Raw genomic sequence first — 230,686 nt, forward strand, 5'->3', positions numbered from 1 at the left:
TGGGCAGTCAACCCGCTGAGGATGTGTGAGGTCTCTTCTCCTACAGACACGTCCAACCTTCCTTTAGGCGCATTCATCGGCGCCTCAGGTCTGGCAGGGTAACTGCCCGTCGTGAACGCGTCGTGTGCGACATTTCGGTTTCAACAGCCCGGTCCGATGCGCCGGGCAGGTCTTGTGAGCGCTTGGCTGCCCAGTAGAATTCTTTGGGGCGATCGCCCTGCAGCCATAGCGCTCATGGCCACTCTAGCTTTCACTGTGCCGGGATGCGTAGCCACGGGCCCCGGGGGGCGTTGTATGTCACACTCATAATCCCTCCGTGACCGATACCACGTACGTATCGGGGCCCCAAAACGCCCCCGGTAGTGCGGAATGTGGCCCCGGGCAGGGACAATGGCTTGAAGCACACGCCCAAAGGGTGTTGGCTGTTAGTAATGGAAGTCACTTCAAAAGGAGGAAACGTGAGCGAGGCCGACGCCGCCACATCGGTAAATGTGGCGGAACGAATGGGTTTCAAAGATGGGGATCTGATTCAGGAGCGCGGCTACGACGATGACGTCGACTTCGACTTGCGTGATGACATCGAAGATGTCACTGGATCCGAACTGTTGGATGAAGACGACCATGACGTAGTGGATGCTGTTGTCTTCTGGTGGCGCGACGGCGACGGTGATCTTGTTGATGCCCTGATGGATTCGCTCACCACTTTGAAGGAAGGCGGAGTCGTCTGGGTCCTGACCCCCAAGTCAGGCCGCGACGGCTACGTTTCCCCGGCAGACATCCAGGACGCAGCGCCCACGTCCGGTCTGCACCTCACCACCTCCGCCGGTGTTTCGAAGGACTGGAGTGCCACCCGTCTGGTGCCGAAGAAGAACAAGTGACCAAGGTCCCCTTGGTGCCGGCGCTGATGACGGTACCGGCCGTTGGTGATTCCGCGCCGGAATTTGAGCTGGTCAACCAATACGGGGAGCCGGTTCGATTGTCCGACTATCGCGGACGGAACGTCGTTGTAGTGTTTTTCCCTTTCGCTTTCTCGGGTATCTGCACGGGAGAGTTGTGTGAGATCCGCGACAACATCGCTGCCTTCGAGGACGCGAACGCCGCAGTATTGGCCATCTCGGTGGACAGTAAGTTTGCCCAGCGGGCGTACGCCCAGAGCGAGGGTTTCGGATTCGATCTCCTCGCCGATTTCTGGCCTCACGGTGCGGTCGCCCAGGCATACGGTGTGTTCGACGCCGCCAGTGGGATGGCTCTGAGGGGAACTTTTATTATCGACGCCGGCGGCACCGTCCGTTACGCGGTTGTTAATCCAAGGGGCCAAGCGCGGGACTTCGCCGAATACCGCCGGGCCCTGGCGGACCTGGTCGGGCACTCGTCATGAGCCAGGTCAGGCCGGGGGTGGGCATGACTGGCTTCGCCAGCATGAACCCGGAGCCGGCCGTGCACTTGCAACCAGCCGAGTTGGAGGCTGTGTCAGAGGCGCGGTCTTTCCTGGAGGGCAAGCCGTTGGCTGTCCTCACCGGCGCGGGCCTGAGCACGGATTCGGGTATTCCTGATTACAGGGGGCCGGGCTCGGCGCCCCGGAACCCGATGACCTACCAGGAGTTCATCGGCAGTGCGTCCAACCGACGGCGCTATTGGGCCCGCAACCACATCGGGTGGTCCCATCTACGGCATGCCGATCCGAATGCCGGGCATGCCGCCATCGCGTTGATGGAGCGGCGGGGACTTTTGACCGGTCTCATCACCCAGAACGTGGACAGGCTTCATGAGGACGCCGGAAGCGTTAACGTGGTGGACCTGCACGGGCGCTTCGACCAGGTCATCTGTCTCGAAAACGGACACATTTTCAGTCGGAAACTGATCGCGGCCATCCTCGAAGAGATCAATCCTGGATTCCTGGAGGCCGCACTGGATTCCGGAGTAGTTGAAATGGCTCCGGATGCCGACGCGACAGTGGAAGATCCCGAACTGATTACTTCGTTCGTAGTGGCGGTGTGTCCCATCTGCGGCGGGATGCTTAAGCCCAATTTCGTCTTTTTTGGGGAAAACGTTCCCAAGGATCGCGTAGCACGCGCTTATGGGATGGTGGATGATGCGGAGGCCCTCCTGGTTGCGGGGTCCTCGTTGACGGTGCAGAGCGGACTTCGCTTCGTGCGTCACGCCGCCAAGGCCGGCAAGCCGGTGGTCATCATTAACCGGGGCGCCACCCGTGGCGACCCCCTCGCTACGGTGAAACTCGACCTCGGAGTGAGCGGTGCTTTGGACTATTTGGCGCGGACGCTGCCCGACATTTCAGGTGCTCCCGGCTCGATTGGTGTTTCCGGCACATAATCATGTAGAGTCATTGTTCGTTGGTTGAAGCGCTGAGGAACTAAAAAGGTCCGCAGGAAGCGCTGAAACCGTCATTTGGGTCTTTAGCTCAGCTGGTAGAGCGCCACGTTTACACCGTGGATGTCATCGGTTCGATCCCGGTAGGACCCACCAAGTAACCCCGCCACGGAGTGCCAACAGGTTCGACGCGGCGGGGTTTTTGTTGCCCTGACAAGGCCTGGATTGCGGTGCCTGAATTGTCAGTGGTGTTCCCTAATGTTTCGGACATGGAATCCGTTGACATCCGCACCACAGTCCAAGGCGCTCCCGTGGCGGTCCAGCGTGGCGGCCAGGAGTGGGACGTGGTGGCTGAGCCTGTCCGCTGGTTCGAGAGGGTGCCGTGGTGGGAACAGTCAAGGCGAATGCCCCGGGGGCACGGCCGGGTTGATATCGAAATCTGGCAGGTCCAGGTGGCTCCGGGCAGAGGGCAGCATTCCGGCGCCGTGACGTGGGAACTTGTCCGGAATGGTGATGGCGCCTGGTACCTCCGGGGCGAGGAAGCCTTGGCTGCCTGAATCCGCGGGTTAAATGGATGAGCTCTCCACCACGACTATTGGGGGATGCCGCGGTGGAGAGCTCGAGAATGAATATACAGCGAACTTTTGGGTTTGAAAAGTGAGTCGATTGGGGGCGCGACTCCAGTATCCGTGGGGAGGGGCACCCCTCAAGCAGGTGAGACACTATGATGAGTAGTGTTCAGCTGAATGAACAGCCGGTACCTCGATGACGAAGGAGAATCGTGGCAGATTCCCGCTCTACCCGCTCGGAGGGGCTGGGCGCGTCGTCGCCGGCTCCTGCCGTCACCCGCGCAGCCGCCGTGCTTGAGGCGCTTGCCGGCTCCCCGTCCGGGCGCCTGACCTTGAGTGACCTCTCGCGGGAACTAGGCATCCCCAAGTCCTCAACCTCGAATCTGCTTCTGGCCCTGGAGGAATCTCGCCTTATTACGCGGCAGGGAGCCGACTTTGCGCTGGGCCGAAAGCTTGTGGAGCTGGGTGCGGCGTATTTGAGCCGCTTGGACGAGGTGCAGGAGTTCTACAAGTATTGTGAACAGGCCCCGACGCTTTCCGGTGAGACTGTCAGGATCGCCATGCTCGACGGCGACCACGTCATTTACCTTGCGCGCTACGAAGGCCATCCCGCCGTCCGGCTGACATCGAACATCGGTGACAAGATGCCGGTGTCGCTGTGCAGCGTTGGCAAAGCCTTGCTGGCCCAGTTGCACGACCACGATATTGAGGCGATGTTCCCCGACGGCATGTCGCTGCCGGTCATGACCCCGAACTCGCTGCGTACGGCCGAAGAGTTGAAGGCGCAGATTTCGACTATCCGCACTCAGGGGTTTGCCTTCGAGGACGAGGAGTCCACCGTGGGAGTGGTCTGCCTGGCGGTTCCCGTGCCCACTCATGGAGCCCACGGCCCCAGCTTGGGCCTCTCTGTCACTGCACTGAAGGCGACATATTCGGAGGAGCAGGGTGCATTGATGGTCAAGGAACTCAAGGAATTGGCCAGGTCCTTGGGCAATCCCATGGGATAGCACCTATAAATCTGATTTTAGTCTTGGCAAGCTGTTCATCAAGCTGTACGCTGTTCAACATAGTGATCTTGGCGGTGATGCCATCACTATCTCGCTGGGCCAACGGGGGCCCGGGGTGATTTTGAGGGAGTGCTTGTGACAACTCGTACCAAGACAAAGTTCGCGGCGGAAGCCGACGAAGCCGTCGTCGAACCGGAGCAGCTTCGGCGTGCGACGCTGGCCAGCTCTGTTGGTTCCGCTCTGGAGTACTACGATTTCTACATTTACGGTTTGGCTTCGGCGCTGATTTTCGGGCCGCTGTTTTTCGCGCCACTCGGTCCGGATGGGGCACTGATCGCTTCGTTCGCTACCTATGGTGTTGGCTTCGCGGCGCGGCCGTTTGGTGGTCTGATCTTCGGCTACATCGGTGACCGGTTCGGCCGGAAGATGGTCCTAATCCTGACCATCGCCTTGATGGGAACGGCGAGCTTCGCCATCGGCCTCCTGCCTACCTTCGATCAGGCAGGGATGCTGGGCGCAGTTCTCCTCGTCACACTCCGCATCGTCCAAGGACTCGGGGCCGGCGCCGAGCAGGCCGGCGCCACGACGCTGATATCCGAAGTGGCACCGCGCCGCCGTCGTGGTTTCTTCGCTTCCTTGCCGTTCGTAGGAATCCAGCTTGGCACCCTCCTGGGTGCTGGAACGTTTGCCCTCATTGCCATGGCTGACAAGTCCGTCCTGCAGGGCTGGCTGTGGCGCGTGCCGTTCCTGGCCAGCTTCATCCTGATTGTCATCGCGATCTTCATTCGGCTCAAGCTCAAGGAAACGCCGGCTTTCCAGGAGCTGGAAAAGCACAAGAACGTGGTCAAGAACCCGATCGGTGCTTTGTGGAAGCACTCCAGGAAGAACGTGCTGATCGGCATTGGCTTGCGGATGGGCGAGAACGGAAACTCGTCCATTTACTCGGCGCTTCTGGTTTCGTTCATGAGCATGCCTGCCGGGGTCTTTGCCGGAAACAATTCCATTGGCCCGGTCGGTTTGCTGATTGCGGCTGGGTTCGCGGCAGTCCTCGTTGTGACCTTCGGGGCCCTTTCGGACAAATATGGCCGTGTGCCGGTCTACCGCTACGGTGCGTTGTTCCAAGCCATCATTGCCGTGCCGGCCTTCTACCTGGTGACGTTGGGCAACGTCACGTTGGTGTGGGTGGTCATGGCTGTGGGCATCGCCATCGGCGTCCAGTCGATGCTCGGCCCGCAGTGCCCGCTCCTCCCGGAACTTTTTGGCTCGCAGTACCGCTTTACGGGCGTGGCGATGAGCCGGGAGATCTCAGCCGTCCTGGCAGGCGGACTGGCACCCCTGCTCGGTGCGCTGATGCTGGCGGCCACGAACCACTCATGGCTGGTCCTGGCCATCTACTCGCTTGTCCTGGCATTGATCTCGTTCGTCACAACCTTCTTCACCCCGGAGACGGCAGGACGCGACCTCGTCAGCACCGAAGACGCGCGGTAGCTTCTGGCTTAGGCGCTCAAAGCACTGCGGCGCGGTCCCTCCGAGAGGAGGGGCTGCGCCGCTGTCGTTTGTCCTGCCGTTCTCCTTGGGGTGGACATTGGCAGAGGGCAGTGCAGAATTGGTGCAGCGGAAGAGGAGCGTGTCCATGACGGCAACCAAGGGCGTGACATCGCCGGAGAGCCCCGGACAGGTTCGGCGCGCTGCCGGGACAACTTTTCGTCCTGAGATCCAGGGTCTTCGCTCGCTTGCAGTACTCATGGTCGTCACTTACCACATCTGGTTTGGCCGGGTATCCGGCGGTGTGGATGTGTTCTTGCTGATTTCGGCGTTCCTGATGACCCTGCAATTCGTTGGGCGCTACGAGGATGCCCGTACCGTTTCACTGCTGCGGCACTGGCTTCACCTTTTCTGGCGGTTGTTGCCCGCGGTCGTGGTGGTCCTGCTCGGGACATTGGCGGCAACTTTCCTGGTCATTCCACGGACGCGGTGGACCGAGATCGTCAACCAGGCCTGGGCCTCGCTGTTCTACGTCCAGAACTGGCTGCTGCAACGGCAAGTGGTCAACTACTATGCGGCTGACCATAGCCTGGCCAGCCCCATGCAGCACTTTTGGTCGCTATCCATCCAAGGGCAGGTCTTCATTCTTTGGCCTGCGATTTTTGTGCTGACCGCATTGGTCTGTCGCCGGTTTGGATGGTCGTACCGTGCCGTGCTGCTGGGAGTCTTTGGACTGGTTTTTACAGCCTCGCTCGCTTATTCGATTTACTTCACCGCGGCACATCAGGAACTGGCCTACTTCGACACTTTTGCCCGCTTGTGGGAGTTCGCTTTGGGCACCCTTGTTGCATTGCTCCTTCCCTTCCTGCATCCACGCAAGGGAATGAGAGCCGTACTTGGCTGGGTTGGTGTTGCTGCAATGCTGAGCTGCGGCGCCATCTTGCAGGTCCGCACAGCATTTCCCGGCTATGTTGCCCTATGGCCCACGCTGGCTGCGGTAGCAGTGATTGTGGCCGGACAATCGGGAAGCCGGGTTGGCGTGGACCGGATCCTGTCCTCGAGGCTGCTGGTTGGGCTGGGGTCCACCTCATATGCCCTCTACCTATGGCACTGGCCGCTCCTCGTCATCACTCTGGTGTGGATTGGTGAAGACCATGCGGACTGGTTGACGGGCTCGTTGATTGTGATGGCCTCGCTGCTCCTGGCCTACGTCACCACGCGTTGGGTGGAGCGGCCGCTGCGTGCGTGGCGATGGCCAGAGGCCAAGCGGCGCCGCCTGGCTGTGGCCGTAGCAGTGTGCCTGGCCGTTGGGGCGTCGCCCATGGCAATTTTCGGCTACCAGCGGCAGGTGGAAAAAGACATCCTGGCTTCGCAGGGGACCGAGGACAACCCGGGTGCCAGGGCGTTGCTGCCGGGCTATGTCAACACCGGCAACGCGAATGCGCGGCCGCTGCCTACGCCTGAGCAGTTACCGGACGATTGGGGAAGGCTCGACGGTCCCTGCGTCGGCGAGTTGCGTCCTGCCGATGCCGCGCTTGCTGCGGAATGCCAGCAAAACGATGTGGGAAGCGGAGCGAAGAAGACGGTTATTGTCGTAGGCCAGTCGCATTCCCTGCAGTGGCTGGGTGCGATTGGTCCCTTGGCCAAGGAACAACAGTGGCGCGTCCAGGCCATCACTTTGGGCGCCTGCCCCTTCATGACCCAGACGGAGGAGGTCGGAGCTGAGTGCAACCGGTTCAATGCACAGGTTCGGCAGCACATACGCCAGCACCATCCGGATGCGGTTTTCCTGGTGGGGACAGCGGCGGTTCCGGATTCACCCGACGAAGATTTAACGTGGGGACTGGACGATTTGGTGGGTGAGCTAACGGATCAGGGGGTGGAGGTCATTGCCATGCGGGACAACCCGCGGTTCTCCTTCAGTCCCAGTGAGTGTGCCATCGCCTCGGGAGTGGACGGTCCCGGCTGCAGTCCCGCGCTGTCCTCGGTCCTGGCGGAAAGCAACCCGCTGGAGCGGCTGGAGGGGACCTTCACCGGTTTGTCGATTTTGGATATGACCGACCTCATTTGTGACGGTGCCCGTTGTCCGGGGATCATCGGCAACGTCTACGTTTACCTGGACGACAACCACCTCTCGGCCAGTTACACAAGAAGCATGACCGAAATGCTGTCCGAGAGATGGTTGGCCGCCACAGGCTGGTAGGTGGTCCGGTTTAGTAGAAGTGGACGGGATCCACCAGATGGGGGAGTTCGCCGCCATCCAGGAAGGTGCGCAGGTTGCTGCAGAAACGCTCGGCGATGAGGCGGTTTTCAGCCTCGCTCAGGGCCGAGGTGTGCGGGGACACGAGGACCTGGGGGTGGTTCCACAACGGGCTGTCCTGCGGGAGAGGTTCGACGGCGAAGACGTCAAGGCACGCGTAAGAGACCTGACCGTTCCCGAGTGCCTCGTGCAATGCCTCCTCATCGACGACGGTTCCGCGGCCGACGTTGACGAATACGGCCCCGGGCTTCATGGCCGAGAAGATTTCGCGGTTGAACAGCTTCTCCGTGTAGGGGGTCCCGGGCAGGGTGTTCACCACTGCGTCAGCGCCGGAAACCAGGGAGGCCAGGTCGTCGTTGGTGGTCACCTTGTCGATGCCTTCGATGGCTTCGACGTTGCGCTTGGTACCGCTGACCTTCATGCCGAGGGCGCGGGCTATACGGGCAGTTTCCATGCCGATTTCACCCAGTCCTGTGATGACCAGGGTGGAACCGTTAACGAGTTTGGTGGGTGTCCGCAGCTCAGGCCAGTTCCTGGCAGCCTGGTCGCGGCCCATTTCGGCGCTGCGCTTGAAGCCGTTAAGGATGCCGAAGGCCGAGAACTCTGCCAGTGGCAGGGCATGGACCCCGGCCGAGGTGGTCACCTTGAATTTGCGCAGCGCTTCAGTGTCCAGGCCTGAGGCCTTGACGGCGCCGCCTGCTCCGGCGGCCATGGCATGGATCCACTGCAGGTGCGGATTGCTTTCCGCCACCTTGGCGAGTCCGGCGGGGCTTTCGTTGGGGAAGCCGTAGAGGACCTGTGCCCTGTTCAGCATGGCCCAGTAACGTTCTTCCTGTTCGGGCGTCCGTTTGAAGTCGGGATCGCCGGCATGGTCCGCGGAGAAGCGCTCGGGCGGCAGCAACTCGGGATCGTAGAGAACCGTTACGGAGGGATCAACAGCGCGGATCAGCTCTACGTGCTCTGCTTCGAGCGGCACAGCGATGGCGATGGTAAGTTCATCAGTCGTCATGGTGTTCATCATACTGAATGGCGGCTAGGATATTGAACAGAATTTCCCGAGATGACCACAAAGAAGTGAGGTATTACTGGCATGGACGGTAAACGTGTGGGCTTTGTCGGTTTGGGGCTCATGGGCGCACCCATGGCCGCGAACATCGCCAAAGCCGGGTGGGCAGTCACCGGCTGGAACCGCTCCGACAAGGCCTTCAGGGACCTCCGTGGTGTCGAGCGCGCCGCCGAAGTGGCCCACCTTCGCGATGAGGATGCCATCATCTTCATGCTCCCTGACCTGCCGTTTATCGAGGAAGCCGCACAGGCCTTGCTCGAATCCTGGCGGGGCGCGCCGCCAAAGCCGGGCACCGCCGTCGTCATCATGAGCAGCGTCTCGCCAACCGCGGTCCAGCAGTTCGGCCAAACCGTCCACGAAGCGAGCGGCGGCAACGCATCAGTGGTGGATGCCCCGGTCAGTGGCGGAACCAAAGGTGCGCAGGACGGCACCCTGGCCATCATGGTTGGCGCCGACGAACTCCAGTTCGAGGCACTCAAGCCGCTCCTCGAGACCATGGGAACAACCGTGCGGCGCATGGGGCCGCTTGGGTCCGGATCGCTGGCCAAGGCGTGCAACCAACTCATCGTAGGAACCACGACGGCGGCACTCGCCGAGGCAGCCGAGCTCGCCGAACGCTCCGGCATGGACGTGGAGGCGCTCTTTGATGTCCTTTCGGGCGGGCTCGCCGGAAGCCGGGTGTTGGACAACGTTGGGCCGCGGCTTGCAGCCAAAGACTATGCACCGACGGGACCGGCCAAATTCATGCACAAAGACCTCGGATTCGTCCTTGAGAGTGCTGAAGCTGCCGGCTCCGCCGTGCCCCTGGCCACAGCCGCCGTCGAGCTGTACGCCGAACTGAGGCGCCAGGGACTCGGAGACCAGGACCTTGCCGTCGTCCGGCAAACCATCGCCAATTTGAGCCCGACCCCAACCGCGACGTCGCGCAGCAACTGAGCCGGCGCAACCGAAGAAGGAATGAAGAACAAACCATGAGTGGACTTTTCGATCTGACCGGGCGGGTTGCCTTGGTTACTGGTTCAAGCCGGGGGATAGGTAACGCCCTGGCCAGGGGCCTTGCCGACGCTGGAGCCACGGTGGTGCTCAATGGCATCAGCGCTGAAAGACTCGACGCCGCGCAGGAGGCAATGGCCGCCGACTATCCGGCAGGAAGGGTCCACAGCCGGGCCTTCGACGTCACCGACGCGGAGGCCGCCGCTGAAGGCGTAGCGTGGATTGAGCAGAACGTCGGACCGCTCGACATCCTCGTGAACAACGCCGGGATCCAACACCGGGTCCCCATGCTTGACCTCGACGTCAAGGACTGGGACCGCGTGATCACCACGGACCTGACCAGCGCATTCCTGGTGGGCCGTGAAGCCGCCAGGCATATGATCCCCAGGGGCCACGGCAAAATCATCAACATCTGCTCAGTCCAAACAGACCTCGCCCGACCAACGATCGCACCCTATGTCGCCGCCAAGGGCGGGCTGCGGAACCTGACCCGCGCCATGACCGCTGAGTGGGCGGCGTCCGGGCTGCAGATCAATGGGATCGCCCCGGGTTACATCCACACCGAGATGACGCAGAACCTGGTGGACGACACCGACTTCAACTCCTGGATCCTTGGCCGGACACCTGCCAACAGATGGGGGACTGTCGCGGACCTCGCCGGCCCAACGGTGTGGTTGGCCTCGCAGGCATCCAACTTCGTCAACGGCCAGACTATCTTCGTCGATGGCGGAATGACGGTGGTGGTCTGATGGGCATCACACTTCCCACAACCGCTCCGGCGGTGGTCGCCCATGGCAAGGACGACCTCCGCATCGAAGACATTCCGCTGACCGAGCCCACGCCGGACCAGGCGATCGTCGAAATCGCCTACGGCGGAATCTGCGGCTCCGACCTGCACTACTGGCTGCACGGCGCTGCGGGGGAGTCCATCCTCAAGGAGCCCATGGTTCTCGGCCACGAAATCGTTGGCACCGTGGTCCAGCAGGCCGCGGATGGCAGCGGCCCAGGCGTGGGAACGCCCGTGGCAGTCCATCCGGCGACACCCGCCCCCGGCGACGCCAGATACCCCGAGGACCGGCCAAACCTGTCCCCGGGTTGCACATATCTGGGCAGCGCTGCCCGCTACCCGCACACCGATGGTGCCTTCAGCCGATATGCAAACCTGCCATCGAGGATGCTTCGCCCATTGCCGGAAAACCTGGACCTCCGGACCGCTGCCTTGGTGGAACCGGCCAGTGTCGCCTGGCACGCTGTGGCCCGGGCGGGGGACGTCCGCGGAAAAACGGCGCTCGTCATCGGAAGTGGCCCTATCGGTGCGCTCGCGGTCGCGGTCCTGAAGCGCGCCGGCGCTGCCCGGATTGTCGCCGTCGATATGCATGACAAGCCGCTGGAGATCGCACGGGCGGTCGGTGCGGACGCCGTACTCAAAGGCGACGAAGCGGAAGCCATCGCGGCCGTGGACGCCGACGTCGTCATTGAATCCTCCGGCAGCCATTACGGGCTGGCCTCTGCCATCAAGGGAGCCACCCGTGGCGGCAAGGTAGTGATGGTGGGACTGCTCCCGTCAGGGCCTCAACCGGTGTACATCTCACTGGCCATCACCCGGGAACTCGAACTCCTGGGTTCATTCCGTTTCAATGACGAAATCGAGGACGTCATCGCTGCGCTCGCCGACGGTTCGCTTCAGGTGGATCCCGTGGTGACGCACGAATTCGACCTCGCCCACGGGCTCGAAGCCTTTGACGTGGCGAAGAACCCTGCTGAGTCCGGAAAGGTGCTGCTGAAGTTCCGGGAGTAGCTAGTTTTTGGCAACAGGCACAAATACGCGGGGTTGGTCATCCCAGCTGGGGGCCAACTCCGCGATGGTCTGCCGCATGATCCGGGCGGCGGCGTCCCGCGCAACAGGACCGTCGCCGGCCTCGATGGCGTGCGCAACATCCATGTGCCACTGCAGGGCCTGCTTTTGGGGGTGCTCCGGCATCAGGCCGTGCACCGTCCTGCCGGTCAGCGTCTCGGTGACCTGGCCGATCAGGTTCGCAAACATTTCATTGCCTGAGCCCGACAGGACCAGGGCGTGGAAACGGATGTCGAGGTCCAGGAACGTGGCCATGTCGCCGGCGTCGCCGGCTTCCTTCATGGCGTGGGAGATGCCCACCAGCTCCTTGCGAAGCGCATCGGGGGCGTTATCGGCCGCCAGTTCAGCTGCCACGGGCTCGACGGCGGAACGCAGCTCCGCCAGCGAACGCAACTGGGCTCCGCGTCCTTCGCCAGCCAATCGCCAACGAATGACCAAAGGATCGAAGGGGTTCCAGCGGTTGGCCGGTAGGACTCTGATCCCCACCCGCTTGATGGTCTCCACCAGTCCCAACGACTGGAGGACCCGAACCGCTTCGCGGACCACCGAACGTGAAACCTTGAGCTCGTCTTCCAAATGCTCCGCCAACATGACATGGCCAGTAGGAAGGGCGCCGCCGACAATGCGGGTCCCCAGATGCTCGACGGCGCGATGGTGGAGGCTGGTTGACATAGAGGTAAGCATAATGGCGCGGGGAGCCATGGCGCGCAGGAATAGCAACGCAGTCCCCTTGGGAGGGTAGTGCAGGCAGGAGGCATCATAGACTGTTTATGACGTGGCGCCGTTCCACTTGGTGGGCGCCGCTTTCCTGCCCCGGATTTAAATACGTATGGTTTATTACAGCCCCTGGTTTTGATTTTGCTTCCTGCGTGTCCGCAGGACTGTTTGTACACGAACGAATTGGAGTTTTGATGTCAGCACACATCGGTGTCACCGGCCTTGCGGTGATGGGTGCCAACCTGGCCCGCAACCTTGCCCGCAACGGCTTCACCGTGGCGCTCCACAACCGCTCCGTGGAGAAGACCGACGCCCTGCTGGAGAAGCACGGCTCGGAAGGCGACTTCATTCGCACCGAGACGCTGCAGGAACTCGTTGACTCCCTCGAAAAGCCCCGCCGCGTCCTGATCATGGTCAAGGCGGGCGCACCTGTCGATAACGTCATCGAGCAGCTCGAACCGCTGCTCGAGGCCGGGGACATCATCATCGATGCCGGCAACTCGCACTATGAGGACACCCGTCGCCGCGAAGCTGCCCTTGCCAAGAAGGACCTGCACTTTGTAGGCGTCGGTGTTTCCGGCGGCGAAGAGGGCGCTCTGAACGGCCCGTCCATCATGCCCGGCGGATCCAGGGAGTCCTACGACGCCCTCGGCCCGCTGCTGGAAAAGATCTCCGCCAAGGTCGACGGCGAACCCTGCTGCGCATGGATCGGTACAGACGGCGCGGGCCACTTCGTCAAGATGGTCCACAACGGCATCGAGTACGCCGACATGCAGGTCATTGGTGAAGCCTTCGATCTTCTCCGTTCAGGCGCCGGCATCGAGCCCGCCGAGCAGTCCAAGATCTTCGCCGAATGGAACAAGGGCGATCTGTCCTCCTTCCTGATCGAAATCTCCGCCGAGGTCCTGGGGCACGTGGACGCCAAGACGGGTAAGCCGTTCGTGGACGTCGTCGTTGATGCCGCAGGCCAGAAGGGCACAGGCCGTTGGACGGTCATCTCCGCCCTGGAACTTGGCTCACCGGTGTCCGGCATCGCCGAGTCCGTCTTCGCCCGCGCACTGTCTTCCCAGACCGAGCAGCGCAAACTCGGCCAGGAACTGCTCGCCGGCGAAGAAGCCTCCGTGGAAATCCCGGAGACCTTCGTCGAGGACGTCCGCCAGGCACTGTACGCCTCCAAGTTGGTCTCCTACGCCCAGGGTCTGGACATGCTGACCTCCGCTGCCAAGGAATACGGCTGGGACCTGAAGCTGGACGAGATCGCTTCGCTGTGGCGCGCAGGCTGCATCATCCGCGCAGAACTGCTCAAGGACATCACCAAGGCATACGCTGCCGAGGAGAAGCCCGCCAACCTGCTCTTCGCACCGGCCTTCACCAAGGCCATCGCGGAGGCTCTGCCGGCTTGGCGCCGCGTCGTAGCCACCGCGGTACAGCTGGGCATTCCCGTACCGGTGTTCTCCTCCTCGCTGGCCTACTACGACGGATTGCGCCGCAAGCGCGTAGCCGCTGCCCTGATCCAGGGCCAGCGCGACCTCTTCGGTGCACACACCTACGGTCGTGTGGACACTGAAGGCACCTTCCACACCCTGTGGGGCGAAGACAAGTCCGAGATCTCGGCTGTCGACACCCACTAGCAACATCGCGCTGAAGGCCGGTTTCCTCCCACTAGGCTGGGAGGAACCGGCCTTTGCCGTACCGGATGCCGGTGCGTTGGGCCCCAGAAAAGGACAACAGCCATGAAAGCGCGGACCGCACTCGTGACGGGGGCATCCACAGGTATTGGTTTCGAAACCGCCATTGCCCTGAAAGCCGCCGGTTTCACCGTCTACGCGGGTGCTCGTCGCCTTGAAAAGATGGAGCCGCTCAAGGCGTACGGAATCGTGGTCCTGTCCTTGGACGTGACCTCTGAGGAGTCCATGGCATCCGCGGTGGCATCGGTGGAAAAGGCCCATGGAAGGGTCGATGTCCTGGTGAACAACGCCGGCTACGGTTCCTATGGATCCCTCGAAGAAGTTCCCCTCGACGAAGGCCGACGCCAGTTCGAGGTCAACGTCATGGGGCTGGCACGCATGACGCAGCTGGTGATTCCCGGTATGCGACGGGCGCGCTCCGGCAGGATCATCAACGTCTCGTCCATCGGCGGAAAAATCTACGAGCCCCTGGGCGCCTGGTATCACGGCACCAAATTCGCGGTGGAAGGCATGAGCGATTCATTGCGTTTGGAACTAAGGCCACACGGCATCGACGTGGTCATCATCGAACCGTCCGGAACAGACTCCGAGTGGGGAACCATTGCGGGGACTGGGTTACTCGCCCGCTCCGGGGAAGGACCCTATGAAGACCACGCCCACATCGTCGCTGCGGCGTTGGCTTCCACGTCCGGGCAGGGCCATGTCCTCTCAACGCCAGCCCGGGTAGTTGCCGACACGATAGTTCGCGCCGCCAACGCAAAACGCCCCAGGACCCGCTACCCGGTGGGCAGGGGGGCCTGGAGCGTCCTGGCGATGCGCAGAATTCTTCCGGACCGGATCTTCGACGCCGTTTTCCTGAATTTCTACAAGAGACTGGCTGGAGGCTAGATCCGGTACTCGATGTAGTACTCGGCGGGATCCACGGCAGGTTTGGTTTCGGATCGTGCATCCCGATGCCGCCATGTGGCCGGAATCCCGGTAATGATGGATTCCGGGGGCGCATCCTTGACCACTACGGCGTTGGCACCCACAGCACTGTCCGCGCCGATGGTGATGGGACCCAGGACCTTGGCACCGGCGCCAATGGTGACCCGGTCGCCGATGGTGGGGTGCCGTTTGACCTTGGCCAAGGAGCGTCCGCCGAGCGTGACGCCGTGATAGATCATCACGTCCTCGCCGATTTCGGCCGTCTCCCCAATGACCACTCCCATGCCGTGGTCGATGAAGAACCTCCGGCCGATGGTAGCGCCGGGATGGATCTCAATGCCTGTCAGGAATCTGGCCAGCTGCGAAATCAGGCGGGCCGGAAAACGGAGTGCAGGGTTTTGCCACAGCCGGTGCGTCACCCGGTGTGCCCAGATGGCGTGGAGTCCGGAGTAGGCGAAAAAGTTCTCGAAAGAGCCTCGAGCCGCCGGGTCATGCGACCGGGCGGCGTCGAGGTCTTCCTTAAGCCTTGCGAAGAAGCTCACAAAGACCTTTCTACAGGAAATGAAGGCGTACGGGCCGAGTTCTAGCCGCGGATGTCGTCGAACAGGACGGTGGAGATGTAGCGCTCTCCAAAGTCACAGACGACGGCGACGATGAGCTTGCCGGCGTTCTCGGGGCGCTTGGCCAACTCAAGGGCACCCCATACGATGGCGCCTGAGGAAATGCCGCCCAGGATGCCTTCACGGGCACCGAGATCGCGGGCTACGCGGACCGAATCCTCCAGCGTGGCGTCAAGGACCTCGTCATAGACGTTGGTGTCGAGGATCTCCGGCACGAAGTTGGCGCCGATGCCCTGGATCTTGTGGGGACCGGGTGCGCCGCCGTTGAGGATCGCGGAGTCCTTGGGCTCAACAGCAACGATCTGCACACCAGGCTTGCGCTCCTTGAGCACCTGCCCGACGCCGGTGATGGTGCCGCCGGTGCCGACGCCGGCAACGAAGATGTCGACTTCGCCGTCGGTGTCTTCCCAGACTTCCTCGGCCGTGGTGGCGCGGTGGATGGCAGGGTTGGCCTCGTTGGCGAACTGCTGTGCCCAGATGGAGTTTTCAGTGTTGGCCACGATTTCCTGGGCCTTTTCCACTGCTCCGCGCATGCCTTCGGAACCCGGGGTCAGAACGATCTCGGCACCGTAGGCGCGCAGCATGACGCGGCGCTCAGTGGACATGGTCTCGGGCATGGTCAGGATGACCTTGTAGCCGCGTGCAGCGCCGACCAGTGCCAAGGCGATGCCGGTGTTGCCGGACGTGCCTTCCACGATGGTTCCGCCGGGCTTCAAGGCGCCGGACTTCTCAGCGGCATCAATGATGGCTACGCCGATGCGGTCCTTGACGCTGTTGGCAGGGTTGTAGAACTCAAGCTTGACCGCAACGGTGGCGTCAAGGCCTTCGGTGAGCCGGTTCAAACGGACCAGCGGTGTGCGACCGACCAGCTGCGTGACGTCGTCGTAGATCCTTGCCATGAAGATTATGCCTATCTCTGAGGAGGGAATGCTGAGGTCAGCCTAACGAGCCGGATCGAAACCCTGCTAAGCAGTAAGCCACGCAGAGTAATATTTCCGCGCCTTCGCCAGCTTCGGGTTAATAATCACCTGACAGTAGCCCTGGTAGGGGAACTTGGCGTAGTAATTCTGGTGCACTTCTTCGGCTTCATAAAAGTCGGGGAGTCGACTTACTTCGGTCACAATCGGGTCGGACCAGAGGGCCTGGGCGCGCTCGATTGCTTCTTCGAACAGCACCTTCTCTTCGGTGGTGGTGTAGAACATCGACGAACGGTACTGGGTGCCGACGTCGTAACCCTGCCGGTTCAGGGTGGTGGGGTCGTGCAGGGCGAAGAACATGTCCAGGATGACTTCCTCCGGAACAACTGTTTCGTCGAAGGTCACGGCCACCACCTCCGCGTGGCCGGTGGTTCCGGAACAGACTTCGTAGTAGTCGGGATTGCGGACATGACCGCCGGTGTAGCCGGAAACAACCGAGCTGACGCCGCGGGTTTTTTGGTAAACGGCATCCAGGCACCAGAAGCAGCCGCCGCCAAGTACGAAAGTTTTCATGTTCTCTTCAATGGATCGGAGGGCGTGATGATTCCCGCAACACCTTACGGGACAATAACGGCGACGCCGGGTGGCGGGACTGCCTGATTCGGTCCGGTAGGTAAGAATAAGAGTATGGAAGCAGTAGACACTGACATTTCTGATGCGGATTCCGGCGAAGATGTCGGAGCAGTTGAGGCCACGGGGGAACCCACGCTCGGTCAGGTGTTACTGGCCGTGGAGGAGCTCTGGCCGGAGTCGCTGGCGGAGGAGTGGGACGAAGTCGGCCTGGTAGCGGGCCGCCCCAATGTTCCGGTAAGCAAGGTCCTCTTTGCCGTGGATCCCACCCTGGAAGTCATCGACGAAGCCATCGAATGGGGTGCCGAGCTGCTGATAACGCACCACCCCCTACTGCTCAAAGGCGTGAATTCCGTAGCGGCCACGTCAGCCAAGGGCCTGGCTATCCATCGCCTCATCGAGGCCGGGACGGGACTGCTGACTGTTCATACTAACGGTGACTCAGCCGTCGGAGGGGTGTCCGACGTCCTGGCAGACGCCTTCGGCCTGGAGAACGTCACGCCCCTGACTCCGGCCAGCAATGGACTGCCCGAAGAGGGGATCGGCAGGGTAGGTGACCTTCCTGACCTGGAAACACTCGGTGATTTTGCAGCCCGTGTCTTTGAAATGCTCCCCGCAGTGGCCGGTGGCGTGAGGGTTGCCGGCGATAAGGACGGCCTGGTGCGCAGGGTGGCGGTATGCGGCGGCGCAGGCGATAGTTTGCTTCCCGCTGTCCGCGCCAGCCACGCAGATGTGTACGTGACTGCGGACATGCGCCACCATCCGGCCTCCGAGGCCCGTGAGGGCGCCACGAACGGTCGTCCCTACTTGATAGACGTTTCACATTTCGCCAGCGAATGGCTGTGGCTCCCTGCTGCGGCCGAGGCCTTGGGGAACGTGCTCGCAGACCAGGGTTTCGACGTGGAGATCCGTGTCAGCAGCACCAACAGCGATCCCTGGGACTTCATACTGACTCCCGGCGGGGACTAGAGTCTAGAAAGATATGGGCAGCCCCGACAGATAGGGGGTGTCATGCCGCTCCTGATCTCCGGGACCGGCAGTGATAAGCGGAGGTAAGCGTGGCGAAAGCAGCACCGGCAGAACAATACAAATTGCTTGAACTGCAGGGGCTCGACGCCAAGCTCAAGTCGTTGGCCGGCCGTCGCCGCGTACTGGAAACGGATCCACGCATCACCGACCTCACCGACGCCCTGAACGTGGCAAACGGTGAACTGGGAGCGGCCAAGGTCGCCGTGCACGATGCCGAGGCGGAATTGCGTCGGGCCGAGGCTGATGTGGAACAGGTGGCTACGCGCATCGAACGCGACGAAGCCCGGCTCAATAGCGGTACGGGCCTGTCCAAGGACCTGGTGGCGCTTCAGAGCGACATTGCCTCGCTGAACAAGCGCCGCTCCGACCTTGAGGACGTCGAGCTGGAGATCCTTGAGCGCTTGGACACCCTTCGCGAACGCCAGACCGCCCAGCAGGCGATCGTTGATGACATTCAAGGTTCCTTTGGCAGCATCCGCGCGGAGCTCGATGAGGCCATAGCCGAAATTGCCGCCGAAGAGACCGTCGTTCGTGGACAGCGGGCCGCTTTTGCAGAGTCCCTGGACGCCGGGCTCCTGGCAATCTACGAGAAGACCATTGCCAAGCGGGGAGTGGGCGCCGCTCGGTTGTTCCATGGCAAATCCGAAGGCTCCGGCATGATGCTGAGCCCGGGGGACCTCGCGGAAGTCAAGGCTGCTGCAGAGGACGACATTGTCTTTTGCCCGGACTCGGGAGTAATCCTGGTCCGTTCGGCAGAGTGGAACTAGGCCGGACCGACCCTAGTTGGGCCCAACCTGGCCAGCCAGGATGATGTTGAGTGCGTGCGGCTTGCGGGCCGTGCCCTCCACCAATTCCGTGATCCACATTTCGCTGGCTGCCTTGGCCAGTTGTGCCGGCGTGGCCGGCGCCTTGCCGCGCCGTGTCAGAAGGTGCCGGGCCAGTTCACCCCGGGTGTGTTTGGCGAAGTGGCTGACCACCGTACGTTTGCCGTTTGCCTCACTGAAAACGTTGACGTTTACTGTCTGGGCGGCGGGGGGAGCCCAGGCAGCTGCGTAGGTGCTCGACCGGCAATCCACCACCAGTTCGCCTTCAGCCCGTTTGGCGAGGACGGCGTTAAGCTGCGGCTTCCAGTAGGAGGCGAGGCGTCCGACGTCGGGCAGTGCAGTTCCCATGGACAGCCGGTAGGCGGGCACTTGGTCCCCAAAACCAATGGCGCCCCACAAAGCGGAGATCACCAGGATGGATTCGGTGGCTTTGCGTCGTTGGGTTGCGGTCATGCTCTTATAGCCCAAGGCGTCATAAAGGACGCCGGAATACACCTGGTGCGCCGGGGCAGCCGGTTCGGCATGCAGCCGGGTGTTACGTTCGACGTCGTCCCGCAAGGAAGCGCCGACGCCCAGCAGCGTCAGGGCATCGTCATGCGCGCTCACCGTCCCCAGGGCCTCAAGAACCGTGGCGCGGTGCTGGTTCAGCTCGGGGAAACTCAGCGACTCCCAATTGATCGCGGGACCTTTGGTGGCAGGGGTCTTGCCTTCGGAAGGCGGAAGCAGAATCAGCACCAGTCGATATTACGCCGGACTTTCCAAGCTCCCGACGCCGGTAGACTTGATGGCGGATGGGTCGACCAGGCGGTCGCGCGTCACGAAAGTGGCTCGAGGAACGTCCGGGCTCCGCAGGGCAGGGTGGTGGGTAACGCCCACTCGGGGTAACCCGCAGGCCAGTGCCACAGAGAACAGACCGCCTGCGCCCGGTGATGCTTGCATCATGGGGCAGCAGGTAAGGGTGAAACGGTGGTGTAAGAGACCACCAGCTCCCTGGGTGACCGGGGAGGCTAGGTAAACCCCACCCGGAGCAAGGCCAGACAGGACACGTTTGAGGGCTGCCCGCCCGAGTGTCCGGGTAGGCTGCTGGAGGGCGTCGGCAACGGCGTTCGTAGATGGATGGCCGCTACTCACTTTCCGGTAACGGAAGTGATGACAGAACCCGGCGTATCGGTCGACCCATCCATTTATGACCAGCGCAAACACTGCGTGTGAGTGATTTCACGCCTTCGAAAGTCCTGCCACCGGTCCTTCCGCCCTAGAATAGGTACTGAACGTAGATGTTCTGCCGCCGGGACTGCGTTCGCAGCCGGCGGATTTTCTTTGCTCTCGTTCAAGGCGCTGTGGGTGGACCGAAGCCCGCCGGCGCATGTGCCGCAGGACTACTCCGGGCGGCCGCTGCCATCTGCATACGAGGACGTATGTGGTTGACCCAAGGAAGGTAGTTCTGTGAGCCAGACGTCAGATTCTTGTCTTGATAAGTGGATGGGCCGGGAGGCTCTCGCCGAGGCCATGATTCCGGTGATCGGCCGGTTGTACCGGGAAAACAACGTGGTCACCAGCATCCACGGCCGGAGCTTGATTAACAAGTCCACCATGAACATCCTGAAGGCTCACCGCTTCGCGCGCCGGATGAGCAACCACGAGCTCCTGCTCGAAGAAACCGCACCCCTGCTCAACGCTTTGTCCGAGTTGGAGTTGGGCGCTGCTGCTATCGACATTGCGCGTCTGACGGAGAAGTACCGGGCTGAAGGCAATGGCGCCTCCCTGGACGAGTACTTGCGTGCGGAACTTGCCGACGTCGTTGGCAAGCGCGGCGCTGACGACCGCACCAGCACCGACGTCGTCCTTTACGGCTTCGGCCGGATCGGCCGCCTGCTGGCGCGCCTGCTCATTGAAAAGGCCGGTGGCGGCCACGGTCTTCGACTCCGTGCGATCGTTGTTCGCAAGGGCGCCGAGAACGACCTCGTCAAGCGCGCAAGCCTGCTGCGCCGCGATTCTGTCCACGGATCCTTCGAGGGCACCATCCGCGTGGACGAGGAAGCCAACACCATCACGGCCAACGGCGTCCAGGTCCAGGTGATCTACTCGGACAACCCCGCCACGGTGGACTACACCGCGTACGGCATCAAGGATGCCTTGGTTGTGGACAACACCGGCCGCTGGCGCGACGCTGAAGGCCTCTCCCAGCACCTGCAGAGCAAGGGCGTCGCCCGCGTACTGCTCACGGCTCCGGGCAAGGGCGAACTCAAGAACATCGTCCACGGCATCAACCACCGGGACATTAACGACGACGACAAGATTGTCACCGCCGCATCCTGCACCACCAACGCCATCACCCCGGTGCTGAAGGCCATCAACGACAAGTTCGGCATCATCCACGGCCACGTGGAAACCGTCCACTCGTTCACGAACGACCAGAACCTGATCGACAACTTCCATAAGGGCGATCGCCGCGGACGCTCTGCTGCGCTGAACATGGTCATCACCGAAACCGGTGCTGCCAAGGCTGTGGCCAAGGCTCTGCCCGAACTGCAGGGCAAGCTCACAGGTAACGCCATCCGCGTTCCCACCCCGGACGTTTCCATGGCCATCCTCAACCTGAACCTTGAGAACGGCACGACGCGCGACGAGGTGAACGACTTCCTCCGTGAGATGTCCCTGCACTCGGACCTTCGCAAGCAGATCGACTACATCGACTCGCCCGACGTCGTTTCCACGGATTTCGTCGGCTCCCGCCGCGCCGGCATTGTTGATGGCCTTGCAACCATCTCCAACGACAAGAACCTGGTCCTCTACGTCTGGTACGACAACGAATTCGGCTACTCCTGCCAGGTTGTCCGCGTCATGGAGGAAATGGCCGGAGTCAACCCGCCGTCATTCCCCGCCAAGGACGTGATTGCCCCCATCGCGGTGCTGGAAACGGCTGACGCTTAAGCAACCAAAACTATTTAGGGGTTTCCCGGCTGTGTCACTGGCCACAGCCGGGAAACCTGATCAAAATGGGCTCATGGACAACGAATCAACCCTTGAGCACGAAACCACCCTCGAACACGCGCTGGACGTTGCGCGGGCCAACCATAAGCAGGCCCAAAAACTCCTCGACCAGGCAGTCGCAGCCAATGCCGCCGGCGACGTCCCGGATCAGCGCGTTGAACAGCTGCGCGCATTGCTGGAAGTAGCAACCGAAGACCTTCAGCGCGTGATGCGGGAGCAATAAAGACCCTCCATCAGCGTCGTCACGGTGTGACTTCTCCTCCACATTGTGGATATTGCTCTGGCTGTCGGGGCCTTGTCCTACGCTCGTAGGACATTGCCTGCCCCCACTGGACGGAGTCCCTTGAGCATCACCTGGTCAGCCTACAAACGCGCCCGGCGCAGGTCGCGTCAAGCCTGGATCATTCTGGCTTTCGCAGCAGCAGCACTGGTGACGGGCCTGTCCTGGTTTTTCACCACCGGCCAGTTCGGCGTCGCCGATCCCTGGGCAGCGGGCCCCAGCGAGGCGCCCGTCTTCGATGCGACATTCATGAAACCGGTCAAGGGCGCAGCTTCCATTGTTGCCGAAAGTGCAAGCACGGCCTTGGAACGGCTTCCTGTGAAAGGCAGGGCACCGAAGTCTGACTACGACAGGGCGGCTTTCGGCCAGGCTTGGGCGGACGTGGACCACAATGGATGCGACACCAGGAACGACATCCTGCACAGGGATCTTACGGACGTTGAATTCACGGCCGGCTCCTCCTGCAAGGTCGCCGGGGGAGTCTTCGAGGAACCCTACACGGGTGCCCACGTGACGTTCCGAAGGGGTCAGGACACCAGCGCGGCAGTCCAGATCGACCACGTCGTGGCCCTGGCCGATGCCTGGCAGAAAGGTGCCCAGGAACTCACAGCACAGCAGCGGCAAACGTTGGCCAACGATCCCCTGAACCTCATCGCAGCTGATGGTCCGGCGAACGTCAAGAAAGGAGCCGGCGACGCCGCGACCTGGCTACCGGCTAACAAGAACTTCCGGTGCCACTACATAGCCCGTCAAATTTCGGTGAAGACTGCCTACAGGCTCTGGGTCACTGCGGCCGAAAAGGACGCGATGAAGCGGGTACTCTCCGGATGCCCTGAGCAACAAACCATCTACAACGCCAGGTGACCATGCCCCAGTTGCCAGGTGCCGCCGTCGTCGATCCTTTCCAGCACGACGCGCTGGAGTGACGTTTCGCGGGGAAGCTTGTCCAGGTCCTGCAGGCCACGCTGGCGGAACGTAAAGTACACGGCGTCCGTGGGTGCATCCGTGCAGCGGTCCAGCGTGAAACGCCGTGCGAAGGAAGCTATGTTGCTGTCCGGAAGCCGTTCTACCAGGTAGGGATCAAGCATCCACGAGTCACATGTGGCAGTGTCGGCCGGTTTGTCCGGAAAATACCGGGGGAAAAAGCCCCGGGCCTCGGTGAAGCTGGCGTCAACCAGGGCGGGGGACAGGCCCCCGTCTTCAGGAATGTGAACGCCAAGCTCCCACCCGGAACCATGCTGTTGTTCTGCGACATCGGAATTCCTGACCAAGTGGAATTGCAGACGTCCCAAGCGGAACAGGTTTCCGGCCATGTGGAGCGTCAGCCAACTCCAGGTATCCAGCCCAAAGCGGCCGTGGACCCGCCGGTTAATGCGAAGTTGCAGCCCTACATCGCCCAAAGATGCAGCCGACACCGCAGGACTGATCCCAAGACCCACGTGGTAGTTGTGAACCGTCGGGGCGAAACGAAGCATGGCCTCGATCCAGTCCTTCTCGCTACCGTCGTTTGCCTGGATGCTGTCCCGGGGAAAGGTTCCCAGACGCTCCTGCAAGGAATTGATGGCCCGTAGGACGGCTGCGCTGGGTGGCGTCGCCAAAAGGGCGGCACATCCTGCGGCGTCGTCGTCGGAGATGTCCAGGAGCTCGAAGAGTTCTGTTGTGGAACTGGTGGCCATGGATTCAGTGTCCAAAAGGATCGGGGTCCACGCCGGGCATCCAGGTCAGGCCAGGCACACCCCAACCGTTCTTCTTGGCCTGCTTCATGGCCTTTTTGGAGTACCGGTCAATCAAGCGGTTCACGTACAGTTTTCCGTCGAGGTGGTCGAACTCGTGTTGCAGGATCCGGGCGAACCAGCCCGTAGCCTCGAAGTCTACCGGCTTGCCATCGCCGTCGAAGCCCTGGACGCGGGTCCATTCCGCACGCTGCAAGGGATAGTACTCGCCCGGGAAGGACAGGCAACCTTCGACGTGTTCGTCGGGGTCCGGTGCCGCGCCGGAGACTTTGGAGAGCGTCAGTACCGGATTGACCACGACGCCCTGTTCAGGCACGTCGTCGTCGTTGGCGTACTTGTAGACAAAGATGCGCTTGCCTACGCCGATCTGGGGCGCCGCCAGGCCGACTCCGTTAGCTGCGTCGTTCGTTTCGAACATGTCCGCTATCAATGCACGAAGTTCGTCGTCGAATACCTCGACTTCGCTTGCCCGGCGGTGCAGGACAGGTTCGCCCCAGATGGTGACTGGCAGGACGGTCATGTCAGATCTTCCTTCGTTGACGCTGTGATCCAAAGGCGGAGTCGGCCCTGGATCTGGTTAAAAGCAAAAGCCGCACCGGATAACCGGTACGGCCTTTGTGGAAACCGGCTCTTCAGCCAATCTCGGTGGGGTGAGCTACGGGGGTTGAACCCGCGACCTCCTGGACCACAACCAGGCGCTCTGCCAACTGAGCTAAGCCCACCATGTGCCTTTTTCGGCTAGTCCGTTTGACCGGCTTTCCTCGAAGGCAACGACAAATAGCTTACCTGCTGTTTTGGGGTGCAAAGTCCACTTTTGCCGGTTTTGGCGAAAAAACCTCTAAAAATGTTGCAGATCACACCGATTCGCTGGTTCCCAGTGTTTCGGCCGAAGCCATCACATCCTTGGAAATCCGCTGCGCGGTGGCAGTGTCCGGCCCGGGTGCGGCGACGAAAACGGCTTCGCGGTAGTAACGCAGTTCGTCGATGGAGTCCTTGATGTCACCCAAGGCGCGGTGGCCGCCGTGCTTTGCCGGCGACTGGAAGTACGCACGCGGGAACCATCGCCTGGAGAGTTCCTTGATGGTGCTGACATCAATCACCCGGTAGTGCAGGTGCTCCACGATGTTCGGCATGTCGCGGGCAAGGAACATCCGATCGGTTCCCACGGAGTTGCCACCCAGTGGCGCCTTCCTAGGATCCGGTACCCACTTCTCGATGTATTCCAGGACCTCAGCTTCGGCTTCTGCCATGGTCTTACCGTGGGGGAGCTCCTCCAGGAGCTTGGAGCGGGTGTGCATGTCCCGTACGAAGTCGTTCATTTGTTCGAGTGCGGCATCGTCGGGCTTGATAACGACGTCCACGCCGTCCCCCAGGATATTCAGCTCCGAATCGGTTACCAAGGCAGCAACCTCGATCAGGGCGTCGTTCTTCAGGTCCAAGCCGGTCATTTCGCAGTCGATCCAGACGATGCGTTCATTAGTAATAGGCACGCGCCAAGCCTATCCCTCAGTCGCATCCAAGTGCTCCGATGGTACGATTTTTGGGCGCGACAGTGTCGTTTCTTCCTGTCGTGGAATGCCCCCCCTATGACTCAGAATGTGACCCGAACACAGCGGGCGAACGATTGGACGACGACCACATGACGGTGCCCGTACCCGCCGCGCAGCTGGCAGGGAAAGCAGACACGTCAAAAGCTGCTGTAGTCAGCGAAGTGGATAACGCCCGTTCGCCATTGATTGCCGGATTTATTGGTTCGATGTTCATGGTGTTCGGTTCGCTGGGAGTGGGTTGGCTTGCTCCGGCCTCCGAACTGAGGCGGTTACCACTATTTATCTGGATGCGCACCGAAGGCGTGGGAGTTGCACTGTCCATCGTCCTGCTGGCCATCGGCGGAATGCTCTTGGTCCGCGCTTGGCTCCGTCTCGGGCAGCGAGTCAGGGTCTGGGGCATTGAGGCCCGGAAAGCTACGTTGCAGGCCGTGGTGGCGTGGGGGCTCCCCATGATGTTCACCGTTCCCCTCTTCAGCAGGGACGTTTATGCATATATAGGGCAAGGCCGGTTGATGGTTGAGGGCATCAACCCTTACGAAAACGGAATATCGGCCCTGCCCAACTATTTCCAGCTGGGTGCGGACAAGCAGTGGACAGAGGCACCAGTGCCCTACGGCCAAGTGTTCCTATGGATCGAACAGTTTGTCGTGTGGGCCACCAACGTCCAACCGGAAGCAAGCGTCATGCTCTTCCGCCTGGTCGCCGCGGTGGGGGTTGTCCTGTGCATTGTCTATGTCCCGAAGCTGGCGGAACTTCACGGCGTAAACCCGCATCGGGCACTCTGGCTGACGGCCGCCAACCCGCTCTTCCTGACCAACTTCATTGCCAGCGTCCACAATGACGCGCTGATGATCGGTCTTGCCCTCGCCGGCCTGTACTACTGCGCAACCCGCCGTGTCATCCTCGGCATTGTCTTGGTCACCCTCTCCATCTCCGTTAAGCCAATCACCGTGGTCTTCCTGCCCTTCATCGGGCTTCTGTGGGCCGGCAAGGGTGCTTCGTGGCCCCGCAGGTTCGTGTTCTGGTTCTTCACGGCCGCCCTGAGCCTGGGACTCCTCTACGCGCTGAGCCTGGTTAACGGGTACGGATTTGGTTGGATCAACGGTTTGTCAGCGCCTGGGAGCGTAGCGATCTGGTACGCGCCCGTGGGCCTGATCGGCTTGGCTGTCGGCTCGATCGCCAACGTTTTGGGGCTTGACGGCGCAGTGTTTGCCAAGGCGGTCTATGACGCAGGGAAAGTCCTCATGGTTGCCGCTGTCGCCTGGCTCATCTTCCGGGGCGACTACGACCGCATCATGCGGCGCCTCACGCTGGCGTTTGCCGCCATTGTGCTGCTGGCGCCGATGATTCAGTCCTGGTACGTCGTGTGGTTGATTCCGTTGTTTGCCGTGACGGGCATCCGCAACGATTGGCAGGTCAAAGCCCTGTACTTTGTGGTGTCGTTCTTCATGGTTTACGCCATCTCGGACCAATTGGACGTGTTCCCGTACCTCCAAAGCGAAGACCTGGGCCTGGCCCTGCTGCTGGCCCGCATCGCCGCGGCCGTCATCGCAATCTTCTTTGCGATCTATCTGATTTTCATGGACCCCAAAACCAAGGGCCTGTTCCGCACCAAGGACCAGGCTTTCCTGCGTCCCATCATCTGAAATCCGGTAACGAAATCAAGGGGACGGCAGGAGACGTAGTGCCTCCCGGATGGACAGTGGGCTTAGGTCCGAGGCGTTGTCGGCGGTGAAGTTCCGCACCCATTCCGGATCTGTCTTACTGTACTCGCGCAGGGCCCATCCAATCGCTTTGCGGATGAAGAACTCCTTATCAGTCATATTGGCCCGGATAACAGCAGCCAGCAGGTCGGTCTCCGTCCCTTCCTTTGCAGCAAGCTGAGAGGTGATTGCGGCCCTTCTGATCCACGTGTCGTGATCCACGGCCCAGCGGAGCAGCAGCGGCTTCATGGTGCCCGGGTGGGCAATGAGGAGTGCGCAGATCCTGTGCGCCACCCCGTCCACCAAGTCCCACCACGCACCTGTACGGATAATTTCCTCGTAGACCGGCAACATGTCGAGGTCGGCCTTCGCCATCTTCAGGCCTGTCAGGTCAATCGCGGCATAGCGCTCCTCCCGCGCTTCCGCCTGACGCCACAGTTCGTACACGGCGGCCCGCAGTTCGTCCGGCGATGTTGGAGGGAACTCCCGCACAGCTGCTTTCACGATTTTGCGTACTTCGGGAACCCGCACACCCCAGGAAGGCATGTCGGACTTCATGTAGGCCTGTGCTCCCCGCGCCCTGTCGGGGTCCGCGGCGGAGCGAATGCTTGAACGGATCGACTGGACCAGGTCCCTGGTGGTCATCGCCCAACCTCAGTACCTGTCTTGGTCCCTGCGAGGCAACGCATGACAGCTCTTCCCGGTGAGGGCCTGGACACGATGCTGAACCCGGCTGCTCCAAAAAGTGAGATGCCATCAAACGCGAGCACGCCCGGCGCAGGACCCGCACTGAACGCAGTCTTCAGCTGTTCCTTGCGGTCCCCCGGTATGGTGGTCTTCCAGTCCCTGCCGGAGAGGGAGAACCACCGGCACCAGCACCGGGAGGGTTCCCCCTTGGTTCCGAACAACTCCTCGACAGCTGCCCGGGAGGCGGGAGCGGTCACGACTCCGGGGCTGCATCGTGCTGTGGCATGGACCCAGAATAGGCGCTACGTGCAGGGCTGGTCCCGCAGATACGCGAACACGTGCAGCAGAATCACACTCCGGCGCCCGTCAGTTCACCGGTTTCAATGTTGACCAACATCGTGTCGTCATCGTCCGAGGCACCTACAGCGACTTCTTCTGTGTCGTCTACCGGGGGTACTTGGTCATGATCGGCATCCCAGTCGCTGTTTCGCTCCGGTATACCGGAGGCCTCAATGGACGGAGGAGTTTCGGCGGGGGCTGTGCTGCCGTTCATGCGGGTGAAGTTGGCGGAGCCCCACATGAGGTCGTGTCCGACAGACTCGGCGTCGATTTCGGCCACGTGGTAAACGCGACCTTCGTGTTCCCACTGCCTCAAACGGAGGCGTCCAACGACGAGGACCCGGTGCCCCTTCTTGACGCTGCATCCCACATGTCCGGCAAGGTACCGGAATGACTGAACCGTGTACCAGTTGGTGTTGCCGTCAACCCACGTGTTGGTGGCGCGATCGTAGCGGCGCTCCGTGGATCCCAAGCGGAATGAAGCGGTGGAAGTTCCCCGCGCTGTGGTGGAACTTTTGACTTCCGAGGCTACGAAGCCGCGGACGGTGATGATGTCGTTCATGGGTGGTCCTTCTCGATGTAGGGAAGTGCCTGTCCGGCTCTTTCAGCCTTGTCCACGGCGGAGTGTACGAGTAGGGCGCATCGAAGCTATGTGCATAACTTGGTGCTGCAAGGCCTGTGGAGGGAAGGAGTGCAGCACGGGGTTGTCGGGTTGCCAGCCGAACGCACTGTAAACTCTTTGTGGCGCCAGCGGCCTATGCCGTTTCACGTGCCATGTGCGCCCCAGTAGCTCAGGGGATAGAGCAGCGGCCTTCTAATCCGCCGGTCGGGGGTTCGATTCCCTCCTGGGGCACAAACGGCATCCCCCTTGGACGTGATTCCAGGGGGATGCCCGCTTAACCCCTAGGACTCCAGGAATTCCTTGAGATTCCGAAGCACCACTTGCCAGGTCTCCGTTGATTGGGTCGTTTCCTGGTCAGACGAATTGTTGCCTTGCCTGATGGTTACGCGGGTCCCATCGGCTTCCTCGGCAAGGCTGTATTCCACGGTGTGATAATTGTCTGCGGTGTCAGGCAGCCCCGAGGCCGGACTGTAATGGGTGGTCTTCAGCAGTGCCGGAGGTTCGAAGGCGAGGATCGTTCCCTTGTCCTCATAGGACTTGCCGTTGTATTCGCCGGAGTAGGTAATCGGATCGCCGACGCGCCACGTGGTCTCGACGTTCGTACCGAGGAAATACTGCTTGATGAGCGCAGGATCGGTGAGGGCTTCCCACACCTTCTGGCGGTTCGCCGGGATGCTGGCAGTCGCCACAGCATCCGGGGATTGTCCGGTCATGGTTGATTCCTCATCTCCGTTGCCACGAGTCAATGCTCCTTGTTGGACAAGCTACGCCCGTCCGATCCCCCTGTGAATGGCACAATGGCTACGTGATCAGCAGTCGAACAGCATCGGAGCATGGCAGGCCGGCCGAGGGAGTCCGGGTGACAGCATTGTCAGTGCTCGTCGCGACGGCCCTGGCGCTGACCGCGTGCAGCGGACCCGTCATGTCCGCCAACAGTCCTTCCAGCACTGCGCCCTCCGAGGGATCCGTAGCGACAGCCAACGTGGATCCCGCGGTAGAAGACACCAGGCTCGCGGTGGAGGGCACCTTGAAGAAGCTGGTCACTGCCAACGCCAAGCCGGACAGGGAAGCCGTAAGGGCGGCGCTGGTTTCCGCGGGCATTCCCAAGGCGAACGTGGAAGTATCTGTCAGCCGCACGCCCACCGGCTTGGATGTCGACGCCATGGAGGCGGCCGCCCTGACCGGGGAAAACTGTGTCATGGGCCAGATCCGCGATGGGGGAGTGGTGGTCACGGTGCTACCCGTCCTCGCCACAGGAAAGTGCTTCGTGGGGGACACACGGTAGCTGCACGGGGCACCCGAATGTGAGTTATGTACCCCGAGCCACTAGATTTAAGGGTATGGCGGAATTCATTTACACGATGACCAAGGCTCGCAAGGCCGTTGGCGACAAACTTATTCTGGACGATGTCAGCATGTCGTTCTACCCCGGCGCGAAGATCGGCGTCGTGGGCCCGAACGGTGCTGGTAAGTCCACCATCCTCAAGATCATGGCTGGACTGGACACGCCCTCGAACGGCGAAGCCCGCCTGAGCCCCGGCTACACCGTGGGAATCCTCCTGCAGGAACCGCCGCTGAACGAGGAAAAGACCGTCCTGGGCAACGTCCAGGAAGGCGTTGGCGAAATCTACGCCAAGATCCAGCGGTTCAACGAAATTTCCGAAGAGATGGCAAACCCGGACGCGGATTATGACACCCTCCTGGATGAGATGGGCAAGCTCCAGGAAGCCATCGATGCTGCCGACGCCTGGGACATCGACTCCCAGCTCGAGCAGGCCATGGACGCACTGCGTTGCCCGCCGGCAGATGCCGATGTAACTGTCCTCTCCGGTGGTGAGCGCCGCCGCGTAGCGCTCTGCAAGCTCCTCCTGCAGAAGCCGGACCTCCTGCTCCTTGATGAGCCCACCAACCACTTGGACGCCGAGAGTGTGTTGTGGCTTGAACAGCACCTGTCCCAGTACCCCGGTGCCGTGCTGGCCGTCACCCACGACCGCTACTTCCTTGACCACGTCGCTGAGTGGATCGCCGAGGTTGACCGCGGTCACCTGTACCCCTACGAAGGCAACTACTCCACGTACCTGGAGAAGAAGAAAGCCCGTCTGGAGGTCCAGGGCAAGAAGGACGCCAAGCTCTCCAAGCGCCTGAGCGAGGAACTTGAGTGGGTCCGGTCCAACGCCAAGGGCCGTCAGACCAAGTCGAAGGCCCGTCTGGCCCGCTATGAGGAAATGGCTGCCGAGGCGGAGCGCACCCGCAAGCTGGACTTCGAAGAAATTCAGATCCCGCCGGGACCCCGCCTTGGTTCTTTGGTGATTGAAGCCAATAAGCTGAAGAAGGGCTTCGATGACCGCGTCCTGATCGAGGATCTCTCCTTCTCGTTGCCCCGCAACGGCATCGTCGGTGTGATCGGACCCAACGGTGTTGGTAAGTCCACGCTGTTCAAGACGATTGTGGGCATGGAGCCGCTGGACGACGGCGATCTGAAGATCGGCGAGTCCGTGAAGATCTCCTACGTGGACCAGTCCCGTGGTGGCATCGACCCCAACAAGACCCTGTGGGAGGTCGTGTCGGAAGGCAACGACTTCATCCAGGTCGGCCAGGTCGAAATGCCCTCGCGTGCCTATGTTTCTGCCTTTGGATTCAAGGGTCCGGATCAGCAAAAGAAGGCCGGTGTTCTCTCCGGTGGTGAGCGCAACCGACTCAACCTGGCGCTGACGCTCAAGCAGGGCGGCAACTTGCTGCTTCTGGATGAGCCCACCAACGACCTCGACGTCGAAACGTTGAGCAGCCTCGAAAACGCGCTCCTCGAGTTCCCGGGCTGCGCAGTGGTGGTCTCCCACGATCGCTGGTTCCTGGACCGGGTGGCAACGCACATCCTGGCCTACGAAGGCGATGACGAGAACCCCTCGAAGTGGTACTGGTTCGAAGGCAACTTCGACGCCTACGAGGAAAACAAGGTGGAGCGCCTGGGCCCGGATGCGGCCAAGCCGCACCGCGTAACCCACCGCCGCCTGACGCGCGACTAGAGCTCACACTCGACTAAAACTGAAACACGAAGAGGCCGGTCCCCAAAGGGGGCCGGCCTCTTCGGCTTAAGCAACGGCGGTCTACGGAATCCTGACCATGCCTTCCTGCGCAACAGTGGCGACATGGACGCCGTCGCGGTTGAAAATGCGGCCCGTCGCAAGTCCCCGGGCACCTTGGGCGCTGGGGGACTCCTGGACGTACAGCATCCACTCGTCCACCCGCACTGGCCGGTGCCACCACATGGCGTGGTCGAGGCTGGCCACGCTCATCCCTGGCGTCATCCATGAAAGGCCATGCTTGCGGAGGATGGGTTCGAGCAGCGTGTAGTCGCTCGCGAATGCCAGGGCCGCACGGTGCAGGTTGGCGTCATCCGGAAGGGGGCCGATGGTCTTCATCCACACCGCGTTGGTGGCCACATGCTCGCTCGGCGGAGAGACATAGAGGGCAGGGTCCACGTGCCGGACATCAAAGGGCCGTTCGGATGACATGTGCCGCGCCATCGGGTGGTCGAAGTGGGACAGCAGCTCAGCGGTGCTGGGCAGCGACTCGGGATCGGGGATACCCTCCGGCATGCTCGCCTGGTGGTCCAGCCCGCTGTCTTCCACCTGGAACGAGGCGATCATCGACAGAATCGGAACGCCGTCCTGGTAGGCGTGCACACGGCGTGCGGAGAAGGAGCGGCCGTCGCGCAACCGCTCGACGCCGAAAGTTATGGGCTTGTTCGCGTCACCGGGCCGGAGGAAGTAGCCGTGCATGGAGTGGGCCACCCGGTCCTGCTCCACGGTCCGCATTCCTGCCATCATCGACTGGGCGAGGACCTGGCCGCCAAAAACACGGTGCCGGGGCTGCTTTTGGGACGGCCCGAGGAAGATGTCCTCGTTGGTCCGGGCTCCGTCAAAATCACCAAGGTCCAGCAGGCCGATCAGCACATCCATGGGGTCTTCTGCGGGTGCCTGCACGTCGAGGCCAGCGTTCGTCTCAGTCATGGTTCGACTTTAGACGCCGCCCCGACCCCTCTCAACCGGGGACATGCCGGTAGAGTCGATCATGTGACAGACGTCTTGACCCAGTCCTTCCGCTTCGCCGATCCCCGTGACCTCGCCGATCTTCGGACCTTCGTCACGCGGGCCAAGAGCATCGACGACGGCGCCATCCGCCTGCAGGCCTCGGGCAAGGTCCTCGCGGCCTATGTATGCGTGCTGCGGCCGCGCATCCTCGGAGAGTCCACCCCCACCATCCTGGGCCTGCGGACCATGGCCCTTGCGGAGCCGGCCCAGGCCGACGTAACGGTGACGCTTGCCTCCGTGATGGACCGTTTGGCCCGCTCAGGTGACGGGGACGTGGACCTGCCCATTCCGCCGTCGACCGTTTCGGAGTCCTGGGCCGGCGTCGGGGCACCGCGGGCCGGTTGGGAACCGCAAGGTTCAATTCCCGACGCCGACCTCAGGTCAGCGGCCGAGGCGGGCATCGCGGAGGTGGCTGGCGTCGTTCCTGCCGTGGCGGGTGCCGCCGTCATCAACACCGCCAGGGCTGCCGTTTGGGGACGCGGAATGCCTGGCGCTGAGGACCTGCCGTCAGGCGCGGCTTTCGCGGCTTTCGCCCTGGGTTTCCTCGCCGATGGTGAGCAGCAGGTGTACCGAAACGGCCGCTGGTTCAGGCTGAGCGGACCCCGTGGCCATGTACTGGTCCGTACCGGCGCGGGGCTGGGGCTCGGTTTCTGAGGTTCAGGCGTCCGGGCCCGCTGAAGGGCTGTTGACCATGGTCAGCGCTGCGCGTTCCATGTAGTCCCACAGGGTGCCTTCATGCAGCGGCGACAGGTCCAACGCGTCCACGGCTGTCCGCATGTGGAACAACCACCGGTCCTTTGCTTCGGGGGTGACCCGGAACGGCATGTGGCGCATTCGAAGGCGGGGGTGCCCACGTTCCTCGCCATAGGTGGTGGGACCGCCCCAGTATTGTTCCAGGAACATGAGGAAGCGCCGCTTCGCGGGCCCGAGGTCTTCTTCCGGGTACATGGGGCGGAGCAATGGATCCGTGGCCACGCCGTCGTAAAATACGTCAATAAGCTTGACGAACGTTTCGTGTCCGCCGACGGCAGCGTAGAAGCTGTCCGTGTAGGCGGGCTGGCTGAAAGGGTCGTTCTGCATCAGTTGGCGGCGGGGGCCGGCTTGTGGCGCTGGTGGCTGGCCACCGGAAATGTTACTCATTGGACTTCTCCTCGGCCTTCGTGGCGCGTGGTGCGCCGGCAGTCACGGGCGCAGCGGCAGCGCCGGGGCCATCGCTGGTAGCAGGTGTTTCAAGCGGCACGTAGTCACCCTGCGAGCGGTTGCCCACCCGGAGGATTTCTCCGTTGCGCAGGTACCAGATGGCTCCGTCTTCGGCACGGACCCGGGTAATCCGCAATCCCACGGATTCAACGGTACCAACCACTTCACTGGTAACGATCACGTCGCCAATACCGTATTGGTCCTCGATGGTAATGAAGATGCCCGCGAGGAAGTCCCGGATCAGTTGCTGGGCGCCGAAACCGATGGCGACACCCAGGATGCCGACGCTGGTCAGGAGGGGCGCGACGTCGACGTTCATGTATTTGAGGACGTAGATGATGACAATCACCACGACGATGACGCTCACAAGGCTTGTCAGCAGTGTGCCGATGGTTTCAGCGCGTTGGGAGCGCCGCTCATGGTCAAGTGCGCGAATGGCTGGTTGAACCCATTTGAAATGCGCCTTCTTGAAGAAGGAGCTACCGGCAGATACCCGGCGCGTGATGCGCAGGATGATGAAGCGCGCAACGATCCAGACTGCCAGCCCCACACCGATGGTGATGAGGATTGATACGAGGTCTATTTTCTCTGGTTCCAAGGTGATGGTTTCCGCTAGGGGGATGGAGGTCAAGGTGCACTATCTCCTTGTCGTCGGCCCGTGTTCGCCGGGCGCGGAACACTCTGTCCACTGACAACCCTAGCGCCGTAGCGTGACGGTATGCGCATCCTGGTCCTTGGCGGCACCGCCTTCCTGTCCGCGGAAATCGCCCGGCAGGCTGTCGCCTCCGGGCACGATGTGACGTGCCTCGCCCGGGGTACTTCGGCTCAACCGCCCGACGGCGCCACCTGGGTCAGGGGCGACCGTGCCTTGGGTGCCGCGGCTTTCGCCGGTGTGGCAGGAAGCTGGGATTCCGTCGTCGAGGTGTCCCGTGATCCAGTGCAGGCCCGGGCGGCTTTGGAAGCGCTGGGCCCTGCCGCGAAGCACTGGACGTTCGTCTCAAGTTGCTCGGTGTACGCAGACCACTCGGTGCCGGGGGCCACGGAAGACGCGGCCCTCCTGGAACCGCTGCCGGAGGGGCAGGCGGGAACGCCGGAAACCTATGGCGAGTCGAAGTCAGCGATCGAACAGCTGACGCGTGCCTTGCTGGGGGACAGGGCACACATCGTCCGGGCAGGGCTCATTGGCGGACCAGGGGACGGTACGGACCGCTACGGTTATTGGCCGGCACGATTCGCTGCCAGCCCTGACACGGTGCTGGTCCCGGACATTCCGGACGCAGCGACCCAGATCATCGATGTCCGGGATCTGGCTGCATGGATCCTCCAAGCCGCCGAACAGGGCCTGGCAGGAACCTACAACGCAGTGGGCGAGGTTGTGGGCTTCGCCGACTACATCTCCGAGTCCCGGCGGTTGGCCGGACCGGTCGCGGAGGACGCCATCCGTCCCACCCAGGACTGGCTCGTTGAGCAGGGCGTGGAGTACTGGGCTGGACCGGATTCGTTGCCCTTGTGGCTTCCGCCGGACCACGAAGGCTTCCAGGCGCGCTCCAACAAAGCAGCCCGGGACGCGGGTATGCGGCTCCGCCCGTGGCGGGAGACACTCGCAGCCACGCTGGAGGATGAGCGGGGCCGTGGCTTGGACAGGGAGCGAAAAGCAGGCCTCAGCCGGGACGCCGAACGCAGGCTCGTGGCACTGTGGCGGGACCGGCGGCGTTAGGCGGCGGCCGCCGTCGTGATGGGTTCGTGGTGTACAGGGAAGTTGACGCTTCGGGCGATGAAGCACAGCTGGTTGGCTTCGTGGTGAAGCTGCGGGACCAAGGCGGCGTGAGCGGGATCGGCGATGGTGACGTGCGGTTTCAGGGTCACGGCTTCGAACTGCCCGCTGCCGTCCCTGTTCATCTTCATGAGGCCGTCCGCGTTGTCTTCGTATGCGGAGACCACCACGCCGTGTTTGACGGCCACGTGAAGGAAAGACAACATGTGGCATTGCGAGAGCGCAGCCAGCAGGAGCTGTTCGGGGTTGAACCGGTTCCGGTCACCATGGAACGTGGGGTCTGCTGAGCCCTTCAGCGTGGGCAACCCGGCAATCTCTACATCGTGGTCCCGTGAGTAACTCCGGTAACCAGAGGTGCCTTCGCCGAGGTTCCCGGTCCAACGGACAGTCAGCGCGTAATGGTGCTCGTTCAGGCTCATGCGGACAGTCTAGCGACGCAATCGCAACTGTCCGCATGAGCCCGATGTGAGTGCTGCCTAGACGTCCGCTGCCCTTGCGCGCAGTGCCCGGACCACGCCGTCGCGGTTCTCCAGCATCATGCGGCGCAACGCGGCGCTTTCTTCGGGAAGCCCAGCGAGGAATTCATCCGTGCGGTCCACGGTGGCTTGCGTGGTGAGCTGCGCTGGGTAGAGGCCCACCACAATCTGCTGGGCCAGGGCGTGGGTGCGTTCCTTGACGATCCCGGGGACGGCTTCGAAGTATTTCCCGGCGAACGGCTCCAGCAAGGCGGTGTCGGGCACCCGCATGAAGCCGGCGACGGCGGACGCCTGGAGAGCATTGGAGAGCTCACCCTTGACCACAATCGAGTCCCAGGCCGCTTGCTTGGCCTCGGCGGTGGGGATGGCTGCCTTGGCTTGCGCCGCAGCGTTTTGGCCGTTCGAGGTGTTGTCCCGATCCAGTTCAGCGTCGATGCGCTCCTGGCCCTGGCGGCCCCCTGCCACCAAGGCGGTCAGGAGTTCCCACCGCATATCCTGGTCGACTGCCAGGCCCTCAAGGGTTTCCGTCCCGTCCAGGAGGGCCTGGAGGCGGTCAAGCTGCCGATCACTTCGCGCGAGCTGGGCGAAAGCCTTTGCGAACTGCAGCTGTGCGTCCGAGCCGGCCTCGACCGCGGATGCAAGCTCCCACAGCTTTTCGGCCGCCGCGGTGGTGGCCTCCAATTTGTGGTCTGCCGCCACGTAATAGGTCAGCGTGGTCGCGAGCTGGCGCAGCTGGACCAGTATTACTGACGAGTCAGTTTCGTCGGCAATGTTGGCCAGGATCAGGTCCGCGTAGCCGCGTGCCGGGGTTTCGCCGTCGCGGGCTGCGTCCCAGGCCGAGCCCCACACCAGGGTCCGGGGAAGGCTGGCAGCGAAGTCCTTCAGGTGTGCTTTGGCCGTCGCCAGGCTATCCGGATCCAGTCGGACCTTTGCGTAGGCAAGGTCGTCATCGTTGAGCAGGATCAAGTCAGAACGCTTCATGCCCACCAGGGCAGGAACTTCCGTGCGGGGGCCGTCCACGTCGAGTTCCTCGCGGTGCGTCCGTTCCAGCTTCCCGTTGGCCGAGAGGGTGTAGAAACCGACCGCCAGGCGGTGCGGGCGGAGGGTGGGCTGTTCCTCGATCGCGGTCTGCCTTATGGCGAAACCTGTGATGGTGCCGGCGTCATCGACCGTGAGTTCAGGGGAGAGGGTGTTCACGCCGGCTGTCTCGAGCCAGAGCTTGCCCCACTGGTCAAGGTCGCGTCCGGACGCGGCTTCGAGTTCCACCATGAGGTCTGCGAGCTCGGTGTTCTTCCAGGCGTGCTTGGCAAAGTATGTGCGGACGCCGGCCATGAACTGCTCCGGACCAACCCAGGCCACCAACTGCCGGAGCACTGAGGCGCCCTTGGCGTAGGTGATGCCGTCGAAGTTGACCTCAACGTCCTCGAGGTTGTTGATTTCAGCGAAGATGGGGTGCGTTGTTGGCAGCTGGTCCTGCTTGTACGCCCAGGACTTCTCCACGGACGCGAAGGTGGTCCATGCGCGGTCGAATTCCGTGTTTTCCACGGCTGCCAAGTGGGACATGTACTCAGCGAAGGACTCGTTGAGCCAGAGGTCGTTCCACCAGCGCATGGTCACCAGGTCTCCGAACCACATGTGGGCCAGTTCGTGCAGCACTGTGATGGCACGCCGTTCAATCTGGGCGCCGGTGACTTTGCCGCGGAAGACGTAGCCCTCCAGGATGGTGACAGCGCCTGCGTTTTCCATGGCTCCGGCATTGAATTCGGGCACGAAGAGCTGGTCGTACTTCTCGAACGGGTACGGGCACCCGAACTGGGCCTCGAAGAATTCGAAACCCTGCCGGGTGAGTTCGAAGATGTTGTCCGCATCGAGGTACTGCATGAGGGACTTCCGCGCGAACACCCCGAGCGGTATGACCCGGCCGTCGGAGCTGGTGACCTCGGAACGGACGGACTGGTACGGTCCTGCGATCAGGGCCGTCACATAGGAGGACAGCCGCGGCGTCGGGGCGAACTTCCAGACAGACCGTGCACCGCCGTCCTCTGCGGGTTCGGTTTCGGAAGGGACGGGCGTGGGGGAGTTTGAAATGACATCCCAGTGCGAAGGCGCCGTCACGGTGAAGGTGAAAGTGGCTTTCAGGTCCGGCTGTTCGAACACGGCGAACATGCGGCGCGAATCCGGGACTTCGAACTGGGTGTAGAGGTAGGCCTCGCCGTCTACGGGGTCGACGAAGCGGTGGAGGCCCTCGCCGGTGTTCATGTAGGGGGCATCCGCAACGACCGTGAGTTCGTTCTCAGCCGCGAGTCCGGGGAGCTGGATGCGGACTCCGTCGGCGACCTCCGCGGGGTCCAGCTCCGTGCCGTTGAGGGTCACGCTGTGGACGGTGTGCGTGATGGCGTCGATGAACGTCGAGGATCCGGGGCGCGCCGAGAACCTGACAACCGTGGTGGAGCCAAAGACCTCCGGGCCTTTGGTCAGATCCAAGGTGACGTCATATGACTCGACGTTGAGCAGTTCGGCGCGGGCGGCCGCTTCATCGCGGGTGAGGTTCAGGCCTGGCAAAGTGGTGCCTCCGGGAAGGTGGGGTGACCGACCGGTAGGCCCGGCCGCTGGTGTGAAGCCATTCTTTCACTCCCTGACCGTAAGGCAAGGAGCTCCCACCATAGTGTCGTCCTGACGGAGTAGCGTTGAAGCATGGGACGGTTCCGGGACACGCTCGACCTCCGCGCGCTACGGTTCGCGGTGGCTTTTCCTTTGATGCTCGCGGCAGGATTCGTTGTGTGCGCGCAGATGCTGCGCAACGACCTTCCGCAACCAGTCGCTGTCATGTGGAACGCCGACGGCGGCACCTCCTTCGCGCCTTTTGGCGCCTACGTAGCCGGAGGCGCAGCCCTGATCATCGTTTTCGGATGGGCCGCTTTCCTGCAGGCCGTCCCGTTGGCCCGCCCGGTGGTCATGCGGCGCGTCATGATGGGCCTTGGACTCATGCTCAGCCTCTTCATCACCACTGTGCTGGCAGCCGGGCTGGTAGGGCAGTCCGGGCTTGCGGACGGCAGGTTGTCCCACGTCGATCCGATCGTATTGGCAATGGGAAGCGGGGCAGCCTTGGCCCTCGGCGTCGTGATGATGTTCGCTTTCAAGCCCGACCCCCGATGGACTCCCGAGGACGATGCCGCACTGCAATCGGAGCTTCGCCTCCTGGAGGACCCCGACCTCGCCAACGACACCCTGAGGATGTGGGTCCATGCCCGCAGCTCCGTATTCATCATGATCATTGTTTCGGCGCTGTTCCCGGCTGCCCTGATCGCGGTGGTGGTCCCGTGGCTGGGTGCCCTGGTCGCCGTGGCGGCCCTGGTGGGCGCGGGATTCCTGTTCGCCCGGGTGCGTGCCGACAGGGGAGGGCTGCAGGTCTTCGCGGGCGGCCTCGTACGCGTCCTGGCCGTTCCCGCCGTCGACATCGCAGCAGCGGCACCCGCGGAAGTCAAAGCTGCGGATTACGGCGGGTGGGGATGGCGCCACCACGACGACGCCACGGCAATGCTCGTCAGCAGCGGGCCCGCGGTAGTCGTCAGGAGACTCAATGGGCGGCGTGTGGCGCTGAGCGCCGGAACCCAGGCCTCCGCGGACAAACTTGCCGGAATCCTGAACAGGGCGGCCCATCGGGCCCAAGGCGACGGGCAGACCCAACAACCCGGCTAGCGGTACCCTAGGTAGCGCATCCCTCATCGCCGCGCCCGGCCAGTGCTGTGCCACTGCCCAGTGCCGTACCTGCGCGCCAGAAAGAAACGGACTTCCTGTGACTACACCCCGCGTCCACATTGCAACTGACCACGCCGGCATGGAACTGAGTGCCCACCTGGTCAGCCACCTCACAGCCAAGGGCTACGAAGTGGTGGATCACGGTCCCAAGGAATACGACGCCCTGGACGATTACCCGTCGTTCTGCATCAACGCAGGCGTCGCTGTGGTCGCCGACCAGGAAGCTGGCGTGCACGCCTTGGGAATCGTCCTTGGCGGCTCCGGCAACGGCGAACAAATTGCCGCAAACAAGGTCAAGGGTGTGCGAGCCGCCCTGGCGTGGAACCTTTCGACAGCCAAGCTCGCCCGCGAACACAACGATGCGAACGTCGTCGCAGTCGGAGGGCGCCAGCACAGCGTCGAGGAGGCCACGGAGCTGATCGAGGCATTCCTTGCTGAGCCTTTCAGCAACGACGAACGGCATGTCCGTCGGATCGGCAAGATCGCGGTGTACGAAAACACCGGCGAAATCGTCGAATAGTGCCGGAAGGCCACTCGGTCCATCGCCTGGCCCGCCAATTCCAAGATGTTTTTGGCGGCCAGCGGTTGGAAGTTACCAGTCCCCAAGGACGGTTCTCCGCCGGGGCTGCGCTGCTGACCGGGCACACCATGGTTGGCGCCATGGCCCACGGAAAGCAGTTTTTCCTCAGCTTCGACCACGGACTGTTCCTCCACGTTCACTTGGGCCTGTACGGTGCCTGGAGTTTCGGGGGCGACGAGTCCTTTACCGGGGCGTCCAGCATCGGCGCTCCCCGTCGAATCGGCGAGAGGGAGACGGGCTCGGCCGCGCCGGACGGTGCCTACGCCGGTCCGCCTCCGCCCGTAGGGGCGGTGCGGGTCCGCCTCGTTTCGGACCACGGATGGGCTGACCTGCGTGGGGCCACCACCTGTGCGGCCATCACAGCCGCGGAGACAGAGGCCGTGCTGGCAAGGCTGGGCCCGGATCCTCTGCATAACCGGCCGGGGGACCGTGACGAGTTCATTCGGCGCCTGCGTCGCCGCAAGACTGCCGTTGCCTTGTTATTGATGGACCAGTCGGTGCTCGCCGGAGTAGGCAACATCTACCGGGCCGAAGTGCTGTTCCGACAGGCAGTTGATCCGTGGACCCCGGGAAACAGCATCGACGCCGAAACGGCTGGCCGGCTGTGGGATGACACGGTGGCAACAATGGCCGACGGCGTCCGTGACGGTCGGATTGTTACGACGCCTCCGTCGCTGTGGACCGTTGGAGGGGCAATCGCGCCCGACGCCGATGCGCACTTTGTCTATAAACGTCACGGCTTGCCCTGCCGGGCTTGCGGGACGCTGGTGGGCATCACCGAAATTGGTGCTCGCAAGCTCTATTGGTGTCCCGGCTGCCAGGTTTAGGCGGTTCCAGGCTCTGTTTTGAAGCCAAAAACAGCTGGAAGCAAAAAGCGCCCCGATCCGAAGATCGGGGCGCTTTGCTGGAGGGGACGACGGGAATCGAACCCGCGTAATCAGTTTGGAAGACTGAGGCTTTACCATTAAGCTACGTCCCCAGGTGGACATCCTCTTCAGGACGCTTTCCCTGTGGCTGTTGAAGCCGGGTACAACTAAACCTAATTCCGGCGGCGGTGTCAAATGTGCATTCTTGGCCCGCTTGCCCGTAGACTGTCCTGTGCATTCGGGGTGTAGCTCAGCTTGGCTAGAGCGCCTGCTTTGGGAGCAGGAAGTCGCAGGTTCAAATCCTGTCACCCCGACTCTGTGTTTGTGTCCGCTTCAGGGATACGACAGAACCCCATACCCACAAAATCAGGAGTACTTAGACTGTGAAGAGCGCTGTCGAGAACCTCACCGCAACGCGGGTCAAGCTCAACGTTGAGGTTCCCTTTGAGGAACTGAAGCCGAGCATCGATGCCGCGTACAAGACCGTTGCTTCGCAGATCCAGGTTCCCGGATTCCGCAAGGGCAAAGTTCCTTCCAAGCTCATCGACCAGCGCGTCGGCCGTGGCTACGTACTGGAAACGGCCATCAATGATGGCCTGAACGGCTGGTACCAGGCTGCTGTCCAGGAAACCGGCGTTCGCCCGCTGAGCCGTCCCGAGGTTGAAATCACCGAAGTTCCGGACCCGTCCGCAACCGATGGTGAACTCAAGTTCCAGGTCGAGATCGACGTCCGTCCCGAGATCGAACTGCCGGAATACTCCGGTATCAAGGTTGAGGTTGCTGCTGCGGAATCCTCCGAAGCCGACGTCGATAAGGCCCTCGATGAACTGCGCGGCCGTTTCGGCACGCTGAAGTCCGTTGAGCGTCCCGCCAAGAACGATGACTTCCTCACCATCGACATCAACGCCACGATCGACGGCGAAGAGATCGACTCCGCTGCCGGCCTGTCCTACCAGGTAGGCGCAGGCACCATGCTCGAAGGCCTGGACGAAGCCGTAACCGGCCTCTCTGCTGACGAAGAAGCAATCTTCGACACCACGCTGGTCGGCGGCGACCACGCCGGCGAAGCTGCTCAGGTCAAGGTCACGGTCAAGGCCGTGAAGGAGCGCGAGCTCCCCGAAGCCAACGACGACTTTGCGCAGCTGGCCTCCGAGTTCGACACCCTGGCTGAGCTCCGTGAGGACCTTGCCAAGCAGGCTGCCGACTCCAAGGTTGTTGAGCAGGGCGTTGAGGCCCGGGACAAGGTCCTGGACAAGCTCGTTGAGCTCGTCGAGGTCCCCGTGCCGGACTCGGTGGTGGAAGAGCAGATCGAAGCGCACTTCAACCCGGAGAACGCACACGGCGAAGGTGACCACGACACCGAGGAGCACCGCGCCGAGGTCAAGGCCAACACCGAGCGTGCTTTCCAGAACGAGATCATCCTTGACGCCATCGCGGACAAGGAAGAGGTCAATGTCAGCCAGAACGAGCTCATTGACTACATCGTGACCACCGCCAGCCAGTACGGCATGGACCCGAACCAGTTCGCCCAGATCATTGATCAGAGCGGCCAGGTTCCCATGATGGTTTCCGAGGTCCGCCGCCGTAAGGCGCTGGCCGTCGTCCTGGGCCAGGCAGAGGTTGTCGACTCCGAGGGCAACAAGGTTGACCTCACTGACTTCGTCCGGCCCGCCGGCGAAGCTGCAGCCGAGGAAGCTGAAGCTGTCGAAGCAGCCGACGAAACGGAAACTCCCGCAAGCGACGATCCCGCCGCTGTGAAGTTCTAATACACACCGCCTACCGACCCCGGATCTTCTGATCCGGGGTCGGTTTGCTTTAAGGCCCCCCGCTGGCGCTGATCCCAAACGTGCGCCGTCAGCGAACAGCGCGATTCCGGCGAACAAATCACCCCCGAAAACGGTTAGTGTCCAAGTAGTGAAGTTCAGTGAGGTCACTGGCACCAGCGAGAGGTAAGTACTTATGTCACAGCAATCAGAGGCTCCCCGGATGGCAACTGTCGATCCCGCAGCCCAGGACAACTACATCTACAACCGCCTGCTGAAAGAGCGCATCATTTGGCTCGGCTCTGAAGTGCGTGACGAGAACGCAAACGCCATCTGCTCGCAGCTGCTCCTGCTCTCGGCCGAAGACCCGGAGAAGGACATCTACCTGTACATCAACTCCCCTGGTGGGTCCGTGACAGCCGGTATGGCCATCTACGACACCATGCAGTTCATCCCGAACGACGTCGTCACCGTCGCCACCGGCCTGGCTGCTTCCATGGGCCAGTTCCTCCTGTCCTCCGGAACGAAGGGCAAGCGCTATGCAACCCCCAACGCCCGCATCCTGATGCACCAGCCCTCGGGCGGCATCGGCGGCACCGCCTCGGACATCAAGATCCAGGCCGAGCTGATCCTGCACATGAAGAAGGTCATGGCTGAGCTGACCGCGGAGCAGACAGGCCAGACAGTCGAAACCATCCTCAAGGACAACGACCGCGACAAGTGGTTCACCGCTGCCGAGGCCCTGGAGTACGGATTCTTCGACAAGATTTCGGCGCACGCCGGCTCTGTTGCCGGCGGTGGCGGAACGGCCAACCAGTCGAACTCCGACAACTGACCGGCACTAAAGAACCACTGAAACCCAGGAGTAAAGAACATGAACTACAACTTCGGATGGTCTGCCGGTAATCTCCCGTCCAGCCGTTACGTCCTGCCCCAGTTCGAAGAGCGCACGCCTTACGGCTTCAAGCGCCAGGACCCGTACACCAAGCTGTTCGAGGACCGCATCATCTTCCTCGGCGTCCAGGTTGACGATGCCTCGGCCGATGACATCATGGCCCAGCTGCTGGTCCTGGAGTCAACGGACCCGGACCGCGACATTACCCTTTACATCAATTCGCCGGGTGGCTCGTTCACCGCCATGACGGCTATCTACGACACCATGCAGTACATTCGCCCGGAGATCCAGACGGTCTGCCTCGGCCAGGCGGCCAGCGCCGCAGCGGTCCTGCTCGCCGCCGGTACACCCGGGAAGCGCCTGGCGCTGCCGAATGCGCGTGTACTGATCCACCAGCCGGCCCTGTCCGGCGGCCAGGGTGGCCAGGCCTCTGACCTGGAAATCCAGGCTGCCGAGGTCATGCGCATGCGTACGTGGCTTGAGGACACGCTGGCCCACCACTCGGGTCGCACCTCGGAGCAGGTAAACAACGACATCGAGCGTGACAAGATCCTGACGGCCGCTGAAGCCATGAGCTATGGTCTGATCGACCAGGTCCTTGACTCCCGGAAGATCAAGCCCCAGGCAATCGCCCGGTAGTAACCGGAATTGAACGCCGGTGCGGTTCACGAAATATGGACCGCACCGGCGTTCTGTTTCCACCCAAGCAGCCCATTGTGACCTAGAGTGGATCTTGTCACGGTGGTGCCAACCGCGGCTTGGCCGCACACTTGAGTACGGCGCGGCGCCGCATCACCCGCATGCAACGAAGGGATTCCCACATGGCTCGGATTGGCGAGAGCACGGATCTGCTGAAGTGTTCTTTCTGCGGAAAGAGCCAAAAGCAGGTGCGGAAGCTGATTGCCGGGCCCGGTGTGTACATCTGTGACGAGTGCATCGAGCTCTGCAACGAAATCATCGAAGAGGAGCTTGCAGAGGTTTCCGATCTCGGTAGCTTCGAACTGCCCAAGCCCCGCGAGATCTTCGACTTCCTGCAGGAATACGTCATTGGCCAGGAACCGGCGAAAAGGTCCCTGGCCGTTGCCGTGTACAACCACTACAAGCGCATCCAGGCAGGGCATGCACCCAAGACCGGCAGCCTGGGCGAGGGCTCGCACCACGAAGACGTGGAAATTGCCAAGTCCAACATCCTGCTGATTGGCCCCACTGGTTGCGGAAAGACCTATTTGGCCCAAACGTTGGCGCGACGGCTGAACGTCCCGTTTGCTGTTGCCGATGCCACGGCACTGACAGAGGCGGGTTACGTTGGCGAGGACGTTGAAAACATCCTGCTGAAACTCATCCAGGCTGCCGACTATGACGTCAAGAAGGCCGAACAGGGCATCATCTACATCGACGAAATCGACAAGATTTCCCGGAAGAGCGAAAACCCTTCGATCACCAGGGATGTTTCCGGAGAAGGCGTCCAGCAGGCACTCCTGAAGATCCTCGAGGGCACCGTGGCCTCGGTTCCACCGCAGGGCGGCCGGAAGCACCCCCACCAGGAATTCATCCAGATCGACACCACCAATGTGCTCTTCATCGTGGCCGGTGCGTTTGCTGGATTGGAAGACATCATTGGTTCCCGGTCCGGGCGCAAGGGCATCGGCTTCGGAGCTCCGCTGAACGAGGCCAGGGACAACGTCGACACATATGGCGAAGTCATGCCCGAGGATCTGCTCAAGTTCGGGTTGATTCCCGAATTCATTGGTCGACTCCCGGTCATCACCACCGTTTCCAATCTTGATCGCCCCGCCTTGATCCAGATCCTGTCCACGCCGAAGAACGCCCTGGTGAAGCAATACCAGAAGATGTTCCAGCTTGACGGCGTGGACCTGCAATTCGACGACGATGCCCTCAACGCCATTGCCGACCAGGCGCTGGAGCGCGGCACGGGTGCCCGCGGTCTCCGGGCGATCATGGAAGAAGTCCTGCTGCCAGTGATGTTTGACCTTCCCAGCAGGGACGACATCGCCACAGTGGTGATCACCTCGGACGTCGTGCTCAAAAAGGCGCAGCCCACCATGATTGCCCACGATGTCGTCGCCAAGCGCAGGAATAAGTCGGCCTAGGCGCCTGTTGGCGTAAGTAAGGCGCGGCTCCGCCGGAGTCGCCAGCCAAACACCCTCCCACTTATTCCAAGGAGTTCCCTGTGCCCGAACAGACTGCCAACAAAGCTGATTTCTGGTTCGACCCCGTGTGCCCGTTCGCGTGGATCACGTCGCGCTGGATTGGGGAAGTGGAGCAGGTTCGTGGAATCGAGACCGAATGGCACGTCATGAGCCTTTCGGTGCTCAACGAAGGCCGTGACCTGCCCGACGAGTACCGCGCCATGATGGATGACAGCTGGGGACCTGTCCGTGTCATCATTGCCGCCCAGGAACTGCACGGCGACAGCTACGTCAAGCCCCTCTACGACGCCATGGGGGAGCAGATCCATCATGAAGGCAACAAGGACCGCGCCTCCGTCATCCAGAAGGCGTTGGCCGAGGTAGGCCTTCCTGCCGAGCTGGCACGCTTCGCAGGCTCGGACGAGTACGACGCCAAGCTGCGCGAAAGCCACGAGGCCGGTATTTCCTTGGTCGGCCAGGACGTGGGTACCCCGGTGGTTGCGTTCAACGGAACAGCATTCTTCGGCCCGGTCCTGACCCGGATTCCGCGCGGCGAAGTGGCCGGTAAGCTGTGGGACGCCACGGTCACTTTGGCTGACTACCCACACTTCTTCGAGCTGAAGCGCAGCCGCTCGGAAAGCCCCGAATTCAGCTAGCCGGAAATAATCCAGCTACTTCAGGAACCGTGATGTCCTACGGTCGGCCAGGATCTTGCCGTTGGTCTGGCACGTAGCGCAATACTGCAGGGAGGTGTCCGCGAAGGACACCTCCCTGACTGTATCCCCACACACCGGGCAAGCTTGTCCTGTCCTGGCGTGCACGCGGAAATTGCTCCGCTTGGTGTCTTTGAGTTCACTGGATGGCTTGCCTGCCGCGGCATTGACAGCACCCACCAGGACTTCCTGCATGGACGCGTAGAGGCGGGCCACGGTCTCCTTGTCCAGCGACTTCGCGCTTGCGAAAGGAGAGATCCTGGCCGCGTGGAGTATTTCGTCGCTGTAGGCGTTCCCGATTCCGGCAATCACGCCCTGGCTGCGGAGCAACCCTTTGATCTGTTGCGAACTGGATGCGAGGATGGCGGCAAAAGAGTCGACGTCGAAATCCGGACTGAGCGGTTCGGGACCCAAGGTGGCGATACCGGGTACGTCATGGGGATCCTTGACCACGTATATTGCCAGGCTCTTCTTGGTTCCGGCTTCGGTCAGGTCGATGCCGATGTGGGCATCGTCGGAAGGCCTGTGAAGGAGCAGCCGCGCTGCGATGTTGCTTTTCCCCATGCGCAGTCCGGCAGATGAGGGATGCTCTGTGTAACGCACCCAGCCGGCCTTCGCCAAGTGGAATACGAAGTACAGGCCATCAACATCGACGCACACGAACTTCCCGATTCGGCGGACTCCTTGAACTGTCCGGCCTTCAAGTGCACTGTACGGTGGGTCGGCAGTCTTCAGTGCCGAGAATGAGTTGATGCGGACTTCGGTTAACACGGCGCCATGGAGTTGGGTGTCCAAGTACATGCACAGCCCGTGCACTTCGGGGAGTTCCGGCATGGTCATACTCTGCCATACGGGAGGCCGAACCCGCAGGAAAGAGAGCCAAAAAAGCCTTCGACGAACTACAGTCCTGTAGTTCCTCCGAAGGCCTTGTGCATGGGACGCGGCGGGACAACAATGGTTCTTACCCACTTCGAAAGAAGAGGGACACGGAAACCAAAGATTCAGTGATATGCAACCAACGCAGCCTTTGGCGAAGTTGGAAGCAAGCTACCAGTGACGAAGTAGGAAGACCTGAAATTCCAAGGATTCCGCCAGACTGCCAAGACGTCACCAAGCAGCCGAAAGTCGAAGCCCCACCAACGGCAAAACGCTGATGGGGCTTCCCCTTTGCCCAAAAAGGGCACAATCCAGGACGCTGGGCCCTGCTAGGACGCCGGGACGTCCTCCGCAGGTGCCAGGACAACATCGCTGACGGCCAAGTCGCCTTCGCCGGACTGGAGCGTGATCTCCTTGGCGTTGGCAGCTGCCTTCAGGTCACCGAGGCCAGCCTTCAACTGGGCTACGAGTACCTCAGGAGCGGTGATGGCTGCTGAGAGTACCTCGGTGCGCTGCTTGACCTTGGCTTCGGACTTTGCTTTCCGGATACCGCTGAGGGCAACGCCCACGGTGCTGAGCATGGTGGTGTCGCCGTCGGTGATTTCCACGGCGGCGGGCCATGCCGCACGGTGGACCGAACCGGTGCGCCACCAACCCCATACCTCTTCGGTAGCGAAGGGCAGGAACGGCGCGAACAAGCGCAGGAGTGCATCCAGCGTGGTTGCCAACGCTGCAAGCACGGAGGCCTGTTCTGCTTCGCCGGCCGCACCGTAGGCTCGGTCCTTGATGAGCTCCACGTAATCGTCGGTGAACTGCCAGAAGAACGATTCCGTGATCTGAAGCGCACGGGCGTAGTCGTAATTCTCGAACGCCTTGGTTGACTGCGCGACGACGTCCGAGAGCTGGGCGAGCAGCGCGCGGTCCAGCGGGTTGGTCAGAACCGAAAGGTCGGTGGTGACAACCGAGTTCTCCGTGGCACCGAGGTTCAGCACGAACTTCGAGGCGTTGAGCAACTTGATGGCCAGGCGGCGGCCGATCTTCATCTGCGCGATCTCGTACGCGGTGTCGGCGCCAAGCTTGGCTGATGCAGCCCAATAACGGACAGCGTCAGAGCCGTACTCGTTGAGCACATCCGTGGGCACCACAACATTGCCCTTGGACTTGGACATCTTCTTACGGTCCGGGTCCAGGATCCAGCCGGAAATGGCCGCATGCTTCCAGGGGGCGCTCTTCTGCAAGGCATCCGCACGGACGACCGAGGAGAACAGCCAAGTGCGGATGATGTCGTGGCCCTGGGGACGGAGGTCGAACGGGTAGACCTTGGAGAACAGCTCCTCGTCGCGGCTCCAACCGCCCACGATCTGCGGGGTGAGGGAAGATGTGGCCCAAGTGTCCAGGACATCGGCGTCACCCGTAAAGCCGTTTGCCTGGTCGCGCTGCGATTCCTCGAAGCCGGGAGCGGCGTCGGCGGCGGGGTCCACCGGCAGCATGTCGTCAGAGGGCAGGATGGGGTTGTCGTAGTCCGGGTTGCCTTGGGCGTCCAGCGGGTACCAGACGGGGATGGGCACACCGAAGAAGCGCTGGCGCGATACGAGCCAGTCGCCGTTCAGGCCGGCGATCCAGTTTTCGTAGCGGGAGCGCATGAAGGCCGGGTGGAAGGTGATCTCCTGGCCACGGCCGATCAGCCGTTCCCGGCGTTCCTCGTCGCGGCCACCGTTGCGGATGTACCACTGACGGGACGTCACCACTTCGAGGGGCTTGTCGCCCTTCTCGAAGAAGTTCACAGGGTGGGTGATCTTCTTGGGTTCGCCATCGAGCAGATCGGCGGCCTTGAGCAGTTCCACCACGGCTTCCTTGGCGGAGAAAGCGGTCTTGCCGGCGATGGCTGCGTAGGCTTCCTTGCCGGCTTCGGTATTGATCCACTCCGGGGTGTCGGCGATGATCCTGCCGTCGCGGCCCATGATGGCTCGCGTGGGGAGCTGGAGTTCACGCCACCAGGTGACGTCGGTCAGGTCACCGAACGTACACACCATAGCGATGCCGGAACCCTTGTCCGCCTTGGCGAGCGGGTGGGCCTTGACCTCAAGTTCCACGTCGAAGAGGGGAGACTTTACTGTCTTGCCGAACAGCGGCTGGTACCGCTCGTCGTCGGGGTTTGCCACCAACGCCGCGCAGGCTGCAAGCAGTTCCGGGCGGGTGGTCTCGATGAAGATCTTTTCGCCGTCCTCGGTGAAGAACGGGTAGCGGTAGTAGGCGCCGGCAACTTCGCGGTCCTCAAGCTCCGCCTGTGCCACGGCGGTGCGGAAGGTAACGTCCCACAGTGTCGGTGCCTCGGCCATGTAGGCGTCTCCGGCTGACAGGTTCGCGAGGAAGGCGCGCTGCGACACGGCGCGGGAGGTGTCGTCGATGGTGCGGTATGTCAGGTCCCAGTCCACGGACAGGCCCAGGGTCTGGAACAGGTTCTCGAAGACTTTCTCGTCCTCAACGGCGAGTTCCTCGCACAGTTCGATGAAGTTCTGGCGCGAAACGACGTCGAAATCGCGCTGGTTCTTGGCCGGCTGGGCCGGGGGCGTGTAGTCGGCCTTGTAGGGAACGGCGGGATCGCAGCGCACACCGTAGTAGTTCTGGACACGGCGCTCAGTGGGCAGCCCGTTGTCGTCCCAGCCCATGGGGTAGAACACGTTCTTGCCGGTCATGCGCATGTAGCGGGCCTGCACGTCGGTCTGGGTGAAGGAGAACATGTGGCCCACGTGGAGGGAGCCTGATGCCGTCGGCGGGGGAGTATCGATCGAGTAGACCTGCTCCCGGGTGGTGTCCGGGTTGAACTTGTAGGTTCCCTCGCTCAGCCAGCGCTGCGTCAGGGCAGCCTCGAGGCCTTCAAGGGCCGGCTTGTCGGGAACGTTGATGGGGGCGGTGGCGGGCGTGTCTGTACCCTGCGTTGATTCAGCCATGGACCAATTGTTTCATGGCTGGATAGACGCACGTTACAGCCCGCCGTCCGGTGGCCCCGCACTCCCGATAGGGTGGTGCCATGACTTTGGCAGCACACCAGATCCCCGCAGTACAGAACAAAACCGCCGTCGTTACGGGGGCGAGCACCGGCATTGGCGAGGCCACCGTGAGGGCTTTGGCGTCCGCCGGTTGGAAGGTCTTCGCGGTGGCCCGCCGCGCCGACAGGCTTGGAGCCCTGGGCTCCGAAACCGGAGCTGTGCCGTTCCCGGCTGACATCACCGTCGACGACGACGTTGCCGCCTTGCTCGCGGCCGTCACCGAAGCCGGAGGTGCCGATACCCTCATCAACATCGCCGGAGGCGCCCGCGGCGCCGACATCATTGCGAACGCCGATACTGAGGACTGGGACTGGATGTACCAGGTTAACGTCCTGGGCACCATGAAGATAACGAGGGCTTTCCTGCCCATGCTGCGCGACAACGGCGAAGGGACGGTCCTCAACCTGACCTCGACGGCCGGGCTGTCCGCCTACGAAGGCGGTGCCGGCTACAACGCGGCCAAGTTCGCCCAGCACGCCATGACCAATGCCCTGCGCCTGGAAGAGGTTGGCAACAACGTCCGGGTCATAGAGGTCGCTCCCGGTCTTGTGCACACGGAGGAGTTCGCCCTTAACCGCTTGGGCGACAAGGACGCCGCTGCCAAGGTGTACGAGGGCGTCGAGAAGCCCCTGACCGCCGCCGATGTGGCCGACGTCGTCAAGTACGCCGTCTCCTTGCCGCACCACATCAACCTCGACCAGATCGTGGTCCGCCCGGTAGCCCAGGCCGCCAACCACAAACTCGTCCGCAAGCAGGCCTAGCCAGCGGGGATGCTGAGCGTGGCCATGATGGCTGCGTGGTCCCTGCCGGGAACCTGGCGGACCGAGTAGTTGCTGCTGCTGATCCGGGGCGTTGTCACCATATGGTCAATGACGATCCCCGGCAGCGGCGGACCTTCCATCGGCCACGTGGGGGAGAACCGGGCACCGGCGGCTGTCCCTGCATCGACAAGTTTGCGCCCGTCCGGTCCGGAGTCCAGCACGGCCCGGAACTCCGAATGGTCATAGGTGGAGTTGTAGTCGCCCATGAGCAGCTGGTTGCCGGGTCGGGCGGCCTGGCGTGCGATATTCCCAAGGTCGCTCCGCCATTGGGCTATCCGGTCATCCACAGGCGGAAGAGTGTGGACATTGGTGAGGTGCAACGTGGCCTTGGAACCAGCAGCCGGGTCGGCCACGAGGACACGCGTGACGTCCATGGTGAACGGGGTGTCCGGCAGTTGTCCCTCGGCTTCCAACGGAAACACCGAATACACCGCGCCGCCCGATGCGTCGTCATTGGGTTTGTTGAGGTGTTGGGGCAGTAACGTCTCAAGGCCCTCGGACCGCAGGCGATCCTCCAGTCCTTGCGTGAACTCCTGCATCACCAACAGCTGGACGCCGTTGTCTCGGACCAACCCCACGATGGTGGCCGCATCCGCCCCGCCATACTCGGAGTTCAGGCTCATAACCTTGACTGCGGCCGTAGGAGTCCCCGCGGACAACGGCTCCGCCTTTCCTGCGTCAAAGGGGAAAAGCCAGAACAACTGCGCGGCAAGCAGGACAGTGCTGGTAACCACCACCCAGGCACGACGCCCCAGTACCGCCTGGAGCAATGCCAGCACCGTCGGCAGCACCATCCACGGGGTGAACGACAGCAGCTGGACCACCGGCAAAGGCCACTCAACCGGAACAGCGCGGAAGATGGACAGCCCCGCTACCGGAAGCACGAGCAGCAAGGCCAGCACGGACCACACAACGGAAGGCCGTCTCCGCGCGGTGCGGGTTTCCGGAACGGCAGCAGCTGGATGCGTCATGGGCCCGAGTCTATTCATGGGCCGCACCTGAAGCCCATATGGAGGAGGAACTGCCGAGTAGAGCAAGGAGCCCGGCTGCCGCTAGACTTGGGGGACAAGCTTTGACCCGGCCATCACCGGTGAGCTTCCGGAAGAACAGCACAGATCGTCCACGTGGCGGCCAGTGCCCAGTAGAACCGGACGGGTAAGCCCGTCACAGCAGTAATGAGAGGCCGGGACTCTGTGTCCCGGTAAGTGAGGTGGTACCGCGGTACCCGTGTCGCTGACAAGCGTCACAGGAGCCGTCCTCGCATCCTGACAGTCAACCAGCTATCACAGGATATGAGATGACCCACTACCCCAAGGCCTCAGCGTCTTCTTCCGGCACGCACGGCGTGTCCGCTTCCGTGAAGTTCCCGGAGATCGAAGAACGCATCCTCAAATACTGGGATGAAGACGGCACCTTCCAGGCCAGCATCGACCAGCGCGATGCGGGCAAGGACGGCAGCAACGAATTCGTCTTCTACGACGGCCCTCCCTTCGCCAATGGCCTGCCCCACTACGGCCACCTCTTGACGGGCTACGCCAAGGACCTCGTGGGCCGCTACCAGACCCAGCGGGGCAAGCGCGTGGAACGCCGCTTCGGCTGGGACACCCACGGACTGCCAGCAGAGCTTGAGGCCATGAAGCAGCTCGGCATGACGGACAAAACCCAAATCGAAGCCATGGGCATCGACAAGTTCAACGATGCCTGCCGTGCCTCAGTCATGAAGTACGCCAACGAATGGAAGGCCTACGTCACCCGCCAGGCCCGCTGGGTGGACTTCGAGAACGACTACAAGACCCTCAACGTCGAGTACATGGAGTCGGTCCTCTGGGCTTTCAAGCAGCTGCACGAGAAAGGCCTGACCTACAACGGCTACCGCGTCCTTCCGTATTGCTGGAAAGACGAGACGCCACTGTCCAACCATGAGCTCCGCATGGACGACGACGTCTACAAGAACCGCCAGGACCAAACAGTCACGGTCACGTTCCCCATCAAGGCCAACGGCTCCGCGCTTTCCAAGGAACTCGAAGGCGTCCAGGCGCTCGCCTGGACCACGACGCCCTGGACGCTGCCCACCAACGCAGCGCTCGCCGTCGGGCCTGACATCTCTTATGCGGTGCTGCCTGCCGGACCGAACGGCGTGAAGGCCGCTTCCGCTGAGGCGCCGGTATCCGGCAGCTTCATGCTGGCCGCTGATCTCGTGGGTTCCTATGCCAAGGACCTGGGGTACGACGACGCCGCTGCCGCAGCTGCCGCTGTAGTGTCCACTTACACGGGCGCCCAGTTGGAAGGCCTCGAGTACGAACCGCTCTGGAACGATTTCGCCGATCCCGAAAAGTACGGGACCCAGAATGCCTGGCGGATCCTCGTTGCGGACTACGTCACCACCACCGACGGTACGGGCATCGTTCACCAGGCTCCGGCTTACGGTGAAGATGACCAGAAAGTCTGTGAAGAAGCCGGCATCCCGGTGGTTCTTTCCGTGGATGAGGGAGCCAAATTCCTTCCCCTGTTCGCCCATGGCCGCCTCGCGGAAATCGTCGGCCTGCAGGTCTTCGATGCCAACAAGCCGATCACGCAGGTTCTCCGCGCCGATGGCCGCTTGGTGCGCCAGGCCAGCTACGAGCACAGCTACCCACACTGCTGGCGCTGCCGTAACCCCTTGATCTACCGCGCTGTGTCCTCCTGGTACGTGGAAGTCACCAAGTTCAAGGACCGCATGTCCGAGCTGAACCAGGAGATCAACTGGATCCCCGGCAATGTCAAGGACGGCCAGTTCGGCAAGTGGCTGGAGAACGCACGTGACTGGTCCATCAGCCGCAACCGCTACTGGGGTTCGCCCATCCCGGTGTGGCAGTCGGACGATCCCGAGTACCCGCGCACCGACGTCTACGGCTCGTTGGCCGACCTTGAGGCGGACTTTGGCCGGCTTCCTGTCAACAACGAAGGACAGGTGGACCTGCACCGTCCGTTCATCGATGAACTGACCCGGCCCAACCCGGACGACCCCACGGGCAAGTCCACCATGCGCCGCGTCGAGGACGTGCTGGATGTGTGGTTCGATTCCGGCTCGATGCCTTACGGGCAGGTCCACTACCCGTTCCAAAACGAGGAATGGTTCGACACCCACAACCCTGCGGACTTCATCGTGGAGTACATCGGCCAGACCCGTGGCTGGTTCTACATGCTGCACATCCTTTCGACGGCTTTGTTTGACCGGCCGGCGTTCCGCAACGTCATCAGCCACGGCATCGTGCTGGGCTCCGACGGGCAAAAGATGTCCAAGAGCCTGCGCAACTACCCGGACGTGTCCGAGGTCCTTGACCGCGACGGTTCCGACGCGATGCGCTGGTTCCTCATGTCCAGCCCCATCCTGCGCGGTGGCAACCTGATCGTCACCGAACAGGGCATCCGTGACGGCGTGCGGCAGGTCATCCTGCCGCTGTGGAACGTATACAGCTTCTTCACGCTGTACACCAATGCCGCCAACGGCGGTGCTGGGTACGACGCGAAGCTGCGTTACGACGGCTACTCCGACACGCTGGACCAGTACCTCATGGCCAACACGGGGGACCTGGTCCGCAACGTCACGGCAAGCCTGGACAGCTATGACATCTCCGGTGCCTGCGACGAACTGCGCAGCTACCTGGACATGCTCACCAACTGGTACGTCCGGCGCAGCCGCCAGCGATTCTTCGACGAGAACGTTGATGCCTTCGACGCCCTGTACACGGCCCTCGAAACGATCTGCCGTGTCTCCGCCTCCTTGCTCCCGCTTGTCTCCGAGGAGATCTGGCGCGGATTGACGGGCGGACGTTCGGTCCACCTGGCTGACTGGCCTGACGCTGCGTTGTTCCCGTCCAACCCGGGACTCGTCGAAGCCATGGACCGTGTCCAGCAGATCTGTTCCACGGGTTCGAGCTTGCGCAAAGCCGCCAACCTTCGCGTTCGCCTGCCCTTGCAGGAACTGACCGTCGTGGCACCGGGCGCGGATGCGCTGGAAGGCTTTGCCGCCGTCGTCGCGGATGAACTTAACCTGCGCTCCGTGCGCCTCATGGACGCTTCCTCTGCCTCGCCGGAAGAATTCGGCATCGAGCAGAAACTCGTGGTCAACGCCCGGGCTGCCGGTCCGCGCCTGGGCAAGAACGTGCAGCAGGCCATCAAGGGCTCCAAGTCGGGCGATTGGTCCGTGAACGATGGAGTCGTGGTGGCCGGCGGCCTTGAGCTCGAGCCCCACGAATACACCCTGGAAACAGTGGTGGCCCAGTCGGCCGACGGCGGTGCTGCCGCTGCCGCCGTCCTGCCCGGTGGGGGTTTTGTGGTCCTCAACACCGAGGTCACGCCCGAACTTGCCGCCGAGGGGCTGGCCCGCGACATGGTCCGGGCCATCCAGCAGGCACGCAAGGACGCTGGACTCAATGTCAGTGACCGCATCCGCACCTCTGTTCAGGCCGCGCAGGACGTCGTCGACGCCCTGGAAGCCAACGCTGAGCTGGTCAAGACCGAGACACTCACCTTGGAACTCGAAGTCCTGGTTGCCGGCGTCGACGAACCGCAGGTCACCGTCGCAAAGGCAGGGGCCTGATCATGACTGACGAATTCTCAGTGGAAAGCGTCTACGCGGAACTCCTTGGCCGGGCACCGGAAAACAAGATGGAGCCACGCCTGGCGCCGCTGTTCCGTGCCATGGACGTGCTCGGAGAGCCCAACAAGGCGTACCCGATCATCCACATCACGGGCACCAACGGCAAGACCTCCACTGCCCGCATGATCGAAGCCGGACTGCGCGCCCATGGGCTGAGCACCGGGCGGTACACCAGCCCACACCTGTCAAAGGTCACTGAGCGCATCAGTATCGACGGTGAGCCTGTGCCGGACGCGACGTTCGTCCGCATCTGGGACGAGATCCGCCCCTACCTGGAAATAGTGGACAGCGAACTGGTTGCCGACAACCAGCCGCGCCTGACCTACTTTGAATGCCTGACCATCCTGGGCTTCGCGGTGTTCGCCGACCAGCCCGTCGATGTTGCCGTCATGGAAGTTGGCCTGGGCGGCATCACCGATGCCACCAACGTGGGCGACGGACAGGTCTCGGTGATCACTCCGATTTCCCTTGACCACACGGACCTGCTGGGCGACACCACCGAGGACATCGCCTACGAAAAGGCGGGCATCATCAAGCCCGGTGGCTTCCTGGTGAGCGCTGCGCAGCCGGTTGACGCGGCCCAGGTCCTCCTGGAAAAGGCCCGCGAAGTGGACGTTCCGTTCCGTTTCGAGGGTGTCGAGTTCGGTGTGGAATCCCGCAGTGTTGCCGTCGGCGGCCAGGTCCTTACCATCCAAGGCCTGGCCGGTCGCTACGAGGATCTTCTGCTGCCGTTGCACGGCGCCCACCAGGCCGAGAACGCCGCGGTTGCCGTGGCTGCCCTTGAGGCATTTTTCGGCGGGGGAGAGAAGGAGCTCGACGCCGAGGTGCTGAAGGAAGCATTCGGCACGGTGACGTCGCCCGGCCGCCTTGAGGTGGTGCGGACCGCTCCCACTGTGGTGGTGGACGCTGCCCACAATCCGGATGGAATCCGGGTCTCTGCCGAGGCCATCCAGGAGGCCTTCAGCTTCAGCAAGTTGGTGGTGGTTGTGGGCATCCTGCGGGAGAAGGATGCCGAGGAGATCCTGAAAACCCTCAAAGAGTCCCTTGGCGGACTCGCCGAGGAATTCTGCTTCACCCAGTCCAACTCGGCACGTGCCGTTCCCGCTGCGGAACTGGCCGAACTCGCCGTCGACCTCGGTTTTGGTGAGGACAACGTACATATCGCGGAGAAGCTCGACGACGCCCTCGAATGGGCTGTGGAGCGTGCCGAATCCAACGACGACCTCGCCGGTGGCGTCCTGGTGACCGGATCGATCACCGTGGTTGCAGAGGCTCGAATCCTGCTCGGAAAGGCAGGTGCCTGAGCGTGGCCAAGATGACGAAGGCCCAGCGCGAATGGCGGCCGGGCATGCCGAAGAAACGTCGGTCCACCAAGGTGATGTTCGCGTCCACGGTGCTTCTGCTGGAGGCCTTCGTGGCGTTCTTCGGCACCCTGGCGGTCTTTGGGCTGAAGCGCGGCGAGGTGGACCCGGGCATCATCCTGGGCGTGGGCATCGCGTTGAGCGTTGTGCTGGTCCTGACGTGCGCAGTGTTGTCCAAAACCTGGGGCATAGCAGTCGGCTGGGGCTTGCAACTGGTCCTGATCCTGACGGGCTTCGCTGAGCCCACGATGTTCATTGTCGGCATCCTCTTTGCCATCTGCTGGTGGTATGGGATCAGGGCAGGGATGCGCATTGACCGCGAAGTGGCGCAACGGGACCGTGAGCAGGCGGAATGGGATGCGGCCCACGGTGACGAAGCAGGCACCCAAACCCCGTAAACTGGCATGAAAACCACTGACCAACCACATTGGAGCAACTGTGAGCATTGAACGGACCCTCGTCCTGGTCAAGCCCGACGGCGTCGCCCGTAACCTGGGCGGAACCATCCTCGCCCGGATCGAAGCCAAGGGCTACACCCTGGCGGAGCTGAAGAAGGTCAACGCGACCCGCGAGCTGCTGGAACAGCACTACGAGGAACACGTCGGCAAGCCGTTCTATGAGCCCCTGGTCGAGTTCATGCTGAGCGGACCGGTCATCGCTGCGGTCTTCGAGGGCCACCGTGTGATCGAAGGCTTCCGGTCGCTGGCAGGAACTACGGACCCCACCACTGCGGCACCGGGCACCATCCGTGGCGACTTCGGCCGCGACTGGGGCCTGGCGGTCCAGCAGAACCTGGTCCACGGTTCGGATTCCGTTGATTCCGCTGAGCGCGAGATCAAGATCTGGTTCGAGGGCTAAGAACGCCCCACCGAGATGACGGAAAAGGCCAATGTTCGAGTCGAACATTGGCCTTTTCCATCATCTGGCGGGAGTTTGCGCGTGTTTCCCTAGTAGCCGGACGTCCCGGCGAACACGTGAAGGAATGCGAAGAAAATCGTGGCGGCGACGGCGACGTAGAGCAGTGCCACAATGATCCAGCCGGAATCACCCAGCAGTTTAGCCAGTGCCGGCGGTGCTTTGATGACCCCGGTGGAGATGTTCCGGATCGTCACCCAGACGAACAAAGGAATCATGACGGCCCAGACCACCATGCAGAACGGGCACAGGACGTTGATGACGTAGAGGGCCTGGGACCACAGCCAGACAACGAAGGCGAAGCCCAGGGTGACTCCGGTTTGCAGCCCCAACCAGTACCAGCGGGAGAACTTTGCGCCGGCAAGGAGGCCCATGGCGGTGGTGATGATGACGGCGAACGCGACAATCCCGATGAACATGTTCGGGAAGCCAAACACCGAGCTTTGGGGAGTTTCCATGACCTTGCCGCAGGAAATCCAGGGATTTACATCGCAGACGGTGACGTGGTTGGGGTCTTTCAGTACTTCCAGCTTTTCCAGGACCAGCGCGCCGGAGGCAAGCCAGCCGATGACGCCGGTGATCAGCAGGAGCCACGCAAAGGGCTTGTCCCGCACGGTCTTGGGCAGTGCAGCGTGCACGGTGGACTGTTCTTCCACCGGCGTGGAGGCATTCTTGGCCAGGTTTCCCCTGGCGGTGCTCGGCATCGCGGATCTGATCCTTTTCGATATGTGGCCCGGCGGGGCGGGAAGGGCTCTTGGGAGGATTGTAGCGCCGCAGGCTGGGGGAGGCCCCCAGCCTGTAGCGGGAGTGCGGCGACACAGGCGGTTACCCCGCGAAGGTGCAGGGGTGTGAGAGAATGAACATGGCCGGTTTTCGACCCACATTCGGAATCCGGTCCGGTGACTTGTTCCCAAGACCGCCAGTATGAGCTGGGCATGCCCCGGATCCCGTGATCCTCGGTAGGCCCGCCATGACAATGGACGGCACCTGGTTGTGGCAGCAGAACAACGGGTTTCAGGACAGGGCCACCGGCCTTCCAGGGCTGCCGCACCCCAATGATGGTGCGAACCGGAAGGCAAACTACCGACTTCTGTCAACGCCTGCGGGTTTTGACAATATTTGCCCCACCGGGCGCCGGATGTGGCGGCGTCGCTGGGGCAGGAGTGTTGCCACATATGGATAAAGACCAGGTTGTAGCCGTTAATGACGAGGCAGCTTCCGCGGAAACAGCGGAAGTGCCGAAGAAGACCACCCGGACCCGCCGCAAGGCCGCGCCCAAGGAAACTCCCGCGGTTGAGTCGCCCACCGCTGAAGTGCCTGCAGCTGTCGAGGGGACCGATACCCCGGAAGCGGCCGCCCCGCCGGTGCGCAGGACCCGGTCGCGCAAGAAGGTCGAACCTGCCGAGCCGCTCCCCGGCTTGGGCGAGGAAGCCGCTGGCGCCCCGGAGGCCGCCGCAGTCGAGAGCCAGCCCGAAGCTGCCTCCGAGCCCGCCCCCGAAAAGCCGGTCCGCCGTCGTCGTACGGCAAAGCCGAAGGCTGAAGCAGCAGAGGCGCCGGCCGCTGAAGAAACCACGACGCCGGAGCCCGGCTCCCAGCCCGTCGAACCTGTTGCTGAGGCAGCTGCCGCAACACCGGCTGCTGCTGATGCGCCGGTTCCTGCGGACGAGGAGGCTCCCGCTGAGGAGGAGACCCCGGCTGCGTCCACGTCCCTTTTCCTTGAGCCGGTGTCCATCACGTCGATGATTTTCCAGGCTCCGGACCTCACCACCGTACCGCGCGTTGCGGCCGTGGAAGAGAAGGCCGCGGAAGCCGAAGAAGAGGCCGAGTCCAGCACGGACAACGAGCTCGATGACGCCGGCAGCCGCCGTCGTCGCCGGAGCCGTGGCCGTCGCGGCAGGCGTGGAACGGAACGCGAAGAGAACGAAACCGAGGGCCCCAGCGAGTCCGATGATGACGAAGCCCCGGCAGCGGAAGCCCTCGAAGAAGGCGTAACGTCGCGTCGTCGCCGTCGTCGCCGCCGTGGTGACCAGGATCTTGAACTGACCGGTGGCACGGATGACGACCCGCCCAACACGGTGACCCGTGTCCGGGCGCCCCGGCCCATCACCGAAACAGCTCCGTCCAACCGTGTCGCAAGCGTCAAGGGCTCCACGCGGCTTGAAGCCAAGAAGCAGCGCCGCAGGGAGTCCCGCGAAACCGGGCGCCGCCGCCAGGTCATCACGGAAGCCGAGTTCCTTGCGCGCCGCGAGTCGGTAGACCGCCAAATGATCGTCCGCCAGCGCGACGACAGAATCCAGATCGGCGTACTCGAAGACGGCGTCCTGGCTGAGCACTTCGTGTCCAAGACACAACAGGACTCCCTGATCGGCAATGTGTACCTCGGCAAGGTCCAGAACGTACTGCCTTCCATGGAAGCCGCGTTCGTGGACATCGGCCGTGGCCGTAACGCCGTGCTGTACGCCGGCGAGGTCAATTGGGATGCTGTCAACCTTGAAGGCCAGCCGCGCCGGATCGAGAACGCCCTGAAGTCGGGCGATTCTGTCCTGGTGCAGGTCACCAAGGACCCCGTGGGTCACAAGGGTGCCCGGCTGACCAGCCAGATTTCGCTGCCGGGCCGCTACCTGGTGTACGTACCGGGCGGCTCCATGACAGGTATCTCCCGCAAGTTGCCGGACGTTGAACGCAACCGCCTCAAGCGCATCCTCAAGGACCGCTTGCCGGAAAACGCCGGCGTCATTGTCCGTACCGCGGCTGAAGGTGCATCGGAAGAAGAGCTGACGCACGACATCAACCGCCTGCGCGCTCAGTGGGAGGGCATTGAGGGGCAAGCCTCCTCAACCAAGGTCCTTGCACCGGAACTGCTGTACGGCGAACCTGACCTGACCATCAAGGTAGTGCGCGACGTCTTCAACGAAGACTTCTCCAAGCTGATCGTCTCCGGTGACGACGCATGGGACACCATCGAGGCCTACGTGACCTACGTTGCCCCTGACCTGGTGGGACGCCTCGAGAAGTGGACCAAGGACCAGGACATCTTCGCTGCCTGGCGCATCGACGAGCAGATCCACAAGGCCCTGGAACGCAAGGTCTTCCTGCCCTCGGGTGGTTCGTTGGTCATTGACCGCACCGAAGCCATGACCGTGGTGGACGTCAACACCGGCAAGTTCACCGGCAGCGGCGGCAACCTCGAAGAGACTGTCACCAAGAACAACCTCGAAGCTGCCGAGGAAGTAGTCCGCCAGCTGCGCCTGCGCGATATCGGCGGCATCATTGTCATCGACTTCATCGACATGGTCCTGGAATCCAACCGCGATCTCGTGCTGCGCCGCATGGTTGAGTGCCTTGGCCGCGACCGGACCAAGCACCAGGTCGCCGAAGTCACGTCGTTGGGCCTGGTACAAATGACGCGTAAGCGCATGGGCACCGGCCTCCTCGAGGTCTTCGGCGAGCAGTGCGAGCACTGCGCCGGCCGTGGCGTCGTGACACACGATGAGCCGGTGGAACACCGCCGTGCCAACGTTGTGGCCGCTGAGCACCACCGCCCGCACACGGAGACGCAGCAGCAGCAACCGGCGGCCCGTACGGAACGGAAGCGCCGCCGAGGCAAGGGCGGGGGACAGGCTGTTTCCGAAGCCCCCGCTCCGGTTCAGTCTGCGCCGGCGGCGCCTGCGGCCTCGCCAACGCACCCTGAACCGCAGGACCCTGCGCGCCAGGCAAAGGCCGAGGCAACCCGCGCGGCGTTGGCTACCATCGCGGCTGCAGCGCACGCTGCCCACCTGCACGACGACGAGGTTCACCGTGCAGAGGAACTGGCGCGGTCAACGCATCAGACGGCTGCCGACGAACCCGTCGTTCATGGCAACGACGAAGAATCAACGGCCCACGAGGCAGCAGTCCGGGAAGCACGCTCCACCCCGGTCCTGCGTTTCGGAGGCGAAGAAGTCGCTTTGCCGTTCGTTGAACACCAGGACGAACCCCAAGCGGCCAAACCGGCAATGAGCCTGGATCTGCTGGCGGAGGCATTCTCCCACCTGGGAGCGGCGCCGGAGGCGGAAGCGGAACCAGCTGCCGTCCGCGAACCTGCTGCTGCCCCGAAGGTGGCAGCCCCGGCTCGGGCCGCTGAGCAGGATCGGGAAGCCGCTTCGACGTCCGGGAGTCGCCGAGGTCGCCGTAACCGCAGCGCAAGCAGGGCCCAAGGTGCGGCCAACGAAACCAGCGTTGAACACCATGAAGTGACTGCGTCGGCGCCACAAGGTTCGTCCCACGAGGCCAAGGCCCCTGTGGAACCAGCCAAAAAGGCACCCGCAGACGAGCCCATCATCCTGGGAGTCGGCGTGCCGGCTTCCGAGCTCTGATTCGTACAGTGCTTATCGGACCCCGTAGCAACTGCCCCGGCAGTCGCTACGGGGTCTTTTGCATGTCCAGGACGTCCATGGCCAGACCCTGGGGACGTCAATGGGTCATATCCGGGCCCCTACGAAGCGCTGTTCCCGGGCCGGGCTGCTTCCCGGTTAGGCTGGGGGACAGACACGGGGTGCCTGGCGTTGGGCCGGGCTGAGATCCAGACCCGTTGAACCTGTCCGGTTAGCACCGGCGAAGGGATGTCCCCATGACTGCACCATATTCTCCTGTCTACCCGGTCGCTTCAGGCAGGCCGACCCCGCGGGTGCTGAGTATCGCCGGCTCTGACCCATCCGGTGGGGCAGGAATCCAGGCGGACTTGAAGAGCATCGCGGCCCACGGTGGTTACGGCATGGCTGCCATCACCGCCCTCACAGCCCAGAACACCGTGGGCGTCAGCGCCGTCCACGTGCCCCCCGTCGAATTTCTGCGCCAACAACTGGACGCCATCAGCAACGACATTGAGATTGACGCCGTCAAAATCGGCATGCTCGGCGACGCTGAGGTCATCGACGAAGTCCGCAGCTGGCTCGAAAAGGTGCGTCCCGGCGTCGTGGTCCTGGACCCGGTGATGGTGGCAACCAGTGGAGACAGGCTCCTGCGCGAGTCCGCTGAGAAGGCGTTGCGTTCGCTCCTGCCGTTGGCAGACCTCCTGACCCCGAACCTTCCCGAGCTGGCAGTGCTGCTGGGCGAGGCGGAAGCTACGGACTGGGCTTCGGCGCTGGACCAGGGTAAGCGGTTGGCCGCTGAGTACGGGAACACGGTCCTGGTGAAGGGCGGCCACTTGGCGGGAACCGCGTGTCCTGATGCTTTGGTGAATACGAGCGGGTTGCTGCGGCAGGACGTGGTCGAGGTCGAAGGGCCCCGCATCGATACCCGGAACAGCCACGGCACAGGGTGTTCGTTGTCGTCCGCCCTGGCCACGGTGCAGGTCAGCACGGGGGACTGGGAAGCTTCACTGCGGGAGGTGAAGCCCTGGTTGCTTGAGGCTTTGAGGCACTCCGGGGCGTTGGAAGTAGGACGAGGAAGCGGGCCGATCCACCACTTCCACCACCAGCGGGGTCTGAGGCCTGGCGAGTTCGCCGCGACTTTGTGGGAACACGCACGCGCGGAGCTCGACGCGATCCATCGGCTTGGCTTCATCGATGGCCTTCAGAAAGGCAGCCTGCCGGAATCCGCCTTCGGCTATTACCTGGCACAGGACGCGATCTACCTCAACGGCTACTCCCGGGTCCTGGCCCGGGCCAGCGCCCTGGCCCCTACTGAAGACGAGCAGTTGTTCTGGGCCAAGGGCTCCATGCAGTGCTTGGAGGTCGAGTCGGAATTGCACAGGAACTGGCTCAGCAGCCGCGACGTGTCCGGGACAACGGGTCCCGTGACCAAGTCCTATGTGGACCATTTGCTGGCCTGTTCGGCATCGGGAAGCTACGCAGTGCTGCTGGCGGCGATTCTTCCCTGCTACTGGTTGTACGCGGAAGTGGGCCAAAAACTGCACCACGCCTACGTGGAAGCAGGTTCCCCTGTGGACCACGCATACGCGGAGTGGTTGAAGACGTACGCCGACGAAGATTTCGCCGAGGCAACCAGGACTGCGATCAAGCTCACGGACGCGGCGGCCCTTGCGGCCTCGCCGGCGGATCGCGAGGCCATGATGGAAGCCTTCACCCAGTCCTGCCGCTACGAAACTGCCTTCTTCGACGCGCCACGTGTTTTCTCCTGACCTCTCCGGTTGGGCGTCCGGGCGGGTAATTTGCGAGGCTCGCCGCGCGTCGCAGGGCAAATCGCGTTAATCGTGCCCAAACCCTGTAGGCTGTATGGGCACGGTGCCGGGAGAGTCCGTTACAACTGGTGACGCGAGTCACGTGGTAGCCTCCGGACCCGGCCTCATTTGCAGCTGAAGGTCAAACTAGCGTAATCTTGATCTTCGGTGCTTACGCCAACACTTGGGTTATGCCCCTTGGAATTGTTCATGGGATGACTCGCGGACTTCGTTCAGAAGTCCACGGCGTTGAGGCACAGCGCGAACCAAGCCTGATTCCGGTTCAGGTTCCGCACGCAAATTTAGTTATAAACGTCGAGAGAAGTGAGTACCCAAGTGGTGTACGCGATTGTCCGCGCAGGCGGCCGCCAAGAAAAAGTTTCCGTTGGAGACTACGTAACGCTTAACCGCGTCCCCGGTGGAGCCGGTAGCACGCTTGAGCTGCCCGCCTTGCTCCTGGTTGACGGCGACAAGGTCACCTCCGCAGCTGCGGAACTGGCCAACGTCAAGGTTACGGCTGAGATCCTCGAAGACCTCCGTGGTCCGAAGATCGTCATCCAGAAGTTCAAGAACAAGACCGGCTACCGGAAGCGTCAGGGTCACCGTCAGGAACTGACCAAGATCAAGATCACCAGCATCGCGTAACTTTCGTTACACGCTGTTCAGGTTTTTCAGTTTCCCCAGAAATTTAGAGGCAGGCATTTCACATGGCACACAAAAAAGGCGCGAGTTCCACTCGCAACGGTCGTGACTCCAACGCTCAGTACCTGGGCGTCAAGCGCTTCGGTGGTCAGGTAGTTTCCGCAGGCGAGATCATCGTTCGCCAGCGCGGAACCCACTTCCACCCCGGTGCAGGCGTCGGCCGCGGTGGCGACGACACCCTGTTCGCTCTCCAGGCCGGTGCGGTTGAGTTTGGTACTCGCCGCGGCCGTCGCGTAGTGAACATCGTTGCTGCTGCAGCTGCAGAGTAACAACAAGTTCTGAACCGGTGGAGCGGGCCAAACGGCCCGCTCCACCGTTCTTTTAACCGCATTACAATCGACTGGGGCGCTTGGGCGCACTGGTTTTGCAACAACGCTGTACAACAGCAACTGAGGAGATCCACGTGGCGAGCTTTGTAGACCGGGTAGTCCTGCACGTATCCGGCGGAACCGGCGGCCACGGCTGTGTCTCTGTTAAGCGGGAGAAGTTCAAGCCGCTCGGCGGCCCCGACGGAGGTAACGGCGGCAACGGTGGCGACGTCATCCTTCGGGTGTCTGCCCAGACCACCACCCTGCTCGACTACCACCACGCACCCCACCGCCACGCTACAAATGGTGGTCCGGGCATGGGTGACTGGCGCGGTGGCAAGAACGGCGAAACCCTGATCCTTCCGGTACCCGATGGCACCGTGGTCAAGACCAAGGACGGCGAAGTCCTGGCTGACCTCGTGGGCGAAGGTACCGAGTACATCGCTGCCGCTGGCGGCCAGGGTGGCCTCGGCAACGCCTCACTGTCCTCACAGAAGCGTCGGGCTCCCGGCTTTGCCCTCCTGGGCATCGAGGGCGAATCCAGCGATATTGTCCTGGAACTGAAGTCCATTGCCGACATCGCCCTGGTTGGCTTCCCGTCCGCCGGCAAGTCCAGCCTCATCGCAGCCATGTCCGCTGCCCGGCCCAAGATTGCCGATTACCCCTTCACCACCCTCATCCCCAACCTTGGCGTGGTCCAGGCCGGCGATGTCCGCTTCACCATTGCCGATGTTCCGGGCCTTATCGAGGGAGCAAGCGACGGCAAGGGACTCGGACACAACTTCCTGCGCCACGTGGAGCGCTGCGCCGCACTGGTGCATGTCCTTGACTGCGGAACCCTGGAATCCGATCGGGATCCTTTGTCCGACCTGGCGATTATCGAGGCCGAACTCGACAAGTACGCAGTGGACATGAGCTACGCCGGTGTGGACGGCGAGGTGGTTCCGCTGAACGAGCGCCCCAAGCTGGTTGTCCTTAACAAGGTGGACCTTCCGGACGGCAAGGACATGGCTGAGTTCGTTCGTCCGGACCTCGAAGCCCGCGGATACCGCGTGTTCGAAGTCTCGGCCACGAGCCACGAAGGCCTGCGCCAACTGGGCTTCGCCATGGCGGAGATCGTCAAGGCCGCGCGGGATGCGGTCGCGACTGCGCCCCCCAAGGTCGCTCCTCCGGTCCTTCGTCCGCGCGCGGTCAACGAGTCCGGCTTCAAGATCCGCCGCGAAGAAAAGAACCTCGAGCCGCTGTTCCGTGTCCTGGGCGAGAAGCCCGTTCGCTGGGTCAAGCAGACCGACTTCACCAACGAGGAAGCCATTGGATACCTTGCCGACCGGCTGGCGAAGCTCGGCGTCGAAACCGAACTGTTCAAGGTCGGTGCCAAGCCGGGCGACACCGTGGTCATCGGTGAAGACGACGGCGTTGTCTTCGACTGGGAGCCGACCATGATGGCCGGCGCCGAGCTCCTGGCAACTCCGCGCGGCACGGACATCCGCGTTGCCGACATCGGGGACCGGCCCACGCGTTCGCAGAAGCGCGAAGAACAGGTTGAACGCCGTGAAGCCAAGGCTGCTGCGCGTGCCGAGCTTGAAGCTGAGCGCAAGGCGGGCATCTGGACCGAGTCCGTCAGCGGCCGGCGTGCCCAGGCCGTGAAGGAAAGCAACCTGGACGCCGGTGATGACGACTAGGACCGTCGACGCACCGAACTCCGCCGAGGGCCTCGAACGCAACGCACTGGCCACCGCCAAGCGGATTGTCGTCAAAGTGGGTTCCTCGTCGCTGACGAGTATCAAGGGCGGTATTTCCGAGAAGTCCCTCGCGGGACTGGTTGACGCCCTGGCCCATCAGCGCAATGCGGGCACCGAAATCATCTTGGTCTCCTCTGGTGCCATCGCCGCGGGCCTGGCTCCGTTGGGCCTTGCCAAGCGCCCGAAGGACCTCGCTACGCAGCAGGCAGCAGCCAGCGTTGGGCAAGGACTCCTGATGGCCCGCTACACGCAGGCTTTCAGCGCGCATGGGATCACTGTCAGCCAGGTCCTGTTGACGGCCGATGACCTCATGCGCCGCACGCAGCACACCAATGCCTTCCGTGCTTTGGATCGGCTGCTGAACCTCGGCGTGGTACCGGTCGTGAACGAAAACGACACTGTTGCTACCCACGAAATCCGTTTCGGCGACAACGACCGGCTGGCTGCGTTGGTGGCCCACCTGGTCCGCGCCGACGCGCTCGTGCTGCTGTCCGACGTCGACGCCCTCTACGACGGTCCGCCGTCCCAGGGTGCGCAGCGGATTCCGCTGGTCCGCGGTCCGCAGGACCTTGAAGACGTCACCATTGGCAAGGCGGGCAAAGCCGGTGTGGGAACGGGCGGAATGATGACCAAGGTGGAGGCTGCCTCCATCGCCGCCGGTTCCGGTATTCATGCACTGGTCACCTCTACCGCCAACGCCGCGGCTGCATTGGCCGGCGAGGACGTGGGGACGTGGTTTGCCGTGAACGGAAACCGCAAGCCGGTGCGCCTGTTGTGGCTGGCCCACTTGGCGACCGTTCAGGGCCGCTTGATGCTCGACGACGGCGCCGTGAAAGCCGTGCGCGACCGGCACAGGTCGCTCCTGCCCGCGGGGATATCGGATATCAGCGGCGACTTCGAAGCCGGGGATCCTGTTGAGATGGTTGGGCATGACGGAACCGTGGTGGCCCGCGGACTGGTGAACTACTCTTCGGAGGAACTGCCGCGGATGCTGGGACGTACTACCCAGGAGCTCGGCCAAGCCATGGGCCGTGGTTATGACCGCGAAGTTGTTCATGTTGACGATCTGGTGCTCCTGGGGGCGCCGCGCTCATCTAAACTTGGAGCATGACTGAAGCGCTGACTCCCGACGCCCCTGTGATCTCCGACGTTTCCGGTACTGCCGGCCAGACGCCGGAGAACCCTGTGGCAGGCGGCGCTCCACTGTCGCCTGAGGATGTCCAGGCTGCGGTACACGCAATCGCCGACCGGTCCCGGAAGGCTGCCCGACGCATGGGCCAGGCGAACCGTGCCTGGAAGGACCGCGGCCTGCGTGCGATCGGCGCAGCCCTGGTGGAAAACCGTAAGCATGTGCTGGAAGCCAATGCCAAAGATGTTGCCGTAGGCCGTGCCAACGGTACCTCCGCGGCGCTCTTGGACAGGCTCACGCTGACGCCCGCCCGCATCGACGGCTTGGTCTCCGCCCTGGAAAACCTTGCCGGGCTGCCCGATCCTGTGGGCAACGTGGTCCGTGGCCAAACGCTTCCCAACGGGCTGCGGTTGCGCCAGGTCAATGTGCCCATGGGTGTTGTGGCCGCCATTTACGAAGCCCGTCCCAACGTCACCGTGGATATCGCGGGACTCGCCCTCAAGAGCGGCAACGCCGTGATTCTTCGCGGTGGGTCCGCCGCCGCGCACACCAACGGTGCGCTGGTGCAGATCCTGCGCGAAGCGCTGGACTCCGTGGGCCTCCCGGCCGATGCGGTACAGAGCGTTGACCAGTACGGCCGCGAGGGCGCCAACGTCCTGATGCGCGCCCGCGGACGGGTGGATGTCCTCATTCCCCGCGGCGGACGCGAGCTCATCCAGACTGTGGTGACCAACTCGTCCGTGCCCGTCATTGAGACCGGGGAGGGGAACGTCCACATCTTCATCGACGAGTCCGCCGGCGAAGAGATGGCCGTGGACATCCTTTTGAACGCAAAGACGCAGCGGCCCAGTGTCTGCAACACCGTTGAGACGCTGCTGGTGCACTCCGGTTCCACTGTGCTTCCTGCCGTGGCCAAGGCACTCCGCGACGCGGGTGTGACTCTTCACGTGGATGATCGGATCGCGGCTGCACTGGGCGCCGGTGTGGAGACCGTCCCGGCCGACGACGAGGATTGGGCCACTGAATACATGGACCTGGATCTCGCCGTTGCCATGGTGGACAACGTGGACGACGCCGTAAACCACATCCGCAAGTGGACCACTGGGCACACCGAAGCCATCCTCACCAACAACCTGGCAAATGCGGAGAAATTCATCGCGGACATCGATTCGGCCGCTGTGATCGTTAACGCCTCCACGCGTTTCACCGACGGCGGTGAGCTGGGGCTCGGCGCGGAGGTTGGGATTTCCACGCAGAAGCTCCACGCGCGCGGACCCATGGGCCTCACGGAACTCACCACCACCAAGTGGATCGTCCAGGGCGAAGGCCAAATCCGCAGCTAGCAACGCGGTAACATAGAACAGAAGTCCGGAACGGCGGGGAGTCCCGCCGTCGAAATCCTTTGAGAACCAACTAGGGGAGAAGATGCTGTTTCAGCAGATCGCCACGTCCATTGCCGCCGCGACAGAAGGCGGCCACGAGGAACTCGCCCCGCTGTGGGCCGAGCCGTGGGTCTTCGGCGTCTCCATGTTTGCCCTGCTGCTGGTTCTCATGTTCGTAACGCTGTCCTACACCAACCTGGGCAATCGTCACGAGGCAGTGGAAGAGCACTCCGATCCGCACCGCCAGCACCCCAACAAGCACACCCACGGCCAGGGCCACTAACATTATCGCCGCAATACCTCGCGGGGAGTCGGAGCGCAGGCTTCGGCTGGGCGTGATGGGTGGAACGTTTGATCCCATCCATCACGGCCACCTTGTGGCTGCAAGTGAAGTCGCAGCCAAGTTCGACCTTGATGAAGTGGTCTTCGTGCCCACCGGGCAGCCGTGGCAAAAGTCGCACAAGCAGGTCAGCGAGCCCGAGCACCGCTACCTCATGACGGTGATCGCCACAGCTTCCAACCCCCGCTTTACCGTAAGCCGTGTGGACGTGGACCGACCAGGCCCGACGTTCACTATCGACACCCTCCGCGACTTGAGGGAACTCCGTCCTGATGCGGACCTCTTCTTCATTACGGGTGCCGACGCTTTGGCGCAGATCCTGTCCTGGAAAGACGTCGACGAATTGTGGTCCTTGGCCCACTTTGTCGGCGTGACCCGCCCTGGACACGAACTGAACGATTTGGGCCGGACGGAGGATGTCAGCCTTCTCGAAGTGCCCGCCATGGCGATCTCCTCCACGGATTGCAGGACACGCGTCGGCGCGGGCAACCCTGTGTGGTACCTCGTGCCGGACGGAGTGGTCCAGTACATCGCAAAATATGGGCTGTACGCACCCCGGCCCTCGGCAGGGGAACTGTCGCCCGCATTATCCGGATCAGACGACCAAGCACGTACTGAATGAGTTTTTAAATGAGCAGCCAGGAACAGCGACCCATCCGCAGCAGGCGCGAGCTTCGCCGTGCCCGGGAAGAGCACCCGGAAACAACGCCGGACGCTACGTCAAGCGACCCCGCAGAGGCGGCTGCCGCCGAAGAAGCCGACCGCCCGAACGCGCGTAACAGGCGCGCGGCAAACGCGCCCGTGGACGCTGTGGGACCCACAGCACAGGAGCGTTCATCCCAGATCCGCGCCCGTGATCGGGCAGCCCTCCGGACCATCAAGGACCTGGCTGACAAGGAGGAACAGCTCTCCGGTGGCGGCCCGCCAACGCGTCGCCAGCTGAGGTTGCAGCAGCTCCAGGCTGAAGTTGCCACGTCCATGAACCCCATCGTTCCGGCACCGGACGCGGGCAAGCCCGCAGCGGCGGCCGATGGCAAGCCCGTCACGGCTTCGGAAGCCGGGAAGCCCGCGACGGCTCCTGCCGCTCCGGCAGCCTCCCCGACGACCGACGGAGCGGGCAAGAGCGGCCCGACAGAATCCGATATGTCGGTGGAGCAGGCTCTGGCAGTCCGCGAGATGATCGCGGCGCAGGTCCAAAACCAGACCGCGAAACTGGAACACATTGCCGAGCAGGACCCCCTGGCAGTTGATCCAGAGGTGTTGGCCCAGCAGATTGCCCTGGCGGAGCGCGCGGCCGTGTTGAACAAGCGTGCCGCTGCGAAGCAGAAACTGGCCGAACAGGCGACGCCGGACCAAGCCAAGGCCGAGCCGCGTAAGCCAAACCCCGGGAATTCGGGTCCTTCCACAGCTAATAACCTTGCCATGGTCACGCCCCTGGAGTTCGTCAAGGTACCCGGTGTCGAACGGCCGGTCATGAAGCGGCCCAGCACAACCTTTGTTCCCCTGATTACGTCCGCCGGTCCCAAGCTTGAGGCTGAACCGTCAACCGGAAAGAAGCCGGGCTCACGCGGCCGTGCCGGCGTCCTGGCCCGCGCGGAAGCTGTAGCGCGGTCGGCGCGCAAGAAGTCCGCCCCTCCGGTGGACCCTGGCGAAGAAAAGCAAAGGCCGCCGATCTCGGCGAGCACTGCCTACGGTCTTGATCCACTCGATGCCAACACGGCCGGCCTGGCCAGGGCCCAGCGCAACAGGCTGCTGCAGTTCGGTGTCCTCGCACTGGGCATCGTTGCGCTCATCGTCGGCATCATCATGATTACCAGCGGCTAGTTCCGCTCAACAACGGCTCACGCCATTCACAGGCCACAGGCCACAACAAGGAGTCCCCGTGTCTGCACATGAACAATCCATCACCCTCGCCCGTCACGCCGCGCGTGCCGCGGCCGGCAAACTTGCCGAGGATATCGTCGCCCTCGACGTCAGCGAGCGTCTGGCACTCACAGACGTCTTCCTGATTGCCTCGGCTCCGACGGAACGCCAGGTCAATGCCATCGTTGACGGCATCGAAGAAGAACTTTTGAAGCAGGACCTCCGTCCGGTACGCCGCGAAGGACGCTCCGAGGGTCGTTGGGTGCTGCTGGACTACGCCGACATTGTGATTCACGTTCAGCACGCAGAGGACAGGGTCTTCTACGCCTTGGATCGCCTGTGGAAGGACTGCCCTGTGGTGGACCTTGAGCTGGGTGACGACGCTTCCGCCAAGGCTGTCACCGCGGAGGATTCCGAGCACTAAGGACTGCGCGGCACCGAATATGCCCGATTTGGAATTTTCGGAATCGCTGTTCTAAGATATTTGAGTTGCTTCGGCGCGGATGGCTGAAATGCCAGGCGTTGGGCAGCGAAAATATGGGGCTGTGGCGCAGCTGGTAGCGCACCTGCATGGCATGCAGGGGGTCAGGGGTTCGAGTCCCCTCAGCTCCACCATCGAGACCCTGCCTACTTCATGGGAAACATGGAGCAGGCAGGGTCTTTTTCTTTCGCCGGATCCTTCCGGGCGGTTTGCCGCCGCCCTGGCAATCAGGTACTGGCGCCCATACCCAATGCCGGCAGCATGAACTCCCACATTTGGTCGATCCGGAGCATGACGTCTTTCCGGGCGGTCAGAACATCTGAGACCATCTGGACGCCGGTGAAGGATGCGATCAGGTACCGGGAGAAGGCCGCGGGATCCAGGTCTGGCCGCACCTGGCCCTCATCCACGGCCTGTCGAAGCAACTGTTCGGCGGTGCTGATCCAGTCTTCGTAGGGCCCGGACACATCTGCTTGGAACGCGGTTGCTTCGAACGTGAGCCTGATACCGCCTTGGACGATGGGTTCGTCAAGAAGCTGCTGGCCGAACATCCGGCAAAGGCTGATGAGTTTGTCGATGGGAGGCTTGCTGGATCCGACTATCTCCGCGCCGGACGCCAGCACCAGGGCGTGTTGCTCTTCAATGACGGCCAGGGCGAGTTCCCGCTTGGACGTGAAGTGGAAGTAGAGGGCTCCCTTTGTTACGCCGGCACGTTTGGTGATGTCGGTCAGGCTGGCGTTCCCGTAGCCAATCTCCGCGAATACGCGGGCCGCACCTTCAATGACGGCCAGCCTGGTGTCCTTCGCACGTTGTTGCATGGGGATGCAGAGCCTCTCGGTGGGGGATGGACTCGCTGGCGCATCGGGCAGCTTTGCGTCCCGACAACGCTACCACCGCATTGTTGGTGAACCCGATTACGGCAAAACCGACTGATCGGTTTGGTTTACTGCCGCTTGGCTCCTAGACTTCAGGTGAACCGCAAGGGTGTTCCCGCGCGGCTCACCGGCAGCCGGCTTGGGGGGAGGTGCGATGGATTTCCAGCGCACCTCGGCTGCCGCGAACGCCCGGAGGAGGCCCGGCTGCAGGGAGTTTTGCCGGGTGACGCACCTCACCTTGGGATGATTTCGCTTCTCAGTGAATTGTGGTTACTATTGACGAGTTGCTTCGACGGGAAGAGAAAAACTTCCTGGAAAAGCAAGCATTTCCGGGGCTGTGGCGCAGCTGGTAGCGCACCTGCATGGCATGCAGGGGGTCAGGGGTTCGAGTCCCCTCAGCTCCACTTCGGAAAAGGACCCCGCTCATGAGAGCGGGGTCCTTTTGTTTCCCGCAGGTCTTGGCTACTCCGAAAGTGCCTTTCCAAATTCGGCGCCGCTGACGAACTCTACTCCTTGGAACGGCTGGTCACCGACCACCCATGCATTGTGGCCGGGAGGAATGGTGTATGAATCGCCGGGGGAGATGCTTATACGTCCGCCGTCGGTGGTTTCCACGTCCAGTTTGCCGGACACGCAAAATCCTACGTGGCTCAACTGGCAGGAGTCGGTGCCGACCACTGGCTTGATGCAGTCGGCCCACGTCCATCCGGGCTCAAAGGTCAGGCGGCCGATTGTGTAGTCTCCTACGGTGACAAGATCCAGCGTGGTCTTCTCAGGGTGGCGTGATTCATCTGGGGAATTGTGGGACTTTACTTCCAGGTTCGTGACAGCATTGACACTCATGGCTTCTCGCAGGGGAGGGGAGCAACTGTTGCTGGTCCGGGCGCCCTTGCTCCTACGGCCGCCGGGACCGATGCCCGTCAGTGTTTGGGCCGGTTCGTGGGCCACGGGGCGGACGGGTGTTTGTGTTGTGCCTCCAGAGTGCTCCCGGTCGTGGAATAAGTCGAGACATTGAAGCAAGGAAAGCAGGAAACGCGTTGTGACGGCATGGGAACTCGAAGCGCTGTTCGGTAGGTTGAGCAGGCTTCCGGACGTCGAAGCGGACAACCTGCAGGCTTACGACGCCACAGATCGGCTGCTGCTGGAGACTGCGGAAGCTTACCTCGGGCCCGATAGCCAGGTTGTAGTCATTGGTGACCGTTACGGGGCCCTGACCCTGGGCGCCTTGTCTGGTCCCGGCGTCGGGCATGTCCGCGTCAACCAGGACCTGTTTACCGGAAGGGCTGCATTGCAGCGCAATGCCGCCGCGGCAGGCTTGGACGGACGGTACACGCCACACGAACTTCGCCGGGAATTGCTGCAGGACGCGGACCTGGTGCTGTTGCAGCTGCCTAAGTCGTTGGCCGAGCTGGAAGAAATTGCCGACGCCGTTGCCCGGTTCGCGGGACCGGCTGCGGTCCTGCTCGCCGGTGGACGCGTCAAACACATGTCCGTGGGGATGAACGCAGTCCTGGAGAAGTACTTCTCCGCAGTCCAACCCCAGTTGGCCAGGCAAAAATCGCGGATCCTCGTAGCTAAGGGACCCATGCCGGTCCCCGACGAGCCGCCATTCCCCGTGGTCGAAGCCAACCCCGAATTGGGAATCACCGTCTGCGCCCACGGAGCCGTCTTTTCCGGAGCCCGCCTGGACATTGGAACCCGCTACCTCCTTGGTTTCCTCGATCGGATTCCGGCGGCCCGGCAGGTGGTGGACCTCGGTTGCGGAACCGGAATCCTTGCCACCATGTACGCCCGCCATCAACCAGGTGCCCGGGTCATCGCCACCGATCAGTCCGCGGCGGCCGTCGCATCTGCCACCGCGACCGCGGCCGCGAACGGCCTGGCAGAGCGCATCAGCGTGATCCACGACGACGCCATGTCCAGCCTCGAGGCCGGGAGCGTGGACCTGATCCTGCTGAATCCGCCCTTCCACTTGGGGGCAAGCGTCCATGCCGGTGCCGGCCTGAAGTTGTTTGAGGCCGCGGCACGGGTGCTGGCGCCCGGCGGGGAACTATGGACCGTGTACAACAGCCACCTCCAGTACCGTCCGGCCTTGGAGCGATATGTCGGGCCGACTGTAGAGGAAGGCCGTAACCCGAAGTTCACGGTGACTCGCAGCCGGAAAGCCTGAGGGCATCCCGGGCCCATCGTTACCAAGCCATGACCCCCGCGCCTGCGTGTGCTCATATCCGTGGTGGCGTGGGTATCGTACGATTCAGACAGACTTAATTGACGACGTTTTTCCAATGACGAGGGGCATCAGTGACTGAGATCCGGCAGCCGACACCTAGGCGCGGAACGAATCTACCCAGGATGGGTGACTTCAACCTCACCGTCATCCTGGAAGCGATCCGGCGATCCCCGGGAGGGCTCAGTCGCGTTGAACTTGCGCAAATCGTTGGGCTTTCACCGCAGACCATCTCCAACATCTCCCGGCGCCTTCTTGACCAACAGCTCATCATGGAGGCCGGCAAGGAAGGATCGGGGCCGGGTAAGCCCCGGACCATCCTGCGCCTGAACCCCGCGGGTATGTACGCGGTGGGCGTTCATCTCGACCCGGCCGTCATCACCTTCGTGGTCCTGGACCTGTTGGGTGATGTCGTCCGGCATTCACGCATGGCCACCCCAGGCGGTGACCCGGCGGACGTGATCACCAGCATCGCGGGGCAAATCGATATCCTCATCCAGGAATCAGGCGTCGACGCGTCCAAGATCGCCGGACTGGGCGTTGCGGTCCCTGGTCCCATCGACCTCGACGAGGGCTCTGTAGTGGAGCCTCCGCTGCTGACCCGCTGGGACCGGGTACCGATCCGCGAAGCGTTGGCCGAAGCGACCGGCCTGGAAACCCTCGTGGACAAGGATGTCACCAGCGCAGCGGTTGCGGAGACCTGGGCAGGTGGCGCCAGTGGCGCAGGCAGCTTTGTCTTCATGTACATGGGAACCGGTATCGGTTGCGGCATTGTCCTCAATGACGAAGTCGTGCGTGGCACGTCCGGTAACGCAGGCGAAATCGGCCACATTGTGGTGGATCCCGACGGTCCCCTGTGTGATTGCGGACAGCGCGGGTGCGTCAAGTCCAGCAGCATCCCGCAGGTCCTTGTTGCCGAAGCCGAAGAGGCCGGCGTCCTGGACGGAAAGCGCCAGGGAGCAGACGGCCCGGAAGTCCAGGAGCGGTTCGCGGAGTTGTGCGACAAAGCCGATGCCGGTGACGCCAAGGCCATTGCGATCCTGGACAAGTCAGCCACGCTCGTCGCCCGGGCAGTCTCCGTAGTAGCCAACACGCTGGACGTGGAGCGCGTGGTGTTTGGCGGGCCATTCTGGGGCCGGATGTCGCCGTACTTCCTGGAACGGGTGCCCGCCTTGCTGGAACAGAACAATGCGGCCCGTGCGATCCACGGGCTCGAAGTCGTGGGCACAGGGGTTGGCGAAGACGTCGGCGCGATCGGTGCCGCATGCCTGGTCCTGGAACACATGCTCGCCCCGCGCGCGCAAAGGCTCCTGCTGGAGGGCTAAGGCCACGCAGGGACAACTGAATAGCCGTAAGGCTGGGCCACCTCGCATAGGTGTCACGATGAAGTGCTGGCTTACAGCCACCTTTCGACCGATTGGAGCCTCATGGGCAGCCGAAGAAAGACCTTCCGGGTAAGAACAGCCATATACCGATCTGCCGCCATGTTCTCTGTCGCTGCCATCCTTGCGGCGACGACGTCGTGCTCACCCTCCCCTGATGCAGCGGAGAACAAGACCCTGAAGATCGTGTACCAAAAGACGGATTCCTTCACGGCGCTGGACGCGGTCATGCAGGATGCCAAGAAGGAATTCGAAGCCGCCCATTCCGGGGTGACTGTTGATCTCCAGCCCATTCAGGCCAACGACGACGATTACGGGACCAAGCTTTCCCTGACGCAGCGTTCGACCGACACGGCTCCCGACGTCTTCTACGAAGACACCTTCAAGGTCCGTTCGGACGTCGACGCCGGTTACCTCCTCAAGCTGGACAGCTACCTCGAAAAATGGAGCGACTGGCCCGCGTTCGACGAAGCAGCCAAGGAAGCCGGACGAGCCGACGACGGCGCTGTCTACGCTGTACCGCTCGGCACCGACACACGTGCCATCTGGTACAACAAAGCCGTCTTGCGGAAGGCCGGGATACCCGTGCCATGGCAACCCAAAACCTGGGAGGAGATCCTGGCCGCAGCCCGCGCCATCAAAGCCGCGGACCCTGAGGCCATCCCGTTCAACCTCTACGCCGGAAAGGCAACCGGCGAGGGCACAGTCATGCAGGGGTTCTACGAACTGCTGTACGGCACGGACAGCACCCTGTACGACGAGCACGAGAAAAAATGGGTGGTCGGTTCCCAGGGATTCACTGACTCGTTGGCCTTCCTGAAAACGCTGTATGACGAGAAGCTGGCTGTCAGCCCGGCCGAGGCCCTGGACGCGAATGTGTGGAAAAAGGTCTTCGGTGAATGGTTCCCGAAAGGCAAGCTGGGCGCCACAGTGGAAGGCTCCTACGCGCCGTCGTTCTGGCAGAAAGGCGGAGCGTACGAATGGCCCGGCTACGAGCAGGACATGGGCGTTGCGATGTTTCCCACTCAAAAGGGGCAGGAGCCCGGCGGGGTAAGCATGTCGGGCGGTTGGACCCTGGCCGTGGGGGCGAAAAGCCAGAACCCCGACCTGTCCTTCTCATTCCTCACAACGGTCCTGAATAAGAAGAACGCACTGTCCTACGACATCAACAACTCCCAGATCGCCGTCCGGACCGATGTTGCGGCCGACCCCGGGTACCTGGCTGCCAACCCGTTCGTGAAAGATGTCTCGGACCTGGTGAAAGTGACACACTACCGGCCGGCGACCGCTGACTACCCGAGGATCTCCACCGCCGTGCAGGAAGCCACGGAAGCCGTGATCACCGGCAGGAAGAGTCCCGAAGATGCCTCAGCCGACTACGACGCCGCCCTACGCAAGCTGGTAGGGGAGGACAAGGTTTTGGAGAAATGACGGTCCGCCGCGTCCTGCGGCTCCTGCCAGTGGCTCCGTCGATTGTGCTGTTGACGGTGTTCCTCCTGGCTCCGGTGGTGTGGTCGTTCCATGCGTCCTTCACCAACGCTGCCTTGTCCGGGAAAGGAGCCAGGGAACCCCAGTGGGTGGGCATGGACAACTATGTCCGCATGGCTGGAGATGACTCCTTCCCCTTGGCCGCCTGGCTGACGGTGGTTTTCGTCATGGCATCTGCCGTGCTTGGCCAGAGCGGTCTGGGCCTGCTGATAGCACTGCTGATGACCCGTTCAAGCAAGGCCGTGTCGTCCTGGGTGGGAACGGCAGTGGTTGCGGCGTGGGTGTTGCCGGAGATCGTTGCCGCCTTCGCCGCGTACGCCTACTTCAACCGGGACGGGACGCTGAACCAGATCCTTGGCGGCATGGGCATCCCGGGCGCGGACTGGCTGTATTCCTTCCCCATGGTGGCGATCATCCTTGCCAATACCTGGCGCGGCACAGCCTTCTCCATGCTGGTGTACCGAGCCGCGCTGGCTGACGTTCCCCGGGATGTCTCGGAGGCAGCCCTGATGGACGGGGCGCGGGGTTGGCAGCGCCTGGCGTTCATCACGCTTCCGCTGATCCGGAGCAGCATAGCGACCAACCTCATGCTGATCACTCTGCAGACCCTCGCCGTCTTCACCCTGATCTGGGTGATGACCACCGGTGGACCAGCGAACGCCAGTACCACCCTGCCCGTGCTGGCCTACCAGGAGGCTTTCAAGTTCGGTGACATCGGCTACGGAACGGCGGTGGCGTCCGTGCTGATCGTGTTGGGCATGGTTTTTGGCGCGGTGTATGTGCAGCTCCTGCGGGACAAGCGCGCATGAGCAGGACGGAGGTGCCATCGCGGACAGCGAGTACGACGCCGGGAACCGGCTCACGCCGTCGGGCGAAGCTGGGTGCGAATGCCGCTTTGGTCCTCGTTGGGGTGTGTTTCGTGGTGCCATTGCTGTGGCTGGTGCTTGCCGCCGTCGATCCCCACGCCAGCTACCAGGCCAAGGTGCCCGAAACGCCGTCGTTGGATAATTTCCGTGCCGTGCTGACCCCGGAGCTGCTGTTCAGGCCCCTGGCCAACAGTTTCCTGCTCTCGGCCGGCACCGCCGCAGTGAACCTGTTGGCTGCGGTGCTGGCAGCGTACCCGTTGTCCAGGTACCAGTCGCGGTTCAACAAGCCTTTCCTGTACACGGTCCTGTTCGGTACATCGCTGCCCGTGACTGCCATCATGGTTCCGGTCTACGGTCTGTTCGTCCAGCTGCAATTGCTGGATTCCATGGCTGCAACCATCTTCTTCATGGCCACCACCACCCTGCCCATGGCGATCTGGATGACCAAGAACTTCATGGACTCCGTTCCCCTGGAACTTGAGGAGGCCGCCTGGATCGACGGTGCATCGAATCTGGTGGCACTGCGCACCATCGTCCTGCCGCTGATGAGGCAGGGCCTGGGCGTGGTGTTGATCTTCGTGTTCATCCAGGCATGGGGAAACTTCTTCGTCCCCTTCATCCTGCTGCTGTCCACGGGGAAGCAACCTGCCTCGGTGTCGATCTTCAGTTTCTTTGGCCAGCACGGCGCCATAGCCTACGGGCAGTTGGCGGCTTTCTCGATCCTGTATTCAGTTCCGGTGCTGGTCCTTTATGCCCTGGTGTCCCGGGGCATGGGGAACTCGTTTGCCCTGTCCGGCGCCATGAAGGGTTAGCGCGGACGGGATCAGTCGATGTCCTCAACGATTTCGCCGTAAGGTATCGACTCGTCCAAATGGGCTTGATGACCCGTGGGACCGGAGTTGTAGGTGATCCGGACGCCGTGGCGTTGATCCGCCGCTGACTGCAGCAAAACAGGGCGAACGGCGTCCACAACGTGCTGGGTTTGGCTTGCAAGGTAGTTCTGGTAGGCGGCTGGTAGCTGATGCATGGCAAAAGGATAGACCCGCGGCGTCCGCATGGGGAGGGCTGCCCATTGCGGCTTTTTTGGACCCCGACTTGGATAGAGTGGCCAAACAACGCCAGCGAGGAGACCACGAGTGCAACAGACCACAGCCACGGCCGGCATTGATGCCCCGGACATGGCCCGTGCCCAGCAGCTCGTGGGCAGCATTGTCCGCAGTTTCGAAAATAAAGTGGTGGGTCAAACCCGGCTGCGCGAGACCTTGCTCATTGGTCTTTTGACTGGCGGCCACGTGCTTCTCGAGAGCGTTCCGGGCCTGGCGAAAACTACCGCGGCCCAAGCCATTGCCGAATCGGTCAGCGCAGAGTTCCGCCGGATCCAGTGCACACCGGATCTTCTTCCCAGCGACATCGCCGGTACGCAGATCTTCGACGCTTCGAAGGGGACCTTCGTTACCCAGCTCGGCCCGGTCCACGCCAACATCGTTTTGCTTGACGAAATCAACAGGTCCAGCGCTAAGACACAGAGTGCCATGTTGGAAGCCATGCAGGAACGGCAGACATCCATTGGCGGGGAGTCGTATCCGCTGCCCAAGCCGTTCCTGGTATTGGCAACGCAGAACCCCATTGAGCAGGAAGGGACCTACCGCCTCCCGGAGGCCCAGATGGACAGGTTCATGCTCAAGGATGTGTTGGACTATCCAAGCCCGGCCGAGGAAGCAGAGGTGATCCGGCGGATCGATGCCGGCGTGTTCAACCCGGACTTGAAGCCGCCTGCCGCAGCATCGTTGGATGCAGTGCTCCAGGTCCAGGAGCTGGTGCGCAGGGTTTACATCGATCCGGCCATTGTCAGGTACATCGTGGGCTTGGCCTACGTCACCCGCAACGCAAGCCAGTACCTCGACCCCCAACTTGCCGGCCTGGTTGAGTTCGGTGCCAGTCCACGGGCAAGCATTGCCTTCAGCCAAGCGGCAAGGGCCCTAGCCCTGCTCAACGGCCGCGACCACGTCATCCCGGAAGACGTCAAGAACCTTGCCCACCGCATCCTGCGCCACCGCATCATTCTCGGATTCGATGCCGTAGTGGAGGGGATCTCCGTGGAAACCGTCATCGATGCCGTCCTGGCTTCGGTGCAGACGCCGTAACGGACCAGCCATTGCCGAGCCTTCTCCGCCGCGTGAAATCCAGGATGTTCATCTTCGCCCATCGCCGCACCCTCACGTTGCTGGACGGCGAGTACGGTTCCGTCTTCAAGGGCCGAAGCCTGGACTTTGATGAACTGCGAGACTATGTCCCGGGAGATGAAGTCAGGGACATCGATTGGAAGGCCACCGCCAGGCACGGATCACCGCTGGTCAAGCGCTACGTGGCTGTGCGGCGCCATTCGGTGCTGCTCCTGGTGGACACGGGACGGAACATGGCCGCGGAGGCTTCCTCGGGTGAAGGCAAAAAGGACATCGCCGTTCACGCCGCGGGGGTCATGGGGTATCTGGCCTGTCGCCATGGTGACGATGTGGGCCTGCTGCACGGCAACGAAGCCGCCTCCCTCTACGTCCCCCCGCGCACAGGAGAGGAACACCTGGAACGCCTCCTACAAGACATCGATTCACAGATAACCCTGGAGAGTCCCCATGGGAAAATCGCCAAGCACCTCGATTATGTCCTGCGATACCTGAAGGGACGGCTGCTGATTGTGGTGGTCGCCGACGAGTTCCTGCCTGATGACCATACAGAGGCGATGCTGCGCCGACTCCGGGCCCGGCACGAAGTCCTCTGGCTCACCATCCAGGACGCGGAGTTGGCGCCAACTCCGGGCAGCGTCGCAAAGGACAGCACGGACGTCCGGACCGCCGAAGCAATCCCGTCACCCCTGGCCATGGACAGCAAGGTGCAGGCCGCGTACGCCACCGCCACCGTGGAACGGACGCGGCGGCGGCGCGATACTTTCCGACGCCTCGGTATCGCCGAAGAACACACCGGTGGAAGTGAGGACGTCCTGACCGCAATCTTCACGCTCCTCGAAAAACACCGCTCCCGGGCCGCAACCACTGCAAAGCGCGGCAAAGGTGGCACCAGTGCAGGATGACTCCGGCTTCTACGAGCCACTGCACTACCAGCAGCTCTGGCTGTGGCTGGGGTTGATGCTGGTACTCCTCGTCGCAGCCTGGTACGCCTGGGTGCTCTGGCCTGCACGCCCGAAAGCACCCGCCCGCTTGGAAGCCGTAGCCCGCCCGACGCTGGACACATTGCGCAACACCTGCCTGGCCGCCATCCAGGCCACGGCATCGGACGCCGACGCCGGTCGCCTGCCCGAACGTGAGGCCCACCAAAGGCTGAGCATCCTGGTCCGCGAGTTCGCCGGAAGTGCCACGGGGCTACCCATCACCTCCATGACGCTCGAAGAACTGCGCGGCCACGGGTTGGCAGACCTCGCAACCGGGATCGCGCGGATCTACCCCAACGAATTCGCCCCCCTGCCCGTCCAAACCGTCAGCCAATCCGCAGTCGCAGCCCGCCAGGTGGTGCTCGAATGGAACTGAGCTACTGGTGGATCCTTCCCCTCACAGCAATCACGGTGGTTTTCGCCGCATGGCTGCACCGTCGCCATAGTCCCAGACCCACTCGTGCCGTAGCCTACGGCGAGAGGCTCACCGGGCTCCCCGAGTACCAGCAGGCCCTGCGCCGGCACCGTCTGCGCTTGGCGCTCGCAGTCCTGTTGGGAGCAGTATTCCTGGCCGCCACCGCTACAGCCGCCGCCCGACCCACCCAACGGACCACCGAGCAGCCGGAAATCCGCAACAGGGACATTGTGCTCTGCCTGGACGTTTCCGGGTCCATGACCGGCACGGACGCAGCCATCGCCGGCGTCTTTCAGGAGCTGGCCAAGGAATTCGACGGCGAACGGATAGGCATGGTCATCTTCGACAGCAGCAGCGTTCACGTGTTCCCGTTGACCGACGACTACGAATACGCGGCAGAACAGCTCAAGCTCGCCAAGGAAGCACTCGACGACGGGGCCGGATCGTTCTTCGACGGCACCTGGAACGGCGAAGGCTCCTCCCTGATCGGAGACGGACTGGCTTCCTGCGTCCAAAGCTTCCCGGACACGCACCCCAGCGGGGAACAAGGGACAGCGAAGCGTTCGCGGTCAGTGGTGCTGGCAACGGACAACTTCCTCTCCGGGGAGCCGATCTTCACCCTGGACGAGGCCGTGGCGCTGGCGGCGACCAAGAATGTCAAGGTGCACGCCCTTAACCCCGGGGACGTGGACTACGGTGGCCGAACCGACCAGCCCGGGGCTCAACTGCGGGCCGCTGCCGAGCGGACTGGAGGCTCCTACTACAAACTGGACAGCCCCGAAGCCGTACCAGGCATAGTCCGCGACGTGCAGGCAACGGAAGCCACCAGCTACCGCGCCGCCCCGCAGGCAATCGTCACGGACACACCTGCGTGGCCACTGGGGATTGCCCTGCTGGCCGGTGCAGGAATGCTGGTCCTCGGATGGCGGCTTGAACCATGACCTTCGAACCGATTCTGCCGTGGCCGGTCCTTGTGGTGGCCGGCTTCGGCATCCTCGTCCTGACTGCCTGGACCCTGATCCCGCGGCAGGGGACCCGGCCCCACGGCAAGGTGCGGCCTGCCGCCCTGCGCAGTGCCGCCGTCGTGCTTCTTCTCATCGCCGCAATGCGGCCGGGGCTTATGGGCGGGCAGTCCGTCAGCGCTTCGTCCGAGATCGATGTCTTCTTCGTGGTGGATACCAGCACCAGCATGGCTGCAGAGGATCATCACGGCACCGAAACGCGATTGGCCGGGGTCAAACAAGACGTGACGGCAGTCGCGCGGGAACTTGCGGGAGCCAAATTTTCGCTGATCACCTTTGACAGCAAAGCCACAGTCCGTATGCCGCTCACACAGGACGCCACGGCACTGCAGACCGCCATGGCCACGCTTCAACCGCAGAGGGCACGCTACGCGTCGGGCAGCAGCGTCACCATTGCGGCCAACCTCTTGAAGGACAGGCTCGACGCCGCCCAAAAGCAACATCCGGGTCGACCTGCGCTGGTCTTTTACGCCGGCGACGGAGAAAACACCAGTGCAGAGACGCCGACGCCCATGGATGCCACCAACGTTGCCGGGGGAGCAGTCCTGGGCTACGGTACCGGCGAAGGTGGCCGGATGAGGGAATCGGCTGACGGCGGCGCCGGGTATGTCAAAGACAAGGGTTCCAACGAGGCGAAGGATGCTGTGTCGCGTATTGACGAAGCACAGCTCGGGCGCATCGCGGACCAGCTCCACGTCCCTTACGCCCACCGGACGGGCGCAGAGCCGACCTCCGACATTCTCCGTGGCGTCCAGCTGGGAAAGCTGACCACCACCGCAGGCGACGGTCCCGGCCGGGTGGAGCTTTACTGGCTGTTTGCCCTGGCGGCGTTCCTCCTGGCAATGCACGAACCCCTGCGACATTCCTTTGAGCTCGCCAACCTGCGCCGGCCCTTGCGGAAGGAGCCGGACCTGTGAGCCTCCGAACGGCACGACGCCGGCGTCTCCGGCTGGTGATCTGGTCAGCTCTTCCAGTCCTCCTGGTCCTCGCGGTCGCTGCGAAACTCCTCAGCGTCGGCCTGCTGGGCAGTGCTGCGGGGGAGTTGTTCCGGAACGGACAGCACGACGAACTGGCGCGGGCAGCATCGTGGCTTGGCGTAGCCAACATAGTGGAGCCGTATAAGGCGCCCTTCGCTTCCGGTGATGCCCACGTGCTGGCGGGGGAGTTCGCGGCAGCCCGAACCGATTTCGAGGCCGCGTTACATGCGGGGGCCGGTGACGATGAATGTAAGGTCCGCGTCAATCTGGTACTGAGTATCGAGAAGCTGGGCGACGCGGCGGCGGACAGGGGCACGGCAGCCCGGTTGTTCAAGGAAGCGTTGGATGCCGCGAACGCTGCTCCGGAGAAGTGCCGTGAAGCCGGATCCGCCAATGCGGACGGCGAAGGATCAACATTGGATTCGGCTGCCGCTCGGCTCTCGGGCAAGATCCAGGGCACTGACAGAAAGGCCGGCGATGCACCGACCGCGCCGGACAAAGCAACCGACCCTCAGTCCGGGAAACTGAAGGAACTCAGGGACAGCGCAGAGCAGGCACAGCAGGAGCGGGCCGAAGGCCAGCAACGCGACGAATACCTGCGGGGTCCCGATAATGGGCCGGGAGTTGACAGGCCATGGTGACCGACCGCCGTCGGCGTTTAATGGAGTGCTACTCCCACAGGATTTCGTCGTCCACCACGCCGTCCTCATCGGCGGCGACTACCAGGAGTTCGTCAGTGAAGTGCGAGCCGAGGGTGAAATCCAACACGAAGTATCGCTCGGGTTGCCCCGGGTAGATGGCCACGTGCCCCAGTTTGAGGGCATTCAGGAAGACATCGTTGGTGAGCTGGCCCTTGTCCCGGACACCGAAAACGGACTCCAGCTGCTCTTCTTTGAGTTGTGAGCTGTGGAAATGCAGGAACTGTTGGGGGTTGGTACCGTCCTGGTCGAGTTCATCGGCGATCATCTCCCGGACCTGGTCCACCAGCTCGGGCAGGAAGCGCAGGCGGTAGTCCACTTTGCGCATAGCGGCTTCGTCGAAGTGGTCGTGGGCAGTGACGTTGAGGTCAAGTTCCAGCGGATTGCCGCCGAGTTCATGCTTGGCAACGAAGCAATGTTCACTGCCGTGGTTGAGCTCGACTTCCCCAAAATGTTTGCTCGCTAGCTTGCCCATGTGATCAATCTAACCCCAACCACCGGCGGGTTCCAGCAATTGCGAATATTTCACCTGCGCCGCTGTGAGCCCTTGACGGGCGCGGTTTTCAGGGGGTGCAGGCCGCTTCTTCCGGAGGAGTCCCTGAGCGTGTCGGCCAGCAGTTGGGTGAACAATTGCACCTGCGCGGTGCGCTTTTCGTTGATGAGCAGGGCGAACACATTGCGGGCCAGCCTGATGTCCGGGACGTCCAGGACCACGACGCCGGACGGCCGGTTCCGCAGGGCCAGTTCCGGGACCAGCGAAGCACCAAGGCCGGCCGCGGTCATCTCCAGGCTGGCGTGGAAGTCGTCGCTGTAGGCCACGACGCGGGGATGCAGGTTGCAACTGGCGAACAGGCGCTCAATGACCAAGGCATCGCTGGTGCCAGGGTGGTGGACAATCCACGGCATGTCGGAAAGGTGGGCCGCCTCGATTTCGGCATCTTCGCGGATCTTCCACGACGCGGGCAGGACAACGCGGAAGTCGTCGTCGCCGATCCACTGCCGTTCAAGCGAGTGCGGCCACGCCAGCCCGGACTGCCCCACCTGGTAGACCAGCGCCACATCCAGTTCGCCGCCGCTGCGCAGCCCTTGGATGGTTTGCGCCGGCTCTGCCACTGAGACCTTCAGCTCAATGCCCAAACCGTTCCAACGGTCATTGCGCAGGATGTCCGGCAGGACGTATGTGGCGAGGCTGGGAAAGATACCCAACCTGAGTTCCTGCGCGGGGGTGTCGTTGGTCCTGGACGCGGCGGCCATCAGGGCCTCAACATCCGTGAGGACCTTGGAAGCGTGCCGTGTCATGGTCAGCGCCGCTTCAGTGGGGACAACGCTGCGCGCTGACCGCTGGAAGAGTTCGACGCCGGTATCACGTTCCAGCGCGGCCATCTGTTGGGAGACTGCAGAGGCGGTGTAACCGAGCTGTGCAGCGGCGGCGGCGAACGAGCCAAGGCGGGTCACCTCCATGAGCGTGCGGAGGTGGAGGAGGTTGACCATCAGCCGATTTTAGCTGTTCGCCACGCCACATTTTCAAAGTGTCACGACACGCCGTATCCGCGCGACACGCTGGAGATTAAATGTGGCTAAGTAGTCCACAGGGTGTGGATGACATCTCTCATTTTGGCGGAATCACGGACATTTTGAACCCCCTGCCCTGTGGACGAGCGGTGGATTGAATGACATACTTGTAATACATCATCTTGGGGTTCCAGTTCGGCGCTTGCACTACATGTAGTATCGATTTACGGATTGAGCGGGAAACCAGCACAAGACAAAATCAGAGCGTGTTGGCTGTCACGGCAGCCTGCGGGCCGGTATCGGATTCAGTAGTCAGTTCCGGTTGAGCCCGCCAGATACGAAGAGAATCAGACTTCAACTTAGGGGACAGGGATCATGACCGTAACGGTTTACACGAAGCCGGCCTGTGTTCAGTGCAACGCAACCTACCGGGCACTCGACAAGAAGGGCATTGCCTACCAGAGTGTCGACATCTCCCAGGACGCCGAGGCCCTTGAGCGCCTCAAGGCACTGGGTTACATGCAGGCTCCCGTCGTCGTAACCGAGCAGGACCACTGGTCCGGATTCCGCCCGGACAAGATCGAGGAACTGGCCCAGGCCGTTTCCTCCGTGGCCTGACTTTCGCCACCACACACACCAAGAATTCCTATGTAGTTGAGGTGACTCCATGGCACCGCTGGCAGCGGCCACCGCCCGCAAGGTGACGGAAGCTGTGACCACGAGGAGTCACCTCATCTACTTTTCCTCCACCTCTGAAAACACCAAGAGATTCGTCCAGAAACTGGGCAGGGATGCTGCGCGCATCCCGCTGTACGCCCAGGACGCCCCGCTCCAGGCCCTTGAGCCTTTCGTTCTTGTGCTGCCTACTTACGGCGGCACCAACGGCGAAGGTTCGGTGCCGAAGCAGGTCATCAGATTTCTGAACGATCCCGGGAACAGGGAACTGATCCGGGGTGTTATCGGAGCGGGGAACACAAACTTCGCGGACAACTACTGCGCGGCGGGAGACATCATCTCCGTCAAGTGCAAGGTGCCGCATCTTTACAAATTTGAACTCATGGGGACGCCAGAAGACGTCCAACGGGTCAACGAAGGGCTGGAAAAGTTTTGGACACAACTGTCGCAGAAACAGAAGTAACCGGGGGCGCTGTGGACACGGCCAAGAAGCCGCTGCCTGAGGCTTACAAGGGCCTGGGCTATCACGAGCTCAACGCCATGCTGAACCTGTATGGCCCCAACGGTGAGATCCAGTTCGAAGCCGACCGTGAAGCTGCGCACCAGTACTTCCTGCAGCATGTGAACAACAACACCGTCTTCTTCCACGACCTGGAAGAGAAGCTCGACTACCTGGTGAAGAACCAGTATTACGAGCGCGAGACGCTTGACCAGTACACGATGAACTTCATCCGCGACCTCTTCAACCGCGCGTACAAGAAGAAGTTCCGTTTCGAGACCTTCCTGGGCGCCTTCAAGTTCTACACGTCCTACACACTGAAGACTTTTGACGGCAAGCGTTTCCTTGAGCGCTACGAAGACCGCGTCTGCATGGTTGCCCTGCACCTTGCCCGCGGCAACGAAGACCTCGCCAACCGCCTCGTCGACGAAATCATCGATGGCCGTTTCCAGCCTGCCACCCCCACGTTCCTCAACGCCGGCAAGGCCCAGCGCGGCGAGCTCGTCTCCTGCTTCCTGCTCCGCATCGAAGACAACATGGAGTCGATCGCCCGCGCCATCAACTCCGCACTTCAGCTCTCCAAGCGTGGCGGCGGTGTAGCGCTCTCGCTCACCAACATCCGCGAGCACGGCGCCCCGATCAAGCAGATCGAGAACCAGTCCTCCGGCGTCATCCCCGTCATGAAGCTCCTCGAAGACAGCTTCTCCTACGCCAACCAGCTCGGTGCCCGCCAGGGTGCAGGTGCCGTCTACCTGCACGCACACCACCCGGATATCCACCGCTTCCTGGACACCAAGCGCGAGAACGCCGACGAGAAGATCCGTATCAAGACCCTTTCCCTGGGTGTCGTGGTCCCGGACATCACATTCGAGCTCGCCAAGAAGAACGAGGACATGTACCTCTTCTCGCCGTACGACGTCGAGAAGGTCTATGGCGTTCCGTTCTCCGATATCTCGGTGACCGAGAAGTACTACGAGATGGTCGATGATTCCCGGATCAAGAAGACCAAGATCAGCGCCCGCGAGTTCTTCCAGACCCTCGCGGAGATCCAGTTCGAGTCCGGCTACCCGTACATCATGTTCGAGGACACCGTAAACCGGGCCAACCCGATCGACGGCAAGATCACCATGAGCAACCTCTGCTCGGAGATCCTGCAGGTTTCCTCCCCGTCCATCTACGCCGAGGACCTCAGCTACGAGACCGTCGGCAAGGACATTTCCTGCAACCTCGGTTCCATGAACATCGCCAAGACCATGGACTCGCCGGACTTCGGTCTCTCCATCGAGACGTCCATCCGCGCCCTGAGCGCTGTGTCGGATATGTCCTACATCAACTCGGTGCCGTCCATCGCGCAGGGCAACGCCCAGAGCCACGCGATTGGCCTTGGCCAGATGAACCTGCACGGCTACCTTGCCCGTGAGCGCGTCCACTACGGTTCCGAAGAGGGCCTGGACTTCACCAACATCTACTTCTACACGGTGCTGTTCCACGCTCTGCGCGCTTCCAACCGCCTGGCCATCGAGACCGGCCAGAAGTTCGGCGGCTTCGAGAAGTCCACCTACGCCAGCGGCGAGTTCTTCGACAAGTACACCGAGCAGGAGTGGACTCCGGAGACCGAGCGCGTTCGCGAGCTCTTCGCCGGCCACCACATCCCCACCCAGGATGACTGGCGCCAGCTGAAGGCTTCGGTCATGGAGCACGGTATCTACAACCAGAACCTGCAGGCTGTGCCGCCGACCGGTTCCATCAGCTACATCAACAACTCCACCTCGTCGATCCACCCGGTGGCCGCCAAGATTGAAATCCGCAAGGAAGGCAAGATCGGCCGCGTCTACTACCCGGCTCCGTACCTGACCAACGACAACCTGGAGTACTACCAGGATGCCTACGAAATCGGCTACGAGAAGATCATCGACACCTACGCCGCTGCCACGCAGCACGTGGACCAGGGCCTGTCCCTGACGCTGTTCTTCAAGGACACCGCCACCACGCGTGACATCAACAAGGCCCAGATCTACGCATGGCGCAAGGGCATCAAGACCCTCTACTACATCCGTCTCCGCCAGCTTGCGCTGGAGGGCACGGAGGTTGAGGGTTGCGTCAGCTGCATGCTGTAATCAACCACGCTGAAAACCAAAGAGTACGACGGCGGGCCACCACCCGCCGTCGTACGCTTACCTAAAGAACTACCCACCGCTTAAGGGGATGACATGACCGAGAAGGTCAAGCTGCTGACACACGTCGAGGCCATCAACTGGAACAAGATCCAGGACGACAAGGACGTGGAAGTCTGGAACCGGCTGGTCAACAACTTCTGGCTCCCGGAGAAGGTGCCGCTGTCCAACGACGTCCAGTCGTGGCACACACTGACCCCGGAAGAGCAGCAGCTGACCATGCGCGTCTTCACGGGTCTGACCCTGCTGGACACCATCCAGGGAACCGTCGGGGCAGTCTCGCTGATTCCGGATGCCATCACCCCGCATGAAGAAGCCGTGTACACCAACATCGCCTTCATGGAGTCGGTGCACGCCAAGTCCTACTCGTCCATCTTCTCCACCCTGTGCTCCACCAAGGAGATTGACGACGCTTTCCGCTGGTCCCTCGAAAACGAGAACCTGCAGAAGAAGGCCCAGATCGTCATGGACTACTACCAGGGCGACGACCCCCTGAAGCGCAAGGTTGCTTCCACCCTGCTGGAAAGCTTCCTGTTCTACTCGGGCTTCTACCTGCCCATGTACTGGTCCTCACGCGCCAAGCTCACGAACACGGCCGACCTCATCCGCCTCATCATCCGTGACGAGGCAGTGCACGGTTACTACATCGGTTACAAGTTCCAGAAGGGCCTGGAGAAGGTTTCCGAGGCCCGCAAGCAAGAAATCAAGGACTACACGTTCGAGCTCCTCTTTGAGCTGTACGAAAACGAAGTCCAGTACACGCACGACCTCTACGACGGCGTTGGCCTGGCCGAGGACGTCAAGAAGTTCCTGCACTACAACGCCAACAAGGCCCTCATGAACCTCGGCTACGAGGCCATGTTCCCGGCTTCCGTTACCGACGTGAACCCGGCCATACTGTCGGCCCTGTCCCCGAACGCTGACGAGAACCACGACTTCTTCTCCGGCTCGGGCTCCTCCTACGTGATCGGTAAGGCCGTGAACACGGAGGATGAGGACTGGGAGTTCTAACCCTCTGACAAAGCCCCTGACGCGTCATGCGCCAGGGGCTTTGACGTTTGTGAGAAGTCACGCCTGATAAGACTTATGCCGTGACGGGGCGTGGGTGAGGTCGGACGTTCCCAAGGCAGAAGGGGACGGGTGTCAAAACAGGCCAGGATGGAGGCTGCGCTCCGAATCATTTCGCGGTTTGTGCTGCGGGCACGTCGGGTCCTGGAGCATTCTTCGGCTAAAGACAAAATGATCCTGGAAAATACGCTGCGTGGGCATTGACATTCCCTGAATGGCATACCGCCGTGCCTGGAACCGGGTTTACATTTCCTACGGAACTAATGTGAAGATCATGGATCCGTCAGGTAGCGCCTCGAGCCGAGCTTCGTTCACCAACGCGAACGGCGGCCCCATTAGTCCCTTCACAGGAAAGCCCGTGCAGGCTCCGTTCCGATCGAGCAGTGCGGACGCGAAAGAGTACGTCCGCGTTCGAGCCCATATAACCCTTGCCGTATAAGCCATAAGCCCGATCTCGAAGGGAGAATGATGACCTCTGACCCGGCAAATTTGGTTGGGACGTTCGTCGTTGAAGTTGGGGTAGACAAGCGTGGCCCTTCATCGGCTTTTTTGATGACAGGGGAATCAAGACCACGGAGTTCAGACTCTATATAGATACCCGCTGGACAATAGGAGACAGAACCCGCGACGCGGATTCGGACGACACGTGGATGGTGTCCGCCCTTGAAATCAAAAATTGCACCGTGTCAAACGTCCTGGAGGATGCCGGATCAAACCTGCGTATCGAGTTTATCGACGCACCGAGCCTCACGGTTTCAGGAGAACCGACCGCAACCACAGTCGGGGACCCGTGGTGGCTAAGGGACCTCACCAGGTGAAGGACAGCCAGGTCCTGCAAAAGGAAGGTTGTGGCCGTGCTCAAGGCCATTTCATAAACCCGTCGCCCGGGCATGGAACCGTGAGGCAGAACAGCTGACTGACAGGGAGAGCCTGCACCTCTGCTAGGGGTGCAGGCTCTCTTGTCCGTCACAGGTTTTCTGATTGCGCCTAGGTTTCTGTTTTTGGGGCGTTCCTAAGCTTTGGTCCGATGGACTGGCCCAAGACCAGCCACACTATCGTGATTGCGGCTGCGGCGGTGCCAATGGCAGGGTCTGTTCCTTTGGTGATGAGAAAGCCGATCACTACATCGGCGATAATGATGATCGTAGTAACTGGCCATAGCGGTCGGCGCCACGCATACATTTTCGGTGTGAAGCTGGCCATTCTAATTCCCTTCGAAGTGGATTGCGGGGAGGGTGCTACTTAGCTGCAGTAGCCGCCCGAATAATTCCACGGCAACCACGTCATAGCTGGGGGACTGCCAACGAAGTGAAGTTCTACACATTCGCCGTGGTTAGTCGCCAGCACTGCAGAAGTCACAATGGCTCCACTGGCCGCGCCGCAAGCGGCCGCGGCGTAAGGGCCCCCGGCTGCTCCGCAGCCACCGACCAGGGCCGCCAGCACTGGGGGTGAGGCGGTCGCCCAATCCCTTGTTTCCGATTTGTTGAACTGAACCGTGCAGTTAGCGAAACCACAACCGAACGAAGGGTCCGCCACAACTGGGAAAGTGGCGCTCGTTAGATCGATCGTTTGTGTGATGACGCTTCCTTCGACTCCATAGCGTGTCGGAAGGCTCTGTCCGGCTGAGTCCCTGGCCCAAGGCCTTTGAATGAAGTTGACCACGTTCCCACTGTCGTCCCGCACCCAAATCGACCCATCGTGTTGGATTTCAAGATTAGGCGATTTTCCCAAGCCGTCTACCGAGAATTTGTAACTGGACGGTGCATCTGCATGCTTGATGGAAACGAACCCAGCTGTGGTCCCGTTGGTATTCTTCCCTACCACGAAACCGTGGTTCTTAGCGGACTATACGGTGGCTGGATGCCCATTAGAATACTTGGACACAGGCTGGGCCCCGTTCTCTGCCACCGGTGTGAAGGTCAGTTCTGGAAGGTCACTGCCCGATGCGGTATTTGTGGTGCCCTCGCTGGAACTCGAGAGGTTTTGCCGACCGTTTGACGCTGCCGGGACGGCTAGATTTCCGAGTTTCTCCACTGCCGGCAGAGGGTCCCATCCTGTCGGATCTAAACGGTGCGTTGAGCTTGTAGTCAGTGGTGCAGCGTTTGCAGGAGCTGCTACCAAAGATGATCCGACCAGCAAAAGCATCGCGAGTCCAGAGATTGATGTTCTCCTTTTTCAAGCTGTTCCCCCAACTTTGCTTGCCGCGAGGCTGGTGCCCCGACTCGACGCGGCCCAGTATTCACACCCCAGTCCAGCACCGCAAGTCACACACGCCTGTCTCCGGTTCAGTCAGCCCCAGGGTTCGCCCTTCATTTCCGAGCGAAGCGATGGGGATCCCTGAAGGGGAATTCCAAGCCGTCGCCGACGCCGCGCATGCAGTGATCGAAGAGGCTAAAGAAGCAGGCGTTACGTCTTCGGTGGCGGTATCAATGAGAACGTGGACCCTTGCGCGTGGCGCCGGAAGGCGCGGTGGAACCCGGCGCCTATCCGAGGCTTGGGGAGCCCAACGGCGGCTATACGGTCCTGGAGTTGCCCACCCGTGAAGCAGCCATCGAATGGGCAGCCAGGATCGCTGTGGCCTGTCGGTGCGCCCAGGAACTGAGGGAGTTCCAATACGATCCCGCGAGCTAGTTTCGCCGGTACCCGGGCAGTGGTGGAGCTTGTGATTGGTAGCTGTGGCCTGTGGGTGTGGTGATTCTGAGCGTGTGCCGGCTTCCTGCTTCCGGTGTCGCCGTCCAGCCGGGGTTTTCTTTGGTGTGGTTGCAGGCTTCGCAGAGTCCGGTGCCGTTGTCGACCGTGGTGGGACCGCCTGAATGCCACGGGATGATGTGGTCCAGGTGTCGGATGGGCGCGTCGCAGTAGGGGGTGCGGCAGGTATTGTCGCGTGTTTCGATGAAGCGTCGTATTCCGGGTGGGAAGAAGCGTGCCCGTGAGTCGGTGGCGAGTAGTTCACCGGTTCGCGGGGCGGTGTAGAGCCTGCGGACCCAGACGTTGAAGTCCTGGTAGTAAGCCCCGGGCCCGTCACTGCCTTGACTGTTGCTGAGCAGTTCCCGGGCCCAGCCGGCGGGGACGATCCCGTAGCCATTCAGCCGTGCCGGTTCGCTGTCCCCGGCCAGGAGTGTCCTGTCGGTCATGACCAGTTGCAGGTCGATACCCGTGTACCCGGCTGCGGTGCCGGTGGTCCGTTCGACCAGGGTGTCGGCCATGACCTGTCCCTTGGACCGGGTATCACCGTCGGACCGGGCCGTACCAGCTTGCCGGGTCAGTGCCGCGAACACGGCGACGCCTTGGGCGACGGGCAACAGGGCGGTCAGGTAGGCCATGGTGTCCGGTGCGGGGCGGAGGCTGACGTACCGTTCGGACGCGGCGTGCGCTGCGCGTTCGGTCACAGAGCGGGGATCCCGGCGGTATGCGGCGGCCTTCACGGCGGCAGCGATGGCTTTGTCCCCGGCACCATCGAACGTGCCGGTGTCGGGGGCCAGTTCCTCATCCACTGCGGCCCGGTCCTCAGCAGATAAGCACGCCGTTTCCTTGACCAGCAGCGTTGCCCGCCATTCGTTCAGCTGCCCGGATTCCAGCGCGGCCATGGTGTGCGGCATTTCCGTGACCAGAGCCTTGGCCAGGCCCAGCAGCCGGGAGCCTTTGTTTGGTGACTCCCGCCGGGCCAACGCCACCTGCGCCCCAATACCCTTGCCCCGCTCCGAAGCCGGGATACCTTTCTCTGCCTGTTCCTGCCGCTGGGCCAGGTCAAAAGCCACAGCGATCTTGGCCTGCAAACTCGAGATGGCCGACTTCATGTCCTCCAGCACCCGCAACTGCTGGATCAGGTCACCACTGACCGTACCGTCCGGCCCGTAACCAGCGCCAGTGGCACAGTTCGCAACAGCAGCAGCGGAACGAACCGGCGCAGACATAGCCACCGCACCCGACTGCCCCTCCCGAACCTGCTCCATGAGAACACTCTCCCAGCAGGCACCGACAAAATAGGGCCACCAGGTGATGAGCCAAAATGTCCTGTCTGGTCAGCCCACCGGTATATGGTGCAGTAGTTTCCGGAGGGCCCGAACTGTCCTTACATTCATAATTCGGATCTCCCACTCACGGACAGTTACCGGTGGTTGTTTCAGAGGTCTTTTGTGCTTTTCATTCAGGTGCTTTCGCGAAGAGAACTGCGCTAAGAGGGCAAAGACCGTAAGGGCCACTGTGCCGATAGCCAGCCAAAGCCCGAGCCCGTGGTCGTCCGAACCAGTCAGCCAAATGGCAATGAGCGTTGAGTTGAGCACGAACGTGACTGCCAAGCCCAGCGTCGCCAAGGTCAGCAGCCAGGAGTATCCGCGCACTCGGCGCGTTGCCAGCTCAAGCAGGTCCAGTCCGTGTTGACGGTCAGAGGCGATAAACGATGCCCAGCTTTCCCTGAGCGCGCCGTTGCCTGCTGCCAGATCCGCTTCATACCGGCGAAGGGCCGCATTAGCCGATGCCAGCTCATCGTGGGAATGGGCGAGCGACTGCCGCATGGACAATACGTCTCGCTCAAGTCTCGCAACCTTTCGGCGCTCGGCCCCAAGGCTTTCCTTAAAGGACGTCGGGTACTTTTTCCCAGATGCTCCGGGGCTGGCTGAGGGGGTCGTGATCGCCACCGCGGCGGCTGTCGGAGTCGTGAAAGATGCCGTGGCTGCCCGGTCAGCGATGGATACGTCCTGACGGTGCCCAATGCCGGTGATAACGGGCACGGGCGATTCAAGGATGGCACGCGCCAGTTCTTCATCCTGGAACCCCCGCATAGTCCGCCAGTGGCCGCCGCCTCGCGTAATGACAACAAGATCATGACCGTTCCTGCGCGCTTCATCACAGTAGGTTCGTAGGGTCGCGGCTGCCGACTGACCACTCAAGCTCATGTGACGATACGTGATTTCCGGCTTGTTCCCACTCTTCGAAATGCTCAGGTGGTGCTTGAAGTCCTGGACACCCTGAGATTTTTCCGGCGAGATCACAGTGATCTTGCGTAATCGTCCTAACGAAAAACCGTCTTTGGCGTCCTCATATATCGCGTCGTCATCGGCGTGGAGTCTCGAGTGACCCGGAAAATCGTCCTTAAGTGCTTGAAGCGTTTGGCGATCCTTCAGGAGCATCGCACCGTTGAGGGAGAAATCCGATGAAATGTCAGTGACCTTCAAATAAATGTCGCCGGTCTCGGACCACATTCGCAGTTGTCCGGAAACTTCCAGTTCCATGCCGTCAATCATGGCCGCCTTGAAGCTCTCTCCAGCTGCATCGAAGGCCCTTTTGATCGTAGTCAGTTCGGCATTCCACACCCTTGCGGGAAGGACAAAAGTCCGCTCACCACTCACCGTCACCAGGTCAAAGGTCCAGCCCGATGCTTTGGGCTCTGCGTTCCGACACTCGGCAATGACGGTGAGGGCCAGTGCCTGCAGGGGACCGCGAATCTCCTCGTAGACCTGCTCAACACTTTTGGCCGATATGGCCGAATTTTCCAATCCCTTAGCGATTCCCGTCATTCCCGAATGCTCCCCTCCGTCGGGTCATGGTTACCTCTGAATAGTAGTGACGTGCGGTGGCCTTTTCTGACGGTATTAACCGTCCCACCCTTGTCCGCGTCCCAACTTCAGGGGAAGATGTTGGCCAACTTTGAAAGGACGTCCCATGGTGCAGCTTGAGAAGTTTGAGAAGTACCTGATCGAAGAGTTCTACGACGATTACCGCTCCGGCGAAATGTCGCACGGGACGTTTACCCGGCGGGTGGCATTCATCATGGGCAGCATGACAGCCACGGCGGCGGCCATGATGTTGGTGGGCTGTACACCGCAGGAGATACCGAGGGCAACGGATCCTATGCCGACCCCAACGGCCACCGGATCGGCGGCACCAAAAGACACTGCCACAACGGCCGTGCCCAACGCCAAAAGTCCGCTGTCGGTCCCGGAAGGCGCAGCGGGGCTGACCACGGCTCCAGTCAATTTCCAGTCTCAAGGAACCCAAATCAGTGGCTACCTGGCCCGGCCCGAGGACGGAGGGCAACACCCTGCCGTCCTGATCTGCCACGAAAACCGAGGCCTCACCCCGCATATCCAAGACGTGGCCCGACGCTTCGCCAAGCAAGGATACGTCGCGCTGGCCGTGGACCTTCTCAGCAGGGAGGGCGGAACCGCCAACATGGACCCTGACGCCGTTCCTGGTGCGCTGACCCAGGCTGGCGTAGCACGCCATGTGGGTGACTTCAAAGCGGCCTTCGAGTTCCTCAACGGCCAGGGATTCGTGGAGCAGGGCCGTATCGCCATGATCGGTTTCTGTTTCGGCGGCGGCATCACGTGGCAGGCGAGCACGGAGATTCCAGGACTCAAAGCAGCGAGCGCCTTCTACGGCCCGGCCCCGGACTTGGCCAAGGTGCCAACCATCAAGCCGGCAGTGATGGGTGTGTATGCCGAGAAGGATGCGCGAATCACGGGCCCCATGCCGCAACTCCAGGAAGCGCTGGACAGGACCAGCGTCAAGCACCAGCTCAAGGTGTATCCCGGCGTGGACCATGCCTTCCACAACGACACCAGTGACCGCTACGTGGAAGCCCAGGCAACGGCGGCATGGAACGACACTCTGGCGTGGTTCAGGGACAACGTCTAGCCCCGCAACCGGGCCGCTTCGCTCGCGAGCTCTGCCTCCAACGTCTCGATGCTGGGCAGGCTGGACACCAGCTCGTCCGGCAAGGAATCCGCAAGTGAGGTCTTCCATTCCGCGATGCCCACGGGTGCGTTGAAGCCACGGAGCGCGTACTCGGCCACCACGCTGTTCTTCTCCTTGCACAGCAGCAACCCAATGGTTGGCTTGTCGTCCGGGTGCGCCATCAGGTCATCCACGGCTGCCATGTACATGCCCAGCTGCCCCAGGAATCCGGGTTCGAACTTCACTGCCTTGAGTTCAATCACCATGTAGCAACGAAGCTTCAGGTGGTAGAACAGCAGGTCGGCAAAGAATTCGTCACCGGCGATTTCCAGCCGGACCTGCTCGCCAACAAAGGCGAACCCCTGGCCAAGCTCCAACAGGAACTTCTCCACATGCTTCACCAACTGCACCTCCAGGTCCCGTTCAGTGTGTCGATCGGTCATGGCAAGGAAATCGAAAACGTAGGGATCCTTGGTTGCCTGCTGCGCGAGATCGGAGTCCGCACGGACCATGGTGGAAGCGAAGTTGGTGATGGCTTGCCCGGAGCGTTCATGCAAGCGCGTGGAGATCTGGTGAGTCAAAACGTTCCGCGACCATCCATGCTGGGCAGCGGCCGCGGCGTACCAAAGCCGCGTGGCGGCGTCGTCGAGCTTTTCCAGCAGGGCGATCTGGTGGTACCACGGCAATGTTGCAAGCGGCGCTTGCAACATTGGGAAGTCCGGCCAGGCCTGCGCGAAGCTCTTCATGTACCGCAGGTTCCTGGGGGAGAAGCCCTTCGCTCCGGGGAACCGCGTGCGGATGTCGGCAGACAATCGTGTGACTACCTTGGCGCCCCAGCCTTGCTCCGATTCGCGTTCGGCCAGTTGCCGCCCGATGCTCCAGTAGGAGTTCAAGAGCTCGCTGTTGGCCGCCGCCATCGCACGGGTGCGGCCGACCCGGACTTCCCTGGCCACGGTGTCGAGCAGCGTGGGGTACCAGTCGGGCATCGACGATGCGGCGGGAACACCCGGGAATGACGCCTCGGCGGCGAGCTCTTGGGACGGCATGTTTCTCCTGTCAGTGGCTGGTAAAACGACGGTATGGGGAGGCCCTGACAAAATAGGCGTGTGAGTGAAGCCGGTGAATTCGTGGACTACACGCTGCAGATGGAATCGACCTGGGAGAAAGCTGCCGAGACCAGCGAACGCCTCGGCCAAGGCCTGAAGGTTTATGGTGCATCGGTAGGCGCAATACGCGGAACGGTCCGTGACGCCTTGAAGCGGTACAAGAACCTCAGCCACGACGACATCACGGCCCTGAGCTCTGAGCTGTGGGAGGAGCCGGTGTTCGAGCGGCGGCTGGCAGCGGTGGTCCTGCTCCAGACAAAGGTAGCTTTACTGGTCAACACGGACCTGACGCGCATTGAAGGCTTTATCCGGAGCGCCGGAACCCGCGAACTCGTCGAGCCCCTGGCCAAAGATGTGGTGCGACCGTTGCTGGCCCGGCTCGAGGGTTTGGCCAGGGAGAGGGCAGAGCGGGTGCTGGAGCGATGGGCCAACGACCCGGATAGTGAACTGCAACATGCAGCCAGCCTCGCCGCCGCACCATAGCCCCTTGATAAGCACCAGCGGGCCGCCTACCGTTTCCATCAACACATGCCAGGAGCCAATTCCGTGAATTGAGAGGCAGGTTGTTCGATGAAATCACTGTGGTTGGACAGGGAGTCAGACTTCACATCCGACCCCGTCCCACAGGAGAAGCACTTTGACTCGATAGTGGTGGGAGCGGGAATCACCGGGATGGTAGCCGCGCTGCTGTTGTCGCGGTCCGGCCAGCGGGTGGTGGTCTTCGAAGCCCGAAACCTGGGTGCTGTGACCACTGGCAATACCACCGGAAAGTTGAGCCTCCTTCAAGGCGGCACGTTGTCGGCTTTGCGCAGCCAGTACCCGTTGAAGGTGGTGCACGCCTACGTGGAGGCCAACAGGACGGGACAAGCGTGGCTCACGCAGTATATGGAGCAGCAAGCTGTCCCGTTCCAGCGCCGGACAGCCATCACCTTCGCAACCACCGACGACGGCGGCCAGCGGCTCCGCAAGGAAGCTGCGGTCTCGCGGGACGCAGGTCTGGACGTCCATTTCAGCCGAGATGCCGGCTTGCCTTTCAAGGTGGTGGAGGCGCTGGAACTTGAAGGCCAAGCACAGATCCATCCGATGGAGGTCCTGGACGCGCTGGCCCGGGATATCCGTGAACACGGCGGCCTGGTTGTTGAAGGGGTGCAAGTTCAAAACGTCAGCGGCGACCGGCCCCTGAACGTCACCACCAGGAAAGGCAGCTTCACCGCTGACACAGTAGTGCTCGCGACAGGCACACCCATCCTGGACCGCGGCCTGTACTTTGCCAAGCTGGAGCCGAACCGGTCCTACGCCGCCGCTTTGAGGGTGCCGGGCGCCATTCCTCGGGGTATGTACCTCTCCATTGATTCGCCCACGAGGTCCCAACGCACCTACCCGGCAGCCGACGCGGAACTGTTACTGGTGGGCGGTTACGGGCATGCAGGTGGGCGGGCGACGTCGCCACGACAACATCTGGAGGACCTCCTCGGATGGGCCAACCAGCACTATCCGGGGGCCGAGGTCACCCACACCTGGTCCGCCCAGGATTACCAGGCGACAAATCTCATGCCGTTCTTCGGCAAGCTTCCCCGCGGCAAGGGCCGGATCTTCTTCGGCACCGGATACAACAAGTGGGGCATGAGTAATGGGGTCGCCGCTGCCTTGGCCATCACCTCCGAGATTCTGGGTGGCCACTCGGACTGGGCTACCACCATCCACCACCGCGTCACCTCGCCCAAGGGAGCAGCCGAGGCGATCCGGCACAACGCGGACATTGCCCGCCGGATGGTGGAGGACAAATCCAAAGTCAAGAACAACCCGGAAATCACTGACGAAACCCGCCCGCCCGAGGGGAGCGGCGTCGTCGGACTTTACAAGGGTGAACCGGCGGCGGTGTCCACCGTGGACGGGAAGGTCTGCAGGGTCTCGGGCAGTTGCGCGCACCTTGGCGGCTTGCTGACGTGGAACGACGCCGAGAAGACCTGGGATTGCCCTTTGCACGGATCGCGCTTCACCCCGGAAGGCAAATACCTTGAAGGTCCCGCGACCCATCACCTGCAAAAGTCCTTGGTCAGGAAGAAGGACTAACCCAATCGCTCTACGCGTCTTTGCGCCTGGTCCGCGGTGCGTCGTTGCTGGGTCGCGGCCCTGACTGCGAGCTTCTTCTTGGATTCAGCGGTGTCCGCGTCCCTGGTGAGGCCGATCAATTCGGCTTCCAGCTCCGCCAGGCGGCGCTTGGCTTCCTCGATGTCCGCCTTCACGCCCGCACGGCGATCGGCCAGTTCCTTCACAGCCTCCCACGCCGCGGCCGCCGCCTGTTCCGCTTCCCGCGCCTCCTGATCGGCAGCATCGAACGCGGCGCGGGCTTCCTCCAGCGCTGCCGTCCGCTTGGCTGCCCGACGCTCGGCCAGGGACGTAGCTTCATCCTGGGGTGCATTCTTGGGCGCCCGCGTTTTCCTGGCAGGTTCCGGTTTATCCCGCTTCTTTGGCGTGTGCACCTGTTGCTCAGGCACTTTCGAGGCAGGGCGTGCAGCGGCCTCGGGACCGGCAGCCGCAACGGCGCCGTCGAGGTCGACTGCTTCGAACCCGCTGCTGCTCAGCCCCCGTACCAGCCTGCCAGTCGCCACGGCTGTCGCGGCTCTGGCATCAGCCATCGCTGCCCTCAAGGTCTGTTCGACGTCGGCAGCCGCTGCTGCGCTGAGCGGCGCTCCGAGCTCGCCCGCAAGGTCTTTGGCAGCGTGCACGGCCGCAGTCAGTTCACCTTGGCGTTTCTGTCCGAGTTCGCGAAAAGCCCCCGCGTCCGACGCTTCCTGCGCGGCCCGGAGGGAACTGCCAAAACGTACGACGCCGTCAATCACCTCGGGTTTGTGAACGGCAAGCATGTTGATGGCCCAGGCTCCGGCAGCTGGCTTGGGAAGGCTGCCGATTTCCTTCGACAGCTCCTTTTCGCCGTTGTCTTTGGCTTTCCGGACCAAGGCTGTGCGCTGCGTTGTGAAGTCGCGCGGCATGACGGCGTACAGCTCCTGGGCAGCGTCGCGGAGATCCATGGACCCATCCTAGGGTTCCTCCGGACGAACCCGGTGGACCGAATCCGCGGAGGGCGGGTACTTAGGGTAGCCTAAGTCGAGTGGACCAGATCATGAGCTTGCCCTTCGGTGTCGCCCTCGCGGCGCTCTTCGCCATCGTCATGATCCGCGTCAACGTCACGTATTGGATTGGCCGGGGAGCGGTTGCCGGCTTAGCGCACACCCGTTTGGGCAATTCCCTGGAGCGACCCAAAGCAGCCCGGGCCCAAGCGCTCATCCAGCGTTGGGGTCCGTACGCCGTCGTGCTTTCCTTCCTGACCATTGGCCTGCAGACGGCCATCAACCTGGCAGCCGGCGTGGCCCGTATGCCGCTGCGCCGTTACCTCCCTGCAGCCGTTATCGGCTCCGTGATCTGGGCATTGCTGTACGCCACCATTGGCCTGGCTGCCTTGGAGGCCTGGTTGGCGGTGGCTGCGGCGTCGCCTGTGGGTGCCGCGTTGGGCGTTGCCACTTTGGCGGCGGTTGTGGTCTGGGTTGTCGTGTTCCGCCGGCGTCGGGCAGCGGCCAAATCAGCGGATACAGTGGTCTGAGTTCTACAGCTGGATCGGCGAAAGGCTTAGGTTTGACTACTGCATTACCGGATTTGGCGGACGGCGATTTCTACTACAAGTCGTTGGGATCGGGGCGCTACCGCTCGACGGTCCACGCCCAGGGTGCCTGGAATCCGCATGAACAGCACATGGCCCCGGCCTCCGGCATCATCGCTGATGCTTTGGTCCGGCACGAGCCCAGGGAGGATGTTCGCCTGGCGCGGATCAGCTATGAAATTTTGGGGCTCATTCCGGGCGGGGAGTTCCAGGTCACCACCTCGACGCTGAGGCCGGGCCGGACCATCGAACTCATCCAGGCCGAACTTTCAGCAGGGGGCCGGGTGGCCATCCGGGCGGCTGCATGGCGAATGATCACCAGTGACACCAGCGCTGTGGCCGCCGTCGAAGATGAACCGATGCCCGCTCCGGACGAGTGCAAACCGTGGGACGGCGCCAGCGTGTGGCCCGGTGGCTACATCCGTTCCCTGGAAATGCGCTTGGCCGAGGGGCACCGTCCGGGCTCCGGCCGAGTGTGGATCCGGACCTCGCACCCGCTGACCGATCGGGACGACAGCACGGACCTGGCACGGCTGATGGGACTCGTGGATACGGCCAACGGCATCGCCGCCCGCGTTCCGCCCGGAGAAAACAGCTACATCTTCCCCAACCTGGACCTGCAGATCCACATGTACAGGGCGTCTGCGGGCGAATGGTTGGGGTTGGACAACAAGGTCTCCTTCGGGGCAGACGGCATTGGCCTGACGTCCACCGTGCTTCACGACGTCAACGGACCGTTCGGCCGGGCCGAGCAGATCCTGACCCTGAGGAAGAGCTAGTGGGTGCGGCCACGACGGAAGTCTCGGAACGTAGACAGCTGACGGCATACCGTCAGCCCAAGTCATTGGGGGCGGCAGAGGACCTCGACTTCGCTTTGGAGCTCCTGAAACGTGCCCGGAGCGGTCAGTTGGGGCCGTCCCTGCGTCTGTACCGCCCGAAGCCGACGGTTGCCTTCGGCCAGCGCGATGCGAACCTGCCGGGTTTTGGCGCCGCTGAAGAAGCGTGCCGCGAGCTGGGGTTCGAGCCGCTGGTCCGCAAAGCCGGAGGCCGGGCGGCTGCTTACCACGAAGGCTCGCTGGTGATCGATCACGTGGAGCCCCACCCCGACGCCATCGTCCGGGCCAAGGCACGGTTTTCGGAATTTGGCGATTTGCTGGCCGGTGCCCTGCGCAGCGTTGGCGTCCACGCCGCCGTCGGAGAAATCCCGGGGGAGTATTGCCCCGGTGAGTTCAGCGTCCACGGTGAGGACCCGGACTTTCCCTCGCACCGGATCAAGCTGATCGGCACCGCGCAACGGGTGGTTTCCGGCGGTTGGCTCTTCAGTTCAGTGATCGTGGTGGAGAACTCGCAGCCCATCCGCGATGTCCTGACGGCCAGTTACGCGGCCCTCGGACTGGACTGGGATCCGGCTACCGCTGGTGCGGCAAACGACCTGCTGCCGCACCTGGATGTCAAAACCGTGGAGGACGCCGTGATCGAGGCCTACCGTGGTTACGCGGACGTCCTCGACGGCGACTTCCCGACGCTCCTGGGGCAATAACCGCGGCGGGTCAATAAACACGGCTGCGGCCGGCTGCCTCCTCGAAAAAGGTGGCAGCCGGCCGCAGCCGTTCCTAAGGGCTAGTGTCCGCGGGCGATCCATTCGTCCAGGTGCGGGGCCTCGGAACCGATGGTGGTGGTGTCACCGTGTCCTGTGCGGACCACTGTTTCCGCGGGGAGCGGCAGCAACCGTGTACGGATGGATTCGATGATGGTGGGGAAGTCGCTGTAGGACCGTCCCGTGGCTCCTGGGCCGCCCTGGAAGAGGGTATCGCCGCTGAAGAGCGTCCCCTGGCTGGGCAGGTGGAAGGAGACCGAACCCGGCGAGTGGCCGGGTGTGTGGATCGCTTCCAGTGTTGCCCCGGCAACGGTGAAGGTGTCTCCGTCAGCGATGGAGTTGTCAGGATCGGCTTCCGGGAAGACATCGTGCCAGAGCATCCAGTCGTCCTTGTGCAGGTACACCGGTGCCTTGGTGAGCTCCCGGAATTCGCCGGCATAGCGGATGTGGTCGTCGTGGCCGTGTGTGAGCAGGATGGCTGTCACTGCCCGGCCGTTGACGGCGTCGACAATCGCGGAGGGATCGTGGGCTGGATCAATGACGATGCACTCGTCGGCGTCACCGATGATCCACACGTTGTTGTCCACCTCCCATGTTCCGCCGTCGAGGGAGAAGGTTCCGGAGGTTACGACGCGATCGATCGTGGGGTTGGATCCGGCGTTCACAGTTCAACCACCGAGCGGAGGACGGCGCCCTGGTGCATTTTGTCGAACGCTTCTTCCACCTGGTTGATGGAGATGCGCTCGGTGACGAAGGCATCGAGGTCCAACCTGCCCTGCTTGTAAAGGTCAACCAGCATGGGGAAGTCCCTGGAGGGCAGGCAGTCGCCGTACCAGGAGGATTTCAAAGAGCCGCCACGGCCAAAGACATCCAGGAGCGGCAGCTCAAGCGTCATCTCGGGGGTGGGGACGCCCACCAGGACAACGGTTCCGGCGAGATCGCGGGCGTAGAAGGCCTGCTTATACGTTTCGGGCCTTCCGACGGCGTCAATCACCACGTCCGCTCCGAAACCGCCGGTGAGCGCACGGATTTCCTCGACGGGGTCCCCGGCAGAGGAATCGACGGTGTGGGTGGCTCCCAGTTCCTTGGCGCGTTCGAGCTTCTTGGGGTCGATGTCCACCGCGATGATGGTGGTGGCCCCTGCGAGCGCAGCGCCGGCGATGGCGGCTACGCCAACACCTCCGCAGCCGATGACGGCAACGGAGTCGCCGCGCTTGACGCCGCCGGTGTTGATCGCGGCGCCCAGACCTGCCATGACGCCGCAGCCGAGCAGGCCGACGGCGGCGGGATCGGCGTCGGCGTCTACTTTGGTGCACTGCCCGGCCGCTACGAGCGTCTTTTCGATGAAGGCTCCAATGCCCAGGGCCGGCGACAACTCGGTGCCGTCCTCGAGGGTCATCTTTTGGGTGGCGTTGTGGGTGTTGAAGCAGTACTGGGCTTGACCGCGCTTACAGGCGCGGCAGTTTCCGCAGACTGCCCGCCAGTTGAGGACTACGCGGTCGCCGGGGGCGACGTCGGTGACATCGGGACCCACCGCGCTGACCACGCCTGTGGCTTCGTGGCCCAGAAGGAACGGGAAGTCGTCACTGATGCCGCCCAGCTTGTAGTGGAGGTCGGTGTGGCAGACGCCGCTTGTGAGGATGTCGACGAGGGCTTCGCCGGGTCCGGGTTCGGGTACCAAGACGGTTTCGAGGGTTGCGGGCGCGCCTTTGGAGCGGACGACGACGCCTTTGACTGCGTGGACCATGGAGAGGGTTCCCTTCGGGCTCGCGGAGAGCGGGCCCGGTTAACTGCAGAAGGGCCCGCTACGGATTCCCATTCTGTCTATCACAGGTGGCAGACAGCGTGTGGATTGTTCCGGCGGACCCTGGTGCGGTTACGCGTGGAGCCAGCGGTTATACGGCGACCAGGCGTTTCTCAACCTCGGATGCCGAAGGGTTGGTCGCTGCCGTGCCGTCCGGGAAAAGCACGGTGGGAACGGTGCGGTTTCCACCGTTGAGCTGCTCGACGAGTTCGGCGGTGCCATCGACTTCTTCGATGTTGATCTCGGTGTAGCCGATGCCCTTGGCGTCCAGCTGCTTCTTCAGGCGGTTGCAGTAACCGCACCAGGTGGTCGAGAACATGGTGATGGTGCCGGAGTCGGGAGTGAAGTCCACAGAGCTCTCCTCAGTAATTGGGTCGTTTTCGCGGGTTGGTTCCTTCCTGACAACGGTAACCCGGTACCGAATAATTCCCGTGCGGCGGGGGAAGCGCACATGACATCACATGTCCGCGCTGGTGCGTTCCTTCGGGAAAGGGCAGACTGTTCGCATGTGTGGACGCTATGTAATGGCCCGTGCGGTGGGGGACCTGCTCGCCGACTTTGACGCCGAGCTGGAGAACGAGATCGCCTTGGAAAAGTCGTGGAATGTTGCCCCGACAGATGCGGTTCCCGTTGTCCTGGAGAGGGTTGTTGACGATCACCTGAAAAGGCAGCTGCATGTTGCCAAGTGGGGGCTCGTGCCTTCGTGGGCCAAGGATCCCAAGGGCGGTGCCAGGCTGATTAACGCCCGCAGTGAAACCCTCTTGGAGAAGCCCTCCTTCAAGAAGGCCGCCGTTGCGCGCCGGTGTGCGGTCCCTGCCGATGGCTACTACGAGTGGAAGAAGGGTGAGGGAAAGAGCAAGCAGCCCTATTACGTGCACCCGGGGGACGGGCATGGACTGGTCTTCGCGGGGTTGTATGAGTGGTGGAAGGACCAGTCGGCTGCACCCGATGACCCGGGACGCTGGCTGCTTTCGATGTCCATCCTGACCGCAGACACCCCGACGGCCGAATCAGCCCGGACCCGGCGCAGTGCCTCGGTCTTTGACGAACTGACTGCCCTCCATGACCGCGTTCCCTTGCCTATGAGCACCGAGACGATGGAAGCCTGGCTTGATCCGCGCGAAAAGGATGCGGCGGGGTTGGTGGAACTGGTCCGTTCCAGGGCGCACGACGCAGCGGCCGATTGGACCATCGACCCGGTGGGTGCCGCTGTGGGTAATGTCCGCAACAACTCACCGGAACTGATTGAACCCGTGGAAGGGCTCTTCTAGCGGTCAGAGCGCTTCGTTCACGGGGACGCCGGACTGGAAATCCCGGCCGTCTGCTTCGCTGAACGCTGTCATGACATGTCCCTTGCTGAGTCCATGGATGGCAGAGATGGGGAAGTTGCCCGTGATGACGTTGCCGGAGTGCTCCACGCCCTTGATGTCGTAGTTTTCCTCCGCGCTGAGTGCGTGGTTGAACGAGTAGAACGAGATCGCTTCACCGTTCATGAACTCGATCCCCAACCTGCGCTGGGAGGAGTAGTCTTCGCTGGCAGCAACAAGGCCCACGACGTAGGCGCCGGAGCCAGGAATGTTGCCGTCAATTTCGAACCGTGCCACCAGGTTCTCGTCGGAGGCGGAGATGTTGACCTGCTTGAGGAGTGCGTCATTGGTACTCATGGCACAATCCTGCTCTGCGGACCCTCTGCCGTCCACCCCTTGGCGGGTTAGCCCGCCAGGAGGCGCTGGATGTTGCTCGCCACGACTGTGGGCTCAAGGCTTTGTCCACGGCGCGCAGTAAGGGTGTGCAGTGCAAGTCCGTCGCTGTAATCGGCCACAGCTTCCGCCCGTGCCCTGGCATCGGATATGCCCATGGTTTCTAGAACCTGTGCCAAGGCGGAGAGCATCCGTTCGTGACCGGCTGCCACAACGTCGGGTTGGTCGAGTGCGAGGACGAAGCGTGCCCGGGTCAGTTCAGCGTTTTCGTGCGCGAGTGCCACGACTGCGGTGGCGAGTTGACCCGCCAAGGCGGCCACCGACGTCGGAACCTCCAGGGCTCCCTGCTGCAGGATCCGGTTGTCTTGTTGTTCAACACGGTCGACGGCGGCTGCCACCAAAGCGGCGCGGTTGCGGAAATAGTTGGAGGTAGTTCCGACGGCGACGCCGGCTTGGGCGTCGACGGCGCGGTGGGTGAGTCCTTTGAGGCCTTGCGCGGAGACAACGGCGAGCGCTGCGTCGGCCAGGAGTGTGCGTCGGTCAGCCATGGCGAAAGTCTAGCTTCAACCCCTGTTGGTACTACAAATGTAGTAGTACTGTGACCGCATGGAAAACGTAGACATTATTGGCGGCGGCATAGCCGGGCTGGCGCTCGCAGCCCGGCTGGATCCCGGACGCTTCACGGTCACCCTGCACGAGCAAAAACCCCAACTCCCCACTGTCGGAACAACGTTGGCGATGTGGCCCCAAGCCCAGCGGGCCCTGTCCCGGTTGGGGATCCTCGGTGCAGTAAGGGCCCGGGGCTCCATCATCACCGCGGGCGCCCTACGGAAACCGGGAGGAGAGCCGGTGCTGTCCATGGAAGGAGGGGGCTTGCTTGGCGTCTCCCGGACCGAGCTGCTCAGCCTGCTGGACTCCGCCGTGCCGGGCGTCGTACGCCGGGTTACGCAGCGGGTGGAAAGCCTTCCCGCTCCCGCTGGGTTGACGGTGGGTGCGGACGGCGTCCATAGCGTGGTTCGCCAAGCTGCATGGGGGAAACGCAGTACCGCCAAGGCGACGCCGTTCCTGGCCATACGTGGGGTAGTACCCACGGTCCCATCACCCGGGGATGTTGGAGAGTACTGGGGCAAGGGCGAGATTTTCGGCATGGCCCCGGCCTTGGGCGGAACCAACTGGTACGCCTCCTTCAGATCCCACCTGGGTCCAGGGCGGGTCGACGTCGAAGAAGCGCTCGAAGAGACAAGGGGGCGCTATGCCGGGTACTCATCAGCCGTGCAGCAGGTGCTTTCCCAGGCATCCGACAAAAATTCGCTGGCCCAACGCATCTGGACCACCCCTGCCCTTGCCCGCTATGCAAAGGGAAGGGTCGTATTGATCGGAGATGCCGCCCACGCCATGACGCCCAACCTCGGCAGGGGCGCCTGCGAAGCACTCATTGATGCCGTGACCCTGGGAGGGCTGCTCAATGACCTGCCAATAGAGGAAGCGCTCGCCAAGTATGAAAGGAAGCGTGTACTCCGTACTCAGCAAATGCGGTTGGCATCGTCCCTGATGGGCAGGATTTCCCTCGCCCAGCGCTGGCAACCAGCGCGGGATGCCTTGCTGAAGCAAGCGGGAAAGAGTGTCTCCCGAACCCACGGAAAGGCGAAAACTTCGAAGTAGGTTTTGTCGGTACAGCGTCGTAAACTGGAAGTATTCGAACATACTTTCGAATAAGAACTCAGGCGCAAGGAGTGTGGATATGGGACTGTTCAGCGAATCAGTGGACGTCATCTGCGCAGACCAGGGCCAGCCACTGGAAGTCACATGGAAAGGGACCAGCTACAAAGTCACGGGAGAACCGAACCGATGGTTCGAACGGCGCAAGTGGTGGGCAGAGGAAACCCGTGCACCCATCGGCAGCGGAGCAGGGCTGGTTGACCACGAAATCTGGCGCGTACAACTCGAAAACACCATCACCCTCGACGTCGTCCGCCACCTTGGCAGCGGGCGATGGCGGCTACTCCGCATCCACGACGCCGCACCTGCACGCGCCGTTGAACCCGACGAAGCAGCGTGACCCTTGAGCTTCACCCACCTGCACGTCGCAACAGCTTTCAGCGCCCACTACGGTGTCTCATGGCCCGATGAACTTGCCCAAGCCGCAGCAGCAGACTCAGCAACCGCGCTCGCCTGTACCGACAGGGACGGGCTGTACGGAACCGTAAAACACATCAAAGCCTGCATGGACGCGGGCATCGACCCCATTGTGGGGGTCGACCTTGCAGTCTTCGACGACGACGGCGACCACCGCACCCAGATCTCGGGCCGCGTCGTCGTCCTTGCCCATGGCAATAACAATGGGGCCGGATACAGGGCACTCTGCCGCCTCATCTCCGACGCCCATGCACGGACCTCAGGAAAAGCCGGTGGAACCATCCCCGTCGCAGTCACCCGAAGTGAACTCGCCTCACGAACCCTCGACCCCCAAACATTGAAACCTGTCCTCACGGTCCTGATTGGACCGGACTCCGATGTGGGGCAATCCATGGGAGGACGCAAATACCTCCGGCCCCGGACACTCTTCAACGAGTGGATCAACGCCATGCCACCAGGCACCATCGTTGCCGAAACAGTGACCCACCTCAGCGCCCCCGGAGAACCCCTCAGCACCGCCCACGCCGTAAGGATGCTCAAACTGGCGCTGGAATACAACGTCCCTGCGATTCTCAGCAACGCCGTCCGCTACTGCGCACAGGACGGCGCCGCCACCGCCGACGTCCTCGACTCAGCCCGCACCCTCAAATCCCTCCCCGAACTCTCAACCGCCCCAATGCTCCAGCCGACGGGCCAAGGATGGCTCAAGAACGCCCACCAGATGCTCCAACTGGGCAAGGAAATCATGGGCGCCGCAGGCCTCGGGAAAGCAGACCTTCACAAACTCCTTTCCAACACGGAAGCCCTCGCCGACAAATGCCGGATCAACCCCGTCCTCGATATGGGATGGAAAACGCCTGTTGTCCCTGAAGCCTCCATCATCGGTATCGAAAAAGATCCAATGGTCGAACTGTCCGAACGATGCAACGCAGGAATCAGCCGACGATTCCCCGGCATCAGTGGCTCGGCTGAAGAACGGCTGCGCTCGCGGTTGGACCACGAGCTCGGAATTATTGGAAACCTTGGGTTCGGCTCCTACTTCCTCACCGTGGCTGAGGTCTCACGGATGATCCTGGAAATGGGGGTCCGGGTCGCGGCCCGAGGATCCGGTGCCTCCAGCCTGGTCAATTATTTGATCGACATCAGCCAGGTTGACCCGATCCGCCACGACCTCATCTTCGAGCGTTTCCTGTCCGGGCGCCGATCAACCCTGCCGGATATCGACATTGATGTTGAAAGTGCTGAACGGCATAACGTCTATCGAAAAATCTTTGACCGGTTCGGGGCTGAACGCGTCACCCTTATGAGCATGCAAAACGGTTACCGGGCAAGGGGTGCAGTCCGGGATGCGGGCATGGCATTGGGCATGGATGAAGGCGAGATCAGCGGGATCGCCAAGCAGCTGTGGAGGTTCTCTGCCCGGAAATTTCGTGAGGCGCTGGTGGAGAAGCCCGAACTTCGCGAATTTGCCGGGCGGGTGGAACGGGGTGCTTTGGAAGAAAACCAGCAGCTCGATCTCCTGGTGGACCTGACTGAAAGGCTGGACCGCTTGCCCCGCCACATCTCCATGCACCCCTGTGGAGTGATCCTGGGTGACGCCACGCTCCTGGACCGCACTCCTGTGCAACCCAGCGGCTTGGGCCTGCCGATGAGCCAGTTCGACAAGCACGACATGGATCCCATGGGCATGCTGAAACTGGATGTCCTTGGCGTGCGGATGCAAAGTGCCATGGCTTTTGCTGTCCGGGAGGTTATCCGGTTGCATCCGGGCAAGGATGAGGTGGTGAAAGCCGGTCGGCATCCCATCGGGCCGGGCGGTTCAGGTCCTGACTATATTGCGCCGGATGGCAGGATCGACCTCAACGCTGTGCCCTTCGACGACCAGGCCACGTATGAGCTGATCAGGAGCACGCACACCCTGGGGTGCTTCCAAATTGAATCCCCGGGTCAGCGCGAGCTCATTGGCAAGATGGCGCCCCGTGAATTCAACGACCTCATCATAGATATTTCCCTCTTCAGGCCCGGGCCCATGAAATCTGACATGGTCCGGCCCTTCCTGGAACACAGGCACGGCTTTGCCCCTGAGGTCTATCCGCATCCGGACCTCAAACCGGTGCTGGAGGAAACGCATGGCGTCACCGTCTTCCACGAACAAATCCTCAAAACATTCGATGTCATGACCAAATGCGGACTGGACAGGGCTGACGAGTTCCGTCGTGCGCTGGGCGACGAAGTCCACGAACCCGGAGTCGAAAAATTCTTTCGCAAGGAGGCCATCAAGAACTATCCACCAGAGGTCGTGGACAAGGTCTGGGGGACCCTCAAGGCCTTTGGCAGCTTCGGCTTCTGCAAGGCCCATGGGGCGGCGTTTGCCGTGCCCACCTACCAATCTGCCTGGCTCAAGACCCATCATCCCGAAGCCTTCCTCGCAGGGCTGTGGGAACACGATCCCGGGATGTATCCCAAACGCCTCCTGGTCGCAGAAGCCCGCCGGCTCGGCATACCCATCCTCCCGTTGGACATCAACCGAAGCCACGCTGAATACCGGGTCGAAAAAATCCTGGAGGGCCCTGACGCCGGCAAGCTCGGCATCCGTCTGAGCCTGACCGGAATCTATGGGTTGTCCGGGGCGGAGCTGAAGAGAATCGTGGCAGGCCAACCCTACGATTCCCTCGCCGACCTCAGGGCCCGGGCAAGGGTTAGTAAGCCGAACATCAAAAGGCTGGCGCAGTTGGGGGCCTTTGATGCCCTCCATAGGGATTCCGGCGGAAAAGCAAACCGCGCAGACCTCGTACAGCATCTGCAAGCCCTCCAAACAACTCCTGCCCGGAAGGCTGCCGATGTCATTGAAGGGCAACTGTCGTTTGCGCTGGGGGATGTTGAGCTGAGGAACCTGCCTCCGGAACTGCCGGCCCCCACCCGGGTGGAAAATGTCAGGGCGGAGCTTGACCTGATGGCGATGGACGTCAGCGAGCACCTGATGGAGAGCCATAGGCCGTTGTTGGACAAGCTCGGAGTCACTACCGCTGACAAACTTCTGGGGCTTCGGAACGGCACTCAGGTCCTGGTGGCTGGAGTGCGGGTGGCCACCCAAACCCCGCCGATGCGTGGAGGGCGGCGTGTGGTGTTCATCAGCATCGACGACGGCACAGGTTGCGTGGATTCTGTTTTCTTCCACGAAGCACAGGAAGAGTCGGGTCCACTGCTGTTCGGCACCCGACTGTTGCTGATCCGGGGAACTACCAGGAGGACCGGTCCCAGGGGAATCAGCTTGAGCGCCAGCAAAGCATGGGACCTCAGCAAGCCCGAGACGCTGCCCTACGCTGAACTCCTTCCATCCGGAGGTGGGCTGCCTGATGAATACACGCGCCACGGACCTCTTCACGGGATCTCCCGGAACCTTGCCATCACGGGCCTGGGCAGCTGAATCCGGTGACGGCGTGCTGCTTTGGCCGCCTTCATCGAAACCGATACGATTGACGATGGCTGGCTGTGGTCCCCGTACGCCACAAGCTATGAAGCCTCAACCATGAATAGGAGACACCCGTGTCAGATGCCCAACAGATCACCCTCATCGTCGATGGCGAAGAGACCAAGGTGACGGAAGGGACTACCGGCGCGGAACTCTTCTTCGAGCGCCGCGATGTCGTTGTAGCCCGTGTCAACGGCGAGCTGAAAGACCTCGACCAGGTGCTTCCCGCCAACGCTGAAATCGAAGGCGTCACCATCGAATCCCCCGATGGCCTCAATGTTCTGCGCCACTCCACCGCGCACGTCATGGCACAGGCTGTTCAGCAGTTGCGCCCCGACGCCAAGCTTGGCATCGGCCCGTACATCACTGACGGCTTCTACTTCGACTTTGACGTAGCCGAGCCCTTCACGCCGGAAGACCTGCGTCAGCTGGAAAAGATGATGCAGAAGATCATCAACCAGAACCAGAAGTTCGTTCGCCGGGTGATCACCGAAGAAGAAGCCCGCGAAGCCATGGCAAACGAGCCCTACAAGCTCGAACTGCTGGGGAAGAAGAATGACTCAACCGACGCTGTTGAAGGTGTCAACGTTGAAGTCGGCGCCGGCGATATCACCATCTACGACAACGTGGACAGGAAGAGCGGCGAGAGCGTCTGGTGCGATTTGTGCCGCGGACCCCACCTGCCCAACACCAAAATCATTTCCAACGCCTTTGCGTTGACCCGTTCCTCCGCCGCCTACTGGCTCGGTAACCAGAACAACCAGCAGCTGCAGCGCATCTATGGCACGGCATGGCCTACCAAGGAGGCCCTCAAGGCCTACCAGGAACGCATTGCCGAAGCCGAACGCCGCGACCACCGCAAGCTCGGCGTCGAGCTGGACCTGTTCTCTTTCCCGGATGAGCTTGGTTCCGGCCTCCCCGTTTTCCACCCCAAGGGCGGCATCATCCGCAAGGAGATGGAAGACTATTCGCGCAAACGCCATGTGGATGCCGGCTACGAGTTCGTTTACACGCCGCACATCACCAAGGGGCACCTTTACGAGGTTTCCGGCCACCTGGATTGGTACAAGGACGGAATGTTCCCTGCCATGCAGGTGGATGCCGAATTCAATGAAGACGGTACCGTCCGCAAGCCGGCCCAGGATTATTACCTGAAGCCGATGAACTGCCCCATGCACAACCTGATCTTCCGCTCGCGTGGCCGTTCCTACCGCGAACTGCCGCTGCGTTTGTTCGAATTCGGATCTGTGTACCGGTACGAGAAGTCCGGCGTCGTCCATGGCCTGACGCGCGTTCGCGGCATGACACAGGATGACGCCCACATCTACTGCACGCGCGAGCAGATGAAGGACGAACTCACCACTACCCTGAACTTTGTCCTGGGCCTCCTCAAGGATTATGGTCTGGACGACTTCTACCTGGAGCTCTCTACCAAGAACGAGGAAAAGTTCGTCGGCGACGACGCAGCCTGGGAAGAGGCCACGCGCACGCTCTCCGAGGTCGCCGCCGCCTCGGGCCTGGAACTGGTCCCGGACCCGGGTGGAGCAGCCTTCTACGGTCCCAAGATCTCGGTGCAGGCCAAAGATGCACTGGGCCGGACTTGGCAGATGTCCACCATCCAGCTGGACTTCAACCTGCCCGAACGCTTCGAACTGGAGTACCAGGCCGCCGACGGCACGCGCCAGCGGCCGGTCATGATCCATCGCGCCCTGTTCGGTTCTGTAGAACGCTTCATGGGCGTCCTCACCGAGCACTATGCCGGTGCCTTCCCCGCGTGGCTGGCTCCCGTCCAGGTAGTGGGCATTCCCGTAGCGGAGACGTTCAACGACTACATGTTCGACGTCGTGGACCAGCTCAAGGCTGCAGGTATCCGGGCTGAAGTGGATATCTCCTCTGACCGCTTCCCGAAGAAGATCCGAACTGCCAGCAAGGACAAGATCCCGTTCGTTCTCATCGCCGGGGGAGAGGACGCCGAAGCCGGTGCTGTATCGTTCCGATTCCGGGACGGCAGCCAGGATAATGGCGTGCCCGTGGCTGAGGCGGTCCGCCGGATCGTGGACGCTGTCAAGAACCGCGAGAGCTGACAGGACGGGACATAGACGGTGCAGGAGAACACAGGCGCAGCAGACGGCATTCCAAGCGACGCCGAAGTAACAGATGACTTCGGACTCGCGGGCGTCCCGGACGCATTCCAGCGCCTGTGGACTCCGCACCGGATGGCCTACATCAAAGGCGGGCAGGATCAGTTCAAGAACAAGGACGATTGCCCGTTCTGCGTAGGACCCACCCGTTCTGATGAGGAATCCCTCATCGTCCACCGGGGAAAGACCTGCTACGTGGTCCTCAACTTGTTCCCGTACAACCCGGGGCATCTGTTGATCTGCCCCTACCGCCACGTGCCCGACTACACGGACATCACGGTGGAGGAGACGGCCGAGTTCGCTGAACTGACCCAAACCGCAATGCGCGTCCTGCGGAAAGTCTCCAACCCGAGTGGCTTCAACCTGGGCATGAACCAGGGAGTAACGGGTGGCGCCGGCATCGCCGCGCACCTGCACCAGCACGTCGTTCCGCGCTGGGGTGGGGACGGGAACTTCTTCCCCATCATCGCCCAGACCAAAGCCATCACGCAGACACTCGATGAGGTCCGCAAGCTTGTGGCTGAAGCCTGGCCGGGGGAGTCGAATGCTCAATAGGCATGCACGCGGCTTTTTTACCTCACTCTTTACCCCACTGGCCCGCTGGCTCCTCAGGATAGGTGTGTCCCCTGACGCCGTCACCATTGCGGGGACAGCGGGCGTGATCCTCGGCGGACTGGTCCTCTACCCGCTTGGCCATTTGTGGTGGGGCTCAGTGGTGATCGCTTTCTTCGCCTTCTCGGACGTGGTGGACGGCATCATGGCCAGGTTGCAAGGACGGAGCGGGAGGTGGGGAAACTTCCTGGATTCCACCTTGGACCGGTTGGCTGACGGTGCCATTTTCGCGGGCCTTACCATCTGGTTTTTCACCGGAGGCCACGACCCCGCCATCGGAGCAGCCGCCGTCGTATGCCTTGTCCTGGGAATGGTGGTCTCCTACGCGCGGGCCAAAGCCGAATCCCTTGGCTACCAAGCCAGTGTTGGGATCGCTGAGCGCGCCGAACGTTTGGCCTCCGTCCTGCTGATTGCCGGACTTACGGGACTGGGCCTTCCACCTGTCGTGCTGTTCGCCACCTTGGTCCTGCTTGCCATTGCCAGTGTGGTCACGATCGTCCAAAGAATGGCCGCCGTCCATCGGCAGGCCATGGCCGAGGTCGAGGGAACTGGCATCTGACCAGAGTGTCGCTTGCGCATTTGTGCAGGCGTCCTACCACAGCACTGTTTGTTGCCCCCAAAGGCAGTAATGAATGTACTGCGGCCCTGCAACCTGCGACTACTATTACTAGTACTTGGTCACCTTGACCTGAAACCCGGTGTGCACTGATAGCGGTCGTCTGGCTGCGCGTGGCTCCGGCAAGAAGGTCGTTTATCTACCCATAGGGGTTTTTGTGTCTACACCAGATGTAAGCAACGAAGCCGGTTCGTCCGCGAACAGCGTCACGGGCAGCAGCCGCGTTAAGCGGGGCATGGCTGAGATGCTCAAGGGCGGCGTCATCATGGACGTCGTTAACGTCGAGCAGGCCCGTATTGCCGAGGACGCCGGCGCCGTTGCCGTGATGGCTCTCGAGCGTGTCCCGGCTGATATCCGCGCCCAGGGTGGCGTGTCCCGCATGTCCGATCCGGACATGATCGATCAGATCATCGCCGCCGTGTCCATCCCGGTGATGGCCAAGGCCCGCATCGGCCACTTCGTCGAGGCGCAGGTCCTGCAATCCCTCGGCGTTGACTACATCGACGAGTCCGAGGTCCTGACCCCGGCCGACTACATCAACCACATTGACAAGTGGAACTTCACCGTTCCCTTCGTCTGTGGTGCGACCAACCTGGGTGAGGCGCTGCGCCGCATCAACGAGGGCGCTGCGATGATCCGTTCCAAGGGCGAGGCCGGTACCGGCGATGTGTCCAACGCGACCGGTCACATGCGCAAGATCCGTGCCGAGATCGCCAAGCTCGCCGCCCTCCCCGAGGACGAGCTGTATGTTGCGGCCAAGGAACTGCAGGCCCCGTACGAACTGGTCAAGGAAATCGCTGCCACGGGCAAGCTTCCGGTGGTCCTGTTCACCGCCGGTGGCATCGCGACCCCGGCTGATGCTGCGATGATGATGCAGCTCGGCGCCGACGGTGTGTTCGTGGGTTCCGGTATCTTCAAGTCCGGTAACCCGGCAGAGCGCGCAGCCGCCGTGGTCAAGGCCACCACGTTCTACGATGACCCCGATGTCATTGCCAAGGTCTCCCGTGGCCTGGGCGAAGCGATGGTCGGCATCAACGTCGACGAAATCCCGCAGCCCCACCGCCTCGCCGAGCGCGGCTGGTAAATAGCAAAAGCAGTACGACGCCGGGTGGTCGCCTCACAGAGGTGGCCACCCGGCGTCGTTGTCAGCTCAGTCCCCGGCGCGTGAGCAGCGGTTCCAGTTCGGCATCACGGCCCCGGAATGCCCTGAACGACTCCAAGGGGTCGCGGCTGTTTCCCCGGGACAGCAATTCTGCCCGGAAGTGATCGCCGTTCGCGCGGTTGAGGCCCCCGTTTTCCTTGAACCATTCCACGGTGTCGGCATCCAGAACCTCGCTCCAAATGTAGGAGTAGTATCCGGCCGCGTACCCTGCGCCGGCAAAGATGTGCTGGAAATACCCGGTCCGGTAGCGTGGTGGAATCAGTGGGTGGGCGACGCCGGCCTCGGCCAGGGCCTTAGCCTCGAAGGCCAGCACATCATCGGGTACATCCGCAGCGGAGAGCACATGCCAGGCAAGGTCCAACAGCGCCGCGCCGAGGTATTCCGTGGTTGCAAAACCTTCACCCCATAGCAGGGAGTCGTTGAGTTTATCGACGATGTCCTGGGGGAGTGGCTCACCAGTTTCATGATGGCGGGCATAGTTGGCCAGGACCTCAGGCCACATGATCCACATTTCGTTGACCTGCGACGGATATTCCACGAAGTCGCGTGGCACGGAGGTTCCTGAAAAACGTGGGTACGTGACGTCCGAGAGAAGGCCGTGGAGTGCATGGCCAAATTCGTGGAAGACAGTCCGCACCTCATCAAGGGTGAGCAGGGTCGGTTCTCCCGGAGCCGGCTTGGTGATGTTGAGGTTGTTGATCACCACGGACTGTGTCCCAAGCAGCGTGGACTGGTCCATGAGGGAGTTCATCCATGCGCCCCCACGCTTGGACTCCCGGGTGTAATAGTCGCCAAGGAAGAGGCCAAGGCCGGTGCCGTCGTCGTTGCGGACTTCCCACACCCGGACGTCTGGATGGTAGCCCTCCAGGTCGTCCCGCTCGTGGAAGCTCAATCCGTACAATTGTGTGGCCGCGTGGAACACCCCGTCGCGCAATACGGCGTCCAAAGTGAAATATGGCCGGAGCGCCTGTTCGTCCACCTGGAACTTGTCCTTGCGTACGCGGGACGAGTAGAAAGCCCAGTCCCAGGCTTCCAGTGGGTGGCCCGCAGACTGTGCCAAGGCATCGGCTTCCGCCTGAGCGTTCCGCACTGCAGCGGGCGCCAAACGGCCAAGCATTGCCTGAACTGCGGCAAAGTCCGGTGCGGTTTGTTGATCCACTACCAGTTCGGCGTAGTTGGCGAACCCCAGGAGCGATGCTTTCTCCGAACGCAGCTGCACAGTAGCCGTCACAAGTTCGCGCACATCCAGCGGCCCGCCATCGGTGCCGCGGGCGAGGGACGCTTCATGCAGGCGACGTCGGATGCTCCGGTTTTCCAATGAGGCGAGGGCCGGCTGGTTGCTGGGTTGAATAAGGGTGATGAGGTACTTACCGTCGTGGCCAGCGGCTTTGGCGGCCTCTGCAGCACCGGCGACGTCCTCGGAAGAAAGGCCGGCCAGGTCTGACTCGTCATCCACGAGCAGGGCCGAGGCCTTCATGGCGTCTTTTACGCGTTGGCCAAACCCGGTTCCCAACCTGGAGAGCTCGGCGTTGACGTCGCGCAGCCTGCGCTGCCCGTCATCATCGAGTTGGATGCCCGACTGCCGGAACTCCTTGAGGTATTCCTCCACGAGTCGCGACGACTCAGGATCGAGGCCGGTCACGTCGATTGCCGCGAACCGCTCGTAGAGTCCGCGGTCCATGTACACCGCATCCTGGTGGGCGGAGAACTTGGGTGATAGTTCGATTTCCAATGCCTTGATGTCGTCCGTGGCATCCGCTGAGACCAACGTATAGAACGCTGATGCGGCCCTGTGCAGGAGCCTCCCGGAGCGTTCCATCGCCACGGCAGTGTTCTCGAACGACGCAGCCTCCGGGTTCTCCACGATGAGTTTGATCTCTTGCAGGTGCTCCGCGAGCCCTGCCTCGACGGCCTCGGCATAGTGGCCGGATGTGACTCCGCCGAACGGCGGGAGTCCATATGGCAAGGGACTGGGACTCAGGAGAGGATTGGTCATGAAGTGACTCTTTCACGTAAGAATCGTGTCCTCAATAGCGGCGCGCCCTGATCCAGCCTACTGCGGCCGTAGGATGGCAAATATGGGGAAGTTCACAAAGTCGTGGGCATACGCCACGCGCGCGTCGAGGCTGAAGCTGGCCATCGTTGCTGCCCTTGCACTGTCGTTGAGCGCCTGTGGGGTGATGGCCGAAAATAACCAGCAGGACGGCAGCAACGCAGCCACGGCCCCAGCCACGAAGTCTTCATCATCGCCTACTCCAACACCGGCTCCCAACCCAACCCCCGGAAAAGGGCCCGCCTGTCCGGAACTTCGGTGCACCTCGATTACGGTGACGGGAGACATGCTGGTCCACACCCAGCTCTGGCAGCAGGCCAGGGCAGACGCCGTAGCCGCGGGATTGCCTGGGTACACCTTCGTGCCACTCCTTGAAGGGCAGCGGCGTTACATCAGCAAAAGCGACCTCGCCATCTGCCACCAGGAAACCCCTGTCGGCACACCCGACGGTCCCTTCTCCGCATACCCGTCCTTCAATGTTCCACCGCAGATCACTACCGCTTCCAAGGACGTCGGCTACCAGGCGTGCACCACCGCGAGCAACCACACTATCGACCGCGGGACCGAAGGACTGCTCCGCACCCTGGACGCCCTGGATGCCGCAGGGCTGAAGCACACCGGTTCCTACCGGACGGAAGCGGCGTCCAAAGAGATTCTGATGCTTCAGACCGATGCTGCCAGGGTGGCCGTCATCGCCGGCACCTACGGCCACAACGGGCAGATCCCCGAATATCCGTGGCTTGTGGACGAGCTTGATCCAGCCGCAATGATCGCTAAAGCGACTCGCGCCAGAGCGCTCGGGGCCGACATTGTCCTGGGCGTCATGCACGCCGGCGACGAGTACGCGAGCGAGGCCAACGTACAGCAACAGGAAGTGGCGCACGCGCTGGTGGACAGTGGCCAGTTCACCATGATCTACGGGCACCACACCCACTCAGTGCTCCCGATCGAAAACTACAAGGGAACATGGATCGTCTACGGACTGGGCAACGGCATCACCGAGTTGTCCCCCTGGTATGTCGTCAACAATGAGGGTCTCCTGGTCCGGGCACAGTTCAGCCAGAACGCTGCCGGCACCTGGACCGCGTCGGATCTCGCATGGGCGCCGTCGGTCATTGTCCGCGACCCGTACCGCTGGTGCTCAGTGGCAAGCGATGCACCCCAGGGGGTGTGTGCCTCTCCCGCGGCGGATGCCGAGACACATCAACGCACCAAGACGGTTGTCGAGTCCATGGGCGCGGCCTCCGCCGGCGCCCACGAACTGCTGATCACTAAGGAGAAATAGGGCCTAGCGCGGCCTCCGGGCGGCGTGTTCGCGCGCGAGGCGGGCAAAATCGTCGTCGGGCTCTCCCGGGACGAAAGAGCCGAACTTGCGCTCCGCAGCGGTCCGGATCAGGAAGTCCGCAATCGCCGGGTTCTTCGGCAGCAACGAGCCATGCAGATAACTTGCCACAACATTGTTGTAGCGGGCGCCTTCGTGGCCGTCCTTGCTGTTGTTGCCGGCACCCTTGGTGACCGTTCCAAGAGGTTCGACGCCGGGACCCAACGTGGTCTGTCCGCTGTGGTTCTCGTACCCCAGGATGTCCCCGAACTCGGTGGACTTCATGATGACATTGCCAATCAGCCGTTCATCCGTTCCGTGGGTTTCAACATCCAGGATGCCGATTCCCGGGATCACAGGGCCGGTGCTGGTCTTGAAGAACTTGCCGAAAAGCTGGTAAAGCCCGCAAATTACCAGCATGGGGGCGCCGTCGTCGGCCATTCTCCTGAGGTGGGGCGCCTGGGCCTGGAGATCGTCCTGGATGACCAGCTGGCCACTGTCCTGACCGCCGCCGCCCACCACAATGTCGATGTCTTCGGGGAATTCATCGCCAACGTTGTACTCAAGCAGTTCAGGCGTGTATCCGTGCCACTTGATGCGCTGCTGCAGGACCAGGGCGTTGCCCCAGTCGCCGTAGATGTTCATCTCTTTGGGATAGAGCTGAAGGACGCGGATGGTGCCCTTGCTGGGCTGCGTTTCCGGGCTGGGCTGTGTTTCCGGCTTGGGCTGTGTTTCCGAGGTCATGAGACCACCTCAACTATGGTGATTTTTGCGAGCTCACGGCGAATGGCGAGCATGGAGGTGTAGGTGCAGAAGACCCGCTTGGGTTTGCCGCGGGAGCCATCAATGAACGTGCGGAGGGCGGCGGTGATGTCCGGCTCCACAACTCCGAACCGGACGTCGTCGTATTGAAGACGCAAGGCCATGTCATAGGCCCGGACGCCCGTGAGTACCTCCACCCCGTTTTCACGGAGGGAATCGAACTCCACGTCCCACAGCCAGGACATATCCCTGCCGTCAGCGTAGTTGTCGTTGATGGCGATCATGGTGGCATAGCCGCCGGCGGGGAACGACTTGAGGCCAAGGCGGAATCCGCTGGGGTTCTTCACAAGGACCAGCTCAAGCGGCTGCCCGTCCACCGTCAGGCTCTCTCCACGGCCGAAGGCGGGAGCAACCTCACCCAGGGCCTTGACCAGTTTGGGCGTATCAACAGGGCCGGTGCCAAGGATCGCCCTGGTAAGCGACAACGCGGCGGCGGCATTGAAAATGTTGTAGACCCCGCGGAGCTTCATGGCGGTACTGACGGTCTCGCCGTCGAACTCAAAGTCGGCGTCCTGCGCGCCGACCCTGCGGAGCACGACGTCGGCAGCCGGCAGGTCTACTGCCTCACCGGGCGCTGCGGCTACCGAAGTTCCGGACGGTGAAGGGCCGCTGCCGGTGCGCATTTCGTCGTCGTTGGGGAACGTGCTGCGCAGTGACTCATCCAGGCCGAAGTACCGGATGGCGGGGTGGTGGACGGCGTCCAGGCTGTTGACGACGTTGGCGATCCGCGCAACACGCGGATCTTCGCGGTTCAGGACAACGGTGTCGGTTGTCTTTGAAGCGATGTGCTCCAGCAAACGGGCAGTCTTGTCGATCTCGCCGAAGCGGTCCAGCTGGTCCCTCAGGACGTTCAGCAGGAGGCTGTAGCGTGGCTGGACCTTGTTGACGAAATGCACTGCATGGGCTTCGTCGAGTTCCAGCACGGCAATATCCGCCTTGAGGCGGCCACGCCAGTCGACGTCACCCAGCAGGGAAGCTGCGACACCGCGGGTGAAGTTGCTTCCGGACCGGTTGGTGAAGACTTTCAAGCCTTGGCTTTCGAGAAGCTCCACCACCATTTTGGTAGTGGTGGTTTTTCCGTTTGTGCCACTCACCACGGCTACGCCGTGCGGCAGGGAAGCCAACGTTCGCTGCATGAAGCCGGGGTCGATTTTCTCGACCACCAAGCCGGGAAAAGCCGAGCCGCCGCCCCGAAGCCGGGAGAGCCTGCGGACCAGCTTGCCGAGGGGAACGCTGAAGGAAAGCATGCTCTGTAATATATCCCAGTCATGGCATGGAACCTGGCCCTTCGGCGGTGCAGGACGGGTGCGGGACAGTTCGCATCAACCACTGGCCGGGCCGGGAGCACTATGATGGTCCAATGACAACCCCCCTTTCCGACGCTTCATCACGCGTGGGTTCAGGACTCCGGATCGGCGTACTGGCTCTTCAGGGCGATTTCCGCGAGCACATCCATGCCGTGGAAGCCGCTGGAGCTACCGGCGTGGGTATCCGCCGGCCGGCAGAGCTTGACGACATCGATGGCCTGATCATCCCGGGCGGCGAATCAACCACCATCGACAAACTGTCCCGGATCTTTGAGCTCCGCGATCCGTTGCAAAAGCGCATTGCAGAAGGACTCCCTGTCTACGGTTCCTGTGCCGGCATGATCCTCCTCGCTGACGAGATCGCCGACCCGGCCACCGACCTCGCGGGAGCTCCCCAGCAGACCTTCGGCGGACTCGACATCACGGTGCGCCGCAATGCCTTTGGACGCCAGCGCGAATCCTTCGAAACGGACCTCGATTTCAAGGGGCTGGACTTCAGTGCCGACGAATCCGGTGTAGAGCCAGTCCACGCAGTGTTCATCCGCGGCCCGTGGGTGGAACGCGTCGGCCCCGGCGTCGAAGTTCTGGCACAGGTCGATCCGGACCACGCCAGCCACACGGCCACTTTGCACGGAGTGGCTAGAATTGTTGCAGTGCGCTCCGGCCAATTGCTGGCCACCTCCTTCCACCCGGAAGTGACGGGGGAGAAGCGCGTGCATGAACTCTTTATTCGAATGATCAGAGGAGAAGCGTAAAGCATGTCAGGCCACTCCAAATGGGCGACCACCAAGCACAAAAAAGCCATCATTGACAGCCGGCGTGCAAAGTCGTTCGCAAAACTGATCAAGAACATCGAAGTCGCCGCCCGCATGGGCGGCCCTGACCTCGCCGGAAACCCCGGCCTGGAACTCGCCGTCACCAAGGCCAAGAAGACTTCGGTGCCCAACGACAACATCGACCGCGCCATCAAGCGTGGTGCCGGACTCACCGGCGAAGTCGTCGACTACACCGAAATCATGTACGAAGCCCGGGGCCCGCAGGGTTCGGCTCTGCTGATCGAGTGCCTGACAGACAACAAGAACCGCGCAGCCTCCGAGGTCCGTCTCGCCATCTCCCGCAACGGCGGCACCATCGCCGACCCCGGTTCCGTGAGCTACCTCTTTGCCCGCAAGGGCGTCGTTGTCCTGCCGAAGAACGGCCTCAGCGAGGACGACATCCTGATGGCAGTCCTTGAGGCCGGCGCCGAGGAAGTCAAGGACAGCGGCGAGAACTGGGAAATCCACTCGGAGCCCTCGGATCTCCAGGCCATCCGCGACGCCCTGAAGGAAGCAGGCATCGACTACGAAACCGATGAAGCTGAATTCGTGCCGTCCATGCAGGTTGACCTCGACGTCGATGGCGCCCGCAAGTTCATGAAGCTCGTGGACGCGCTGGAAGATCTGGACGATGTCCAGAACGTCTACAGCAACGCGGACCTCAGCGAGGAAGTGCAGGCTGCCCTCGACGCCGACTAGGCGCGGCAGCACTCAGCTTTGATATCTCTTAGGAAGGCCCGGAATTGACTCTTCGCGTATTGGGAGTCGATCCGGGCCTTACCCGTTGCGGCATCGGCGTTGTGGACATCGAGCAGAACCGAAGGGCCACAATGGTGGCCGTCGGAGTGGTCGGGACGTCGGCTGAGCTGACGTTGGATAAGCGATTGCTGGTCATCGCCCAGGCAATCGATGAGTGGCTCGACCTGCACAAACCGGACGTCGTCGCCGTCGAGCGTGTCTTCTCGCAGATGAACGTGAGCACCGTGATGGGTGTGGCCCAGGCTTCCGGGGTGGTGATCGCCGCCGCGGCACGCCGCGGTATCCCCGTGGCGCTCCACACGCCGTCCGAGGTTAAGGCCGCGGTAACGGGGAGCGGTACGGCCAACAAGGATGCCGTTACCAAACTCGTCACCAAGATCCTGCGACTGAATGCGCCGCCCAAACCGGCAGATGCGGCTGACGCCCTGGCCCTGGCGCTCACCCACGCCTGGCGTGCAGGCAGCGGCATGGGATCCGCAGGTGGATCCGGCAAGGGAACACTGACACCTGCGCAGAAGGCATGGGCCGACGCCGAAGCGAAAGCGCGCCGCGCGCGGTGATTGTCGCCTGCCCTTGCTAGGGTATTCGTAGATATGTTCGGATAGTCCGCTAATTCAGGAGCCGGGTCTTGATCAGTTTTCTCCGTGGAACCGTAGCCCACGTTGGTTTGTCCACCGCCGTTATTGACCTCAACGGCGCAGGCATGAGTGTCTTTGCGACACCGCAGACCCTGAGCCACCTCAAAGTAGGAACCGAAGCCAAGCTCTTCACCTCCATGATTGTCCGGGAGGATTCCCTGACGCTGTTCGGCTTTGCCGATGATGACGAACGGGAAGTCTTCGACGTCCTGCTGAGCGTGAGCGGCGTGGGACCAAGGTTGGCGCTTGCCGTCCTTGCGGTTCACGAACCCGAAGCCATCCGGGTGGCTGCGCACACCGGTGACGGCAAGACGTTCACCAAGGTGCCCGGAATTGGCCCGAAGGTAGCCGGACGTATTGTTTTGGAGCTTGCCGGAAAGCTCGTCCCGCACGGCACGGGTACGTCCGCCCAGCCCCAGGCCCCGATCAAGGCCGAGTGGAAGCCCCAGGTGGTCGCGGCCATGACCAGCCTTGGTTGGTCCGAAAAGGACGCAACCGGAAGCATCGACAAAGCCATGGCCGATTCTCCGGAGCTGGTGGAGGCAGGAAATGTCGCCCAGATCCTCCGTGCCACGCTCCGTTGGCTCGGCCAGGACGGCGCACGCGCCGGAAACCGCGTAGGCAGCCGTGGCTGAGCAGTCACTCGTCAGCGGGGGAGAGGAACCGGAAGAGCGGGTCATTGAGGCCGCCCTCCGTCCCAAGAACCTCCATGACTTCGTAGGCCAGCATCGCGTCCGGAAACAGCTGGCACTTGTCCTCGAGGCGTCGAAGATGCGTGGGCGCAGCGCCGACCACGTTTTGATGTCCGGCCCTCCCGGACTGGGCAAAACAACGCTGGCCATGATCATTGCTGCCGAAATGAACGCACCCTTGCGTATTAGCAGTGGTCCCGCAATCCAGCATGCCGGCGACCTGGCCGCGATCCTTTCGTCGTTGTCGGAAGGGGAGGTGCTTTTCCTCGATGAAATCCACCGTATGTCCCGGCCTGCAGAAGAGATGTTGTACATGGCCATGGAGGACTTCCGTGTAGACATCGTCGTGGGCAAAGGAGCGGGTGCAACTGCCATTCCCCTTGAGCTGCCGCCCTTCACCCTGGTGGGTGCCACTACGCGTGCGGGACTTCTGCCCGGGCCACTGCGTGACCGGTTCGGTTTCACTGGGCACCTTGAGTTCTACTCCGTAGCTGAACTGGAGTTGGTGCTTCGCCGCTCCGCCGGGTTGTTGGACCTCAAGGTGAACTCGGCCGGGTTCACCGAAATCGCCGGACGCTCCCGTGGAACGCCCCGTATTGCCAACCGGCTGCTTCGACGGGTCCGGGACTGGGCCCTGGTGCACGGCATTGAACAGATCGACGCCCGCTCAGCATCTGCGGCCCTGGATATGTATGAAGTGGACGAGCGTGGGCTGGACCGCCTCGACCGATCCGTCCTGGAAGCCCTCATTACCAAGTTCAACGGTGGCCCGGTGGGCCTCTCCACGTTGGCCATCGCAGTGGGTGAGGAGCCGGAAACTGTGGAGACCGTGGCGGAACCGTTCCTGGTGCGCGAAGGGTTGCTCGGGAGGACGCCGCGGGGACGTATCGCCATGGCTCCAGCGTGGACACACCTGGGCTTCGCGGTTCCGGCCGGAGTATTCGGCCAGGAGGCACTGGACCTGTTTGGTGAGGACGAAAACCACGCCGAAAGCGTAGATACGGCTGGTTAACACGCTCTCTTCAGCTTTTCCCTTTAGACTGGTATGACGCTCGGCACGTTCGAGTCCTTGATTCATGCGCCCGCTCTGCGGATCAGCCAGGGACGTTGCCGTGAACCAAAACGTAAGTACAGAACGGAACTTCCCTGTGGATCCAATGACCATATTGCTGTTCGTCATGCTTGGACTCTTTGTCTTCATGATGTTCCGCCGCAACAAGAAGACCCAGCAGCAACAGGCTGAAATGCAGTCCAAGTTTGCTCCCGGCGTGGACGTCATGACCAGCTTCGGCCTCTTCGGCCGTATCGTCTCCATCGACGAGGCCGAGAACAAGGTCGTTATCGAACTGTCCCCGGGCAACGAAGCTACGGTTCACCGCCAGGCAGTCACCAAGGTAGTAGAACCGGCCGCTGAGGAAACACCGGTTGTTCCGGACGACGCATCTTCCCTGACCATTGCCGGGACTGAAACTCCTGCCACGGTTGAGACCCCGGAAGAGACCATTGCGCGCCTCAATAAAGAGGACAAGAAGGACAACTAGCACTGTCAGCCGCGGCAACACCGCGCTGGACAACTTCTACGGCAGCGGAGAGCCGCCGGCAGACGCTCACCAGCGTCCGCCGGCGGCTGTCCGGCGATAAGAGGAAGATCGATAATGGCAAGGACCGGCCCCAAAAACTCAGCCCGCAGGGTGCTGACATGGCTAGGCGCAATATTTGTTGTACTGACCGCTGTCCTGGGTGGCGGAGTGCTGACTGGCCATGCCAGCTGGGCTCCGAAGCTTGCTTTGGACCTCGAAGGCGGAACCCAGATGATCCTGGCTCCCAGGGTTGAGGGTTCTGGCGAAATCAACGAGGAACAGCTGAATCAGGCCGTTGCCATCATCAGGCAGCGCGTTGACGGCTCAGGTGTAGCCGAAGCGGAAATCAGCACCCAGTCCGGGCGCAACGTGGTAGTGAGCCTTCCGGGAACCCCCTCCAAGGAAACCCGCGACCTCATCCAGGCATCTGCCGACATGAACTTCCGCCCGGTCATCGCTGCGGGAGACCCGGCTGCCGTTCCAGCCGAATCCCGTACCCCTGATGCCCAGCTGCCCAAGCCCACTGCGGCGCCGGCCAACGCAAGCGACATCAACTGGGTCACTGCCGATGTCGTCAAGGAATTTGAAGCACTGGACTGCGTGAATCCGTCCACGGAGAAGCGTGAGCGCTCAGACCCGGCCAAGCCGCTGGTCACCTGCGAGGCCGCCACGGACAAGACTCCCGCGGTCAAGTACATCCTTGGACCGGTGGAGGTCAAGGGCCAGGACATCAGCGACTCGACCTACTCCCAGGTCCAGGGTGCACAGGGTTCTGTCACCAACTCCTGGGGCGTGAACATCGTCTTCAACGCGGATGCTACCGCGAAGTTCAAGGCAGTCACCGAACGCCTTAACCAGTTCTACGCTGCCGCGCAGGCCCAGGGTACGGATGATCCCAAATCGCAGTTCGCGATTGTCCTTGACGACAAGGTCATCTCCGCGCCTCGCTCCCTTGCCGTCATCACGGACGGTAAGCCGCAGATCACGGGCAACTTCACCCAGGCATCAGCCAAGGCGTTGTCCGACCAGCTCCGGTATGGCGCGTTGCCCATCAGCTTCGAAATCCAGTCACAGGAGCAAATTTCCGCGACGCTCGGTGGCGACCAGCTTCGCCTGGGCCTGCTGGCCGGTGTGATCGGCCTGCTGCTCGTTGTGGTCTATTCGCTCTTCCAATACCGGGCACTCGGCTTTGTGACCATCGCATCACTGGTGGTTGCCGGTGCCTTGACGTACCTCGCCATTGCCATTCTCGGCTGGACCGAAAACTACCGGCTTTCCTTGGCCGGCGTTGCGGGTTTGATCGTTGCCATCGGCCAGACCGCGGACTCCTTCATCGTTTACTTCGAACGTATCCGCGATGAGCTCCGCGACGGCCGTGGACTCGTGTCCGCCGTCGAAAATGGTTGGAAGCGTGCCAAGCGCACCGTTCTGGCCTCAAAGGCAGTCAACCTCCTCGCTGCCCTGGTTCTCTACTTCGTGGCTGTGGGCAACGTCCGCGGCTTCGCCTTCACCCTCGGCCTCACAGCCCTGGCCGACCTCCTGGTGGTGTTCATGTTCACGCACCCCATGCTCCAGGTCCTGGCACGCACCCGGTTCTTCGGCGAAGGACACCGTTTCTCCGGACTGTCGCCCGACCGTCTGGGCGCTGTTCCGCTGTACCGCGGCGCCGGCAGGCTCCGCACCCCGGATCAAAAGCCGACGCCGGTACGTGCGCGCAACACCGGTGCAGCAGCCGAAGCAGAACGCCGCATGACCATCGCCGAACGGCGCCTCGCCGAGAAGAGCCAGTTCGCCGGCTCCTCCAAGGCGACCAAGGAGGAGAAGTAAATGACAACGAGCTTCGCAACCTTCGGCCATGAGCTCTACACGGGCAAGCGTTCGTACAACTTCGTCAATTCCAAGAAGATCTGGTTCACCATTGCGGCCGTAGCCGTGGCTCTGTCCATCCTGATCCCTGTGGTCAAGGGCGGATTCAACCTCGGCATCGAATTCCGCGGTGGCTCCGAGTTCACCGTTTCGAACGTGGCCAACACCGACGCCGGGCTCGGCGAGAAGGCAGTCCACGAGGTGGTGCCCGACGCCATCCCGCGTGTCGCGAACGTGGCCGGCAACACCATGCGGATCCAGACGGATCAGCTCAGTGACGACCAAACCAACCGCATCAAGGACGCGTTGACCAGTGCGTACGGGGTCACCGAGAACGAGGTGACGTCCAACTTCGTGGGCCCCACTTGGGGACAGGACGTCACGCGCCAGGCGCTCATCGGCCTGGTGGTCTTCGTTGGGCTGGCCGCGATCCTGATGGCGCTGTATTTCCGTACATGGAAAATGTCGCTGTCGGCACTGGTGGGCATGCTCGTCACCATGTTCACCACAGCGGGCGTCTACGCTTTGAGCGATTTCGAAGTGACGCCGTCGGCCATCATCGGCTTCCTCACGGTCCTCAGCTACTCGCTCTACGACACCGTGGTGGTGTTCGACAAGATCCGCGAAAATACGTCCGATATCACGACGTCGACGCGTCGTACCTTCGCTGAAGAGGTCAACCTCGCAGTCAACCAAACCCTGGTTCGCTCCATCAACACCATGATGGTGGCAGTCTTGCCCGTGGCAGCCATCCTCTTCATCGGGGCCGGGCTGTTGGGTGCCGGTACGTTGCGGGACCTCTCCTTGGCACTGTTCGTGGGCATCCTCATTGGCACAGCGGCAACGATCTTCATCGCCGCGCCCCTGTACGCCTGGCTGCGCCAAGGCGAACCGGAGCTCGTCAAGCAAGCCAAGAAGGTATCGCACCGCAGGGCCGAGGCAACCGTCTAGGTCCACCCCAAAGTACAGTTTCACCAGGGAGCCGGCCTCCGCAGCATTGCGGAGGCCGGCTCTTTGACTTGTCCACGTCCTCGTCATGTGCTGTCCGGTTGCAGAAGCATTCGCTGACGGGAATAGACTGGGAGAATTAAATAGGTTGTGAGGGGTGCTTCTGTGGAAGAACGTGCGACGTCGGCACCACCGGCGGGCGGGGAAGATGGCCGTAAAGCTGTGGCCGTCCCAACAACAGGCGTGGCCGAACGGACCGCAGGTGCGGTACCGATCGACAGCGGCGTGCGCCCGACTTTCCCCGGCAGGAGGGAACGTACACGTTCCAGGCTCGCCCGCCTCACAGGCCGGGGTGTCGCCCCCTACTCGCCAATCCTGGAACCGCTGCTGCGCACCGTTCGCGCCAATAACCCCAAAGAGGACTTCGACCTGATCCAACGGGCGTTCGCCGTAGCGGAGCGGAGCCACCAAGGCCAGAAGCGCAAGAGTGGTGACCCGTACATCACCCACCCGGTTGCGGTGGCCACTATTCTGGCTGAGCTCGGCATGACGGGGACCACCCTCGCGGCGGCATTGCTCCACGACACCGTGGAGGACACTCCCTACACCCTCAACGACCTCACCCGCGACTTCGGCCCCGAGGTCGCCATGTTGGTGGACGGCGTGACCAAGCTGGACAAGGTCAGCTTCGGCGAGGCTGCCCAATCCGAGACCGTCCGCAAGATGGTCGTGGCCATGGCCAAGGACATCCGTGTCCTCATGATCAAACTGGCGGACCGCCTGCACAATGCGCGAACGTGGCGCTTCGTCTCTGCGGAGTCGTCCTCGCGCAAGGCCCGCGAAACCCTGGAAATCTTTGCTCCGCTTGCCCATCGCCTGGGCATGAACACCATCAAGTGGGAACTTGAGGACCTGTCCTTCGCGGCGCTGTATCCCAAGGTGTACGAGGAAATCGTCCGCATGGTGGGAGACCGCACGCCGGAGCGTGAAAAGAGCCTCAGCGTCATCCGCAACCAGATCGCCGACGATCTGCGGACCTCGCGCATCAAGGCCACCATCACCGGCAGGCCGAAGCACTACTACTCGATTTACCAGAAGATGATCGTCAGGGATAAGGATTTCGACGACATCAACGACCTCATGGGCGTGCGTGTCCTGGTCGATTCCGTGCGGGATTGTTATGCCGCACTGGGAACGCTCCATTCGCGGTGGAACCCCCTGCCGGGCCGGTTCAAGGATTACATCGCGATGCCCAAGTTCAACATGTACCAGTCGCTGCACACCACGGTGATCGGTCCAGGCGGTAAGCCGGTCGAAATCCAGATCCGCACGCATGAAATGCATCGTCGGGCCGAATACGGTGTAGCAGCCCACTGGAAGTACAAAGACCAGCCCAACCGTACAGCCCAAGGTCCTGGCAGCCCGCGGGACGGGGACATGGGATGGCTTCGGTCCCTGGTGGACTGGCAGCAGGAAACTTCCGATCCCGGCGAGTTCCTGGATTCCCTGAGATATGAAATCAACGCCCGGGAAGTCTTCGTCTTCACCCCCAAGGGTGAGGTCATGGCCCTGCCCGCCGGTTCCACTCCCGTTGACTTCGCTTATGCGGTACACACCGAGGTGGGCCATCGCACCATCGGTGCACGCGTCAACGGCAAGCTCGTTCCACTGAACAGCGAACTCAACCACGGCGACTGGGTGGAGATTTTCACTTCGAAGGCCGAAGGGGCCGGGCCGAGCCAGGACTGGCAGCACTTCGTCAAGTCGGCACGTGCGCGGAACAAGATCCGCCAATGGTTCACTAAGGAACGCCGCGAAGAGGCGATCGACCGCGGCAAGGACATGCTGACAAGGGCCATGCGGAAGCAGAACCTTCCCTTGCAGCGGCTCATGACGCACGATGCTTTGTCGGCCGTGGCGGAGGCGTTCCACTACGTCGACATCTCGGGGCTGTATGCGGGAGTCGGCGATGGACACACGTCGGCACAGTCCGTCATGGAAAAGCTTGTTGAGCACCTTGGCGGCCAGGAGACCCCGGACGAAGATCTTGAAGAAGTCAGCATCCCCACCCAGGTTGCAAAGTCCAAGTTCTCCGACTCCGGCGTCATCGTCCGTGGTGTCGGGGACGTGTGGGTCAAACTGGCCCGCTGCTGTACCCCTGTGCCCCCGGATCCGATTCTGGGCTTTGTTACCCGTGGTTCCGGTGTCTCTGTGCACAGGACGGACTGCACCAACGTTTCGGGGCTCCGTGACCAGCCGGACAGGATTGTGGAAGTGGAGTGGGCCCCCACCCAGTCCAGCGTCTTCCTTGTGGAGATCCAGGTGGAAGCGTTGGACCGCAAATCGTTGCTCTCGGATGTTACGAGGATCTTGTCCGAGAACCACGTCAACATCCTGGCCGCATCCGTACACACGTCCAGCGACCGGGTGGCTATCTCGAAGTTCGCTTTCGAGATGGGCGACCCCAAATACCTGCACCATGTCTTAAACGCCGTGCGTCGCATCGACGGTGTCTTCGACGTTTACCGCACTACGGGGAACCGGCGCCGCAGCTAACCCGGTCCATTATCGAGCAGTGCCAGGGTGGCCAGTGCCCGCTTCTTGTGGGGCACCCTGGGCGCGGCCTCGACGGCCAGGATGAGCAGGCGCAGCCTGATGCCGAGCTCGTCCCGGCTCAGGAGGCGCTTCAATGCGGGCAGCGCACGTTCTGTTTCCACGTGCAGGGCGATATCGGCTGCCGTGCGCAGCGGGCTGCTGACCAGCATCCCGCCCATGCTCACCACATCCAGCTGTCCCAGCCTGACTTCGTGGAGACTGCAGGCAGCAGCTCCCCGCAGGCTGGATATCCGGTGCTTCGCATCGACAAGGAGGGACAGGCGTTCAGGGGGCTTCGCGCAGCCGTAGATCCATGCCGCGGTCAGCCTTCCGGCCACCACTTTGGTTCGGATCCGCTCCGGCACTGTCATGGCCGCAGCACGGGCCCGCAGGCGGTAAGTGACAGCCACGCCTGGCGAGGCATAACTCTTCCCGTAAAGCGGCAGGAGGATGCCGTCGATGGCCATGCCCTGCAATTCATTCCAGGTAAAAAGGCGGCTGGGGGAGTAGAGCTCGGACAGTACCGGCTCCACTAAGTGTGGGGCAGTTGCAACGGGGACCATCCACCGATCATTCCGTGCGGCCACCCAACGAGTACAGGCTCCGCCCCGGCTATGTGGATAACCGGAACGGAGCCTGCAGGACGGGAACGTCAGGTGGTGCTAAGCGAGGTCGCTGGCCGAGCGCTGGATCTGGTCAAGCCAGGCCTGGCGGGCTTCCAGGGCTTCGCGGGCCGCCTTGATGCGTCGCTGATCGCCTGCCTTTTCGGCTTTCTCCAAGTCTTCCTTGAGGCCAGCGATGGCGGCTTCGAGCTGGGACAACGCACTGTTGGTGCGTGCCTTGGTTTCCGGATTGCTCCGACGCCACTTCTCTTCCTCAGCCTCACGAACAGCGTCTTCGACCTTGCGAAGACCTGCCTCGATGCGACCCATGTCGGCGCGGGGAACCTTGCCGGCGTCTTCCCAACGGTCCCGGATGGACTGGAGGGCCTTCTTGGCGGAGTTGAGGTCGTTGATCGGAAGGAGAGCCTGTGCCTCGGCGATCAGCTGTTCCTTCACGGCCAGGTTCGCGGTGTATTCCTGGTCGATCTGGTCATTGGCTGCCTGGCGGTTGCTGAAGAACACGTCCTGCGCTGCACGGAAGCGGCCCCACAGGGCGTCGTCATCCTTGCGGCTCGCACGCGGCGTGGCCTTCCACTGGTCCATGAGCCTGCGGTATTCCCCGGCGGCATAGCCCCAGTCAGTGGAGGAGGAGAGTGCCTCAGCCTCGGCGATCAGGGCTTCCTTGGCTGACTTGGCAGCAGAGTTGTTGCTGTCCAGCTGGGAGAAGTAGGCCCGGCGATGGCGATCAAAGACGGTGCGGGCGGAACGGAACCGCTTCCAGAGGGCGTCCTCGTTGCTGCGGCCCAGGCGGACGCCGCTCTTCTGTGCTGCTTTCCAGGTTTCGAACAGTTCGTTCATGCGTGCGCTGGAGGTCTTCCACTGAATGTGGGCCGGATCCTGGCCGGCAATGGACTCAGCCTCGGCAACAATGGCCTCACGTGCAGCGAGTTCGCTGGCCCGTACGGCCTCGTGGGCAGCCTTCTCAGTCTTTTCGAGCTCAACGATCTGGGCCGACAAAGTGTCAAGGCGGCTTTCTGCCGAGCGGATATCGCCCACCATGTTGCGCTCAGCGAGCTGTTCGCGGAGGTGCGTCACAGTCTTCTGCATGTCCGTGGCAGGGGCCTTGGACTCCACGCGGTGTTCGAGCAGGACCACCTGGGCGATGATGTCGTCGAATTTCCGGGCGAAGTAGCCCAGTGCTTCGTCGGGGCTGACGCCGGGGTACTGGCCGACAGCGATTTCTTCGCCGTCCAGTGTCAGGAACACATGGCCGTCCCCTTCTGCGCGGCCCCACTTCGCTGCCTCAGCAAGCGACGCCGATGAAACAGCCGGAGCGGCAGGGACGACGGCGGCCGGAGCCTTGGGGCGGGCCGCGAAAGCCGCGGGAGACGGGGCTGCGGAAGGCGTCGGCCGGGGCGCGGCTGGCGCTTGTCCGGCAGCTTCTTCGTTGGCCACTACTGCTGTTTCGTCGGGTTTCTGACTGTCTGTCACCGCTAAAAGTCTTTCGCTTGGAGGGACTGCTGGGTAATGCACCCCGGCCCGGGGCCAGGAGTTGGTTACTTCAGAGAGAACGAGTCTATCGTGACAGGTGCCACAGGGGCGCCGTCGCCGCTGTTTGCACCGGCTTTGAGACCGGCTGCAGCGATCTTCGTAACAACGTCCAGGCCGCTGGTTACCTTGCCCACCACGGTGTAGCCGCCGGCTGTGTCGGCAGGAATGGTGGTGTCCTTATAGACAATGAAGAACTGGTGGCCATTGCCGTAGGCGTTGTTGCCGGTGCGGGCAACAGCAATGGTTCCGGCGGGGTATTTGTTGTCCGTGGGAGTGTTTTCCAGTGGGCCCCAACGGTAGTTGGCGTCGTCCGAGCCGTCGGCGGTCTTCGCGCCGCATTGCAGGAGGCCGAAGGTTTCCGCCGTCGTAAGCCGGTGGCAGTTTGCCCCGTTGTAATAGCCTGCGTCCGCCAGTGATTTCAATACCGCTGCTGCCTGCGGTGCGGCGGTACCGTTCAGCTCAACGCCCAGCGTGCCACCGTTCAAAGCCAAGTCACCGGTGAAGGTCTTGCCGGCAGCGGTGTCCGGGCTGGGGATGTCGGCGCTGTTGGAAGCCGACGGCGAAGCGGACGGAGAGCTCAGGCCGGCTTCGGCGGCGGCGAACTCGGCCTCGGTGGGATTGGAACTGAAGACAGTCAGCTGCATCACGACAGCCAGGACCACGGCTGCCGCACCGGCGCTGATGGCGATGGTGTTGTCGCGTTTGCGTCGCTTGCCCTGTTCCTGCCGCAGGGCACGCTTGGCTTCCATCTGCCTGATGCGACGTTTCGCTTCGCGGTCATCCCGCGACCTTGTAGCCAAGAGTCCTCCTGATTGTGTCCCGCTTCCGATGGCTGCCGGGCAGTCTGCGGGCATGCTGCATTAGATGTGCACGCGCGGAAAGCATAAACTGGCTGCCGCACATAGTTTATGCATGACCGGCTGGACGCCCGCCTTATAAACGCCGATTGGATGTTTAAAGCTGCGGTGCTGTTGCCAGCGTCAGCTTTCTGAGGAGACACATTCCATGGCACGTAGCGCCTCCCTGTCCGGATTCCCCGAGTGGCTTCCCCAGGAGCGGTTGGTGGAGCTCCACGTGCTCGATACGCTGCGGAAGACGTTTGAACTGCACGGCTTCTCGTCGATTGAAACCCGGGCCGTCGAAACAGTCGGCCAGTTGCTTCGCAAAGGCGAGATCGACAAGGAGGTCTACGGCCTCAGCCGGCTTCAGGACGACGACGGTGACGCCGCTAAGACGGATCCCAACGCCCTGGCCCTGCACTTCGACCTCACTGTGCCGTTCGCCCGCTACGTTGTTGAAAACGCAGGCTACCTGGCGTTTCCTTTCCGGCGCTACCAGATCCAGAAGGTCTGGCGTGGCGAGCGTCCGCAGGAAGGCCGGGCCCGTGAGTTCACCCAGGCCGACATCGACGTCGTGGGAGACGGCGAGCTGCCATTCCGTTACGACGTCGAAATTGCCCTGGTGATCGCGGAGGCCCTGAGTGCGCTGCCCATTCCGGATTTCCGGCTGCGGATCAACAACAGGAAACTTGCCGAAGGCTTCTATCGCGGCATTGGCCTCACAGACACTGCCGGGGTCTTGCGCAGCATCGACAAGCTGGAAAAGATCGGGGCCGCGAAGGTTGCCGAGCTCCTGAAGACTGAGCTGGGGGCGACGGACGAACAGGCCGGCCTTGCCCTGAAACTGGCAAGTATCCGGACCGAAGACACCTCGTTTGTGGAGCAGGTGCGCGCCCTGGGCATCACCGATGATCTCCTGGAGGAAGGCCTCAACGAGCTGGAGCAGGTCATCCAGGCAGCAGTCCAGCGCGCCCCGGGCAAGGTAGTGGCGGACCTTAGCATCGCCCGCGGCCTGGATTACTACACCGGAACTGTCGTCGAAACGGTGCTGGTTGGCCATGAGCAGCTCGGTTCCATCTGTTCGGGCGGCCGGTACGACGCCCTGGCCAGCAAAGGCAACCGCAAGTTCCCCGGCGTCGGGCTTTCCATCGGCGTGACGCGCCTGGTTTCCCGCATCCTCAGCCAGGAACTGGCAACGGCCTCGCGTTCGGTACCCACAGCAGTTCTCGTGGCCTTGAACACTGACGACAGCTGGGCCGCCGCCCAGGACATCGCAGCGCAACTGCGGGGCCGGGGGATCGCCACGGAAGTCGCCGCCAAAGCCGAGAAGTTCGGCAAGCAGATCAAGTTCGCCGACCGCCGGGGCATTCCTTTCGTGTGGTTCACCGACGACGACGGCAAGCACCAGGTCAAGGACATTCGTTCCGGTGAACAGGTTGATGCCGACCCGTCCACCTGGACGCCGTCGGAAGAGGACCTGCACGTACGGGTCACCACAACCGCCTGATACGCACACAGAGCTTGTCCCGCCTGTGGCGGGAGGCGCGGCCGGGGCGGGTAAACTCGGACGGGACCGCTTTGCAGCGGTCCCGTTAAATTTCATGCTGAAAGGAATGCTGTGCTGCGCACACATGACCTCGGATCGCTTCGCTCCGAGCACATTGGACAAACCGTTACCCTGGCCGGCTGGGTGGGCCGCCGCCGTGATCACGGTGGCGTTGCATTCGTTGACCTGCGTGATGCGTCCGGTGTCGCCCAGGTGGTTGTCCGTGAGGAAGAGGTCTTCCACGGCCTGCGGAACGAGTACGTGCTGCAGGTGACCGGTACGGTCAACAAGCGTCCTGAAGGCAACGAAAACCCGGCCCTGGCGACCGGCGAAATCGAGGTCATCGCGGAGAAGGTTGTTATCCTCAACACCTCCGATGCCCTGCCGTTCCAGATTGACGAGCATGTGGAGGTCGGCGAGGAAGCCCGGCTCAAGCACCGCTACCTGGACCTTCGCCGTCCCGGCCCCGCACGCAACCTACGCCTCCGCTCCGAGGCGAACCGGGTAGCGCGCGATCTGCTGCACCAGCGTGGCTATGTGGAGATCGAAACCCCCACGTTGACGCGTTCGACGCCGGAAGGCGCCCGCGACTTCGTCGTACCGGCGCGTCTGGCCCCGGGTTCCTGGTACGCGCTGCCGCAGTCGCCGCAGCTTTTCAAGCAGTTGCTCCAGGTGGGCGGTTTTGAGAAGTACTACCAGATTGCCCGTTGCTACCGCGACGAGGACTTCCGCGCCGACCGCCAGCCGGAGTTCACCCAGCTGGACATCGAAGCCAGCTTCGTGGACCAGGACGACATCATTGAGCTGGGCGAGGCAATCGTCAAGGCGCTCTGGCAGCTGATCGACGTCGAAATCCCCACCCCGATCCGCCGCATGACGTACCTGGACGCCATGGCCAGGTACGGCTCGGACAAGCCGGACCTGCGTTTCGGCGTGGAGTTGACGGAGCTCACCGAGTTCTTCAAGGACACCAACTTCGGCGTCTTCAAGGCGCCGTACGTGGGCGCAGTAGTCATGCCCGGCGGGGCTTCCCAGCCCCGCCGCACTCTGGACGGGTGGCAGGAATTCGCCAAGCAGCGTGGCCACAAGGGCCTGGCCTACGTCCTCTTCAAGGAAGACGGCGAACTGGCCGGCCCGGTTGCGAAGAACCTCACGGAGGAAGAGCGGGCAGGCCTGGCCGACGCTGTTGGCGCCAAGCCCGGCGACTGCATCTTCTTTGCTGCCGGTGAGAAGTCCGCAGCCCGGGCCCTGCTCGGCGCTGCCCGCGTCGAAATCGGGCACCGCACCGGCCTGATCGATCCCAACGACTGGGCGTTTGTCTGGATCGTGGACGCTCCCATGTTCGAGCCTGCCGCAGCTGCTGTGGCTTCCGGCGACGTCGCTGTTGGTGGCGGACAGTGGACAGCTGTGCACCACGCTTTCACCTCGCCGCGGCCGGAGTACCTGGACACCTTCGACAAGGATCCCGGATCGGCGCTGTCCTACGCCTATGACATTGTCTGCAACGGCAACGAGATCGGTGGCGGGTCCATCCGTATCCACGACCGTGAAGTGCAGGAACGCGTGTTCCAGCTCATGGGCCTGGACAAGGAAGAAGCAGAAACGAAGTTCGGCTTCCTGCTCGAAGGCTTCAAGTACGGCGCACCTCCGCACGGCGGAATGGCCATGGGCTGGGACCGCGTTGTGGCCCTGCTCGCCGGCGTGGAGTCCATCCGCGACGTCATTGCCTTCCCGAAGACCGGCAACGGGTACGACCCCCTGACCGCGGCACCGGCCCCCATCACGGCACAGCAGCGCAAGGAAGCGGGCGTCGATTTCCGGCCCGAGGCCAAGCCTGCCGCCAAGGCGGAAAACAAGTCCGAATAGCACTACGGACGAAGGCCCTTCACTGCGGTGGAGGGCCTTTGGTGTTCCTGCTAACGAAAGGCGTCGAGGCATGCTCGAGCAAGCTCACCTGGAAACGCTCATGGACAAGGCGTGGCCTGCCGTTGAACGCGAAGATACAGGGGAGTGGGTGCTGCGTGCGTCCGAAGGGGTGACGCAGAGGGCCAATTCCGTCTGGCCGCGAACCATCATTGACTCTGCCGACGACGCCCCGGACCTTGCTGCATCCCTCCGCTCCGCGTCTGAGTGGTACCGGCAGCGGCGCCTCCCGCTCATTTTCCAGGTCTTCGACGACCCCCGCAGCGCCGCCCTTAACACCATGCTGGACACGCAGCGCTTCACCAAGCAGTCTGAAACGCGGATCATGGTGCGCGGCCTCGAAGGACTGCACGCGCCCGCTTCCAGCCGGAACGTCGAGCTCAGCGATGAACCAACCGAGGAATGGCTCAGTGTGTGGTGGTCGGTGGATGGTCGCGGAGGTGCAGCAGAACTTGCGGTCGCCCGCCGGATCCTGCTCGGCTGCCCGGCGTTGTACGCGTTGGTAAGGGACGACGACGGCGTACCAGCCGCCGTCGGACGCCTCGCCGTGGCTGATGGCTGGGGCGGTATCTACGGCATGGCGACGACGGCCACGCACCGAAGGCGCGGTTACGGCAGTCTGGTGCTGGCGGCGCTGTTGGACTCCGGTGCCGAGCGCGGACTCCAGGGCTTCTGGCTGCTGGTCACCGCAGCCAACCAGGGCGCGCAGTCACTCAACGCACAGGCGGGCTTCACCAACTACGGCAGCTACCTTTACCGGCAGGCTCCCATCAGGCGTGCCCTCAGCGGCTGCTAGGGGACGGGTTGGTCACGGTAATCCTGATGGCGCACGCCTCCGCGGCTGCTTTCTGGAGGACCGCTTGTTTGGGGTCCTGGATGTCCAGCAGGGCCAGCCGGGTCCGCCCTGCCACGGCCCCCAGGGATGGTTGGGCGAGGACCTGATCCACCAGCCCCTTGTCGCCACCTGGAACGATGTACTCGATCAGGTGACCGGCAAAGACCTCTGCGGCGTATCTGGCGGTGGTCCGGGCGTCGGCGTAGCGCTTGCCACCTTTTGAAGCGAGGACACGCTGGCCGCTGGCCGCCGCGACGGCGAAACCGCCCCGGCGGACCAGGAGGATGCCCAGGCCGCGCTCCTGGGTGGCAAGGGAAGCGAGCCTTTCAATGCTGCTTGCACCCCGCCCGGGCCTTCCGTCCACGGGCCAGGGGGCGCGCAGGAGGGCCATCGCGCCGTCGGACGCCTGCAGGACCAGGCCGTCGTCGACCATCTCTTCCTGCAACGGTCCATGACCGGCAGCGAACCTGTCCACCCATCCGCTGAGCCGCTGGGCCGGTACCAGCGCCAATCGGGTGGTGGTTCCTTGCTGCTTCGGCAGCGGTGTGGAATCGGGGCGGCCCACGTCGATGTCTCCTTTGCTGGAACTATGAGTAGCCTATCCATGTGGAAGATCTCTTTGGTGCCGGTGCTGACAACGACGACGAGTCGGATGACCTGACTGGCATGCCGCATTCCCTCAGTGCGCCGTCAGACGCCCACTGGATGGCTTCCCAGCGCAGCCCCCTGGCTGTGCGGATGCGGCCCCGCACCCTGGATGACGTCGTGGGACAGCAGCATTTGCTGGGCCAGGGTTCACCGCTTCGCCAGCTGGCCGCCGGTGCCGAAGCGGCAGGCCCCGCCGGACCCAGCTCAGTGATCCTCTGGGGGCCACCAGGAACCGGAAAGACAACCCTCGCGCATGTCATTGCCCGCGGTCCGGGCCGTAAGTTCGTGGAATTGTCGGCCATCACTGCCGGGGTCAAAGACGTCCGGCGAGTCATGGACGAGGCCCTGACCGCCCGGGACCTCTACAAGAAGACCACCGTCCTCTTCCTTGACGAGATCCATCGCTTCAACAAGGCGCAACAGGATGCGCTGCTGCCCGGCGTCGAGAACCGCTGGGTGGTGCTTGTGGCCGCCACTACCGAAAACCCTTCGTTCTCGGTGGTGTCGCCCCTGCTTTCCCGATCACTCCTGCTGACGTTGAAGCCACTGACCGACGACGACATTTCAGGACTGCTGCAAAAGGCGGTGGTTGATGCCAGGGGCTTGGCTGAACGGGTGACGCTCAGTGACGAGGCTTTGGACCACCTGGTGCGCCTGTCCGGTGGTGACGCCAGAAGGGCCCTGACGGCCTTGGAAGCTGCCGCCGGCGTGGCATTCGGTGACTCCGCAGCCGAGGACGACGGCGAGTCCGCGGACCCAGTGGTGGTGGAGCTGCGCCACACCGAGCGGGCCCTCGACGCTGCCGCGGTGCGCTATGACCGGGCCGGAGACCAGCACTATGACGTAGCGAGCGCGTTCATCAAATCCATCCGCGGCTCCGACGTCGACGCCGCCCTGCATTACCTGGCGCGCATGCTTGAGGCCGGCGAGGACCCGAGGTTCGTGGCCCGCCGCATCGTCATTTCAGCAGCCGAGGACATTGGCATGGCAGATCCGACGGCGCTGCAGACAGCCGTGGCTGCTGCGCAGGCCGTCCAGTTGATCGGAATGCCGGAAGGTCGGATCGTCCTCGCGGAAGCTGTGGTCCACCTGGCCACCGCGCCCAAGTCCAATGCCGCGTACATGGGATTGAATAAGGCAGTTGCCGATGTCCGGGCCGGATACGGCGGTGGAATCCCCATGCATCTGCGGGACGCGCACTATCCCGGGGCCAAGCAATTGGGCCATGGAAAAAGCTATAAGTACGCGCACGACGAGCCCCACGGCGTCGCGCAGCAGCAATACCCACCCGACGACCTGGTGGGAAAGGACTATTACGAGCCCACCAACAACGGCGCCGAACGCGATATCGCAGCGAGGTTGGAGCGGCTCCGCAAGATCGTGCGTGGTGAGTAGCGGCCAGGACCAGCCAGGGGCCGGCGTTGCTGCCGTGCGTGGTAGGATGGATCCTTGTCTGGCATGGCCCGACGCACAATCCCTTTGAAGATTTCTTCCATAGTGCTGTGCGCCCGGGCTAGTAGCAAGAGGCAGCGGTTGGCCGATGCTCTCCCTGATGGAGGCCAGTAACACTGACACACCGCAGTAAATTGGAAGGACACAAGTGGCTAACAACACTCGTGCTCGCCGTACCGCACGCCTTTCGCGTGCACTCGGCATTGCTCTGACCCCCAAGGCCGCCAAGTACATGGAGCGCCGCCCGTACGGCCCCGGTGAGCATGGCCGTGCCCGCAAGAAGCAGGACTCCGACTACGCCGTACGTCTGCGCGAAAAGCAGCGCCTGCGCGCCCAGTACGGCATCCGCGAAGCCCAGATGACCCGTGCCTTCGAAGAAGCACGCCGCACCAAGGGCCTGACCGGTGAAAACCTGGTTGAGCTGCTCGAAATGCGTCTGGACGCCCTGGTGCTCCGTGCAGGCTTCGCCCGCACCATCGCACAGGCCCGCCAGTTGGTTGTGCACCGCCACATCATGGTTGACGGTGTTCGCGTGGACCGTCCGTCCTTCCGCGTTGGCGAAGGCCAGCTCATCCACGTTCACAGCCGCTCCGAGGTTATGCCCCCGTTCCAGGTGGCAGCTGCTGGTGCACACGTCCTGAACAACGTTCCGGCTTACCTGGACGTCAAGATCGACGCCCTGCAGGCACGCCTGGTTCGCCGTCCCAAGCGCTCCGAGGTCCCCGTGATCTGCGAAGAGCAGCTCGTCGTCGAATTCTACGCACGCTAAATCCAAGCAGCGTATACAAAGAAGCCCGTGGCAGCCGCCGCGGGCTTCTTTGTATCCCGGGTGCCCGCCCTTTGTAGGTAAGGTACTGGGGGAGGCCTTGGCCGCGCCGGGAACCGGTGGGTGCAGGGCAGCGCAACGATCCTAGGAGAAGAGTTCTATGTCTGGTGGCGACATCGCCGGCCTCATCGCAGCGGGAGTGTTCGCGCTCCTCGTCCTGCTGTTGGCCGTGCCCATCTTGAAGCTGGGCGGCGTTTTTGACGAAGTCCGCACCTCCATCCGGCTCATCAGCGACGGCGCTACGCCCCTGATGGACGAAGTGACCGCCACGGTCACCACCACCAACCAGCAGCTCAAGAAAGTTGACGGGATAGCTTCCAATGTCTCCGATGCCTCGGCCAACATTTCGGCGCTTTCGTCGCTGGTTGCTGCCACTGTGGGCTCACCGCTGATCAAGGTGGCGGCATTCAGCTACGGCGTACGTTCAGCATTCGCTGGCCGCCGCACACCGTCCTCCGGCCGCCGTAGCCGCTGAATCAACGGGAGAAACCGATGAAAAGAATTGTCTGGATGGGTATCGGCGTCGCCATCGGCGTCATAGCGTTCCGCAAAGTCACGCAGGCACAGGCCAATCTCGGCCCGGAAGGGCTGAACCGCGCCGTAGGCCGCATGGCCGACGGCCTCTTTGATTTTGCCGATGCGGTCCGAACCGGCATGCACCAGCGCGAAGAGGATTTGCGGACTGCGCTGGGAATCCAGGACGACGGGGCAGGCCGCCGCTAGCGGGAGCGGTTCGCTCCCGCGCCCGCAACAGGGCAGAATGGAAAGCTGCGGAACGGCACCAGCCGGTCCGCGCACATCGTGTGCAGTGAATTGAGAAGGGTAAGTAATCAGCTAATGAAGTCGCAGGAGATCACCAAGCGCTGGGTGGACTTTTTTGTCAGCAAGGGCCACACCGCCGTTCCCTCCGCGTCGCTCGTTTCCAGCGACCCGTCGCTTCTCTTCACTGTGGCCGGGATGGTTCCCTTCATTCCGTACCTGACCGCCCGCGAGGAGCCGCCCTACAGCCGCGCCACGAGCGTGCAGAAGTGCATCCGTACCGGTGACATCGAGGAAGTCGGAAAGACCGCCCGCCACGGCACGTTCTTCCAGATGTGCGGCAACTTTTCCTTTGGGGACTACTTCAAGGAAGACGCCATCAAGTTTGCGTTCGAGCTGCTGACCAGCAGCGTCGACGACGGCGGCTACGGACTCCCTGCCGAGCGCCTGTGGGTGACGGTTTACGAAGAGGACGACGAAGCCAAGGAACTCTGGCTCAAGAACACCGGCATTCCGGCTGAGCGCATCCAGCGCATGGGGAAGTCGGACAATTACTGGCACACCGGCCAGCCGGGTCCGGCGGGTCCGTGCTCGGAGATCTACTACGACCGTGGACCGGCCTACGGGATTGAGGGTGGCCCACTGGCCGATGAAACCCGATACATCGAAATCTGGAACCTGGTGTTCATGCAGTACCAGATCGAAAATGTGCGTTCCAAGGTCGATTTCGACATCGTGGGCGAACTGCCCAACAAGAACATCGACACCGGCCTGGGCATGGAACGTCTTGCAATGATCCTGCAGGGCGTCGAGAACATGTACGAGACCGACCAGGTCCGTCCCGTCATCGATAAAGCCGCTGAGTTGTCCGGCCGCGAGTACACCTCCGCTGAGACTCCCGAGGATCCCCACCACACGGACGACGTCCGTATGCGCGTGGTCGCCGATCACATCCGTTCGGCCTTGATGCTGATCGCTGATGGCGTTGCTCCGTCCAATGAGGGCCGCGGCTACGTGCTGCGCCGCCTGATCCGCCGCGCCGTCCGCGCCATGCGCCTGCTGGGCGTGGAGAAGGCCTGCCTGCCGGACCTCCTGCCCGCCTCCCGCGACGCCATGAAGGGCGTCTACCCCATCGTTGACACGGACTTCGCGCGGATCAGCCGCATCGCGTACGCCGAAGAGAAGGCGTTCCTGCGCACCATCGCATCCGGAACTGCGCGCCTGGAAGATGCGGTGGCTGAGTCCAAGGCTGCTGGCGTTCCACTCTCGGGCGCCGATGCTTTCGCCCTCCACGACACCTACGGTTTCCCGATCGACCTGACGTTGGAAATGGCTGAAGAGGCCGGCCTCAAGGTGGACGAGGCAGGCTTCCGCGCGCTCATGCTCGAGCAGCGCCAGCGCGCCCAGGCAGATGCCAAGGGCAAGAAGGGCGGCCACGCCGACCTCAGCGCGTACCAGGAGCTCCTGGGCAAGGGCGAAACCGTCTTCACCGGTTACGACGAACTCGAGGGCGAGGCAAAGGTCCGCGGCATCGTCAGCGGCGGACGCGCGGTGGCACATGCGTCCACCGGTGACGAAATTGAGCTGGTCCTCAACGAGACCCCGTTCTACGCAGAAGCCGGCGGACAGTCCGCTGATACAGGCCTCATCACCGGCGATGGCTTCGTGGTGGAGGTCCTGGATGTCCAGCGCCCGATCAAGGGCCTGAGCGTGCACAAGGCGATTGTCCGCGAAGGTGAGATTGGCTCCGACGCGTTGGTGCGCGCCGCCGTCGACCGTGAACGCCGCCACGCAGCCGAACAGGCGCACACAGGCACCCACATCGTGCACGCCGCCCTGCACCAGATTCTTGGCCCGGAAGCCACCCAGCGTGGTTCCTACAACAAGGCAGGCTACCTGCGCTTCGACTTCGCCTGGGGTGAAGGCCTGAGCACGGCTACGCGGTCGGAAATCGAAGAAGTCTCCAACATCGCCATCCGGAACAACTTCCGCGTGGATACCAAGGTGATGGGCCTTGCTGAGGCCAAGGCGCTGGGCGCCATGGCACTCTTCGGCGAGAACTATGGCAGCGAAGTGCGCGTCGTGGAGATCGACGGCGCGTGGTCCCGTGAGCTGTGCGGTGGTACCCACGTGTCCAACACCTCCCTGATCGGCAGCCTTTCGTTGCTGGGAGAGCAGTCGGTTGGTTCAGGAAACCGCCGTGTCGAGGCCTTCGTGGGCCTGGACGCGTTCCGTCACCTGGCAGCAGAGCGTGCGTTGGTCAACGAGCTCACCGAACTGCTGAAGGTGCCTTCCGGGCAGCTCGCGGACCGTATCTCCAGCACCCTGAGCAAGCTCAAGGCCACGGAGAAGGAACTTGACCGGCTTCGCAAGGAGCAGCTCACGGCAGCTGCGGCCAACCTGGTGGGCACGGCAAAGGATGCAGCGGGTGTGCGTGTTATCGCCCACGACGCCGGCCAGGTGGGTGGTGCGGACGATCTGCGCAACCTTGCCCTGGATCTGCGTAACCGTTTGGGCTCCGACGCTGCCACAGTGGCCGTCGCAGGTGTCAGCAATGACCGTCCTGTCATCCTGATTGCCACGAACGAGGCCGCCCGCGAGGCAGGCGTAAAAGCCGGCGCCTTGGTTCGCACGGCTGCCGGCATCCTCGGCGGTGGCGGCGGCGGCAAGGATGACGTCGCCCAAGGCGGCGGCACCGACGCTGGGAAGGTCCCTGAGGCCCTCACAGCGGTGGTGGACGCGATAGCCAAGCGCTGACGGTGGCTGCGAGTACGAACAATGGCGTCTACCCCCGGGGCATCAAGCTGGGGGTAGACGTTGGCACCGTCAGGGTGGGCTTGGCGATCTGCGATCCGGACGGAATCCTGGCGACCCCGTTCAAAACGGTGAGCCGGAACGCCAAGAAGAACACCGACGTCCGCGTCATCGTCAAGCACGCCCTGGAGTTGCCGGCAGTGCAGATATTTGTTGGCCTTCCCCGCACCATGAAAGGTGAGGAACGCGCGTCAGCGCAGATGGCCACAGATTACGCAGAACTCCTGGCCGGCGAGCTTCTCCTCGCCGGTTCGGACATCCCTGTGGCCCTGATTGACGAGCGTCTCAGCACCGTTACGGCTCACCGCAACCTGCACGAAGCTGGCATGAGCAGCAAGAACCACCGTAAAGTGGTTGATCAGGTTGCTGCTGCTGGGATACTCCAGCAAGCAATCGACATGCAAAAAGCCAGAGGAACGGACGTTGGTCGCCGAGTGCAGGCACCGGCGCAGTCCACAAAGCCCGGCAGTGCCCCAACGCTGCAGGCTGCCTCCGGCAGTGAACCCGATTCTTCTACGAGGGGACTGCAACTGTGAGCCCGGTCAACAACGACCCCTCCACCGGTGCTGCGGGCGGCGGCATGCCGCTGACCCGCAAAGAGCTGCGCGCGCGGGAACGATTCCTCGCCACCCAGAACCACAACGTGGTACCCGTTCCTGAAGCCACGCCCGGTGAAACTGACCCGCCTGCCGACGTCGAGCTGCCGCGACCCGTTCCCGCGGTTCCTCCGGCCCCCGCTGCTCCACCGGTGCCGGTCGCGCGTCCGGAAGCTGCCAAGCCACCCGTTCCATTGGTGCAGCCTGAGCCTGCTGCGCCGGCCGCCCCCGAAGCACGCCCCGCATCTGAGGCAAATCCCGCAGCTGAAGCACATCCCGCAGCGCCGGAGACGGCTCCCGCCGCGGTGGCCTCCGTTGACGGGCCAGAGGCTGAAGCCCACGTGCCGCAAACGGAAGAAGGGGCACACCACGACGAAGCTGGGCACGAAGATCCGGAGCAGGCGCACCTTGCACACATAGATCACGAACCCCAGCACCACGAACATGAAGGCGACGTGGAGCACGCCGAGCATGCAGCGCTCCTCGTTGACCACCACGAGTACGCAGACCACGCTTTCGATGTCCACGCTGATCATCATGATGACCAACACCACGTTGACCACCATGAGGACCATCACGACCTCATTGCCCCCGTTCTTGCCCCGGTGGAAACCCCGGGCTCCAAGGCTGCGGCGAAGAAGGCGCGTCGCCGCCGTCGTGTTCTTGCCCTCCTGATCACGCTCGGCGTGTTCGTCGCCGCGATTGCCATAGGAGCCCAGTTCCTGAAGCCTTTGCTGGGGATGGACAAGGTCACCGACTATCCAGGTCCCGGTACCGGATCGGTGAAGATTACGGTGGCCGAAGGCTCCGGGCCGAAGATTGTGGCCAACACCCTGGTGCAGAACAAGGTCGTCGCTGATGCCGACTCCTTCGTCAAGGAGTTCATGAGCGAAGGTGCCGAGTTGTCGCCGGGCGAGTTCACGTTCCGTACGGAGATGAAGAACTCCGATGCTGTGGCCGTCCTCGCCAATAAGGACGCTTCAAAGGTCATGTATTTCGCGCTGAGTGCGGGCCTGCGGATCACTGAATCCCTGGAGGCCATTTCCAAGGGATCAGGCATTCCCTTGCAGCAACTCAACGCCTTGAACCAATCGCCGGCGCAGTTCGGCGTGCCTGCCAAGGCCAAGAACCTTGAGGGCTTCCTGGCTCCCGGGGAGTACCGGTTCGATCTCGGGACCTCTGGAAAGGACATCCTCCAGAAGCTGGTGAACACCACCCTGGACGAGCTGAAGTCCCAGGGGATCACCGATCCCGCCAAGCAGTACGACACCGTGACCATCGCGAGTATCGTGCAGGCCGAGGGTGGCCAAGCGGACTACGGAAACGTGGCCGGCGCGATCTACAACAGGCTCAAACCCAACAACGTCGAAACCAGTGGGCTTATCCAGTCCGATGCCACGGTGACATACGGGTTGGGCAGGAAATCCTTCCATGTCACGGAAGAGGAGAAGGCCGACAAGTCCAACCCGTACAACACGTACGCGAATGTTGGGCTGCCTGTGGGTCCCATCGGGTCACCGGGAAAGACTGCGATCGACGCTGCGGCCAAACCGACCCCTAATGACTACCTGTACTGGGTGACGATCAACCTGGACACCAAGGAGACCAAGTTCTCCAAGACGCTGGCTGAGCACTTGACCTATGTGGAGCAATACAACGCATGGTGCCAGGCCAACGCGGGACGGTGTGTGTGAGTCGTCGTGCAGCAGTCCTGGGGCATCCGATTTCACATTCGAAGTCCCCAGCGCTGCACACCGCCGCCTACGCCAAGCTCGGCGTGGACATTGACTACTCGGCCATTGACGTGACGGTTACCGCCCTTCCGGAGTTCATGGCATCGCTGGTCGGCGACGAATCATGGTGCGGTTTGTCGGTGACCATGCCGCTGAAGTCGGCCATGGTCCAGGAAGTTGACGAAGTCCGCGGGGCGGGCGCCCAACTGGGCGTCATCAACACCGTGGCTTTCGAGAACGACGGCGGGACGGTGCGTCGTGTGGGTTACAACACTGACGTCGCTGGGATTGTCGAGTCGGTCCGGTACGCCGGTGTTGCCTCCACTCCGCATGCCGCCATCCTCGGTGGTGGAGGCACCTCCGCCGCGGCCGTCGCCGCTGCCCGCGAACTTGGTGCCGGGCATGTGGACGTTTTCGTCCGTGACGCAGGACGGGCCGGCGAAGCGGAAGCTGCTGCGGCCGCCGTCGGAATGTCGATTGCTGTCCGGCCGCTGACGCAAGCAGCCACCGCCATTGCCGGAACGGATCTGGTGATCTCGACCTTCCCGCCTCGTGCGGCCGACTCATTGGCTGAGGAGCTTGCGGCATTGCCCGGAACCGGGGCCGGTGTGCTCCTGGATGTCGCGTACGATCCCTGGCCGAGCCGCCTGGCCGAAGTGTGGCGCGGCCATGGGGGAGCGGTGGTTCCCGGGCTGGAGATGCTGATGTACCAGGCGGCGGAACAGATCAGGCGCTTCAGCGGCTGTGACGTGGACGCCGCCGTCATAGATGTGATGTGCGACTCAGTCGGGCTTCCCCGGCGGGTGTTCTAGAAGCCTTACATGGCAGGATTGGTTATATGTTGCGTTGGTTGACTGCCGGTGAATCCCACGGTCCGGCTCTGATCGGAATTGTTGAAGGCGTGCCCGCCGGTGTTGAACTCACCAGTGGGCAGATTCGCGACGCGCTGGCGCGTCGCCGCCTGGGCTACGGACGTGGTGCCCGAATGAAGTTCGAGCAGGATGAGGTCACCATCATGGGTGGCGTCCGGCACGGCCTGACCCAGGGTGGCCCAGTCGCCATCCAGGTGGGCAACACTGAGTGGCCCAAGTGGGAGCAGATCATGGCTGCTGATCCCGTGGACCCCGAAGTGCTCGCCGACCAGGCACGCAACGCTCCCTTGACCCGGCCCCGTCCCGGCCATGCCGACTTCACGGGCATGCAAAAGTACGGCTTCGACGAAGCCCGTCCGGTCCTTGAGCGTGCAAGCGCCCGGGAAACTGCCACCCGCGTTGCCCTTGGCACTGTCGCGGCCCAGTTCCTGAAGCAGTTGGGCGTCGAGTTGGTGAGCCACACTGTTTCCATTGCCAGCGTGACAGTTCCGGAAGGGCGGCCGCTGCCGCTGCCCAAGGACGTTCTGGCGCTTGACGCCGACCCCCTGCGCTGCTTCGACCGCGAAACCTCGGACGCGATGGTTGCCGAGGTGGATGCTGCCCACAAGGAAGGCGAAACCCTGGGCGGGGTTGTCGAAGTGCTCGCCTACGGGCTTCCGCCTGGACTGGGCAGCTACGTGCACTGGGACCGTCGGCTAGACTCGCGGTTGGCCGCAGCACTAATGGGTATCCAGGCCATCAAGGGCGTGGAGGTTGGGGACGGCTTCCTGACCGCTGCCCGACGCGGCTCGGCTGCCCACGACGAAATCCTCAAGGACGAGAATGGCAGGATCGTCCGCCAGACCAATCGTGCCGGTGGCATTGAAGGTGGCATGAGCATAGGCGAGGTCCTGCGGGTTCGCGCCGCCATGAAGCCGATCGCCACGGTTCCGCGTGCGCTTCGCACCATCGATGTCAGCACCGGAGAGCCTGCCAAGGCCCACCACCAGCGTTCGGACGTCTGTGCGGTGCCCGCCGCGGGCGTGGTGGCCGAAGCCATGGTTGCCCTCGTTCTCGCCGAAGCCATTGCCGAGAAATTCGGCGGCGACTCCGTTGCCGAAACGCAGCGCAACCTGAGGAGCTACCTCGACAGCATCCCGGCCACCCTGGACTCGGTCGGCCGGTAGTGGTCCCCGATATCCGGCCTGGCCGCCCTGTCGTCCTGGTGGGTCCAATGGCCGTCGGTAAATCGGCCATAGGCCAGCAACTTGCGCAGCAGCTGGGTCTGCCCTTCGTGGATACCGACGCAGTGGTTGTTGCCGCACATGGCAGCATTGCAGACATTTTCGCTGGACGCGGGGAGCACGCGTTCCGTGAAATTGAAGCACGTGCCGTGGCGAAGTCCATCGAGTCAGCCAAGGCGCAGCCGGCCATTATCTCCCTTGGCGGGGGAGCGGTCCTGGACACCGGCACCCAACAACTGCTGGGCGAGTGCACTGTGGTTTACCTCGAATGCGACGCGGAAACGGTCGCCGACCGGATTGCGCGCAACACTGGGAGGCCTTTGCTGCAGGGTGACGCCATGGAACGCTGGGAATTGCTATTTGCCACCCGGCGTCCCGTCTACGAACGTCTCGCGGACCTGGTCATTGATGTGCGCGCAGGATCCGTGGCGGAAATCGGCCTCCAGCTGGAGGCGCGGCTGCGCGACCATGCAGCCTTGAAACAGGAAGTTGAAAAGTGAGCAACGAAGCAACGGTCATCAAGGTGACTGGACAGGCCGCCAGCGAAAACTACGACGTCGTGGTGGGCCGCGGCCTTCTGGAGTCCTTGCCGGCCAAGCTCGGTGAGCGTGTTCGACGGGTCCTGGTCATCCACCCACGTGCCTTGCGCCTGACAGGCGATACCGTCCGTGACGAGCTTGAGGCTGCCGGTTTCACGGCGCTCACGGCGGAGATCCCGGACGCCGAGGAAGGCAAGCACATTCAGGTTGCCGCCTTCTGCTGGCAGGTGCTGGGACAAAACGACTTCACCCGATCGGACGCCATCGTTGCCGTGGGCGGCGGGGCAGTGACCGACCTGGCGGGCTTTGTGGCAGCGACGTGGCTCCGGGGCGTCAAGGTCATCCACATGCCCACCAGCCTCCTGGGCATGGTGGATGCTTCGGTTGGTGGCAAGACCGGTATCAACACCGCAGAGGGCAAGAACCTCGTAGGCTCCTTCCACCCGCCGGCGGCCGTGCTTGTTGATCTCGACACGCTCCAGACCCTGCCCAAGAATGAGCTTATTTCCGGCATGGCCGAAGTGATCAAGTGCGGTTTCATCGCCGATCCCGTGATCCTGGACTTGCTGGAAAACAAGACCGAGGCCGCTATGGATGCCGGCTCCGACGTTGTCCGTGAGCTTATTGAGCGGGCAATCTCCGTCAAGGCCAACGTCGTGTCCCAGGACCTGAAGGAATCCGGTCTTCGCGAGATCCTCAACTACGGGCACACTCTGGGCCACGCCATCGAGCTGGTTGAGCGCTACTCCTGGCGTCACGGTGCCGCTGTATCGGTGGGCATGATGTTCGCCGCCGAGCTGTCCCGCAGCGTGGGCCGCCTGTCCGATGCCGACGCCGACCGGCACCAGACCATCCTGGAGAGCCTGGGCCTGCCGATCACCTACCGCAGGGACCGCTGGCAGGGTTTGCTGGATGGTATGCGCCGGGACAAGAAGTCCCGTGGCGACCTTTTGCGCTTTGTTGTCCTTGACGGCATCGCCAAGCCGGGCATCCTGGATGTTCCTGACACTTCGCTCTTGTTTGCGGCCTACCAGGAAATCGCATCATGACCATCGCCCTGCAGGACGGCGTGAGCGATTGGCCGACAGCCGGTTTCCCGGGCGTGCGCATGAACCCGGACACGCTGCTTCCCGTCGTCGTCAACGAAGAAGCAATGGAAGCAGCACTGGCGGCCTCCGGGGATCCGGCAGACAGGATCATGGCCCTCCTGCTCGATAACCAGCCAAACGAAGCCGCTGAGCTCCTTGCCGAGGCCCGCTATAAGGACCCCGAGTCATTCCGCCTCCGGATCTTCGAAGCCGAAGTGCACCGGGCCACCCATCGCCTGGACCGGGCCGTGCAGTTGTTCAAGCACTTGCTGCATGATGTCCAGGGCAGTTCCAAGGAAGCGATCGTCCACCAGTACCTTGGCCGTGCCTACTTTGTCAGTGGGAACGCGCTGGCGGCGTCGGAAGAGTTCGCCAAGGCCTTGGACCTGCGCGTGGCGATGGCTGCTGATGCCGCGCTCATCTACTCGTCCGCAGTGGCCCTGCAGCGCGCCCGGAACGTGCTGGAACTGGCTTCCTAGGAGCCACCGGAAACGCTGCCCGCAAGCCTCGGCCGGTTTTGCCGGTAGAATGGTTTTTGGATTTTTGATAAATACGCGCTGGCGCGCCGATTGGCACGCCTGCTTGGCATAGATAGCTGGCAGCTAGAACCAGTGCGATTAACCAGAGGATACGAGTGGCAACCACAAACGACATCAAGAACGGGACCGTACTGAAGCTCGAGGGCCAGCTCTGGAACATCATTGAGTTCCAGCACGTCAAGCCGGGCAAAGGCGGCGCCTTCGTCCGCACCAAAATGCGCAACGTCATGTCCGGCAAGGTGGTCGACAAGACCTTCAACGCCGGCCTGAAAATCGAAACCGCAACGGTTGACCGCCGCGACTACCAGTACCTGTACCAGGACGGCGAAGACTTCGTGTTCATGGATACCCAGGACTACGACCAGATCACCGTCTCCGGTGCAACGGTAGGCGACGCCACCAACTTCATGCTCGAGAACCAGATGGTCAATATCGCCATCCACGAGGGCACCCCGCTCTACATCGAACTGCCCCCGAGCGTCGTCCTCGAAATCACCTACACGGAGCCCGGCCTCCAGGGTGACCGTTCTTCCGCAGGCACCAAGCCTGCCACTGTTGAAACCGGCTACGAGATCCAGGTACCCCTGTTCGTCGAACAGGGCACCAAGGTCAAGGTCGACACCCGCGATGGCAGCTACCTGGGCCGGGTCAACGACTAGTGAGCGCCCGCGGTAAAGCCCGTAGCAGGGCTCTGGAAGTACTTTTCGAAGCGGAGCAGCGTTCCGTCTCGGCTTTCGATGCGCTCAAGGCGCGCCGGGAGAAGACAGACCTCGTGATCAACCCCTACACGGTCGAAATCGTTGAAGGCGTGGTCTCCATGCAGGGGACCATTGACGAATTCCTTGAGACGTACGCCCAAGGCTGGACTCTGGAGCGGATGCCGTCCGTGGACCTGATTATCCTCCGTATCGGCGCATGGGAACTGCTCTACAACGACGAAGTCCCTGATGGCGTAGCCGTCAGCGAGGCCGTCGCCCTCGCCAAGACGATGTCCACGGACGAGTCGCCGGCCTTCATTAATGGCCTGCTCGGCCGTTTGCAGAAGCTCAAGCCTTCACTGCTGGCCTGATCGGCGGCAAAGGTTGGAAGGACCCGCTTCCCGGGAAACCGGGAAGCGGGTCCTTTTTTGTCCGGGATCCGTCCACGCACTATTGGAGGACTGCCGCCCTCAGGGCAGGTATGGCGCGAAGGTGCTCGAGTTCGTCGTGTTGGTGGACCGGTACGTCACGTCCGCTAAGGATGCGCTGACGGGTGAAGGCCAAAGCCGTGGCCCCTTTGATGAAGTTCCGCATTTGCGCTGTCCTTCCCCGGGACGACGCCCAGCGCAGGGCCTGGCGCCGGCCCCTGGACGTGCCAAGCATCTCCACTTCAGCGGGTGTGAACCATCCCGCGCGGGCGTATTCGAGGAGTCTTTGGCGCGTGAGCTTCCCCTCGGCCACGCGAAGCAGGATGATCCCCACAGTTGCCGTCAGGAAAATGGGAACCTGCACCACGAAGTACTCCACCAGGAAGTCCTGGCCCATGCTGTTCCATCGGTTGTGCAAGAACATGGCCGGCAACAAACCCACGAAGAACGCCAGCACTGCATAGCCGGGATGCCATCTGCGGGCGGCGAAGCCCATGATCAGTCCGGTGGTGCCAGTGAACACGGCGTGGGCGAATGGCGACATGAGTCCGCGGAGGATAAAAATCCGTACGAAGTCGGTGCCGGGATCGGTCGACGAGGCAATCTCCCGCCCGAAATAGAGGATATTTTCCGTGAACGCGAATCCGGCGGCGATGGTGAAGGCAAAGACAACGCCGTCCACGGGACCGTCAAAGTATTTCCGGGCCGCGAGGATCAGTACCAGCAGTCCCAGCGACTTGGTGAACTCCTCGACGATTGGCGCCTGGACGGTGGCCATGAAGTAGGTGAAGGCTTCTTCGCTGCTGGTGGGTGCGGCCAGCGCGAACAAGGGCTGGATCAGCAGCGTGCCTGCGATGGACACGGCAGCGCCCCACGTGAAGGCGAACCAAAGGAGCCGCTTTGGTTCCGGCTCCCAGCGATCAATGAGGCGGACGGTGAGCAGCACCACGGTCAACGGAATGAGGGAGGCGACGAAGCCAATCACGAAGCCGGTGATTCCCGTGTTGCCCAGAAGGAAGGGGAGAACCAGCAGCAGGCTGGCAAGTGCCAGGATCCCGCCACCGATGACCAGCGGAAGTGTGCCCATGGACCGTTTCGGCGCCGGCGGCATTGCCCAGGTTTGTTGGGGGAGTGATGCCGGATTGCCTGGAGCGTGCTGGTAGTTGGCGGGCTGCACCCGCCCCATCCAGGTGGGGTTGGCGCCGGGTTCCACATAGGGCCGCCGATAGGGTTGGCCGTGAGGGTTCATGGTCATGGGACTGAGCCTATTCCACGGCGGGGAATGTGAGCTTAAACTCGTCCCGCCCGGCGCCCTCGGGTGAAGCGGGAAACTGCCGTTGTGGTAGCTTGGAAAAGCAAATATTCCTTTTTTAATTCCGTCCCGTGAGGCGGGGAAAGGGGAGACGAGCGATGACTGAAGTCACTTCAGCGCACCTGCCGTCGCGGGTTGTCCTCAACCAGGCGGACATTGACCGTGCGCTCACTCGTATCGCCCACGAGATCCTTGAAGCCAACAAGGGCCCCCAGGATCTGGTTCTTTTGGGCATTCCCAGCCGCGGCTACCCTTTGGCCGTGCGGCTCGCCAACAAAATCGCAGCTGCCGACCCCACGGTCAACGCCGAAACGATTGTCGGCCAACTGGATGTCACCATGTTCCGTGACGATCTCTCGCACCAGCCCACCCGGCCCCCGCGCCACACCCGCCTGCCCTTGTCGGGGATTGACAACAAAGTTGTTGTCCTGATCGATGACGTCCTGTATTCGGGACGTACCATCCGGGCCGCACTGGATGCCTTGGTTGACCTTGGCCGCCCGAGGATTGTCCGTTTGGCCGTTTTGGTGGACCGGGGCCACCGGGAGCTGCCGATCCGCGCAGACCACGTTGGCAAGAACCTGCCGACTTCAAGTTCCGAAAAGGTCCGGGTCCACCTGGAGGAAATCGACACCGTGGATGGCGTGCCCGTCAACGAAGTAGTGATCGAGGCCGGCCAGTGAAGCACCTCCTTTCCACCGAGAACCTCAGCGCCTTCGATGCCATCCGGGTCCTGGATACAGCCGAGGAAATGTCGGCAGTGGGCGAGCGTGAAGTGAAGAAGCTTCCTGCCTTGCGCGGCAGGACAGTCGTCAACCTTTTCTTCGAGGACTCCACACGTACGCGCATCTCCTTCGAAGCCGCAGCCAAACGCCTGTCCGCTGACGTCATCAACTTCGCAGCCAAGGGTTCATCGGTGTCCAAGGGCGAGTCGCTCAAGGACACCGCGCAGACGTTGGCTGCCATGGGCGCTGACGCGGTGGTCATCCGCCACTGGGCCTCCGGGGCACCCCATCGCCTCGCAGCGACGGACTGGATCGACGCTGCCGTGATCAACGCCGGTGACGGCACCCACGAACACCCCACGCAGGCACTCCTGGACGCGTTCACCATGCGCCGGCACTGGGCCCAGCTCAAGGGAACGGCCTCCACAGGAGCCGATCTTAAGGGCATGCGCGTGGCAATCGCCGGTGACGTCCTGCACTCCCGGGTGGCCCGTTCCAACGTCTGGTTGCTGAAGACCCTTGGGGCTGACGTCACCTTGGTGGCGCCACCCACCCTGCTGCCCATCGGCGTCGAGCACTGGCCCTGCAAGGTCAGCTACAACCTGGACGAGACCTTGGAAGCCGGCATCGACGCCATGATGATGCTGCGTGTCCAGGGTGAGCGGATGAACGCGTCGTTCTTCCCATCAACCCGCGAGTACTCGCGCCGCTGGGGTTTCGACGACGCGCGTCTGCGTGCCCTGGATGACCTTGGCATGAAGGACACCATCATCATGCACCCCGGCCCCATGAACCGCGGCCTGGAGATTTCCTCGGCCGCCGCGGATTCGCCGCGTTCCACTGTGCTTGCGCAGGTACGCAACGGTGTCTCGGTCCGCATGGCCGCCCTTTACCTGCTGCTCTCCGGGGATTCCCGCGAAGCTGCACCGAACGCAATCCAGTCCAGCAAGGAGACCAACTGATGGCAGAGAACACCTACCTGATTCGTGGGGCAGCCATCCTCGGCGGTGAACCTGAGGACCTGTTGATCCGCGACGGCATCATCGAAGCACGCGGGAAGGACCTCGCGGACGGCGACGCCACGGTCGTTGACGGCAAGGGCCTGATCGCGCTGCCGGGCATGGTCGATGTCCACACCCACCTCCGCGAACCGGGCCGCGAGGACGCTGAAACCGTGGAGACCGGAACCCGGGCCGCTGCGCTGGGTGGCTTTACCGCCGTGCATGCAATGGCCAACAGCAACCCGGTGGCGGACACGGCCGGCGTCGTCGAGCAGGTCCACAGCCTGGGCCGTGCGTCCGGTTGGGTTGACGTCCGTCCGGTCGGCGCGGTCACCGTGGGACTGGCCGGCGAGCAGCTCGCCGAGCTCGGTGCCATGGCGGACTCACGCGCCCAGGTCCGGATGTTCTCCGATGACGGCATCTGCGTCCACGATCCCGTCATCATGCGCCGCGCACTGGAGTACGTCAAAGCGTTCGACGGCGTCGTGGCCCAGCACGCGCAGGAACCCCGCCTTACCGCCGGGGCACAGATGAACGAAGGCGCTGTCTCGGCGGTGCTGGGGCTGACAGGGTGGCCGGCCGTGGCCGAGGAGAGCATCATTGCCCGCGACGTCCTGCTCGCCCAGCATGTGGGTTCCCGCCTGCACGTCTGCCACGTCTCCACCGCCGGTTCCGTGGAGATAATACGCTGGGCAAAGGCCCGCGGCATCAACGTCACCGCTGAAGTCACCCCGCACCACCTGCTCCTGACCGACGAACTGGTCCGCAGCTACGATCCCGTGTACAAGGTCAATCCGCCGCTCCGCACGGACGCTGATGTGCAGGCGCTGCGCGAGGGCCTCGCCGATGGCACCATCGACGTCGTGGGCACCGACCACGCTCCGCACCCCAGTGAGCACAAAGAGTGTGAATGGGCACAGGCAGCCATGGGCATGACCGGCCTGGAGACCGCGCTCTCGGTGGTGCAGGAAACCATGATCGAAACCGGCCTCATGTCGTGGGCAGACTTCGCCAGGGTTACCTCGTTCACTCCGGCCGTGATCGGACGCGTTGCCGACCAAGGGCGCCCATTGGACGTCGGGGAGCCCGCCAACGTCATCTTGGTGGACCCGGCTGCGCGTTGGACCGTCGACCCCCATAAAATGGCAACCATGGGCCGCAATTCACCGTTCAAGGGCAAAGAGCTGCCCGGTTCAGTGGTGGCGACATTCTTCAAGGGCCACCCCACTGTCCTCGACGGCAAACTCAACACCCCGTACCGCTACCCTGCAGTCAGCGGTAACTGATGGACAACCAGACATTGACCGTGCTCATCACGGTTCCGTTGATCGCCGTGGTGCTGGCGATGCTCTGGCTGGGTTGGCGGAACCGACTGAGGCGACAAGCCGACGTCGAACGCCTCCCCGAGGTTCCGGAGCAGCTGACCCCTGCCACCGTCGTCGCAGATGGCCAATACGTGGCCACCACGACCGCGGGCGACTGGCTGGACCGAATCGCCGTCCAGGGCCTGGGCATCCGGACCAACGCGGAACTGAGCATTCACGCCGAAGGCGTGTTGTTTGACCGATCCGGCGCCGCCCCGGTCTTTATCCCGCGCTCGGCTGTGCAGGACAGCCACCCAGCAGACGGCATGACCGGGAAGTTCGTCGAAAAGGACGGACTCGTGGTCATCAGCTGGAAACTGGGCACCCGCGAACTGGACACCGGTTTCCGGTCCAGGCACGCAGCCGACAAGCAGCTCCTCCTCGAAGCCCTCCAGGAATTGATCTCCGCAGCCCCTCAGGCAGATGCCGATAGTGGAAAGTAATAAAGTGACGGATAGTAAAGCAGCCACCACCCTCACCTCCTCAGCAGCAGTGCTGGTGCTCGAAGACGGCCGCATGTTCCGCGGCCGCAGCTACGGCGCCCAGGGGACCGCGCTCGGTGAAGCGGTATTCGCCACCGGCATGACCGGTTACCAGGAAACCATTACCGACCCTTCTTACGCGCGTCAGCTGGTCGTCCAGACCGCCCCGCACATCGGCAACACGGGCGTCAACAGTGAAGATGCCGAGTCCCGCCGCATCTGGGTGGCCGGGTACATTGTGCGCGACGCCGCACGCCGACCCTCCAACTGGCGCTCCGAGCGTTCGCTGGATGACGAACTGACGGAGCAGGGTGTTGTCGGCATCCAGGGCGTGGACACCCGCGCCATCACCCGCCACCTCCGCGAGCACAAGACCATGCGCGCAGGCATCTTCTCCGGCGAAGCCGCCCAGGCCTCGGACAAGGAGCTGCTGGACGCAGTCCTGGCGAGTGCTCCGATGGAAGGCGCGGCCCTGGCCGAGGAAGTCTCCATCGATGAGGCCTACGTTGTTGAGCCCAAGGACCACGGTTGGGAAGGCGAACCGCGGTTCTCCATCGCCGCTGTGGACCTGGGCATCAAGGCCATGACCCCGGTCCGCTTTGCCGAGCGTGGCGTGCGCGTCCACGTCCTCCCGGCAACGTCTACCGTGGAGGACGTCAACGCGGTCAAGCCCGACGGTTTCTTCATGTCCAACGGCCCGGGCGACCCCGCGACGGCCGATCACCAGGTGAAGCTCCTGCGTTCGGTGCTGGACGAGAAGCTGCCGTACTTCGGTATCTGCTTCGGCAACCAGATCCTCGGCCGCGCCCTCGGATTCGGTACGTACAAGCTCCGTTACGGCCACCGCGGCATCAACCAGCCCGTCATGGACCGCCGCACGGGCAAGGTGGAGATCACCTCCCAGAACCACGGCTTTGCCGTCGACGCGCCGCTGAACGGCGCCACGGTGGCACCGGAAGAGCGCTACGGCCGCGTTGAAGTCAGCCACGTTTCCCTGAACGACGACGTCGTTGAAGGGCTCGCCTGCCTGGACATCCCCGCGTTCTCGGTCCAGTACCACCCCGAAGCCGCCGCTGGCCCGCACGATGCCGCCTACCTCTTTGACCGCTTCATCGACCTCATGGCCGACACCAAGTCCCAGGCCACAGGCGAAAACTCCAACGACTCCAACGACTCCAAGACTGAGGACAAGAAGTAATGCCCAAGCGTACAGATCTCAAGAGCGTCCTCGTCATTGGTTCGGGCCCGATCGTCATTGGCCAGGCTGCCGAGTTCGACTACTCCGGCACCCAGGCACTTCGTGTCCTCAAGGAGGAAGGCCTGCGCGTCATCCTCGTGAACTCCAACCCCGCCACCATCATGACGGACCCCGAGTTCGCGGATGCCACCTACGTTGAGCCCATCACCCCCGAGGTGGTGGAGAAGATCATCGCCAAGGAGCGCCCGGACGCCATCCTGCCCACCCTGGGCGGCCAGACGGCACTGAACACCGCCATCGCACTGGACAAGAACGGTGTGCTGGAGAAGTACAACGTGGAACTCATTGGTGCAAACATTGCCGCCATCGAGCTCGGCGAAGACCGCGAGAAGTTCAAGGGCGTGGTGGAACGTTGTGGCGCAGAGTCCGCACGCAGCCACATCATCCACACCATGGACGAAGCATTTGCGGCAGCGGAAGACCTCGGGTACCCGATGGTGGTCCGTCCTTCCTTCACCATGGGTGGCCTGGGCTCCGGCTTGGCGTACAACGAGGACGACCTCCGCCGCATCGTCGGCCAGGGCCTCCAGTACAGCCCCACCACCGAGGTCCTGCTCGAAGAGAGCATCCTTGGCTGGAAGGAATACGAGCTGGAGATGATGCGCGACAAGAACGACAACGTCGTTGTTGTGTGCTCCATCGAGAACTTCGATCCCGTAGGCGTCCACACCGGCGACTCCATCACGGTAGCTCCGGCCCTGACCCTGACGGACCGCGAGTACCAGAAGCTGCGTGACGTCTCCATTGCCGTCATCCGCGAAGTCGGCGTGGACACCGGTGGCTGCAACATCCAGTTCGCTATCGACCCTGCCACGGGCCGCGTGGTGGTCATCGAGATGAACCCCCGCGTTTCCCGCTCCTCGGCCCTGGCATCGAAGGCAACAGGTTTCGCGATCGCAAAGATCGCCACCAAGCTCTCCCTGGGCTACACGCTTGACGAGATCCCCAACGACATCACCCAGAAGACGCCGGCATCGTTCGAGCCGACCCTGGACTACGTTGTGGTCAAGGTTCCCCGTTTCGCATTCGAGAAGTTCCCGGCAGCGGACAACACCCTCACCACCACCATGAAGTCCGTCGGCGAGGCCATGGCCATGGGCCGCAACTTCACCGAGGCCCTGCAGAAGGCCCTGCGTTCCCTGGAGCAGAAGGGCTCGCAGCTGGACTTCAGCTCCGTCCCCGAATACGAAGTTGCCGAGCTCCTTGAGAAGGCCAAGCGTCCCACCACCGACCGGCTGCACCAGGTGCAGCGGGCCCTCCTGGGCGGGGCAAGCCTGGAAGAGGTCTTCGAGGCCACCAAGATCGACCCCTGGTTCCTGGACCAGCTGCAGTTGCTCAACGAGACTGCGCAGCAGATCCGCAAGGCCGGCGTGCTCACCGAGGAAATGCTGCGCAATGCCAAGCGCCACGGTTTCTCCGACGAGCAAATCGGTGCTTTGACGCACAACAATGAGGCAGTGGTCCGTGGTGTCCGCCAGGCACTGGGCATCCGTCCGGTCTACAAGACGGTGGACACCTGTGCTGCAGAGTTCGCCGCTTACACTCCGTACCACTACTCGTCCTATGACGAAGAAGATGAGGTGGGCCTGCACGCCAAGCCCTCGGTCATCATCCTCGGCTCCGGCCCCAACCGCATTGGCCAGGGCATCGAGTTCGACTACTCCTGCGTGCACGCCTCCATGGCCCTGCGCAAGGCCGGGTACGAGACCGTCATGGTCAACTGCAACCCCGAGACAGTCTCCACCGACTACGACGTCTCCACGCGCCTGTACTTCGAACCGCTGACCCTTGAGGACGTCCTCGAGGTCATCGCGGCAGAAGAACGCACCGGCGGTGTCATGGGTGTCTTCGTCCAGCTCGGCGGCCAAACCCCGCTCAAGCTGGCGCAGCAGCTCGCCGATGCCGGCGTGCCGATCCTGGGTACCTCGCCTGAGGCCATCGACCTCGCCGAGCACCGTGGCGCCTTCGCCCGCGTGCTGGACGAAGCCGGCTTGACCTCCCCGAAGAACGGCACCGCCGTCTCCTTCGAGGACGCCAAGAAGATCGCAGATGAGATCGGCTACCCGGTCCTGGTGCGCCCGTCCTACGTCCTGGGTGGCCGTGGCATGGAGATCGTCTACGACGAAGCCAACCTCTCCCGCTACATCGCCAACGCCACCGAGATCACCCCGGACCACCCGGTGCTGATCGACCGCTTCCTTGAGGACGCCGTCGAAATCGACGTCGACGCGCTCTTCGACGGCACCGACATGTACCTCGGCGGCATCATGGAGCACATCGAAGAGGCCGGCATCCACTCCGGTGACTCTGCTTGCGTGCTTCCTCCGATCACCCTTGGCAACAACGTGATCGAACGCGTGCGCACCGCAACGCGTGCCATCGCTGAGGGCGTGGGTGTCCGCGGCCTGATCAACATCCAGTTCGCGCTGGCTTCCGATGTCCTGTACGTCCTTGAAGCCAACCCGCGGGCCTCCCGCACGGTTCCGTTCGTCTCCAAGGCCACAGGTGTCCAGATGGCCAAGGCCGCGGCGCTCATCGGCACGGGTGTCACCATCAACCAGCTCCGCACTGCCTACAAGATGCTGCCGGAGACGGGGGACGGCTCCACGCTGCCCCTGGATGCGCCGGTTGCCGTCAAGGAAGCCGTCCTGCCGTTCAGCCGCTTCCGCACGCCGGAGGGCAAGGTCGTTGACTCGCTGCTCGGCCCGGAGATGCGCTCCACCGGCGAGGTCATGGGTATCGATAAGCACTTCGACACCGCCTTCGCCAAGAGCCAGGCTGCCGCCAACAATGCACTGCCCACCGAAGGCAAGATCTTCGTTTCGGTCGCCAACCGTGACAAGCGTTCGGTGATCATGGGCGTCAAGCGCCTCTCGGACCTCGGTTTCGAGATCGTCTCCACCGGTGGCACGGCAGATGTCCTGCGCCGCAACGGCATCCAGGCCACTCCGGTGCGCAAGGTCGCCGAGGGCAGCAGTGCCGAAGGCGAAGGAACCATCGCCGACCTCGTCGTTGCCGGCGAGATCGACATGGTCTTCAACACGCCCTCAGGCGGCGAAGCCCGCAGCGACGGGTACGAACTCCGTGCCGCAGCGACGTCCATCGGCATTCCTTGCATCACCACCGTTGCCGAGTTCAACGCCGCTGTGCAGGCCATTGAAGCGCTGCGGACGTACGAATGGTCCGTGACCAGCCTGCAGGAGCACGCAGGCAACCTGGCAGCGGCAGTGGAAGCAGCCAATGCCTGAGTCTGCTTCGCCACACGTGGAACAGCAGCCGGTCCGGGAGTCGTTCGGCTCCCGGCTGGCTGCCGCCATGACGGCCCGCGGTCCGCTGTGCGTCGGGATCGACCCGCACCCGCAGCTCCTTGCTGAGTGGGGACTGAACGACGACGCCGCCGGGCTGGAACGCTTTTCGCTGACGGTGGTGGAGGCCGTGGGTTCCCACGCTGCCGCGGTGAAGCCGCAAGTGGCACTGTACGAGCGGCACGGCTCTGCCGGCATGGCAGTGCTGGAGCGCACCCTGGCCGCATCCTCGGATGCGGGTGTCCTGAGCATCGCTGACGCCAAGCGTGGTGATATTGGCTCCACGATGGCTGCCTACGCCGATGCCTGGCTGCGGGACGGGTCATCGCTGGCCGCGGACTCTGTGACCTTGAGCCCATACCTGGGCTTTGAGTCGCTGCGTCCGGCGCTGGATCTCGCCGCCCAATACGGCAGGGGAGTGTTTGTGCTCGCGTTAACATCCAACCCTGAGGGCAAGTCCGTCCAGCATGTTGGCGGCGCTGATTCCGTTGCCCGGCGCATTGTGGCCGAGGCCGCCGCGGAGAACGCGCGCTATGACGGGGTACTGGGTTCGATTGGCCTGGTGGTGGGTGCCACCATTGGTTCGGCGTTGGAGGAGCTCGACATCGACCTCGGTCCGGTCCGTGGTGCCATCCTGGCCCCGGGACTCGGTGCCCAGGGCGCTACCCCCGCCGATCTCCGTGCCACTTTTGGGGCCGCGTATCCGACTGTCCTCGCGACATCGAGCCGGGGAATCCTGGCCGCTGGACCCTCGGTTACGGCCTTGCGGGCTGCTACCGAGCAGACCAGGGATGGGCTCCGTTCCGAGTAAGTTGCCTGGCTGCATTGCGCAACCGGGCCCCTGCCGGTAGGTTCAGGATCAGTCCGCGTGATCTGGATCACAATCTCGATCTGACAGGGGTTTGGCAGTGGGCCTTAAAGAGCTGACACCGCAGGAACGTTCCGATGCCCTTGAAAAGGCTGCCAAGGCACGCGCCGTGCGTGCGGCAGCCAAGGAAAGGCTCAAGCGCGGTGAGCTGAGCATTGCCGAGCTGATCTCGTCGGGCACCACCGATGAGGCGATAGCCCGCATGCGGGTCGTGGAATTGCTGGAGGCCCTGCCGGGTATTGGACCCGTCAGGGCCGCCGGGATCATGGCGGAGATTGGAATCGCCGGATCCCGGCGGATCAGGGGGCTGGGAATTCACCAGGCCCGGGCGCTGGTAGATTTTATGGATACCCAGCAAAGCGTTTGACGCATCTCCCCGAAGGAATCCGTGAGCAAGAATCCTGGACTGACTGTCCTTGCAGGCCCCACTGCCGTTGGCAAGGGAACCGTTTCAACCTACATCAGGGACAACTATCCGGAGGTCTGGCTCTCAGTCTCGGCAACTACCCGGGCCGCCCGTCCGGGAGAGCAGGACGGCGTCCACTACTTCTTCAAGACCGCTGAAGAATTTGATGACCTGGTTGCAGCGGGTGAACTTCTCGAATGGGCTGTTGTCCACGGACACAACCGGTACGGAACCCTCCGCAGCACGGTGAATGCAGCGATTGCCGAAGGGAAGTCGGTGTTGCTCGAGATCGACCTGCAGGGTGCCCGGCAGGTGAAAGAGGCAGTCCCTGACGCCAATTTCGTGTTCCTGGCCCCGCCGAGCTGGGATGAAATGGTGCGTCGGCTGGTGGGCCGGGGCACCGAAACCCCCGAGGAACAGCAGCGCAGGCTGGAAACCGCTAAACTGGAACTTGCTGCTGAACCGGAGTTTGACCACACCGTCATCAATGACGACGTTCGCCGGGCAGCGGACGAGCTTGTTTCACTCATGGGGCTTACCCCGCACGGGCGCTAAAGCGCCTGCATTTGTTGGCCCGCTAGAATTTGGAGAATTCGTGTCCACGAACCTTGAAGGCATCATCAACCCGCCGATCGATTCGCTGCTTGAGGCTGCCGATTCCAAGTACGGCCTGGTGATCTTCGGCGCCAAGCGTGCCCGCCAGATCAACGCGTACTACGCCCAGCTGCACGAGGGTCTCTTCGAGTACGTTGGCCCGCTGGTCGACACCAAGCTGAACGAAAAGTCGCTGTCGATCGCCCTGCGCGAGATCAACGAAGGCCTCCTGGTCTCCACGCCGATCGAGCCCGCAGAATAAAACAGGCTGCCTGTTGACGGAGGTCACGTGCGCATAGTCCTCGGAGTCGGGGGAGGGATCGCAGCCTACAAGGTTGCATCGCTCCTCCGGCTTTTTACTGAAGCCGGTCACAAGGTGACAGTCATTCCCACCGAAGCGGCGACCCGCTTTGTTGGTGTGGCTACATGGGAGGCCCTCTCGGGCAATCCGGTGAGCAACAGCGTCTTTGACGACGTGGAGAAGGTCAACCACGTCCGGCTGGGGCATGAGGCGGACCTGATTGTCGTTGCTCCGGCCACCGCCGACCTCCTGGCCAAGGCAGCTACCGGACAGGCGGGGGACCTCCTGACCAACACGCTTCTCATGGCCCACGGCCCTGTCCTCTTTGCTCCGGCCATGCACACGGAAATGTGGCAACACGCCGCAACCCAGGCCAACGTGGAGACGCTGCGCAGCCGCGGCGTCACAGTCCTTGAGCCTGCCTCCGGGCGCCTCACCGGTGCAGACTCGGGTCCGGGCCGCCTGCCGGAACCTGAAGCGATCTTCGCAGCTGCCATGGCGCTGGCCGGCGCGGAATCCCCTGTAGTTCAAGGCAGCCACCCCGGCGTCCTTGCCGGACGCGTCGTGACCATCTCCGCCGGCGGAACCAGGGAAGCCTTGGATCCGGTGCGCTTCCTGGGCAACCGCTCATCGGGAAAGCAAGGCGCGGCCCTGGCCGCTGCCGCGCTGTCCGCCGGAGCCACTGTCCGTTTCCTTGCGGCCCATATGGACGTCGAGCCGCCGGCCGGCGTCGAGCTTGTCCGCGTTGAGTCTGCTTTGGAGTTGCGGGAAGCGGCGCTGAAAGCGGCGGCCGATTCCGACGTCGTGATTATGGCGGCGGCTGTGGCGGACTTCCGTCCGGCGGAAGTTTCAGACACCAAGATCAAGAAGGTCGACGGCGAGGACGCACCGTTGGTGCACCTGGTCCGGAACCCGGATATCCTGCACGAGCTCGTTGAACGGCGGAACGCCGAAGGTGGCAAGCAACTGATCGTGGGCTTCGCGGCCGAAACGGGCGATGCCCAGGGAGACGTCCTGGAGCACGCGACAGCCAAGCTCAAGCGCAAGGGCTGCGACCTCCTGGTAGTCAACCATGTTGGCATCGGTCGTGTGTTTGGCCAGGACGACAACTCCGTCGTCATCCTTTCAGGCCACGGGGCAGAACCGGAGTCCGCCGCAGGCTCCAAGGCCGACGTTGCGGCCGCCGTGATCGACCGGGTGGGCGCCGAGCTTGCGCGGGTTTTTCCCGCTGTGTAACCGAACCCACACCCGAATTCTTAGCAAAGGGACACACGGAAGTTTCCGCTGTCCCGCAACCCAGTAAGGTGGACGAGTGACTTTACCGCTGCACCATGAACACCATGGCACCCCGTCCAAGCTCCGGCTCTTCACCTCAGAGTCGGTCACCGAAGGGCACCCGGACAAGATCTGCGACCAGATCAGCGACTCCATTCTTGACGCGTTGCTGGCCGCGGATCCTGAATCCCGCGTTGCCGTGGAGACCATGGCCACCACTGGCCTGGTCCACGTGGCCGGTGAGGTCACCACTGACGCTTACGTCGAGATCCCGCAGATTGTCCGCGAAACCATTCTCGGTATCGGATACGACTCCTCCGCCAACGGCTTCGATGGCGCCCGCTGCGGTGTTTCCGTCTCCATCGGCCAACAGTCCAACGACATCGCCGGTGGCGTCTTCAACTCCCTTGAGGCCCGCGAAGGCCGCCAGGAAGACGATTACGACCTCCAGGGCGCCGGCGACCAAGGCATCATGTTTGGCTACGCCAGCGATGAGACCGCCTCATACATGCCTACTCCCATCTGGCTGGCCCACCGCCTCTCGGAACGCCTCACCGAAGTCCGCAAGAACGGCGAGCTCGCGTACCTCCGCCCCGACGGCAAGACCCAGGTCACGGTAGGTTACGACGGCGACCGGCCCGTTTCTGTGGAAACAGTGGTCATCTCCAGCCAGCATGCCGAGGAAGCGAGCCTGGAGCAGCTCCGTGCGGATCTCGCCAGCTACGTGATCGACCCCGTGTTGTCCGCGTCCAACCTGGATATCGCGCACACTGCCAACATCCTGAACCCCGCCGGTGCCTTCGTGATCGGCGGCCCGGTGGGAGACGCCGGCCTTACCGGCCGCAAAATCATCGTTGACACGTACGGCGGATTCTCCCGGCACGGCGGTGGAGCGTTCTCCGGCAAGGATCCGTCGAAGGTGGACCGTTCGGCTGCGTACGCCATGCGGTGGGTCGCCAAGAACGTTGTCGCCGCCGGACTGGCCAAGCGTGCCGAGATCCAGATCGCCTACGCCATCGGCCAGGCCCGACCCGTTGGAACGTACGTGGAAACCTTTGGCACGGAAACCGTTGATCCGGCCCGTATCAGCGAGGCCATCACGGAACTCTTCGACCTGCGTCCCCGGGCCATCATTGACGCCCTTGACCTGAAGCGCCCCATTTACGCCAAGACGGCGGCGCACGGCCACTTCGGCCGCGACGACGCCGACTTCACGTGGGAGCGCCTGGACCGGGTTGATGACCTGAAGGAATACTTCAACGCCTGATCCTTTTGCTTTGCGCGGCCTGGGCCACCGGTTACAACTTTGTCGGTGCCCCATGGTTTGCTGAAGCCAGAGAGATGCCCGCAGCGGGTCAATCCCGCTGCGGGCATTCTGCGTTGACGATATTCCTGGATGTCCAATGGTGAGGTGGAGGTGAAGTGCGTGGCAGGATTCGAAGCCCAGCCGTCGTTGCTGCAGCCTTCACTGCTGCAAGGTTTTCCAGAGCGGGCAGCTGTCAACGGGCCACCCCTCGCCGCGGAGAACCCCGTGGCGCGGGTAGTGCTTGAATCTTCGTTGCCACATTTGGACAGGCCATTCGACTACATCGTGCCCGCGGAACTCGCTGACGTGGCTGTTCCCGGCGTTCGCGTCAAGGTCAAGTTCAATGGCCAGGAGCTGAACGGCTACATCGTAGAACGCCGCGCGGATTCGGAGGGTTCCCATTCGCTGGCCACCCTCCACAAAGTCGTCTCCCCGGTGGCCGTCCTGACTCCTGCCATCGCGGAGCTGGCCGGCAATGTCGCTTCCCGGTATGCAGGTACGCTCAGCGACGTCCTCCGGACTGCTGTCCCGCCCAGGGTCGCCAAGGTGGAGAAAGAATTGCTCGCCGGCGAGCTGGTTGCTGCCGGTACCCCTGAGCTGGCTTCCGGCCCGGCCGATGGCTGGAAGGGATACACCAACGGTGCAGCGTACGTGCAGCACTTGGCCAGTGGCGGTACACCCAAGGCTGTCCTGACCGCCTTGCAGGGATTCGGTCCCAACGGATGGCCGGCGCTTGTCGCTTCCGCGGTCGCGGCTGTCCGCTCCTCGGGCCGGGGCGCCGTGGTGGTCGTACCCGACTACCGGGACCTGGAACGGGTTGAAGCGGCGCTGGAGAATGTCTTGCCTCAGTCGGACGTCGCCCGGCTCACCGCGGACGACGGCCAGACGCCCCGCTACCGGAACTTCCTTCGGCTGCTGACTGGTTCGGCGGGAGTGGCAATAGGCACGCGTTCAGCCGCATACGCCCCTGTGCAGAATCTGGGCCTTGTGGTGTGCTGGGACGACGGCGATGACCTGCACATCGAACAACGGACACCCTACGCACATACCCGGGAGGTCCTGCTGCTGCGTGCCGAACAGGAGGCTGCCGCCTGCCTCCTGGCATCGCACAGCCGCAGTACTGAACTCCAACGCCTCGTCGAGATGCAGTGGGCGGTACCCATTGAGGCACCACGATCCGTGGTCCGTTCGACGGTTCCCCGGGTGCTCAACACGGCGGACAGTTTTGAGCAGGAACGGGATCCCCTGGCACGCATTGCCCGCCTGCCCGGGGCCGCGTGGCGCGCAACCAAGGAAGGCCTGGAACGGGGTCCGGTCCTGGTACAGGTTGCCAGGGCCGGCTATGCACCGTCGTTGGTGTGCGAGACGTGCCGTGAACTTGCCCGCTGCAACGCCTGCCAAGGGCCGTTGGCGGTATCCAGCGGATCGGCCATTCCTGCGTGCCGCTGGTGCTCGACGCCGGCACCTCAGTGGCGCTGTAGCCATTGCAGCGGAACCCGGCTCCGGCGTGGCGCTGTGGGTGTGATGCGGACGGCGGAGGAACTCGGGCGGGCCTTCCCGGGCAAGGCGGTGGTGACTTCCTCGGGTGAGCACATCAAAGCGACGGTGCCTGATGCTCCCGCCTTGGTAGTGGCAACTGTCGGGGCTGAGCCGGTGGCTGCCCACGGCTACGCTGCGGCCTTGCTGCTGGACGGAAACTCGTTGCTCCGGCGCGAGAACCTCCGGGCAGGCGAGGACACTGTCAGGCGCTGGTTCAACGCTGCTGCGCTCGTCAAGCCCGCAAGCCAGGGCGGACTCGTGGTGATCACGGCGGACGATACCGCCGCAACCGGTGCGTTGCTGCGTTGGGACGGCCCGGGATACGCCTCGCGCGAGCTGGCACTACGGAAGGAACTGCAGTTGCCCCCGGCGGTACGGGTCGCCTCCATCACCGGCGGGAGGGCCGACGTCGGACACTTCTCACAAGCTTTCGAGGCGAGTGCGGCGCTGCCGTCGGGCAGCAGGCTACGCAGCGCCGGGCCGGCGCCCCTTCAGTCGCCCACAGGAACCGCGCAGTCACCAGCGGATGATGCCGATGTCAGGACGCTTTACTTCATTCCCTACGCGGACGCAGCCGCGGCCACCCGTGCCATGCGCGCCGTGAAGGCCGCCAGCGCCGCCAAGCGCACGTCCGGGCCTGTGCAAGTCCGTCTGGACGGCGTGGACGTACTCTAGCCGACGCGTCAGCCTCTGCGTTTCCGCAGGGCCATTACTTCCTCGGCTGCTGCAAGGAGTTGCCGTGCCGACTCGTCCCAGTTGAATTCTGCCGCACGCTCCACTGACCGCACGGAGCGCTCCTGCCAGAGGGAATCCTCAGCCAAGGCCGTGACGGCGGCTGCGAATTCAGATGCAGAATCCGGGTTCACGTAGCTCACGGCATCGCCGCCTACTTCACGGAAAATCGGGATGTCGCTTGCGATCACGGGTGTTCCCAGCGCCATCGCCTCCACCAGCGGCAAGCCATAGCCCTCTGCACGGGAAAGGCTGATAAGCGCGGTGGCCCGGACAAGGAGTTCGTCGTATTGGGCGTCCGTGACGCCGTTGTGGAACTCTACCTTGGCTCCTTGCGGAACCATCGCTTCCAGTTCCGCTTTGCGTTCCGGAGTGATCCGGCTGAGCAGGTGGAGGGTGAAGTCCGGCAGCCCGGCCATGCCCCGGATCATCGTTTCCACGTTCTTGTACGGCATGAACGACCCCATGTACAGCAGCGTCTTGTCAGCGCGCGCAGCAGGATCGCGGGGTGTCTGGCCGGGCTGGGGGGCGTTGCCCACGATGCGCACCGGCCGTTGCGTCAGTGCGTACTTGGCCATGAGGGCGCGGGTCGTCTGGCTGATGGTGGCCACAACATCGGCACGGTTCAGGAGGAAACGCTGCGGCCAAAATGCCTTGTGGTAGAGCCGCCACAGCAAGCGGACGGGAGCCGGGAGGAAACCGGGGGGCGTGGGGTGCTCGTAGTAGATGAGGTCATGCAATGTCAGGACCAAGCCATACCGCCGCCCCAAGGTACCCATGGTTTGCATGGGGCAGACTACGACGTCTGCGCCCAGCGGGTTGACTTTGCGGGCAACAAACAGCTCCAGTGGGGAGAGGGGGCTGTTGATCAGCACGTAGGGAACATCCGGCAGCAGGGCGAGCTGGCGCTTGTCGCTGATCAGCATGGTCACATCCGCGATCTTGGATGTAGCTGCTATGAGGCTGGAACCGTAGCGGCTGATGCCATCGTGGTGGTCCGTTCGGGTAAAGCGGGCGTCGATGACGATTTTCACGCGGGATGTTCCTCCAGGAAGGTGCGGATGGCTGCTGCGGCCGGGGCCGGCGTCTCGTAATGGATGAGGTGCCCGACGCCGGGAATCACTTCCAGGGTTCCGTCGGGCAGGCGCTTCATCAGTTTGTGCTGGTTGGGAAGGGCGGCGATCTCATCTTTTTCGCCGGCGATGAGGAGAACCGGGAGGGCCAGCCGTTCGGCGACCTCTGCTACGTTGCCTGAGACCGAGGCCTTGAAGGATTCGAGCAGGCTGTTCCGGTCGGCGAAGGCACTGAAATAGGCATCATGCTGTGCGTGGATGAACCGGCGCAGGTTCTTGTCCTTGGTTTTGGCCATGGTGATGCTCATAATGCGTACGATCGCCCGGTTGCGGAGTACGGCCAGCCCCAGGGGGCGGGGGAGCCTTGCCGAGAGTTGGTAGTACAACACAGCCAGTTTGGTCATGATGCCTTTGGGGCCTTCGAGTGCCGGCGCGGCAATGGGGTTGACCAGAATCAGGGGATAGATGGATCCCGGGTGCGCTGCTGCGAAGTGGCTGGCCACGATGGAACCGAAGGAGTGCCCCAGCAGTACTGTCTTGGGGCCGAGGCCGATCGCTGCCATGAAGCTGGAGATGAACCGGCCGTAGCGTTCCACGCTGTGCTCGTCGCCAACGAAGGGTTCCGAGCTGCCGAAGGCCGGAAGGTCCGGCATGATGATGCGCATTTCGGGGAGCTGGTCGGCGACGCGAAGCAACCCGTGGTGGTCGCCCCGGAAACCGTGGATGACCAGGATGGTGCGGGTTGCAGCGGTGACGGACACGGGCTCATAGGTCCAATACGCGATATTGCTGCCGTCCACATCGACATCCGAGGCGTGTGTCCGCCCGGGCAAGGACGCGCTGAAGAACTTGTCGGGGGCCTGGGCACCGTCAGGCGATTGCGAGGTGTCCACTTTTTCCATACGGATAGTCCTAGTTCACGTTGTCCGGGTGCGAACCCGTCCGGTGGTGCCGCTCGAGTTCTGCCATGCGTTCAATGTCGGCGGTGTCCAGTTCAAAGTCGAAGACGGCAATGTTCTCCTTGATCCGGCCGGGAGAACTTGCCTTCGGGATGACCAGGTTTCCCAGCTGGAGGTGCCAGCGGAGAATGATCTGTGCCGGGGTCCGGTGATATTTTTCCGCCAGGGAAACAATGGCGGGGTCGGCCAGGACCTGCCCGCGACCCAGTGGGCTCCAGGCCTCCGTGGCGATCCCCAGTTGTTCATGCAGGGTCCTGAGCCTGGTCTGCTGCAGCCACGGGTGCAGCTCGATCTGGTTGACCGCCGGAACAACCTCTGCCTTGTCCATAAGATCTTCAAGGTGTCCGGGTTGGAAGTTGGATACGCCAATGGCCCTGACTTTGCCTTCGCGGTACAGGGTTTCCATCGCTTTGTAGGTCTCGGTAAACAACCCCCGGCCGGCACAGGGCCAATGGATCAGGTAGAGGTCCACATAGTCCAGCCCCAGATTGGAGATGGAGGTGTCGAAAGCCCGGAGTGTCGAGTCGTAGCCTTGGTCATCGTTCCAGACCTTCGTTGTTACGAACAGGTCTTCGCGGGAGAGGCCATGTATGGCTTCTCCGGAACCGCCAGTGGCACTGCGGGCTGCAGCGGCATCGCCGATGGCTGCCCCGATTCCGCGGCCAACGCCTACCTCGTTGCCGTACATCGCGGCAGTGTCGAAGCGCCTGTACCCTTCCCCGAGTGCCGTGGCAACCAAGGTGTCAGCGTCATGGGGCGGGACCTTATAGAGTCCGAATCCCAGGCGTTCCATCTGTACGCCGTTGTTAAGTGCCAGCCGGCCCGATGTCAGCTTGGAGGAGGATCTCATAGCAACGACTCTACCCATCCGGAAGCAATTTCTTCAGGCATGGCCGTTGAAACTCACCAGGCGCCGGGCGGAGGCTTCGTCCAGGATCAGGTCGGTGGCCAGTCCTGCCGCCAGGGCACCCTGGAGCCCGTTGATCTTGGAGGCGCCGGACACGACGCAAATCCGGCGCCTGACCTGACGCAGCTGCTCGTGGCCCGGCCCCGTGGAACGTTCGTTCAAGGTGATGCCGTCGGAGGAACCGTCGCTCCGGAAAAACACTGTAGCGACGTCACCCACAACGTCATCGGCAGCCAGCATGCTGAGGTCGTGTTCATCGAGGTATCCGCCGGCGTAGACGTGGCTGGGGTAATCGGAATCGACAGAGCCGACGCCGAAGATCGCAATGCTCATCCGTGCCTGCAAATCGAGGATGCGTTGAACGCTGCGTTCATTCCACATAGCTGTCTTGGTGGAGGCGTGATCAAAGAAGGCGGGCACCGGGAACTGCTCCACCCGTGCTCCGTAGGCGCTGCCGAAGCGACGCATGATGTCGCTGGCGTACGTGATGCCCGTGGTTTGCATGTTTCCGGCCCCATTAAGTTGGACCACGATGCTGTCGTGGGTCACCTTGCGGGTCAGGTGGCGGCTGACTGCACTGAGGGTCGCACCCCAGGCCACCCCGATGATGGCGTTCGAATCCACCAGGGGGCCGATGGTTCGCGCTGCCTGCATGGCTACACGGTCCAACGTCTCGGCTTCATTGAGGGTGTCCAGCACCGGCACGACGTGAACGTCCACTCCGTATTGGTTCCTGATCTGGCTTTCCAGCTCCGGGCCCGTGTCGAACGGGCTGCGGATCTGTACCTGCACGAGGCCCGTTTCCCGCGCAGAGGAGAGCAGTCGTGACACCGTGGATCGTGAGGTCCGCAGCTCGCGGGCAATCGCATCCATGGTCAGGTCCTGCAGGTAATACATCTGTGCAGCCCGGAGCGCATCCGAGTGACGTGATCGTGCCATCTCATTTCCTTACTGCACGTTTGTGCAAATAGCTTGACTCCATTTTCCACCTTCGCAAGATTAGTGGTGAACGGTGCAGCAGCGAGTGGCGCGGCGCACGAACCAAGCCCAAGGGAGCAGTTTTGGGACACAACAGGATTTCCGGTACCTCACAGCACGCACAGCAGCGCGACTCCGTCGTCGCACTGCAGGAGCGGCCCTCGGCGAAGGTACTCATCATCGGCGGTGGCATCAACGGCGTGGGTACGTTCCGTGACCTCGCCCTGCAGGGCGTCGATGTGGCACTTGTTGAACGTGGCGACTACTGCCAGGGTGCCAGCGGTGCCTCGTCCCACATGATCCACGGTGGCATCCGTTACCTCGAAAACGGCGAGTTCCGCCTTGTCCAGGAATCGGTCGTGGAGCGAAACCGGCTCCTGCGGATCGCGCCGCACTACGTCAAACCGCTGCAGACAACCATCCCGATCTTCAGCACCTTCTCCGGAATCCTCTCCGCCCCCATGCGCTTCCTGACCCACAAGCAGGGCAAGCCGAAGGAACGTGGTGCGTTCCTCATCAAGGTGGGCCTGAGCATGTACGACTTCTTCTCCCGCGACGGTGGAAGTGTTCCGCGGCACCAGTTCCGGGGCCGCACCAAGGCCCTCGCCGAACTTCCGAAGCTGCACTCCGGCATCAAATACGCTGCAACATACTTCGACGCATCCGTGCACAACCCCGAACGCCTGACCCTGGACGTCCTCCAGGATGGCGAAAAGGCAGGCCGTGGAGGCGGACTCCCCGGCGGAAGCGCCCGCGCCAGCAACTACGTCTCGCTCGTTTCCATGGGCACGGACGGAGTGCGGCTCCGCGACGAACTGACCGGCAAGGAGTTCGACTTCCAGGCCGACGTCATCGTCAACACCACGGGCGCATGGGTGGACCTCACCAACCAGGCCATGGGTGCCGTCAGCAAATTCATGGGCGGCACCAAGGGATCCCACATTGTCCTGGACCACCCCGAACTGCTCGCCGCCTGCAATGGCAGGGAGATCTTCTTTGAACACACCGATGGCCGCATCGTCCTGATCTACCCCATGGGAGACCGTGTGCTGGTCGGAACCACGGACGTGGATGCGGACATGTCAGAAGACGCCGTGTGCACCGAAGAAGAAATCGACTACTTCTTCGACCTCGTCGGCCACGTGTTCCCCACCATCAAGGTCGAACGCGAACAGATCGTGTACAGCTTCGCCGGCGTCCGTCCGCTGCCCCGCCACGACGCCACGCAGCCCGGCTTCGTCTCCCGCGACTACAGGATCGAACGCAGCGTCCGCACGGGCAGCGACGCTGTGACAACGCCAGGCGGTAAGGCCGCCGTCGTACTTAGCCTGGTCGGCGGAAAGTGGACCACATTCCGCGCCCTCGCAGAGCACATGACCAATGACGTCCTTCGCGAACTGGGCATGGAACGCAAAGTCTCGACGGCGAAACTCGCCATCGGTGGCGGTGCCGGCTTCCCCGCCACCGAGCAGGGTGAACAGGAATGGATCAAGAAGCACATGGGGCCGGGCCTGGACGCTGACCGGGTCGCTGTCCTGCTGACCCGTTACGGAACACGGGCCGACGCCGTCATCGATTACCTGAATGCCGGACACGACGCACCGTTGCGGTCCACCCGCGAACTGAGTGTCCGCGAGTTGGCTTTCATGGCAGAGCACGAGCAGATCGGGCACCTGGTGGACGTCCTGATCCGCCGGACATCCCTTGCGTTCCGCGGCCTGGTAACTGGGGAGCTGCTTAACGAGATCGCTGCTGCGCTTGCTGAGCCACTTGGTTGGGACGCCGCCGCCCGTGAAGCGGAAATCCGCCACGCCCAGGAAGTCCTGCAGCGGTTCCACAAGGTTGACGTGCACAGCTTGGTGGCCTGAAACCACCATCGGGGCGGTTCCGGAAACCGGAACCGCCCCACACAGCCCCCTCACCCGCGAGGAGGCTGACAACAGAAAAATGAGGAGTCAAAGATGTCTCTTGGAATTGTTTTCCTTTCCGAAGTATTCGGAACCATGATGCTGACCCTGCTGGGTTGCGGTGTCGTGGCAAACGTTGCGCTCAAAGGCACCAAGGGCAACAACGGTGGATTCTTAATGGTGACGTGGGGCTGGGGTATTGCGGTCTTCGCGGGCGTTTTCGTGGCCGCAAAGTCCGGTGCGCACCTGAACCCGGCCGTCACCCTGGGCCTGCTGGTCAAAGGCAGCAAAGAGTACGCCCCGGATGTGGCAGTGACCTTCGGGTCGACCCTGACGTACTTCGGTGGCGAACTGCTGGGCGCCTTCCTGGGTGCCGTTGTCTGCTGGCTCGCTTACAAGCAGCACTTCGATGATGAGCCCCTGGCAGCGAACAAGCTGGGAACCTTCTCCACCGGCCCGGCCATCCGCTCCACCCCGTGGAACCTCATCACCGAAATCATTGGCACGTTCGTCCTGGTCTTCGTCATCCTGACCTTCGGCGGCACACCTTCCGGCCTCGGCCCGCTGGCCGTAGCACTGCTTGTTGTTGGTATCGGTGTATCCCTGGGTGGTCCCACCGGTTACGCCATCAACCCTGCACGTGACCTTGGCCCCCGCATCGCACACGCCGTCCTGCCCATCAGGGGCAAGGGCTCGAGCGACTGGGCCTACTCCTGGATTCCCGTCGTCGGACCGCTGGTCGGTGGCGCACTTGCCGGACTCGTGGCCCTCTGGGTCCCGGACATCATGCCCGCCATTGCCGGCTAAAACGCTTTCGATCGACGCACACTCCGCACACCCTCACAACGCCACTGAGTAACCAACAACAGACAAGGACGTCACCATGAACCAATACGTCATCGCCATTGACCAGGGCACCACCAGCTCCCGGGCCATCGTGTTCGACCACTCGGGAAACATCGTGTCCACCGGCCAGATGGAGCACGAGCAGATCTTCCCGCAGGCCGGCTGGGTGGAGCACAACGCCGCCGAGATCTGGAACAACACCCGCGAGGTCATCGGCTCCGCGCTGTCCAAGGCGAACCTGACACGGCACGATATCGCCGCCGTCGGCATTACCAACCAGCGCGAAACCGCAGTGGTCTGGGACAAGAACACCGGCGAGCCGGTCTACAACGCCATCGTCTGGCAGGACACGCGTACCCAGTCCATCGTCGACGAACTCGGCAAGGACGGGGGACCGGAGCGCTTCAAGCAGAAGGTCGGCCTGCCATTGGCCACCTACTTCTCCGGCACCAAGATCAAATGGATCCTGGACAACGTCGACGGTGCCCGTGAACGTGCCGAAGCGGGAGACCTCCTCTTCGGCAACACCGACGCGTGGGTTCTGTGGAACCTCACCGGAGGCGTCGACGGTGGTGTTCACGTCACCGACGTCACCAACGCTTCACGCACCATGTTCATGGACCTCGAAACACTGCAGTGGGACCAGGAAATCCTGGACATCTTCGGTGTGCCGGCATCCATGATGCCCACCATTAAGTCCTCCTCCGAGGTCTATGGGCACGTCCACACCTCGCAGCTGCTGCGCGAAACCCCGGTTGCGGGCATCCTCGGCGACCAGCAGGCGGCAACCTTCGGCCAGGCGGCCTTCCAAGCCGGCGAAGCGAAAAACACCTACGGCACCGGTTGCTTCCTGATCTTCAACACCGGCGAGGAAATCGTCCACTCCAAGAACGGCCTGCTCACCACCCTCGGCTACAAGCTGGGCGACAACAAGCCGCACTACGCACTGGAAGGCTCCATCGCCGTCACGGGTTCCTTGATCCAGTGGCTCCGCGACAACCTGGGCATGATCAGTTCAGCCCCGGAGGTCGAGGAACTCGCCGCTGCAGTGGAAGACAACGGTGGCGTATACATCGTCCCCGCGTTCTCCGGCCTTTTTGCACCCTACTGGCGGGCAGACGCCCGCGGTGCGATCGTAGGCCTGACGCGTTTCGCCAACAAGGGCCACATCGCCCGCGCAGCCCTGGAAGCCACAGCCTTCCAGACCCGCGAAGTGCTCGACGCCGTCAACGCCGACTCGGGCGTGCCGCTCACGGAGTTGAAGGTCGACGGCGGCATGGTCGCCAACGATGCCCTCATGCAGTTCCAGGCAGACATCCTCGGCGTCCCGGTAGTCCGTCCGAAGGTCGTGGAAACCACGGCCCTCGGTGCCGCGTACGCGGCAGGCCTCGCAGTCGGTTTCTGGAACGACCTCGGCGAGCTCAGTGCAAACTGGGGCGAAGACAAGCGGTGGGAGCCGCAGCTGCCCGCCGAAGAGCAGGAGCGCCAGTTGCGGCTCTGGAAGAAGGCAGTGACCAAGTCCATGGATTGGGTCGACGAGGACGTTAAGTAGCCTTCTCCTGACAGAGGTTCCGGGGACTCCCGCCCGCCCGCTTCGCGGTGCCCACCACACCATGGCGGGGAGTCCCCGGAACCTCTTTTGGCGTCCGGCCCCCTTACACCCAGCCCATGGGTTTGGTGGGGTAAGGTATTGGTATGCGTGAGATCCTTCTGCTTAGCTAGCCGCCCGGCTTTACCAGCCGTGCGGCCGCCCCTCCATTGTTGAGGGGCTTTTGTGTGTCCGGGGCTATCCGGGACCGCAGCAGGAGGCAAAACCGCCATCGAGAACAGAAGAGGGCAGCAGTGAGCGTTCAGCCGGAGACAGAGACCGGAACAGCACAGACAGCCGCAGCCGAGGTGCCTGAAGAAGGCGTCTACAGCTTCGCTGCGATGGAAGCCAAATGGCCGCAGGTCTGGGAAGACCTCAAGGTCTTCACGCCTGTCGACGACGGCTCGCGGGAACGCCGCTACGTGCTGGATATGTTCCCCTACCCGTCCGGCGACCTACACATGGGCCACGCCGAAGCATTCGCCATGGGTGACGTCGTAGCACGTTACCTGCGCCAGAAGGGCTTCGACGTCCTGCACCCCATCGGGTGGGATTCCTTTGGCCTGCCCGCCGAAAACGCTGCCATCAAGCGCAACGCGCACCCCAGCGAGTGGACCTACGCGAACATCGACACGCAGGCTGCGTCCTTCAAGCGTTATGCCATCTCGGCCGACTGGTCGCGCCGCCTCCACACCTCCGATCCCGAGTACTACCGCTGGACGCAGTGGCTGTTCAAGCGGTTCTATGAGCGTGGCCTGGCCTACCGCAAGGACTCGCCCGTCAACTGGTGCCCGAAGGACCTCACCGTCCTGGCCAACGAACAGGTCGTCAACGGTGCCTGCGAACGCTGCGGCACGCCGGTCACCAAGAAGTCCCTGAACCAGTGGTACTTCAAGATCACCGATTACGCAGACCGCCTGCTGCAGGACATGGACCAATTGCAGGGACATTGGCCCGAGCGTGTCCTGGCCATGCAGCGCAACTGGATCGGCCGTTCAGAAGGCGCGCACGTCCGGTTCGTCATCGAGGCCACTGCAGACCGCGCCGAACGTGAAGTCACCGTTTTCACCACTCGTCCGGACACCCTCTACGGTGCGACGTTCTTCGTCGTTGCCGCTGACGCGCACCTGGCACTGGACCTGGTGACGCCGGAACAGCACGACGAACTCATGGCCTACCGCGAGAAGGTCAAGGCGCTGTCGGAAATCGAGCGCCAGTCCACGGAACGGGAGAAGACCGGCGTCTTCACCGGCCGTTACGCCATCAACCCACTCAACGGCGAGAAGCTGCCCGTATGGGCTGCCGACTACGTCCTGGCGGACTACGGCACCGGCGCCATCATGGCCGTCCCTGCGCACGACCAGCGCGACCTCGACTTCGCGAAGGCCTTCGGCCTGCCTGTCCGGGCCGTGCTCGACACCGGTGACGAGGACCCCTCGGAGACCGGAGTTGCAACTGCCGGCGAGGGCACCCTGAAGAACTCCGGCGAGCTCGATGGCCTGTCAAAGTCTGAAGCCATCCCGGCAGCGATCAGCATCCTGGAGAAGCTGGGAACCGGCGAGAAGTTCGTGAACTTCCGCCTGCGTGACTGGCTGCTGAGCCGCCAACGCTTCTGGGGCACGCCCATCCCCATCATCCACTGCGGGGAATGCGGCGAAGTTCCCGTTCCAGATGATCAGCTGCCGGTAAGGCTGCCCGACAACCTGCGCGGTGAGGCACTGTCGCCCAAGGGCACGTCGCCGCTGGCCGCCGCCGTCGAGTGGGTCAACGTCGATTGCCCCAACTGCGGCCGTGCCGCGCAGCGTGACACCGACACCATGGATACCTTCGTCGACTCGTCCTGGTACTTCCTGCGGTTCGTCTCGCCCGACTACACCGAGGGACCGTTCGATCCCGACAAGATCAACGATTGGATGCCGGTAGGCCAGTACGTAGGCGGCGTCGAACACGCCATCCTGCACCTGCTCTACGCGCGTTTCTTCACCAAGGTCATCAAAGACATTGGGCTGATCGAAGCCAACGAGCCATTCTCCGCGCTGCTCAACCAGGGCCAGGTGCTCAACGGCGGCAAGGCCATGAGCAAGTCGCTCGGCAACGGCGTGGACCTGGGCGAACAGCTGGATAAGTTCGGCGTCGACGCCGTCCGCCTCACCATGGTCTTCGCCTCCCCACCGGAAGACGACGTCGACTGGGCGGACGTGTCGCCGTCGGGCTCTGCCAAGTTCCTGGCGCGTGCCTGGCGGCTCGGCCAGGATGTCAGCAGCGAGCCCGGCGTTGACCCGGCCGGCGGTGACCGCGCCCTGCGTACGGTGACGCACAAAACCATCGCCGATGCCGCCGAACTGTTGGACAACAACAAGTTCAACGTGGTCGTGGCCCGCCTCATGGAGCTGGTCAACGCCACCCGCAAGACCATTGACTCCGGTGCCGGCGCTGCCGATCCGGCTGTACGCGAAGCAGTGGAGGCCGTTGCGGTCATCCTGAGCCTCTTCGCTCCGTACACAGCCGAGGACCTCTGGAACACGCTGGGCCACCCGGCATCAGTTGCCAATGCAGGCTGGCCGAAGCACGACGACGCGCTGCTGGTTCAGGACACCGTGACGGCTGTGGTCCAGGTACAGGGCAAGGTACGCGACCGCTTGGACGTTTCTCCGGACATCACCGAAGACGCCCTCCGGGAACTTGCGCTGGCTTCGGAGAACGTCCAGCGTGCCCTGGACGGCCGCGGTATCCGCACCGTGATCGTACGGGCCCCTAAACTGGTGAACATCGTCCCCGCCTAGCAGGGATTGTGCGGCCGCCGGCATTCTGCCGGCGGCCGGCCATCATCTTTGGAGGTCGCGTGCCTGAGCGAGAACCACCCGCTTGGATATGGCTCAAGGAAAGAGTGGCGCGCCTCCGGCAACCCACAGCTCCGGTTCCTGCTCCCGGCGAGCCGCTGACCGCTGTCGTTAAGACTGCTGTCGTCACGGATTCAGCGGCGGCCCTGCCACCGGAATGGGTATCCGCCTTCACCGCCGACGGGCGCCTGGCGGTCGTTCCCATGCCCGTTATGGTGGGGAACGAGATCTACGGTGAGGGCGAAGACGACATCACCCAAACGTTATCGCTGGCTTTGGCGTCAGGGGCATCGGTCAAAACCTCGAGGCCATCGCCCGGACAATTTGAACAGGCCTACCTCCTTGCCCAGCGCCGGGGTTTCGAGGCCGTGGTGTCCATCCACATCTCCTCAGAGCTGTCTGGCACTGCCGATGCAGCCCGGCTGGCTGCGGCCCGGGTCAGCATTCCGGTGGAAGTGGTGGACTCGCGCACGGTTGGCATGGCGCAAGGCATGGGTGTCCAGAGCGCCGTGGTGGCTGCGGCCGACGGTCGCGAGGCAGCTGAAGTGCGCGGTTTCGCGGAGCGGCGCATGGAGCGGACCAAGGTTTACTTCTATGTCCCCAGCTTGGAGCAGCTGCGGCGTGGCGGACGCATTGGGGCGGCAGCGTCGCTGCTTGGAACCGTGCTGGCCATCAAGCCGATTCTGGCGGTCGACGGCGGCAAGATCGTTCCGCTCGAAAAGGTGCGTTCCGCTGTCCGCGCCATAGGCCGCCTCGAGGAAATCGTAGCCGCCGATGTTGCCTCCCGGCCGGCGGGCCAGCAGCGCCTGGCCGTGCACCACTTCGGCAATCAAATAGAGGCCGAAGCCTTGGCCGCACGGTTGAACCAGAAATGCCCGGAGTGCCCGGCACCGCAAATCAGTGCGCTGCCGGCTGTCCTGGCTGCCCACGCGGGCCTGGGCGTGCTGGCTGTCATCGTTGGGGAAAGCAGTACACCCGCGGGTTGAGGACCCGTTTTTTCCACATAAGAAACTTCCCCGGGTTCCGGCCCGGAGTGCTGGCCATAGGCTCGTTCCATGCCACGGTGGAGCCAGGACCCGTCGCCGGATGCCGCAGCGAAGGCCGTCCGGCAGCGTTTCGTGGACCGCGTGGCTACCGGCCCTACGGCGCCTCCGTTGTTGGAGCTTCCAGACGCGGGGAACCAAGACGCAGCAGATCCTGAACCAGTGGCCCCGGCCCGCCTCCGATGGCGGACACCCTGGCGGGTTGCGGCTCTTCTGGCCGTGCTGGTTGTTGGCTTCATCGCGCTTCAATGGTGGATGTCCCCGGCAGCGGCCCCGACATTTGTTCCCCTCAGTCCGTCCAGTGAATCGGGCAGCAGTACGGTACCCACTGCCGCGACAGGCCCTGACGGTGATGCATCCGGGACTGTGCTGGTCCATGTAGCAGGTGCCGTGAAAGCGCCAGGCGTAGTGTCACTGCCCGAAGGCAGCCGCGTCTTTCAAGCCATCGAAGCGGCAGGTGGCGCCTCGCCGAACGCGAACCTCGGCGGCCTGAACCTCGCGGAAGTCCTCAGGGACGGCACCAAGGTCCATGTACCCGCCCTCGGGGAGCCACCTCAGGGGGGACCAGCTGTGGGTACTGGCGGTTCCGGGGCTGCAAGCACAGCTGCGGGTGCCACTGCGGGAGGCGCTGCCAGGATCAACATCAATACCGCCTCCGTGGAAGAACTCGGAACATTGCCACGAGTGGGGCCGGTGATGGCCCAACGCATCGTCGATTGGCGGAAGGAGCACGGTGCTTTCGCCTCCGTGGATGAACTCGACGCAATTGATGGGATCGGGCCCAAACTGATGGAGTCATTGAAGGACCTCGTGGCGGTGGACAGTGGCTGAGGCGGAAACTTCTCCTCGCCGCCTGGATCTGAGGCTTGTGCCCACAGTGCTGGTTTCATGGGCCGCGGCGCTTTGTGGTGGGATATTGGGTGCGGCGGGCTGTGCAGTCCTGGCGTCGGGGCTTCTTGTGGCCGGGGGAGGGTTGCTCCTTGGAGGGCGGCACCACAGGCGCCGGTCCCAACGGACCATGGCAGCTACCTTTGCGCTTGCCTGCGTCGTGGGGGCTGCTGTCGCGGTCCACTGCGCTGTGAGTGCAGCCAAGCAGGAACACGGTCCGCTCGCGCCGGCAGTCGAGTCAGGGGACGGCGTCGTCGCACACTTGGTCATCACGGGCAGCCCCAGCAAGATCCCTGCCCCGGGACAGTCCTCGAGGGACCGGTGGACCGTCGATGCCCGCCTCATCGATGCCACGTACTCCGGCGCCAGGGTGCGGGGTGAGGCCGATGTGATGGTGGTGGGTGACGATCGCTGGCAGAACGTACGTGCGGGAGACCGGGTCAGGACAACCGGCTCCCTCAAGGAAGCGCGAACAGGTCAACCGGAAGCGGGCTTGCTCTCGGCGGCGTCTGCCCCTGTCGCCGTAGGGGCGGATTTCGACGTGCGCGGTGTCGCGGGTGACCTGCGGAAACACTTCGTGGAAGCTACCGCATGGCTACCCCCGGACGCGGCGGGGTTGTTACCTGGAATGGTCACTGGCGACACGAGCGCGCTGCCGGAGAGTCTTGGTGTCGACATGAAAACTACCGGCATGACGCACCTGACAGCCGTGTCCGGAGCCAACTGCAGCCTGGTGTTGGGCGGGTTCGTTCTGTTGGCGAGGTACTTTCGACTGTCCAGGCCCCTTTCTGCGGCAGGTGGTTGCCTTGGGCTCTTCGCGTTTGTGGTGTTGGTGGGACCGGACCCCAGCGTGCTGCGCGCCGCGGTCATGGGGTGCGTTGGGGTGACAGCCTTGGTTGGTGGGTTGAGGGGACGGGCATTGACCTTTCTCTGCATTGCCAGTTCCGTACTCTTGTTCGTTGACCCCTCGCTTGCCGGCAAGGTCGGCTTTCTCCTGTCTGTGCTTGCCACCTTGGGCATTGTTTTACTGGCCAGCCGCATAAGCTCATGGTTTCCACCACAGGTGCCCCGATGGCTGGCAACGGCTGTTGCAGTGCCGTTAGCGGCGCAGTTACTGTGCGGCCCCGTCATTGCTGCGCTGCAGCCTCAGTTCACCCCGTACGCGCTCGTCGCGAACGTGGCGGCCGGCCCGCTGGTGGCTCCCGTGACAATTCTGGGGACCATTGCGGTGCCACTCGCGGCCTTTGTTCCCTGGGTGGCGGTGGCCCCGCTGGCCATCGCTGGGTATTGTGCGGGGGCGGTAGCGGCCTTGGCCAGGTTTTTTGCTGGGTTGCCGGGCGCGGCGTTGCCTTGGGCAGAAGGTCCGGCGGGTGTGGTCGCCATGGCTGTTTTCTCGGTAGTAACGGTCCTGTCGGCATGGATGATGCTTCATCCGACGACTCTGCAGGCTTTTGTCATGGCCCTCCACAGCGAAGTCGTGACGCTGCTGGAAGCAATGGCTTCCCGCAGGGGGAGTGAGGCCAAGCCTCCTACGTCCGGACGTTCATCAGGGCGTTGTGTATTAATTCACCGTCTGATCGTAAGCTGGCCCCGTGGAGCGCAGCGCATGGATGCGGCGACTGCGACGGGGCTGCAGCAGCGTGGCCCCATAAAGCTTTGGTCAGCGATGACCAGGTTGGTCCACTGGATGATCCGCGTCCGAACTCGGGGCCGGTATGGAGGGAACAGTTCCAGCGGACAGTGAGGGACGTGCCGGAGTCGGTCTGGCTGACAGCGATGCCGACTTGGTGGCGCGGGTGCGCTCCGGTGACACGGCTGCATTTGATGTGCTGTACGAGCGGCACCGAGGCATCGCCACATATGTCGCAGCGAACCAGGCCGATAACCGGGCAGATGTGGATGATGTTGTATCCGACGCCTTCGCCTCCGTTTTTCAGTCCCTGACCTCAGGAAAGGGGCCGGATACGTTCTTCCGGGCGTATCTGCTGACCGCCGTCAAACGTATCTCGTTCAAGGCCAACCAGGCAGCGTCCCGCACCCGGCCGACGGACGAGTCATACGTGCTCGATTCCATGCAGCTGCAGCAGGACCCCGTCATGGCGGAGTTCGAGTCCGCAGCGGTCGCCCGGGCGTTCAAGGCGCTTCCTGAGCGATGGCAGGCGGTTCTTTGGTATGTGGATATAGAGGGAATGAAGCCGGCAGCCGCCTCGGTAATGCTGGGGCTGAGCCCCAACGGGGTCTCTTCCCTGGCATTGAGGGCCAGGGAACGGCTACGTCAGGTCTACCTCCAGCAGCATGTCAATTCTTCCGTGGGACAGGACTGCGAGGAGTATTCGTCGCAGCTCGGTGTGTATGCCCGCAATGGACTGCGTCGGCGATCCCAGGACAAGATGCAGGCACATTTGGACGAGTGTGCTCGATGCACAGCGTTGTTGCTGGACCTTAACGACGTCCAATCAGCAATGCGCGCCGTCCTCTTCCCCCTGATGACCGGTGTTGGGTTCACCTCCGCGGTAACGGCTCTTTCAGGTTCTGGAGCGACGGCGGTGGGGCAGGGTTCCCACGCTGCGCCCAGGCAATGGTCTTTGACATGGAAAATCGGCGCGGGTGTGCTCACGGGCTCTGCGGTGGTTTTGGGTGCGGCCGTAGCGCTGGGAGTCACAGGTTCGCCATCGTTGGAAGGACCTGCCGGTGCGACGAGCCCCCTGCCAGGTGTGACTGCAAACCCGGCCAAGCCCACAGCCACGCCGGAAACGATCCCCGCCGTCGTCGAGGACATAGCTGATCCCGGAAAAAAGGATCAGGAAGGGGTTCCGGTTCTTCCAGGGAAGCCCTCTGCGGCCAGTACAAAGGCCGGCAGTTCCAAGGTGCTTCCACTGCTCCCGGACGTGCAGCGGCCACCGGCTGTCCAACCGTCTTCCCCGGCCGCGCCGGGTATTCCCATTCTTCCGTTGCCACCCGCCGTTCCGGGAGCACCTGGTTCCCTGCCTCCGCTGCTTCCAACGCCAGCGCCAACACCCGGTCCGTCCAGCACGCCCCTTCCATCGGTTTCTGTCACCCCGCAGCCGCAACCCGTGGTGAGCGCGACCTTCAGCACCGAAGCAGGCACAACAGCGTCGGATGTCAATGTGACCATTACCTTCGACCTTGGCGGCGCCGCTCCCAGCACAGCGGAAGCCGTCTTCACAGTGTCCGAAGGCTCCGACATGATTCCAGGAAAGCTGGTTGCTCCCGACGGTTGGACGTGCACCAACGCCCCCTCCGCGACCCGGCAGTTCCATTGCGTCAGCACCACAGTTGACCCTGCGGCGCTCCGGTTCGGCCTCGGGGTCACCAGGAAAGGACCTACGGAAACCACGACCCTCAGCTACCAGATCAGTGGTACGGGGATCGGCACCACGAGCTTTTCGAACACCTTCTGAAGAACGTATGAGGGCAATCCGTGCGGCCTGCCCCGGGACGGTGTGAGCATGGGGGCAACCGTCCGAAGCTCCCGCCCGGGCATGGCAGACTTGAATCCTGCAAGGAAACGTCCGGAAGGAACCACCATTGGCTGCTGCCCAAAATAACCGGGCCAAAACCGCCTCGGCCAACAACGTCAGCTGGCGGGAGATCACTCCTGCGGCCGTGGTATTGGTTACGGGTCCCGAGGAGTACTTGGGCATCCGCGCCATGGACCGCATCCGGTCCCTCGTGCGGACGGCTACTCCGGAGGTGGAGTTGAGCCGGCTCAACGCAGGCTCCTATGAGGCCGGCTCGTTGGCAATGACCGTTACCCCGTCACTGTTTGGCGAGGGAAAGCTCATTGAAATCGAGGGCTTGGAGGCCATGAACGACGCCTTCCTCGCCGATGGCCTGGGATACCTGCAGAACCCCGACCAGGATGTCGTGTTGGTCCTCAGGCATGCCGGTGGCGTTCGCGGTAAGAAACTGCTCGACGCCGTTAAGTCGGCTGGGTGGCCAGTGGTAGATTGCCAGCCGCTCAAGAAGGACGCCAACAAGACCGCCTTTGTTGTCTCCGAATTCAAGGCCGGGGGCCGGCGCATCGAAGGCGAGGCTGTCATGGCACTGGTTAATGCTGTGGGCGCCAACCTGTCTGAACTGGCCGCAGCCTGCAGCCAGTTGATCGCCGATGCCACCACCGCCGTTGATGCGGCGACTGTGGAGCGGTACTACGGCGGAAGAGTTGAAGCCACCGCATTCAAGGTTGCGGACGCCGCAATGGCCGGTAATGGTCCCGTGGCACTATCAACGCTCCGTCACGCTCTGGCGACAGGCGTGGATCCGGTTCCTTTGGTGGCGGCACTGGCGGCCAAGTTGCGTACCCTGGCCAAAGTGGCCGGAGCCAACGGCTCCCCGGCCACTATCGCCAGGAACCTGGGCATGCAGCCTTGGCTCGTGGAGCAGGCCCAACGGGATGTCCGACGATGGACGCCGGAGGGTCTCATCCGGTCCATTCAGGTCATCGCGGAAGCGGACGCCCAGGTTAAGGGCCTTTCCCGCGATCCCGTGTACGCGGTGGAACACGCAGTGACGGTTATTGCCACATCGGCCAGCCGACGCTGACCGCGTTAAACCCAAAGGCCGGCACCCATTGGGCGCCGGCCTTGTGATCAGCTCAGTCGAACTGGAAAAACCTTAGAGTGCGTTGACCTTCTTGGAGATCGCCGACTTGCGGTTTGCAGCGTTGTTCTTGTGAATAACGCCCTTGCTGACAGCCTTGTCCAGCTTGCGGCTGGCAGCAACAAGTGCAGTTCCAGCAGCATCCTTGTCAGCAGACTCAACGGCGGTGTTGACGGCGCGGATGGCAGTCTTCAGCTCGGACTTGACTGCGTTGTTGCGCAGGCGAGCCTTCTCGTTGGTGAGGATGCGCTTCTTCTGGGACTTGATATTAGCCACGTATGAACTCTCTTTTTAATGCGGAAATGGTCTAGAGGGTTTTCAGGTTGGCCATCGACTGAGCGGCGTGGGGATGCCTATGGCAGCCAACCATGTGTGGCCGTCGACCTGCACGAACACACAGCTATAAAGAATAGCAGACGGTCCGCCCTGACGGCGACTTTGAAGTCACCGCCTGTCCTGATGCGCGCGGAGTGCCCGGGAGACCTCGTTGAACAGGACCTTGTCCAGCACCGCACCCTCCCGGCGGATGGACGCCGGGTCGAGCCGGATTACGCGGTCCACTTTGACTTCACTGGGTCGCCCTTGCCGGTCCCAGGCTCCGGCGCCGATGTCGACGTAATCGTCAGCGCGGGCGCCGTGGTCGTGGTCTTTGGAAGTCAGCATCAGGCCCAGGAGCCACTTGGCGTCAGCACCTACGAGCAGCACGGGACGGTCTTTCCCCCGGCTGTAGTCCTCTTCATAGGGCACCCATCCCCACACGATCTCGCCCGGGTCCGGTTGCCCATCCGGCTTGGGGGAGTACTTGGGCCGGAGCGGCCCGCTAAAGTCGCCGGGGTAGGGGCCGCCGACGCCGGCAGGCCGGGTTTGCGTTTTTGCTCCACTGGGGCCGGTGGCCGGTTTGGTGTTGCCGCTTCCCCATGCCTTGAGCGATCGCAGGATGAGTTTGCCCAGGGGGCGCAAGTCGATAGCCATGTGACAACGCTACAACCGGGCCGGTACCGGTCTGTGCCGGCAATGTACGGTGAACCGCTGGTTCGTGGGAGACTGGAGGATCAGATGCGCGGCTCATTCCGGCTGGCCTATGCCCAGTTCGCGGAATTGCCGTGTGAGTATCGACAGTAAGGATCCTGCGTGTCTCCCATGGCCCGCACCGCACCGGTGCCCGCCGCAACAGATCCGGCCATCATCCGGAACTTCTGCATCATTGCCCATATCGACCACGGTAAGTCCACCCTGGCCGACCGCATGCTGCAGTACACCGGCGTCGTTCAACAGCGCGACATGAAGGCCCAGTATCTGGACCGTATGGACATCGAACGTGAGCGCGGCATCACCATCAAGTCCCAGGCTGTTCGCATGCCTTGGGAGCTCGATGGCACCAGCTATGCACTGAACATGATCGACACCCCCGGCCACGTGGACTTCACCTACGAGGTCTCCCGGTCCTTGGCCGCCTGTGAAGGCGCGGTTCTCCTGGTCGACGCCGCGCAGGGTATCGAGGCCCAGACCTTGGCCAACCTGTACTTGGCCATGGAAAACAACCTCACCATCATCCCGGTACTGAACAAGATCGACCTTCCGGCAGCGCAGCCGGAGAAGTATGCTGCGGAGCTGGCGAACCTTATTGGTGGCGACCCCGAAGACGTCCTCAAGGTTTCCGGTAAGACCGGCGTGGGCGTCGAGGCGTTGCTGGACAAAATTGTCCGAGACCTCCCCGCGCCCGTGGGTGACCCGGACGCTCCGGCCCGTGCCATGATTTTCGACTCCGTGTATGACACCTACCGTGGCGTGGTCACCTACGTCCGGGTGGTTGACGGCATGCTGCACCCCCGTGAGCGAATCCAGATGATGTCCACCCGGGCCACTCACGAGCTCCTGGAAATCGGTGTGAGTTCCCCGGAACCCACACCGTCCAAGGGTCTCGGCGTGGGTGAAGTGGGGTACCTGATCACCGGTGTGAAGGACGTTCGCCAGTCCAAGGTGGGCGATACTGTCACCAACCTGGCCAAACCTGCATCGGAGTCCTTGAGCGGTTACGCGGACGCAAAACCCATGGTCTTCTCCGGCCTGTATCCGTTGGACGGCACCGACTATCCGGTGCTTCGCGATGCCCTCGAAAAGTTGATGCTCAACGATGCCGCGCTCGTTTACGAACCCGAGACGTCGGCTGCGCTGGGCTTCGGATTCCGCGTAGGCTTCCTCGGATTGCTGCACCTGGAAATCACCAGGGAGCGCCTTGAGCGTGAGTACAACCTGGACCTCATTTCCACCGCTCCCAACGTGGAATACGAGGTAACGCTCGAGGACAAGAAAGTTGTCCACGTGACGAACCCCAGCGAATACCCCACGGGAAAGATTTCCGAGGTCCGTGAACCAATGGTTTCGGCCACCATCCTTGCGCCAAACGAGTTCGTCGGCTCCATCATGGAACTGTGCCAGAGCCGTCGTGGGCAGATGAAGGGCATGGACTACCTGTCCGAGGACCGCGTGGAGCTCCGTTACTGGATCCCGCTGGCTGAAATCGTGTTCGACTTCTTCGACCTCCTGAAGTCCAAGACCCGTGGGTACGCTTCGCTGGACTGGAAGGCCGACGGCGAACAAGTCGCCGACCTCGTGAAGGTCGACATCCTGCTCCAGGGTGAGCAAGTAGATGCGTTCAGTGCCATCACACACCGTGACAAGGCGTACGCCTACGGCGTGATGATGACGGCCAAGCTCCGCGAACTTATTCCGCGCCAGCAGTTTGAAGTGCCGATCCAGGCGGCCATTGGTTCGCGCATCATTGCGCGTGAAAGCATCAGGGCCATCCGCAAGGACGTTCTTGCCAAGTGCTACGGCGGTGACATCACCCGTAAGCGCAAACTGCTCGAGAAGCAGAAGGAAGGCAAGAAGCGCATGAAGATGGTGGGCCGCGTGGAGGTGCCCCAGGAGGCGTTCATCGCCGCCCTGACCACCGACGAGTCCAAGGACAAGGCCAAGAAGTAAATGCCCAGCGTCCTTCCTTTGGGCGATCCAGCACCTGCGGATGGCGTTCTGCCTCCGCAGGTGTTGGCGGGCGTCGAGCACCGCAAGTTCGGGCTGTACGTCCATATCCCTTTTTGTGCCGTGCGTTGCGGCTATTGCGATTTCAATACCTACACCGCGACGGAACTGGGCGGTGGTGCCTCGCAGGATGCATATGCCAGTACCGCCATCTCGGAGCTCGACTTCGCCGCAAAGGCGCTCGAGTCCTCGTCGGTTCCGGCGCGCCCCCTGAGTACCGTCTTTTTCGGCGGTGGTACCCCAACCCTGCTTCCAGCCGAGGACCTGGCAAGGATCCTGCGTTCCGCGGTTGGGACGTGGGGGCTGGAACCCGGCGCGGAAGTGACCACCGAGGCCAATCCTGACTCCGTCACGCCCGAATCGTTGAAGCTGCTCGCGGACGCCGGATTCACCAGGGTCTCCTTCGGCATGCAGTCCGCAGTGCCGCATGTCCTCAAAGTGCTGGACCGGACGCACACACCCAGCCGCGTTCCGTTGGTGGTGCAGTGGGCCCGCGACGCCGGACTCGCCGTCAGCCTGGACCTCATTTATGGGACCCCGGGGGAGTCCATGGAGGACTGGAGGGTTTCCCTCGAAACGGCCTTGTCGTACGAACCGGACCACATCAGCGCCTACGCGTTGATCGTGGAAGACGGCACCAAGCTTGCTGCGCAAATCCGTCGAGGCGAGGTGCCCGGCATCGACGACGACGACCACGCCGCGAAATACGAACTTGCCGATGAACTCATCTCAGCGGCGGGGATGGCCTGGTACGAGGTCAGCAACTGGGCGCGCTCTCCGGAGCAGGCATGCCGCCACAACCTTGCTTACTGGCGTGGAGATGACTGGTGGGGCGTGGGCCCCGGCGCGCACTCTCATGTAGGCGGTGTGCGCTGGTGGAACGTCAAGCATCCAACGGCTTATGCTTCACGACTGGGAGCGGGAAGCTCGCCGGCGGCAGGCAGGGAGACGCTGGACCCTGACACGCGCGAGGTGGAGCGCATCATGCTCGAAGCCCGTCTGGGTACAGGCCTGGCTGTCGATGCCATGGACGCCGTGGGACGGCACGCAATGGCCGGGTTGATCGCAGACGGACTGGTTGACCCAATCCAGGCCTTCAAGGGCCGCTTGGTCCTCACGTTGAAGGGTCGCCTGCTGGCAGACGCAGTGGTCCGCAGGATCCTCCCGGACTGAGCCTCACGGCCGTCTGGCAGCACTGCCGGGGCTCTCCTGCTGGTCAGGCAGCTACTTGATCCAGCGCAAATTCAGTTTGTAGCGGTGCGGCTGGCCGTGGTTCACGCGGATTCCGGCTGAAACTGAGAAGCACGTCAGGGCTACCCAAATGCCGGTCGCGATCACGGCGAAAATGTTGCCGACCACTGGAAGCAGTACGAGGATGTTGGCGAGGACCGCTGCGATGGTCGGAGGAAGGGTGAAGTTCAGCGCTTCCTTGGATTCCTGTGCAGTGAAGGGTCCCCGGTCCCGGAAGATCAGGTAGATCAGCAGGGAAGGCAAGCAGCCCAGGATGCCACCAAAGTGCGCCAAGGTAGCCCATTGCCGGTCTTCGCCGGCCGTCAGGGGCAGTGCATTGGCTGGCGCGCCATGGTACTGGGGCCGCCCTGCGGCGCTGCCCGGTTCTTCAGGAGCGTTCTCTGCCACGGTGTCTTCCCTTTGCTGTAAAGATGCTGCGGTGTTGCTGTCCCAGAATACCGGCACGAGCCCGCTTCTCTGGACCAACTCCCCGTTGGCACTGCTGTTGCGGTGGTTCGGGGTGGCTGCTTTAGGGGGCCGTCAGGAAGTCGATGACTTCCTCAACACGGCCCAGCAGGGATGCTTCAAGGTCGGCGTAGCTCCGTACGGCGCCCAGCAGCCTTTGCCAGCCCAATCCGATGTCCTCGGCGGTCTCATGCGGCCAGCCGAACGCGCGGAGGATGCCCGTTTTCCAATCCATGCCGCGCGGCACTGTGGGCCATTGCTCAATACCCAGGACCTTGGGCCTGATGGCCTGCCACACGTCCACGTATGGGTGTCCCACAATGAGGACATTCCCAGCGGCTCCGGGACACGCCATGGCCTCGGCGGCGATGCGGGATTCTTTCGATCCCTGGACGAGGTGGTCCACGAGGATCCCGAGGCGGCGGTCCGGGCCGGGGTTGAAGTCCGCGATGGCCGACGCGAGGTCGTCCACGCCATGCAAGGGTTCAACCACGATCCCTTCGACCCGGAGATCGTCACCCCAGACCTTCTCGACCAGTTCGGCGTCGTGCTTTCCTTCCACCCAGATGCGGCTGGCTTTGGCCACCTGCGCGCGCTGGCCTTGCACCCGCACGGAACCGGAGGCGGTCCGGCCCGTCTGGACGGACGACGGCGACTGCCGGACTGCCGGAGGCATCAGGCGGATAGGCTGGCCTTCAAGCAGGAAGCCGTATCCCAGCTGGAACGATTTGGACTTACCTCGCCGGTCCTCCAGGGACACGATATGCATGCCGCCGGTTTTCTCCACCCTGGTCACTTCACCCACCCAGCCTGACTGGACGTCCTCGAGGACCATTCCCCGCTGGACCGCTACCTCCGGAAGCTGGCGTTTGGCGGGAGCGGTCAGATCCTGTGGACCCCAGTTGTCGAAAGCCAAGGGATATTTCCTACCTTTGAGTACTTGGTGGGTGGGGGAGCCGTTTGGGTTGCGAGGCTGCCGAACCTGCACGCTGGAAGCTGAATAGGGCGTTTTCAATGCTAGCAACGGGGTGGCCCATAATAGACTTGTTAGCACTTGGGCATGTTGAGTGCTAAGTGCGGAGGCGCCGGCGGGCGTGCCGCAGTCACCGGTCGCCACGACCACGGACGTCGTCAGGAGGTGGAGCAATGAGTGAGCCACGCAAGTTGGAAGTGCTGCGTGCCATCGTTGAAGACTACGTGCATTCCCGGGAACCCGTTGGATCCAAAGCCCTTGTCGAGCGCCACCACCTCGGTGTTTCCAGTGCCACTATCCGGAACGACATGGCTGTCCTGGAGGAAGAGGGCCTCATCGCGGCGCCTCACACCAGCGCAGGACGCATTCCCACGGACAAGGGCTACCGCCTGTTTGTGGATCGTATCTCCCAGGTAAAGCCACTTTCCGCGGCGGAGCGCCGTGCCATCCACTCCCTGCTCGAGGGCCCGGATGACGTGGACGACATTCTTGAGCGGACCGTAAGGCTCCTTTCCCAGCTGACCAACCAGGTCGCCGTCGTGCAGTACCCGCACTCGAGCCGGGCGGTCGTCCGCCACGTCGAGTTCGTGCTGCTTGCGCCAAAGCAGGTCCTGGTGGTCCTCATTGCGGACACAGGCAGCGTTGGCCAGAAGGTCATCGATGCCGGATCAGATGTTGCGAACGAGGCATTGATGCTGCTGAGGTCCCGGTTCCTCGGAAGTATAGCCGGGACGCAACTGGACCTTCTCCCACAGGTCCTTCCATCGGTAGTGGCCCTCTGCCCGCCCGAGCTTCGCGGCTTGGCCCAGACTCTTGCGCACGGCCTGCAGTCACTGAGCGACAACAGCCGCGAAGAGCGCATCTTGATGGCAGGCACCGCCAACCTGGCCCGCTCCAATGTGGACTTCCCCTTGAGCATCGGTCCGGTGCTTGAAGCCCTTGAGGAACAAGTCGTCATGCTGCGGTTGTTGTCCGATATGGGCGATGATCCGCGGGGCGTGTCAGTAAGCATCGGCCGGGAGAACCCGTACGACGGTTTGGCCGAGGCTTCCGTCGTGGCCACCGGCTACGGTTCCGGAGCCAAGGTTGGGATCCTTGGCCCTACCCGCATGGACTATCCCACCACCATGGCCGCAGTCCGGGCCGTGGCCAGATACCTTTCCCGCATTCTCGGCGGCTGAACACCGGCCCGAGGAAACATCCGCAGTACAACGAGGAAGAGATACCGACTTTGAGCAGCCACTATGACGTTTTGGGAGTCTCTCCGGAAGCCACCGGGGAAGAGATCAAAAAGGCGTACCGCAAGTTGGCGCGGAAACTTCACCCGGACGTCAACCCCGGGGAAGATGTCGCGGAGCAGTTCAAGGCAGTGACCCACGCCTACGAGGTGTTGTCGGACCCGCAGAAGCGCCGTGTCTATGACGCCACCGGTAACGAAAACGGAACCGAAAACGGCTTCGGCGGCGGCTATTCCGGACAGGGCTTCGCCTTCCAGGACATTTTCGACACCTTCTTTGGCGGCGGTGGCGGCCATGGCGGCCCGGCTTCCCGGGTCCGGCGCGGCCAAGACGCCCTCATCAGCGTCCGCATCGACCTCAAGGATGCGGTATTCGGCGTCAACAAGAAGCTCGAAGTCGACACGGCCGTTGTGTGCCCCACTTGTGATGGCAGTTGCTGCCGCCCTGGTACCCATCCTGAACGGTGTGACATCTGTGGTGGCAGCGGCCAGGTCCAGCGGGCTGTCCGGTCCATCCTCGGCCAGGTCATGACCACGGCACCCTGTGGCTCCTGCGAGGGCTTCGGCACGGTCATCAAGGATCCCTGCAACGAGTGCAGCGGGCAGGGTCGCATCCGCAGTCGTCGTTCCCTCACCATCAAGGTTCCTGCCGGTGTGGCCACCGGTACCCGGATCCAGTTGTCCGGCCAGGGCGAAGCCGGCCCCGCCGGCGGACCGGCCGGCGATCTCTACGTCGAAATCCGGGTCAACAACGACTCCATGTTCATGCGTGAAGGCGACGACCTGCACGCGACCCTGAGCGTGCCGATGACAGCCGCCGCCCTGGGCACGGAACTTCAGCTGGACACCTTCGACGGAGCGCAGGACATCGACGTCAAGGCGGGAACCCAGTCAGGCGAAATCATCACTCTTCGCGGGCTTGGCGTCACCCACCTTCGCGGCTATGGACGAGGCGACCTCAAGGTGCATTTGCACGTCGAAACGCCTACCAAGCTCGACGCCGCCCAGGAGGAGCTGCTCCAGCAGCTCGCCAAACTGCGCGGAGAGCAGTTCACCGAGGGAAAGCTCGTTGCCAGCGGCGGCATGTTCGCCAAACTGCGGGACAAGCTCGGTAACCTGTAGCGGTGAGCAACCCCGTCTTCTTCACCCAGGCTGGCAACCTCAGCCACCTGGGGCCTGGTTCTGTCTTTGTCCTGGAAGGCCCGGAGGCACGCCACGCGGTCACCGTCAAACGCTTGGCAGTGGGTGAACAGGTAGACATCGCCGATGGCGCCGGTACCCGTCTGACGGGTACTGTCTCCGAGGCCGGTTCCGGCACTTTGGCTGTGACGGCCTCGGACGTCGTCTTCGAAGAGCAGCCGGCCGTTCGCCTGGTCCTCGTCCAGGCGCTTGCCAAAGGGGACCGTGACGAACTTGCCGTCGAAACGGCCACCGAACTCGGCATTGACGCGGTGGTTCCGTGGCAGTCCGAACGCTCCATTGTCCGATGGAAGGGTGATCGGGCCGCCAAGGCACATGCCAAGTGGCAATCGGTGGTTGGCGCCGCAGCGAAACAGGCACGGAGGTCACACATCCCGCAGGTTCGCCCGATCGTGGATACCGCGGCCTTGGCGAAAGTCGTCGCTGCTGCGGACCTGGCCATCATCCTGCACGAAGATGCCAAGAACCCCTTGCGGACCGTCCTGGAGGAGTCGGGCGTGCCGGATGGCTCAGATCCGGGATCACCCCGGGAAGTGTTGCTGATCGTTGGGCCGGAGGGCGGAATCTCACCCCGTGAAGTCACCCGGCTCAGTGACGCCGGAGCCGTTACGGCACTGTTGGGACACCATGTCCTGCGGTCGTCGACGGCGGGACCAGCCGCCGTCGTTCTCGCCAGTGATGTCCTTGGCCGCTGGTAGGACGCCGGCGGGTCCTAGCCGACGCTGAACAGTCGCGTGTCGGTACTGGAGTCGATGACTTTGCCTGCGGCGTCGACCTGTGAGACCCGCAGCTCGTACTTGCCGGCTTTCAACGTCGCGCTGAAAGAAAAGACGCCGTACTGGCCCGGCTCGCCCGTTGGCTTGGCCTGTCCGTTGAGCAGACCCGTTTTCTCGGCCTTGCCGTTGTCCCTGAGGATCTGCCAGGCGATGGTTTTGGAGCTGTCGGTGCTGCGGCCGTTGAACTTCACTGCGCCCGGCGGCACCGTGACATCTTCCTGCGGATCGATGATCCACACCGGTGCCACGAGGGAGGCGTCACGGGCCATCGGCTGTCCCAGCTTCACCTGCCCGAACGCCATGTAATCGGGGTGGCCGTCCACCAGGATGACCACCTGGATCTGCTGGCCGGAATTGATAAGGCCCGACGACGACGCCGCGGCAGTGGCTGTGTAGACCAACTGCTGAACGGCCCGCTGAGCCATGGCGGCGTCGAGATTCGAATTGAAAGCATCACGGGAGACGTCCACTGTGATGACGTTCTTGCCCGATATGGAAGTAGCCAGGCTGCTGGGTTGCTGCCACGGCGTGAAGAAGTCATGGTCCAATGGCTTTTCCGCCATCATGATCCGCAAGGCGGTGGTTACGGGATTGTCGTCACCGTCGATGTCCCGGAACTCGCGGTAGAGGTAGACCTCATCCTTGCTGCGGCCGATCCAGTACACGGGGATTTTGGTGGAGGCCTGCGTGGTTTCCAAGGGGGCGTTGCTTGCCGGGGCCTCCTGCACGGAGAGCGAAGGGGAGCTCGGTGAAACCTGGTTTCCCGCCCCGTCGGCGATGCAGCCGGTGAGCAGCAGCACAGAGACCATCGCGGGCACGGCAAAAGCGGACTTCTTCCGCCTGTGTGCGCCCTGCGCGGTGTTTCCTGGCTTGCTGATGGGGATTCCTGTCCTGCGGTGCATCGTTGGAGACCCTTTGCCGGGTCGGCGTGGCTGCGGGGTGCTTTGTCCACCCGCTATGCCAGCTTGGCACACCACCGACGGCTGCCGGCCGGGAATGAGGGGGCCCGGAGCAACTGAAACATGATTGATACCGGCTTGATGCAGAGTTGAGACAAAATGTCGGCCATCCCTTAGTGGCTTGGACGGACGGCTCAGATGAGGTCCATCAGGGACGGGCTGGCGTAGGATTATTGCCAGGACACCATCGAACCGGAGGAGAACAGGCCCTACGGCCAACACTATGAGTGAATCTTTGAACGGACGGCTCAGGACCGGAAACGGCAACCTGCCGCCCACTGAGTTCCCGCACACCTTACCGGGCACGCGCACGGAAATTGTCACGTTCGACAACTCCGACCAGATGGTTCACTCGTTGGGAAGCCACGATGAAGCCCTGCGCTACATCGAGGATCAGTTCGAAGGCGTCAGTTTCCACGTCCGTGGCAACGAGCTCTCCATGACAGGTCCGTCCACCGATATCTCCCGGGTGATGCGCCTGCTTGAGGAAGTCCGTGGGCTGGTGTCAAAGGGTACGCTGGTGACCCCTGACGTTCTCCAGCAACTTGTCTCACTGTTGCGCACCCAATCAGTGCAAAATCCTGCAGACGTATTGACCCACAACATTCTTTCCAGCAGGGGCAAGACCATCCGCCCCAAGACGCTGAACCAGAAGAACTATGTTGATGCCATCGACGACAACACGGTCATCTTCGGGATCGGGCCCGCCGGTACGGGCAAGACCTACCTCGCCATGGCGAAAGCCGTCCAGGCGCTGCAAACGAAGGAAGTCAGCAGGATCATCCTGACGCGGCCCGCCGTCGAAGCAGGGGAGCGCCTGGGGTTCCTGCCCGGGACGCTGAGCGACAAGATCGATCCCTATCTTCGTCCGCTGTACGACGCCCTCCACGACATGATGGATCCTGAATCCATACCGCGGTTGATGGCCGCCGGGACCATCGAGGTAGCGCCCCTGGCCTACATGCGTGGCCGCACCTTGAATGACGCCTTCATCATTCTTGACGAAGCGCAGAACACCACACCCGAACAGATGAAGATGTTCCTGACCCGACTCGGTTTCGGATCCAAGATGGTAGTCACCGGAGACGTCACCCAGATTGACCTTCCGTTCGGGGCGACGTCAGGCCTGCGCATCGTCCGGGAAATCCTCACGGGGATCGACGACGTCAATTTCTCGATCCTTGAAGCCGCCGACGTCGTCAGGCACCGTTTGGTAGCCGACATCGTCTCGGCCTACAGCAACTGGGATGACGCGCATCGCGCCGACGCCAACAGCCATCACAAGCGTGGAGAACGTAAATGAGCATCGAAGTAAACAACGAGTCCGGCGTCGCGGTGGACGAGGCCCAGCTGGTGACGTTGTCGCGCTTCATCTTTGAGCGTCTCTACATCCATCCCCAGGCCGAGCTGTCCATCCTGCTGGTGGACGAGCCTGCCATGGAGAAGCTGCACATCGAGCTGATGGACGAGCCCGGAGCCACGGACGTCCTTTCGGTGCCGATGGACGAGCTGACGCCGGGTACTCCGGACAAGCCGACGCCCCAAGGCATGCTTGGGGACATCGCCATTTGCCCGCAGGTGGCGGAGGTGCAGGCGCGCAACGCGGGACACCCGACACAGGACGAGATGCTGCTCCTTACCACCCACGGCATTCTCCACCTGCTTGGCTTCGACCATGCAGAGCCTGAGGAGAAAGCCGAGATGTTCGGTTTGCAGCGTGAGTTGCTGTCTGAATTCCTGGGCAAGGATGCGCCCATGGAGACCATGCAGTGACCTCGATCATCCTGGTCGGCATGGCGCTGGTTTTCCTGAGTTTCGTCGCCTTGCTGACCGCAGCGGAGGCTGCTTTCAACTTCCTGCCCCGGCATGAAGCCGAACAATCCATAGGCCGAAACAAGGGCAAGGCCCTGGGCGGCATCCTGAGGAACCCCATCGCGCACATGCGCGCCTTGCGGTTCTGGCGGGTGTGGTTCGAGATGGCGGCTGCGGTGGCGGTCGCCGTCGTCCTTCACAGCCTGTTGGACAACGTATGGCTTGCGGGCCTCGCGGCCACCGGCATTATGGCCGTCATCGGTTTTGTGTTGGTAGGGGTTTCCCCCCGGCAATTGGGCAGGGCGCACTCAGGACCGGTAGTCCGGTTCACCGCGCCCCTGATCAGGTTCCTCTGCTGGATCCTCGGACCCATTCCCGGATGGCTTGTGGCGCTGGGACAGGCGGTGGCGCCCGGCGCTCCAGCCGGCGATGACGCGTTCGTCAGCGAAGAAGAGTTCCGCGAGTTCGTGGACCGGGCAGCCGAATCCGACATGATCGAAGACAACGAGGCAGAACTCATTCACTCTGTCTTCGACTTCGGGGACACCCTGGTGCGCTCCGTCATGGTTCCGCGTACTGACATTGTCACTATCGGAACCGGTACGGACCTGGAGACAGCCATGGCCCTGTTCCTGCGTTCGGGCTACTCAAGAATCCCGGTAATCGGCGAAAACACGGACCAGATCCGTGGAATTCTCTACCTGAAGGACGTGGCCGCGGCCCTGCACCGCACGGAGCCAGGACTCCAGGCCCACGACGTCGACTCGCTGGCCAGGGATGTCCGTTACGTTCCGGAGTCCAAGCCGGTCAGTGACCTCCTCCGCGAACTCCAGCAGGAATCCACCCACGTGGCCATTGTCATTGACGAGTACGGTGGCACAGCCGGCCTCGTTACCCTCGAGGACCTGATCGAGGAAATCGTGGGTGAGATCGTGGATGAATACGACGCCGCCGCTGAAGAGGCCATCGACCTGGGGGATGGCACGTACCGGGTCAGCTCACGGATGAGCATCGATGACCTGGGCGAGCTGTTCGACATGGACCTCGACGACGATGAGGTAGACACTGTGGGTGGCCTCCTCGCCAAGGCACTGGGGCAGGTACCCATTGTCGGAAGTTCCGTGGAGGTGAACGGAGTGTCGCTGCGGGCAGATAGGCTTGAGGGTCGCCGAAACAGGGTCAGCCACATCATTGCGGCAGCCATCCCAAAGGAAGACACTGACTTTGAGGACCTCCTCGAAGACGCCGACTCAACGCAACAGGGAGTTCCACGTGAGCAAGCAAAATAAGAAATTCGACGCCGATCAGGACTTCGGTGGCTTCCACGCAGGTTTCTCCGTGCTGGTCGGCCGGCCCAATGCCGGCAAGTCAACCCTCACCAACGCCTTGGTGGGACAAAAGGTTGCGATCACGTCCGCAAAACCGCAGACCACGCGCCACACCATCCGTGGCATCGTGCACCGCGACAACGCTCAGCTCATCCTCGTTGACACGCCAGGTCTCCACCGGCCGCGCACGTTGTTGGGCAAGCGCCTCAACGATCTGGTGGCAGACACCCTGTCCGAAGTTGACGCCATTGGATTCTGCCTTCCGGCCAATGAGAAAATCGGCCCTGGCGACAAGTACATTGCGGCACAGTTGGCCGCAGTGGGTCGCAAGCCGATCGTCGCCATCGTGACCAAGACCGATCTGGTGGACCGCCAGGCATTGACCGAGCAGTTGCTTGCCGTCGCTGAACTGGGCCGGGATGTGCTGGGTGAACAGGGCTGGGCAGACATTGTCCCGGTTTCCGCGGCGGATGGCTTCCAGGTCTCAACGGTTGCCGATGTCCTGATCAGCCACATGCCGTCGTCGCCGCCGCTGTACCCTGACGGCGAACTCACTGATGAGCCCGAGGCAGTCATGATCGCCGAATTGATCCGGGAAGCTGCTTTGGAGGGTGTCCGGGACGAGCTTCCGCACTCCCTGGCAGTAGTGGTCGAAGAAATTGTTCCCCGCGAAGGCCGAACCGAGGACAACCCGCTGCTGGACGTCCGTGTCAACCTGTACGTTGAGAGGCCGTCCCAAAAGGCGATCATCATCGGTAAGGGCGGGAGCCGCCTGCGGGAAGTGGGAACGAACGCCCGAAAAGGCATCGAAACCCTTCTGGGCACCCGGATCTACCTTGATCTTCACGTCAAGGTGGCCAAGGACTGGCAGCGCGACCCCAAGCAATTGGTGAAACTCGGGTTCTAGGTTTCCCGTGACACGATCCTGCGCAGTGCTCCTCCGATAGGGAACTTCCCAGAATTGGCAACTATGATTGCGGAGATTCAGGTGATTAAGGAAAGGTAAACCGAATAGTGCGACGTCGTGACGCCCGCCCGCAGGGCACCGGCACCGCCGGCCCCGTTGCGGGACGCCATGGGGAGGATGCTGATGGCACTCCCCGGCACATGAAGGAACGCAAGGGGCTGCCGCTCTGGTTGAAAATTACGACCGGCGTGGTTTCCTTGGCGCTGGTTGCCGGCGTCGCCTTTGCCGCATTCTGGTTTATCCGCCTTCAGTCGAACATCACCAAGGCTCCCCTCAGCGCCGGCGAAAACCGGGATTCGGGGGCTGCGGCAGCAAATGACAAAACCGACCGGTTGCAGATCCTCATTCTTGGGTCGGACACCCGTGACGGAAAGAACTCCGACTACGGCACCTCAGAGGACTCCACCGGCTACGGCCACTCCGATGTCATGATGCTGCTGGACATTTCGGCGGACAACAAGCGCGTCAATGTCATGAGCTTTCCCCGCGACCTGTTGGTTGATGTGCCGCAGTGTACGGACCACACCAACAACCAGACCTTCCCTGCCAGAAGTGGCGTGATGATCAATGAAGCCATGGCAGAAGCCGGCATTGGCTGCGCTGTGGATACGGTCAACAAACTGACCGGCCTGGAGATCGACCACTTCATGATGGCGGACTTCAACGCTGTCAAGGAGCTCTCCAAAGCTGTTGGTGGCGTTAACGTCTGTGTCAGCGATCCCGTTTTCGATCCGGACTCCCGCCTCCGCCTCCCCAAGGGCAATTCCCTGGTTGAAGGCGAACAGGCATTGGCGTTCCTGCGAACCAGGCATGCATTTGGTGATGGTGGCGACCTCGGACGGATCAAGGGCCAACAGGCATTCCTCTCGTCCCTGACCAGGAAACTTAAGGACGAAGGTACTTTGGGCAACCCGCAGCGGCTGCTGCAAATTGCCGACGTCGTAACGCAGAACCTCACGGTCGACAACGGACTGGCTTCCGTGCCGTCCCTGCTGACGATCGGCGGGCGCCTGAAGGACATAGATGTCTCAAAGGTGGCCTTCGTTGCTGTTCCCACCCAGCCGGCTGCCGTCGATCCGAACCGACTGGAGTTGGCCGAACCACAGGCATCGCAGCTTTTCTCGGCACTGCGGGCCGATCTTGACCTCACCACGCCGGGTGCGACCTCGAGCCCGGCCGCTTCCCAAAGCCCGGCAGCCCAGCCAACTGCTACGACGCCAGCCGTGCCCGCCTATAACAAGGCCATCCAGCCGGTTGCGGTTGCCAATGGCAGCGGAGTAGCCACCAGGGCCCAGGAACTGACGGCCGTCCTCACGGGCAATGGCTTCACCCAGGCTGTGTCCTACCTGGCCAACCCGGTGGACCGGACCGTGGTCTATTACGGAGCCGGTTTTGCGGACGTGGCCGCCGATGTGGCGACCCTCTACGGTATTCCTGCCGCGCAGGTCCAGGAGGCAGCCGGAGTCGCCGGTGTTCAGCTCTATGTGGGCACTGACTTCGGAACGGGCTTGGTCTATGGGGCTGCTTCGGTACCGCCGGACGTTGTTAACCAGACGGCCAGCGACGCCGTCTGCCAGCAGGTCAATCCTCTGTATATCGACCAATAGTTTTTGAAGCCTAAAGAGGCCGGGCCAAATGGCCCGGCCTCTTTGGTTATGTCGCCGGCTGCTTACCAGATACTGACCCGTTCTCCGGGTTCCATCCACATTCCGTCGCCCTCGGCCACGGAGAACGCCTGGTGGAAAGCGTCGAGGTTGCGGGCAATGGCATTGGTACGGAACTCGTTGGGGGAGTGCGGGTCGGTGGCCAACCTCCGTATTGCTTCCTCAGTGCGGATTACCTGGCGCCATCCGGCTGCCCATGACATGAAGAACCGCTGCTGTCCGGTGAACCCGTCGATGACTTCAGGCTCCGCCCCGTTCAAGCTGAGGAGGTAGGCCTTGTAGGCGATCGCGAGGCCACCCAGATCGCCGATGTTCTCACCCAGCGTCAGTTTTCCGTTCACCTTGTGGTCGGGGGCGGCATAGGGGGAGAGGGCGTCGTACTGTGCCACCAGTTTGGTGGTGAGGGCTTCAAAGGCAGTGCGGTCTTCTTCGGTCCACCAGTTCCGAAGGGCGCCCGTTCCGTCGAACTGGGACCCCTGATCGTCGAATCCGTGGCCGATTTCATGTCCAATGACGGCTCCGATACCGCCGTAGTTCACGGCGTCGTCTGCATCGGCATTGAAGAATGGCGGCTGGAGGATCGCGGCGGGAAACACGATTTCATTCAGCATCGGGTGATAGTAGGCATTGACGGTTTGTGGCGTCATGAGCCACTTGGTGAGATCCACCGGCTTGCCGATCTCGTCTAGGTGCCTGTCGACGTCGGCATTGTGTGCACGCTCTACATTGCCCAATAGGTCATTGGGGTCGATCTCGACGGCCGAGTAATCAATCCACTTCTCGGGGAAGCCGATCTTGGGCCGGAAGGCCTGGAGCTTCTTGAGGGCCTCAACCTTGGTTTCTTCGCTCATCCAGGTGAGCGCTGAGATGCTGTCCCGGTAGGCCTCGATGAGGTTTCCCACCAGTGTCTCCATCCGGGCCTTGTGCCCGGGAGGAAAATGCCGCTCAACGTAGATTTGGCCTACTGCTTCGCCGAGGGCAGCTTCCACCACGGCTACGCCGCGCTTCCACCTTTCCTTGTTGCGGGGCGTGCCGCTGAGCGTGGTCCCATAAAAGTCGAAGTTGGTCTCGACAAAACCGGACGACAAATACGGGGCGGCCGAGCTCAGGATGCGCAGGGTCAGCCATTCCTTCCACGTTTGCAGGGACTCGGATTCCAGGAGTCCAGCGGCTCCCGTAAAGAAGTCCGGCGTGCTCACCACCAGCTCGCTCCGCTTGTCCTGGTCCACGCGCGCCGCTTCAAACCAGGTGTCCAGCAAGGGGAACAGCGCCCGTGCATCGTCTGCGGTCTTGAGGTTGTAGGTCTTTTGCGGATCCCGAAGCGTGACGTTGTCCCAGTGATGCGCGGCCAGCGCCCGTTCCAGGGCAACCACGCGCCCGGCGGCGGCCTCTGCGTCGGGGATGGACGCAAGGTTGAACATGGCGGCAATGTATTTACCGTAGGCCTTCACGATCTCTTCGAATTTTTCGTCGCGGTAATACGATTCGTCAGGCAACCCCAGGCCACCCTGACCGATGTAGAGAAGGATGCGTTCGGGATTGCCGGCATCCGGCGCGGGGTAGATGGAGAATAGGCCTGAGACGTCGGATCGGAACAACCGCCCGATGAGCGCTGCCAATTCCTGCGGGGATTCTACGGATTCAACCTCCTGGAGCCTGCCGCGGACCGGCTCGTAGCCCTTTTCCTCCGCAGCCGCTTCATCCATGAAGCTGGCGTAGAGGCCGCCGACTTTTTGTTCGACGCCGGTAGCTGAGTCCGCTTTTGCGGCGGCTTCTTCGATGATCGCCTTCACGGCAAGCTCGGCACCGTCCCTCAGCGCGGTGAAGGTTCCTTCCAGCGGGCGGTCGTCCGGGATCGTCGTGCTGTTGAGCCACGCACCATTGACGTGTTGGTAAAGGTCGTCCTGGGGCCGGACGTTGTGGTCGATGTTGGAAAGAGTGATCCCCGACTGTGGCACTGTGGCTCCTTGTGTGGACGCTGCAGCCGGCGTTTCCACCGTCGTGGCGTCTGCATAGTGGACGTTGCATGAGGTGTTGCACTGTCATCATACGCATCGTGTTACTGTGAATTTGTGCGTGCGGAAATGCTTCTTCTTAGCTGCCGCGGCGAGGCCTGAAAGCTATCTGACGCTGGGCCATCCTCGCCGCGGAGTTCCGTTGTGTCCGGCTAAGCTTTCACTTAGTTCTTTACAGAAAAGGCCACATCATGCGTAATGCACAAAAGCCCTCCGGTATGCCGATTCACCGCTACCTGCCGTTCCAGGACCAGATCACTGTAGATGTTCCGGACCGCACCTGGCCTGACAAAGTCATCACCAAGGCCCCTCGCTGGTGCGCGGTCGACCTGCGGGACGGAAACCAGGCACTGATCGATCCCATGAGTCCAGCACGCAAACTGAAGATGTTCCAGCTGCTGGTCAAGATGGGCTATAAGGAGATCGAGGTTGGCTTCCCCTCGGCATCCCAAACAGATTTCGACTTCGTTCGGCAGCTCATCGAAGGCGGCCACATTCCTGACGACGTCAGCATCCAGGTCCTGACCCAGGCGCGCGAGCACCTGATTGAGCGGACCTACGAGTCTTTGGTGGGCGCCAAGCAGGCCATCGTCCACCTCTACAACTCCACCTCCGTGCTGCAGCGCCGGGTGGTCTTCAACCAGGACGAAAACGGCATCATGGACATCGCCTTGCAGGGTGCCCGCCTGTGCAAGAAGTACGAAGAGACGCTGCAGGACACGCACATCACTTACGAATACTCCCCGGAGTCCTTCACGGGCACCGAGCTCGAGTACGCTGCCCGCGTCTGCAATGCCATCGCCGATGTCTTTGAGGCCTCCGCGGACAAGCAAGTCATTATCAACCTGCCGGCAACGGTGGAAATGGCGACACCCAACGTCTACGCGGACTCGATCGAGTGGATGCACCGCAACCTGCACCCGCGCGAGGGAATCATCATCTCCCTGCACCCGCACAACGACCGCGGGACTGGCGTGGCTGCTGCTGAACTGGGATACCTGGCAGGTGCCGACCGGATTGAAGGCTGCCTGTTCGGCAACGGAGAGCGCACCGGCAACGTGGACCTGGTGACGTTGGGCCTGAACATGTTCGTGCAGGGCGTTGATCCCATGATCGACTTCTCCGACATCGATGAAGTACGCCGCACGGTGGAGTACTGCAACCAACTGCCGGTGCCGGAGCGCTCCCCGTATGGTGGAGACCTCGTGTTTACCGCGTTTTCCGGTTCGCACCAGGACGCGATCAAGAAGGGCTTCGAGGCTCTCGAGAAGGATGCCGCAGCTGCCGGCAAGTCGGTGGATGACTTCACGTGGCAGGTTCCGTACCTGCCCATCGACCCCAAGGATCTCGGCCGAAGCTACGAAGCCGTCATCCGGGTTAACTCCCAGTCCGGCAAGGGTGGCGTCGCCTACCTGCTGAAGAATGAGCACAACCTGGACCTGCCGCGCAGGGCCCAGATCGAGTTCTCCGGTGTCATCCAGCGACGCACCGACGCTGTGGGCGGCGAGGTCAGTGGCGCCCAGCTGTGGCAGATCTTCCAGGACGAGTACCTCCCCTCTGACGAAGAACAGGCGCAATGGGGCCGCTACACCCTGGGCAGCGTGAGCACCGAGACTGACGAGTCCGGTGCCATGACCATGAACGCGAACCTCAGGATCGACGGTGCCGAAGTACGCCGAACAGGTCACGGCAACGGTCCCATCGCCGCACTTCTGGACATCCTGCACCAGGACGGCGTGGACGTCCGGGTGCTCGACTACAGCGAGCACGCACTGTCCGAAGGCGGCAGCGCGAGTGCGGCAGCGTACGTCGAATGCGCTGTCGGTGAACGCGTACTCTGGGGCGTCGGGATTGATCCCAGCACCACGACGTCATCGCTGAAGGCCCTGATCTCGGCGGTAAACCGGGCAGTCCGCGACGCCCAGGCATAGATCCCCGCGGTGTGGTGGCTGGATTTTCAGTCACCACACCGTCCGGCGGTCACGCCCGACCGGCGCGAAGTGCAAAGATTAGTTGTGGCCAATCCGTCGTTTGCAGCACGGTCCTATCGGGACGATGCCGTAGTGCTCCGTACCCACAAGCTGGGCGAGGCGGACAGGATCATTACGCTGCTGACCAAGCACCATGGGCAGGTCCGGGCCGTCGCCAAGGGAGTCCGGAGAACCAGCAGCCGGTTTGGAGCGCGCCTTGAGCCGTTCATGGTCGCCGACCTGCAACTCGTGTCCGGCCGGACACTCGATATCGTGACCCAGGCAGTCGCCAAGGGAGCCTACGGAAGCGCCATAGCCGCCGACTACGGCCGGTTCACCGTTGCGGCCGCAATGACCGAGACAGCCGAGAAATTGACGGATGCCGACACCGAGTCGGGGACCGCACAATACAATCTGCTGGTTGGAGCACTGGCCTCCTTGAGCCGCTCGGACCACCCGCCCGAACTCATTCTGGATTCGTATCTCCTGCGCGCCCTGGCGACCGGTGGCTGGGCGCCAAGCTTTACGGATTGTGCCCGATGTGGCCGTCCCGGCCCCCACACTGCATTTGCGGCGCCGGTGGGCGGAATGGTGTGCAGCGATTGCCGTCCTCCGGGTTCTCCGGCTCCCGCACCGGAAACGGTACAACTCCTCGGAGCGCTGCTGACAGGCAATTGGAGCATTGCCGATGTCTCGGATCCCCGGCATCGCAGGGAAAGCGCGGGGCTGGTGGCCAGTTACCTGCAATGGCATTTGGAACGTGCCGTGAAATCACTCAAACATGTGGAGCGAAGCTGACAGTGGCACTTGGCAAAAAGAACAAGTCAACAGTAGCGAGGACGGCGCCAGTGGTTGCGCCCTATGGACACCCTTCCGGGGCAGTGCCACCAAAGATACCCAGTGAGCTCATACCGCAGCACGTGGCCATTGTCATGGATGGCAACGGGCGCTGGGCAAACCAGCGGGGCCTGCCGCGGGTAGAGGGGCACAAGGCAGGGGAGCCGGCACTGTTGGACGTCATGGCCGGTGCGATCGAGCTGGGCATCAAGTACGTCAGCGTCTATGCGTTCTCTACCGAGAACTGGCGGCGTTCGCCTGATGAAGTCCGGTTCCTCATGGGATTTAACAAGGACGTGCTACGTCGTCAACGCAATCAGCTTGACGAGTGGGGAGTCCGGATCCGCTGGGCCGGTCGTCGGCCACGGCTGTGGGGTTCGGTGATCAAGGAACTGGAAGAGGCCGAGGATTACACGCGGGCCAATGACACGTGCACTTTGACCATGTGTGTTAATTACGGCGGACGCGCGGAGATCGCTGACGCGGTCTCGGCCATTGCCCAGGACGTGGCGGCGGGCCGCTTGAAGCCTGGTTCTGTGTCGGAGAAGACCATCCAGAAGTACCTGGATGAACCCGACCTTCCGGATGTGGATCTCTTCCTTCGCAGCTCCGGCGAGCAGCGCCTCTCCAACTTCCTTCTCTGGCAGTCGGCTTACGCGGAGTTCGTTTTCATGGACACTCTGTGGCCGGACGTCGACAGGCGGACGCTCTGGGAGGCCGTGGAGATTTACGCCAAGCGGGATCGCCGCTACGGTGGTGCGGTTGATGCCGCCCCCGCTACCAAATAGCACGGCCGCGCTAATACGAGGTGTGCCTGCTCAGTAGGGGTATGCCGCAAGCCAGACGGCGACGTCCCGATAGGCCTGCTGGCGTACCGTGCGCCGGGACAGGAACACATCGTGAAGCGCTCCGGGATAGCGGAAGACGGCCGTGCGCCGAGCCAGGCCCAGCGCGCGACGGGATGTTTCCTCGACGTCGATGACGGCATCGGCCCGCATGAGGTCCGCCGTCCATTCCGCTTGGATCCGGGTCCGTCCGGATAAGAGGACCAACACTGGCGCGTCAATATTGAGCTTACGTTCCACGGCAGCGTGACCGGCGAGCACGGCTTTGGTCCATCCCGCCCGGATCGGGAAGGACGCCCGTGGTCGCCAGACCGGATCCAGGATCCACTCGCCGTGGGCTTCGTTGCTGACGCTTTCCCAGTACGCCGGCATCTCGGGGAACCTGAAAGGCCTTTTCGGGTCCGTGCGGGCAAAAGGTTCAACCAGATGCATGGCGATACTTCGGACCAGGCTGCTTCCCTGCAGTTCGAGCCACGGTGAATTCAGTACCAAGGTGCCCACTCTGCCCGGGTTGCGGTCAGCCCACAGGGCAGCGATGAGACCGCCCAGGGAGTGGGCCACCATGTGAATGGTGGGTGCAGTGGAGTTGCCGGTCCGGGCCATCACGTCCCGTTCGACTTCCACTAAGGCTGCCCCTATGTCCTCGTCGTAAACACCAAGGTCGGAGGTGTATCCGGGAGTCTGTCCGGGGAGGAGGCTGCGGCCAAACTTCCGCAGGTCCAGCGCGTAGAAGTGGAAACCGGAGGCTGTGAGGTATTCGGCGAGCTCGGTCTGGAGGAAGTAGTCCGCCCATCCGTGGAGGTACAGGACCGCCCGCGGGGCACCTCCGGGATCCGCAGGGGTGGCGCGACGATGCCGCTTGGTAAAGGACACCAGGAAGTCCAGGACACCTTGCGGGGCGGGATGGGCGACGGGAGGTGCGTGCCTGACCAGCGTCGCCTTGACCTGTCCCTCCTCATCCGGCTTAAGTGGCAGGTCCAAGCATTCATAGCCGTGGCCCAGGATGTCGTTTTCCCATCCGGCACCGGTTTTCCCTGCGTCGCTCATCTATCCCCCTCGTGGTGGTCATCCGGTGCTTTGTCCTGCATGAATCCCCTGATCCATCGGGCCAGGCGGGCGTAGGCGTCTTTCCTCACGGCAGGTGCCGACAGGAATACGTCATGGAGGCCTCCGTCGATACGCTCCAGAGTCACAGTCCGGCCCAGTGCCATGGCCCGCAAAGCCATCACGCCTACATCAAGCACAGCGTCTGAACGGCGCATGGACTCGCGCCACATCATGCCGTTTGCGCTGGCTGAGGACATCAGGACCAGAACCGGCATTTCCAGGTTCAGGCCGCGGGCCACCTGCGACTGGCCGGCGAAAACGGCGCGGAGCCAGCCCGCCCGGACAGGAAAAGCCAAGGGCGGCCGATACCTTTCGTCCAGGTGCCATTCTCCCTCTGCGGAGCTGCTGATGCTGCGAAAATAGAAACCACGCTCCGGCAGTTTCAGGACCGTTTCGGGACGGAATCTCGCCAAAGGCGCCACCATGGCGTTCGCTGTCCGCCGGACCATGGAACTCCCATGCATCTCCAACCAGGGGCTGTCGAGAATGAGGTACTGAACTCGTTCGGGGTGTCGGCTGGCCCAGAGGGCGGCTACCAACCCGCCTGTCGAGTGGCCCATGAGTGTCAGGCTCTCCGCCGTGGATCCGGAACGTCCTTGGTGAATCGCGCTAATGGCCTGGTTGATTTCGGCGTCGTAGTCGGCCAGGTTGGCGACATAGCCACCGGGATCTCCGGGCTGGATGCTTCGTCCATGGTTGTGCAGGTCCAGGGCATAGAACTCATAGCCTTGGCGCGACCAAAACTCGGCGAGCTCGGTGTTGAAGAAGTAGTCGCTCCATCCATGGAGGAACAGGACAACGCCAAGTCGTCGCACCGAACCGTCCTTGCCGCTTCCGGCCTGGTCCAGCGGATCCGCGTCGTGTCGGATCAGCGTGGCATGGCGGATCACGCCATCCGGGCCTGCGGCGTCGATACTGCAGGACTGGTAGCCGGTTCCCAGGATGTCAGCGGTCCATTCCATGGCTCCAGCTTAGACAAAAGCGGCTGCCGCCTTTCCGGCCGCCCTTCCGGTAAAGAGGCAGCCGCCCAGGAATGTCCCTTCCAGAGCCCGGTAACCGTGGATGCCTCCGCCGCCGAACCCGGCAGCTTCCCCGGCTGCGTAGAGCCCTGGGATTGCCTGTCCACTATCGTCGAGCACCCTGGAGGCCAAGTCTGTCCTGAGTCCGCCCAGGCTCTTGCGGGTCAATACCGAGAGCCGGATGGCGATGAGAGGCCCGTGGGCAGGGTCGGTCAGGCGGTGCGGGGGAGCCACTCGCATCAGCTTGTCGGTGGCAAACCGCCTCGCTGCCCTGATGGCCGCAAGCTGCGGGTCCTTGCCGAGCCCACTCGCTACCTGCCGGTCCCGGGCGCTGATCACGGACTCCAAGGACTCCCGCTGTATGAGGTCGCCTCCGGCCAGCTGGTTCATCTTCGACGCGAGCTGCCCGGGGGTGGCTGCCTGCAGGAAATCCACGCCGTGGTCCAGGAACCGCTGGATGGGAGAGTCGCTGCCAGCCCTCAACCGCGACGCAAGGAGCCTGACGTCCTTGCCGGTCAGGTCAGGGTTTTGTTCCGAACCTGACAAGGCGAGTTCCTTGAGGGCGATGGTGCGGTTGAGGACGAACCACGAATGGCTATGGCTCGTTGCCACAATGTGACGGAGGGCGCCCAGGGAGTCGTACCCCGGGAACAATGGTGCCGGCAGTTGATGTCCTTCAGCATCGAGCCACAAGGATGATGGCCCGGGAAGAATACGGATACCGTGCATCGGCCACACGGGATCGTAGTTGTGGATACCTTCGGGATAGTGCCACATCCTGTCGCCGTTGATCATGGCGGCGCCGCCGGATTGCACCACTGAAAGGAAATCACCGTCTACTGAGGCGGGGACGCCGCTGAGCATCTCCGCGGGTGGTCGCCCTCCTGGCCATTGGCGTCGGACTGCCACGTGGTTGGCGCCTATGCCCCCGGTTGTCACCACCACCGCTCCGGCTGCAGCCTCGAAGCCCCCAATGGGGAGCCTGGATGACGCCTGGCCCCGCACCGCCGTCGACGGTTCCAGGACATCTCCGACGACGCCGGTCAGCGAACCGGCCGTGATGGTGAGGGCTGTCGCCCTGTGCCGGAAGTGAAGCGACACCCTTCCGGCTTCGACGCCTTCGAGCACCTTCCTCAGGAAGGGTTCCACCAGGGCTGGTCCCGTGCCCCAGGTGACGTGGAAGCGGGGTACTGAATTTCCATGGCCCTGCGGCCCGTACCCTCCCCTCTCCGCCCACTGGACCAACGGAAAGATGCCAACGCCGAGGCTTTTCAGCCAGGCCCGCTTCCCACCGGCGGCGAAGTCCACATAGGCCTCGGCCCATTCCCGGGCGTTCGAATCCACCGGTCGGTCGAAAGCCGCGGAGGCCAGCCAGTCGGAAAGTGCGAGATCAGCGCTGTCCCGTACGCCGAGCCGCCTCTGCTCCGGCGTATCGACCATAAAGAGGCCGCCAAAGGACCAATGGGCCTGGCCGCCCACCGAGGCTTCCGGCTCCTGGTCCAGGACGGCCACCGTCTTGCCCGCCGCGTATGCTGTGGCGGCCGCCACCAGTCCCGACAGGCCTGCACCAACTACCACGACATCGGCGGTGATCCTGCGGCTCCTGCGGAGATGACGTGCGTCACTGTTTTCTGGCGGCATGCGTACATGCTAGCGCCCGGCACAGTCATGGGTTTGGTGAGTCGTCCGCGAACAGCAAAACTAAGACCATGCGTTTTTACCCCACATTCTTTAAGTTGGCCTTCTCCTGGATGGATGCCGAGAAGGCCCACAAGATCGGATTCCAGGGAATCCGTGCCGCCCACCGTACTGGCGCGGGGCGGGTCCTTGCCCGCATGACTGCCCCGGATGCCTCGCTCCGCACCGAGGCGCTGGGCCTGAGCTTTCCCTCGCCCTTCGGACTTGCGGCGGGTTTCGACAAGGAAGGCCACGGCATCGAGGCCCTGACGGAGCTGGGCTTCGGCCACGTCGAAGTGGGTACCATCACGGGCCAAGCGCAGCCGGGTAATGAGAAACCACGCCTGTTCCGCCTGATAGAGGACCGTGCGGTCATCAACCGGATGGGATTCAATAACGACGGCGCCGCTGCCGTTGCGCCCCGGCTCAAGTCTGCTCGGGCTGCTTTGCAGAAAAACCATCCTGATCTTCGGCCCATCATCGGGGTGAACATTGGCAAGACCAAGGTGGTGGACCTCGCCGACGCCACGGAGGACTACCTTGTGAGCGCCCGGAGCCTCGCCCCCGCCGCAGACTACCTGGTAGTCAATGTCAGTTCGCCCAACACGCCGGGCCTGCGGTTGCTGCAGAACGTGGAGACGCTGCGTCCTTTGCTGCGGTCAGTTGGAGATGCTGCCGACGAAGCTGCGGGGCGCCACGTACCGCTTCTGGTCAAGATTGCGCCTGACCTGTCCAACGAAGACATCGAGGACGTCGCCCGGCTTGCACTTGACCTCAAGCTGGACGGAATCATCGCGACAAACACAACGATTACCCGTGAGGGGCTTGTCTCCGGAAGCGCGAAGGTGGATTCCATCGGTGCCGGAGGCTTGTCAGGAGCGCCCCTCAAGGAGCGGTCCCTGGAGGTGCTTGGCAGACTCAAGCAGGCTGTGGGCGATGACCTTGTGCTGATCGCGGTCGGCGGCGTCGAATCAGCCGAGGACGTCCAGGAACGCCTTGAGGCCGGCGCCACCCTGGTCCAGGGCTACACGGCATTCCTTTACGAAGGTCCGTTCTGGGCGTCCCGAATCAACAAGGGCCTTGTAAGGCTTCGGCGGGGCTCAGGCCACTAAGACTGCGGTTAAGCGATGAAGACCCCGGACCATTGGTCCGGGGTCTTCATACGTTTGACAGGGGTTGGGGCCTTAGGCCGGGTACTGTCCGCGCTTCACCTGCGGCTTGGGCAGGCGGAGTTTGCGGAACTGAAGGGCTCGCATGCATCCGTACCAGACAGAGCCACGCTCCACTTCGCCGAACTTCTCGGTGAGTTTCTTCCGCAGCTTGCGGGACAGGATGAAGGCATCGATGAATACAGCCAGGAACATGATCCAGAAGCCCACCAGGACGTAGCTGATTCCCGCGCTCGTGGTGGGAATGATCAGTGAAATGACAACGAACAACAGGGCGCCAAACATCAGGTACTCGCCCAGGCTGAACCGTGCGTCGACGTAGTCGCGGACGTACCTCTTCTGGGGCCCTTTGTCCCGAAGTGGCAGGAATTTTTCGTCACCCGTATCCAGGGCCTGCCGCATCTTCTGGCGCTGGTCCTGGATGGCCACCCGCTCTGCTGCCTTTGATGCCTTACGGTCGGTGGGCACCAGAGGGCGCTTGCGGGCTGCTTCCTGGTCCTTCCGCTTGGGCGTGGGCGCGCCCTTTCCGGCTACGGGCTCCTGGGCGGTGGCATAGGCCTGGTCTACTACTGATTGAGCGCTGGGCTCTTCCTTTTTGCGTCCGAACACCCCTACAGAATACCCCGCACCAAGGTGGCGCAGGTTACGCCCCGGGTTGCCCATGCCCCAATGGCCACTCCGTGCCTGCCCCGCCGGGAGAACGCCCGGCGGTAAAGTGTGGCCCATGACTTCAGCACATGCGGAGACCCCGCAGAACAAGCCCCTGGACTCCGGCGCTACCCCGGTGGAGGCACTGACCCGGGCGGTCCATGACTCCTTCGATGCCACTCTGGCATCCTTGAAAGACCTGGTCGCCATACCGGGAATTGCCTGGTCCAGCTTCGACCCCTCGGAACTGGATAAGAGCGCCGAAGCTGTTTCCGCACTGGTAAAGGCAACAGGCATGGAGGACGTCCGCATCCTTCGTTGCGACAAAAGTGACGGCACCCCCGGCGGGCCCGCCGTCGTCGCGCGCCGTCCCGCGGCGGAAGGCAAGCCGACCATCCTCCTTTACGCCCACCACGACGTACAGCCCCCCGGAGACCGTGGACTGTGGGAGTCGGAGCCGTTTGTTGCTGAGGAACGTGACGGTCGGCTGTATGGTCGCGGTGCGGCTGATGACAAGGCAGGCATCATGGCCCACCTGGCGGCCTACAGTGCAGCAACCAAAGTCCTGGGCGAGGATTTCGGCCTCGGAGTGACATTCTTCTTCGAAGGCGAGGAAGAGGCGGGCTCGCCCACCTTCAGGACTTTCCTCGAGGAGCATCGCGAACTCCTGCGTTCTGATGTCATTGTTGTTGCAGACTCCAGCAACTGGAAAGTGGGCGTTCCGGCCCTGACCACCAGCCTGCGCGGCCTCGTTGACGGCACTTTTGAAGTCCGCGTGCTCGACCACGCGGTGCACTCCGGGATGTTCGGCGGCCCAGTGCTAGACGCCCCGACCCTCCTGTCGCGGCTCATTGCCACCCTCCACGATGACGAGGGCAACGTCGCTGTCGCCGGTCTGGTGGGCCGGGACGAGGTGGCCGTGGACCTCGCCGAAGCCGACTATCGCGCCGACGCGTCAGTGCTCGACGGCGTGCGGCTCGCCGGGAGCGGCACCATCGCTTCCCGCTTGTGGACCAAGCCCGCTCTTTCGATCATTGGCATGGACGTTCCGGCAGTGGACGTTGCCTCCAACACCCTCATTCCGGCGGCGCGAGCCAAATTCAGCATGCGGCTGGCGCCCGGCCAGGACCCCGAGGCTGCCATGGACGCCCTGCGGCGGCACGTCGAGTCCCATGCTCCGTTCGGTGCCAAGGTGACGTTCACGCCGGGGGAGCGGGGCGATGCGTTCTCCACCGATACCTCATCAGCTGCGGCCCGGGTGGCCCTTTGGGCGCTGGGGGAGTCCTGGGGAGTGAAGCCTGTCGAGATGGGAATAGGTGGATCCATTCCCTTCATCGCAGACCTCCTGGAAATGTACCCGGAAGCCCAGATCCTGGTGACCGGGGTGGAAGACCCTGATTCCAGGGCCCACAGTGCCAACGAGTCACTGCATATCGGCGATTTCAGCCATGCTGTGGTGGCAGAGGCTCTCATGCTGGCCAGGCTCAATGCCGAGGGCCTCGCGGGCTGAACCGAAAGTGCAGGCCGGGAACAACCAAATGCCGCAGGTGGTTACGTCAGGAGTTATAGCTAAGCGTCTGCGCGACGTAGCATTAGCTATAACCCGTACGTAATTGGGTAAGGGCAGGCAGCGTCCCGGCGCCGCCGCCAAGAGCTTCATAAGAAGGTAGGCCAATGAGCACTGCAACCAACGAAAACAGCACCGGAACGCAGGTCGTCGCAAACGACGAACTGGCCACGCACGAGGTCAATCTGACCGACGTCGCCGCAGGCAAGGTCCGCAGCCTCCTCGAGCAGGAAGGGCGCACCGATCTTCGGCTGCGCGTTGCAGTCCAGCCCGGCGGATGCTCCGGCTTGATCTACCAGCTCTACTTCGACGAGCGCCTGCTCGACGGCGACGCCGTGCGTGACTATGACGGCGTCGAGGTCGTGGTGGACAAGATGAGCGTTCCGTATCTCAGCGGCGCAAGCATCGACTTCGAAGACACCATCTCGAAGCAGGGCTTCACCATTGATAACCCGAACGCGGGCGGCTCCTGCGCCTGCGGTGATTCATTCCACTGATGTGAGCCGTCGCTGCACGTCGGCGCCACTTCCGACGCGGTGAAACGCGTTGGGAGCCACGGCGCCGACATGTGCGCGAAAACCGCTTGATAGCGGTAAGCTCTACATCGGGTAGTAAAACTTTTAGTGTGCCCGGTGAGCCTTCGGCCTGCCGGGAGACAGCAACAAGAGGAAGGGCCGTCTGTGAGTTCGCAGAACCGAACCGGCAGCCGACGCATAAAGATCACCTCGATCACTGGCTTGGCAGTCGCCGGCGCGTTGGTTTTGACCGGATGTTCACCAGAGGTAGAGAAGGGTTGGCTGCCAACAGAGCGCGGCACGACCAACCACACTGACCGGATCATGGACCTCTGGGTCAACTCATGGATCGCCGCCTTGGCAGTCGGTATCATCACGTGGGGCCTCCTGGTCTGGTGCATCATCGCGTACCGTCGCCGCAAGGGCACCACGGGATTCCCCAAGCAGCTCAGCTACAACCTGCCGCTTGAGGTCTTCTACTTGACCATTCCGCTGTTCATGGTGCTGGTGTTCTTCTACTTCACCGACCAGGACCAGCGTGCGATCGATGACCGTTCGCAGCCTGCCGACGTCGTTGTTGACGTCCGCGGCAAGCAGTGGGCCTGGGACTTCAACTACAAAAAGGGCGAGGTCGTCAACGAGGACCTCCACGAGGCCGGCGTCCAGGCCCACCTGACCGGCAACGATGTCGACAAGGAACTCCTCCCCACGTTGTACTTGCCCGTTGGCAAGTCCGTGGACCTGGAGCTGAACTCCCGCGATGTCATCCACTCATTCTGGGTTCCCGCATTCCTCCAGAAGCGCGACATGATCCCTGGTAAGACGAACTACATCAGGTTCACCCCCACCAAGGAGGGCACCTTCGATGGCAAGTGTGCCGAGCTCTGCGGTGAATACCACTCCGAAATGCTCTTCCGGGTCAAGGTTGTCTCCGAGTCTGAATTCCAGTCGCACATGGACAAGCTTCGCCAAGAAGGCAACACGGGTCTCCTCGGTGCGGAATACGACCGCAACCCGAACCTGAACGAATCCAAGTAAGGGGAGCGACGTGGCTACGTACACTCAATCCGCGCCGGGGGTTCTTGAAGCTCCGGTAGTACCCAAGTCCAAGGGACGCATCGTCGTCAACTGGATCACTTCCACCGACCACAAGACCATCGGGTACATGTACCTCATTGCGTCCTTCGTGTTCTTCTGCCTCGGTGGTGTCATGGCCCTGCTGATCCGCGCCGAGCTCTTTGAGCCCGGAATGCAGATCCTGCAGACCAAAGAGCAGTACAACCAGATGTTCACGATGCACGGCACCGTCATGCTGCTGATGTTCGCAACCCCGCTGTTCGCGGGCTTCGCCAACGTCATCATGCCGCTGCAAATCGGTGCTCCCGATGTCGCCTTCCCGCGTCTGAATGCCCTGGCCTTCTGGTTCTTCCTCTTTGGTTCCACCATCGCCGTCTCCGGCTTCATCACCCCCCAGGGTGCTGCGTCATTCGGTTGGTTCGCCTATGCTCCGCTGTCGAACACCACGTTCAGCCCTGGTGTCGGTGGAGACCTGTGGGTCTTTGGCCTCGCGCTCTCAGGCTTCGGAACCATCCTTGGTGCCGTCAACTTCATCACCACCATCATCTGCATGCGTGCACCGGGCATGACCATGTGGCGTATGCCGATCTTCACCTGGAACACCCTTGTGACGGCTATCCTTGTCCTGATGGCCTTCCCGCCGCTGGCAGCTGCGCTGTTCGCGCTCGGCGCGGACCGTCGCTTCGGTGCCCACATCTTTGACCCCGAAAATGGCGGTGCCGTTCTCTGGCAGCACCTCTTCTGGTTCTTCGGGCACCCCGAGGTTTACATCATCGCCCTGCCGTTCTTCGGCATTGTTTCCGAGATCTTCCCGGTGTTCAGCCGCAAGCCGATCTTCGGCTACAAGGGCCTCGTGTACGCCACCATCGCCATTGCTGCACTCTCCGTCACCGTGTGGGCACACCACATGTACGTGACCGGTTCGGTGTTGCTGCCGTTCTTCGCCTTCATGACCATGCTGATCGCGGTACCGACGGGCGTGAAGTTCTTCAACTGGATCGGAACGCTCTGGCAGGGCTCAATCACCTTTGAAACCCCTATGCTCTGGAGCATCGGGTTCCTGGTGACCTTCCTCTTCGGTGGCCTGACGGGCATCATCCTGGCGTCGCCGCCGCTGGACTTCCACGTCTCCGACTCCTACTTCGTGGTGGCGCACTTCCACTACGTGGTCTTCGGTACGGTTGTGTTCGCCATGTTCGCCGGCTTCTACTTCTGGTGGCCAAAGTGGACGGGCAAGATGCTCAACGAGCGCCTGGGTAAGATCCACTTCTGGCTCCTTTTCCTTGGTTTCCACGGCACGTTCCTCATCCAGCACTGGCTGGGTGTCGAGGGCATGCCGCGTCGTTACGCCGACTACATGCCGCAGGATAACTTCACCTGGATGAACCAGTTCTCCACTATCTCCTCCTTCGTACTGGGCGCCTCGCTGCTGCCGTTCTTCTGGAACGTCTACATCACCTGGCGCAGCAACAAGAAGGTTGAAGTTGATGATCCTTGGGGCTTCGGTGCCTCGCTGGAGTGGGCTACGTCCTGCCCGCCGCCGCGCCACAACTTCACTTCCTTGCCCCGTATCCGCTCCGAGCGCCCGGCACTGGACCTGCACCACCCCGAGTTGGCTCAGATCCACACCGCAGAGGCCCCGTCACCCGCAGCAGCTGTTTTGGGTAACGCCGACCAGAGGGACGTCAACAAATGAAAATTGAATCGTGGCTCTTCGGAGCCGGAGTCTTCTTCTTCGTCCCCGTAGCCATCGCCTACGGCTTCCTGACCAATTGGTCTGAGTGGGTCGGCGTCCTGGGAATCCTCCTCGTCGGTGGCCTTGCGGGCATGATCGGCGCATACCTTGGTTTCACCGGCAAGCGTGTCGGCATGCGTCCGGAAGACCGTCCCGATGCAGAGGTTCACGAGGGCGCAGGCGAACAGGGGCACTTCAGCCCCTGGAGCTGGTGGCCGCTGGTTCTCGGCCTTGCCTGCGCAGGCGGCTTCCTGGGTCTCGCAGTCGGTTTCTGGATCACCTACATTGCCGGTGGTCTGGCCCTGGTGGCACTCGTTGGCTGGGTCTTTGAATACAGCCGTGGCGACCACGCACACTAGCAGTACCTGAGAGCAAAAGAGGGCCCCACCGAAAGGTGGGGCCCTCTTTATTTGCCCGCAGGTTGTTCCGAGCAGCTGGAGCTCTGTTCAGTGGCCCTCGGAGGCCTCCAGGACGGACGAAAGTTGTACAAGGGCACTCTGGACGTTCGGAATGCTGTGGTCGTCAGAGAGGGCCTCTGGAGCTACTTCCAGGAAAACCTCGCAGCCGTGGGCAAAGTCCTCTGTCATGACCTCCAACAATGAGCGTGCGTCAACAGGACGACCCTCCCGTTTCCGAATTGTCACAGGGAGCCCGGTCTCCGTGACAGCACGAACGAATACGGCGGCGGCCCGCGCATGCAGTCCGATCCCGGCAGCGACGTAGGTCTTCAGCTCCGGCAACCTCAACTCCTTTGTTACGACGGATGCTCCGCGTGAAATGATCCATATAAGCGTAGCTGCCCCAGCCGTTACCAGTACGTACCGAAGGCAGTGGTCTAGACCTGACGTGCCAGTGAATTATCCTTAAGCCATGACTCACATGATGGATAGCGGCCGTGCCTGAAGCGGCGAGTATCGCTGGGGATATAGACCGGACCAGCGGAACACCCATCTACGTCCAGCTACGCGAAATCCTCCGGACCTTCATCGCACAGTCCTGTCCGCCCGGGTCTTCGCTGCCGTCCGAGAGGGACCTTTCCGAACGTTTCGGCTTGGCCCGAATGACTGTGCGCCAAGCAATTGACGCCTTGGTCGGCGAAGATGTCATAGAGCGCGTCGTCGGCCTCGGCACCTTCGTGAAGAAGCCCAAACTGGATCTCCAAGTGAAGTTGACCTCCTACAGCGAGGAGATGCAGCGACGAGGCATGGTTCCGGCCGCTAAGGTCCTCAGCTTTGAGCAGATCGCTGCAAGTGCCTTCCTGGCACGCGAATTGCAACTGGATGAGGGTACGCCGCTGGTCCGGTTCCGGCGCCTGCTGCTGGCAGATAACGAGCCAATGAGCGTTGATGAGAACTTTATCCCAGCCCACCGTGTGCCTGGCTTGTTGGACGAGGCCCCACCCACATCGCTCTACAACGTATTGAGCGAACGTTTCGGACTGGTTATGGAGTGGGGCGAGGACATGATTGAGGCCACCGCCGCATCACCCTCCACGGCCCGCCTTCTTAACGTCGACGTCGGTTCGCCCCTCCTCAAGATCCAGCGCCATGCCTTCGTGGCCCGGGCGATGGTGGACTACTCCGTGTCGTATTACCGGGCAGACCGGTACAAGCTGTGGGTACCCCTCCAGCGTCCTGGCGTCCGCCCTACCCGTAATTACTCGTCGGGCTACAGGACGCCCTAAGCGAGGACGCCAGCCAAAGCCGGCCCACCGCCGTCGCTGTTGTACCGGTGCAATGCAGGGCACGCAAAAGCCCGGCTGGAGAAATCCAGCCGGGCTTTTTACGTGATCTGACAGAGGCTACTGGGCGCTAGTGGCTCAGGCTCTTCTGGTCTTCACCGGAGGTGATTGCTTCATGGTGGCCATGAGCGTGTGCTGCTTCCAGTTCGGCCGGGGTTGCCGGTGCGACCCGGTCCTCGAAGAACCACTTGGAGAGTGCCGCGCGGCGCTTTTCCTTGCGGGTGACAACACCGTGTTCGTTCGGCTGGGCCGGCAGGGGAGCAGGTGACTCGAAGCCAACCAGCTTGTATCGCTTGTACTCGTCCAACGGGGCGTGAACCTCGATGAACTCACCGTGCGGGAGGCGCACGATGCGGCCGGTTTCGCGGCCATGGAGTGCAATTTCGCGGTCCTTGCGCTGGAGAGCCAAAGCGATCCTCTTGGTCACGATGAACGCGATGATCGGGCCAATGAAGAACAGCGTGCGGAGCCAGTAGGTAACGTCGTTCAACGACACGTGGAAGTGCGTTGCAATGAGGTCGGAACCAGCCGCTGCCCACATAACGCAGTACCAGGTGAAGCCTGCAACGCCGATTGCGGTACGCGTTGGAGCGTTACGCGGACGGTCGAGGACGTGGTGTTCCCGGTTGTCCTTGGTGACCCAGCGTTCGATCCAGGGGTACGTAAACAGAACGGTGAAGATGATGCCGGCAGGCACGAGGGCCGGGAGCAGCACGTTCAGGGTCAGGGTGTGGCCAAAGACGATCCACTCGAAGTGGAAGTTGTTCACGACACCTGGCATGAGACGCAAGGCGCCGTCCACGAATCCGATGTACCAGTCAGGCTGTGTACCAGCCGAAACGGGCGAAGGATCGTACGGGCCGTAGTTCCAGATCGGGTTGATCGTGAATGCTGCAGCCATCAGGGCCAGGACGCCGAAGACGATGAAGAAGAATCCACCGGCCTTGGCTGCGTATACCGGGCCGAGGGGGTAGCCGACGACGTTGCCGTCATTACGGCCGGGGCCGGGGTACTGGGTGTGCTTGTGTACGACGACCATGAAGAGGTGGATGACAATCATCAGGAGGATAAGTGCCGGCACCAGCAGGATGTGCAGTACGTAGAGTCGGCCGATGATGGCCGTTCCCGGGAATTCTCCACCGAAGAGGAAGAACGAGATGTAAGTACCAATCACCGGGATGGACTTGATCACGCCGTCGATGATGCGCAGGCCGTTACCGGACAAGAGGTCATCAGGGAGCGAGTAGCCCGTAAAGCCGGCTGCCATGGCCAGGATCAGCAGGACGCCGCCCACTACCCAGTTCATTTCACGGGGCTTGCGGAACGCACCGGTAAAGAAGACACGCAGCATGTGAACGCCGAGGGAGGCCACGAAGAGCAGTGCTGCCCAGTGGTGGACCTGGCGCATGAAGAGCCCGCCACGCACATCGAACGAGATGTTCAACGACGAGTTGTAAGCGACCGACATCTCGACGTTGTACAGCGGGGTGTACGAGCCCTGGTAGTGGGTCTCCGCCATGGACGGATCGAAGAAGAACGTCAGGAAGGTACCCGACATCAAAAGGATGACGAAGGAGTACAGTGCCACTTCGCCAAACATGAATGACCAGTGGTCCGGGAAGACCTTCCGGCCGAACTCACGCAGGATGCCGGAGCCGCCTACGCGCTCGTCAACGAAGTTGGTGAAACTACCAACCTTGGTTTTCGGAACGAAGGGGGCTTCAGCTGTTGATGAGGCGCTCATGCTCGTCACGCTCCCAGTAACTCGGTCCTACAGGTTCTCTGAAGTCGCTGGTTGCGACGAGGTAGCCCTCTGCGTCAACTGCGATGGGCAGCTGGGGGAGCGGACGGCTGGCCGGCCCGAAGATGACCTTGCATTCCTGCGTAAGGTCGAACGTGGACTGGTGGCAGGGGCACAGGAGGTGGTGCGTCTGCTGCTCGTAGAGAGCAACGGGGCAACCAACGTGCGTGCAGATCTTGGAGTATGCAACGATGCCGTTGTAGCTCCAGTTTTCACGGCCCTTGGAGGGGTTCAACGAGTTCGGGTCGAGGCGCATGAGCAGGACAACTGCCTTTGCCTTTTCATTCAACTTGCCTTCGTGCAGCTCGTTGAGCCCCTCGGGAATCACGTGGAATGCCGAACCAATGGTCACATCGGAAGCCTTGATGGGGGTGCCATCAGGGTCGCGGGTGAGTCGCTTAAGCTTGTCGCCGTCGGGTGCCCACATGGTGTGTGCAAGGGCTTTGTCCGGCCGCGGACCCAAATCGCCGAAGATGGCGAGGGCCGGCAGGGGAGCCAATGCAACGGCGTCCAGGAGGGTGTTGCGGATCAGAGGACGGCGCTTAATGCCCGTCTCCTCTACGATGTCGTCGACGATACGGACCGCAGCCTGGCGGTCTTCCTCGGTGCGGATGGCGTGACGCTCTTCCGACACTTCATGATCGGGCATCAGGGCCTTGGCCCAGTGCACGATGCCCGTTCCGATACCCAGCATGGCGAAAGCCGTACCCAGTCCCAGAAGGAGGTTTTGGGTGCGGATGGTCGCAATGGTGGTGTCGTCGCCCAAATCGATGGCGAAGTACGCCACCAGGAAGACCAACGTACCGATGACGGAGGTGCCAAACAGAATGGCTACCTGACGCTCGGCGCGCTTCGCGGCTACCGGGTCCGTGTCAGCCAGGCGCAAACGATGCGGAGGAAGTCCAGGATCCTGGAACTTCTCCACCTCATTCTGACCAGCCGTAGCTACGGTGCCCGAGTGGTTCGGACTGCCGTCACTATGGTTGCCCATAATTCGCCTCATCCTTCTCTCGTTGTCTCGGCCGGGGCCGAGTTATTTTCAGTTTCAAACTGCTGACTGTGCAGCAGAAGTTTTTTGCCTGCAGGCTAGGACGTGCGGGACGTCAACCAGATGGTGAAGGCGATGATGACACCCAGGCCGGCAACCCAAACGAAGAGGCCTTCGGATACCGGACCAAGGGAACCAAGTTCAGCTCCACCGGGCGATCCATTGGCTTCAATCGTCTTCAGGAAGGTGATGATGTCGCGCTTGTCTTCAGGCGTGATGTTCGAATCGTTGAAGACGGGCATGTTCTGCGGCCCCGTGGCCATGGCTTCGTAGATGTGGGCTTCGGTGACACCTGCCAGGCCGGGAGCGAACTTGCCGCGGGTCAACGCACCGCCAGCGGCTGCTGCGTTGTGGCACATCGCGCAGTTGACGCGGAAGAGTTCGCCGCCCTTGGCTGCGTCTCCCTTACCGTCGAGGAGCTTTTCCTCGGGAATAGCCGGGCCTGCACCGAGGGAGGCAACGTAAGCAGCGAGCTGCTTGGTCTGTTCCTCATTGAACTGGGCGGGCTTCTTCTGGGCCTGGGGGCCGCTCATCTGCATGGGCATACGACCGGTACCAACCTGGAAGTCAACAGCAGCAGCACCCACGCCGACCAGCGAGGGGCCGTCGTTGGTTCCGCTTGCACCCATACCGTGGCAGGTGGCGCAGTTGGCGGCGAAAAGCTTTCCGCCTTCTTCTACGTCACTGGCGCTGTAGCTAGTGGTGTCGGCCTTGGCCTGGTTGACGGTTGTGGCAACGGCGTAAAGCCCACCAGTGAGGAGGAGGCCCATCAACAGCAGCGCTATGGCTGCCAGTGGGTGACGTCGCTTCTGCGAGAGTGCCTTCACGTGGTGGTTCCTTTTTTCGATCCTGCGTCGGCTCCGGGAGCCGCTTCTTTAAATTCTGCCTCTTGTAGAAAAAGAGTCAAAGCTGGGGCTTACTTGAGGACGTAGATGACCAGGAAGAGGCCGATCCACACGACGTCGACGAAGTGCCAGTAGTAAGAGGTGACGATTGCCGACGTCGCTTCGAAGTGTCCGAACTTCTTGGCTGCAAAGGCGCGTCCAATGATGAACAGGAACGCGATCAAACCGCCGATGACGTGAAGGCCGTGGAAGCCTGTAGTCATGTAGAAGGCGGAGCCGTAGGCGTTGGACGACAGGGAAACGTGCTCGGAGACGAGCATGGCGTATTCCGTGGTCTGGCCGGCTACGAAGAAGGCACCCATGATGAACGTGAGGACAAACCATTCCGACATGCCCCAGCGCGTGAACTGAAGCGGCCTGCCGGTGCGGCGGGGCTCCAGCCGCTCAGCGGCAAAGACGCCCATCTGGCAAGTAAAGGAACTTGCCACAAGGACGATGGTGTTGACGAGCGCAAACGGGAAGTTGAGCTTGGCCGTCTCCTCGGCCCACATCGTTCCCGATGTGGAGCGCAGGGTGAAGTACATGGCAAAGAGGCCGGCGAAGAACATCAACTCACTGGACAGCCAAACTACGGTTCCAACAGAAACCAAGTTGGGGCGGTTCAGCGTCGGGTGCGCCGGGGTACTGGGGGCATGGGTCGCAGATGTCACAAGGACATTATGTCTGTAAAAGTCCAGAGTTCCCAATGCAACCCACCGATTCGGGAGACTTTTTCTACAAAGACGCGAAATCGCGCGGAAAAGTTCCCGGCCCGGTTCACATTGGTCATCGGCGTGGCTGGCTCGATAGCATCAGGGAGTGACTTCTCCGGCATCGGCACCTGCAGCCAGCAACACCTGGCCAGGGCTCATCTCAGCACTGATCAACGGCGACGACCTTGCGGTGGCCAACACCGAATGGGCCATGAATACGATCATGTCCGGTGAAGCCACGCCGTCGCAGATCGCCGGCTTCCTTGTGGCCTTGCGCGCAAAGGGCGAGACGGTCGAAGAGTTGGCCGGCCTTGTCGAGGCCATGGTCCAGCACGCCAATCCCATCGGGATCACCGGGGAGAAGCTGGACATCGTTGGAACGGGAGGCGACCGCCTCAATACGGTCAACATATCCACCATGGCCGCGCTCGTTGCTGCGGGTGCGGGTGCCAAGGTGGTCAAGCACGGCAACAGGGCGGCATCGTCGACGTCCGGTTCTGCTGATGTCCTGGAAGCCCTGGGCGTGCGCCTTGACCTCTCGATTGAGCAGGTGGCCCGGAACGCCGAAGAGGCAGGAATCACATTCTGTTTTGCCCAGGTTTTCCACCCTTCATTCCGTCACACGGCCGTCCCAAGGCGGGAGCTGGCCGTTCCAACAGCCTTCAATTTCCTGGGGCCGATGACCAACCCGGCCCATGTGCAGGCATCTGCTGTTGGTGTGGCCAATGCCAGGATGGCCCCGTTGGTGGCTGGAGTTCTGGCCCGGCGTGGAAGCCGCGGATTGGTGTTCAGGGGTGACGACGGACTGGATGAGCTCACGCCCACCGGGCCGTCCACGGTATGGGAAATCAGGGATGGAGCTGTTACAGAGCAGGTCTTCACTCCTGCGGACCTGGGAATAGGTCCGTCTACCGTGGCCGACCTCCGGGGCGGCGACGCCGCAGCCAACGCTGCCGTTGTCCGGGAGATCCTCGACGGTAGGGTCGGGCCCGTGCGCGACGCTGTTCTCCTGAACGCGGCAGCAGGGCTGGTGTCCTTCGACCTTCATGCCCAGGGCAGCCTGGTGGAGCGGATGGGTGCCGCGTTCGCCCGCGCAGCTGAATCTGTTGATTCGGGTAAGGCAGCCGCGGTCCTGGAGAAGTGGACAGCGCTCAGCCAGAGCTGACAGCTGACCCGGTCCTGTTTATTCGAAGCCGAGTGCGAATGCCGCATCGAGGTCGTGCTGCGAATACGCGCGGAACGCGATGTGCGTGGTGGTGTGGACCACAGAACCAACCTTTGAAAGCTTGTCGGCGATAACGTCGGCAAGCTCTTCATGCTTTGAAACCCTGGCCACCGCGATCAAGTCCCATTCGCCCGTCACGGAGTAGACCTCGCTGATGCCCTGGATGGCGGAGATTTGCTCGGCCGTCTCCGGGATGCGCGAGGCGTCGGTCTTGATCAGGACGAAAGCAGTGATCACGTGGGGCCCTTCCGGAAAAGCATCATTGCGGACGCTTTCCAGCCTAGTGCATCCACCATGTCCCGGGCTGGATCACACCCGGCTGCGCCGCTTGCGCACGACCCGCACCACCAAGGCCACCAGCGCACGGTATCCAAGCAGGAAAACAGCGAGGCTGATCAGTGCTACCACGATGAACGGCAGTACGACTGTCTGCCCGGTGGCTGCCCTCAGGAGCATTCCCACCACTACCGTGCTGAGCCAGACGCCCACGCCGACCGGCCATAGGGAGAGCGGCGCCCGCCATGCACGCAGGACCATCCACGCGATGGCGGCGCCGGCAAGGAAGGGCCACGCCGTGGTGAAGGCTCCGAGGACAATGTCGCCACGGGCATGAGCATCGCGACCAATGGCTGCGAAGACAAGAATCAACAAAAGGTCGGCGATTGCGGCTGGAAGCCACGGCTTGGATGGGGAAGGCATGCCTCCGACATTAGCGGCCATTGCGATCAGGCGGGAATTCGCTCCGGGCCATTGTGGGGGTGAAAGCCCCGGTATTAGCCTCGGACGGGGGACAAGGAGTTCCCCGGTTCCTTGGAGGGATGGCAGATGCAGAAGATTTCCACTTGTTTGTGGTTCGACGGCCAGGCTGAGGAGGCAGCGGAGTTCTACACTTCCACGTTCGACAATTCGTCCATGGGTGAGGTTATGCCTGGGCCCGGCGGCAAGGCACTCACCGTGGAATTCGAGATCGAGGGCAGGCAGTTCATGGGCCTCAACGGAGGCCCCATGTTCAAGTTCACTGAGGCGGTTTCCATGGTGGTCAATTGCGACTCCCAAGAGGAAGTGGACCGCTATTGGGATGCCCTGCTCGTCGGGGGAGTGGAGAGTCAGTGTGGTTGGCTGAAGGACCGGTTTGGCCTGTCGTGGCAGGTTGTTCCTACCGCTATGGCCGGGATCCTCAATGGGCCGGACCCGGCAGGTTCCCAGCGCGCCATGGAAGCGATGATGAAGATGCGCAAGCTCGACATCAATGAGCTCCAAAGGGCTTACGACGGCGTTGGGTAACCATGGGGGACAGGCGCTGGACGCGCTGCTAGCATGTGCGCAGGGTGCCGTATTCACGCACCTGGCAACCCTGAGGAGAACCGACCGATGACAACGCGCCTCAACCCATACATCTCGTTTCGGGACAATGCCCGGGACGCAATCACGTTCTACGAATCCGTCTTTGGCGGTGAGCTGAACATCAGCACTTTCGGTGACATGCCCGGGAGTCAGGACCCAGCCGAAGCCGATAAGGTCATGCACGCCATGCTGGTAACTCCTGGCGGCCTGACCCTCATGGCGGCTGACACGCCGAACGGCATGGAGTACAACCCCGGCGACAACATTTCTGTATCCCTCAGCGGTGACGCGTCAGACGAAGCTGAGCTGCGTGGCTTCTGGGACAAGCTCGTCGACGGCGGTACGGTCACCGTTCCGCTCGAATCGGCACCCTGGGGCGACACTTTTGGAATGTGCGTCGACAAGTTCGGTATCAACTGGTTGATCAACATCGCAGGAGAACAGCAGCAGTAGCTCCACGGTTCCGCCTTCACTGGATGCCCCGCCC

At 62.6% G+C, this 230,686-nt stretch carries 214 protein-coding genes, 7 tRNA genes, 1 other RNA gene and 1 riboswitch; of the genes, 155 read left to right on the forward strand and 67 right to left on the reverse strand.

Annotated features, from left to right (window positions below):
- Window positions 1-458: 458 nt before the first annotated feature.
- From ABHM97_RS05565 to ABHM97_RS05600, 8 genes are all read left to right on the forward strand, one after another.
- Window positions 459-878 carry a DUF3052 domain-containing protein gene (locus ABHM97_RS05565; protein WP_211712171.1) on the forward strand — a complete coding sequence of 140 codons (420 nt, stop codon included), beginning with the start codon at window positions 459-461 and terminating at the stop codon, window positions 876-878.
- Window positions 879-904: 26 nt separating this feature from the next.
- A complete protein-coding gene (locus ABHM97_RS05570) occupies window positions 905-1,378 on the forward strand; it encodes a peroxiredoxin (RefSeq protein WP_257368422.1) in 474 nt (157 codons plus the stop codon).
- Complete coding sequence (locus tag ABHM97_RS05575) at window positions 1,375-2,331, forward strand: NAD-dependent protein deacetylase (protein ID WP_349469908.1); 957 nt, start codon at window positions 1,375-1,377, stop codon at window positions 2,329-2,331. The genes ABHM97_RS05570 and ABHM97_RS05575 overlap by 4 nt, the downstream gene beginning before the upstream one ends.
- 77 nt (window positions 2,332-2,408) lie before the next feature.
- Window positions 2,409-2,484 (forward strand) — tRNA-Val (locus ABHM97_RS05580).
- 113 nt (window positions 2,485-2,597) lie between these two features.
- Window positions 2,598-2,885: a hypothetical protein gene (locus tag ABHM97_RS05585; protein WP_235522080.1), complete on the forward strand. Its 288-nt coding sequence runs from the start codon at window positions 2,598-2,600 to the stop codon at window positions 2,883-2,885.
- 224 nt (window positions 2,886-3,109) lie between these two features.
- Complete coding sequence (locus ABHM97_RS05590; RefSeq protein WP_235522081.1) at window positions 3,110-3,904, forward strand: IclR family transcriptional regulator; 795 nt, start codon at window positions 3,110-3,112, stop codon at window positions 3,902-3,904.
- Between the two features lie 129 nt (window positions 3,905-4,033).
- Window positions 4,034-5,392: an MFS transporter gene (locus ABHM97_RS05595; RefSeq protein ID WP_374111491.1), complete on the forward strand. Its 1,359-nt coding sequence runs from the start codon at window positions 4,034-4,036 to the stop codon at window positions 5,390-5,392.
- Between the two features lie 145 nt (window positions 5,393-5,537).
- On the forward strand, window positions 5,538-7,592 hold the full coding sequence (locus tag ABHM97_RS05600) for an acyltransferase family protein (protein ID WP_349469909.1): 2,055 nt from the start codon (window positions 5,538-5,540) through the stop codon (window positions 7,590-7,592).
- 10 nt (window positions 7,593-7,602) lie between these two features.
- On the opposite strand, the gene ABHM97_RS05605 is transcribed toward ABHM97_RS05600, so the two are convergent.
- The gene (locus ABHM97_RS05605) at window positions 7,603-8,670 is read right to left on the reverse strand and encodes a D-2-hydroxyacid dehydrogenase (RefSeq protein ID WP_349469910.1); all 1,068 of its coding nucleotides are present in this window, start codon (window positions 8,668-8,670) and stop codon (window positions 7,603-7,605) included.
- 69 nt (window positions 8,671-8,739) lie between these two features.
- Between ABHM97_RS05605 and ABHM97_RS05610 the strand changes: the two genes are divergently transcribed.
- Genes ABHM97_RS05610 through ABHM97_RS05620 form a run of 3 tightly spaced genes read left to right on the forward strand, consistent with a single transcriptional unit; the run spans window position 8,740 to window position 11,506 of the window.
- The gene (locus tag ABHM97_RS05610; protein WP_235522085.1) at window positions 8,740-9,651 is read left to right on the forward strand and encodes an NAD(P)-dependent oxidoreductase; all 912 of its coding nucleotides are present in this window, start codon (window positions 8,740-8,742) and stop codon (window positions 9,649-9,651) included.
- A gap of 35 nt (window positions 9,652-9,686) precedes the next feature.
- Complete coding sequence (locus ABHM97_RS05615) at window positions 9,687-10,457, forward strand: SDR family oxidoreductase (RefSeq protein ID WP_235522086.1); 771 nt, start codon at window positions 9,687-9,689, stop codon at window positions 10,455-10,457.
- A complete protein-coding gene (locus tag ABHM97_RS05620) occupies window positions 10,457-11,506 on the forward strand; it encodes an L-idonate 5-dehydrogenase (RefSeq protein ID WP_235522087.1) in 1,050 nt (349 codons plus the stop codon). The genes ABHM97_RS05615 and ABHM97_RS05620 overlap by 1 nt, the downstream gene beginning before the upstream one ends.
- Here ABHM97_RS05620 and ABHM97_RS05625 read toward each other — a convergent pair whose 3' ends face one another.
- On the reverse strand, window positions 11,507-12,235 hold the full coding sequence (locus ABHM97_RS05625; protein ID WP_235522088.1) for a FadR/GntR family transcriptional regulator: 729 nt from the start codon (window positions 12,233-12,235) through the stop codon (window positions 11,507-11,509).
- A 239-nt stretch (window positions 12,236-12,474) separates the two neighbouring features.
- Between ABHM97_RS05625 and gnd the strand changes: the two genes are divergently transcribed.
- Together gnd and ABHM97_RS05635 are read left to right on the forward strand one after the other, a co-directional pair.
- Window positions 12,475-13,911 (forward strand): NADP-dependent phosphogluconate dehydrogenase, encoded by a 1,437-nt coding sequence (gene gnd, locus ABHM97_RS05630; RefSeq protein WP_235522089.1) that lies wholly within the window; start codon window positions 12,475-12,477, stop codon window positions 13,909-13,911.
- Between the two features lie 102 nt (window positions 13,912-14,013).
- Complete coding sequence (locus ABHM97_RS05635) at window positions 14,014-14,856, forward strand: oxidoreductase (RefSeq protein ID WP_235522090.1); 843 nt, start codon at window positions 14,014-14,016, stop codon at window positions 14,854-14,856.
- Here the strand turns inward: ABHM97_RS05635 and epsC are convergent.
- The 3 genes from epsC to msrA all read right to left on the reverse strand — a co-directional run bounded on the left by epsC (window position 14,853) and on the right by msrA (window position 17,005).
- A complete protein-coding gene (gene epsC / locus ABHM97_RS05640; protein ID WP_235522091.1) occupies window positions 14,853-15,437 on the reverse strand; it encodes a serine O-acetyltransferase EpsC in 585 nt (194 codons plus the stop codon). The two genes, ABHM97_RS05635 and epsC, sit on opposite strands and share 4 nt — an antisense overlap.
- A gap of 41 nt (window positions 15,438-15,478) precedes the next feature.
- Entirely contained in the window at window positions 15,479-16,414 is a 936-nt protein-coding gene (gene cysK, locus ABHM97_RS05645; RefSeq protein WP_235522092.1) for a cysteine synthase A, read from the reverse strand.
- A 66-nt stretch (window positions 16,415-16,480) separates the two neighbouring features.
- Window positions 16,481-17,005, reverse strand: coding sequence for a peptide-methionine (S)-S-oxide reductase MsrA (gene msrA / locus ABHM97_RS05650; protein WP_235522093.1), 525 nt, complete (start codon window positions 17,003-17,005; stop codon window positions 16,481-16,483).
- 114 nt (window positions 17,006-17,119) lie between these two features.
- Here msrA and ABHM97_RS05655 point away from each other — a divergent pair, with 114 nt between their 5' ends.
- Window positions 17,120-18,031 (forward strand): Nif3-like dinuclear metal center hexameric protein, encoded by a 912-nt coding sequence (locus ABHM97_RS05655; RefSeq protein ID WP_349469912.1) that lies wholly within the window; start codon window positions 17,120-17,122, stop codon window positions 18,029-18,031.
- A gap of 89 nt (window positions 18,032-18,120) precedes the next feature.
- Window positions 18,121-18,858, forward strand: coding sequence for a zinc ribbon domain-containing protein (locus tag ABHM97_RS05660; RefSeq protein ID WP_235522095.1), 738 nt, complete (start codon window positions 18,121-18,123; stop codon window positions 18,856-18,858).
- 12 nt (window positions 18,859-18,870) lie between these two features.
- Here the strand turns inward: ABHM97_RS05660 and ABHM97_RS05665 are convergent, their stop codons facing one another.
- Window positions 18,871-19,650 carry a YaaA family protein gene (locus ABHM97_RS05665; protein ID WP_235522096.1) on the reverse strand — a complete coding sequence of 260 codons (780 nt, stop codon included), beginning with the start codon at window positions 19,648-19,650 and terminating at the stop codon, window positions 18,871-18,873.
- A 57-nt stretch (window positions 19,651-19,707) separates the two neighbouring features.
- Between ABHM97_RS05665 and rnpB the strand changes: the two genes are divergently transcribed.
- The 4 genes from rnpB (at window position 19,708) to ABHM97_RS05685 (ending at window position 23,053) form a co-directional block, all read left to right on the forward strand.
- Window positions 19,708-20,098, forward strand: an RNA gene (gene rnpB, locus ABHM97_RS05670) — RNase P RNA component class A.
- Between the two features lie 263 nt (window positions 20,099-20,361).
- Entirely contained in the window at window positions 20,362-21,849 is a 1,488-nt protein-coding gene (locus tag ABHM97_RS05675) for a glyceraldehyde-3-phosphate dehydrogenase (protein ID WP_349469913.1), read from the forward strand.
- A 73-nt stretch (window positions 21,850-21,922) separates the two neighbouring features.
- Window positions 21,923-22,132, forward strand: coding sequence for a hypothetical protein (locus ABHM97_RS05680; protein WP_235522097.1), 210 nt, complete (start codon window positions 21,923-21,925; stop codon window positions 22,130-22,132).
- 120 nt (window positions 22,133-22,252) lie between these two features.
- Complete coding sequence (locus tag ABHM97_RS05685; RefSeq protein ID WP_349469915.1) at window positions 22,253-23,053, forward strand: HNH endonuclease family protein; 801 nt, start codon at window positions 22,253-22,255, stop codon at window positions 23,051-23,053.
- Here ABHM97_RS05685 and ABHM97_RS05690 read toward each other — a convergent pair.
- The 4 genes from ABHM97_RS05690 to orn form a co-directional block, all read right to left on the reverse strand.
- Entirely contained in the window at window positions 23,038-23,865 is an 828-nt protein-coding gene (locus ABHM97_RS05690) for an acyltransferase domain-containing protein (protein WP_349469916.1), read from the reverse strand. The genes ABHM97_RS05685 and ABHM97_RS05690 overlap by 16 nt on opposite strands.
- A 4-nt stretch (window positions 23,866-23,869) precedes the next feature.
- Window positions 23,870-24,442, reverse strand: coding sequence for a peptide deformylase (def, locus tag ABHM97_RS05695; protein ID WP_257367907.1), 573 nt, complete (start codon window positions 24,440-24,442; stop codon window positions 23,870-23,872).
- Between the two features lie 126 nt (window positions 24,443-24,568).
- Window positions 24,569-24,644 (reverse strand) — tRNA-His (locus ABHM97_RS05700).
- Window positions 24,645-24,776: 132 nt separating this feature from the next.
- Window positions 24,777-25,412, reverse strand: coding sequence for an oligoribonuclease (gene orn / locus ABHM97_RS05705; RefSeq protein WP_257367908.1), 636 nt, complete (start codon window positions 25,410-25,412; stop codon window positions 24,777-24,779).
- Between the two features lie 149 nt (window positions 25,413-25,561).
- Here orn and mptB point away from each other — a divergent pair, with 149 nt between their 5' ends.
- Window positions 25,562-27,118: a polyprenol phosphomannose-dependent alpha 1,6 mannosyltransferase MptB gene (gene mptB / locus ABHM97_RS05710; protein ID WP_349469917.1), complete on the forward strand. Its 1,557-nt coding sequence runs from the start codon at window positions 25,562-25,564 to the stop codon at window positions 27,116-27,118.
- 15 nt (window positions 27,119-27,133) lie between these two features.
- On the opposite strand, the gene ABHM97_RS05715 is transcribed toward mptB, so the two are convergent.
- Complete coding sequence (locus ABHM97_RS05715) at window positions 27,134-27,820, reverse strand: DNA alkylation repair protein (protein ID WP_349469918.1); 687 nt, start codon at window positions 27,818-27,820, stop codon at window positions 27,134-27,136.
- Between the two features lie 391 nt (window positions 27,821-28,211).
- Window positions 28,212-28,763, reverse strand: a complete 552-nt coding sequence (locus tag ABHM97_RS05720) for a single-stranded DNA-binding protein (protein WP_349469919.1) — start codon at window positions 28,761-28,763, stop codon at window positions 28,212-28,214.
- Between the two features lie 218 nt (window positions 28,764-28,981).
- Between ABHM97_RS05720 and ABHM97_RS05725 the strand changes: the two genes are divergently transcribed.
- A tRNA-Arg gene (locus tag ABHM97_RS05725) sits at window positions 28,982-29,054 on the forward strand.
- A 50-nt stretch (window positions 29,055-29,104) separates the two neighbouring features.
- Here the strand turns inward: ABHM97_RS05725 and ABHM97_RS05730 are convergent.
- Entirely contained in the window at window positions 29,105-29,536 is a 432-nt protein-coding gene (locus ABHM97_RS05730; protein ID WP_349469920.1) for an SRPBCC family protein, read from the reverse strand.
- Window positions 29,537-29,682: 146 nt separating this feature from the next.
- Between ABHM97_RS05730 and ABHM97_RS05735 the strand changes: the two genes are divergently transcribed.
- Window positions 29,683-30,108 carry a DUF6993 domain-containing protein gene (locus ABHM97_RS05735; protein WP_349469921.1) on the forward strand — a complete coding sequence of 142 codons (426 nt, stop codon included), beginning with the start codon at window positions 29,683-29,685 and terminating at the stop codon, window positions 30,106-30,108.
- Between the two features lie 55 nt (window positions 30,109-30,163).
- Window positions 30,164-31,846 (forward strand): energy-dependent translational throttle protein EttA, encoded by a 1,683-nt coding sequence (gene ettA / locus ABHM97_RS05740; RefSeq protein WP_235522107.1) that lies wholly within the window; start codon window positions 30,164-30,166, stop codon window positions 31,844-31,846.
- An 81-nt stretch (window positions 31,847-31,927) separates the two neighbouring features.
- On the opposite strand, the gene ABHM97_RS05745 is transcribed toward ettA, so the two are convergent.
- Window positions 31,928-32,833 (reverse strand): acyl-CoA thioesterase, encoded by a 906-nt coding sequence (locus ABHM97_RS05745; RefSeq protein ID WP_257367915.1) that lies wholly within the window; start codon window positions 32,831-32,833, stop codon window positions 31,928-31,930.
- A gap of 63 nt (window positions 32,834-32,896) precedes the next feature.
- Here ABHM97_RS05745 and ABHM97_RS05750 point away from each other — a divergent pair, with 63 nt between their 5' ends.
- On the forward strand, window positions 32,897-33,568 hold the full coding sequence (locus ABHM97_RS05750) for a DUF8185 domain-containing protein (RefSeq protein WP_349469924.1): 672 nt from the start codon (window positions 32,897-32,899) through the stop codon (window positions 33,566-33,568).
- 3 nt (window positions 33,569-33,571) lie between these two features.
- On the opposite strand, the gene ABHM97_RS05755 is transcribed toward ABHM97_RS05750, so the two are convergent.
- Both ABHM97_RS05755 and ABHM97_RS05760 read right to left on the reverse strand, forming a co-directional pair.
- The gene (locus ABHM97_RS05755; protein WP_305082613.1) at window positions 33,572-34,054 is read right to left on the reverse strand and encodes a globin; all 483 of its coding nucleotides are present in this window, start codon (window positions 34,052-34,054) and stop codon (window positions 33,572-33,574) included.
- Complete coding sequence (locus ABHM97_RS05760) at window positions 34,047-34,745, reverse strand: mechanosensitive ion channel family protein (RefSeq protein WP_349469926.1); 699 nt, start codon at window positions 34,743-34,745, stop codon at window positions 34,047-34,049. Before ABHM97_RS05760 ends, ABHM97_RS05755 begins: the two co-directional genes overlap by 8 nt.
- 87 nt (window positions 34,746-34,832) lie before the next feature.
- Here ABHM97_RS05760 and ABHM97_RS05765 point away from each other — a divergent pair, with 87 nt between their 5' ends.
- The gene (locus ABHM97_RS05765; protein ID WP_349469928.1) at window positions 34,833-35,831 is read left to right on the forward strand and encodes an NAD-dependent epimerase/dehydratase family protein; all 999 of its coding nucleotides are present in this window, start codon (window positions 34,833-34,835) and stop codon (window positions 35,829-35,831) included.
- Here ABHM97_RS05765 and ABHM97_RS05770 read toward each other — a convergent pair.
- Both ABHM97_RS05770 and pepN read right to left on the reverse strand, forming a co-directional pair.
- Entirely contained in the window at window positions 35,828-36,307 is a 480-nt protein-coding gene (locus tag ABHM97_RS05770) for an OsmC family protein (RefSeq protein WP_235522112.1), read from the reverse strand. The two genes, ABHM97_RS05765 and ABHM97_RS05770, sit on opposite strands and share 4 nt — an antisense overlap.
- 57 nt (window positions 36,308-36,364) lie before the next feature.
- Window positions 36,365-38,926: an aminopeptidase N gene (gene pepN, locus ABHM97_RS05775; protein ID WP_349469929.1), complete on the reverse strand. Its 2,562-nt coding sequence runs from the start codon at window positions 38,924-38,926 to the stop codon at window positions 36,365-36,367.
- A gap of 132 nt (window positions 38,927-39,058) precedes the next feature.
- On the opposite strand from pepN, the gene ABHM97_RS05780 reads away from it, so the two are divergent.
- From ABHM97_RS05780 to ABHM97_RS05790, 3 genes are all read left to right on the forward strand, one after another.
- Window positions 39,059-40,063 (forward strand): hypothetical protein, encoded by a 1,005-nt coding sequence (locus tag ABHM97_RS05780; protein ID WP_349469931.1) that lies wholly within the window; start codon window positions 39,059-39,061, stop codon window positions 40,061-40,063.
- Window positions 40,064-40,160: 97 nt separating this feature from the next.
- Window positions 40,161-40,643 (forward strand): ribose-5-phosphate isomerase, encoded by a 483-nt coding sequence (locus ABHM97_RS05785; protein ID WP_257367922.1) that lies wholly within the window; start codon window positions 40,161-40,163, stop codon window positions 40,641-40,643.
- Window positions 40,643-41,530, forward strand: coding sequence for an Fpg/Nei family DNA glycosylase (locus ABHM97_RS05790; RefSeq protein ID WP_349469932.1), 888 nt, complete (start codon window positions 40,643-40,645; stop codon window positions 41,528-41,530). Before ABHM97_RS05785 ends, ABHM97_RS05790 begins: the two co-directional genes overlap by 1 nt.
- Window positions 41,531-41,608: 78 nt before the next feature.
- On the opposite strand, the gene ABHM97_RS05795 is transcribed toward ABHM97_RS05790, so the two are convergent.
- Window positions 41,609-41,682, reverse strand: a tRNA-Gly gene (locus ABHM97_RS05795).
- Between the two features lie 126 nt (window positions 41,683-41,808).
- On the opposite strand from ABHM97_RS05795, the gene ABHM97_RS05800 reads away from it, so the two are divergent.
- The 6 genes from ABHM97_RS05800 to ABHM97_RS05825 all read left to right on the forward strand — a co-directional run bounded on the left by ABHM97_RS05800 (window position 41,809) and on the right by ABHM97_RS05825 (window position 47,033).
- Window positions 41,809-41,883: transfer RNA gene (locus ABHM97_RS05800), tRNA-Pro, on the forward strand.
- Window positions 41,884-41,952: 69 nt separating this feature from the next.
- Window positions 41,953-43,335, forward strand: a complete 1,383-nt coding sequence (gene tig / locus ABHM97_RS05805) for a trigger factor (RefSeq protein ID WP_235520901.1) — start codon at window positions 41,953-41,955, stop codon at window positions 43,333-43,335.
- Between the two features lie 220 nt (window positions 43,336-43,555).
- Window positions 43,556-44,167: an ATP-dependent Clp protease proteolytic subunit gene (locus ABHM97_RS05810; RefSeq protein WP_283091474.1), complete on the forward strand. Its 612-nt coding sequence runs from the start codon at window positions 43,556-43,558 to the stop codon at window positions 44,165-44,167.
- A gap of 39 nt (window positions 44,168-44,206) precedes the next feature.
- Window positions 44,207-44,866: an ATP-dependent Clp protease proteolytic subunit gene (locus tag ABHM97_RS05815; RefSeq protein WP_144659025.1), complete on the forward strand. Its 660-nt coding sequence runs from the start codon at window positions 44,207-44,209 to the stop codon at window positions 44,864-44,866.
- Window positions 44,867-45,048: 182 nt separating this feature from the next.
- Complete coding sequence (gene clpX, locus ABHM97_RS05820) at window positions 45,049-46,338, forward strand: ATP-dependent Clp protease ATP-binding subunit ClpX (protein WP_235520898.1); 1,290 nt, start codon at window positions 45,049-45,051, stop codon at window positions 46,336-46,338.
- A gap of 80 nt (window positions 46,339-46,418) precedes the next feature.
- Window positions 46,419-47,033: a mycothiol-dependent nitroreductase Rv2466c family protein gene (locus ABHM97_RS05825; RefSeq protein ID WP_235520896.1), complete on the forward strand. Its 615-nt coding sequence runs from the start codon at window positions 46,419-46,421 to the stop codon at window positions 47,031-47,033.
- 15 nt (window positions 47,034-47,048) lie between these two features.
- Here the strand turns inward: ABHM97_RS05825 and ABHM97_RS05830 are convergent, their stop codons facing one another.
- Window positions 47,049-47,924 carry an Fpg/Nei family DNA glycosylase gene (locus tag ABHM97_RS05830; RefSeq protein WP_235520894.1) on the reverse strand — a complete coding sequence of 292 codons (876 nt, stop codon included), beginning with the start codon at window positions 47,922-47,924 and terminating at the stop codon, window positions 47,049-47,051.
- 371 nt (window positions 47,925-48,295) lie between these two features.
- Complete coding sequence (valS, locus tag ABHM97_RS05835; protein WP_235520891.1) at window positions 48,296-50,917, reverse strand: valine--tRNA ligase; 2,622 nt, start codon at window positions 50,915-50,917, stop codon at window positions 48,296-48,298.
- An 80-nt stretch (window positions 50,918-50,997) separates the two neighbouring features.
- Between valS and ABHM97_RS05840 the strand changes: the two genes are divergently transcribed.
- Window positions 50,998-51,777 carry an SDR family oxidoreductase gene (locus ABHM97_RS05840; RefSeq protein WP_349469935.1) on the forward strand — a complete coding sequence of 260 codons (780 nt, stop codon included), beginning with the start codon at window positions 50,998-51,000 and terminating at the stop codon, window positions 51,775-51,777.
- Here ABHM97_RS05840 and ABHM97_RS05845 read toward each other — a convergent pair.
- Window positions 51,774-52,808: an endonuclease/exonuclease/phosphatase family protein gene (locus ABHM97_RS05845; RefSeq protein ID WP_349469936.1), complete on the reverse strand. Its 1,035-nt coding sequence runs from the start codon at window positions 52,806-52,808 to the stop codon at window positions 51,774-51,776. The genes ABHM97_RS05840 and ABHM97_RS05845 overlap by 4 nt on opposite strands.
- Before the next feature lie 326 nt (window positions 52,809-53,134).
- On the opposite strand from ABHM97_RS05845, the gene ileS reads away from it, so the two are divergent.
- From ileS to ndk, 4 genes are read left to right on the forward strand one after another with little or no spacing between them, the layout of a single operon-like run.
- Entirely contained in the window at window positions 53,135-56,419 is a 3,285-nt protein-coding gene (ileS, locus tag ABHM97_RS05850; RefSeq protein ID WP_349469937.1) for an isoleucine--tRNA ligase, read from the forward strand.
- Between the two features lie 2 nt (window positions 56,420-56,421).
- Window positions 56,422-57,783: a bifunctional folylpolyglutamate synthase/dihydrofolate synthase gene (locus ABHM97_RS05855; RefSeq protein ID WP_349469938.1), complete on the forward strand. Its 1,362-nt coding sequence runs from the start codon at window positions 56,422-56,424 to the stop codon at window positions 57,781-57,783.
- A 2-nt stretch (window positions 57,784-57,785) separates the two neighbouring features.
- The gene (locus tag ABHM97_RS05860) at window positions 57,786-58,238 is read left to right on the forward strand and encodes a DUF4233 domain-containing protein (protein WP_235520882.1); all 453 of its coding nucleotides are present in this window, start codon (window positions 57,786-57,788) and stop codon (window positions 58,236-58,238) included.
- 40 nt (window positions 58,239-58,278) lie between these two features.
- Entirely contained in the window at window positions 58,279-58,698 is a 420-nt protein-coding gene (gene ndk / locus ABHM97_RS05865) for a nucleoside-diphosphate kinase (RefSeq protein WP_062069281.1), read from the forward strand.
- Window positions 58,699-58,787: 89 nt separating this feature from the next.
- Here the strand turns inward: ndk and ABHM97_RS05870 are convergent, their stop codons facing one another.
- Window positions 58,788-59,459: a vitamin K epoxide reductase family protein gene (locus ABHM97_RS05870; RefSeq protein ID WP_284985811.1), complete on the reverse strand. Its 672-nt coding sequence runs from the start codon at window positions 59,457-59,459 to the stop codon at window positions 58,788-58,790.
- Window positions 59,460-59,930: 471 nt separating this feature from the next.
- Between ABHM97_RS05870 and ABHM97_RS05875 the strand changes: the two genes are divergently transcribed.
- The 12 genes from ABHM97_RS05875 (at window position 59,931) to ABHM97_RS05930 (ending at window position 72,996) form a co-directional block, all read left to right on the forward strand.
- Window positions 59,931-63,110 (forward strand): Rne/Rng family ribonuclease, encoded by a 3,180-nt coding sequence (locus tag ABHM97_RS05875; protein ID WP_349469939.1) that lies wholly within the window; start codon window positions 59,931-59,933, stop codon window positions 63,108-63,110.
- Window positions 63,111-63,275: 165 nt separating this feature from the next.
- Window positions 63,276-63,374: riboswitch (TPP riboswitch) on the forward strand.
- Window positions 63,365-64,876 carry a bifunctional hydroxymethylpyrimidine kinase/phosphomethylpyrimidine kinase gene (gene thiD, locus ABHM97_RS05880; RefSeq protein WP_349469940.1) on the forward strand — a complete coding sequence of 504 codons (1,512 nt, stop codon included), beginning with the start codon at window positions 63,365-63,367 and terminating at the stop codon, window positions 64,874-64,876. Its footprint overlaps the riboswitch before it by 10 nt.
- Window positions 64,877-65,251: 375 nt before the next feature.
- Window positions 65,252-65,560, forward strand: coding sequence for a 50S ribosomal protein L21 (rplU, locus tag ABHM97_RS05885; protein ID WP_018777818.1), 309 nt, complete (start codon window positions 65,252-65,254; stop codon window positions 65,558-65,560).
- 62 nt (window positions 65,561-65,622) lie between these two features.
- A complete protein-coding gene (rpmA, locus tag ABHM97_RS05890) occupies window positions 65,623-65,886 on the forward strand; it encodes a 50S ribosomal protein L27 (protein WP_003803426.1) in 264 nt (87 codons plus the stop codon).
- A 134-nt stretch (window positions 65,887-66,020) separates the two neighbouring features.
- Window positions 66,021-67,607, forward strand: a complete 1,587-nt coding sequence (obgE, locus tag ABHM97_RS05895; RefSeq protein ID WP_257367938.1) for a GTPase ObgE — start codon at window positions 66,021-66,023, stop codon at window positions 67,605-67,607.
- Window positions 67,597-68,778: a glutamate 5-kinase gene (gene proB / locus ABHM97_RS05900; protein ID WP_257367939.1), complete on the forward strand. Its 1,182-nt coding sequence runs from the start codon at window positions 67,597-67,599 to the stop codon at window positions 68,776-68,778. Before obgE ends, proB begins: the two co-directional genes overlap by 11 nt.
- Window positions 68,775-70,139, forward strand: coding sequence for a glutamate-5-semialdehyde dehydrogenase (locus ABHM97_RS05905; protein WP_235520872.1), 1,365 nt, complete (start codon window positions 68,775-68,777; stop codon window positions 70,137-70,139). The genes proB and ABHM97_RS05905 overlap by 4 nt, the downstream gene beginning before the upstream one ends.
- 82 nt (window positions 70,140-70,221) lie before the next feature.
- Window positions 70,222-70,461, forward strand: coding sequence for a hypothetical protein (locus ABHM97_RS05910; protein ID WP_235520871.1), 240 nt, complete (start codon window positions 70,222-70,224; stop codon window positions 70,459-70,461).
- Window positions 70,462-70,474: 13 nt separating this feature from the next.
- Window positions 70,475-71,140: a nicotinate-nucleotide adenylyltransferase gene (gene nadD / locus ABHM97_RS05915; RefSeq protein WP_308194946.1), complete on the forward strand. Its 666-nt coding sequence runs from the start codon at window positions 70,475-70,477 to the stop codon at window positions 71,138-71,140.
- Window positions 71,141-71,148: 8 nt separating this feature from the next.
- Window positions 71,149-72,342 (forward strand): hypothetical protein, encoded by a 1,194-nt coding sequence (locus ABHM97_RS05920; protein WP_349469941.1) that lies wholly within the window; start codon window positions 71,149-71,151, stop codon window positions 72,340-72,342.
- 58 nt (window positions 72,343-72,400) lie between these two features.
- Window positions 72,401-72,805 (forward strand): ribosome silencing factor, encoded by a 405-nt coding sequence (rsfS, locus tag ABHM97_RS05925; protein WP_211712230.1) that lies wholly within the window; start codon window positions 72,401-72,403, stop codon window positions 72,803-72,805.
- Between the two features lie 115 nt (window positions 72,806-72,920).
- Window positions 72,921-72,996 (forward strand) — tRNA-Ala (locus ABHM97_RS05930).
- Between the two features lie 93 nt (window positions 72,997-73,089).
- Here the strand turns inward: ABHM97_RS05930 and ABHM97_RS05935 are convergent.
- Entirely contained in the window at window positions 73,090-73,680 is a 591-nt protein-coding gene (locus ABHM97_RS05935) for a ScbR family autoregulator-binding transcription factor (RefSeq protein ID WP_349469942.1), read from the reverse strand.
- 388 nt (window positions 73,681-74,068) lie between these two features.
- On the opposite strand from ABHM97_RS05935, the gene ABHM97_RS05940 reads away from it, so the two are divergent.
- Window positions 74,069-74,141: transfer RNA gene (locus ABHM97_RS05940), tRNA-Ala, on the forward strand.
- A gap of 58 nt (window positions 74,142-74,199) precedes the next feature.
- Here ABHM97_RS05940 and ABHM97_RS05945 read toward each other — a convergent pair.
- A complete protein-coding gene (locus tag ABHM97_RS05945; RefSeq protein ID WP_235520867.1) occupies window positions 74,200-74,580 on the reverse strand; it encodes a cupin domain-containing protein in 381 nt (126 codons plus the stop codon).
- A gap of 196 nt (window positions 74,581-74,776) precedes the next feature.
- On the opposite strand from ABHM97_RS05945, the gene ABHM97_RS05950 reads away from it, so the two are divergent.
- From ABHM97_RS05950 to ABHM97_RS05970, 5 genes are all read left to right on the forward strand, one after another.
- Complete coding sequence (locus ABHM97_RS05950) at window positions 74,777-75,907, forward strand: class I SAM-dependent methyltransferase (protein WP_349469943.1); 1,131 nt, start codon at window positions 74,777-74,779, stop codon at window positions 75,905-75,907.
- A gap of 182 nt (window positions 75,908-76,089) precedes the next feature.
- A complete protein-coding gene (locus tag ABHM97_RS05955; protein WP_235520863.1) occupies window positions 76,090-77,289 on the forward strand; it encodes an ROK family transcriptional regulator in 1,200 nt (399 codons plus the stop codon).
- Window positions 77,290-77,448: 159 nt separating this feature from the next.
- Window positions 77,449-78,777 carry an extracellular solute-binding protein gene (locus tag ABHM97_RS05960; RefSeq protein WP_349469944.1) on the forward strand — a complete coding sequence of 443 codons (1,329 nt, stop codon included), beginning with the start codon at window positions 77,449-77,451 and terminating at the stop codon, window positions 78,775-78,777.
- Entirely contained in the window at window positions 78,774-79,643 is an 870-nt protein-coding gene (locus tag ABHM97_RS05965) for a carbohydrate ABC transporter permease (RefSeq protein ID WP_349469945.1), read from the forward strand. Before ABHM97_RS05960 ends, ABHM97_RS05965 begins: the two co-directional genes overlap by 4 nt.
- Entirely contained in the window at window positions 79,640-80,512 is an 873-nt protein-coding gene (locus ABHM97_RS05970; protein ID WP_349469946.1) for a carbohydrate ABC transporter permease, read from the forward strand. Before ABHM97_RS05965 ends, ABHM97_RS05970 begins: the two co-directional genes overlap by 4 nt.
- An 11-nt stretch (window positions 80,513-80,523) precedes the next feature.
- On the opposite strand, the gene ABHM97_RS05975 is transcribed toward ABHM97_RS05970, so the two are convergent.
- Window positions 80,524-80,727, reverse strand: coding sequence for a hypothetical protein (locus tag ABHM97_RS05975; protein WP_374198953.1), 204 nt, complete (start codon window positions 80,725-80,727; stop codon window positions 80,524-80,526).
- A gap of 109 nt (window positions 80,728-80,836) precedes the next feature.
- Between ABHM97_RS05975 and ABHM97_RS05980 the strand changes: the two genes are divergently transcribed.
- The 6 genes from ABHM97_RS05980 to ABHM97_RS06005 are packed head-to-tail and all read left to right on the forward strand — an operon-like array spanning window position 80,837 to window position 85,918.
- The gene (locus ABHM97_RS05980; protein ID WP_349469947.1) at window positions 80,837-81,844 is read left to right on the forward strand and encodes an AAA family ATPase; all 1,008 of its coding nucleotides are present in this window, start codon (window positions 80,837-80,839) and stop codon (window positions 81,842-81,844) included.
- Between the two features lie 11 nt (window positions 81,845-81,855).
- Window positions 81,856-82,785, forward strand: a complete 930-nt coding sequence (locus ABHM97_RS05985; RefSeq protein ID WP_349469948.1) for a DUF58 domain-containing protein — start codon at window positions 81,856-81,858, stop codon at window positions 82,783-82,785.
- Window positions 82,775-83,239, forward strand: a complete 465-nt coding sequence (locus ABHM97_RS05990) for a hypothetical protein (protein WP_349469949.1) — start codon at window positions 82,775-82,777, stop codon at window positions 83,237-83,239. Before ABHM97_RS05985 ends, ABHM97_RS05990 begins: the two co-directional genes overlap by 11 nt.
- Complete coding sequence (locus tag ABHM97_RS05995) at window positions 83,230-84,219, forward strand: vWA domain-containing protein (RefSeq protein WP_349469950.1); 990 nt, start codon at window positions 83,230-83,232, stop codon at window positions 84,217-84,219. The genes ABHM97_RS05990 and ABHM97_RS05995 overlap by 10 nt, the downstream gene beginning before the upstream one ends.
- Window positions 84,216-85,217: a vWA domain-containing protein gene (locus ABHM97_RS06000; RefSeq protein ID WP_257367953.1), complete on the forward strand. Its 1,002-nt coding sequence runs from the start codon at window positions 84,216-84,218 to the stop codon at window positions 85,215-85,217. The genes ABHM97_RS05995 and ABHM97_RS06000 overlap by 4 nt, the downstream gene beginning before the upstream one ends.
- Window positions 85,214-85,918: a hypothetical protein gene (locus ABHM97_RS06005; protein ID WP_349469951.1), complete on the forward strand. Its 705-nt coding sequence runs from the start codon at window positions 85,214-85,216 to the stop codon at window positions 85,916-85,918. The genes ABHM97_RS06000 and ABHM97_RS06005 overlap by 4 nt, the downstream gene beginning before the upstream one ends.
- Before the next feature lie 28 nt (window positions 85,919-85,946).
- On the opposite strand, the gene ABHM97_RS06010 is transcribed toward ABHM97_RS06005, so the two are convergent.
- Window positions 85,947-86,450, reverse strand: a complete 504-nt coding sequence (locus tag ABHM97_RS06010; protein WP_211712244.1) for a DUF2004 domain-containing protein — start codon at window positions 86,448-86,450, stop codon at window positions 85,947-85,949.
- A gap of 50 nt (window positions 86,451-86,500) precedes the next feature.
- Entirely contained in the window at window positions 86,501-87,466 is a 966-nt protein-coding gene (locus tag ABHM97_RS06015) for a LysR family transcriptional regulator (protein ID WP_349469952.1), read from the reverse strand.
- Between the two features lie 396 nt (window positions 87,467-87,862).
- Here ABHM97_RS06015 and nrdH point away from each other — a divergent pair, with 396 nt between their 5' ends.
- The 5 genes from nrdH to ABHM97_RS06040 all read left to right on the forward strand — a co-directional run bounded on the left by nrdH (window position 87,863) and on the right by ABHM97_RS06040 (window position 92,721).
- Window positions 87,863-88,105 (forward strand): glutaredoxin-like protein NrdH, encoded by a 243-nt coding sequence (gene nrdH, locus ABHM97_RS06020; RefSeq protein ID WP_011775022.1) that lies wholly within the window; start codon window positions 87,863-87,865, stop codon window positions 88,103-88,105.
- Window positions 88,106-88,154: 49 nt separating this feature from the next.
- A complete protein-coding gene (gene nrdI / locus ABHM97_RS06025) occupies window positions 88,155-88,625 on the forward strand; it encodes a class Ib ribonucleoside-diphosphate reductase assembly flavoprotein NrdI (RefSeq protein ID WP_349469953.1) in 471 nt (156 codons plus the stop codon).
- 11 nt (window positions 88,626-88,636) lie between these two features.
- Window positions 88,637-90,778, forward strand: coding sequence for a class 1b ribonucleoside-diphosphate reductase subunit alpha (gene nrdE, locus ABHM97_RS06030; protein ID WP_349470225.1), 2,142 nt, complete (start codon window positions 88,637-88,639; stop codon window positions 90,776-90,778).
- Window positions 90,779-90,871: 93 nt separating this feature from the next.
- Entirely contained in the window at window positions 90,872-91,846 is a 975-nt protein-coding gene (gene nrdF, locus ABHM97_RS06035; protein WP_166840537.1) for a class 1b ribonucleoside-diphosphate reductase subunit beta, read from the forward strand.
- Window positions 91,847-92,586: 740 nt separating this feature from the next.
- On the forward strand, window positions 92,587-92,721 hold the full coding sequence (locus tag ABHM97_RS06040) for a hypothetical protein (RefSeq protein WP_349469954.1): 135 nt from the start codon (window positions 92,587-92,589) through the stop codon (window positions 92,719-92,721).
- Window positions 92,722-92,890: 169 nt separating this feature from the next.
- Here the strand turns inward: ABHM97_RS06040 and ABHM97_RS06045 are convergent, their stop codons facing one another.
- Window positions 92,891-93,106: a hypothetical protein gene (locus ABHM97_RS06045; protein WP_349469955.1), complete on the reverse strand. Its 216-nt coding sequence runs from the start codon at window positions 93,104-93,106 to the stop codon at window positions 92,891-92,893.
- A gap of 1,248 nt (window positions 93,107-94,354) precedes the next feature.
- Here ABHM97_RS06045 and ABHM97_RS21470 point away from each other — a divergent pair.
- Window positions 94,355-94,534: a hypothetical protein gene (locus ABHM97_RS21470; RefSeq protein WP_502921260.1), complete on the forward strand. Its 180-nt coding sequence runs from the start codon at window positions 94,355-94,357 to the stop codon at window positions 94,532-94,534.
- On the opposite strand, the gene ABHM97_RS06055 is transcribed toward ABHM97_RS21470, so the two are convergent.
- Together ABHM97_RS06055 and ABHM97_RS06060 are read right to left on the reverse strand one after the other, a co-directional pair.
- Window positions 94,531-95,856, reverse strand: coding sequence for an HNH endonuclease (locus ABHM97_RS06055; protein WP_349469956.1), 1,326 nt, complete (start codon window positions 95,854-95,856; stop codon window positions 94,531-94,533). The two genes, ABHM97_RS21470 and ABHM97_RS06055, sit on opposite strands and share 4 nt — an antisense overlap.
- A gap of 69 nt (window positions 95,857-95,925) precedes the next feature.
- Entirely contained in the window at window positions 95,926-97,419 is a 1,494-nt protein-coding gene (locus ABHM97_RS06060; RefSeq protein ID WP_349469957.1) for an exodeoxyribonuclease VII large subunit, read from the reverse strand.
- Between the two features lie 145 nt (window positions 97,420-97,564).
- On the opposite strand from ABHM97_RS06060, the gene ABHM97_RS06065 reads away from it, so the two are divergent.
- On the forward strand, window positions 97,565-98,539 hold the full coding sequence (locus tag ABHM97_RS06065; RefSeq protein WP_349469958.1) for a dienelactone hydrolase family protein: 975 nt from the start codon (window positions 97,565-97,567) through the stop codon (window positions 98,537-98,539).
- Here ABHM97_RS06065 and ABHM97_RS06070 read toward each other — a convergent pair.
- On the reverse strand, window positions 98,536-99,624 hold the full coding sequence (locus tag ABHM97_RS06070) for a PDDEXK nuclease domain-containing protein (protein ID WP_349469959.1): 1,089 nt from the start codon (window positions 99,622-99,624) through the stop codon (window positions 98,536-98,538). The genes ABHM97_RS06065 and ABHM97_RS06070 overlap by 4 nt on opposite strands.
- A gap of 60 nt (window positions 99,625-99,684) precedes the next feature.
- Between ABHM97_RS06070 and ABHM97_RS06075 the strand changes: the two genes are divergently transcribed.
- Both ABHM97_RS06075 and ABHM97_RS06080 read left to right on the forward strand, forming a co-directional pair.
- The gene (locus ABHM97_RS06075) at window positions 99,685-100,167 is read left to right on the forward strand and encodes a DNA alkylation repair protein (protein WP_349469960.1); all 483 of its coding nucleotides are present in this window, start codon (window positions 99,685-99,687) and stop codon (window positions 100,165-100,167) included.
- An 87-nt stretch (window positions 100,168-100,254) separates the two neighbouring features.
- Window positions 100,255-101,757 carry an FAD-dependent oxidoreductase gene (locus tag ABHM97_RS06080; protein ID WP_349469961.1) on the forward strand — a complete coding sequence of 501 codons (1,503 nt, stop codon included), beginning with the start codon at window positions 100,255-100,257 and terminating at the stop codon, window positions 101,755-101,757.
- Here ABHM97_RS06080 and ABHM97_RS06085 read toward each other — a convergent pair.
- Window positions 101,754-102,716 (reverse strand): hypothetical protein, encoded by a 963-nt coding sequence (locus ABHM97_RS06085; RefSeq protein ID WP_349469962.1) that lies wholly within the window; start codon window positions 102,714-102,716, stop codon window positions 101,754-101,756. The genes ABHM97_RS06080 and ABHM97_RS06085 overlap by 4 nt on opposite strands.
- A gap of 92 nt (window positions 102,717-102,808) precedes the next feature.
- Here ABHM97_RS06085 and ABHM97_RS06090 point away from each other — a divergent pair, with 92 nt between their 5' ends.
- From ABHM97_RS06090 to ABHM97_RS06100, 3 genes are read left to right on the forward strand one after another with little or no spacing between them, the layout of a single operon-like run.
- The gene (locus ABHM97_RS06090) at window positions 102,809-103,285 is read left to right on the forward strand and encodes a DedA family protein (protein ID WP_502921261.1); all 477 of its coding nucleotides are present in this window, start codon (window positions 102,809-102,811) and stop codon (window positions 103,283-103,285) included.
- A gap of 32 nt (window positions 103,286-103,317) precedes the next feature.
- Window positions 103,318-104,121, forward strand: a complete 804-nt coding sequence (locus tag ABHM97_RS06095; RefSeq protein WP_349469964.1) for a thioesterase family protein — start codon at window positions 103,318-103,320, stop codon at window positions 104,119-104,121.
- Window positions 104,121-104,882: a lipoate--protein ligase family protein gene (locus ABHM97_RS06100; RefSeq protein ID WP_349469965.1), complete on the forward strand. Its 762-nt coding sequence runs from the start codon at window positions 104,121-104,123 to the stop codon at window positions 104,880-104,882. Before ABHM97_RS06095 ends, ABHM97_RS06100 begins: the two co-directional genes overlap by 1 nt.
- A gap of 80 nt (window positions 104,883-104,962) precedes the next feature.
- On the opposite strand, the gene ABHM97_RS06105 is transcribed toward ABHM97_RS06100, so the two are convergent.
- The 3 genes from ABHM97_RS06105 to ABHM97_RS06115 form a co-directional block, all read right to left on the reverse strand.
- Window positions 104,963-105,604 carry an MBL fold metallo-hydrolase gene (locus tag ABHM97_RS06105; protein ID WP_349469966.1) on the reverse strand — a complete coding sequence of 214 codons (642 nt, stop codon included), beginning with the start codon at window positions 105,602-105,604 and terminating at the stop codon, window positions 104,963-104,965.
- Window positions 105,601-106,686 carry an S-(hydroxymethyl)mycothiol dehydrogenase gene (locus tag ABHM97_RS06110; RefSeq protein ID WP_284985783.1) on the reverse strand — a complete coding sequence of 362 codons (1,086 nt, stop codon included), beginning with the start codon at window positions 106,684-106,686 and terminating at the stop codon, window positions 105,601-105,603. Before ABHM97_RS06110 ends, ABHM97_RS06105 begins: the two co-directional genes overlap by 4 nt.
- A gap of 148 nt (window positions 106,687-106,834) precedes the next feature.
- Window positions 106,835-107,095 carry a mycoredoxin gene (locus tag ABHM97_RS06115; RefSeq protein WP_091467878.1) on the reverse strand — a complete coding sequence of 87 codons (261 nt, stop codon included), beginning with the start codon at window positions 107,093-107,095 and terminating at the stop codon, window positions 106,835-106,837.
- A gap of 154 nt (window positions 107,096-107,249) precedes the next feature.
- Between ABHM97_RS06115 and ABHM97_RS06120 the strand changes: the two genes are divergently transcribed.
- Window positions 107,250-108,014, forward strand: coding sequence for an SOS response-associated peptidase (locus ABHM97_RS06120; protein WP_349469967.1), 765 nt, complete (start codon window positions 107,250-107,252; stop codon window positions 108,012-108,014).
- 3 nt (window positions 108,015-108,017) lie between these two features.
- Here the strand turns inward: ABHM97_RS06120 and ABHM97_RS06125 are convergent, their stop codons facing one another.
- Window positions 108,018-108,407: a hypothetical protein gene (locus ABHM97_RS06125; RefSeq protein WP_235520807.1), complete on the reverse strand. Its 390-nt coding sequence runs from the start codon at window positions 108,405-108,407 to the stop codon at window positions 108,018-108,020.
- A gap of 47 nt (window positions 108,408-108,454) precedes the next feature.
- Window positions 108,455-108,991 carry a TetR/AcrR family transcriptional regulator gene (locus ABHM97_RS06130; protein ID WP_349469968.1) on the reverse strand — a complete coding sequence of 179 codons (537 nt, stop codon included), beginning with the start codon at window positions 108,989-108,991 and terminating at the stop codon, window positions 108,455-108,457.
- A 58-nt stretch (window positions 108,992-109,049) separates the two neighbouring features.
- Between ABHM97_RS06130 and ABHM97_RS06135 the strand changes: the two genes are divergently transcribed.
- From ABHM97_RS06135 to pdxS, 7 genes are all read left to right on the forward strand, one after another.
- Window positions 109,050-110,105, forward strand: coding sequence for an FAD-dependent monooxygenase (locus tag ABHM97_RS06135; RefSeq protein ID WP_349469969.1), 1,056 nt, complete (start codon window positions 109,050-109,052; stop codon window positions 110,103-110,105).
- 79 nt (window positions 110,106-110,184) lie between these two features.
- Entirely contained in the window at window positions 110,185-110,502 is a 318-nt protein-coding gene (locus tag ABHM97_RS06140; RefSeq protein ID WP_349469970.1) for a DUF6504 family protein, read from the forward strand.
- Between the two features lie 3 nt (window positions 110,503-110,505).
- Window positions 110,506-114,006 (forward strand): DNA polymerase III subunit alpha, encoded by a 3,501-nt coding sequence (locus tag ABHM97_RS06145; RefSeq protein ID WP_349469971.1) that lies wholly within the window; start codon window positions 110,506-110,508, stop codon window positions 114,004-114,006.
- A gap of 119 nt (window positions 114,007-114,125) precedes the next feature.
- Window positions 114,126-116,135: a threonine--tRNA ligase gene (thrS, locus tag ABHM97_RS06150; protein WP_349469972.1), complete on the forward strand. Its 2,010-nt coding sequence runs from the start codon at window positions 114,126-114,128 to the stop codon at window positions 116,133-116,135.
- Between the two features lie 18 nt (window positions 116,136-116,153).
- On the forward strand, window positions 116,154-116,747 hold the full coding sequence (locus tag ABHM97_RS06155) for an HIT family protein (protein WP_349469973.1): 594 nt from the start codon (window positions 116,154-116,156) through the stop codon (window positions 116,745-116,747).
- Window positions 116,737-117,363: a phosphatidylinositol phosphate synthase gene (pgsA, locus tag ABHM97_RS06160; RefSeq protein WP_349469974.1), complete on the forward strand. Its 627-nt coding sequence runs from the start codon at window positions 116,737-116,739 to the stop codon at window positions 117,361-117,363. The genes ABHM97_RS06155 and pgsA overlap by 11 nt, the downstream gene beginning before the upstream one ends.
- Window positions 117,364-117,577: 214 nt before the next feature.
- On the forward strand, window positions 117,578-118,504 hold the full coding sequence (gene pdxS / locus ABHM97_RS06165; protein ID WP_257367976.1) for a pyridoxal 5'-phosphate synthase lyase subunit PdxS: 927 nt from the start codon (window positions 117,578-117,580) through the stop codon (window positions 118,502-118,504).
- A 61-nt stretch (window positions 118,505-118,565) separates the two neighbouring features.
- Here the strand turns inward: pdxS and ABHM97_RS06170 are convergent, their stop codons facing one another.
- Window positions 118,566-120,578, reverse strand: a complete 2,013-nt coding sequence (locus ABHM97_RS06170) for a M3 family metallopeptidase (RefSeq protein WP_349469975.1) — start codon at window positions 120,576-120,578, stop codon at window positions 118,566-118,568.
- Between the two features lie 73 nt (window positions 120,579-120,651).
- Here ABHM97_RS06170 and ABHM97_RS06175 point away from each other — a divergent pair, with 73 nt between their 5' ends.
- Window positions 120,652-121,920 carry a CapA family protein gene (locus ABHM97_RS06175; RefSeq protein ID WP_502921262.1) on the forward strand — a complete coding sequence of 423 codons (1,269 nt, stop codon included), beginning with the start codon at window positions 120,652-120,654 and terminating at the stop codon, window positions 121,918-121,920.
- Between the two features lie 3 nt (window positions 121,921-121,923).
- Here the strand turns inward: ABHM97_RS06175 and ABHM97_RS06180 are convergent, their stop codons facing one another.
- A complete protein-coding gene (locus ABHM97_RS06180; protein ID WP_235520789.1) occupies window positions 121,924-122,700 on the reverse strand; it encodes a type 1 glutamine amidotransferase in 777 nt (258 codons plus the stop codon).
- Complete coding sequence (locus ABHM97_RS06185; RefSeq protein ID WP_257367980.1) at window positions 122,697-124,025, reverse strand: Mur ligase family protein; 1,329 nt, start codon at window positions 124,023-124,025, stop codon at window positions 122,697-122,699. Before ABHM97_RS06185 ends, ABHM97_RS06180 begins: the two co-directional genes overlap by 4 nt.
- 113 nt (window positions 124,026-124,138) lie before the next feature.
- On the opposite strand from ABHM97_RS06185, the gene pdxT reads away from it, so the two are divergent.
- From pdxT to ABHM97_RS06230, 9 genes are all read left to right on the forward strand, one after another.
- On the forward strand, window positions 124,139-124,840 hold the full coding sequence (pdxT, locus tag ABHM97_RS06190; RefSeq protein WP_349469977.1) for a pyridoxal 5'-phosphate synthase glutaminase subunit PdxT: 702 nt from the start codon (window positions 124,139-124,141) through the stop codon (window positions 124,838-124,840).
- Between the two features lie 3 nt (window positions 124,841-124,843).
- On the forward strand, window positions 124,844-125,599 hold the full coding sequence (locus ABHM97_RS06195) for a YebC/PmpR family DNA-binding transcriptional regulator (RefSeq protein ID WP_167265987.1): 756 nt from the start codon (window positions 124,844-124,846) through the stop codon (window positions 125,597-125,599).
- A 44-nt stretch (window positions 125,600-125,643) separates the two neighbouring features.
- The gene (gene ruvC, locus ABHM97_RS06200; RefSeq protein WP_235520783.1) at window positions 125,644-126,219 is read left to right on the forward strand and encodes a crossover junction endodeoxyribonuclease RuvC; all 576 of its coding nucleotides are present in this window, start codon (window positions 125,644-125,646) and stop codon (window positions 126,217-126,219) included.
- 68 nt (window positions 126,220-126,287) lie between these two features.
- Window positions 126,288-126,932: a Holliday junction branch migration protein RuvA gene (gene ruvA / locus ABHM97_RS06205; protein WP_349469978.1), complete on the forward strand. Its 645-nt coding sequence runs from the start codon at window positions 126,288-126,290 to the stop codon at window positions 126,930-126,932.
- A complete protein-coding gene (gene ruvB / locus ABHM97_RS06210; protein WP_235520779.1) occupies window positions 126,925-128,001 on the forward strand; it encodes a Holliday junction branch migration DNA helicase RuvB in 1,077 nt (358 codons plus the stop codon). The genes ruvA and ruvB overlap by 8 nt, the downstream gene beginning before the upstream one ends.
- 145 nt (window positions 128,002-128,146) lie before the next feature.
- Window positions 128,147-128,530 carry a preprotein translocase subunit YajC gene (gene yajC / locus ABHM97_RS06215; RefSeq protein WP_349469979.1) on the forward strand — a complete coding sequence of 128 codons (384 nt, stop codon included), beginning with the start codon at window positions 128,147-128,149 and terminating at the stop codon, window positions 128,528-128,530.
- Between the two features lie 114 nt (window positions 128,531-128,644).
- The gene (gene secD, locus ABHM97_RS06220; RefSeq protein ID WP_235520775.1) at window positions 128,645-130,396 is read left to right on the forward strand and encodes a protein translocase subunit SecD; all 1,752 of its coding nucleotides are present in this window, start codon (window positions 128,645-128,647) and stop codon (window positions 130,394-130,396) included.
- Window positions 130,397-131,386 (forward strand): protein translocase subunit SecF, encoded by a 990-nt coding sequence (gene secF, locus ABHM97_RS06225; RefSeq protein ID WP_349469980.1) that lies wholly within the window; start codon window positions 130,397-130,399, stop codon window positions 131,384-131,386.
- A 162-nt stretch (window positions 131,387-131,548) separates the two neighbouring features.
- Complete coding sequence (locus ABHM97_RS06230; protein WP_284985774.1) at window positions 131,549-133,939, forward strand: RelA/SpoT family protein; 2,391 nt, start codon at window positions 131,549-131,551, stop codon at window positions 133,937-133,939.
- Here ABHM97_RS06230 and ABHM97_RS06235 read toward each other — a convergent pair.
- The 3 genes from ABHM97_RS06235 to ABHM97_RS06245 all read right to left on the reverse strand — a co-directional run bounded on the left by ABHM97_RS06235 (window position 133,936) and on the right by ABHM97_RS06245 (window position 136,931).
- A complete protein-coding gene (locus ABHM97_RS06235; RefSeq protein WP_257367985.1) occupies window positions 133,936-134,541 on the reverse strand; it encodes a hypothetical protein in 606 nt (201 codons plus the stop codon). The two genes, ABHM97_RS06230 and ABHM97_RS06235, sit on opposite strands and share 4 nt — an antisense overlap.
- 99 nt (window positions 134,542-134,640) lie before the next feature.
- Window positions 134,641-136,071: a DUF349 domain-containing protein gene (locus tag ABHM97_RS06240; protein ID WP_235520769.1), complete on the reverse strand. Its 1,431-nt coding sequence runs from the start codon at window positions 136,069-136,071 to the stop codon at window positions 134,641-134,643.
- Window positions 136,072-136,136: 65 nt separating this feature from the next.
- Window positions 136,137-136,931: a peptidylprolyl isomerase gene (locus ABHM97_RS06245; protein ID WP_235520768.1), complete on the reverse strand. Its 795-nt coding sequence runs from the start codon at window positions 136,929-136,931 to the stop codon at window positions 136,137-136,139.
- A 205-nt stretch (window positions 136,932-137,136) separates the two neighbouring features.
- On the opposite strand from ABHM97_RS06245, the gene hisS reads away from it, so the two are divergent.
- The 3 genes from hisS to ABHM97_RS06260 all read left to right on the forward strand — a co-directional run bounded on the left by hisS (window position 137,137) and on the right by ABHM97_RS06260 (window position 141,235).
- Window positions 137,137-138,477 (forward strand): histidine--tRNA ligase, encoded by a 1,341-nt coding sequence (gene hisS / locus ABHM97_RS06250; protein WP_349469982.1) that lies wholly within the window; start codon window positions 137,137-137,139, stop codon window positions 138,475-138,477.
- 111 nt (window positions 138,478-138,588) lie between these two features.
- Window positions 138,589-140,382 (forward strand): aspartate--tRNA ligase, encoded by a 1,794-nt coding sequence (gene aspS, locus ABHM97_RS06255; protein WP_349469983.1) that lies wholly within the window; start codon window positions 138,589-138,591, stop codon window positions 140,380-140,382.
- Between the two features lie 70 nt (window positions 140,383-140,452).
- Entirely contained in the window at window positions 140,453-141,235 is a 783-nt protein-coding gene (locus tag ABHM97_RS06260; protein WP_349469984.1) for a GNAT family N-acetyltransferase, read from the forward strand.
- On the opposite strand, the gene ABHM97_RS06265 is transcribed toward ABHM97_RS06260, so the two are convergent.
- Window positions 141,222-141,839, reverse strand: coding sequence for a Vms1/Ankzf1 family peptidyl-tRNA hydrolase (locus tag ABHM97_RS06265; protein ID WP_349469985.1), 618 nt, complete (start codon window positions 141,837-141,839; stop codon window positions 141,222-141,224). The two genes, ABHM97_RS06260 and ABHM97_RS06265, sit on opposite strands and share 14 nt — an antisense overlap.
- A 41-nt stretch (window positions 141,840-141,880) precedes the next feature.
- Between ABHM97_RS06265 and ABHM97_RS06270 the strand changes: the two genes are divergently transcribed.
- The 14 genes from ABHM97_RS06270 (at window position 141,881) to nusB (ending at window position 155,432) form a co-directional block, all read left to right on the forward strand.
- The gene (locus tag ABHM97_RS06270) at window positions 141,881-143,317 is read left to right on the forward strand and encodes a replication-associated recombination protein A (protein ID WP_235520758.1); all 1,437 of its coding nucleotides are present in this window, start codon (window positions 141,881-141,883) and stop codon (window positions 143,315-143,317) included.
- A 205-nt stretch (window positions 143,318-143,522) separates the two neighbouring features.
- Window positions 143,523-144,143: a 30S ribosomal protein S4 gene (rpsD, locus tag ABHM97_RS06275; RefSeq protein WP_142939071.1), complete on the forward strand. Its 621-nt coding sequence runs from the start codon at window positions 143,523-143,525 to the stop codon at window positions 144,141-144,143.
- Window positions 144,144-144,300: 157 nt separating this feature from the next.
- The gene (locus ABHM97_RS06280) at window positions 144,301-144,675 is read left to right on the forward strand and encodes a DUF948 domain-containing protein (protein WP_235520756.1); all 375 of its coding nucleotides are present in this window, start codon (window positions 144,301-144,303) and stop codon (window positions 144,673-144,675) included.
- 17 nt (window positions 144,676-144,692) lie between these two features.
- A complete protein-coding gene (locus ABHM97_RS06285) occupies window positions 144,693-144,923 on the forward strand; it encodes a hypothetical protein (protein WP_349469986.1) in 231 nt (76 codons plus the stop codon).
- 114 nt (window positions 144,924-145,037) lie between these two features.
- Complete coding sequence (gene alaS / locus ABHM97_RS06290; RefSeq protein ID WP_349469987.1) at window positions 145,038-147,716, forward strand: alanine--tRNA ligase; 2,679 nt, start codon at window positions 145,038-145,040, stop codon at window positions 147,714-147,716.
- Window positions 147,717-147,718: 2 nt separating this feature from the next.
- Window positions 147,719-148,309 (forward strand): Holliday junction resolvase RuvX, encoded by a 591-nt coding sequence (gene ruvX / locus ABHM97_RS06295; protein ID WP_257367993.1) that lies wholly within the window; start codon window positions 147,719-147,721, stop codon window positions 148,307-148,309.
- On the forward strand, window positions 148,306-150,063 hold the full coding sequence (gene mltG / locus ABHM97_RS06300) for an endolytic transglycosylase MltG (protein WP_349469988.1): 1,758 nt from the start codon (window positions 148,306-148,308) through the stop codon (window positions 150,061-150,063). The genes ruvX and mltG overlap by 4 nt, the downstream gene beginning before the upstream one ends.
- Window positions 150,060-150,914 carry a shikimate dehydrogenase family protein gene (locus tag ABHM97_RS06305; RefSeq protein ID WP_349469990.1) on the forward strand — a complete coding sequence of 285 codons (855 nt, stop codon included), beginning with the start codon at window positions 150,060-150,062 and terminating at the stop codon, window positions 150,912-150,914. Before mltG ends, ABHM97_RS06305 begins: the two co-directional genes overlap by 4 nt.
- Before the next feature lie 26 nt (window positions 150,915-150,940).
- Window positions 150,941-152,140 carry a chorismate synthase gene (aroC, locus tag ABHM97_RS06310; protein ID WP_349469991.1) on the forward strand — a complete coding sequence of 400 codons (1,200 nt, stop codon included), beginning with the start codon at window positions 150,941-150,943 and terminating at the stop codon, window positions 152,138-152,140.
- Window positions 152,140-152,697, forward strand: a complete 558-nt coding sequence (locus tag ABHM97_RS06315) for a shikimate kinase (RefSeq protein WP_502921263.1) — start codon at window positions 152,140-152,142, stop codon at window positions 152,695-152,697. The genes aroC and ABHM97_RS06315 overlap by 1 nt, the downstream gene beginning before the upstream one ends.
- The gene (gene aroB / locus ABHM97_RS06320) at window positions 152,694-153,785 is read left to right on the forward strand and encodes a 3-dehydroquinate synthase (protein WP_349469994.1); all 1,092 of its coding nucleotides are present in this window, start codon (window positions 152,694-152,696) and stop codon (window positions 153,783-153,785) included. The genes ABHM97_RS06315 and aroB overlap by 4 nt, the downstream gene beginning before the upstream one ends.
- Window positions 153,782-154,303, forward strand: coding sequence for a tetratricopeptide repeat protein (locus ABHM97_RS06325; RefSeq protein WP_349469996.1), 522 nt, complete (start codon window positions 153,782-153,784; stop codon window positions 154,301-154,303). Before aroB ends, ABHM97_RS06325 begins: the two co-directional genes overlap by 4 nt.
- Window positions 154,304-154,458: 155 nt before the next feature.
- Complete coding sequence (gene efp, locus ABHM97_RS06330; protein ID WP_011774957.1) at window positions 154,459-155,022, forward strand: elongation factor P; 564 nt, start codon at window positions 154,459-154,461, stop codon at window positions 155,020-155,022.
- On the forward strand, window positions 155,022-155,432 hold the full coding sequence (nusB, locus tag ABHM97_RS06335; protein WP_235520746.1) for a transcription antitermination factor NusB: 411 nt from the start codon (window positions 155,022-155,024) through the stop codon (window positions 155,430-155,432). Before efp ends, nusB begins: the two co-directional genes overlap by 1 nt.
- 79 nt (window positions 155,433-155,511) lie before the next feature.
- Here the strand turns inward: nusB and ABHM97_RS06340 are convergent, their stop codons facing one another.
- Window positions 155,512-156,744, reverse strand: a complete 1,233-nt coding sequence (locus tag ABHM97_RS06340; RefSeq protein WP_349469998.1) for a PrsW family intramembrane metalloprotease — start codon at window positions 156,742-156,744, stop codon at window positions 155,512-155,514.
- Window positions 156,745-156,899: 155 nt separating this feature from the next.
- Here ABHM97_RS06340 and pyrR point away from each other — a divergent pair, with 155 nt between their 5' ends.
- From pyrR to ABHM97_RS06405, 13 genes are all read left to right on the forward strand, one after another.
- The gene (pyrR, locus tag ABHM97_RS06345) at window positions 156,900-157,484 is read left to right on the forward strand and encodes a bifunctional pyr operon transcriptional regulator/uracil phosphoribosyltransferase PyrR (protein ID WP_349470000.1); all 585 of its coding nucleotides are present in this window, start codon (window positions 156,900-156,902) and stop codon (window positions 157,482-157,484) included.
- On the forward strand, window positions 157,481-158,488 hold the full coding sequence (locus tag ABHM97_RS06350; protein ID WP_235520743.1) for an aspartate carbamoyltransferase catalytic subunit: 1,008 nt from the start codon (window positions 157,481-157,483) through the stop codon (window positions 158,486-158,488). The genes pyrR and ABHM97_RS06350 overlap by 4 nt, the downstream gene beginning before the upstream one ends.
- Window positions 158,488-159,813 carry a dihydroorotase gene (locus tag ABHM97_RS06355; RefSeq protein ID WP_235520742.1) on the forward strand — a complete coding sequence of 442 codons (1,326 nt, stop codon included), beginning with the start codon at window positions 158,488-158,490 and terminating at the stop codon, window positions 159,811-159,813. Before ABHM97_RS06350 ends, ABHM97_RS06355 begins: the two co-directional genes overlap by 1 nt.
- On the forward strand, window positions 159,813-160,334 hold the full coding sequence (locus ABHM97_RS06360) for a PH-like domain-containing protein (protein ID WP_284985760.1): 522 nt from the start codon (window positions 159,813-159,815) through the stop codon (window positions 160,332-160,334). The genes ABHM97_RS06355 and ABHM97_RS06360 overlap by 1 nt, the downstream gene beginning before the upstream one ends.
- A complete protein-coding gene (carA, locus tag ABHM97_RS06365; RefSeq protein ID WP_349470001.1) occupies window positions 160,315-161,571 on the forward strand; it encodes a glutamine-hydrolyzing carbamoyl-phosphate synthase small subunit in 1,257 nt (418 codons plus the stop codon). The genes ABHM97_RS06360 and carA overlap by 20 nt, the downstream gene beginning before the upstream one ends.
- Entirely contained in the window at window positions 161,571-164,879 is a 3,309-nt protein-coding gene (carB, locus tag ABHM97_RS06370; RefSeq protein WP_257368007.1) for a carbamoyl-phosphate synthase large subunit, read from the forward strand. The genes carA and carB overlap by 1 nt, the downstream gene beginning before the upstream one ends.
- Window positions 164,872-165,747, forward strand: coding sequence for an orotidine-5'-phosphate decarboxylase (gene pyrF / locus ABHM97_RS06375; RefSeq protein WP_349470002.1), 876 nt, complete (start codon window positions 164,872-164,874; stop codon window positions 165,745-165,747). Before carB ends, pyrF begins: the two co-directional genes overlap by 8 nt.
- Window positions 165,748-165,844: 97 nt before the next feature.
- A complete protein-coding gene (gene mihF, locus ABHM97_RS06380) occupies window positions 165,845-166,171 on the forward strand; it encodes an integration host factor, actinobacterial type (protein ID WP_211712304.1) in 327 nt (108 codons plus the stop codon).
- A 21-nt stretch (window positions 166,172-166,192) separates the two neighbouring features.
- Window positions 166,193-166,765, forward strand: a complete 573-nt coding sequence (gene gmk / locus ABHM97_RS06385; RefSeq protein ID WP_257368010.1) for a guanylate kinase — start codon at window positions 166,193-166,195, stop codon at window positions 166,763-166,765.
- A 40-nt stretch (window positions 166,766-166,805) separates the two neighbouring features.
- Window positions 166,806-167,066, forward strand: a complete 261-nt coding sequence (gene rpoZ, locus ABHM97_RS06390; RefSeq protein WP_017197559.1) for a DNA-directed RNA polymerase subunit omega — start codon at window positions 166,806-166,808, stop codon at window positions 167,064-167,066.
- A 27-nt stretch (window positions 167,067-167,093) separates the two neighbouring features.
- Window positions 167,094-168,341: a bifunctional phosphopantothenoylcysteine decarboxylase/phosphopantothenate--cysteine ligase CoaBC gene (gene coaBC, locus ABHM97_RS06395; RefSeq protein WP_235520736.1), complete on the forward strand. Its 1,248-nt coding sequence runs from the start codon at window positions 167,094-167,096 to the stop codon at window positions 168,339-168,341.
- A gap of 76 nt (window positions 168,342-168,417) precedes the next feature.
- Entirely contained in the window at window positions 168,418-169,647 is a 1,230-nt protein-coding gene (gene metK / locus ABHM97_RS06400; RefSeq protein ID WP_257368011.1) for a methionine adenosyltransferase, read from the forward strand.
- A gap of 159 nt (window positions 169,648-169,806) precedes the next feature.
- Entirely contained in the window at window positions 169,807-171,900 is a 2,094-nt protein-coding gene (locus tag ABHM97_RS06405) for a primosomal protein N' (RefSeq protein WP_349470005.1), read from the forward strand.
- An 8-nt stretch (window positions 171,901-171,908) separates the two neighbouring features.
- Here ABHM97_RS06405 and ABHM97_RS06410 read toward each other — a convergent pair whose 3' ends face one another.
- From ABHM97_RS06410 to ABHM97_RS06425, 4 genes are read right to left on the reverse strand one after another with little or no spacing between them, the layout of a single operon-like run.
- The gene (locus ABHM97_RS06410) at window positions 171,909-172,991 is read right to left on the reverse strand and encodes a glycosyltransferase family 4 protein (RefSeq protein WP_349470007.1); all 1,083 of its coding nucleotides are present in this window, start codon (window positions 172,989-172,991) and stop codon (window positions 171,909-171,911) included.
- Complete coding sequence (locus ABHM97_RS06415) at window positions 172,988-173,932, reverse strand: alpha/beta fold hydrolase (RefSeq protein ID WP_349470008.1); 945 nt, start codon at window positions 173,930-173,932, stop codon at window positions 172,988-172,990. Before ABHM97_RS06415 ends, ABHM97_RS06410 begins: the two co-directional genes overlap by 4 nt.
- 10 nt (window positions 173,933-173,942) lie before the next feature.
- The gene (locus ABHM97_RS06420) at window positions 173,943-174,839 is read right to left on the reverse strand and encodes an aldo/keto reductase (RefSeq protein ID WP_349470010.1); all 897 of its coding nucleotides are present in this window, start codon (window positions 174,837-174,839) and stop codon (window positions 173,943-173,945) included.
- A gap of 33 nt (window positions 174,840-174,872) precedes the next feature.
- A complete protein-coding gene (locus ABHM97_RS06425) occupies window positions 174,873-175,835 on the reverse strand; it encodes a sugar-binding transcriptional regulator (protein WP_211712312.1) in 963 nt (320 codons plus the stop codon).
- Between the two features lie 122 nt (window positions 175,836-175,957).
- On the opposite strand from ABHM97_RS06425, the gene ABHM97_RS06430 reads away from it, so the two are divergent.
- From ABHM97_RS06430 to holA, 9 genes are all read left to right on the forward strand, one after another.
- Window positions 175,958-177,742, forward strand: a complete 1,785-nt coding sequence (locus ABHM97_RS06430; RefSeq protein ID WP_349470012.1) for a glycerol-3-phosphate dehydrogenase/oxidase — start codon at window positions 175,958-175,960, stop codon at window positions 177,740-177,742.
- Window positions 177,743-177,835: 93 nt separating this feature from the next.
- On the forward strand, window positions 177,836-178,588 hold the full coding sequence (locus tag ABHM97_RS06435; RefSeq protein WP_235520729.1) for an MIP/aquaporin family protein: 753 nt from the start codon (window positions 177,836-177,838) through the stop codon (window positions 178,586-178,588).
- A gap of 76 nt (window positions 178,589-178,664) precedes the next feature.
- On the forward strand, window positions 178,665-180,179 hold the full coding sequence (glpK, locus tag ABHM97_RS06440; protein WP_284985747.1) for a glycerol kinase GlpK: 1,515 nt from the start codon (window positions 178,665-178,667) through the stop codon (window positions 180,177-180,179).
- 290 nt (window positions 180,180-180,469) lie between these two features.
- Window positions 180,470-182,998, forward strand: coding sequence for a leucine--tRNA ligase (gene leuS, locus ABHM97_RS06445; RefSeq protein ID WP_349470013.1), 2,529 nt, complete (start codon window positions 180,470-180,472; stop codon window positions 182,996-182,998).
- A gap of 8 nt (window positions 182,999-183,006) precedes the next feature.
- Window positions 183,007-184,041 (forward strand): DegV family protein, encoded by a 1,035-nt coding sequence (locus ABHM97_RS06450; protein ID WP_349470015.1) that lies wholly within the window; start codon window positions 183,007-183,009, stop codon window positions 184,039-184,041.
- A 69-nt stretch (window positions 184,042-184,110) separates the two neighbouring features.
- Window positions 184,111-184,929 (forward strand): helix-hairpin-helix domain-containing protein, encoded by an 819-nt coding sequence (locus ABHM97_RS06455; RefSeq protein WP_349470017.1) that lies wholly within the window; start codon window positions 184,111-184,113, stop codon window positions 184,927-184,929.
- Between the two features lie 187 nt (window positions 184,930-185,116).
- Window positions 185,117-186,730 (forward strand): ComEC/Rec2 family competence protein, encoded by a 1,614-nt coding sequence (locus ABHM97_RS06460; RefSeq protein ID WP_349470019.1) that lies wholly within the window; start codon window positions 185,117-185,119, stop codon window positions 186,728-186,730.
- A complete protein-coding gene (locus ABHM97_RS06465) occupies window positions 186,702-188,408 on the forward strand; it encodes a sigma-70 family RNA polymerase sigma factor (protein ID WP_349470020.1) in 1,707 nt (568 codons plus the stop codon). The genes ABHM97_RS06460 and ABHM97_RS06465 overlap by 29 nt, the downstream gene beginning before the upstream one ends.
- 127 nt (window positions 188,409-188,535) lie before the next feature.
- Window positions 188,536-189,552 carry a DNA polymerase III subunit delta gene (gene holA, locus ABHM97_RS06470; protein WP_349470022.1) on the forward strand — a complete coding sequence of 339 codons (1,017 nt, stop codon included), beginning with the start codon at window positions 188,536-188,538 and terminating at the stop codon, window positions 189,550-189,552.
- A 72-nt stretch (window positions 189,553-189,624) separates the two neighbouring features.
- On the opposite strand, the gene rpsT is transcribed toward holA, so the two are convergent.
- Window positions 189,625-189,885: a 30S ribosomal protein S20 gene (rpsT, locus tag ABHM97_RS06475; RefSeq protein ID WP_011774926.1), complete on the reverse strand. Its 261-nt coding sequence runs from the start codon at window positions 189,883-189,885 to the stop codon at window positions 189,625-189,627.
- A 168-nt stretch (window positions 189,886-190,053) separates the two neighbouring features.
- Window positions 190,054-190,581, reverse strand: a complete 528-nt coding sequence (locus ABHM97_RS06480; protein WP_235520721.1) for a type II toxin-antitoxin system PemK/MazF family toxin — start codon at window positions 190,579-190,581, stop codon at window positions 190,054-190,056.
- A 159-nt stretch (window positions 190,582-190,740) separates the two neighbouring features.
- On the opposite strand from ABHM97_RS06480, the gene lepA reads away from it, so the two are divergent.
- Window positions 190,741-192,594 (forward strand): translation elongation factor 4, encoded by a 1,854-nt coding sequence (gene lepA / locus ABHM97_RS06485; protein ID WP_235520720.1) that lies wholly within the window; start codon window positions 190,741-190,743, stop codon window positions 192,592-192,594.
- A complete protein-coding gene (gene hemW, locus ABHM97_RS06490; protein ID WP_235520719.1) occupies window positions 192,595-193,824 on the forward strand; it encodes a radical SAM family heme chaperone HemW in 1,230 nt (409 codons plus the stop codon).
- Between the two features lie 51 nt (window positions 193,825-193,875).
- Here hemW and ABHM97_RS06495 read toward each other — a convergent pair whose 3' ends face one another.
- Window positions 193,876-194,289, reverse strand: coding sequence for a DUF4870 domain-containing protein (locus ABHM97_RS06495; RefSeq protein WP_235520718.1), 414 nt, complete (start codon window positions 194,287-194,289; stop codon window positions 193,876-193,878).
- Between the two features lie 121 nt (window positions 194,290-194,410).
- Complete coding sequence (locus tag ABHM97_RS06500; RefSeq protein WP_349470024.1) at window positions 194,411-195,262, reverse strand: DUF3097 domain-containing protein; 852 nt, start codon at window positions 195,260-195,262, stop codon at window positions 194,411-194,413.
- Window positions 195,263-195,492: 230 nt separating this feature from the next.
- Here ABHM97_RS06500 and hrcA point away from each other — a divergent pair, with 230 nt between their 5' ends.
- From hrcA to ABHM97_RS06515, 3 genes are read left to right on the forward strand one after another with little or no spacing between them, the layout of a single operon-like run.
- Complete coding sequence (gene hrcA / locus ABHM97_RS06505) at window positions 195,493-196,500, forward strand: heat-inducible transcriptional repressor HrcA (protein WP_235520716.1); 1,008 nt, start codon at window positions 195,493-195,495, stop codon at window positions 196,498-196,500.
- A 50-nt stretch (window positions 196,501-196,550) separates the two neighbouring features.
- Window positions 196,551-197,678 carry a molecular chaperone DnaJ gene (gene dnaJ, locus ABHM97_RS06510; RefSeq protein WP_211712328.1) on the forward strand — a complete coding sequence of 376 codons (1,128 nt, stop codon included), beginning with the start codon at window positions 196,551-196,553 and terminating at the stop codon, window positions 197,676-197,678.
- 2 nt (window positions 197,679-197,680) lie between these two features.
- Window positions 197,681-198,454: a 16S rRNA (uracil(1498)-N(3))-methyltransferase gene (locus ABHM97_RS06515; protein WP_235520715.1), complete on the forward strand. Its 774-nt coding sequence runs from the start codon at window positions 197,681-197,683 to the stop codon at window positions 198,452-198,454.
- 14 nt (window positions 198,455-198,468) lie between these two features.
- Here the strand turns inward: ABHM97_RS06515 and ABHM97_RS06520 are convergent, their stop codons facing one another.
- Window positions 198,469-199,341, reverse strand: coding sequence for a GerMN domain-containing protein (locus ABHM97_RS06520; RefSeq protein ID WP_349470226.1), 873 nt, complete (start codon window positions 199,339-199,341; stop codon window positions 198,469-198,471).
- 373 nt (window positions 199,342-199,714) lie between these two features.
- Here ABHM97_RS06520 and ABHM97_RS06525 point away from each other — a divergent pair, with 373 nt between their 5' ends.
- The 5 genes from ABHM97_RS06525 to ABHM97_RS06545 all read left to right on the forward strand — a co-directional run bounded on the left by ABHM97_RS06525 (window position 199,715) and on the right by ABHM97_RS06545 (window position 205,205).
- Window positions 199,715-200,794, forward strand: coding sequence for a PhoH family protein (locus ABHM97_RS06525; RefSeq protein ID WP_349470026.1), 1,080 nt, complete (start codon window positions 199,715-199,717; stop codon window positions 200,792-200,794).
- Window positions 200,791-201,264: an rRNA maturation RNase YbeY gene (gene ybeY / locus ABHM97_RS06530; RefSeq protein ID WP_235520713.1), complete on the forward strand. Its 474-nt coding sequence runs from the start codon at window positions 200,791-200,793 to the stop codon at window positions 201,262-201,264. The genes ABHM97_RS06525 and ybeY overlap by 4 nt, the downstream gene beginning before the upstream one ends.
- Window positions 201,261-202,592 carry a hemolysin family protein gene (locus ABHM97_RS06535; protein ID WP_235520712.1) on the forward strand — a complete coding sequence of 444 codons (1,332 nt, stop codon included), beginning with the start codon at window positions 201,261-201,263 and terminating at the stop codon, window positions 202,590-202,592. The genes ybeY and ABHM97_RS06535 overlap by 4 nt, the downstream gene beginning before the upstream one ends.
- The gene (gene era / locus ABHM97_RS06540) at window positions 202,576-203,538 is read left to right on the forward strand and encodes a GTPase Era (protein ID WP_349470027.1); all 963 of its coding nucleotides are present in this window, start codon (window positions 202,576-202,578) and stop codon (window positions 203,536-203,538) included. The genes ABHM97_RS06535 and era overlap by 17 nt, the downstream gene beginning before the upstream one ends.
- Before the next feature lie 107 nt (window positions 203,539-203,645).
- A complete protein-coding gene (locus tag ABHM97_RS06545) occupies window positions 203,646-205,205 on the forward strand; it encodes an LCP family protein (protein ID WP_349470028.1) in 1,560 nt (519 codons plus the stop codon).
- A 62-nt stretch (window positions 205,206-205,267) separates the two neighbouring features.
- Here ABHM97_RS06545 and ABHM97_RS06550 read toward each other — a convergent pair whose 3' ends face one another.
- Entirely contained in the window at window positions 205,268-207,220 is a 1,953-nt protein-coding gene (locus ABHM97_RS06550) for a M13 family metallopeptidase (protein ID WP_349470029.1), read from the reverse strand.
- A 248-nt stretch (window positions 207,221-207,468) separates the two neighbouring features.
- On the opposite strand from ABHM97_RS06550, the gene leuA reads away from it, so the two are divergent.
- From leuA to ABHM97_RS06565, 3 genes are all read left to right on the forward strand, one after another.
- Window positions 207,469-209,208 carry a 2-isopropylmalate synthase gene (leuA, locus tag ABHM97_RS06555; protein WP_349470030.1) on the forward strand — a complete coding sequence of 580 codons (1,740 nt, stop codon included), beginning with the start codon at window positions 207,469-207,471 and terminating at the stop codon, window positions 209,206-209,208.
- Between the two features lie 84 nt (window positions 209,209-209,292).
- A complete protein-coding gene (recO, locus tag ABHM97_RS06560; protein WP_235520707.1) occupies window positions 209,293-210,045 on the forward strand; it encodes a DNA repair protein RecO in 753 nt (250 codons plus the stop codon).
- Window positions 210,046-210,047: 2 nt separating this feature from the next.
- Complete coding sequence (locus tag ABHM97_RS06565) at window positions 210,048-210,872, forward strand: isoprenyl transferase (RefSeq protein ID WP_235520706.1); 825 nt, start codon at window positions 210,048-210,050, stop codon at window positions 210,870-210,872.
- 30 nt (window positions 210,873-210,902) lie between these two features.
- Here the strand turns inward: ABHM97_RS06565 and ABHM97_RS06570 are convergent, their stop codons facing one another.
- From ABHM97_RS06570 to ABHM97_RS06580, 3 genes are read right to left on the reverse strand one after another with little or no spacing between them, the layout of a single operon-like run.
- A complete protein-coding gene (locus ABHM97_RS06570; RefSeq protein WP_349470032.1) occupies window positions 210,903-211,976 on the reverse strand; it encodes an alpha/beta hydrolase in 1,074 nt (357 codons plus the stop codon).
- Complete coding sequence (locus ABHM97_RS06575; protein WP_349470033.1) at window positions 211,973-212,998, reverse strand: alpha/beta hydrolase; 1,026 nt, start codon at window positions 212,996-212,998, stop codon at window positions 211,973-211,975. Before ABHM97_RS06575 ends, ABHM97_RS06570 begins: the two co-directional genes overlap by 4 nt.
- A 9-nt stretch (window positions 212,999-213,007) precedes the next feature.
- The gene (locus ABHM97_RS06580; protein ID WP_349470034.1) at window positions 213,008-214,696 is read right to left on the reverse strand and encodes an FAD-binding dehydrogenase; all 1,689 of its coding nucleotides are present in this window, start codon (window positions 214,694-214,696) and stop codon (window positions 213,008-213,010) included.
- Window positions 214,697-214,764: 68 nt separating this feature from the next.
- On the opposite strand from ABHM97_RS06580, the gene ABHM97_RS06585 reads away from it, so the two are divergent.
- Complete coding sequence (locus tag ABHM97_RS06585) at window positions 214,765-215,844, forward strand: quinone-dependent dihydroorotate dehydrogenase (RefSeq protein WP_349470036.1); 1,080 nt, start codon at window positions 214,765-214,767, stop codon at window positions 215,842-215,844.
- 72 nt (window positions 215,845-215,916) lie between these two features.
- Here the strand turns inward: ABHM97_RS06585 and ABHM97_RS06590 are convergent, their stop codons facing one another.
- A complete protein-coding gene (locus ABHM97_RS06590) occupies window positions 215,917-216,510 on the reverse strand; it encodes a DUF3043 domain-containing protein (protein WP_257368040.1) in 594 nt (197 codons plus the stop codon).
- Window positions 216,511-216,625: 115 nt separating this feature from the next.
- On the opposite strand from ABHM97_RS06590, the gene ABHM97_RS06595 reads away from it, so the two are divergent.
- From ABHM97_RS06595 to ABHM97_RS06615, 5 genes are all read left to right on the forward strand, one after another.
- On the forward strand, window positions 216,626-218,059 hold the full coding sequence (locus tag ABHM97_RS06595; RefSeq protein ID WP_349470037.1) for a dipeptidase: 1,434 nt from the start codon (window positions 216,626-216,628) through the stop codon (window positions 218,057-218,059).
- A 164-nt stretch (window positions 218,060-218,223) separates the two neighbouring features.
- Entirely contained in the window at window positions 218,224-218,613 is a 390-nt protein-coding gene (locus tag ABHM97_RS06600; RefSeq protein WP_211712345.1) for a HesB/IscA family protein, read from the forward strand.
- A 183-nt stretch (window positions 218,614-218,796) separates the two neighbouring features.
- A complete protein-coding gene (gene ctaC, locus ABHM97_RS06605) occupies window positions 218,797-219,669 on the forward strand; it encodes an aa3-type cytochrome oxidase subunit II (RefSeq protein ID WP_235520699.1) in 873 nt (290 codons plus the stop codon).
- Window positions 219,670-219,679: 10 nt separating this feature from the next.
- On the forward strand, window positions 219,680-221,404 hold the full coding sequence (gene ctaD, locus ABHM97_RS06610) for an aa3-type cytochrome oxidase subunit I (RefSeq protein WP_235520698.1): 1,725 nt from the start codon (window positions 219,680-219,682) through the stop codon (window positions 221,402-221,404).
- Window positions 221,401-221,802 carry a cytochrome c oxidase subunit 4 gene (locus ABHM97_RS06615; protein WP_235520697.1) on the forward strand — a complete coding sequence of 134 codons (402 nt, stop codon included), beginning with the start codon at window positions 221,401-221,403 and terminating at the stop codon, window positions 221,800-221,802. The genes ctaD and ABHM97_RS06615 overlap by 4 nt, the downstream gene beginning before the upstream one ends.
- Window positions 221,803-221,889: 87 nt before the next feature.
- On the opposite strand, the gene ABHM97_RS06620 is transcribed toward ABHM97_RS06615, so the two are convergent.
- Entirely contained in the window at window positions 221,890-222,183 is a 294-nt protein-coding gene (locus ABHM97_RS06620) for an HPr family phosphocarrier protein (protein ID WP_235522058.1), read from the reverse strand.
- Window positions 222,184-222,338: 155 nt separating this feature from the next.
- Here ABHM97_RS06620 and ABHM97_RS06625 point away from each other — a divergent pair, with 155 nt between their 5' ends.
- On the forward strand, window positions 222,339-223,127 hold the full coding sequence (locus tag ABHM97_RS06625; protein WP_235522057.1) for a GntR family transcriptional regulator: 789 nt from the start codon (window positions 222,339-222,341) through the stop codon (window positions 223,125-223,127).
- 127 nt (window positions 223,128-223,254) lie between these two features.
- On the opposite strand, the gene qcrB is transcribed toward ABHM97_RS06625, so the two are convergent.
- The 4 genes from qcrB to ctaE form a co-directional block, all read right to left on the reverse strand.
- Complete coding sequence (gene qcrB, locus ABHM97_RS06630; protein ID WP_235522056.1) at window positions 223,255-224,928, reverse strand: cytochrome bc1 complex cytochrome b subunit; 1,674 nt, start codon at window positions 224,926-224,928, stop codon at window positions 223,255-223,257.
- Complete coding sequence (gene qcrA, locus ABHM97_RS06635; RefSeq protein ID WP_349470038.1) at window positions 224,906-225,976, reverse strand: cytochrome bc1 complex Rieske iron-sulfur subunit; 1,071 nt, start codon at window positions 225,974-225,976, stop codon at window positions 224,906-224,908. Before qcrA ends, qcrB begins: the two co-directional genes overlap by 23 nt.
- 95 nt (window positions 225,977-226,071) lie before the next feature.
- Complete coding sequence (gene qcrC, locus ABHM97_RS06640) at window positions 226,072-226,860, reverse strand: cytochrome bc1 complex diheme cytochrome c subunit (RefSeq protein ID WP_235522054.1); 789 nt, start codon at window positions 226,858-226,860, stop codon at window positions 226,072-226,074.
- A gap of 89 nt (window positions 226,861-226,949) precedes the next feature.
- Window positions 226,950-227,588, reverse strand: coding sequence for an aa3-type cytochrome oxidase subunit III (gene ctaE, locus ABHM97_RS06645; RefSeq protein ID WP_235522053.1), 639 nt, complete (start codon window positions 227,586-227,588; stop codon window positions 226,950-226,952).
- A 148-nt stretch (window positions 227,589-227,736) separates the two neighbouring features.
- Here ctaE and trpD point away from each other — a divergent pair, with 148 nt between their 5' ends.
- Entirely contained in the window at window positions 227,737-228,795 is a 1,059-nt protein-coding gene (gene trpD / locus ABHM97_RS06650; RefSeq protein ID WP_235522052.1) for an anthranilate phosphoribosyltransferase, read from the forward strand.
- Window positions 228,796-228,813: 18 nt separating this feature from the next.
- Here trpD and ABHM97_RS06655 read toward each other — a convergent pair whose 3' ends face one another.
- Together ABHM97_RS06655 and ABHM97_RS06660 are read right to left on the reverse strand one after the other, a co-directional pair.
- Complete coding sequence (locus ABHM97_RS06655) at window positions 228,814-229,092, reverse strand: Lrp/AsnC family transcriptional regulator (RefSeq protein ID WP_235522051.1); 279 nt, start codon at window positions 229,090-229,092, stop codon at window positions 228,814-228,816.
- Window positions 229,093-229,164: 72 nt separating this feature from the next.
- Entirely contained in the window at window positions 229,165-229,554 is a 390-nt protein-coding gene (locus tag ABHM97_RS06660; protein ID WP_349470039.1) for a DUF3054 domain-containing protein, read from the reverse strand.
- 126 nt (window positions 229,555-229,680) lie between these two features.
- Here ABHM97_RS06660 and ABHM97_RS06665 point away from each other — a divergent pair, with 126 nt between their 5' ends.
- Both ABHM97_RS06665 and ABHM97_RS06670 read left to right on the forward strand, forming a co-directional pair.
- Complete coding sequence (locus tag ABHM97_RS06665) at window positions 229,681-230,139, forward strand: VOC family protein (RefSeq protein WP_349470040.1); 459 nt, start codon at window positions 229,681-229,683, stop codon at window positions 230,137-230,139.
- 87 nt (window positions 230,140-230,226) lie between these two features.
- Window positions 230,227-230,652: a VOC family protein gene (locus ABHM97_RS06670; protein WP_349470041.1), complete on the forward strand. Its 426-nt coding sequence runs from the start codon at window positions 230,227-230,229 to the stop codon at window positions 230,650-230,652.
- The last annotated feature ends 34 nt before the right edge of the window (window positions 230,653-230,686 follow it).

Source organism: Paenarthrobacter sp. CAP02 (assembly GCF_040137855.1).
Lineage (GTDB): Bacteria > Actinomycetota > Actinomycetes > Actinomycetales > Micrococcaceae > Arthrobacter.

Excerpts from the sequence above, each read along its gene's own strand:
- ABHM97_RS05570 (WP_257368422.1), top strand. The coding sequence starts at position 905 with ATGACGGTACCGGCCGTTGGTGATTCCGCGCCGGAATTTGAGCTGGTC.
- ABHM97_RS05575 (WP_349469908.1), top strand. The coding sequence starts at position 1,375 with ATGAGCCAGGTCAGGCCGGGGGTGGGCATGACTGGCTTCGCCAGCATG.
- ABHM97_RS05585 (WP_235522080.1), top strand. The coding sequence starts at position 2,598 with ATGGAATCCGTTGACATCCGCACCACAGTCCAAGGCGCTCCCGTGGCG.
- ABHM97_RS05600 (WP_349469909.1), top strand. The coding sequence starts at position 5,538 with ATGACGGCAACCAAGGGCGTGACATCGCCGGAGAGCCCCGGACAGGTT.
- ABHM97_RS05605 (WP_349469910.1), bottom strand. The coding sequence starts at position 8,670 with ATGATGAACACCATGACGACTGATGAACTTACCATCGCCATCGCTGTG.
- ABHM97_RS05610 (WP_235522085.1), top strand. The coding sequence starts at position 8,740 with ATGGACGGTAAACGTGTGGGCTTTGTCGGTTTGGGGCTCATGGGCGCA.
- ABHM97_RS05615 (WP_235522086.1), top strand. The coding sequence starts at position 9,687 with ATGAGTGGACTTTTCGATCTGACCGGGCGGGTTGCCTTGGTTACTGGT.
- ABHM97_RS05620 (WP_235522087.1), top strand. The coding sequence starts at position 10,457 with ATGGGCATCACACTTCCCACAACCGCTCCGGCGGTGGTCGCCCATGGC.
- ABHM97_RS05625 (WP_235522088.1), bottom strand. The coding sequence starts at position 12,235 with ATGTCAACCAGCCTCCACCATCGCGCCGTCGAGCATCTGGGGACCCGC.
- gnd (WP_235522089.1), top strand. The coding sequence starts at position 12,475 with ATGTCAGCACACATCGGTGTCACCGGCCTTGCGGTGATGGGTGCCAAC.
- ABHM97_RS05635 (WP_235522090.1), top strand. The coding sequence starts at position 14,014 with ATGAAAGCGCGGACCGCACTCGTGACGGGGGCATCCACAGGTATTGGT.
- cysK (WP_235522092.1), bottom strand. The coding sequence starts at position 16,414 with ATGGCAAGGATCTACGACGACGTCACGCAGCTGGTCGGTCGCACACCG.
- msrA (WP_235522093.1), bottom strand. The coding sequence starts at position 17,005 with ATGAAAACTTTCGTACTTGGCGGCGGCTGCTTCTGGTGCCTGGATGCC.
- ABHM97_RS05655 (WP_349469912.1), top strand. The coding sequence starts at position 17,120 with ATGGAAGCAGTAGACACTGACATTTCTGATGCGGATTCCGGCGAAGAT.
- ABHM97_RS05680 (WP_235522097.1), top strand. The coding sequence starts at position 21,923 with ATGGACAACGAATCAACCCTTGAGCACGAAACCACCCTCGAACACGCG.
- ABHM97_RS05690 (WP_349469916.1), bottom strand. The coding sequence starts at position 23,865 with ATGGCCACCAGTTCCACAACAGAACTCTTCGAGCTCCTGGACATCTCC.
- def (WP_257367907.1), bottom strand. The coding sequence starts at position 24,442 with ATGACCGTCCTGCCAGTCACCATCTGGGGCGAACCTGTCCTGCACCGC.
- mptB (WP_349469917.1), top strand. The coding sequence starts at position 25,562 with ATGACGGTGCCCGTACCCGCCGCGCAGCTGGCAGGGAAAGCAGACACG.
- ABHM97_RS05715 (WP_349469918.1), bottom strand. The coding sequence starts at position 27,820 with ATGACCACCAGGGACCTGGTCCAGTCGATCCGTTCAAGCATTCGCTCC.
- ABHM97_RS05720 (WP_349469919.1), bottom strand. The coding sequence starts at position 28,763 with ATGAACGACATCATCACCGTCCGCGGCTTCGTAGCCTCGGAAGTCAAA.
- ABHM97_RS05730 (WP_349469920.1), bottom strand. The coding sequence starts at position 29,536 with ATGACCGGACAATCCCCGGATGCTGTGGCGACTGCCAGCATCCCGGCG.
- ettA (WP_235522107.1), top strand. The coding sequence starts at position 30,164 with ATGGCGGAATTCATTTACACGATGACCAAGGCTCGCAAGGCCGTTGGC.
- ABHM97_RS05745 (WP_257367915.1), bottom strand. The coding sequence starts at position 32,833 with ATGACTGAGACGAACGCTGGCCTCGACGTGCAGGCACCCGCAGAAGAC.
- ABHM97_RS05755 (WP_305082613.1), bottom strand. The coding sequence starts at position 34,054 with ATGAGTAACATTTCCGGTGGCCAGCCACCAGCGCCACAAGCCGGCCCC.
- ABHM97_RS05765 (WP_349469928.1), top strand. The coding sequence starts at position 34,833 with ATGCGCATCCTGGTCCTTGGCGGCACCGCCTTCCTGTCCGCGGAAATC.
- ABHM97_RS05770 (WP_235522112.1), bottom strand. The coding sequence starts at position 36,307 with ATGAGCCTGAACGAGCACCATTACGCGCTGACTGTCCGTTGGACCGGG.
- ABHM97_RS05780 (WP_349469931.1), top strand. The coding sequence starts at position 39,059 with ATGGGACGGTTCCGGGACACGCTCGACCTCCGCGCGCTACGGTTCGCG.
- ABHM97_RS05810 (WP_283091474.1), top strand. The coding sequence starts at position 43,556 with ATGGCAACTGTCGATCCCGCAGCCCAGGACAACTACATCTACAACCGC.
- ABHM97_RS05815 (WP_144659025.1), top strand. The coding sequence starts at position 44,207 with ATGAACTACAACTTCGGATGGTCTGCCGGTAATCTCCCGTCCAGCCGT.
- clpX (WP_235520898.1), top strand. The coding sequence starts at position 45,049 with ATGGCTCGGATTGGCGAGAGCACGGATCTGCTGAAGTGTTCTTTCTGC.
- ABHM97_RS05830 (WP_235520894.1), bottom strand. The coding sequence starts at position 47,924 with ATGCCGGAACTCCCCGAAGTGCACGGGCTGTGCATGTACTTGGACACC.
- valS (WP_235520891.1), bottom strand. The coding sequence starts at position 50,917 with ATGGCTGAATCAACGCAGGGTACAGACACGCCCGCCACCGCCCCCATC.
- ABHM97_RS05840 (WP_349469935.1), top strand. The coding sequence starts at position 50,998 with ATGACTTTGGCAGCACACCAGATCCCCGCAGTACAGAACAAAACCGCC.
- ABHM97_RS05845 (WP_349469936.1), bottom strand. The coding sequence starts at position 52,808 with ATGACGCATCCAGCTGCTGCCGTTCCGGAAACCCGCACCGCGCGGAGA.
- ileS (WP_349469937.1), top strand. The coding sequence starts at position 53,135 with ATGACCCACTACCCCAAGGCCTCAGCGTCTTCTTCCGGCACGCACGGC.
- ABHM97_RS05855 (WP_349469938.1), top strand. The coding sequence starts at position 56,422 with ATGACTGACGAATTCTCAGTGGAAAGCGTCTACGCGGAACTCCTTGGC.
- ABHM97_RS05870 (WP_284985811.1), bottom strand. The coding sequence starts at position 59,459 with ATGCCGAGCACCGCCAGGGGAAACCTGGCCAAGAATGCCTCCACGCCG.
- ABHM97_RS05875 (WP_349469939.1), top strand. The coding sequence starts at position 59,931 with ATGGATAAAGACCAGGTTGTAGCCGTTAATGACGAGGCAGCTTCCGCG.
- thiD (WP_349469940.1), top strand. The coding sequence starts at position 63,365 with ATGACTGCACCATATTCTCCTGTCTACCCGGTCGCTTCAGGCAGGCCG.
- rpmA (WP_003803426.1), top strand. The coding sequence starts at position 65,623 with ATGGCACACAAAAAAGGCGCGAGTTCCACTCGCAACGGTCGTGACTCC.
- proB (WP_257367939.1), top strand. The coding sequence starts at position 67,597 with ATGACGACTAGGACCGTCGACGCACCGAACTCCGCCGAGGGCCTCGAA.
- ABHM97_RS05905 (WP_235520872.1), top strand. The coding sequence starts at position 68,775 with ATGACTGAAGCGCTGACTCCCGACGCCCCTGTGATCTCCGACGTTTCC.
- ABHM97_RS05910 (WP_235520871.1), top strand. The coding sequence starts at position 70,222 with ATGCTGTTTCAGCAGATCGCCACGTCCATTGCCGCCGCGACAGAAGGC.
- ABHM97_RS05920 (WP_349469941.1), top strand. The coding sequence starts at position 71,149 with ATGAGCAGCCAGGAACAGCGACCCATCCGCAGCAGGCGCGAGCTTCGC.
- ABHM97_RS05935 (WP_349469942.1), bottom strand. The coding sequence starts at position 73,680 with ATGCAACAACGTGCGAAGGACACCAGGCTGGCCGTCATTGAAGGTGCG.
- ABHM97_RS05945 (WP_235520867.1), bottom strand. The coding sequence starts at position 74,580 with ATGAGTGTCAATGCTGTCACGAACCTGGAAGTAAAGTCCCACAATTCC.
- ABHM97_RS05955 (WP_235520863.1), top strand. The coding sequence starts at position 76,090 with ATGGGTGACTTCAACCTCACCGTCATCCTGGAAGCGATCCGGCGATCC.
- ABHM97_RS05960 (WP_349469944.1), top strand. The coding sequence starts at position 77,449 with ATGTTCTCTGTCGCTGCCATCCTTGCGGCGACGACGTCGTGCTCACCC.
- ABHM97_RS05965 (WP_349469945.1), top strand. The coding sequence starts at position 78,774 with ATGACGGTCCGCCGCGTCCTGCGGCTCCTGCCAGTGGCTCCGTCGATT.
- ABHM97_RS05970 (WP_349469946.1), top strand. The coding sequence starts at position 79,640 with ATGAGCAGGACGGAGGTGCCATCGCGGACAGCGAGTACGACGCCGGGA.
- ABHM97_RS05975 (WP_374198953.1), bottom strand. The coding sequence starts at position 80,727 with ATGCATCAGCTACCAGCCGCCTACCAGAACTACCTTGCAAGCCAAACC.
- ABHM97_RS05995 (WP_349469950.1), top strand. The coding sequence starts at position 83,230 with ATGGAACTGAGCTACTGGTGGATCCTTCCCCTCACAGCAATCACGGTG.
- ABHM97_RS06000 (WP_257367953.1), top strand. The coding sequence starts at position 84,216 with ATGACCTTCGAACCGATTCTGCCGTGGCCGGTCCTTGTGGTGGCCGGC.
- ABHM97_RS06010 (WP_211712244.1), bottom strand. The coding sequence starts at position 86,450 with ATGGGCAAGCTAGCGAGCAAACATTTTGGGGAAGTCGAGCTCAACCAC.
- ABHM97_RS06015 (WP_349469952.1), bottom strand. The coding sequence starts at position 87,466 with ATGGTCAACCTCCTCCACCTCCGCACGCTCATGGAGGTGACCCGCCTT.
- nrdH (WP_011775022.1), top strand. The coding sequence starts at position 87,863 with ATGACCGTAACGGTTTACACGAAGCCGGCCTGTGTTCAGTGCAACGCA.
- nrdI (WP_349469953.1), top strand. The coding sequence starts at position 88,155 with ATGGCACCGCTGGCAGCGGCCACCGCCCGCAAGGTGACGGAAGCTGTG.
- nrdF (WP_166840537.1), top strand. The coding sequence starts at position 90,872 with ATGACCGAGAAGGTCAAGCTGCTGACACACGTCGAGGCCATCAACTGG.
- ABHM97_RS06045 (WP_349469955.1), bottom strand. The coding sequence starts at position 93,106 with ATGGCCAGCTTCACACCGAAAATGTATGCGTGGCGCCGACCGCTATGG.
- ABHM97_RS06055 (WP_349469956.1), bottom strand. The coding sequence starts at position 95,856 with ATGGAGCAGGTTCGGGAGGGGCAGTCGGGTGCGGTGGCTATGTCTGCG.
- ABHM97_RS06060 (WP_349469957.1), bottom strand. The coding sequence starts at position 97,419 with ATGACGGGAATCGCTAAGGGATTGGAAAATTCGGCCATATCGGCCAAA.
- ABHM97_RS06065 (WP_349469958.1), top strand. The coding sequence starts at position 97,565 with ATGGTGCAGCTTGAGAAGTTTGAGAAGTACCTGATCGAAGAGTTCTAC.
- ABHM97_RS06070 (WP_349469959.1), bottom strand. The coding sequence starts at position 99,624 with ATGCCGTCCCAAGAGCTCGCCGCCGAGGCGTCATTCCCGGGTGTTCCC.
- ABHM97_RS06080 (WP_349469961.1), top strand. The coding sequence starts at position 100,255 with ATGAAATCACTGTGGTTGGACAGGGAGTCAGACTTCACATCCGACCCC.
- ABHM97_RS06085 (WP_349469962.1), bottom strand. The coding sequence starts at position 102,716 with ATGGATCTCCGCGACGCTGCCCAGGAGCTGTACGCCGTCATGCCGCGC.
- ABHM97_RS06090 (WP_502921261.1), top strand. The coding sequence starts at position 102,809 with ATGAGCTTGCCCTTCGGTGTCGCCCTCGCGGCGCTCTTCGCCATCGTC.
- ABHM97_RS06110 (WP_284985783.1), bottom strand. The coding sequence starts at position 106,686 with ATGGTCCACGCAGTCAAAGGCGTCGTCGTCCGCTCCAAAGGCGCGCCC.
- ABHM97_RS06120 (WP_349469967.1), top strand. The coding sequence starts at position 107,250 with ATGTGTGGACGCTATGTAATGGCCCGTGCGGTGGGGGACCTGCTCGCC.
- ABHM97_RS06125 (WP_235520807.1), bottom strand. The coding sequence starts at position 108,407 with ATGAGTACCAATGACGCACTCCTCAAGCAGGTCAACATCTCCGCCTCC.
- ABHM97_RS06130 (WP_349469968.1), bottom strand. The coding sequence starts at position 108,991 with ATGGCTGACCGACGCACACTCCTGGCCGACGCAGCGCTCGCCGTTGTC.
- ABHM97_RS06135 (WP_349469969.1), top strand. The coding sequence starts at position 109,050 with ATGGAAAACGTAGACATTATTGGCGGCGGCATAGCCGGGCTGGCGCTC.
- ABHM97_RS06140 (WP_349469970.1), top strand. The coding sequence starts at position 110,185 with ATGGGACTGTTCAGCGAATCAGTGGACGTCATCTGCGCAGACCAGGGC.
- pgsA (WP_349469974.1), top strand. The coding sequence starts at position 116,737 with ATGCTCAATAGGCATGCACGCGGCTTTTTTACCTCACTCTTTACCCCA.
- ABHM97_RS06170 (WP_349469975.1), bottom strand. The coding sequence starts at position 120,578 with ATGACCAATCCTCTCCTGAGTCCCAGTCCCTTGCCATATGGACTCCCG.
- ABHM97_RS06175 (WP_502921262.1), top strand. The coding sequence starts at position 120,652 with ATGGCAAATATGGGGAAGTTCACAAAGTCGTGGGCATACGCCACGCGC.
- ABHM97_RS06180 (WP_235520789.1), bottom strand. The coding sequence starts at position 122,700 with ATGACCTCGGAAACACAGCCCAAGCCGGAAACACAGCCCAGCCCGGAA.
- ABHM97_RS06185 (WP_257367980.1), bottom strand. The coding sequence starts at position 124,025 with ATGCTTTCCTTCAGCGTTCCCCTCGGCAAGCTGGTCCGCAGGCTCTCC.
- pdxT (WP_349469977.1), top strand. The coding sequence starts at position 124,139 with ATGACAACCCCCCTTTCCGACGCTTCATCACGCGTGGGTTCAGGACTC.
- ABHM97_RS06195 (WP_167265987.1), top strand. The coding sequence starts at position 124,844 with ATGTCAGGCCACTCCAAATGGGCGACCACCAAGCACAAAAAAGCCATC.
- yajC (WP_349469979.1), top strand. The coding sequence starts at position 128,147 with ATGACCATATTGCTGTTCGTCATGCTTGGACTCTTTGTCTTCATGATG.
- secD (WP_235520775.1), top strand. The coding sequence starts at position 128,645 with ATGGCAAGGACCGGCCCCAAAAACTCAGCCCGCAGGGTGCTGACATGG.
- secF (WP_349469980.1), top strand. The coding sequence starts at position 130,397 with ATGACAACGAGCTTCGCAACCTTCGGCCATGAGCTCTACACGGGCAAG.
- ABHM97_RS06235 (WP_257367985.1), bottom strand. The coding sequence starts at position 134,541 with ATGGTCCCCGTTGCAACTGCCCCACACTTAGTGGAGCCGGTACTGTCC.
- hisS (WP_349469982.1), top strand. The coding sequence starts at position 137,137 with ATGGCACGTAGCGCCTCCCTGTCCGGATTCCCCGAGTGGCTTCCCCAG.
- ABHM97_RS06260 (WP_349469984.1), top strand. The coding sequence starts at position 140,453 with ATGCTCGAGCAAGCTCACCTGGAAACGCTCATGGACAAGGCGTGGCCT.
- ABHM97_RS06280 (WP_235520756.1), top strand. The coding sequence starts at position 144,301 with ATGTCTGGTGGCGACATCGCCGGCCTCATCGCAGCGGGAGTGTTCGCG.
- ABHM97_RS06285 (WP_349469986.1), top strand. The coding sequence starts at position 144,693 with ATGAAAAGAATTGTCTGGATGGGTATCGGCGTCGCCATCGGCGTCATA.
- alaS (WP_349469987.1), top strand. The coding sequence starts at position 145,038 with ATGAAGTCGCAGGAGATCACCAAGCGCTGGGTGGACTTTTTTGTCAGC.
- aroC (WP_349469991.1), top strand. The coding sequence starts at position 150,941 with ATGTTGCGTTGGTTGACTGCCGGTGAATCCCACGGTCCGGCTCTGATC.
- ABHM97_RS06325 (WP_349469996.1), top strand. The coding sequence starts at position 153,782 with ATGACCATCGCCCTGCAGGACGGCGTGAGCGATTGGCCGACAGCCGGT.
- ABHM97_RS06340 (WP_349469998.1), bottom strand. The coding sequence starts at position 156,744 with ATGACCATGAACCCTCACGGCCAACCCTATCGGCGGCCCTATGTGGAA.
- pyrR (WP_349470000.1), top strand. The coding sequence starts at position 156,900 with ATGACTGAAGTCACTTCAGCGCACCTGCCGTCGCGGGTTGTCCTCAAC.
- ABHM97_RS06355 (WP_235520742.1), top strand. The coding sequence starts at position 158,488 with ATGGCAGAGAACACCTACCTGATTCGTGGGGCAGCCATCCTCGGCGGT.
- ABHM97_RS06360 (WP_284985760.1), top strand. The coding sequence starts at position 159,813 with ATGGACAACCAGACATTGACCGTGCTCATCACGGTTCCGTTGATCGCC.
- carA (WP_349470001.1), top strand. The coding sequence starts at position 160,315 with ATGCCGATAGTGGAAAGTAATAAAGTGACGGATAGTAAAGCAGCCACC.
- carB (WP_257368007.1), top strand. The coding sequence starts at position 161,571 with ATGCCCAAGCGTACAGATCTCAAGAGCGTCCTCGTCATTGGTTCGGGC.
- pyrF (WP_349470002.1), top strand. The coding sequence starts at position 164,872 with ATGCCTGAGTCTGCTTCGCCACACGTGGAACAGCAGCCGGTCCGGGAG.
- ABHM97_RS06415 (WP_349470008.1), bottom strand. The coding sequence starts at position 173,932 with ATGGAAAAAGTGGACACCTCGCAATCGCCTGACGGTGCCCAGGCCCCC.
- ABHM97_RS06420 (WP_349470010.1), bottom strand. The coding sequence starts at position 174,839 with ATGAGATCCTCCTCCAAGCTGACATCGGGCCGGCTGGCACTTAACAAC.
- ABHM97_RS06425 (WP_211712312.1), bottom strand. The coding sequence starts at position 175,835 with ATGGCACGATCACGTCACTCGGATGCGCTCCGGGCTGCACAGATGTAT.
- ABHM97_RS06435 (WP_235520729.1), top strand. The coding sequence starts at position 177,836 with ATGTCTCTTGGAATTGTTTTCCTTTCCGAAGTATTCGGAACCATGATG.
- glpK (WP_284985747.1), top strand. The coding sequence starts at position 178,665 with ATGAACCAATACGTCATCGCCATTGACCAGGGCACCACCAGCTCCCGG.
- ABHM97_RS06455 (WP_349470017.1), top strand. The coding sequence starts at position 184,111 with ATGCCACGGTGGAGCCAGGACCCGTCGCCGGATGCCGCAGCGAAGGCC.
- ABHM97_RS06460 (WP_349470019.1), top strand. The coding sequence starts at position 185,117 with ATGGCAGCTACCTTTGCGCTTGCCTGCGTCGTGGGGGCTGCTGTCGCG.
- ABHM97_RS06465 (WP_349470020.1), top strand. The coding sequence starts at position 186,702 with ATGGAGGGAACAGTTCCAGCGGACAGTGAGGGACGTGCCGGAGTCGGT.
- ABHM97_RS06480 (WP_235520721.1), bottom strand. The coding sequence starts at position 190,581 with ATGGCTATCGACTTGCGCCCCCTGGGCAAACTCATCCTGCGATCGCTC.
- hemW (WP_235520719.1), top strand. The coding sequence starts at position 192,595 with ATGCCCAGCGTCCTTCCTTTGGGCGATCCAGCACCTGCGGATGGCGTT.
- hrcA (WP_235520716.1), top strand. The coding sequence starts at position 195,493 with ATGAGTGAGCCACGCAAGTTGGAAGTGCTGCGTGCCATCGTTGAAGAC.
- ABHM97_RS06520 (WP_349470226.1), bottom strand. The coding sequence starts at position 199,341 with ATGGTCTCTGTGCTGCTGCTCACCGGCTGCATCGCCGACGGGGCGGGA.
- ABHM97_RS06525 (WP_349470026.1), top strand. The coding sequence starts at position 199,715 with ATGAGTGAATCTTTGAACGGACGGCTCAGGACCGGAAACGGCAACCTG.
- ybeY (WP_235520713.1), top strand. The coding sequence starts at position 200,791 with ATGAGCATCGAAGTAAACAACGAGTCCGGCGTCGCGGTGGACGAGGCC.
- leuA (WP_349470030.1), top strand. The coding sequence starts at position 207,469 with ATGCGTAATGCACAAAAGCCCTCCGGTATGCCGATTCACCGCTACCTG.
- ABHM97_RS06570 (WP_349470032.1), bottom strand. The coding sequence starts at position 211,976 with ATGAGCGACGCAGGGAAAACCGGTGCCGGATGGGAAAACGACATCCTG.
- ABHM97_RS06575 (WP_349470033.1), bottom strand. The coding sequence starts at position 212,998 with ATGGAATGGACCGCTGACATCCTGGGAACCGGCTACCAGTCCTGCAGT.
- ABHM97_RS06580 (WP_349470034.1), bottom strand. The coding sequence starts at position 214,696 with ATGCCGCCAGAAAACAGTGACGCACGTCATCTCCGCAGGAGCCGCAGG.
- ABHM97_RS06585 (WP_349470036.1), top strand. The coding sequence starts at position 214,765 with ATGCGTTTTTACCCCACATTCTTTAAGTTGGCCTTCTCCTGGATGGAT.
- ABHM97_RS06595 (WP_349470037.1), top strand. The coding sequence starts at position 216,626 with ATGACTTCAGCACATGCGGAGACCCCGCAGAACAAGCCCCTGGACTCC.
- ABHM97_RS06600 (WP_211712345.1), top strand. The coding sequence starts at position 218,224 with ATGAGCACTGCAACCAACGAAAACAGCACCGGAACGCAGGTCGTCGCA.
- ABHM97_RS06615 (WP_235520697.1), top strand. The coding sequence starts at position 221,401 with ATGAAAATTGAATCGTGGCTCTTCGGAGCCGGAGTCTTCTTCTTCGTC.
- qcrB (WP_235522056.1), bottom strand. The coding sequence starts at position 224,928 with ATGAGCGCCTCATCAACAGCTGAAGCCCCCTTCGTTCCGAAAACCAAG.
- qcrA (WP_349470038.1), bottom strand. The coding sequence starts at position 225,976 with ATGGGCAACCATAGTGACGGCAGTCCGAACCACTCGGGCACCGTAGCT.
- ABHM97_RS06660 (WP_349470039.1), bottom strand. The coding sequence starts at position 229,554 with ATGCCTTCCCCATCCAAGCCGTGGCTTCCAGCCGCAATCGCCGACCTT.
- ABHM97_RS06665 (WP_349470040.1), top strand. The coding sequence starts at position 229,681 with ATGCAGAAGATTTCCACTTGTTTGTGGTTCGACGGCCAGGCTGAGGAG.
- ABHM97_RS06670 (WP_349470041.1), top strand. The coding sequence starts at position 230,227 with ATGACAACGCGCCTCAACCCATACATCTCGTTTCGGGACAATGCCCGG.